At 72.7% G+C, this 227,883-nt stretch carries 205 protein-coding genes, 1 pseudogene and 1 riboswitch (1 of these 207 only partly in view); of the genes and pseudogenes, 135 read left to right on the plus strand and 71 right to left on the minus strand.

The annotated features are described in order from the left end of the window. Positions 1 to 655: 655 nt before the first annotated feature. The 4 genes from ACZ6N8_RS13160 (at position 656) to ACZ6N8_RS13175 (ending at position 7,867) form a co-directional block, all read left to right on the plus strand. Positions 656 to 1,423 (plus strand): ABC transporter ATP-binding protein, encoded by a 768-nt coding sequence (locus ACZ6N8_RS13160; RefSeq protein WP_466009849.1) that lies wholly within the window; start codon positions 656 to 658, stop codon positions 1,421 to 1,423. Then, on the plus strand, positions 1,420 to 3,654 hold the full coding sequence (locus ACZ6N8_RS13165) for a YhgE/Pip family protein (RefSeq protein ID WP_466009850.1): 2,235 nt from the start codon (positions 1,420 to 1,422) through the stop codon (positions 3,652 to 3,654). The genes ACZ6N8_RS13160 and ACZ6N8_RS13165 overlap by 4 nt, the downstream gene beginning before the upstream one ends. A gap of 10 nt (positions 3,655 to 3,664) precedes the next feature. Further along, on the plus strand, positions 3,665 to 4,258 hold the full coding sequence (locus ACZ6N8_RS13170; protein ID WP_466009852.1) for a TetR/AcrR family transcriptional regulator: 594 nt from the start codon (positions 3,665 to 3,667) through the stop codon (positions 4,256 to 4,258). A 96-nt stretch (positions 4,259 to 4,354) separates the two neighbouring features. Beyond that, positions 4,355 to 7,867, plus strand: coding sequence for an ATP-binding cassette domain-containing protein (locus tag ACZ6N8_RS13175; protein ID WP_466009854.1), 3,513 nt, complete (start codon positions 4,355 to 4,357; stop codon positions 7,865 to 7,867). Between the two features lie 45 nt (positions 7,868 to 7,912). On the opposite strand, the gene ACZ6N8_RS13180 is transcribed toward ACZ6N8_RS13175, so the two are convergent. From ACZ6N8_RS13180 to ACZ6N8_RS13195, 4 genes are all read right to left on the minus strand, one after another. After that, a complete protein-coding gene (locus ACZ6N8_RS13180; RefSeq protein ID WP_466009855.1) occupies positions 7,913 to 8,980 on the minus strand; it encodes an NADH:flavin oxidoreductase/NADH oxidase in 1,068 nt (355 codons plus the stop codon). Positions 8,981 to 9,048: 68 nt separating this feature from the next. Continuing rightward, positions 9,049 to 10,353, minus strand: a complete 1,305-nt coding sequence (locus ACZ6N8_RS13185) for a dicarboxylate/amino acid:cation symporter (protein WP_466010352.1) — start codon at positions 10,351 to 10,353, stop codon at positions 9,049 to 9,051. Positions 10,354 to 10,521: 168 nt separating this feature from the next. After that, on the minus strand, positions 10,522 to 11,202 hold the full coding sequence (locus ACZ6N8_RS13190) for a DUF998 domain-containing protein (protein WP_466009857.1): 681 nt from the start codon (positions 11,200 to 11,202) through the stop codon (positions 10,522 to 10,524). Then, positions 11,195 to 12,160 (minus strand): glutathione S-transferase family protein, encoded by a 966-nt coding sequence (locus tag ACZ6N8_RS13195; RefSeq protein WP_466009859.1) that lies wholly within the window; start codon positions 12,158 to 12,160, stop codon positions 11,195 to 11,197. The genes ACZ6N8_RS13190 and ACZ6N8_RS13195 overlap by 8 nt, the downstream gene beginning before the upstream one ends. Before the next feature lie 107 nt (positions 12,161 to 12,267). Between ACZ6N8_RS13195 and pcaF the strand changes: the two genes are divergently transcribed. From pcaF to ACZ6N8_RS13255, 12 genes are all read left to right on the plus strand, one after another. Beyond that, the gene (gene pcaF, locus ACZ6N8_RS13200; protein ID WP_466009860.1) at positions 12,268 to 13,473 is read left to right on the plus strand and encodes a 3-oxoadipyl-CoA thiolase; all 1,206 of its coding nucleotides are present in this window, start codon (positions 12,268 to 12,270) and stop codon (positions 13,471 to 13,473) included. Between the two features lie 152 nt (positions 13,474 to 13,625). Continuing rightward, positions 13,626 to 14,438 (plus strand): SAM-dependent methyltransferase, encoded by an 813-nt coding sequence (locus ACZ6N8_RS13205; protein WP_466009862.1) that lies wholly within the window; start codon positions 13,626 to 13,628, stop codon positions 14,436 to 14,438. 4 nt (positions 14,439 to 14,442) lie between these two features. After that, a complete protein-coding gene (locus ACZ6N8_RS13210) occupies positions 14,443 to 16,599 on the plus strand; it encodes a putative bifunctional diguanylate cyclase/phosphodiesterase (RefSeq protein ID WP_466009864.1) in 2,157 nt (718 codons plus the stop codon). 46 nt (positions 16,600 to 16,645) lie between these two features. Continuing rightward, positions 16,646 to 17,146, plus strand: coding sequence for a DUF456 domain-containing protein (locus ACZ6N8_RS13215; RefSeq protein ID WP_466009866.1), 501 nt, complete (start codon positions 16,646 to 16,648; stop codon positions 17,144 to 17,146). Between the two features lie 348 nt (positions 17,147 to 17,494). Further along, positions 17,495 to 19,048: an amino acid permease gene (locus ACZ6N8_RS13220; protein WP_466009868.1), complete on the plus strand. Its 1,554-nt coding sequence runs from the start codon at positions 17,495 to 17,497 to the stop codon at positions 19,046 to 19,048. 34 nt (positions 19,049 to 19,082) lie between these two features. Next, positions 19,083 to 19,496: a hypothetical protein gene (locus ACZ6N8_RS13225; protein ID WP_466009870.1), complete on the plus strand. Its 414-nt coding sequence runs from the start codon at positions 19,083 to 19,085 to the stop codon at positions 19,494 to 19,496. Between the two features lie 131 nt (positions 19,497 to 19,627). Then, positions 19,628 to 20,992, plus strand: coding sequence for a glutamine synthetase family protein (locus tag ACZ6N8_RS13230; protein ID WP_466009872.1), 1,365 nt, complete (start codon positions 19,628 to 19,630; stop codon positions 20,990 to 20,992). 108 nt (positions 20,993 to 21,100) lie between these two features. Continuing rightward, positions 21,101 to 22,456 carry an aldehyde dehydrogenase family protein gene (locus ACZ6N8_RS13235; protein ID WP_466009874.1) on the plus strand — a complete coding sequence of 452 codons (1,356 nt, stop codon included), beginning with the start codon at positions 21,101 to 21,103 and terminating at the stop codon, positions 22,454 to 22,456. Positions 22,457 to 22,461: 5 nt separating this feature from the next. After that, complete coding sequence (locus tag ACZ6N8_RS13240; protein WP_466009876.1) at positions 22,462 to 23,229, plus strand: 3-oxoacyl-ACP reductase; 768 nt, start codon at positions 22,462 to 22,464, stop codon at positions 23,227 to 23,229. Continuing rightward, a complete protein-coding gene (locus ACZ6N8_RS13245) occupies positions 23,226 to 23,942 on the plus strand; it encodes a gamma-glutamyl-gamma-aminobutyrate hydrolase family protein (RefSeq protein WP_364366701.1) in 717 nt (238 codons plus the stop codon). Before ACZ6N8_RS13240 ends, ACZ6N8_RS13245 begins: the two co-directional genes overlap by 4 nt. A 42-nt stretch (positions 23,943 to 23,984) precedes the next feature. Then, positions 23,985 to 24,536, plus strand: coding sequence for a pyridoxamine 5'-phosphate oxidase family protein (locus ACZ6N8_RS13250; RefSeq protein ID WP_466009878.1), 552 nt, complete (start codon positions 23,985 to 23,987; stop codon positions 24,534 to 24,536). A 195-nt stretch (positions 24,537 to 24,731) separates the two neighbouring features. Continuing rightward, positions 24,732 to 28,391 carry a SpoIIE family protein phosphatase gene (locus ACZ6N8_RS13255; RefSeq protein WP_466009879.1) on the plus strand — a complete coding sequence of 1,220 codons (3,660 nt, stop codon included), beginning with the start codon at positions 24,732 to 24,734 and terminating at the stop codon, positions 28,389 to 28,391. Between the two features lie 23 nt (positions 28,392 to 28,414). Here the strand turns inward: ACZ6N8_RS13255 and ACZ6N8_RS13260 are convergent, their stop codons facing one another. Further along, positions 28,415 to 28,729, minus strand: a complete 315-nt coding sequence (locus ACZ6N8_RS13260; RefSeq protein ID WP_466009881.1) for an STAS domain-containing protein — start codon at positions 28,727 to 28,729, stop codon at positions 28,415 to 28,417. Between the two features lie 95 nt (positions 28,730 to 28,824). On the opposite strand from ACZ6N8_RS13260, the gene map reads away from it, so the two are divergent. Continuing rightward, positions 28,825 to 29,682: a type I methionyl aminopeptidase gene (gene map, locus ACZ6N8_RS13265; protein WP_364366688.1), complete on the plus strand. Its 858-nt coding sequence runs from the start codon at positions 28,825 to 28,827 to the stop codon at positions 29,680 to 29,682. Then, positions 29,679 to 30,392, plus strand: a complete 714-nt coding sequence (locus ACZ6N8_RS13270) for a VIT1/CCC1 transporter family protein (RefSeq protein WP_387112867.1) — start codon at positions 29,679 to 29,681, stop codon at positions 30,390 to 30,392. The genes map and ACZ6N8_RS13270 overlap by 4 nt, the downstream gene beginning before the upstream one ends. 6 nt (positions 30,393 to 30,398) lie before the next feature. Here the strand turns inward: ACZ6N8_RS13270 and ACZ6N8_RS13275 are convergent, their stop codons facing one another. From ACZ6N8_RS13275 to ACZ6N8_RS13305, 7 genes are all read right to left on the minus strand, one after another. Then, the gene (locus ACZ6N8_RS13275) at positions 30,399 to 31,136 is read right to left on the minus strand and encodes a nucleotidyltransferase domain-containing protein (RefSeq protein ID WP_466009883.1); all 738 of its coding nucleotides are present in this window, start codon (positions 31,134 to 31,136) and stop codon (positions 30,399 to 30,401) included. Between the two features lie 91 nt (positions 31,137 to 31,227). Next, positions 31,228 to 31,728, minus strand: coding sequence for a nitroreductase family deazaflavin-dependent oxidoreductase (locus tag ACZ6N8_RS13280; RefSeq protein ID WP_466009885.1), 501 nt, complete (start codon positions 31,726 to 31,728; stop codon positions 31,228 to 31,230). A 74-nt stretch (positions 31,729 to 31,802) separates the two neighbouring features. Beyond that, positions 31,803 to 34,589, minus strand: a complete 2,787-nt coding sequence (locus tag ACZ6N8_RS13285; protein ID WP_466009887.1) for an FtsX-like permease family protein — start codon at positions 34,587 to 34,589, stop codon at positions 31,803 to 31,805. Then, positions 34,586 to 35,320: an ABC transporter ATP-binding protein gene (locus ACZ6N8_RS13290; RefSeq protein WP_364366673.1), complete on the minus strand. Its 735-nt coding sequence runs from the start codon at positions 35,318 to 35,320 to the stop codon at positions 34,586 to 34,588. The genes ACZ6N8_RS13285 and ACZ6N8_RS13290 overlap by 4 nt, the downstream gene beginning before the upstream one ends. After that, positions 35,317 to 35,913 (minus strand): PadR family transcriptional regulator, encoded by a 597-nt coding sequence (locus ACZ6N8_RS13295; RefSeq protein ID WP_364366670.1) that lies wholly within the window; start codon positions 35,911 to 35,913, stop codon positions 35,317 to 35,319. The genes ACZ6N8_RS13290 and ACZ6N8_RS13295 overlap by 4 nt, the downstream gene beginning before the upstream one ends. Before the next feature lie 52 nt (positions 35,914 to 35,965). Next, positions 35,966 to 36,403, minus strand: coding sequence for a ferritin-like domain-containing protein (locus tag ACZ6N8_RS13300; RefSeq protein WP_466009889.1), 438 nt, complete (start codon positions 36,401 to 36,403; stop codon positions 35,966 to 35,968). Further along, positions 36,400 to 36,927: a hypothetical protein gene (locus ACZ6N8_RS13305; RefSeq protein ID WP_466010353.1), complete on the minus strand. Its 528-nt coding sequence runs from the start codon at positions 36,925 to 36,927 to the stop codon at positions 36,400 to 36,402. Before ACZ6N8_RS13305 ends, ACZ6N8_RS13300 begins: the two co-directional genes overlap by 4 nt. 153 nt (positions 36,928 to 37,080) lie before the next feature. On the opposite strand from ACZ6N8_RS13305, the gene rimP reads away from it, so the two are divergent. From rimP to ACZ6N8_RS13350, 9 genes are all read left to right on the plus strand, one after another. After that, positions 37,081 to 37,791, plus strand: coding sequence for a ribosome maturation factor RimP (gene rimP / locus ACZ6N8_RS13310; protein WP_466009891.1), 711 nt, complete (start codon positions 37,081 to 37,083; stop codon positions 37,789 to 37,791). Next, positions 37,788 to 38,831 carry a transcription termination factor NusA gene (gene nusA / locus ACZ6N8_RS13315; protein WP_357984930.1) on the plus strand — a complete coding sequence of 348 codons (1,044 nt, stop codon included), beginning with the start codon at positions 37,788 to 37,790 and terminating at the stop codon, positions 38,829 to 38,831. The genes rimP and nusA overlap by 4 nt, the downstream gene beginning before the upstream one ends. A gap of 16 nt (positions 38,832 to 38,847) precedes the next feature. Next, positions 38,848 to 39,180, plus strand: coding sequence for a YlxR family protein (locus ACZ6N8_RS13320; protein WP_357984933.1), 333 nt, complete (start codon positions 38,848 to 38,850; stop codon positions 39,178 to 39,180). 93 nt (positions 39,181 to 39,273) lie between these two features. Then, positions 39,274 to 42,300, plus strand: a complete 3,027-nt coding sequence (gene infB / locus ACZ6N8_RS13325) for a translation initiation factor IF-2 (protein WP_466009894.1) — start codon at positions 39,274 to 39,276, stop codon at positions 42,298 to 42,300. Positions 42,301 to 42,390: 90 nt separating this feature from the next. Next, a complete protein-coding gene (locus ACZ6N8_RS13330) occupies positions 42,391 to 42,687 on the plus strand; it encodes a DUF503 domain-containing protein (protein WP_139586911.1) in 297 nt (98 codons plus the stop codon). A 126-nt stretch (positions 42,688 to 42,813) separates the two neighbouring features. Beyond that, positions 42,814 to 43,308, plus strand: a complete 495-nt coding sequence (gene rbfA / locus ACZ6N8_RS13335; RefSeq protein WP_466009896.1) for a 30S ribosome-binding factor RbfA — start codon at positions 42,814 to 42,816, stop codon at positions 43,306 to 43,308. Further along, positions 43,305 to 44,363, plus strand: coding sequence for a DHH family phosphoesterase (locus tag ACZ6N8_RS13340; RefSeq protein ID WP_466009898.1), 1,059 nt, complete (start codon positions 43,305 to 43,307; stop codon positions 44,361 to 44,363). The genes rbfA and ACZ6N8_RS13340 overlap by 4 nt, the downstream gene beginning before the upstream one ends. 99 nt (positions 44,364 to 44,462) lie before the next feature. Then, complete coding sequence (locus tag ACZ6N8_RS13345; RefSeq protein ID WP_466009900.1) at positions 44,463 to 44,870, plus strand: hypothetical protein; 408 nt, start codon at positions 44,463 to 44,465, stop codon at positions 44,868 to 44,870. Further along, positions 44,870 to 45,079, plus strand: a complete 210-nt coding sequence (locus ACZ6N8_RS13350) for a DUF6186 family protein (RefSeq protein WP_208761104.1) — start codon at positions 44,870 to 44,872, stop codon at positions 45,077 to 45,079. Before ACZ6N8_RS13345 ends, ACZ6N8_RS13350 begins: the two co-directional genes overlap by 1 nt. A gap of 560 nt (positions 45,080 to 45,639) precedes the next feature. Here the strand turns inward: ACZ6N8_RS13350 and ACZ6N8_RS13355 are convergent. Next, a complete protein-coding gene (locus ACZ6N8_RS13355) occupies positions 45,640 to 46,479 on the minus strand; it encodes a hypothetical protein (RefSeq protein ID WP_466009902.1) in 840 nt (279 codons plus the stop codon). 193 nt (positions 46,480 to 46,672) lie between these two features. Between ACZ6N8_RS13355 and ACZ6N8_RS13360 the strand changes: the two genes are divergently transcribed. Then, positions 46,673 to 48,013, plus strand: a complete 1,341-nt coding sequence (locus ACZ6N8_RS13360) for an MATE family efflux transporter (RefSeq protein ID WP_466009903.1) — start codon at positions 46,673 to 46,675, stop codon at positions 48,011 to 48,013. Positions 48,014 to 48,034: 21 nt separating this feature from the next. Here ACZ6N8_RS13360 and ACZ6N8_RS13365 read toward each other — a convergent pair whose 3' ends face one another. Together ACZ6N8_RS13365 and ACZ6N8_RS13370 are read right to left on the minus strand one after the other, a co-directional pair. Next, complete coding sequence (locus ACZ6N8_RS13365) at positions 48,035 to 49,045, minus strand: hypothetical protein (protein ID WP_466009905.1); 1,011 nt, start codon at positions 49,043 to 49,045, stop codon at positions 48,035 to 48,037. A gap of 10 nt (positions 49,046 to 49,055) precedes the next feature. Continuing rightward, positions 49,056 to 49,358, minus strand: a complete 303-nt coding sequence (locus ACZ6N8_RS13370; RefSeq protein ID WP_466009907.1) for a hypothetical protein — start codon at positions 49,356 to 49,358, stop codon at positions 49,056 to 49,058. A gap of 152 nt (positions 49,359 to 49,510) precedes the next feature. On the opposite strand from ACZ6N8_RS13370, the gene truB reads away from it, so the two are divergent. The 7 genes from truB to ACZ6N8_RS13405 all read left to right on the plus strand — a co-directional run bounded on the left by truB (position 49,511) and on the right by ACZ6N8_RS13405 (position 57,260). Then, positions 49,511 to 50,395: a tRNA pseudouridine(55) synthase TruB gene (gene truB, locus ACZ6N8_RS13375; protein ID WP_466009909.1), complete on the plus strand. Its 885-nt coding sequence runs from the start codon at positions 49,511 to 49,513 to the stop codon at positions 50,393 to 50,395. A 55-nt stretch (positions 50,396 to 50,450) separates the two neighbouring features. Further along, positions 50,451 to 51,380 carry a bifunctional riboflavin kinase/FAD synthetase gene (locus ACZ6N8_RS13380; protein WP_387112900.1) on the plus strand — a complete coding sequence of 310 codons (930 nt, stop codon included), beginning with the start codon at positions 50,451 to 50,453 and terminating at the stop codon, positions 51,378 to 51,380. A gap of 191 nt (positions 51,381 to 51,571) precedes the next feature. Then, positions 51,572 to 51,841, plus strand: a complete 270-nt coding sequence (gene rpsO / locus ACZ6N8_RS13385) for a 30S ribosomal protein S15 (RefSeq protein WP_030337594.1) — start codon at positions 51,572 to 51,574, stop codon at positions 51,839 to 51,841. A 225-nt stretch (positions 51,842 to 52,066) separates the two neighbouring features. Next, positions 52,067 to 54,457: a polyribonucleotide nucleotidyltransferase gene (locus ACZ6N8_RS13390; RefSeq protein ID WP_466009911.1), complete on the plus strand. Its 2,391-nt coding sequence runs from the start codon at positions 52,067 to 52,069 to the stop codon at positions 54,455 to 54,457. A 47-nt stretch (positions 54,458 to 54,504) separates the two neighbouring features. Then, positions 54,505 to 55,902 carry a M16 family metallopeptidase gene (locus ACZ6N8_RS13395; RefSeq protein WP_466009913.1) on the plus strand — a complete coding sequence of 466 codons (1,398 nt, stop codon included), beginning with the start codon at positions 54,505 to 54,507 and terminating at the stop codon, positions 55,900 to 55,902. Positions 55,903 to 55,997: 95 nt separating this feature from the next. Beyond that, positions 55,998 to 56,750 (plus strand): 4-hydroxy-tetrahydrodipicolinate reductase, encoded by a 753-nt coding sequence (dapB, locus tag ACZ6N8_RS13400; RefSeq protein ID WP_364366627.1) that lies wholly within the window; start codon positions 55,998 to 56,000, stop codon positions 56,748 to 56,750. A gap of 39 nt (positions 56,751 to 56,789) precedes the next feature. Then, positions 56,790 to 57,260: a GNAT family N-acetyltransferase gene (locus ACZ6N8_RS13405; RefSeq protein WP_466009915.1), complete on the plus strand. Its 471-nt coding sequence runs from the start codon at positions 56,790 to 56,792 to the stop codon at positions 57,258 to 57,260. A 108-nt stretch (positions 57,261 to 57,368) separates the two neighbouring features. On the opposite strand, the gene ACZ6N8_RS13410 is transcribed toward ACZ6N8_RS13405, so the two are convergent. Next, on the minus strand, positions 57,369 to 59,483 hold the full coding sequence (locus ACZ6N8_RS13410) for an amylo-alpha-1,6-glucosidase (RefSeq protein WP_466009917.1): 2,115 nt from the start codon (positions 59,481 to 59,483) through the stop codon (positions 57,369 to 57,371). Positions 59,484 to 59,628: 145 nt separating this feature from the next. Here ACZ6N8_RS13410 and ACZ6N8_RS13415 point away from each other — a divergent pair, with 145 nt between their 5' ends. The 4 genes from ACZ6N8_RS13415 (at position 59,629) to ACZ6N8_RS13430 (ending at position 63,972) form a co-directional block, all read left to right on the plus strand. Further along, positions 59,629 to 60,618 carry a LacI family DNA-binding transcriptional regulator gene (locus tag ACZ6N8_RS13415; RefSeq protein WP_466009919.1) on the plus strand — a complete coding sequence of 330 codons (990 nt, stop codon included), beginning with the start codon at positions 59,629 to 59,631 and terminating at the stop codon, positions 60,616 to 60,618. 24 nt (positions 60,619 to 60,642) lie between these two features. Next, the gene (locus ACZ6N8_RS13420; RefSeq protein WP_466009921.1) at positions 60,643 to 61,890 is read left to right on the plus strand and encodes a sugar ABC transporter substrate-binding protein; all 1,248 of its coding nucleotides are present in this window, start codon (positions 60,643 to 60,645) and stop codon (positions 61,888 to 61,890) included. A 74-nt stretch (positions 61,891 to 61,964) separates the two neighbouring features. Further along, positions 61,965 to 63,086, plus strand: coding sequence for a carbohydrate ABC transporter permease (locus ACZ6N8_RS13425; protein WP_466009923.1), 1,122 nt, complete (start codon positions 61,965 to 61,967; stop codon positions 63,084 to 63,086). A gap of 1 nt (position 63,087) precedes the next feature. Further along, positions 63,088 to 63,972 carry a carbohydrate ABC transporter permease gene (locus ACZ6N8_RS13430; RefSeq protein WP_466009925.1) on the plus strand — a complete coding sequence of 295 codons (885 nt, stop codon included), beginning with the start codon at positions 63,088 to 63,090 and terminating at the stop codon, positions 63,970 to 63,972. A 42-nt stretch (positions 63,973 to 64,014) separates the two neighbouring features. On the opposite strand, the gene ACZ6N8_RS13435 is transcribed toward ACZ6N8_RS13430, so the two are convergent. Beyond that, complete coding sequence (locus ACZ6N8_RS13435; RefSeq protein ID WP_364366621.1) at positions 64,015 to 64,590, minus strand: GNAT family N-acetyltransferase; 576 nt, start codon at positions 64,588 to 64,590, stop codon at positions 64,015 to 64,017. A 35-nt stretch (positions 64,591 to 64,625) separates the two neighbouring features. Between ACZ6N8_RS13435 and ACZ6N8_RS13440 the strand changes: the two genes are divergently transcribed. Continuing rightward, positions 64,626 to 65,900 carry a glycosyltransferase 87 family protein gene (locus tag ACZ6N8_RS13440; RefSeq protein WP_466009927.1) on the plus strand — a complete coding sequence of 425 codons (1,275 nt, stop codon included), beginning with the start codon at positions 64,626 to 64,628 and terminating at the stop codon, positions 65,898 to 65,900. Here ACZ6N8_RS13440 and ACZ6N8_RS13445 read toward each other — a convergent pair. Then, positions 65,799 to 66,350, minus strand: a complete 552-nt coding sequence (locus ACZ6N8_RS13445) for a GNAT family N-acetyltransferase (protein ID WP_466009929.1) — start codon at positions 66,348 to 66,350, stop codon at positions 65,799 to 65,801. The two genes, ACZ6N8_RS13440 and ACZ6N8_RS13445, sit on opposite strands and share 102 nt — an antisense overlap. Before the next feature lie 80 nt (positions 66,351 to 66,430). Here ACZ6N8_RS13445 and ACZ6N8_RS13450 point away from each other — a divergent pair, with 80 nt between their 5' ends. The 5 genes from ACZ6N8_RS13450 to ACZ6N8_RS13470 all read left to right on the plus strand — a co-directional run bounded on the left by ACZ6N8_RS13450 (position 66,431) and on the right by ACZ6N8_RS13470 (position 72,206). Further along, positions 66,431 to 67,660 carry a winged helix-turn-helix domain-containing protein gene (locus tag ACZ6N8_RS13450; RefSeq protein WP_364366612.1) on the plus strand — a complete coding sequence of 410 codons (1,230 nt, stop codon included), beginning with the start codon at positions 66,431 to 66,433 and terminating at the stop codon, positions 67,658 to 67,660. A gap of 64 nt (positions 67,661 to 67,724) precedes the next feature. Then, positions 67,725 to 68,255 carry a DUF2752 domain-containing protein gene (locus tag ACZ6N8_RS13455; RefSeq protein ID WP_466010355.1) on the plus strand — a complete coding sequence of 177 codons (531 nt, stop codon included), beginning with the start codon at positions 67,725 to 67,727 and terminating at the stop codon, positions 68,253 to 68,255. A gap of 495 nt (positions 68,256 to 68,750) precedes the next feature. After that, positions 68,751 to 69,491 carry an FAD-dependent thymidylate synthase gene (thyX, locus tag ACZ6N8_RS13460; RefSeq protein WP_466010357.1) on the plus strand — a complete coding sequence of 247 codons (741 nt, stop codon included), beginning with the start codon at positions 68,751 to 68,753 and terminating at the stop codon, positions 69,489 to 69,491. A 47-nt stretch (positions 69,492 to 69,538) separates the two neighbouring features. Next, positions 69,539 to 70,465 (plus strand): 4-hydroxy-tetrahydrodipicolinate synthase, encoded by a 927-nt coding sequence (dapA, locus tag ACZ6N8_RS13465; protein WP_466009931.1) that lies wholly within the window; start codon positions 69,539 to 69,541, stop codon positions 70,463 to 70,465. Positions 70,466 to 70,517: 52 nt separating this feature from the next. Continuing rightward, positions 70,518 to 72,206, plus strand: a complete 1,689-nt coding sequence (locus ACZ6N8_RS13470; protein ID WP_139584782.1) for a ribonuclease J — start codon at positions 70,518 to 70,520, stop codon at positions 72,204 to 72,206. Positions 72,207 to 72,252: 46 nt separating this feature from the next. Here the strand turns inward: ACZ6N8_RS13470 and ACZ6N8_RS13475 are convergent, their stop codons facing one another. Beyond that, positions 72,253 to 73,824, minus strand: coding sequence for a YbjN domain-containing protein (locus ACZ6N8_RS13475; RefSeq protein ID WP_466009933.1), 1,572 nt, complete (start codon positions 73,822 to 73,824; stop codon positions 72,253 to 72,255). Continuing rightward, positions 73,821 to 74,300: a type III secretion system chaperone family protein gene (locus ACZ6N8_RS13480; protein ID WP_466009935.1), complete on the minus strand. Its 480-nt coding sequence runs from the start codon at positions 74,298 to 74,300 to the stop codon at positions 73,821 to 73,823. The genes ACZ6N8_RS13475 and ACZ6N8_RS13480 overlap by 4 nt, the downstream gene beginning before the upstream one ends. A 114-nt stretch (positions 74,301 to 74,414) precedes the next feature. Between ACZ6N8_RS13480 and ACZ6N8_RS13485 the strand changes: the two genes are divergently transcribed. Next, positions 74,415 to 76,868, plus strand: a complete 2,454-nt coding sequence (locus ACZ6N8_RS13485) for a DNA translocase FtsK (protein ID WP_466009937.1) — start codon at positions 74,415 to 74,417, stop codon at positions 76,866 to 76,868. Between the two features lie 65 nt (positions 76,869 to 76,933). On the opposite strand, the gene ACZ6N8_RS13490 is transcribed toward ACZ6N8_RS13485, so the two are convergent. Beyond that, entirely contained in the window at positions 76,934 to 77,179 is a 246-nt protein-coding gene (locus ACZ6N8_RS13490) for a hypothetical protein (protein WP_354823461.1), read from the minus strand. Between the two features lie 73 nt (positions 77,180 to 77,252). Continuing rightward, the gene (locus tag ACZ6N8_RS13495; protein ID WP_139584787.1) at positions 77,253 to 77,567 is read right to left on the minus strand and encodes a DMT family transporter; all 315 of its coding nucleotides are present in this window, start codon (positions 77,565 to 77,567) and stop codon (positions 77,253 to 77,255) included. A gap of 55 nt (positions 77,568 to 77,622) precedes the next feature. After that, a riboswitch (guanidine-III (ykkC-III) riboswitch) is annotated at positions 77,623 to 77,695 on the minus strand. Positions 77,696 to 77,787: 92 nt separating this feature from the next. Between ACZ6N8_RS13495 and ACZ6N8_RS13500 the strand changes: the two genes are divergently transcribed. The 7 genes from ACZ6N8_RS13500 to pspM all read left to right on the plus strand — a co-directional run bounded on the left by ACZ6N8_RS13500 (position 77,788) and on the right by pspM (position 84,057). Then, positions 77,788 to 78,711: an ornithine cyclodeaminase family protein gene (locus tag ACZ6N8_RS13500; RefSeq protein WP_466010359.1), complete on the plus strand. Its 924-nt coding sequence runs from the start codon at positions 77,788 to 77,790 to the stop codon at positions 78,709 to 78,711. A gap of 62 nt (positions 78,712 to 78,773) precedes the next feature. Beyond that, entirely contained in the window at positions 78,774 to 80,276 is a 1,503-nt protein-coding gene (rimO, locus tag ACZ6N8_RS13505) for a 30S ribosomal protein S12 methylthiotransferase RimO (RefSeq protein WP_466009940.1), read from the plus strand. Positions 80,277 to 80,353: 77 nt separating this feature from the next. Then, a complete protein-coding gene (pgsA, locus tag ACZ6N8_RS13510) occupies positions 80,354 to 80,944 on the plus strand; it encodes a CDP-diacylglycerol--glycerol-3-phosphate 3-phosphatidyltransferase (protein WP_466009942.1) in 591 nt (196 codons plus the stop codon). Between the two features lie 88 nt (positions 80,945 to 81,032). Beyond that, entirely contained in the window at positions 81,033 to 81,572 is a 540-nt protein-coding gene (locus ACZ6N8_RS13515; protein WP_466009944.1) for a CinA family protein, read from the plus strand. A 152-nt stretch (positions 81,573 to 81,724) separates the two neighbouring features. Further along, positions 81,725 to 82,183 (plus strand): helix-turn-helix domain-containing protein, encoded by a 459-nt coding sequence (locus ACZ6N8_RS13520; protein ID WP_354823473.1) that lies wholly within the window; start codon positions 81,725 to 81,727, stop codon positions 82,181 to 82,183. Positions 82,184 to 82,385: 202 nt separating this feature from the next. Continuing rightward, entirely contained in the window at positions 82,386 to 83,249 is an 864-nt protein-coding gene (locus ACZ6N8_RS13525; protein WP_466009946.1) for a PspA/IM30 family protein, read from the plus strand. A 22-nt stretch (positions 83,250 to 83,271) separates the two neighbouring features. Further along, the gene (pspM, locus tag ACZ6N8_RS13530; RefSeq protein WP_466009948.1) at positions 83,272 to 84,057 is read left to right on the plus strand and encodes a phage shock envelope stress response protein PspM; all 786 of its coding nucleotides are present in this window, start codon (positions 83,272 to 83,274) and stop codon (positions 84,055 to 84,057) included. Between the two features lie 11 nt (positions 84,058 to 84,068). On the opposite strand, the gene ACZ6N8_RS13535 is transcribed toward pspM, so the two are convergent. Both ACZ6N8_RS13535 and ACZ6N8_RS13540 read right to left on the minus strand, forming a co-directional pair. After that, on the minus strand, positions 84,069 to 87,716 hold the full coding sequence (locus ACZ6N8_RS13535) for a hypothetical protein (protein ID WP_466009950.1): 3,648 nt from the start codon (positions 87,714 to 87,716) through the stop codon (positions 84,069 to 84,071). Between the two features lie 161 nt (positions 87,717 to 87,877). Beyond that, positions 87,878 to 88,687 (minus strand): DNA-formamidopyrimidine glycosylase family protein, encoded by an 810-nt coding sequence (locus ACZ6N8_RS13540; protein ID WP_466009952.1) that lies wholly within the window; start codon positions 88,685 to 88,687, stop codon positions 87,878 to 87,880. A 109-nt stretch (positions 88,688 to 88,796) separates the two neighbouring features. On the opposite strand from ACZ6N8_RS13540, the gene ACZ6N8_RS13545 reads away from it, so the two are divergent. Continuing rightward, positions 88,797 to 90,050: a hypothetical protein gene (locus ACZ6N8_RS13545; protein WP_466009953.1), complete on the plus strand. Its 1,254-nt coding sequence runs from the start codon at positions 88,797 to 88,799 to the stop codon at positions 90,048 to 90,050. 26 nt (positions 90,051 to 90,076) lie between these two features. On the opposite strand, the gene ACZ6N8_RS13550 is transcribed toward ACZ6N8_RS13545, so the two are convergent. Genes ACZ6N8_RS13550 through ACZ6N8_RS13560 form a run of 3 tightly spaced genes read right to left on the minus strand, consistent with a single transcriptional unit; the run spans position 90,077 to position 91,652 of the window. Beyond that, positions 90,077 to 90,319, minus strand: a complete 243-nt coding sequence (locus ACZ6N8_RS13550) for a CPCC family cysteine-rich protein (protein ID WP_225854764.1) — start codon at positions 90,317 to 90,319, stop codon at positions 90,077 to 90,079. A 25-nt stretch (positions 90,320 to 90,344) separates the two neighbouring features. Next, a complete protein-coding gene (locus ACZ6N8_RS13555) occupies positions 90,345 to 91,145 on the minus strand; it encodes an SAM hydrolase/SAM-dependent halogenase family protein (protein WP_466009955.1) in 801 nt (266 codons plus the stop codon). Positions 91,146 to 91,154: 9 nt separating this feature from the next. Next, positions 91,155 to 91,652, minus strand: coding sequence for a GNAT family N-acetyltransferase (locus ACZ6N8_RS13560; RefSeq protein ID WP_466009957.1), 498 nt, complete (start codon positions 91,650 to 91,652; stop codon positions 91,155 to 91,157). Between the two features lie 144 nt (positions 91,653 to 91,796). Here ACZ6N8_RS13560 and ACZ6N8_RS13565 point away from each other — a divergent pair, with 144 nt between their 5' ends. After that, positions 91,797 to 92,399: a hypothetical protein gene (locus tag ACZ6N8_RS13565; RefSeq protein WP_466009959.1), complete on the plus strand. Its 603-nt coding sequence runs from the start codon at positions 91,797 to 91,799 to the stop codon at positions 92,397 to 92,399. Between the two features lie 210 nt (positions 92,400 to 92,609). On the opposite strand, the gene ACZ6N8_RS13570 is transcribed toward ACZ6N8_RS13565, so the two are convergent. Continuing rightward, positions 92,610 to 97,259, minus strand: coding sequence for an ATP-dependent helicase (locus ACZ6N8_RS13570; protein ID WP_466009960.1), 4,650 nt, complete (start codon positions 97,257 to 97,259; stop codon positions 92,610 to 92,612). A 176-nt stretch (positions 97,260 to 97,435) separates the two neighbouring features. Here ACZ6N8_RS13570 and ACZ6N8_RS13575 point away from each other — a divergent pair, with 176 nt between their 5' ends. From ACZ6N8_RS13575 to ACZ6N8_RS13620, 10 genes are all read left to right on the plus strand, one after another. Further along, complete coding sequence (locus tag ACZ6N8_RS13575; protein ID WP_466009961.1) at positions 97,436 to 97,822, plus strand: hypothetical protein; 387 nt, start codon at positions 97,436 to 97,438, stop codon at positions 97,820 to 97,822. A 155-nt stretch (positions 97,823 to 97,977) separates the two neighbouring features. Further along, complete coding sequence (locus tag ACZ6N8_RS13580; protein WP_466009963.1) at positions 97,978 to 100,815, plus strand: Na+/H+ antiporter subunit A; 2,838 nt, start codon at positions 97,978 to 97,980, stop codon at positions 100,813 to 100,815. After that, entirely contained in the window at positions 100,812 to 101,291 is a 480-nt protein-coding gene (locus tag ACZ6N8_RS13585) for a Na(+)/H(+) antiporter subunit C (protein ID WP_466009965.1), read from the plus strand. The genes ACZ6N8_RS13580 and ACZ6N8_RS13585 overlap by 4 nt, the downstream gene beginning before the upstream one ends. Beyond that, positions 101,291 to 102,796: a Na+/H+ antiporter subunit D gene (locus ACZ6N8_RS13590; RefSeq protein WP_364366553.1), complete on the plus strand. Its 1,506-nt coding sequence runs from the start codon at positions 101,291 to 101,293 to the stop codon at positions 102,794 to 102,796. The genes ACZ6N8_RS13585 and ACZ6N8_RS13590 overlap by 1 nt, the downstream gene beginning before the upstream one ends. Further along, entirely contained in the window at positions 102,793 to 103,407 is a 615-nt protein-coding gene (locus tag ACZ6N8_RS13595; protein WP_466009966.1) for a Na+/H+ antiporter subunit E, read from the plus strand. Before ACZ6N8_RS13590 ends, ACZ6N8_RS13595 begins: the two co-directional genes overlap by 4 nt. Beyond that, on the plus strand, positions 103,404 to 103,667 hold the full coding sequence (locus ACZ6N8_RS13600; RefSeq protein ID WP_364366547.1) for an MrpF/PhaF family protein: 264 nt from the start codon (positions 103,404 to 103,406) through the stop codon (positions 103,665 to 103,667). The genes ACZ6N8_RS13595 and ACZ6N8_RS13600 overlap by 4 nt, the downstream gene beginning before the upstream one ends. Then, the gene (gene mnhG / locus ACZ6N8_RS13605; protein WP_466010361.1) at positions 103,667 to 104,026 is read left to right on the plus strand and encodes a monovalent cation/H(+) antiporter subunit G; all 360 of its coding nucleotides are present in this window, start codon (positions 103,667 to 103,669) and stop codon (positions 104,024 to 104,026) included. Before ACZ6N8_RS13600 ends, mnhG begins: the two co-directional genes overlap by 1 nt. Positions 104,027 to 104,207: 181 nt before the next feature. Then, positions 104,208 to 105,563 carry a hemolysin family protein gene (locus ACZ6N8_RS13610; protein WP_466009968.1) on the plus strand — a complete coding sequence of 452 codons (1,356 nt, stop codon included), beginning with the start codon at positions 104,208 to 104,210 and terminating at the stop codon, positions 105,561 to 105,563. Beyond that, the gene (locus ACZ6N8_RS13615; protein ID WP_466009970.1) at positions 105,560 to 106,624 is read left to right on the plus strand and encodes a hemolysin family protein; all 1,065 of its coding nucleotides are present in this window, start codon (positions 105,560 to 105,562) and stop codon (positions 106,622 to 106,624) included. Before ACZ6N8_RS13610 ends, ACZ6N8_RS13615 begins: the two co-directional genes overlap by 4 nt. 121 nt (positions 106,625 to 106,745) lie before the next feature. Next, the gene (locus tag ACZ6N8_RS13620) at positions 106,746 to 107,675 is read left to right on the plus strand and encodes a sporulation protein (protein ID WP_466009971.1); all 930 of its coding nucleotides are present in this window, start codon (positions 106,746 to 106,748) and stop codon (positions 107,673 to 107,675) included. A gap of 4 nt (positions 107,676 to 107,679) precedes the next feature. On the opposite strand, the gene leuE is transcribed toward ACZ6N8_RS13620, so the two are convergent. Both leuE and ACZ6N8_RS13630 read right to left on the minus strand, forming a co-directional pair. Continuing rightward, positions 107,680 to 108,351: a leucine efflux protein LeuE gene (leuE, locus tag ACZ6N8_RS13625; RefSeq protein WP_466010363.1), complete on the minus strand. Its 672-nt coding sequence runs from the start codon at positions 108,349 to 108,351 to the stop codon at positions 107,680 to 107,682. After that, positions 108,351 to 109,595 (minus strand): bifunctional pyridoxamine 5'-phosphate oxidase family protein/GNAT family N-acetyltransferase, encoded by a 1,245-nt coding sequence (locus ACZ6N8_RS13630; RefSeq protein WP_466009973.1) that lies wholly within the window; start codon positions 109,593 to 109,595, stop codon positions 108,351 to 108,353. The genes leuE and ACZ6N8_RS13630 overlap by 1 nt, the downstream gene beginning before the upstream one ends. A 35-nt stretch (positions 109,596 to 109,630) precedes the next feature. Between ACZ6N8_RS13630 and ACZ6N8_RS13635 the strand changes: the two genes are divergently transcribed. The 10 genes and pseudogenes from ACZ6N8_RS13635 (at position 109,631) to rny (ending at position 120,642) form a co-directional block, all read left to right on the plus strand. Next, a complete protein-coding gene (locus tag ACZ6N8_RS13635) occupies positions 109,631 to 110,971 on the plus strand; it encodes an aminotransferase class I/II-fold pyridoxal phosphate-dependent enzyme (RefSeq protein ID WP_466009975.1) in 1,341 nt (446 codons plus the stop codon). A gap of 228 nt (positions 110,972 to 111,199) precedes the next feature. Then, positions 111,200 to 111,897, plus strand: a pseudogene (locus ACZ6N8_RS13640) (UdgX family uracil-DNA binding protein). 172 nt (positions 111,898 to 112,069) lie between these two features. Continuing rightward, entirely contained in the window at positions 112,070 to 113,674 is a 1,605-nt protein-coding gene (locus tag ACZ6N8_RS13645) for a flavin monoamine oxidase family protein (protein ID WP_466009977.1), read from the plus strand. 97 nt (positions 113,675 to 113,771) lie between these two features. Then, entirely contained in the window at positions 113,772 to 113,906 is a 135-nt protein-coding gene (locus ACZ6N8_RS13650) for a hypothetical protein (protein ID WP_466009979.1), read from the plus strand. 112 nt (positions 113,907 to 114,018) lie between these two features. Continuing rightward, positions 114,019 to 115,377, plus strand: coding sequence for an MFS transporter (locus tag ACZ6N8_RS13655; RefSeq protein WP_466009981.1), 1,359 nt, complete (start codon positions 114,019 to 114,021; stop codon positions 115,375 to 115,377). A gap of 4 nt (positions 115,378 to 115,381) precedes the next feature. Continuing rightward, a complete protein-coding gene (locus ACZ6N8_RS13660) occupies positions 115,382 to 115,582 on the plus strand; it encodes a DUF3046 domain-containing protein (RefSeq protein ID WP_139583060.1) in 201 nt (66 codons plus the stop codon). A 184-nt stretch (positions 115,583 to 115,766) separates the two neighbouring features. Continuing rightward, on the plus strand, positions 115,767 to 116,813 hold the full coding sequence (recA, locus tag ACZ6N8_RS13665; RefSeq protein WP_139583061.1) for a recombinase RecA: 1,047 nt from the start codon (positions 115,767 to 115,769) through the stop codon (positions 116,811 to 116,813). Between the two features lie 14 nt (positions 116,814 to 116,827). Continuing rightward, positions 116,828 to 117,526 carry a regulatory protein RecX gene (locus ACZ6N8_RS13670; RefSeq protein ID WP_387112979.1) on the plus strand — a complete coding sequence of 233 codons (699 nt, stop codon included), beginning with the start codon at positions 116,828 to 116,830 and terminating at the stop codon, positions 117,524 to 117,526. A 34-nt stretch (positions 117,527 to 117,560) separates the two neighbouring features. Continuing rightward, positions 117,561 to 118,265 carry a 3-keto-5-aminohexanoate cleavage protein gene (locus tag ACZ6N8_RS13675; RefSeq protein ID WP_466009984.1) on the plus strand — a complete coding sequence of 235 codons (705 nt, stop codon included), beginning with the start codon at positions 117,561 to 117,563 and terminating at the stop codon, positions 118,263 to 118,265. A 610-nt stretch (positions 118,266 to 118,875) separates the two neighbouring features. Beyond that, complete coding sequence (rny, locus tag ACZ6N8_RS13680) at positions 118,876 to 120,642, plus strand: ribonuclease Y (protein WP_466009985.1); 1,767 nt, start codon at positions 118,876 to 118,878, stop codon at positions 120,640 to 120,642. A 55-nt stretch (positions 120,643 to 120,697) separates the two neighbouring features. Here rny and ACZ6N8_RS13685 read toward each other — a convergent pair whose 3' ends face one another. The 4 genes from ACZ6N8_RS13685 to ACZ6N8_RS13700 all read right to left on the minus strand — a co-directional run bounded on the left by ACZ6N8_RS13685 (position 120,698) and on the right by ACZ6N8_RS13700 (position 124,098). Further along, positions 120,698 to 121,570, minus strand: coding sequence for an amino acid ABC transporter permease (locus ACZ6N8_RS13685; protein ID WP_466009987.1), 873 nt, complete (start codon positions 121,568 to 121,570; stop codon positions 120,698 to 120,700). Between the two features lie 43 nt (positions 121,571 to 121,613). Further along, positions 121,614 to 122,270 (minus strand): amino acid ABC transporter permease, encoded by a 657-nt coding sequence (locus ACZ6N8_RS13690; RefSeq protein WP_354823526.1) that lies wholly within the window; start codon positions 122,268 to 122,270, stop codon positions 121,614 to 121,616. Positions 122,271 to 122,350: 80 nt separating this feature from the next. Next, entirely contained in the window at positions 122,351 to 123,286 is a 936-nt protein-coding gene (locus ACZ6N8_RS13695) for a glutamate ABC transporter substrate-binding protein (RefSeq protein WP_466009989.1), read from the minus strand. Positions 123,287 to 123,342: 56 nt separating this feature from the next. Continuing rightward, on the minus strand, positions 123,343 to 124,098 hold the full coding sequence (locus tag ACZ6N8_RS13700; protein ID WP_364366493.1) for an amino acid ABC transporter ATP-binding protein: 756 nt from the start codon (positions 124,096 to 124,098) through the stop codon (positions 123,343 to 123,345). 194 nt (positions 124,099 to 124,292) lie between these two features. Here ACZ6N8_RS13700 and selD point away from each other — a divergent pair, with 194 nt between their 5' ends. Together selD and ACZ6N8_RS13710 are read left to right on the plus strand one after the other, a co-directional pair. Continuing rightward, complete coding sequence (selD, locus tag ACZ6N8_RS13705; RefSeq protein WP_466009991.1) at positions 124,293 to 125,282, plus strand: selenide, water dikinase SelD; 990 nt, start codon at positions 124,293 to 124,295, stop codon at positions 125,280 to 125,282. Between the two features lie 225 nt (positions 125,283 to 125,507). Then, complete coding sequence (locus ACZ6N8_RS13710) at positions 125,508 to 125,987, plus strand: hypothetical protein (protein WP_357985108.1); 480 nt, start codon at positions 125,508 to 125,510, stop codon at positions 125,985 to 125,987. A 36-nt stretch (positions 125,988 to 126,023) separates the two neighbouring features. Here ACZ6N8_RS13710 and ACZ6N8_RS13715 read toward each other — a convergent pair whose 3' ends face one another. Beyond that, positions 126,024 to 126,275: a DUF2277 family protein gene (locus ACZ6N8_RS13715; RefSeq protein ID WP_466009993.1), complete on the minus strand. Its 252-nt coding sequence runs from the start codon at positions 126,273 to 126,275 to the stop codon at positions 126,024 to 126,026. Between the two features lie 139 nt (positions 126,276 to 126,414). Here ACZ6N8_RS13715 and ACZ6N8_RS13720 point away from each other — a divergent pair, with 139 nt between their 5' ends. The 7 genes from ACZ6N8_RS13720 (at position 126,415) to miaB (ending at position 137,219) form a co-directional block, all read left to right on the plus strand. After that, the gene (locus ACZ6N8_RS13720) at positions 126,415 to 126,606 is read left to right on the plus strand and encodes a hypothetical protein (protein WP_139583073.1); all 192 of its coding nucleotides are present in this window, start codon (positions 126,415 to 126,417) and stop codon (positions 126,604 to 126,606) included. 4 nt (positions 126,607 to 126,610) lie between these two features. Next, positions 126,611 to 128,998 carry an FxsB family cyclophane-forming radical SAM/SPASM peptide maturase gene (locus tag ACZ6N8_RS13725; protein WP_466009995.1) on the plus strand — a complete coding sequence of 796 codons (2,388 nt, stop codon included), beginning with the start codon at positions 126,611 to 126,613 and terminating at the stop codon, positions 128,996 to 128,998. Then, on the plus strand, positions 128,995 to 129,807 hold the full coding sequence (locus tag ACZ6N8_RS13730; protein ID WP_466009997.1) for an AAC(3) family N-acetyltransferase: 813 nt from the start codon (positions 128,995 to 128,997) through the stop codon (positions 129,805 to 129,807). The genes ACZ6N8_RS13725 and ACZ6N8_RS13730 overlap by 4 nt, the downstream gene beginning before the upstream one ends. A 53-nt stretch (positions 129,808 to 129,860) precedes the next feature. Next, positions 129,861 to 130,526 carry a TIR-like protein FxsC gene (locus ACZ6N8_RS13735; protein WP_139583079.1) on the plus strand — a complete coding sequence of 222 codons (666 nt, stop codon included), beginning with the start codon at positions 129,861 to 129,863 and terminating at the stop codon, positions 130,524 to 130,526. Further along, on the plus strand, positions 130,523 to 131,773 hold the full coding sequence (locus ACZ6N8_RS13740) for a TIR-like protein FxsC (protein WP_466009999.1): 1,251 nt from the start codon (positions 130,523 to 130,525) through the stop codon (positions 131,771 to 131,773). Before ACZ6N8_RS13735 ends, ACZ6N8_RS13740 begins: the two co-directional genes overlap by 4 nt. Next, entirely contained in the window at positions 131,763 to 135,638 is a 3,876-nt protein-coding gene (gene fxsT / locus ACZ6N8_RS13745) for an FxSxx-COOH system tetratricopeptide repeat protein (RefSeq protein WP_466010001.1), read from the plus strand. The genes ACZ6N8_RS13740 and fxsT overlap by 11 nt, the downstream gene beginning before the upstream one ends. Positions 135,639 to 135,740: 102 nt before the next feature. After that, positions 135,741 to 137,219 carry a tRNA (N6-isopentenyl adenosine(37)-C2)-methylthiotransferase MiaB gene (miaB, locus tag ACZ6N8_RS13750; RefSeq protein WP_466010003.1) on the plus strand — a complete coding sequence of 493 codons (1,479 nt, stop codon included), beginning with the start codon at positions 135,741 to 135,743 and terminating at the stop codon, positions 137,217 to 137,219. 47 nt (positions 137,220 to 137,266) lie between these two features. Here miaB and ACZ6N8_RS13755 read toward each other — a convergent pair whose 3' ends face one another. The 3 genes from ACZ6N8_RS13755 to ACZ6N8_RS13765 form a co-directional block, all read right to left on the minus strand. Then, positions 137,267 to 138,628 carry a pectate lyase family protein gene (locus ACZ6N8_RS13755; protein WP_466010005.1) on the minus strand — a complete coding sequence of 454 codons (1,362 nt, stop codon included), beginning with the start codon at positions 138,626 to 138,628 and terminating at the stop codon, positions 137,267 to 137,269. A gap of 233 nt (positions 138,629 to 138,861) precedes the next feature. Continuing rightward, a complete protein-coding gene (locus ACZ6N8_RS13760; RefSeq protein WP_466010007.1) occupies positions 138,862 to 140,451 on the minus strand; it encodes a cellulase family glycosylhydrolase in 1,590 nt (529 codons plus the stop codon). 702 nt (positions 140,452 to 141,153) lie between these two features. Then, complete coding sequence (locus ACZ6N8_RS13765) at positions 141,154 to 142,362, minus strand: DUF349 domain-containing protein (protein ID WP_357987293.1); 1,209 nt, start codon at positions 142,360 to 142,362, stop codon at positions 141,154 to 141,156. 151 nt (positions 142,363 to 142,513) lie between these two features. On the opposite strand from ACZ6N8_RS13765, the gene ACZ6N8_RS13770 reads away from it, so the two are divergent. Genes ACZ6N8_RS13770 through dapF form a run of 3 tightly spaced genes read left to right on the plus strand, consistent with a single transcriptional unit; the run spans position 142,514 to position 145,048 of the window. Next, entirely contained in the window at positions 142,514 to 143,281 is a 768-nt protein-coding gene (locus ACZ6N8_RS13770; protein WP_466010010.1) for a class III extradiol dioxygenase subunit B-like domain-containing protein, read from the plus strand. Further along, on the plus strand, positions 143,266 to 144,189 hold the full coding sequence (gene miaA, locus ACZ6N8_RS13775) for a tRNA (adenosine(37)-N6)-dimethylallyltransferase MiaA (RefSeq protein ID WP_466010364.1): 924 nt from the start codon (positions 143,266 to 143,268) through the stop codon (positions 144,187 to 144,189). Before ACZ6N8_RS13770 ends, miaA begins: the two co-directional genes overlap by 16 nt. Before the next feature lie 7 nt (positions 144,190 to 144,196). Continuing rightward, entirely contained in the window at positions 144,197 to 145,048 is an 852-nt protein-coding gene (gene dapF / locus ACZ6N8_RS13780; protein WP_466010011.1) for a diaminopimelate epimerase, read from the plus strand. A 191-nt stretch (positions 145,049 to 145,239) separates the two neighbouring features. Here the strand turns inward: dapF and ACZ6N8_RS13785 are convergent, their stop codons facing one another. Further along, positions 145,240 to 146,706: an NAD-dependent malic enzyme gene (locus ACZ6N8_RS13785; RefSeq protein WP_357987281.1), complete on the minus strand. Its 1,467-nt coding sequence runs from the start codon at positions 146,704 to 146,706 to the stop codon at positions 145,240 to 145,242. 183 nt (positions 146,707 to 146,889) lie between these two features. On the opposite strand from ACZ6N8_RS13785, the gene hflX reads away from it, so the two are divergent. Together hflX and ACZ6N8_RS13795 are read left to right on the plus strand one after the other, a co-directional pair. Then, positions 146,890 to 148,344: a GTPase HflX gene (gene hflX / locus ACZ6N8_RS13790; protein WP_466010013.1), complete on the plus strand. Its 1,455-nt coding sequence runs from the start codon at positions 146,890 to 146,892 to the stop codon at positions 148,342 to 148,344. Between the two features lie 50 nt (positions 148,345 to 148,394). After that, a complete protein-coding gene (locus ACZ6N8_RS13795) occupies positions 148,395 to 150,083 on the plus strand; it encodes a hypothetical protein (protein ID WP_466010015.1) in 1,689 nt (562 codons plus the stop codon). Positions 150,084 to 150,147: 64 nt separating this feature from the next. Here ACZ6N8_RS13795 and lexA read toward each other — a convergent pair whose 3' ends face one another. Continuing rightward, positions 150,148 to 150,933, minus strand: coding sequence for a transcriptional repressor LexA (gene lexA, locus ACZ6N8_RS13800; RefSeq protein ID WP_466010017.1), 786 nt, complete (start codon positions 150,931 to 150,933; stop codon positions 150,148 to 150,150). Positions 150,934 to 151,472: 539 nt separating this feature from the next. Between lexA and nrdR the strand changes: the two genes are divergently transcribed. The 4 genes from nrdR (at position 151,473) to ACZ6N8_RS13820 (ending at position 156,638) form a co-directional block, all read left to right on the plus strand. Beyond that, positions 151,473 to 151,973, plus strand: a complete 501-nt coding sequence (gene nrdR / locus ACZ6N8_RS13805) for a transcriptional regulator NrdR (RefSeq protein WP_139586161.1) — start codon at positions 151,473 to 151,475, stop codon at positions 151,971 to 151,973. Positions 151,974 to 152,007: 34 nt separating this feature from the next. Then, positions 152,008 to 154,914, plus strand: a complete 2,907-nt coding sequence (locus tag ACZ6N8_RS13810; protein WP_466010019.1) for a vitamin B12-dependent ribonucleotide reductase — start codon at positions 152,008 to 152,010, stop codon at positions 154,912 to 154,914. 171 nt (positions 154,915 to 155,085) lie between these two features. Further along, positions 155,086 to 155,655, plus strand: coding sequence for an RNA polymerase sigma factor (locus ACZ6N8_RS13815; RefSeq protein ID WP_466010021.1), 570 nt, complete (start codon positions 155,086 to 155,088; stop codon positions 155,653 to 155,655). Positions 155,656 to 155,672: 17 nt separating this feature from the next. Beyond that, positions 155,673 to 156,638, plus strand: coding sequence for a CU044_5270 family protein (locus ACZ6N8_RS13820; RefSeq protein WP_466010023.1), 966 nt, complete (start codon positions 155,673 to 155,675; stop codon positions 156,636 to 156,638). Between the two features lie 109 nt (positions 156,639 to 156,747). On the opposite strand, the gene ACZ6N8_RS13825 is transcribed toward ACZ6N8_RS13820, so the two are convergent. Then, positions 156,748 to 157,155, minus strand: a complete 408-nt coding sequence (locus ACZ6N8_RS13825; protein ID WP_400311885.1) for a nitroreductase family deazaflavin-dependent oxidoreductase — start codon at positions 157,153 to 157,155, stop codon at positions 156,748 to 156,750. Between the two features lie 353 nt (positions 157,156 to 157,508). Between ACZ6N8_RS13825 and ACZ6N8_RS13830 the strand changes: the two genes are divergently transcribed. Continuing rightward, positions 157,509 to 158,444 carry a DUF2332 domain-containing protein gene (locus tag ACZ6N8_RS13830; protein WP_466010025.1) on the plus strand — a complete coding sequence of 312 codons (936 nt, stop codon included), beginning with the start codon at positions 157,509 to 157,511 and terminating at the stop codon, positions 158,442 to 158,444. Between the two features lie 34 nt (positions 158,445 to 158,478). Here the strand turns inward: ACZ6N8_RS13830 and ACZ6N8_RS13835 are convergent, their stop codons facing one another. Together ACZ6N8_RS13835 and ACZ6N8_RS13840 are read right to left on the minus strand one after the other, a co-directional pair. Continuing rightward, positions 158,479 to 159,420, minus strand: a complete 942-nt coding sequence (locus ACZ6N8_RS13835; RefSeq protein ID WP_466010027.1) for a MerR family transcriptional regulator — start codon at positions 159,418 to 159,420, stop codon at positions 158,479 to 158,481. 54 nt (positions 159,421 to 159,474) lie between these two features. Further along, positions 159,475 to 160,314: an alpha/beta fold hydrolase gene (locus ACZ6N8_RS13840; RefSeq protein WP_466010029.1), complete on the minus strand. Its 840-nt coding sequence runs from the start codon at positions 160,312 to 160,314 to the stop codon at positions 159,475 to 159,477. Positions 160,315 to 160,415: 101 nt separating this feature from the next. On the opposite strand from ACZ6N8_RS13840, the gene ACZ6N8_RS13845 reads away from it, so the two are divergent. After that, entirely contained in the window at positions 160,416 to 160,670 is a 255-nt protein-coding gene (locus tag ACZ6N8_RS13845; protein ID WP_400311864.1) for a DUF5522 domain-containing protein, read from the plus strand. A 99-nt stretch (positions 160,671 to 160,769) separates the two neighbouring features. Then, on the plus strand, positions 160,770 to 161,318 hold the full coding sequence (locus ACZ6N8_RS13850) for a hypothetical protein (RefSeq protein ID WP_364366409.1): 549 nt from the start codon (positions 160,770 to 160,772) through the stop codon (positions 161,316 to 161,318). Between the two features lie 11 nt (positions 161,319 to 161,329). Here ACZ6N8_RS13850 and ACZ6N8_RS13855 read toward each other — a convergent pair whose 3' ends face one another. Continuing rightward, positions 161,330 to 162,019, minus strand: coding sequence for a metal-dependent transcriptional regulator (locus ACZ6N8_RS13855; RefSeq protein WP_357987220.1), 690 nt, complete (start codon positions 162,017 to 162,019; stop codon positions 161,330 to 161,332). Positions 162,020 to 162,119: 100 nt separating this feature from the next. Here ACZ6N8_RS13855 and ACZ6N8_RS13860 point away from each other — a divergent pair, with 100 nt between their 5' ends. From ACZ6N8_RS13860 to ACZ6N8_RS13870, 3 genes are read left to right on the plus strand one after another with little or no spacing between them, the layout of a single operon-like run. After that, the gene (locus tag ACZ6N8_RS13860) at positions 162,120 to 162,980 is read left to right on the plus strand and encodes a sulfurtransferase (protein WP_466010031.1); all 861 of its coding nucleotides are present in this window, start codon (positions 162,120 to 162,122) and stop codon (positions 162,978 to 162,980) included. A 38-nt stretch (positions 162,981 to 163,018) separates the two neighbouring features. After that, complete coding sequence (locus tag ACZ6N8_RS13865) at positions 163,019 to 164,200, plus strand: acetoin utilization protein AcuC (RefSeq protein WP_466010033.1); 1,182 nt, start codon at positions 163,019 to 163,021, stop codon at positions 164,198 to 164,200. 25 nt (positions 164,201 to 164,225) lie between these two features. Continuing rightward, positions 164,226 to 166,781, plus strand: coding sequence for a bifunctional acetate--CoA ligase family protein/GNAT family N-acetyltransferase (locus tag ACZ6N8_RS13870; protein WP_466010035.1), 2,556 nt, complete (start codon positions 164,226 to 164,228; stop codon positions 166,779 to 166,781). 57 nt (positions 166,782 to 166,838) lie between these two features. Here the strand turns inward: ACZ6N8_RS13870 and sigB are convergent, their stop codons facing one another. The 3 genes from sigB to ACZ6N8_RS13885 all read right to left on the minus strand — a co-directional run bounded on the left by sigB (position 166,839) and on the right by ACZ6N8_RS13885 (position 169,975). Then, positions 166,839 to 167,855, minus strand: coding sequence for an RNA polymerase sigma factor SigB (sigB, locus tag ACZ6N8_RS13875; RefSeq protein ID WP_466010037.1), 1,017 nt, complete (start codon positions 167,853 to 167,855; stop codon positions 166,839 to 166,841). 213 nt (positions 167,856 to 168,068) lie between these two features. After that, positions 168,069 to 168,491, minus strand: a complete 423-nt coding sequence (gene dtd, locus ACZ6N8_RS13880; RefSeq protein WP_466010039.1) for a D-aminoacyl-tRNA deacylase — start codon at positions 168,489 to 168,491, stop codon at positions 168,069 to 168,071. Further along, a complete protein-coding gene (locus ACZ6N8_RS13885) occupies positions 168,491 to 169,975 on the minus strand; it encodes a DUF7782 domain-containing protein (RefSeq protein ID WP_466010041.1) in 1,485 nt (494 codons plus the stop codon). Before ACZ6N8_RS13885 ends, dtd begins: the two co-directional genes overlap by 1 nt. Before the next feature lie 151 nt (positions 169,976 to 170,126). Between ACZ6N8_RS13885 and ACZ6N8_RS13890 the strand changes: the two genes are divergently transcribed. Beyond that, positions 170,127 to 170,708, plus strand: a complete 582-nt coding sequence (locus tag ACZ6N8_RS13890; RefSeq protein WP_466010043.1) for an HhH-GPD-type base excision DNA repair protein — start codon at positions 170,127 to 170,129, stop codon at positions 170,706 to 170,708. Positions 170,709 to 170,717: 9 nt separating this feature from the next. On the opposite strand, the gene ACZ6N8_RS13895 is transcribed toward ACZ6N8_RS13890, so the two are convergent. Then, positions 170,718 to 171,029, minus strand: a complete 312-nt coding sequence (locus ACZ6N8_RS13895) for a hypothetical protein (protein WP_124771984.1) — start codon at positions 171,027 to 171,029, stop codon at positions 170,718 to 170,720. 14 nt (positions 171,030 to 171,043) lie between these two features. Further along, positions 171,044 to 171,331, minus strand: coding sequence for a hypothetical protein (locus ACZ6N8_RS13900; protein WP_124771959.1), 288 nt, complete (start codon positions 171,329 to 171,331; stop codon positions 171,044 to 171,046). A gap of 102 nt (positions 171,332 to 171,433) precedes the next feature. Here ACZ6N8_RS13900 and ACZ6N8_RS13905 point away from each other — a divergent pair, with 102 nt between their 5' ends. Then, positions 171,434 to 171,793: a DUF3099 domain-containing protein gene (locus ACZ6N8_RS13905; RefSeq protein ID WP_357987199.1), complete on the plus strand. Its 360-nt coding sequence runs from the start codon at positions 171,434 to 171,436 to the stop codon at positions 171,791 to 171,793. Between the two features lie 73 nt (positions 171,794 to 171,866). Here the strand turns inward: ACZ6N8_RS13905 and ACZ6N8_RS13910 are convergent, their stop codons facing one another. Continuing rightward, on the minus strand, positions 171,867 to 172,766 hold the full coding sequence (locus tag ACZ6N8_RS13910; RefSeq protein WP_466010046.1) for a carbohydrate kinase family protein: 900 nt from the start codon (positions 172,764 to 172,766) through the stop codon (positions 171,867 to 171,869). Then, on the minus strand, positions 172,763 to 173,698 hold the full coding sequence (locus ACZ6N8_RS13915; RefSeq protein WP_466010048.1) for a pseudouridine-5'-phosphate glycosidase: 936 nt from the start codon (positions 173,696 to 173,698) through the stop codon (positions 172,763 to 172,765). Before ACZ6N8_RS13915 ends, ACZ6N8_RS13910 begins: the two co-directional genes overlap by 4 nt. An 89-nt stretch (positions 173,699 to 173,787) precedes the next feature. On the opposite strand from ACZ6N8_RS13915, the gene ACZ6N8_RS13920 reads away from it, so the two are divergent. The 3 genes from ACZ6N8_RS13920 to ACZ6N8_RS13930 all read left to right on the plus strand — a co-directional run bounded on the left by ACZ6N8_RS13920 (position 173,788) and on the right by ACZ6N8_RS13930 (position 176,605). Further along, positions 173,788 to 174,006, plus strand: coding sequence for a DUF3039 domain-containing protein (locus ACZ6N8_RS13920; protein WP_007456912.1), 219 nt, complete (start codon positions 173,788 to 173,790; stop codon positions 174,004 to 174,006). 40 nt (positions 174,007 to 174,046) lie between these two features. Continuing rightward, on the plus strand, positions 174,047 to 174,691 hold the full coding sequence (locus ACZ6N8_RS13925) for a trimeric intracellular cation channel family protein (RefSeq protein ID WP_466010050.1): 645 nt from the start codon (positions 174,047 to 174,049) through the stop codon (positions 174,689 to 174,691). Positions 174,692 to 174,871: 180 nt separating this feature from the next. Beyond that, complete coding sequence (locus ACZ6N8_RS13930; protein WP_466010052.1) at positions 174,872 to 176,605, plus strand: DEAD/DEAH box helicase; 1,734 nt, start codon at positions 174,872 to 174,874, stop codon at positions 176,603 to 176,605. Between the two features lie 344 nt (positions 176,606 to 176,949). Here the strand turns inward: ACZ6N8_RS13930 and ACZ6N8_RS13935 are convergent, their stop codons facing one another. Then, positions 176,950 to 177,183: a DUF7455 domain-containing protein gene (locus ACZ6N8_RS13935; RefSeq protein ID WP_139586187.1), complete on the minus strand. Its 234-nt coding sequence runs from the start codon at positions 177,181 to 177,183 to the stop codon at positions 176,950 to 176,952. 245 nt (positions 177,184 to 177,428) lie between these two features. Then, positions 177,429 to 179,042, minus strand: a complete 1,614-nt coding sequence (locus ACZ6N8_RS13940; RefSeq protein WP_357987182.1) for an RNA polymerase sigma factor — start codon at positions 179,040 to 179,042, stop codon at positions 177,429 to 177,431. A gap of 456 nt (positions 179,043 to 179,498) precedes the next feature. Here ACZ6N8_RS13940 and ACZ6N8_RS13945 point away from each other — a divergent pair, with 456 nt between their 5' ends. Then, entirely contained in the window at positions 179,499 to 180,329 is an 831-nt protein-coding gene (locus tag ACZ6N8_RS13945) for an inositol monophosphatase family protein (RefSeq protein ID WP_466010054.1), read from the plus strand. A 19-nt stretch (positions 180,330 to 180,348) separates the two neighbouring features. Here ACZ6N8_RS13945 and ACZ6N8_RS13950 read toward each other — a convergent pair whose 3' ends face one another. Further along, entirely contained in the window at positions 180,349 to 180,879 is a 531-nt protein-coding gene (locus ACZ6N8_RS13950; RefSeq protein WP_466010056.1) for a LytR C-terminal domain-containing protein, read from the minus strand. Positions 180,880 to 181,289: 410 nt separating this feature from the next. Between ACZ6N8_RS13950 and ACZ6N8_RS13955 the strand changes: the two genes are divergently transcribed. Then, positions 181,290 to 181,586: a DUF4193 domain-containing protein gene (locus ACZ6N8_RS13955; RefSeq protein WP_007075406.1), complete on the plus strand. Its 297-nt coding sequence runs from the start codon at positions 181,290 to 181,292 to the stop codon at positions 181,584 to 181,586. Between the two features lie 121 nt (positions 181,587 to 181,707). Further along, positions 181,708 to 182,505, plus strand: coding sequence for a hypothetical protein (locus tag ACZ6N8_RS13960; RefSeq protein ID WP_364366360.1), 798 nt, complete (start codon positions 181,708 to 181,710; stop codon positions 182,503 to 182,505). Between the two features lie 19 nt (positions 182,506 to 182,524). Here ACZ6N8_RS13960 and ACZ6N8_RS13965 read toward each other — a convergent pair whose 3' ends face one another. Further along, complete coding sequence (locus tag ACZ6N8_RS13965; RefSeq protein WP_466010058.1) at positions 182,525 to 183,052, minus strand: DUF3093 domain-containing protein; 528 nt, start codon at positions 183,050 to 183,052, stop codon at positions 182,525 to 182,527. 90 nt (positions 183,053 to 183,142) lie between these two features. Here ACZ6N8_RS13965 and dut point away from each other — a divergent pair, with 90 nt between their 5' ends. The 4 genes from dut (at position 183,143) to ACZ6N8_RS13985 (ending at position 185,569) form a co-directional block, all read left to right on the plus strand. Further along, on the plus strand, positions 183,143 to 183,679 hold the full coding sequence (dut, locus tag ACZ6N8_RS13970; RefSeq protein ID WP_466010060.1) for a dUTP diphosphatase: 537 nt from the start codon (positions 183,143 to 183,145) through the stop codon (positions 183,677 to 183,679). A 25-nt stretch (positions 183,680 to 183,704) separates the two neighbouring features. Further along, a complete protein-coding gene (locus tag ACZ6N8_RS13975; RefSeq protein ID WP_364366354.1) occupies positions 183,705 to 184,367 on the plus strand; it encodes a DUF3710 domain-containing protein in 663 nt (220 codons plus the stop codon). A gap of 112 nt (positions 184,368 to 184,479) precedes the next feature. Then, complete coding sequence (locus tag ACZ6N8_RS13980; protein ID WP_364366351.1) at positions 184,480 to 184,860, plus strand: OB-fold nucleic acid binding domain-containing protein; 381 nt, start codon at positions 184,480 to 184,482, stop codon at positions 184,858 to 184,860. Positions 184,861 to 184,885: 25 nt separating this feature from the next. Beyond that, positions 184,886 to 185,569, plus strand: a complete 684-nt coding sequence (locus ACZ6N8_RS13985; protein ID WP_364366348.1) for a DUF3159 domain-containing protein — start codon at positions 184,886 to 184,888, stop codon at positions 185,567 to 185,569. A gap of 28 nt (positions 185,570 to 185,597) precedes the next feature. On the opposite strand, the gene ACZ6N8_RS13990 is transcribed toward ACZ6N8_RS13985, so the two are convergent. Both ACZ6N8_RS13990 and ACZ6N8_RS13995 read right to left on the minus strand, forming a co-directional pair. Next, entirely contained in the window at positions 185,598 to 186,287 is a 690-nt protein-coding gene (locus ACZ6N8_RS13990) for a potassium channel family protein (protein WP_357987158.1), read from the minus strand. Between the two features lie 3 nt (positions 186,288 to 186,290). Beyond that, a complete protein-coding gene (locus tag ACZ6N8_RS13995) occupies positions 186,291 to 186,956 on the minus strand; it encodes a potassium channel family protein (RefSeq protein ID WP_364366345.1) in 666 nt (221 codons plus the stop codon). Positions 186,957 to 187,120: 164 nt separating this feature from the next. Between ACZ6N8_RS13995 and ACZ6N8_RS14000 the strand changes: the two genes are divergently transcribed. From ACZ6N8_RS14000 to dxs, 4 genes are all read left to right on the plus strand, one after another. After that, entirely contained in the window at positions 187,121 to 189,226 is a 2,106-nt protein-coding gene (locus tag ACZ6N8_RS14000) for an APC family permease (protein WP_466010062.1), read from the plus strand. Beyond that, positions 189,219 to 190,484, plus strand: a complete 1,266-nt coding sequence (locus tag ACZ6N8_RS14005; RefSeq protein ID WP_466010064.1) for a class I SAM-dependent RNA methyltransferase — start codon at positions 189,219 to 189,221, stop codon at positions 190,482 to 190,484. The genes ACZ6N8_RS14000 and ACZ6N8_RS14005 overlap by 8 nt, the downstream gene beginning before the upstream one ends. After that, a complete protein-coding gene (locus ACZ6N8_RS14010) occupies positions 190,484 to 191,644 on the plus strand; it encodes an anhydro-N-acetylmuramic acid kinase (RefSeq protein WP_466010066.1) in 1,161 nt (386 codons plus the stop codon). Before ACZ6N8_RS14005 ends, ACZ6N8_RS14010 begins: the two co-directional genes overlap by 1 nt. An 81-nt stretch (positions 191,645 to 191,725) precedes the next feature. Beyond that, positions 191,726 to 193,672 carry a 1-deoxy-D-xylulose-5-phosphate synthase gene (dxs, locus tag ACZ6N8_RS14015; protein WP_387113090.1) on the plus strand — a complete coding sequence of 649 codons (1,947 nt, stop codon included), beginning with the start codon at positions 191,726 to 191,728 and terminating at the stop codon, positions 193,670 to 193,672. 101 nt (positions 193,673 to 193,773) lie between these two features. Here dxs and ACZ6N8_RS14020 read toward each other — a convergent pair whose 3' ends face one another. Then, a complete protein-coding gene (locus ACZ6N8_RS14020) occupies positions 193,774 to 194,967 on the minus strand; it encodes a hypothetical protein (RefSeq protein WP_466010067.1) in 1,194 nt (397 codons plus the stop codon). A 377-nt stretch (positions 194,968 to 195,344) separates the two neighbouring features. On the opposite strand from ACZ6N8_RS14020, the gene ACZ6N8_RS14025 reads away from it, so the two are divergent. Both ACZ6N8_RS14025 and ACZ6N8_RS14030 read left to right on the plus strand, forming a co-directional pair. Then, positions 195,345 to 197,132 carry a DUF6311 domain-containing protein gene (locus ACZ6N8_RS14025; protein WP_466010366.1) on the plus strand — a complete coding sequence of 596 codons (1,788 nt, stop codon included), beginning with the start codon at positions 195,345 to 195,347 and terminating at the stop codon, positions 197,130 to 197,132. Then, positions 197,132 to 198,913, plus strand: coding sequence for a DUF6311 domain-containing protein (locus tag ACZ6N8_RS14030; protein ID WP_466010069.1), 1,782 nt, complete (start codon positions 197,132 to 197,134; stop codon positions 198,911 to 198,913). Before ACZ6N8_RS14025 ends, ACZ6N8_RS14030 begins: the two co-directional genes overlap by 1 nt. Here ACZ6N8_RS14030 and ACZ6N8_RS14035 read toward each other — a convergent pair. Further along, positions 198,910 to 200,760 (minus strand): DUF6311 domain-containing protein, encoded by a 1,851-nt coding sequence (locus tag ACZ6N8_RS14035; RefSeq protein ID WP_466010368.1) that lies wholly within the window; start codon positions 200,758 to 200,760, stop codon positions 198,910 to 198,912. The genes ACZ6N8_RS14030 and ACZ6N8_RS14035 overlap by 4 nt on opposite strands. Positions 200,761 to 200,886: 126 nt before the next feature. On the opposite strand from ACZ6N8_RS14035, the gene ACZ6N8_RS14040 reads away from it, so the two are divergent. Together ACZ6N8_RS14040 and ACZ6N8_RS14045 are read left to right on the plus strand one after the other, a co-directional pair. Beyond that, positions 200,887 to 202,164: an outer membrane protein assembly factor BamB family protein gene (locus ACZ6N8_RS14040; RefSeq protein WP_466010071.1), complete on the plus strand. Its 1,278-nt coding sequence runs from the start codon at positions 200,887 to 200,889 to the stop codon at positions 202,162 to 202,164. After that, positions 202,161 to 203,444: an outer membrane protein assembly factor BamB family protein gene (locus ACZ6N8_RS14045; RefSeq protein ID WP_466010073.1), complete on the plus strand. Its 1,284-nt coding sequence runs from the start codon at positions 202,161 to 202,163 to the stop codon at positions 203,442 to 203,444. Before ACZ6N8_RS14040 ends, ACZ6N8_RS14045 begins: the two co-directional genes overlap by 4 nt. On the opposite strand, the gene ACZ6N8_RS14050 is transcribed toward ACZ6N8_RS14045, so the two are convergent. Beyond that, a complete protein-coding gene (locus ACZ6N8_RS14050; protein WP_466010075.1) occupies positions 203,445 to 204,551 on the minus strand; it encodes a peptidase C39 family protein in 1,107 nt (368 codons plus the stop codon). Positions 204,552 to 204,691: 140 nt separating this feature from the next. On the opposite strand from ACZ6N8_RS14050, the gene ACZ6N8_RS14055 reads away from it, so the two are divergent. From ACZ6N8_RS14055 to ACZ6N8_RS14075, 5 genes are all read left to right on the plus strand, one after another. Beyond that, a complete protein-coding gene (locus ACZ6N8_RS14055; protein ID WP_466010077.1) occupies positions 204,692 to 205,360 on the plus strand; it encodes a response regulator transcription factor in 669 nt (222 codons plus the stop codon). A 55-nt stretch (positions 205,361 to 205,415) separates the two neighbouring features. Next, the gene (locus ACZ6N8_RS14060; protein WP_466010079.1) at positions 205,416 to 206,582 is read left to right on the plus strand and encodes a sensor histidine kinase; all 1,167 of its coding nucleotides are present in this window, start codon (positions 205,416 to 205,418) and stop codon (positions 206,580 to 206,582) included. Between the two features lie 163 nt (positions 206,583 to 206,745). Beyond that, positions 206,746 to 207,156 (plus strand): VOC family protein, encoded by a 411-nt coding sequence (locus ACZ6N8_RS14065; protein ID WP_466010081.1) that lies wholly within the window; start codon positions 206,746 to 206,748, stop codon positions 207,154 to 207,156. Further along, positions 207,153 to 207,542: a VOC family protein gene (locus ACZ6N8_RS14070; RefSeq protein ID WP_466010083.1), complete on the plus strand. Its 390-nt coding sequence runs from the start codon at positions 207,153 to 207,155 to the stop codon at positions 207,540 to 207,542. The genes ACZ6N8_RS14065 and ACZ6N8_RS14070 overlap by 4 nt, the downstream gene beginning before the upstream one ends. 63 nt (positions 207,543 to 207,605) lie before the next feature. Then, entirely contained in the window at positions 207,606 to 208,145 is a 540-nt protein-coding gene (locus tag ACZ6N8_RS14075) for a levansucrase (protein ID WP_466010085.1), read from the plus strand. A 63-nt stretch (positions 208,146 to 208,208) separates the two neighbouring features. Here the strand turns inward: ACZ6N8_RS14075 and ACZ6N8_RS14080 are convergent, their stop codons facing one another. The 4 genes from ACZ6N8_RS14080 to ACZ6N8_RS14095 form a co-directional block, all read right to left on the minus strand. Next, complete coding sequence (locus ACZ6N8_RS14080; RefSeq protein WP_466010086.1) at positions 208,209 to 208,946, minus strand: hypothetical protein; 738 nt, start codon at positions 208,944 to 208,946, stop codon at positions 208,209 to 208,211. A gap of 150 nt (positions 208,947 to 209,096) precedes the next feature. Then, positions 209,097 to 211,157, minus strand: coding sequence for a 3-hydroxyacyl-CoA dehydrogenase NAD-binding domain-containing protein (locus ACZ6N8_RS14085; protein WP_466010088.1), 2,061 nt, complete (start codon positions 211,155 to 211,157; stop codon positions 209,097 to 209,099). Next, positions 211,154 to 212,350, minus strand: coding sequence for a thiolase family protein (locus tag ACZ6N8_RS14090; protein WP_466010089.1), 1,197 nt, complete (start codon positions 212,348 to 212,350; stop codon positions 211,154 to 211,156). Before ACZ6N8_RS14090 ends, ACZ6N8_RS14085 begins: the two co-directional genes overlap by 4 nt. A gap of 99 nt (positions 212,351 to 212,449) precedes the next feature. Beyond that, complete coding sequence (locus ACZ6N8_RS14095) at positions 212,450 to 213,784, minus strand: ribonuclease D (RefSeq protein WP_466010091.1); 1,335 nt, start codon at positions 213,782 to 213,784, stop codon at positions 212,450 to 212,452. Between the two features lie 210 nt (positions 213,785 to 213,994). On the opposite strand from ACZ6N8_RS14095, the gene ACZ6N8_RS14100 reads away from it, so the two are divergent. Beyond that, positions 213,995 to 215,050 (plus strand): S1C family serine protease, encoded by a 1,056-nt coding sequence (locus tag ACZ6N8_RS14100; protein ID WP_466010092.1) that lies wholly within the window; start codon positions 213,995 to 213,997, stop codon positions 215,048 to 215,050. Between the two features lie 156 nt (positions 215,051 to 215,206). Then, positions 215,207 to 216,019: a hypothetical protein gene (locus tag ACZ6N8_RS14105; RefSeq protein ID WP_466010094.1), complete on the plus strand. Its 813-nt coding sequence runs from the start codon at positions 215,207 to 215,209 to the stop codon at positions 216,017 to 216,019. 28 nt (positions 216,020 to 216,047) lie between these two features. Here ACZ6N8_RS14105 and ACZ6N8_RS14110 read toward each other — a convergent pair whose 3' ends face one another. Then, positions 216,048 to 216,620, minus strand: a complete 573-nt coding sequence (locus ACZ6N8_RS14110; protein ID WP_466010096.1) for a DUF3000 domain-containing protein — start codon at positions 216,618 to 216,620, stop codon at positions 216,048 to 216,050. A gap of 126 nt (positions 216,621 to 216,746) precedes the next feature. Between ACZ6N8_RS14110 and hemE the strand changes: the two genes are divergently transcribed. The 3 genes from hemE to hemQ are packed head-to-tail and all read left to right on the plus strand — an operon-like array spanning position 216,747 to position 219,958. After that, positions 216,747 to 217,844 (plus strand): uroporphyrinogen decarboxylase, encoded by a 1,098-nt coding sequence (gene hemE / locus ACZ6N8_RS14115; protein ID WP_466010097.1) that lies wholly within the window; start codon positions 216,747 to 216,749, stop codon positions 217,842 to 217,844. 6 nt (positions 217,845 to 217,850) lie between these two features. Further along, the gene (hemG, locus tag ACZ6N8_RS14120; RefSeq protein WP_466010099.1) at positions 217,851 to 219,260 is read left to right on the plus strand and encodes a protoporphyrinogen oxidase; all 1,410 of its coding nucleotides are present in this window, start codon (positions 217,851 to 217,853) and stop codon (positions 219,258 to 219,260) included. Next, positions 219,257 to 219,958 carry a hydrogen peroxide-dependent heme synthase gene (gene hemQ / locus ACZ6N8_RS14125; protein WP_466010101.1) on the plus strand — a complete coding sequence of 234 codons (702 nt, stop codon included), beginning with the start codon at positions 219,257 to 219,259 and terminating at the stop codon, positions 219,956 to 219,958. Before hemG ends, hemQ begins: the two co-directional genes overlap by 4 nt. Before the next feature lie 51 nt (positions 219,959 to 220,009). Here the strand turns inward: hemQ and ACZ6N8_RS14130 are convergent, their stop codons facing one another. From ACZ6N8_RS14130 to ACZ6N8_RS14145, 4 genes are all read right to left on the minus strand, one after another. Continuing rightward, positions 220,010 to 221,110 (minus strand): lytic polysaccharide monooxygenase auxiliary activity family 9 protein, encoded by a 1,101-nt coding sequence (locus ACZ6N8_RS14130; RefSeq protein WP_466010103.1) that lies wholly within the window; start codon positions 221,108 to 221,110, stop codon positions 220,010 to 220,012. A 119-nt stretch (positions 221,111 to 221,229) separates the two neighbouring features. Next, positions 221,230 to 221,685 carry a GNAT family N-acetyltransferase gene (locus ACZ6N8_RS14135; RefSeq protein ID WP_466010105.1) on the minus strand — a complete coding sequence of 152 codons (456 nt, stop codon included), beginning with the start codon at positions 221,683 to 221,685 and terminating at the stop codon, positions 221,230 to 221,232. 24 nt (positions 221,686 to 221,709) lie between these two features. Next, complete coding sequence (locus ACZ6N8_RS14140) at positions 221,710 to 222,654, minus strand: DMT family transporter (RefSeq protein WP_466010107.1); 945 nt, start codon at positions 222,652 to 222,654, stop codon at positions 221,710 to 221,712. Positions 222,655 to 222,832: 178 nt separating this feature from the next. Continuing rightward, a complete protein-coding gene (locus tag ACZ6N8_RS14145; protein ID WP_466010108.1) occupies positions 222,833 to 223,093 on the minus strand; it encodes a Prokaryotic metallothionein in 261 nt (86 codons plus the stop codon). 156 nt (positions 223,094 to 223,249) lie between these two features. Here ACZ6N8_RS14145 and ACZ6N8_RS14150 point away from each other — a divergent pair, with 156 nt between their 5' ends. The 3 genes from ACZ6N8_RS14150 (at position 223,250) to ACZ6N8_RS14160 (ending at position 225,055) form a co-directional block, all read left to right on the plus strand. Next, entirely contained in the window at positions 223,250 to 223,525 is a 276-nt protein-coding gene (locus tag ACZ6N8_RS14150; protein ID WP_466010110.1) for an isoamylase early set domain-containing protein, read from the plus strand. 108 nt (positions 223,526 to 223,633) lie between these two features. Then, positions 223,634 to 224,380, plus strand: a complete 747-nt coding sequence (locus ACZ6N8_RS14155; protein WP_466010112.1) for a lytic polysaccharide monooxygenase — start codon at positions 223,634 to 223,636, stop codon at positions 224,378 to 224,380. Positions 224,381 to 224,443: 63 nt separating this feature from the next. Further along, positions 224,444 to 225,055, plus strand: a complete 612-nt coding sequence (locus tag ACZ6N8_RS14160; RefSeq protein ID WP_466010113.1) for a DUF305 domain-containing protein — start codon at positions 224,444 to 224,446, stop codon at positions 225,053 to 225,055. Here ACZ6N8_RS14160 and msrB read toward each other — a convergent pair. After that, positions 225,021 to 225,425: a peptide-methionine (R)-S-oxide reductase MsrB gene (gene msrB / locus ACZ6N8_RS14165; protein WP_088990835.1), complete on the minus strand. Its 405-nt coding sequence runs from the start codon at positions 225,423 to 225,425 to the stop codon at positions 225,021 to 225,023. The two genes, ACZ6N8_RS14160 and msrB, sit on opposite strands and share 35 nt — an antisense overlap. Positions 225,426 to 225,472: 47 nt before the next feature. Between msrB and ligD the strand changes: the two genes are divergently transcribed. After that, a complete protein-coding gene (gene ligD, locus ACZ6N8_RS14170) occupies positions 225,473 to 226,498 on the plus strand; it encodes a non-homologous end-joining DNA ligase (protein WP_466010115.1) in 1,026 nt (341 codons plus the stop codon). A gap of 11 nt (positions 226,499 to 226,509) precedes the next feature. Here ligD and ACZ6N8_RS14175 read toward each other — a convergent pair whose 3' ends face one another. Beyond that, entirely contained in the window at positions 226,510 to 226,758 is a 249-nt protein-coding gene (locus tag ACZ6N8_RS14175) for a hypothetical protein (protein WP_466010117.1), read from the minus strand. 40 nt (positions 226,759 to 226,798) lie between these two features. Here ACZ6N8_RS14175 and ACZ6N8_RS14180 point away from each other — a divergent pair, with 40 nt between their 5' ends. Together ACZ6N8_RS14180 and ACZ6N8_RS14185 are read left to right on the plus strand one after the other, a co-directional pair. Further along, positions 226,799 to 227,071, plus strand: a complete 273-nt coding sequence (locus tag ACZ6N8_RS14180; protein WP_466010119.1) for a DNA-binding protein — start codon at positions 226,799 to 226,801, stop codon at positions 227,069 to 227,071. 53 nt (positions 227,072 to 227,124) lie between these two features. Further along, positions 227,125 to 227,883, plus strand: the 5' portion of a protein-coding gene (locus tag ACZ6N8_RS14185; RefSeq protein ID WP_466010121.1) for an HNH endonuclease signature motif containing protein. The gene runs 492 nt beyond the window's last position; only the first 759 of its 1,251 coding nucleotides appear in the window; it begins with the start codon at positions 227,125 to 227,127; the stop codon falls past the right edge of the window.

The following is a 227,883-nucleotide window of genomic DNA, read 5'->3' on the forward strand; positions in this document are numbered from 1 at the left end:
CAAAGACTGGGGGAAGATCGGCGGCCTGCGAGCCGGGGGGCTCACGGCGCCGGGGTCTGGGTGTAACGACCCGGGGGCCGGGGTCATTCCGGGGGTGGCCCATCCAGCGGCACCCACATCTTGGCGGTGCCCGGGGGGTCTGTGTAACGGCCGGCGGACCGGGGTCATTCCGGGGGCGGCCCGTCCGGGGGCACCCGCATCGAGGCGGCGCCTGGGGGTCTGCAACGACCGGGCCCGGCCGGGCGTTCCAACCCCGTGGGGCCGGGGCCGAGTGGCCGTGGTCCTGCGATCGTCAGGGTATGTAACGACCCCCGGCCGGCCACGATTCCGCCGCACCGGTGCGACCGGTCACAACCCAAGCCGGACAAATGCCCATCCGGCGACACCGGCACCGTGCGGCCTGGGGCGATCGGGGTTGATCGACTTCATGTCGGAGATCTGGGACTGTCGGGGCGACCTGGATGCCGCCCCATCGCCGATATGAAGTCGACCGCCAGCCCACAGGCCCTGAGGCCTCCTCGACCTGGCTGGGGCGAGGGCTGGCTAGGTGGGTTGATCAGGATCACCTGAACCGACTGTCCCGTCTGGGCGGCGAGCGACCTATGCTGAGGTTGTTTTTATACTGACCAGTCAGTACAGCGATCGGGGTCGAGTGATGGTGGTCGTCGAAGCCCGTGGGCTCGGCCTGCGTACCCGTCGGGGGTGGGTCTTTCGGGGTGTCGACCTCGCGGGCCGTGCCGGCGAGGTGCATGCGGTCGTCGGCCCGCCCGGAAGTGGACGAACCTCCCTGCTGCTCGCCCTGGCGGGTAGCTTTCCGATCACCGAGGGGGAGTTGCGGCACCACGCGCCGGCGGCGCTGGGCCAGGTGGCCGGGGTACACGAACCCGATCCGGAGTTGACTGTCGCCGAGCACATCATCGAGCGGCTGCTCCTGCTCGGTCGACGGGGCCGGCGGGGTGCGGTGACCGCCGCGATCGAGAGCGTCGGGCTGGGCGCGGAGAACCTTCTCGATCCGGCCCGCCGAGGGCGGGACCTGACGCCGGTGCAGCGCCAGGTGCTCGGCCTGACCCTGGCCGCCCTGAGCGGGCCGGGGCTGATCCTCGCCGACGACATCGACGCGGGCACCAGCTCCTCGGATCGGGCCCTGCTCTGGACGATCCTCGACCGCGTCGCCAGCCAGGGCATCGCCGTGGTGGTCACCGCCCGCGAGGTCGAGCCGCCCTCGACGCCGATCATCCACCGACTGGGCGAGCCCTCGGCCGACCAGGCCGAGGTGACCGCCACCGAGGAAACGACAGCCGAGCAGGCCGCCGTCGAGGAAGCACCGACCGAGCAGGCCGACATCGAGGACCTCGCGCCCGCTTCAGCGGGCCGCGCTGGCACCGGAACAGTTCCCGCCCATCACGCCGAGGTGACCCGATGAGCGTTGTCCGACTCGCCTGGTTCGAGCTGCGCCGGATGACCCGGGGGCGGTTGCCCCGCGCCGCGCTCGCCGTGCTGACCGTGATCCCGTTGCTCTACGGGGCGCTCTACCTGTACGCCTTCTGGGATCCGTACGGGAAGATGGACCGGATCCCGGTCGCGCTTGTCAACGCCGACCGGCCGGCGAAGGCCGGTGACGGTTCGGTGGTGCACGCCGGGCAGGATCTGGCCGACGAGCTGATCGACCGGCGGGTGTTCGGCTGGCAGGTCACCGACGCCGAGGACGCCGCTGCGGGCCTGCGTACCGGCCGCTACCACCTGGTGTTCTCCATCCCGGCGGACTTCTCCGCCACGCTCGCCGCGAGCCCGGAGCCGGACCAGCCGGCGCGGCGGGGTGAGCTGAAGGTCGTCAACGACGACGCCACGAACTACCTGTCCGGGTTGCTCGCCCGGTCGGCGTTCAGCGAGATCCGGGCCGCCGCCGCGGAGAGCGCGGCGTCGGGCTACTTCGCCCGGATGCTTGTCGGTTTCACCGACGCGAAGGCCGAGACCGGCAGAGCCGCCGATGGTGCCGGTCAGCTCGCCGACGGGCTGGGCAGCTCCCGGGCGGGCGCGGGCCGGATCGCCGACGGGTTGGACCGGTCGGCCTCCGGGGCCGGGCAGGTCGCCGACGGGTTGGGTCGGTCCGCCGCCGGCGCCGGAAGCCTCTCCGGCGGGCTGGACCAGAGCGCGCGGGGCGCCGACGAGTTGACCGCCGGGCTGGACCAGCTCCGCACCGGTGCGGCGCAGCTCGCCGACGGTACGGCCCGCGCGGCCACCGCGACCCGGGCGGTGGCGAGCACCGTGGACGGTGCGGCAGCGAGGATCGAGCCGGTGCTACGGGACAACGCCGGGCGGATCGAGCGGTCGGCGACGGCCATCGCCGACGGCGCGCAGGCGCTCGCCGACGGCCTGGACGCTCTGCCGCAGCGGGCGCAGAAGGCTCTGACCCAGGCCGAGACCGTACGCGAGCGGCTCGACGCCCTGGTCGCCGCGCACCCGGAGCTGGCCGACGACCCGAACGTCGCTGCCGCCCGCACGGCCGCGACGGCCACCGTCGAGGCGGCCCGGGCGGTCGTCTCCGGTCTCGACCGGGCCGACCTGACGGCGCTGCGGAACCGCATGACCACTGTGGCGGCCACCGCCCGGCAGATCGCCGACGCCGCACCGCACCTGGCTGACGACGTCGCCGCCGCGCGCGGCAAGGTCGACGAACTCGCCGCAGGCCTGGGCGCCCTCGCCGACGGCAGCGCCGAGCTGCGCGACGGCTTGGGCGACGCGGCAACAGGTGCCGAGCGGCTGCGCGGCGGATTGTTCCGGCTGGCAAGCGGGGCGCGGGAGTTGGACGGCGGGCTCAACCAGCTCACCAGCGGCAGCGACCAGCTCGCCAGCGGTCTGGTCCGGCTGGAGAGCGGCGCCGGTGAGCTGGCCTCCGGGCTGACCCGCCTGGACGGCGGGGCCGGCGACCTCGCCGCCGGCCTGACCGCCGGAGAGAAGAAGATCCCGGGGTACGACGACGCGGACGCCCGCGCCGACGTACTCGGTGATCCGGTGTCGCTGGACCGTTCGGCCCGCAACCCGGCAGCCTCGTACGGGGTGGGCTTCGCCCCGTACTTCCTCGGGCTGGCGCTCTGGGTCGGCGCGATGATCACGTACATGCTGCTGCGGCCGGTCAACCGGCGGCATGTCATGTCCGGCGCGCCCGCCTGGCGGGTGGCGCTCGCGGGCTGGCTGCCCGCCGCGGCGGTCGGACTGGCGCAGGCCGGGGTGCTGTTCGCGGCGGTGACGCTGCTGCTCGGGCTGGACCCGGTCCGGCCCGCCGCGACCCTGGGCCTGCTCGCCCTCGTCTCGCTCGCGTTCACCGCGATCATGCAGTGGCTCGGCGCCCAGCTCGGCCCGGCCGGGCGGCTCGCCGCGTTGGCGTTGCTGATGCTCCAGCTCACCTCGTCCGGAGGAACCTACCCGGTGCAGACCTCGCCCGGCTTCTTCCAGGCGATCCACCCGTGGCTGCCGATGAGCTACGTGGTGGACGGGCTGCGGCACACAGTCAACGGCGGCCCGACCAACCCGGTGTTGCGGGCGGTGCTGGTGCTTGTCGGCTTCGGGGCGGCGGCGCTGGTCCTGACCACTCTCGCGGCCCGCCGCTCGCGCCGGCTCACCCCGTCGAAGCTGCACCCCGAGTTGGCCATGTGAGGATGGGCCGGTGACGGACGGACGGTCGAGGCGGCGCGAGGACACCCGCCAGCGCCTCTTCGTCGCGGCCGTCGACCTCATCGCCGAGCAGGGTTTCTCCGCGACCACCGTGGACGACATCGCCGCGCGGGCCGGGGTCGCGAAGGGGACGGTCTACTACAACTTCGAGTCCAAGACTGCGCTCTTCGAGGAGTTGCTGCGGCACGGCATCGGTCTGCTCACCGCCGAGTTCCGGGCGGCGGTCGCCGGGCTGCCGCCCCGCGCCGCGCTGGCGGCCCTCGTCCGCGCCGAGTTGGACTACATCCGCCGGTACCGGGCGTTCGCCCAGTTGCTGTTGTCGGAAATGTGGCGGACGAACAGGGAGTGGCAGCAGACGTTGCGGCTGCTGCGCGGCGAGGCGATCGAGGTGATCGCCGAGACGGTACGGGCCGGAGTGGACAGCGGTGACCTACCGGCCGATCTGGACGTGCCGACCGCCTCCTCGGCGCTGTTCGGCGTGGGCCTGGTGGTGGCCGTGGACTGGCTGGTGTTCCAGCCCGACAGGCCCATCTCCGACGTGCAGGAGGCGCTGCTCGGCATCGTCCGCCGGGTCGCCCAGACGTGATCGGAAGTCCTGCTCAGAGCGGGTAATTCGGTTGAGCGGACAGGGCTGCTGCCGGCAGGCTGGGTGCTCAGCCACCCACGTCCGGAGGGACTCTCCATGCGCCTGCTCCGAGATATGTGGGGCACCTCGCCGCGCCGGATGACGGTCGTGGCCGTCCTCATCGTCCTCGGTGCCGCCGGTCAGGCAGGCGCGTCGGCGCTGGCCGGCGCGGTGCTGGTGCACCGCTCGGCCGGCTTCTTCGCCGTGCTGGCCGCGGCGCTCGTCGCCGTGGTGCTCAGCGACTTCGTGGTGAGCCTGCTGATGGCCGGTCTGACCGCCGACTGGTCGGCCGACGTGCGCCGTCGACTCTGCCGGGTGGCCCTCGGGCAGGACCTGCCCGCGCTGGAGACCACCCCGGTGGGCGAGATGCTCGACCGCATCGACGGTGACGTCTACCAGGTGGCGGCGGCGATCCGTAACCAGGGCACCCGGCTCGCGCAGGGGCTCTGCGTGGGCCTGCTGTCGATGGTCGTCGCGTTGGCCGTGTGGTGGCCGGCCGGGATCGCGATGCTGCTGCTCACGGTGGTGCTCGCGGTCGGGTTGCGGCGGCCCACGGCACGGATCGGCCCGGCCCGGATGGCCGAGGAGGAGGCGTGGTCGGACCTGGCCGCGGTGATGGAGGAGGCGGTGCACGGCCAGGACGACGTACGGACCAGCCTGGCCCGGCCGTACGTCCTGCGGCTGTACGCCCGCCGCGCCGCCGCCGTGCTGTCCCGGGGCAACCGGGTCTGGGTGATGTCGGCCCGGGTGGCCACGATCGCCACCGCGACGATCCGGGGTGGCATCGGCGCGGTGGTGCTCGGCGGGGCCTGGGCCCTTGCCGCCGGCCGGATCGACGCCGCCCGGCTCACCGGCATCTGGCTGCTCGCCCTGGCCTTCGGGGCCACCGCGGAGCACGTCAGCCGAATGGTGCCGGAGATCCAGGAGGCCCTCGGGGCGTGGGCCCGGGTGCGGTTGCTCCAGCAGGCCCGGCAGGAACCCGTCGGCGGAGCCAGCCCGACCTCGGGTGACCTGCGCATCCGCGACCTGACGTTCGAGTACGAGGTCAGCGGCCCGGAGAGTGGACGGGGTGCCGCCCTGCGCGGGCTCAGCCTGACCTTCGCGCGGGGCCGCTCGTACGCGCTGATCGGGCGGACCGGTTCGGGCAAGTCGACACTGGCGAAGGTGCTCACCCGGGCGGTCGACGTGCCACCGGGAACTGTCTTCCTCGGCGGCACCGACCTGTGTGATCTCGACGTCGAGCAGTTGCGCCGCTGGGTGGCGCTGGTGCCGCAGCGCACCGAGATCCTCGCCGGCACGCTCGCCGAGAACGTGGCGCTCTTCGACCCGGACCTGCTCGACGCCGCCGCCCGCGCACTTGACGAGCTGGGCCTGGCCGGCTGGATCGCCGAGCTGCCGCAGGGACTGGCGACCCGGTTGGGGGAGGGCGGTCACGTTCTCTCCGCAGGGCAGGAGCAGTTGGTGGCGTTCGCCCGGATCCTGGTGCGGGACCCGCACGTGGTGATCCTCGACGAGGCCACTGCCCGGTTGGATCCGGTGACCGAGGCGCGGGTGCAGCGCGCCACCGAACGACTGCTGCGCGACCGGATCGGCATCGTCATCGCGCACCGGCTCTCCTCGGTGCGCCGCTGCGACGAGGTGGTGGTGCTGGCCGACGGTGCGGTGGTCGAGGCCGGCCCGCTGGAGACGTCCACGCGCTTCGCCGAACTGCTGGCGACCAGCCACGCCGCCGCGTACGCCGCGTCGGCGCCGACCGGTCGCGCCGGCGCTGGTACCGACCTGCTGGTCGGTCCCGACCCGGTCGACGCCTGGCCGGGCGAGCCGGCGACCACGCCTGCCGAATCGTCCGAACCGGTCGGGCCGACCCGCGCCGACCCGCCGCCGCTGCCGCCCGTGCCGCGGGCCCGGACGATGCGGGAGATCTTCCGGCTCTGCCTCAACGATCCCCGGTACGGGATGTCCGCGATCGGGCTGTTCCTCGGGCTCAGCCTGCTCGGGCTGGACGGCCCGGTGCTGCCCTGGCTCTGGGCCGACGTGGTGGACGGGGGCAGTCCGTATCTGCCGGCGATGGGGATCGTGGTCGGACTGCTGGTCACCCTTCCGCTGCCGTTCTACACCCACGTCTGGTTCCCGCACTGGTGGGTACGGCAGATGCTGCGGATCGGCCTGCGCCTGGTGCACGGCCAGACCGGGCCGCGCCGGGTCAGCTCCCACACCCCGGCCGAGGTGGTGGCACAGGGCGGGGACACCGAGCGGGTCGTCCAACTCGCCGACAACGTGCTGGACCAGGTCGTCGCGCTGGTGTTCCTGGTCGCCATGACGGCGGTCACCGGCAGCGTCGTACCGGGGCTGTTCTTCCTCGGCACGATCGTCGTCTCCGGGCTGGCCGCGACCCTCTTCGGGCCGAAGTTGGAGCGTGCCGCCCGGGCGACGGTGGCGGCGCGGGCCGCGTTCGCCACCGCGCTGGTCTCGGCGCTCTCCGCGGCGCGGACGGTGAAACTCTCCGGCGCGACGGCGGCCGTGCTGCGCCACCTGGCGGACCTGGACGCGGTGCGCAGCGACAGGCAGCGGCGGGAGATCTCGGTGCAGGTGTGGTCGCGTTCCACACCGTCGATGGCGAGCGGGTTGTTGCCGATCGGCGCGTGGGCGCTCTACCTGAGCGGCGGGCTCTCCGCCGGGGCGGTGCTGGTGGCGGTCTCCACCCTGGGCGCGGCCCGCTGGTTCGCCTGGACGACGGCGTCGTTGATCTCCCAGCTGCCGTCCGCGCGGGTCTGGACCCGTCGTACGGTGGCGATGACCGGAGTGGGCGCGTACTCTGCGGCGGTGCCGGCGGTCGACCTGGCCGGCGGGACGGCCCCCGCGCCGACGCCACCGCCCCGCCACCCGCTGCGCCGGCTGGAGCTGCGCGGCTTCGGCGTGGTGCACTCCGACGGCACGGTCGCCGTCCGGGACGTGGACCTGACCGTCGAACGGGGACAGTTGGTGCTTGTCGTCGGGCCGGTGGGGTCGGGCAAGTCGTCGCTGCTGCGGGCGCTAGCCGGCATCGTGCACCACACCGGTGAGCTGTCCTGGAACGGCGACCCGGTCACCGAGCCGGAGCTGTTCCTGCGCCCCAACCAGGTCGGCTACGTCGCCCAGCTGCCCCGGGTGCTCTCCGGCACGGTCGCCGACAACATCGCTCTCGGGCACCAGGTGGACGCGGCCGGAGCGGTAAGCACCGCCCAGCTCGACCACGATCTGACCGCCGCCGGTGGCGGGCTGGGTCTGCTCATCGGGCACAAGGGCACGCGGCTCTCCGGCGGGCAGTTGCAGCGGTTGGCGTTGGCGCGGGCGTTGGCGCCGCGTACCGAGCTGCTGGTCGCCGACGACGTGTCCTCGGCGCTCGACGTCACCACCGAGCTGGCGTTGTGGCAGGCGTTGCGGGCACACGGGGTGACAGTGGTCGGGTCGACCGCGAAGCGGGCCGCGCTGGTCCGCGCCGACCACGTGGTGGTGCTGCTGGGCGGAGCCGTCGCGGCTCAGGGCGCGTGGCAGGACCTGGAGGGCGACTGGTCGCACCTGGCGGGCTGACGGTCGGGCGGCCGCCGGACACGGCAGCCGCCCGACCGGCGGGGATCAGGCGGCGCGGGCGTACTGCGCCGGCCCGGTGTACGCGACTCCGAGCTTCGCGGCGGCCCGGCGCGGCCAGTACGGGTCGCGCAGCAGCTCACGCCCGAGCAGCACCAGGTCGGCGTCGCCGCTGGCGATGATCTGCTCGGCGTGCTCCGGCTCCACGATCAGGCCGACCGCGCCGCTCGGCACGCCTGCCTCGCGGCGGATCCGGGCGGCCAGCGGCACCTGGTAGCCGGGGCCGAGCGGGATGCGCTGTTCCGTGCTCACACCGCCGGAGGACGCGTCGACCAGGTCCACGCCGACACCTGCCAGTTCGCCGGCGAGCACCACGCTGTCCTCGATCGTCCAGCCGCCCTCGACCCAGTCGGTGGCGGAGATCCGGGTGAGCACCGGGACGTTCTCGCCGACGGCGGCGCGTACCGCGCGGGCGACCTCGAGGGTGAGCCGCATCCGGCCGGCCCGGTCGCCGCCGTAGCCGTCGGTGCGGTGGTTGGTCAGCGGGGAGAGGAACTCGTTGAGCAGGTAGCCGTGCGCGGCGTGGATCTCCACGGCGGCGAACCCGGCGGCCAGTGCCCGCTCGGCGGCGGCGGCGAACGCGTCGACCACACGGGCGACACCCGCCGCGTCGAGCGCGGTAGGCGTCCGGTAGCCGGCGGTGAACGGGTCCGACCCGGGGGCGACAGGGGTCCAGCCGCCCTCGTCGTCCGGAACACCGCCGCGCTCCGGTGCCCACGGCCGGTACGTCGAGGCCTTGAACCCTGCGTGCGCGAGCTGCACGGCCGGCACCGCGCCGTGTGCGGCGACGAACTCGGTCACCGGTCGCCACGCGTCCACGTGGGCGCCGGACCACAGCCCGGTGTCCTGCGGGCTGATCCGCCCCTCGGGCACCACGGCGGTGGCCTCGCTCAGCACCAGGCCGGCTCCGCCGACGGCGCGGGTGCCGAGGTGGATCAGGTGCCAGTCGGTGGGCAGCCCGTCGGGGCCTGCCGAGTACTGGCACATGGGTGCCATGGCGATCCGGTTGGGCAGGGTGACCGCGCGCAGGGCCAGCGGTGTGAACAGGGAACTCATGTCGTCATCCTCTCGAAAACGTCGACGGACCCCTCGGGGAGGGGTCCGTCGACGTCGGTGTGCCGGGATCAGGCGGGGACGGGGCTCAGTTCGTCCTGCCGGTCGGGTCGGGCCACCGGGGCCGGCTCCGGCTCGGTCAGGTCGCGCTTGCCGGCGGACTCGTACGCGGCCCGGTCGAGGGTGCCCTCGCGGGCGGCGACCACCGTCGGCACCAGAGCCTGCCCGGCCACGTTGGTGGCGGTGCGGATCATGTCGAGGATCGGGTCGATGGCGAGCAGCAGGCCGGCGCCGGCCAGCGGCAGACCCAGCGTGCTCAGGGTGAGGGTGAGCATCACGATCGCGCCGGTCAGGCCGGCGGTGGCGGCCGAGCCGACCACCGAGACGAACGCGATGAGCAGGTAGTCGGTGACGCCGAGCTGGACGCCGAACACCTGGGCCACGAAGATCGCGGCCAGGGCCGGGTAGATCGCGGCGCAGCCGTCCATCTTCGTGGTGGCGCCGAACGGCACCGCGAACGAGGCGTACTCGCGGGGGACGCCGAGGCGCTCGACGGAGCGCTGGGTCACCGGCATGGTGCCCACCGAGGAGCGGGACACGAACGCCAGCTCGATGGCCGGCCAGGCGCCGGCGAAGAAGCGCAGCGGGTTGAGCCGGCCGGCGAGGATCAGCACCAGCGGGTAGACCACGAACAGCACGATGGCGCAGCCGACGTAGACGGCCGTGGTGAACTTCGCGAGCGGGGCCAGCAGGTCCCAGCCGTACGAGGCGACGGCGTTGCCGATCAGGCCGAGGGTGCCGATCGGGGCGAGCCGGATGACCCACCAGAGCGCCTTCTGGACGATCTCCAGCAGCGAGCGGTTCAGCGCCACGAACGGCTCGGCGGGCTCGCCGACGAGCAGGGCGGCGGCACCGACGACCAGGGCGAGGAAGACGATCTGCAGGACGTTGCCCTCGACGAACGCGCCGACCGGGTTGGTGGGCACGATGCCGGTGAGGAAGTCGGTCCACGAGCCGGTGTTCTTCGGCGGCGCGGCGCCACCCACGTCGAGGGTCACACCCTTGCCGGGGTTGGTGAGCAGGCCGAGGCCGATGCCGATGCTCACCGCGATGAGCGCGGTGATGCCGAACCACATGAGGGTCTTGAGCGCGAGCCGGGCGGCGTTGGCGACACCGCGCAGGCTGACCACGCTCACCACGATGGCGGTGAAGACCAGCGGCGGCACGGCCAGCTTCAGGAGTTGGATGAAGAGGCTGCCGACGGTGTGCAGGGTGCTGGTCAGCCAGCTCAGATCGTTGCTGCGGGCAATGAAACCGAGTGCGACACCGAGGACGAGACCGAGCAGGATCTGCACGGAGAAGGGGATTTTACGCAGGCCGAATGGCATGGGACGTTTTCCAATTGTCTGGTCCGGGCGGGATGGGCGAGTGACGCGCGCTACGCCGGACAGATGCCGCTGGCCTGCAGTCGGAGATCGACGTACAGGCGGACGGTGAGGCCCCAGACATTGGTCATCGTTGACACACGATACCCCGGTCGCCGGTCACCGCAAGGAGCGATCCGGGTGAGGATCCTTACAGAGCGCCAGCGTGGTGGCCGTCGCCACGCCCCACAGCGCCGCGAGCGCGAGGACCACCCGCTCCAGCACACCCACCACCGCGCCCCGGCCCACGACGAGCATGGCCAGCCCCACCGCGGCGCAGAGCGGCAGGGCCAGCCCGGCAGCCCCGGCGGCCAGGCGTCGTACCGTCCGGTCGGCCGCACCCGAGACGGCAAGCGCGGCCATCGCCAGGACGACCGCCGCGGTCGCCGCGATACTCGCGCCGCCGTGCACCAGGTCGGCCACTGTTGTCTTCTCGAACGGCGGCAGCGGGCAGCCCGCCGAGCAGGTCACCGCCCCGGACACGGCCGTGCACACGGCGCCGACGGCCAGCAGCGCCGACGCCGCCCGTACCCCCGGGGGCAGCGCCGCGGCGATCAGCAGCAGCGCGCCCGCCAGGGCCAGCACCCCGATCCGGTACGTCGCGGCGTAGCCGCTGCCGGCGATACCTGCCTCACTGACGTACCCGGTGAAACCCGGACCGGGACCGGCGAGCACGGCGACTGTCACCGCTACCGCGCCGGCGAGCGTGCAGCCGGCGGCGACCGACGCGGCGACCCGGCGGGCGACGTCCGCGCCGACGCCCGGCGCGCTCGTGGTGCCGGCCCGCCCCCGCTCAGCCACGCCCGTGCGGCGTCGTCCAGCCGGACTCGTCGGGGCCGAGCGGCACGATCCCGGTCGGGTTGATCTCCCGGTGGGTGCCGTAGTAGTGCCGCTTGATGTGGTCGAAGTCGACAGTCTCGCCGAAACCCGGGGTCTGGAACAGGTCCCGGGCGTACGCCCACAGCACAGGCATCTCGGTCAGCTTGTCGCGGTTGCACTTGAAGTGCCCGTGGTACGCGGCGTCGAAGCGGACAAGTGTGGTGAACAGCCGGACGTCGGCCTCGGTGATGGCGTCGCCCATCAGATAGCGCTGCCCGGCCAGCCGGTCCGAGAGCATGTCGAGCCGGGCGAAGAGCGCCCGGAACGCCTCGTCGTACGCCTCCTGGGAGGTGGCGAACCCGCACCGGTAGACGCCGTTGTTGACGTCGGCGTGGATGTCGGCCATCAGCGCGTCCATCTCCGGGCGCAGCGCCTCCGGGTAGAGGTCCGGCGCCCCCGCGCGGTGCAGTGACCGCCACTCGGTGGAGAGGTCGAGTGTGAGCTGCGGGTAGTCGTTGGTGACGACCCGACCGGTCAGGGCGTCGACAAGCGCCGGCACCGTCACCCGGCCGGTGTAGTCCGGGTCGGTGGCCAGGTACGCCTCGGAGAGGAACCCGACGCCGAGGACCGGGTCGAACCCGTCCAGGTCGAGGGCGAACGCCCAGCCCCGCTCGTCGCGGATCGGGTCGACGGTGCCCAGCGAGATCGCGTCGTCCAACCCGAGCAGACCACGCACGATCCTCGCCCGGTGCGCCCACGGGCAGGCACGGCACCAGATCAGCCGGTAGCGGCCGGCCTCCAGCGGCCAGCGGTCCTGCTCGTCCGGGCCGCCACCGGGCGGGGAGGTCGAGTCGGCGGTGACCCGACCGGTGAACCGGTTGGGCTGGCGGACGAACGCGCCGCCGCCACTTGTCTCTGCGCTGAACTGGGCCCGGGCCATGCCGTCAACCTATCCGCTGCGAGCGCGGATATCCTGGCGGCCGGCAGCCCTCCGCGACCCGGTGGGCGTGCCCCACCCCCGCCGTCTGCACCCCCGAAGGACTCGCGATGACCGTGGCATACCTGGTGGCCGGTGTCCGCACCCCGATCGGCCGGTACGCCGGCGCGCTGGCCGGAGTCCGCCCCGACGACCTGGCCGCGCACGTGATCCGTGAGCTGGTCGCCCGCCACCCGTCGGTGGACTGGGCGCGGGTGGACGACGTGGTGCTCGGCTGCGCCAACCAGGCCGGCGAGGACAACCGGAACGTGGCCCGGATGGCGGCGCTGCTCGCCGGCCTGCCCGAGGAGGTGCCGGGCAGCACCGTCAACAGGCTCTGCGGCTCCGGCCTGGACGCCCTGGCCACCGCCGCGCGGTCGATCGTCGCCGGGGACGCCGAGCTGGTGGTCGCGGGCGGCGTGGAGAGCATGAGCCGGGCGCCGTTCGTCATGCCGAAGGCGACGTCGGCGTACTCCCGCTCGGCCGAGGTGCACGACACCACGCTGGGCTGGCGGCTGGTCAACCCGCTCATGCGTGACGGGTGGGGGATCGACTCGATGCCGGAGACGGCGGAGAACGTGGCGGCCGAGTACGGCGTGAGCCGGGCCGAGCAGGACGCGTTCGCGTACCGCTCGCAGCAGCGGGCGGCCAGGGCGCAGGCCGACGGCCGGCTCGCCGAGGAGATCGTGCCGGTGTCCGTGCCGGCCGGCCGCCGGGAGACCCGCCTCGTCGAGGTGGACGAGCACCCCCGGGAGACGTCGCTGGAGAAGCTTGCCGCGCTGCCCACCCCGTTCCGCGACGGCGGCACGGTGACCGCCGGCAACTCGTCGGGCGTCAACGACGGCGCTGTCGCGCTGCTGGTGGCCAGCGAGGCGGCGGTGGCCCGGTACGGCCTCACCCCGCTGGCCCGCATCGGCGGGGCGGCCGCGGCCGGCGTACCGCCCCGGATCATGGGGATCGGCCCGGTGCCGGCCACCCGCAAGCTCCTCGACCGGGTCGGCGTCGAGGTGGGTGCGGTGGACGTGGTGGAGCTGAACGAGGCGTTCGCCGCGCAGTCCGTGGCGGTGCTGCGCGAGCTGGGGTTGCCCGTCGACGCCGAGCACGTCAACCCGAACGGCGGCGCCATCGCGTTGGGCCATCCGCTCGGCGCCAGCGGCGCCCGGCTGGCCCTGACCGCCGCCCTGGAGCTGCGCAGGCGCGGAGGCCGTCGTGCCCTGGCCACCATGTGCATCGGCGTCGGGCAGGGCATCTCGCTGCTGCTGGAGTCCGTCGACTGAGCGCGGAAACAGCGTGAAGGGATCTCCCGAACGCTCGCGTCGGCGGCCTAGAGTGGTCCACACCACACGACCCGCGGGTCCGCCGGTGGTCGCGCACGTCCGCCGACGCCGGTGCCGCCCCGCGCCGCGGCGATGAACTGGGGAGCACGCTGATGCCGGACGGACTGCCGACCGAGATCGATCTGACCAGGCCGAGTGCGGCCCGGGTGTACGACTATTTCCTGGGTGGGGCGCACAACTTCGAGATCGACAGGCAGTTGGCCGAGCAGATCGCCAGCATGACCCCGAACCTCGCCGCCACCATGCGGTCCGGTCGGGAGTTCCTGCGCCGCGCCGTCCGCGCGCTGCTCGACGCCGGCATCGACCAGTTCCTCGACATCGGCTCCGGAATTCCCACCGTGGGCAACGTGCACGAGGTGGCCCAGGCGGCGAACCCCAAGGCCCGGGTGGTGTACGTCGACATCGACCCGGTGGCCGTCGCGCACAGCAGGGAACTGCTCGCCGGCAACGACCTGACCGGCGTGATCCACGCCGACCTGCGCGAGCCGGAGCGGATCCTCACCGAGACCCACCAGCTCAACCTGATCGACTTCAGCCGGCCGATGGGCATCCTGCTGGCCGGGGTGGTGCACTTCGTCCCCGACGCCGACCGTCCCGAGGAGATCCTCTCCACCCTGCGGGCCGCCGCCGCGCCGGGCAGCTTCCTGGTCATCTCGCACTCCACCTTCGAGGACCAGCCGCAGGAGATGCTTGACGCCCAGCGCCTCTCCGCGCGTACCGACACGGAGATCACCCTGCGCTCCCGCGCCCAGATCACCGGCTTCTTCGGCGACTGGACCATCCTCGAACCGGGTGTCGTGCACATGCCGCTCTGGCGTCCCGACTCGCCGTCCGACGTGGACGAGCACCCGGAGCGGTTCGGCGCCTTCGGGGGTGTCGCCCGGCACGACCAGTCCGCCGGCTGATCCCGTGGCCGCCGTCCCGGAGCCCATCGGGGCCGACGTCGGCCGGGGCGGTGCCCAGGGCTACGCCGCCGACTGGGCCCGTGCGGTACGCCGGCTCGGTTTCGTGCCGCTCAGCGCGGCCGAGACCGAGCGGCTGCTGATGGTGCACACCGTCCGGTTGGCGCAGGCGGTGCGCGCGGAGCCGTTCACGGCCCGGCCGGCGGAGGAGGTCGGCCGGGCCCTGGTGGAGGCGCACCTCACCGAGCCTCGGGCACTGGAATGGGCATTGGCCGCACTCGGCGCGGACTTCCCCCACCGGGTGCTGGCCGCCGAGGGCTGGCCGGCGGACCTGAGCGAGCGGATCGCTGCCGTGCAGGGCGGGCTGGCGGCCGGGTACGCCCGGGCGCTGCGCGACCGCACCTTCGCCCAGCAGGAACGGATCGCCCGGTCGGCCTGGCAGGCGCGCGACGAGGTCGAGCAGGCGCTGCGCGACAGCGAGGCGCGGTTCCGGGCGGTGTTCACCGGTGCGGCGATCGGGATCGGCATCGCCGGCGTGGACGGTCAGATCATCGACGTCAACCAGGCGTTCGCCGACATGCTCGGCTACTCGATCGAGGAGCTGTGCCGGACCAACGTGGCGGAGTTGTTCCACGCCGACGACGCCGCCGGTATGTGGGACCTGTACCAGGAGATGGTCGAGGGCAAGCAGGACTCGGCCCGGATGGAGAAGCGCTACTACCGCAAGGACGGCAGCATCGTCTGGACGGACCTGGCCGTGTCGCTGATCAGGTACGACGACGGCCGGCCCCGGTTCACCGTCGCGATGATCGAGGACATCACCGAGCGGTACGAACTCCAGCAGCGGCTGCGCTTCCAGGCCCTGCACGACCCGCTGACCGGGCTGCCCAACCGGACGCTGTTCTTCGAGACGCTGGGCCGGGTCTTCGACTCCGCCGCGCCGCAACGCCGCGTTGGCGTGTGCTTCCTCGACCTGGACGGCTTCAAGGCGATCAACGACAGTCTCGGCCACGACCTCGGTGACCGGCTGCTGGTGGTGATCGGCCGTCGGCTGGCCGAGTGCGTGGCCGAGCACGGTCACCTGGTGGCCCGGATGGGCGGCGACGAGTTCGTGATCCTGGTCGACGGCGGCCAGGACGCGGTGGCGGTGGCGCAGACGGCGTTGGCCGCCGTCGCGGCCCCGGTGCACGTCGGCGACAAGCAGTTGGCGGTGTCGGCGAGTGTCGGCGTCGTGGAGTGCCCGGCCGAGGAGACCACCGCCTCGGAGCTGATGAAGGCCGCCGACACGACGCTCTACTGGGCGAAGGCGGCGGGCCGGGGCCGGTACGCGGTCTACGACCCGGAGCGTAGCGCCCGGGACCTGGCCCGCGCGACGCTCGTCGCCGGGCTGCCGGCGGCCCTGGAGCGGGGCGAGTTCGTGCTGCACTACCAGCCGATCGTGTCGCTGCTGGAGGGCCGGATGCTCGCCGTGGAGGCGTTGGTCCGCTGGCAGCACCCCGAGCTGGGCCTCATCGGGCCGGACCGTTTCATCGGCCTCGCCGAGGAGACCGGTCTGATCGTCGGACTCGGCGAATGGGTGCTGCGCACCGCGTGCCGGGACGCCGAGCGGTGGTGGCGGGAGTTCCCCGGCGCGCGGCTGGTGGTCAGCGTCAACCTGGCCGCCCGGCAGGCCGACGACCCCGCGATCGTGGACACCGTCGCCGACGCGCTGGACACCAGCGGGCTGCCGGCGGAGCTGCTGCAACTGGAGCTGACCGAGAGCGCCGTGATGGGCAGCGCCGGTGAGCCGCTGCGCAGCCTGCACCGGCTCGCCGCGTTGGGCATCCGGCTGGCCGTGGACGACTTCGGCACCGGCTACTCGAACCTGGCGTACCTGCGCCGGCTGCCGATCCACTGCCTGAAACTGGCCGGCCCGTTCGTCGAGGGCATCCGCGCCGACGGTACGGACGTCGCGGCGGACCATCGCGACGAGCGGATCGTCGACGCGTTGGTCCGGTTGGCGCACGCCCTGGAGTTGTGGGTCACGGCCGAGGCGGTGGAGACCGGAGTGCAGGCCGAACGGCTGCGCGCGCTGCGCTGCGACACCGGGCAGGGGCGGTACTTCGGCGCTCCCGCCCCGGCCGAGGTGATCACCGCCCGGCTGCGCGGTGGGGCGGCCGGGTGAGCGCGGGACCGGTACGGCCGCGAGGGTGGCGACGGAGGGTGGCGGCGTGAGCCTGAACGACTCGCAGACGGTGGTGACGGTGGTGGCGGCGCTCGCCATCGTCGCCGGGCTGGCGGGCGTGGTGGTGCCCGGCCTGCCGGCGCTGCCGCTGTGCTGGGGCGGGGTGCTCGTCTGGGCGGTCTTCGGTGGCGCCGGCCCGGGTGGCTGGGCGGTGTTCGCCGCCGCGACGCTTGTCGCCGCCGGCGGCACGGTGATCAAGTACGCCTGGCCCGGCCGGAACCTGAAGCGCACAGGCGTGCCCACGTCCACGCTGCTCGCCGGCGCGGTGCTCGGCATCATCGGGTTCTTCGTGGTGCCCGTCGTCGGGTTGGTGCTCGGCTTCGTCGCCGGGGTGTGGGGAGCGGAACGGCTGCGGCTGGGCAGCAACCGCCTGGCCTGGCCGTCCACCGTGCAGGCGCTCAAGGCCGCCGGCCTGTCCATGCTCGTGGAGTTCACCGCAGGCCTGCTCGTCGCCGCGCTGTGGCTGGCCGGCCTCCTCCTTACCTGACCGGGCCGACCCTTCCCGCGGTGATCAAGAGGTCTGCGTCAGGAAGCGCGCGAAATCTGACGCAATTCTCTTGATCACCGGGAGGAGAGGGGGCGCGGGGCACCGTACCGGTTTCGTGAGAGAGAGGTGTGCCCCGCGCCGCCGCGGTCCGGGCGGTCCGAGCGCCCGGGGGATCGGCCGGAGAGCCGGCCCTGGTCACGAGGTCAAGGATGCGGCCGGGGTGGTCGCGGCGGCAACGCAATTAGCCCGACGGCGGTGAGATTCCCACCCGCACCGTATTGACCGCCCTTGATCGGCGGGACGACACTTTGCGCACTCGTACGCGGAATCACCTCAGGGAGGTGTGCAGTGGCCACGACGCCCGTGCCGACCGCCGAGCAACCAATGGACGACGATGCCCGACGGCTCGCCGAACTCGGCTACAAACAGGAACTGCGCCGCAAGTGGAGCGGCTTCTCCAACTTCGCCATCTCGTTCTCGATCATTTCGATCCTGGCCGGCTGCTTCACCACCTTCGGGCAGGCGTGGAACAACGGCGGGCCGGTCGCCATCTCCTGGGGCTGGCCGCTGATCTCGCTGTTCATCCTGATCATCGGCTTCTGCATGGCGGAGCTGGTGTCCGCGTACCCGACCGCCGGCGGGATCTACTGGTGGGCGGCCACCATGGGACGCCCGGTGCACGGCTGGTTCACGGGCTGGCTGAACCTGATCGGCCTGGTCGCGGTCACCGCGTCGGTCGACTACGGCTGCGCGACGTTTCTCAACCTCACCCTGTCGGCGCTCTTCGACGGCTGGGCGGGGACGCTGCGGCAGGCGTTCGTCCTCTTCGTGGTCATCCTGGTGCTGCACGGCCTGATCAACATCTTCGGGCACCGGATCATCGACGTACTCCAGAACGTCTCGGTCTGGTGGCACGTGGCCGGCGCGGCGGTCGTGGTGGCCATCCTGGTCTTCGTCCCGGACAACCACCAGAGCTTCCAGTTCGTGTTCACCGAGCGGTTCAACAACTCCGGGTTCGGTGACGGGGACGTCGGCGGGCTGACGTTCTGGTTCTACGTGCTGCCGCTGGGCTTCCTGCTCACCCAGTACACGATCACCGGCTTCGACGCCTGCGCCCACGTCTCGGAGGAGACCCGGGGCGCCTCGCAGGCCGCCGCGCGCGGGCTCTGGCAGTCGATCTTCTACTCGGCGGTGGGCGGCTGGATCCTGCTGCTGGCGTTCCTCTTCGCGGCCACCGACGTCGAGGCGGTCAACGCCGCAGGCGGCTTCTCCGGCGCGATCTTCGAATCCGCCCTGACCCCGGTCTTCTTCAAGATCGTCATCATCATCTCCACGATCGGGCAGTTCTTCTGCGGGATGAGCTGCGTGACCTCGATGAGCCGGATGGCGTACGCGTTCAGCCGCGACCGGGCGGTGCCCGGCTGGCGGCTCTGGTCGACCGTCGACCGCAACGGCACCCCGGTCAACGCGATCATCGGGGCCACGGTGGCCGGCCTGGTGCTGACCCTGCCGGCGCTCTACGAAAGCTCCGCCGGCATCCCGATCGCCTTCTACGCCGTGGTGTCCGTCGCGGTGCTCGGGCTCTACCTGTCGTTCCTCATCCCGATCGCGCTGCGGCTGCGGATGGGCGACAGGTTCACCCCCGGCCCGTGGACGCTCGGGCGGAAGTACAAGCTGCTCGGCTGGATCGCGGTCATCGAGATCGCGGTCATCGCCGTCTACTTCGTGCTGCCGATCGTGCCCGCCGGGGTGCCTGGCAACGACGACTTCACCTGGTCGGCTGTGAACTACGCGCCGCTCGCCGTGGGCGGGGTGCTGCTTGTGGTCGCCGTCTGGTGGTACGCCTCGGCCCGCAAGTGGTTCACCGGCCCCGTTCGTACCGTCGACGAACGCCGCGACTGATGGGCGGTAGCCGGGTTCCTGAGAATGTGAGCGCATGATCCGCAACGACACCACCGCCGAGATCGAGGCGCCGGACCGGCTGTTCCAGATCACCCAGGTGAGCCGGACGCACACCCAGCTGTGGCTCCAGGCCGATGCCAGCTCCACCCACGCGTACCGGCTTGAGGTGCTGTTCCAGGACGTGACGTACCTGTGCACGCCCTTCGTGCTGCGCGGTCTGTGGCTGCGCAGGGCGGATCCGGAGCAGACGCGCCGTCTGACGGACCTGCACGACCTAGTGGTCGAACCCGGTTGGGACGTCTACCTGCTGTCCCGCAGCCATGACTGGTTCGTGGTCTCGTCCCACCCCCTGTGGGCCGAGGCAAAATTGAGTTACTCGGACGAGCCGGTGTTCTGGTCGCACACCGGCAACGAGGACGTCGTGGTGTCGATGGGGACGGTGACGTGACCTGAACGCGGGGGCCGAGGTCCGAGCAGCGGACACCGGCGCGGACCTGGTCCCCGGTTTCGCGCCCCGGCGGGTCGGGGCATTGACGGTGATCCGGTTTGCCAGTAGACCTTGGTGATGGAGGCCCGCGAATGAGGAAAGCACCGCTCACGCTTGAACAACTGCGGGTCGCCGTCGCCGAGGGTGAGATCGACACCGTGGTGCTGGCCCTCGTCGACATGCAGGGCCGGTTGCAGGGCAAACGGTTCCACGCGCCCTACTTCCTCGACCAGGTGGTCGCCAACGGCAGCGAGGGCTGCAACTACCTGCTCGCCGTGGACGTCGACATGAACACAGTCGACGGGTACGCGATGTCGAGCTGGGAACGCGGCTACGGCGACTTCGCGATGGTGCCCGACTTCGCCACCCTGCGCCGGGTGCCCTGGCAGCCCGGCTCGGCGCTGCTGCTGGCCGACCTGACCTGGCTGGACGGCGCCGGTGACGTGGTCGCCTCACCCCGGCAGATCCTGCGCCGGCAACTGGACCGGCTGGCCGAGCACGGGCTCACCGCGTACGCGGGGACCGAACTGGAGTTCGTGCTGTTCCGTGACTCGTACGAGGACGCCTGGCGACGTGGCTACCGCGACCTCACCCCGGCGAACCAGTACAACGTGGACTACTCGCTGCTCGGGACCGCACGGGTCGAGCCGCTGCTGCGCCGGATCCGCACCGAGATGGCAGGCGCCGGCCTCACCCCGGAGAGCGCCAAGGGCGAGTGCAACCTCGGCCAGCACGAGATCGCCTTCCGGTACGACGAGGCGGTGGCCTGCGCCGACCACCACGTCATCTACAAGAACGGGGCCAAGGAGATCGCCGCCCAGGAGGGCATGGCGATCACCTTCATGGCCAAGCCGAACGAGCGGGAGGGCAACTCCTGCCACATCCACTTCTCGCTGCGGGACCGGTCCGGCGCGTCGGCGATGCTCGGCGACGGGCCGGCGCACCTGTCGCAGACCGGTCAGCGGGTGCTCGCCGGGCTGCTCGCCACCATGCGGGAGTTCAGCCTGCTCTTCGCCCCGAACATCAACTCCTACAAGCGCTACCAGCCGGGGTCGTTCGCCCCGACGGCCCTGCGCTGGGGTGTGGACAACCGCACCTGTGCGCTGCGGGTGGTCGGGCACGGGCAGGGCATGCGTGTGGAGAACCGGGTGCCGGGCGCGGACGTCAACCCGTACCTGGCGATCGCCGGGCTGGTCGCCGGCGCCCTGCACGGCATCGACCAGGAGCTGGAGCTGGGCGACGAGTGCACCGGCAACGCGTACGACGACCCGGAGGCCGAGCGGGTCCCCGGCACGCTGCGCGACGCCCTGGCCCTCTGGGAATCCTCGACGGTGGCCCGGGAAGCCTTCGGTGGCGAGGTGGTCGCCCACTACGCCAACCAGGCCAGAGTGGAGCTGGCGGCCTTCGACGCGGCGGTGACGGACTGGGAGCTGACCCGTGGCTTCGAACGCCTCTGACCCCTCCCTCTCCCGCGATCTTGCATTTAGTGTCGTGGGTACGTGGTGAATCGTGGCTTCTGTCGGGGCAGAAAGTGCAAGATCGCGCGGAGGGTCGGGGGTTAGGTCGTGACCAGGGTTGTTGACCCGACTTCGGGGCAGGGGTTTCGGGAGGTCGCCGCGGCCTCGGTGGCGGAGGTGGACGCGGCTGTCGCGCGGGCGGCTGCGGCCTTCGAGTCATGGCGGGCCGTGGCGCCTGGAGACCGGGCCCGCCTGCTGCGGCGCTTCGCCGCCGTCGTCGACGCGCACCTGGACGAACTGGCCGCCCTGGAGGTCCGCAACTCCGGGCACACGATCGGTAACGCCCGCTGGGAGGCAGGCAACGTCCGCGACGTGCTCGACTACTACGCCGGGGCACCCGAGCGGCTGACCGGGCGGCAGATCCCGGCACCCGGCGGGTGGGACGTCACCTTCCACGAGCCACTCGGCGTGGTCGGGGTGATCGTGCCGTGGAACTTCCCGATGCCGATCGCCGCCTGGGGGTTCGCCCCCGCCCTCGCGGCCGGCAACACAGTGGTGCTCAAACCGGCCGAGTTGACCCCGCTCACCGCGCTGCGCCTGGTCGAGCTTGCCCGTGACGCGGGCCTGCCCGACGACGTGTTCACAGTCATCCCCGGCGAGGGCGCTGTCGTGGGGGAGCGGTTCGTCACCCACCCGGCGGTACGCAAGATCTGCTTCACCGGCTCCACCGAGGTCGGCACCCGCATCATGGCCGGCTGCGCCGCGCAGGTGAAGCGGCTCACCCTGGAGTTGGGCGGCAAGAGCGCCAACATCGTGTTCGCCGACGCCGACCTGGAGCGCGCCGCCGCGACCGCACCCGGCGCGGTCTTCGACAACGCGGGCCAGGACTGCTGCGCACGGTCGCGGATCCTGGTCCAACGCCAGGTGTACGACAACTTCCTGGAACTGCTCGAACCGGCGGTACGCGCGGTGCGCGTGGAGGACCCGTCCCGGGACACCGCCGAGATGGGCCCGCTGATCTCGGCGGCCCAGCGGGACCGCGTCGCCGGGTACGTGACCGGCGCGGAGGTCGCCTTCACCGGCTCGTGCCCGGACGGTCCCGGCTTCTGGCACGCGCCCACCGTGCTGCTGGCCGACTCGCCTGCCGACAGGCACTGGCGGGAGGAGATCTTCGGTCCGGTGGTGTCGGTGCTCCCGTTCGACGACGAAGCCGACGCGGTCCGGCTCGCCAACGACACCGAGTACGGCCTCTCCGGCTCGATCTGGACCCGGGACGTGGGCCGCGCCCTGCGGCTCGCCCGCGCCGTCGAGGCCGGCAACCTCAGCGTCAACTCGCACTCCTCGGTGCGCTACTGGACCCCGTTCGGTGGGATGAAGCGCTCCGGGCTCGGCCGTGAGCTGGGCCCGGACGCGTTGCACTCCTTCACCGACGTCAAGAACGTGTTCATCGCGACGGAGGAGTGACGCCAGTGCAGGGTCGGTTGCAGGACCGGGTGGCAGTGGTCACCGGAGCGGGCAGCGGGATCGGGTTGGCCACCGTGCGGCGGTTCACCGCCGAGGGGGCGCGGGTGGTCTGCGTCGACATCGACGCGGAGGCCGGCGAGAAGGCCGCCCAGGAGTGCGGCGGCGAGTTCGTCCGCACCGACGTCGCCGACGAGGCGGCGGTACGCGACCTGTTCGACGGCGTGGTCGAGCGGCACGGGCGTGTCGACATCGCGTTCAACAACGCCGGCATCTCGCCGCCGGACGACGACTCCATCCTGGACACCGGCCTGGACGCCTGGGAACGGGTGCTGCGGGTCAACACCACGAGCGTCTACCTGTGCTGCAAGTACGCGATTCCGCACATGCGGCGGCAGGGCAAGGGGTCGATCATCAACACCGCCTCGTTCGTGGCGTTGATGGGGGCGGCGACGTCGCAGATCGCGTACACCGCGAGCAAGGGCGGGGTGCTGGCGATGACCCGGGAGCTGGGCGTGCAGTTCGCCCGCGAGGGCATCCGGGTCAACGCTCTCTGCCCCGGCCCGGTGGCCACCCCGCTGCTGCTGGAACTGTTCGCCGCCGACCCGGAACGCGCCGCCCGCCGGCTGGTGCACGTGCCGATGGGCCGGTTCGGGCAGCCGGAGGAGATCGCCGCCGCGGTGGCCTTCCTGGCCAGCGACGACGCCTCGTTCATGACCGCCGCGCAGTTCGTGGTCGACGGCGGCATCACCGGCGCGTACGTCACACCGCTGTGACCGCGAGGACCCGGCCGCTGATCGGGATCAGCGCGTACGTCGAACCCGCCGACTGGGCGGTGTGGCGTGGCGTACCGGCAGTGCTGGTGCCCGAGGCGTACGTGCGGGCGGTGACCGCCGCCGGTGGCCGGGCGGTGGTCCTGCCTCCGGACGACGAGGACGCCGACGTGCTGGCCGTCCTCGACGGGCTGCTGCTGGCCGGGGGCGCCGACGTGGGTCCGGGGCGGTACGGCCAGCCGCCGCACCCGCGTACCGAGGACCGGCCGGACCGGGACGCCGGTGAGCTGGCCCTCCTTGCGGCCGCGCTCGCGGTCGGGTTGCCGGTGCTCGGTGTCTGCCGGGGAATGCAGCTGCTCGCCGTCGCCTACGGCGGCAGCCTGCACCAGCACCTGCCGGACGTGGTGGGGCACGAGGAGCACCGCCCGGCGCCCGGGGTCTACGGCGCCCACCCGGTGCGGTTCGCGGAGGGCAGCCTCGCCGCGACGGTGTTGGCGGGGGTGCGGCGGGTCAACTCGTACCACCACCAGGCGGTCGCCGACCCCGGTCGGCTGACGGTCACCGGGTGGGCGGCGGACGGCGTGATCGAGGCGGTGGAGGACCCGGGCCTGCCGTTCGTGCTGGGCGTGCAGTGGCATCCGGAGAACGAGCCGGATCCGCGTCCGATCACCGCCCTGGTCCGGGCGGCCGAACGGTCCCGGTCGGGTGTGACGTAGGTCGCCCCCGCCAGGTGCGGCGGCCGGTGGGAGGATCGGCGCATGGGCAAGGTCTATCCGGAGATCGACGGTCGGCTGCGGGACTTCATCGCCGCCCAGCCGGTCTTCTTCGTGGCCACCGCGCCGTCCGGTGCCGACGGGCACGTCAACGTCTCGCCCAAGGGCATGCGGGGCACCTTCGTGATCCTCGGCCCGCACCGGGTGGCGTACCTGGACTATCACGGCAGCGGCGCCGAGACCATCGCCCACCTGCGGGACAACGGCCGGATCACGCTGATGTTCTGCGCCTTCGACGGGCCACCGAAGATCGTCCGGTTGCATGGTCGGGGCAGCAGCGTCGCGGTGACCGACGACGCCTTCGCCGACCTGATCGCCGAGTTCCCCGAGCCTCCGGACGTGCACGGGGTGCGGGCCGTGATCAGCGTCGAGGTCGAGCGGGTGAGCGACTCCTGCGGCTACGCCGTTCCCCTGATGGACTTCCGCGCCGAACGCGACCTGTTGCTCAGCTCACACTCGCGTCGCAGCGCCGACGATCTGGTGACCTACCGGGCCACCAAGAACGCGGCAAGCATCGATGGGCTGCCCGTCTTCTGACCTGCCCCTGTGTCCTGACGCCATCGGCTCCACAGCCACCACCGCAGCCCGACTGTCGGGTGACCGACGGATGAGGTGGAGGTAACCAGCGTCTACGGAGCGGCATGCGTTACGTTGCTGGTCCGCCGGGGTACAAGTCGGAGCACAGCGGGTGGAGATCAACGGCTGAGGGGCACGGCCGGAGCGGGAGGCTGTATGAGCTCGGCCCAGGGGGGCGCGGACACCGGGCATCCCTTCGCGGACGGTGGGGAGATCCCCCCGATGCTGGCGGCTGCGTTCGCGGCCGGCGGCGAGTTGGGCCAGCGGCTACGCGACTTCGACTGGTCCACGACCCCGCTGGGTGCGCCCGGGCAGTGGCCGGCGGCGCTCTCCAACGCGGTGGGCATGATGCTCGCCTCCAGCGCGCAGATCGTCATGTTCTGGGGTGACGACCAGCGCGCCTTCTACAACGACGCCTACCGTCCGACCATCGGCGCGAAGCACCCGGACGTGCTCGTCCAGCCGGCCCGCCTGCACTGGGCGGAGACCTGGGACGTGCTCGGTCCGCTGTTGGACGGCGTCCGGCGCACCGGCCTCTCCTACCGGGGTGAGGACCACCCCTTCCTGCTGGACCGGTACGGCTTCGTCGAGGAGACCTACTTCGACGTCTCGTACGACCCGATCCGCGGCGACGACGGCACGGTCAACGGCGTCTACTGCATCGTCAACGAGACCACCGGGCGGGTGCTCGGCGAACGGCGGCTGCGGGCCCTCGCCGAGCTGGGCGCCGACCTCGCCGACGTGGGCAGTGCGGGCGAACTCGGCCGGGCCGCCGCCGAGGTGCTCGAGCGGCACCGGGCCGACGTGCCCTTCGCGTTGATCTACCTGGGTGACGACAGCGGTCGCCTCGCCCTGGCCGGGGCCAGTGGCACGGGTACGGCGACCATCTCGATGCCTGCCGACCTGCTCGCCCAGGTCGCCACCCACGGCGAACCGGCCACCGTGGACCTGGCGGACGTGCTCGACCCGCCACCGACCGACGCGGCCCGCCAGGCTCTCGTGCTGCCCGTCACGGCCGCCAACGAGGCGGTCGGCGCGCTTGTCGTCGGGGTGGCCCGCCGGCTGCCGCTGGGCGACGACTACCGCGACTTCCTCGACCTGGTGGCCGCGCAGATCTCCCGGGCGGTCGGCAAGCAGCGGGCGTACGAGCAGGAGCGGGCCCGGGCTGCCGAGCTGGCCGCGCTCGACCAGGCGAAGACCAACTTCTTCGCCAACGTCAGCCACGAGTTCCGCACGCCACTGACCCTGGTGCTCGGCCCGCTGGAGGACATGCTTGCCAATCCGGCGCTGCCCTCCGCGGACACCGAGCGCCTCACGATGATGCACCGCAACGCGTTGCGGCTGCTCAAGCTGGTCAACACCGTGCTGGACTTCTCCCGACTGGAGTCGGGGCGGCTCGCCGCCCGCTTTCAGCCCACCGACCTGTCCGGCTACACCGCCCGGCTGGCCAGCACCTTCCGCTCGGCCACCGACCGGGCCGGGCTACGACTGCTTGTGGACTGCCCGCCGCTGCCCGCGCCCGTCTTCGTCGACCGGGACATGTGGGAGAAGATCGTCCTCAACCTGGTGTCGAACGCGGTCAAGTTCACCTTCCACGGCGAGATCCGCGTCCGGGTGCGGGTCGTCGGCGACGCCGCCCGGCTGGAGGTGACCGACACCGGCGTGGGAATCCTCCCGGCCGAGGTGCCGCACGTCTTCGAACGGTTCCACCGGGTGCCCGGGGTTCGCGCCCGCACCCACGAGGGCACCGGGATCGGCCTGGCGCTGGTGCGGGAACTGGTTGAGATGCACGGTGGCCAGGTGGGGCTGACCAGTCGGGTCGACGAGGGCAGCACCTTCACTGTGACCATCCCGTTCGGGTCGGCGCACCTGCCCGCCGACCGGGTGGCGGCGTTCGGCCCGCTGCCCGCCGGCGAGCCCGAGCAGGCCCGGCTGTACGTGGCCGAGACCGCGCTGTGGACCGGCTCGGCGGCCGAGCCGGAGTTCGACTCCGGGCCGACGGCTGTCGAACCGGCCGGTCGGATCCTCGTGGTCGACGACAACGTCGACCTGCGTGAGCACGTCACCCGGCTACTCTCGCCCACCTGGGAGGTGGTCACCGCCAGCGACGGGCTGGTGGCCCTGCCGCTGGCCCAGGAGGGCGGGTTCGACCTCGTGCTCACCGACGTGATGATGCCCCGCCTGGACGGGTACGGACTGGTGACCGCCCTGCGCTCCGACCCGCGTACCCGGCATGTGCCGATCGTGCTGCTCTCCGCCCGCGCCGGCTCGGCGGAGGCCGTCGCCGGTCTCTCCATCGGGGCCGACGACTACCTCGTCAAGCCGTTCTCCGGGCAGGAGCTGATCGCCCGGGTGCGGGCCAACGTGGAGCTGGGTCAGCTCCGCGGGCAGATCATCCGTCGACTCCGTGCGCTCGCCGACGCGGCGGTGGCGGTGAACACCGCCCGGTCGACCTCGGACGTGCTCCAGGTAGCGGCCCGGCACGCGCTGACCCTCGCCGAGGCGGCCCGGGTGGTGGTGAGCGCGTCCGACGCGCGCTCCGAGGCGGACGCCGGTGGCACCACCGCCGCCGAGCCGTCCTTCGCGGCCGACCTCACCGGCACGACGGGCGAACCGCTCGGTGAGCTGCGGGTCTGGCGCGCCGCCGACGACGACGCGCAGGCCGACGACGCCGCGCTGGCCCAGCTCGCCCGGCTCGTCGGCGTGCGGTTGGAGAATGCCCAGCTCTACGAGGCCGAACACCGCATCGCCACCACCCTTCAGCACAGCCTGCTGCCCCAGTCGCTGCCGCAACTGCCGGGCGCGGTGGTGGCCAGCCGTTACCTGCCCGGCAGCGCCGACGTCGAGGTCGGCGGCGACTGGTACGACGTGATCGCGTTGGACGGCGACGAGCTGGTGCTCGTCATCGGCGACGTGGTCGGCAAGGGCGTCCGGGCCGCCGCGGCGATGGGGCAACTGCGCAACGCGCTGCGGGCGTACGTGCTGGAGGGCTTCGACCCGGGTGCGTCACTGACCCGGCTCAACCGGCTGGTCGGCTCGACCGAGGGTCGTTCCTTCGCGACAGTGGTCTGCCTGCAGTTCAACCCGCGCACCGGCCAGCTGCGGTACGCCAGCGCCGGCCACCCCTCCCCACTGCTGATCCGAGGAGGCGACGTGGCGTTCCTGCACGACCGCGCGCTGGGGCCGCCGATCGGCGCCATCCCCGACACGACGTACCTGGCGGTCGAGGGCGAGCTGCGCGCCGGCGACCGGCTGCTCCTCTACACCGATGGCCTCATCGAGGACCGCAGACTCGGCATCGACGCCGGGCTAACCCAGCTCCGCGTCGACGCCGCCACCCCCGGCGAGCACGTGGCGGACCTCATCGACGCCGTGGTCGAGCGGGTCGTCGGGGAGCAACGTCGGGACGACGTGGCGGTGCTCGGCCTGGAGGCCGCCGAACTGAATCGATTCGCGTTGCGGCTGCCGGCGGACCCGACCCGGCTGAGCGTGCTGCGCAAGCGCCTGGAGGACTTCCTCGTCGCCCACTCGGTAGGCGAGACCGACCTGTTCGACCTGACCGTCGCCGTGTCCGAGGCCGCCGCCAACGCCATCGAGCACCCGGTGCACCCCGCCGAGCCGACGATCAGCGTGGAGGTGGCCATCGAGGACCGCACGGTGACCGCCACGGTGCGCGACAGCGGACGGTGGCGGGAGTCGACCGGCTCCGGGTTCCGGGGGCGCGGCCTGTCCCTGATCAAGGCACTGGGGGACCTGTCGGTGCGGCGCACCGATGAGGGCACCGAGGTGACGCTGCGCCGGCGCCTAGAGGGCTGAGCGCGCGCCCGGCGACCGGTGGCTCAGGCCTGGCGCAACCAGCTCTGTTCGCCCAGACCGGAGATCTCCAGCACCCGGCGGACCTGCCGCGACGGCAGCACCGTGAGCGTGCCGCGGAACTGCTGGGCGAGCCGGACCAGGGCGTGGATGGCTGCCGAGTCGAAGAAGGTGACAGCGCTCAGGTCCAGCGTGATCTGCTCGGCGGGCTCCCGCAGCGCCGTCTGGAGCATGGTGTCGGCGGTCGCCATGTCGACCTCGCCGGCCACCACCACGTGGAGGTGATCACCGTCGATCTCCGCGCTGGCGGAGAAGACGGGTGGTGCTCCCCCTTGATCCACGCAGACACCATGGCACAGCCGACCTGGCGGGGCAACAACCGGTCCGCCGTGGCCGTGGCGCGGGTCACCAGCGGCCCCGGCGATAGGCTTGCGCCATGACCGTCCGTCCGCCGCTGACACCCGGCGCGCTCTCCCCGATGCGACAGGTGCCGTCCCACATCGCCAGGCCGGAGTACGTGGGCAAGAAGCGCCCGCAGGAGTGGCGCGGCTCCCACGTGCAGACGCCGGAGACCATCGAGAAGATGCGGATCGCCAGCCGGCTGGCCGCCCAGGCGACCCAGCTCGCCGGCGAGCACTGCAAGCCCGGCGTCACCACCGACGAGATCGACAAGGTGGTGCACGAGTTCCTCTGCGACCACGGCGCCTACCCGTCGACGCTCGGCTACAAGGGCTTCCCCAAGTCCTGCTGCACCAGCCTCAACGAGGTCATCTGCCACGGCATCCCGGACTCGACGGTCATCCAGGACGGCGACATCATCAACGTCGACGTCACCGCGTACATCGGTGGGGTGCACGGCGACACCGACGCGACCTTCTGCGTCGGCGAGGTCAGCGAGGAGGCCCGGCTGCTGGTCGAGCGGACCCACGAGGCCATGATGCGCGGCATCCGCGCCGTCGCCCCGGGCCGCCAGATCAACGTCGTGGGCCGGGTCATCGAGTCGTACGCCAAGCGGTTCGGCTACGGCGTGGTCCGCGACTTCACCGGCCACGGCATCGGGGAGTCCTTCCACAGCGGGCTGTACGTGCCGCACTACGACAGTCCCCGCCCCACCGACATCATGGAACCGGGGATGACCTTCACCATCGAGCCGATGATCACCCTCGGCACCTACCAGTACGACATGTGGGACGACGGGTGGACAGTCGTCACCAAGGACCGGAAGTGGACGGCCCAGTTCGAACACACGATCGTGGTGACCGACGACGGCCACGAGATCCTGACCCTGCCGTGACCGACACACCCGCCGCGCTGCGCGAGGCGCACCACGCCGACGTCTCCGGCGGCTGGCTGCGCCCGGCCGTCTTCGGCGCGATGGACGGCCTCGTCACCAACATCGCCCTGATCGCCGGCGTCGGCGGCGGCGGGGTGTCGCCGCGCAGCATCGTGCTGACCGGCACCGCAGGCCTGGTGGCCGGTGCGATCTCGATGGGCCTCGGCGAGTACACGAGCGTCCGCTCCGCCAACGAGCAGGTCGCCGCCGAGGTCGCCAAGGAACGGCGCGAGCTGGAACGGCACCCCGAGGCGGAGGCCCGCGAACTGGCCGACGCGTGGGTGGCCCGTGGCCTTCCCCGCGACCTGGCCACCCAGGTCGCCGAGGCGGTGCGCCGCGACCCGGAGGAAGCCCTGCGGGTGCACGTACGCGAGGAACTGGGCGTCGACCCCGACGACCAGCCCAGCCCCTGGGCCGCGGCGATCTCGTCGTTCGTGTTCTTCTCGGTCGGGGCGCTGGTGCCGCTGCTGACGTACCTGTTCGGTGCCACCGACCTGTGGCTGGCGCTCGCCGTCGGCGGGCTCGGCCTGTTCGCCGCCGGGGCGGTCGTCGCCCGCTTCACCCGCCGGCCCTGGTGGACAAGCGGCCTGCGTCAGCTGCTGCTCGGCGCCGCCGCGGCCGGAGCCACCTACCTGATCGGCTCGCTGATCGGCGTCCAGGGCGGACTGTGACACCTGTCAGCCGCTGAGCAGCTCGTCGACAGTGCCGTCCACCGGTCGGCCACGGGCCGTCAACTCGTCGGCCTGCCGGGCCAGCACCGCACCCACCTCGGTCATGTCCGCGCCGGCCAGCCCGGTACGGCGTACCGCGTCACCGGGGTCACGGAAGTAGGTGCGGGTCAGCAGGCCGGTCACCGTCGCCGCGGCCAACCGTGCCTCGCCGAGCATCAGCAACGCCTGGTCGGTCTCGTACCACTCGGCCAGCCGGGCGGCCCGGGCGTGCGCCGCTGAGCCCCGGTACCAGGCCTGCCGCGCCGCCGTGCTGAACTCCGCCGGCCGCGCCCGGGCCAGCCGCCCGAGATGCTCGTCGCGCAACGTCCGCAGCCAGCCCGTCGGGTCGTGCAACGCCTGCGTGGTGACGTACCGGTCCGCGGTCAGCGGCCACAGCGGGGACAGCACCCGGGCCTGCGCCAGATAATCCTCGGCGGCGGCCACGGTCAGGTCGACGAGCACCCCGTCCACCCGACGGGTCGCCACCGGCGGACCGGTGCCCGGCCGGTAGGTGACCACGAGCATCCCCACCTCGCGGTCCCCACCACCGTCGTCGTCGCCGTGCGCCAGCGGACCGTGCACCGCGACCGCGAGCACCTCGGCGGAGAAACGCCTCCCGATGGCCTCGGCGACCCGTTCGGCCACCGTCCACCGTCGATCGTCGAGCCCTCGGTCGACACCGGCCTGCTCGCTGCTCGCGCTCACGGGTCCGCCTTTGTTCGCGGCTGCGGGGCTCGCAACCCCGGCTCGCTCCTCGCGCTCACGGTTCGCCTCCGGCTCGCTACCGGCTGTCAGCCTAGCCAGCCGGCGGCGGGCCGGACAGCTCGCCGCGCCCGGTGGGCACCAGCCGGAAGATGCGGATCTCCCGGCCGCCGGCCCGCTGCACGTACGTGCGGTACGCCGGCCACTCGGTGACCAGCAGTTGCCACAGCCGGTCCCGTTCGGCGCCGGTGGCCAGCTCGGCCCGCACCGGGATCCGCCGGCCCTTCACCGCCACCTCGGCCGACGGCTCGGCGAGCAGGTTCAACGCCCAGCCGGGCTGGTGGGTCTGCCCCCAGTTCGAGCCGATCACCACGTACGCGTCGCCGTCGGGCACGTAGAGCAGGGGATTGCTGCGCGGTTGGCCGGAGCGACGCCCCACAGTGGTGATCAGCAGGGACGGCAACAGGCCGAGCGCGACGACCCGGCCCCGGGTCAGCCGGCCGACCACCCGGTCGGCGGGGACGAGCAGGCGGGCGGCGGCGCCGAACCAGCGGTAGTGACCGACGCGGCGGGTGAGGTTTCCCAGCACTGACACGCCGACCAGTCTGCCGGCTGCCGCGCCCCGGCGGCACCCCCGCGCGGTCCCGGATGGTCCGCCGCACGGTCGGCTCAGTCCAGTCGCCGCTCGATCGGCAGCCGGGCGCGGGTGAACAGGCCCGCGCCGAGCATCGCCACCAGGGGCACCAGCACCAGGACACCGAGCACCGGCCACGGCACCAGGTACGGGTACGGCACGGGCGCCGGCCAGGCGGTGGCGTACTGGCGGTTCACCGAGAACAGCACTATCGCGGCGGTGCCCAGGCCGGCAACGATGCCGAGCACCGAGCCGAGGCCGGAGATGACCCCGGCCTGGCAGATCGCCAGCACACGGCGGACAGCAGGTGCCGCGCCGACCGCCGCCAGGGTGGTCAACTCGGCGCGGCCCTCGGCGGCGGCGAGCGCGGTGGCGATCCCGGCCGCCCCCACCGTGATCAGTCCGGCCGCCGCCGCGAGCAGCAGGAGCAGCGGCGAGATGTCCCCCGGGGCGCCACCGTTCTCCACTGTGAGCGAGACCGCCCCGAAGGGACGCAGGGCGGCGGTGAACCGCTCCTGCCGTTCCCCGGTCGGCGGTGACGAGGTGCCGACCACCCAGCCGGCCGGTGCCGGCTTCAGGTCGAGCTCGCGTAGCGCGGCGGCGGAGAGCAGCAGGCGGGACTGGCCGACCGCCGCGGGCAGCGCGTACCCGGGCAGGTCGGCGGCTGCCGTCGTCGGCTGCTCCGATCCGGCGTTCCCTCGCTTGACCTGCACTGTCACCAGGCCGTTGTGCAGGTAACGTCCGTCGGTCACCACCACGCCGCCGGCGCGCAGCACCGCCGTCGCTGCGGCGGTCGCCGCCGGATCGGCGTTGGTGAGCCGTGGCAGCGCCGTCCCGTCGTCGACGAGCGGTTCGACGTAGGTGCCGTAGTAGTCCACCGCGCGCCGCTGGCAGCGTGGGTCGGCCCGGGCCTGGCGACGCTGCGCCGCGGAGAGGTCGTCCCCGGGCCGCCACGGGCAGGCCCGTTCAGCCGGGAGCGCCGGCGCGACGTCGCAGTAACCGCCGGCGGGCGGCACGCAGACCGCGGCGGACAGCCCGACCACCGCGTCGGTGCCCAACTGCTCCCGCGCCGCGTCGGTGACCTGGGCCAGCGTGGGTAGCCGGGCCCTGTCGTTCGGGCTGACCAGCACATGCCCGGGCGGCAGCATCGGCTGGTAGGCGTGCCGGTCGCGGAGGCCGTCGCTGGCCAGGTAGCCGCCGAGCGCGACGCTGCTCGCGACGGCTGCCATCACGGCGCAGATGGCCGGGGCGGCGGCGGCGCGGTTGCGGCTGGCGTCGCGCAACGCGATGCGGGGCGCCAGCGGCAGCACCCGGCCGAGCCGCGCGAGCACGCCGATCAGGGTGGGCGTGCAGCACACCAGGCCCAGCTCGCCGAGGATGAGGCCGGTGAGGATCACCGCAGGCGAGGTCCGGGCGGCACCGAACGCCGCGACCGCCGCCCCGCCGGCCACAAGCGACAACCCGAGCGCCAGCCATCGGCTCCGGGAGGCCGGCGGCGTACGGCGCCCGGCCAGACCCGCGCTGACGTCCTGCCGGGCGACCGTCCACGCCGGCGCCAGCGCGGCGAGCACACCGGTCAGCACCGCGACCCCGCCGAGCACCACCAGGGCAGCCGGCCAGCAGCGGTACCCGCCGAAGCGGGCGCCGAAGACGTACTGCTCCACAAGCGGGCGGCAGGCGAACGCCGCGGCGACGCCGAGGACCAGGCCGACGGCGGCGCCCAGCACACCCAGCACCACGCCGTCGGCGAGCACGACCCGGCGCAGTTGGGCGGCGTCCCCGCCGGCCACCGCGACCAGCGCTAGGTCCCGGCGTCGGCGGCGGACACCCACCGCGAACGCCGGACCCACCAGCAGGACGACCTCCAGCAGGCCGAGGCCGGCGATCAGTACGCCGGTGCTCAGGTCGTTGGTGTCGGTCGAGCCGATCGACCCGGCCCAGCCGCGGCCCGGCTCGGGCGTGGAGCCCGTCCGATGGCGTGGTGTGACGAGCACGCCCCGCTCGTTGAGCCGGGCGACGAGCGCGGCGTCGACGCCGCCGGGCACGATCGCCAGCCATCTGCTGTCCAGCTCCGGAACGGTCCGTGGCACGGCTCCCGGGTGCAGCGCCACCACCGGCCCGAGGTCGTCGGGGAACTCCACCACCCCCACGACCGTGTACGTCCCGTTCCCGTCGGCCATCGTCAACGAGCGGCCGAGGCGCAGGCCCAGGCGGCGCAGCGCGGCGGGACTCACCGCCACCTCGCCTGGCTGCTGCGGCGCACGGCCGGCCCGGAACCGGGCCGTCCCCCGGGCCAGCGGGTCGGTGAGGTCCAGCACCCGCCCGATGATGTTCTCGTCGCGGTCCGGCCCCCGGACGCTCATCGGGACGCGGGCGCGTACCTCGGCGACGCGGCTGCCTGGCGGCAGCAGCGCGGCGACCTGACCGGCGGTGACCGGGCCGGCGGGTTGGTGCTCGCCCTCCCGCGTGTACCAGCTGCCGCCCCACTCGTCCTGCTCGACGGGGGTCTGGGAGATCCAGCGCAGCTCCGCGTCGGCAACACCGAGTCCCCTGTCGACCCGCTCCTGCGGCGTCAGCTGGGCCATGTCGTAACTCGCCGCCAGGAAGGCCAGCACCAGCACCGGCAGGGCGATCATCGCGAGCACCAGGGCGGTACGACGGCGGGAGCGGCGTGCCTCCCGCCTGGCGATCCGCAGCGCGGCCCGCCAGGAGCCGGTCAGCTCGGCGAACCTCCGCCGGCCGGCCCGGACCGGCCGGGTGGTCGGCCGGGACGCCGGTACGTCGCCGCGGCCTGCGGCCCGTGGCGTACGGCCGGTGGTCACCGCTCGCTGCCGGACAGCAACTGCTCGACGCTGCCCAGCGGTGCGGTGGTGTCGACGAGCACCCCGTCGCGCAGGAACACCACCCGGTCCGCCCATCCGGCGTGCCGTGCCTCGTGGGTGACGAGCACCCCTGCGGCGCCCGCGTCGATGCGGCGGCGCAGCAGGTGCAGCACGGCCTCGCCGGTCTGCGAGTCCAACGCGCCGGTCGGCTCGTCGGCGAGCACCAGTCGCCGTTCGCCGACGAGCGCGCGGGCGATGGCCACCCGCTGCTGCTGGCCGCCGGAGAGCTGGTCGGGGAAGCGGTCGCCGAGCGCCGGCAGGCCCACCTCGGTGAGCGCGGCCATGGCCAGCGAGCGGGCCCGCCGACCGCTGGTGCCGTCGAGTTCCAGTGGGAGGGCCACGTTCTCCACGGCGCTCAGGCTGCCCAGCAGGTTGAGCTGCTGGAAGATGTAGCCGATCCGGCGGCGGCGCAGCTGGGCCAACCCGCGCCGATCCAGTGTCCCCAGCGGCTGTCCCTCGATGAACACCTCGCCGTCGGTCGGGCGGTCCAGGCCGCCGGCGAGGGCCAGCAGCGTGGACTTGCCGGAGCCGGACGGGCCCATCACGGCGACCAGCTCACCGGGTCGGACGACGAGGCTGACGCCACGCAGGGCGTGCACGGCGGCCGGGCCGGCCCCGTGGGTGCGTTGGACGGCGCGCAGCTCGAGCACCGCGTCGTCCGGTCCGCTCACCGTCGCGCCTCCTCGTCGGCCCACCGCGCCGCGTCGGGTGTGTCACCCGGTCCCGGTGCGGACGGCGGGGGGACGGCGGGTCGGTGGCGTACCAGGCTCGTCTCGCAGTGGTCCAGCCAACGGACCTCGGCCTCGGCCTGGAACACCATCGAGTCCAGGACCAACCGCCACGGCAGGTCCTCCGGTCGGTCGCTGCCGTACTTCAACCTGGTCAACTCCTGCAACGCCCGCATCGTCGCGCTGCGCTGCGCCTGCACCACCGAGCGGACGTCCACCCCGGGGGTGGTGAGCGCGAGCGCCAGCTTGATGGCCAGCTCGTCGCGGGGGCGGTCGGTACGGCTGATCGGGGTGGCGAACCACAGCGCGAGGTCGGCCCGGCCGGCGTCGGTGATCTCGTACGGGCGCTGCCCGGCCTCGCTCTCCGGCAGCGGGCGCACCAGACCGTCCCGTTCCAGCCGGGACAGCGTGGTGTAGACCTGCCCGATGTTCAGCGGCCAGGTCGAGCCGGTCGACTCCTCGAACGCGGCGCGCAGCTGGTAGCCGTACATCTGGCCGCGTTCGAGAAGGGCGAGCAGCCCGTGACGGATGGACATGGCAACGGAGTATGCATACCTGGTATGCGCGCCGCAACCGGAGCGGACCCGTTCAGGTCGGGCGGCCCGGAAATGCGACAGTCGGCGGGGTCACCCCGGCGGTCTTCCGCCACCGGGTGGCCCGTACCGCGTACTCGACAAGGGCGGCCAGCGCCTGGTCCCGGTCGGCGCCAGTGGTGGACGCGAGCGCGGCCCGCCAGTGTGCCGCCGTGCGTTCCTCCACCTCGACCGCGAGCCGCAGCGCGCTCGCCCGGTCGGTGACCGGGAACGGCAGCGCGTACCCGGCCCGGTCCGGTGGGACGGTGCCACCGCTGGTGCTGAGCTGCACGACCAGGGCGTCGCGTCGGCGCCGGTGCGCGGCCTCCGCCTGGCGTGCGGCGTCCCGGGCTGCGCCGGTGAGGCGTACCCCGATCCGGCCGTAGGCGTAGATGGCCCCGTACTCGGCGGACAGGGCGCCGGCGAGGGCCTCCGCGGCGGACGGCTGCTTCACTTCAGTGCCTCCTGGTGGGTGGCCCGGGCGGCGGCGATCGAACCGAGCAGCGCCGCCCGCTCGGCGGGCGCTGCGGCGCAGGCGGCGGTGGCGGTCCGCTGGCCGGCCTGCTCCAGGGCACGCAGGGCGGCCAGCGCACCGGCCGGGTCGGCCGCCGGGGTGGTGCTCGGCGCGGCGGCGGGCGCCGAGGGCAGCGCGACGCCGACGACCCTTGCCAGTTCGGTGGCGTGCGCGGTGTGCGCCTCGGCGATCGGGCCGAGCCGGTCGGCCAGCTCCGGGTGCGCGGTCGCGCTCGCCCGGTACGCCGCGGCGAGGCCGAGGGACTCGTCCACCATGGGCCCCAGCGGATCCGGCGGCGGCGTCGGCTCGTCGTCACGGTCGAAAAGATCACAGCCGGTCAGCGGCGTCACCGCGCCGCCGAGCGCGAGCAGCGCTCCGGCACGCAGGAGCTTTCGCCGGGAATGTCCGGATGATTGGTCGCGCGGTGTCGTTCTGCCGATCCCCACCGGGCAAGTCAACACCATCCGCGCCGTCGCGGGGGCCACCGGCGTCGGTGCGCCGCCCGGCCCGCCGGCCGGCAGGCGCGTTACGCTCTGCGCAGCCACCGGCGCGTCCGCTCCGGTGGTGTACCGGCATGCCGGGACGACGTCCCGGTCGACCAGGGAAAGGGTGCGGAGATGACGCAGCGTGGCCGTGCCACCAGGTCGACGGGTCGACCCCGCGACGGCGCGGGTCCCCGGGGGCCGCGCGAGGGTGGTCCCCGCAGCGGTGATCTCGCGGCGCGTCGTACCCGACTGCGGACCGTGATCGAGCCGGTCGTCAACGGCGTCGGCTACGACCTGGAGGACCTGACGGTCTCCCGGGCCGGCCGCCGGCACGTGGTGCGGGTGATCGTGGACCGCGACGGCGGGATCGACCTGGACGCCGTCGCCGACGTCTCCCGCGCGGTCTCGACCGCGCTCGACGCGGCCGAGGAGGCCGACGGCGACATCGTCGCCGGCGAGTACCAGCTGGAGGTCAGCTCGCCAGGCGTGGACCGGCCGCTCACCCTGCCCCGGCACTGGCGGCGCAACGTCGGCCGGCTGGTCAAGGTCACCGTCCGGGCGGCGGCGTCGTTGCCCCCGCAGCGCGGCGAGCAGCCCGGCGGTGACCGGCAGCTGACCGGCCGGGTGGTCGGCGCCGACGACGACGGCGTGCAGCTGGAGACCGACGACGGCCGCACCTCCTGGGCGTACGCCCAGCTGGGTCCGGGCCGGGTCCAGGTCGAGTTCACCCGCCTCGCCGAACTGGGCGAGCCGGACGAGCTCGACGACGCGGACGACACCGACGAGTTCGACGATTCAGACGACATCGACGACGAAGATGATGTGGAGGACGAGGAGAGGTGAACATCGACCTCGCGGCGCTGCGCGCACTCGAGCGCGAGCGGGAGATCCCGTTCGACACGATTCTCGCGGCGATCGAGACCGCACTGCTGACCGCCTACCGGCACACCGACGGCGCCGAGCCGCACGCCCGGGTGGAGATCGACCGCAAGTCGGGCGCCGCCCTGGTGTACGCGCAGGAGATGGACGCCGACGGCAGCCTGGTGCGTGAGTGGGACGACACCCCGCACGACTTCGGCCGGATCGCCGCCATGACCGCCAAGCAGGTGATTCTCCAGCGACTGCGGGAGGCCACCGACGAGGTGCACTTCGGCGAGTACGTCGGCCGTGAGGGCGACCTGGTCACAGGTGTGGTGCAGGCGCACGAGACACGGACCGAGAAGGGCATCGTCAGCGTCGACCTGGGCAAGTTGGAGGGCGTGCTGCCGCAGTCCGAGCAGGTGCCCGGCGAGCGGTACGCCCACGGCGAGCGGGTCCGCTGTGTCGTGGTGCACGTGGCCAAGGGCATGCGCGGTCCGCAGATCACCCTGTCCCGGTCGCACCCGGCGCTGGTCAAGAAGTTGTTCGCGTTGGAGGTGCCGGAGATCGCCGACGGCACTGTGGAGATCGGTGCGATCGCCCGTGAGGCAGGTCACCGTACGAAGATCGCCGTCCGTTCCACCACCCCCGGTGTGAACGCCAAGGGCGCCTGCATCGGCCCGATGGGCCAGCGGGTGCGTGCCGTGATGAGCGAGCTGCACGGCGAGAAGATCGACATCATCGACTGGTCGGACGACCCGGCCACCTTCGTCGGCAACGCGTTGTCGCCGGCCAAGGCGCTGCGGGTCGAGGTGGTGGACCTGGCCGGTCGGGCCGCCCGGGTGACGGTTCCGGACTTCCAGCTCTCCCTCGCCATCGGGCGGGAGGGGCAGAACGCCCGACTCGCTGCCCGGTTGACCGGTTGGCGGATCGATATCCGGTCCGACGCGGAGCAGACCGCACCGGCCGCGCGCGGGGCGGCTGATCACGTGCCGGAGCCGGGCGGCGCGATCTCGGGCAGCTAGGGGTAGACTTCCTCCAGTGGTACGACGCGCGCAGCCGGAGCGCACCTGTGTGGGCTGCCGGAAGCGTGCGCCGGCCAGCGAATTGCTGCGGATCGTCGCGATCGGGGACGAGGCTGGTTACAGCCTCCGGCCTGATCCGCGCCGCAGGCTGCCGGGTCGGGGGGCGAACATGCACCCGGATCCGGCCTGCTTCGCGCTGGCTGTGCGGCGCCGCGCCTTCGGGCGTGCGTTGCGCATCACCGAGGTCCTCGACCACGGTGTGCTGGCGGAGCACGTCGATGCGCCAACCACTACGTCCGGTCAGCCCGACCGGGCGAGGGTCGCTAGCAGGGTAGGACGACCGACATGAGCACACGATGAAGTCCCTGAAATGACCAGGCTTCAAGTGCACGAGTGAGGTCGCTGCGGGTGCTGCCCGCACGACCTCGGAGTGAGGAGTGCAGTGGCAGGCAAGGCCCGCGTACACGAGCTTGCAAAAGAGCTCGGGGTCGAGAGTAAGACCGTTCTCGCCAAGTTGAAGGAAATGGGCGAGTTCGTGAAGTCCGCGTCCAGCACCGTTGAGGCGCCCGTCGCCCGTCGGCTGCGTAACGCATTCGTCGCGTCCGCCGGTGGTCCGGCGCCCGCGGCCCCGTCGGCGCCCGCTTCGGCGCCGGCCACGAGCCCGAGCCCGAGTCCGACCCCGACGCCGTCCCCGACCCCGGGCGCGCCACGGGTCTCGGCCAAGCCGATGCCGCCTCGGCGGCCGGCCGCGCCGGCTCCCGGCCCGAAGCCGAAGGGTCCGGTGCCCGGTGCGCCGCAGCCCGCGGCGCCGGTCGCCAAGCCGGCGAGTGCCCACGACATCGAGGTGGCGGCCGCGGAGGCGCGTGCCGCCGCGCTGAAGGCTGAGCAGGAGGCCGCGGTCAAGGCCGCGCAGGCCGCCCGCCAGCAGCAGCGGGACAACGTCCGCCGGGAGCCCCCGACGGACGGCAACCGCCCCGGCCCCCGGCCGGGTCCGGCCGCGATGCCTCCCCGTCCCGGTTCGCCGGCAGCTCGTCCGAGCACGCCGGCTCCCGGTCCGGGTGCCCGGCCGGGCGGTCGTCCGCCGGCGCGCGGCGCCGGTAACAACCCGTTCGGTATCCAGGGTGGCCAGCAGCAGCGGCCCCCGGCCGCCGGCGCGGGTGGCCCTCGGCCGAACAGCCCGGCGGGTATGCCGCCGCGGCCCAGTCCGAACTCCATGCCGCCGCGGCCCAGCCCGGCGTCCATGCCGAGTCAGCGTCCGGCCGCCGGTCGCCCCGGCCCCGGTGGCGCTGGTCGTCCCGGTGGCGGTGGCGCTGGTCGTCCCGGTGGCGGTGGCGGCGGCTTCCGTGGCGGTCCCGGCGGCGGCGCCGGTGGCGGCGGCGGTTACCGCGGCGGCCCCGGTGGCGGCGGTGGTGCCGGCGGTGGCGGTGGCTACCGTGGCGGTCCCGGCGGCGGTGGCGGTGCTCCCGGCGGCGGTTTCCGTCCGGGTGCCCCGTCCGGCGGTGGCGGTCGTCCGGGTGCCGGTGGTCGTGGCCGTGGCGGCGGCGCCGCGGGTGCCTTCGGGCGTCCGGGTGGCCGGCCGACGCGCGGTCGCAAGTCCAAGAAGCAGCGCAGACAGGAGTTCGACAACCTGTCGGCTCCGACCATGAGCTCGGGTGCTCCCCGGGGTCAGGGTCAGGTCGTCCGGCTGTCCCGTGGCGCCTCCCTGTCGGACTTCGCCGACAAGATCAACGCCAACCCGGGTTCGCTGGTCCAGGAGATGTTCAACCTGGGCGAGATGGTCACCGCGACCCAGTCCTGTTCTGACGACACCCTGCAGCTGCTGGGTGAGCACCTGGGCTTCGACATCCAGATCGTCAGCCCGGAGGACGAGGACCGCGAGCTGCTCGCGCAGTTCAACATCGACCTCGACGCGGAGGTGGCCGAGGAGCGTCTGGTCAGCCGTGCGCCTGTCGTGACCGTCATGGGTCACGTCGACCACGGTAAGACCAAGCTGCTCGACGCGATCCGTAAGGCGAACGTCGTGGCCGGTGAGGCGGGTGGCATCACCCAGCACATCGGTGCGTACCAGGTGCACGTTCCGCACGAGGGTGTGGACCGCGCGGTGACCTTCATCGACACCCCGGGTCACGAGGCGTTCACCGCCATGCGTGCCCGTGGTGCCCAGGTGACGGACATCGTGATCCTGGTGGTCGCGGCCGACGACGGCGTGATGCCGCAGACCATCGAGGCGTTGAACCACGCCAAGGCGGCCGACGTGCCGATCGTGGTCGCGGTCAACAAGGTCGACAAGCCGGAGGCCAACCCGGACAAGGTCCGCCAGCAGCTGACCGAGTACGGCCTGGTCGCCGAGGAGTACGGCGGCGAGACCATGTTCGTCAACGTGGCCGCGAAGCCGGGCATCGGCATCGAGGAGCTCCTCGAGGCTGTCCTGCTGACCGCCGACGCGTCGCTGGAGCTGACCGCTCCGATCGACGGGCCGGCGCAGGGTGTGGCCATCGAGGCGCACCTGGACAAGGGCCGCGGTGCGGTGGCGACGGTGCTGGTGCAGAAGGGCACCCTGCGGGCGGGCGACTCGATCGTCGCCGGTGGGGCGCACGGCCGGGTCCGGGCGATGCTCGACGAGAACGGCAACCAGGTCTCCGAGGCCGGGCCGGCGCGTCCGGTCATGGTCCTGGGTCTGACCGCGCCTCCCGGCGCGGGCGACACGTTCCTCGCCGCGGCGGACGACCGGACGGTGCGGCAGATCGCCGAGCAGCGCCAGGCGCGGCGGCGGGCGGCGGCATTCGCCAACTCCCGTGGTCGGGCCACCCTCGAGACGCTCATGGAGCAGCTCAAGGAGGGCGAGAAGACGTCGCTCAACCTCATCCTCAAGGGCGATGTCTCCGGTTCGGTGGAGGCCCTGGAGGACGCGCTGTTCAACCTCGACATTCCCGAGGAGGTCCAGCTCAAGGTCCTCGACCGGGGCGTCGGCGCGATCACCGAGAGCAACGTCATGCTCGCGAGCGCCTCGTCCGAGCCGGTCACGATCATCGGCTTCAACGTGCGGGCCTCGAACAAGGTCCGTGAGATGGCCGACCGCGAGGGCGTGGAGATCCGGTACTACACCGTCATCTACCAGGCCATCGAGGAGATCGAGGCGGCGCTCAAGGGCCTGCTCAAGCCGGAGTACGAGGAGGTCGAGCTGGGCACCGCGGAGATCCGCGACGTCTTCCGCTCGTCCAAGATCGGCAACATCTCCGGTTGTATCGTCCGGTCGGGCATCATCCGACGCAACGCGAAGGCACGCCTGCTTCGGGACGGGACGGTCGTGGCGGACAACCTCACGATCACCTCGCTCAAGCGGTTCAAGGACGACGCCACCGAGGTCCGCGAGGGCTTCGAGTGTGGTCTGACCCTGGGTGGTTACAACAACGTCCAGGTCGGCGACGTCATCGAGACCTTCGAGATGCGGGAGAAGGCTCGCGCCTGATCCGGCAGTGACACGCTGATCAAGGGGTTTACGCCGTCCGGCGTAAACCCCTTGATCATGCGGGGTCGGGTGGCGGTATCGTCCGGGGCGATGTTCACCGGAAACGCGGTCTTCGACCTGCTGCTGCCGGGCGACTCCCGGTCGCTCAAAGCCAAGAGATCATATGTACGGCCGATCGTGGCGGCATTGCGCCGTTTCGAGGTGTCGGCCGCCGAGGTGGGTGCGCTCGACCTGCATGGTCGAGCGGAGATAGCGGTGGCCGTGGTGGCCGCCGAGGCGGCGCACGTCCGCGAGGTGCTCGACTCCTGTGAGCGCCTGGTGGCGGCTCGCCCGGAGGTCGAGTTGCTGTCGGTGCGGCGCCGGTTGTACGGCGCGGACGACGACTGACCAGGGTGCCGGCCGGGCCGGGCGACCGGCTCCGGCCGCGAAGGTAGTGTTCGAGTTGTTGGCCGGTCGGCCGGCGTCCTGCGGGTCGCCGGGCGGCCGGGAGCAGGACGCCGTGGAGGTGGCGAGATGTCTGATCCGGCCAAGGTACGCCGGCACGCGGAACGGGTGCGTGAGCTGGTCGCGTCGGTGGTGCGGAGCCAGATCAAGGATCCGCGGCTCGGCATGATCACCATCACCGACGCCCGGATCACCGCGGATCTGCGTGACGCGACCGTCTTCTACACGGTGCTGGGTGACGCGGTGGCGCAGGCGGACACGGCGGCGGCCCTGGAGAGCGCCAAAGGGCTGCTGCGCAGCACCGTCGGCAAGGCTCTCGGGCTGCGGCACTCGCCGACGCTCACGTTCGTCCTGGACGACGTGCAGGACCAGGTCAAGCACATCGACGATCTGCTGGCCGCGGCCCGCAACGCCGACGCCGAGGTGCAGCGCCTCGCCGCCCGGGCGGAGTACGCGGGCGAGGCGCAGCCGTACCGGGTCGACGACGAGGACGATGACGAGACGGACGAGGCCGACGAGGCCGCCGACGTCACGGAGAGCCCCCGGGGTGGGGAAGCGCGGTGACCGGCACCGCCGGCGCGCAGCTCGCCCCGACGGTCGGTGCCGGCCCCGCCGAGGCGGACTGGGCGGCGGCCGAGGCGCTGATCCGCGCTCTCCCACCGACCGGGCGGGTGCTGCTGATCTGCCATGTGAATCCGGACGGGGACGCGCTGGGCAGCATGCTCGGCTTCGGTCTGGGGCTGCTGCGCCTCGGTGTGGGCGGGTTGCAGGCGACCTTCCCCGGGCCGCCGGAGGTGCCCGAGCCGTTCCGTGGGCTGCCCGGCCTGGAGCTGCTGGTTCCGGCGAGTGACGTGGACCCGGCACCGGACCTGGTGATCTGCTTCGACGCGGCGAGCGAGTCGCGGCTGGGCGAGTTGGCCGGGCGGTTGACCAGCGCCGGCGCGGCGTTGGTGCTCGACCATCACGCCTCCAACGACGGCTTCGGCACCGTCAACCTGGTCGACCCGACCGCCGCCGCGACGTCGGTGGTGGCCGAGCAGTTGCTGACCCGGCTCGGCGTACCGTTGGACCGGGCCATCGCCGAGTGCCTGTACGTGGCGCTGACCACGGACACCGGTTCGTTCCGGTTCGAGGCGACCACCCCTGCCGTGCACCACCTGGCCGCCCGGTTGCTCGCCACCGGCATCTCGCCGGGGGACATCTCCCGGCGGGTCTTCGACACCCGTCCCTTCGGCGCGGTGCGTCTCTTCGGTGAGGTGCTCGGCAGGGCCCGGCTGGAGCCGGCCGCCGCCGACGGCCGTGGGCTGGTGTGGACCTTCGCGACGCTGGAGGACCTGAGCCGGCACGACCAGCGCCCGTACGTGCTGGAGGCGCTCATCGACTCGGTGCGGTGCACCGCCGAGGCGGACGTGAGCTGCGTGTTGAAGCAGGTCCGGCCGGACGAGTGGGCGGTGTCCATGCGCAGCAAGGGCGGGGTCGACGTCAGTCGGGTGGCGGTCGCGCTGGGCGGCGGTGGCCACCGGTTCGCGGCGGGTTTCACCGGCCGGGGGAGCGCCGAGCAGGTGATCGGGTCGATCCGCGATCAGCTGGACGCGGCACTGATTCGCCCCGACGCCTGACGGGTGTGCGCCGGCCGTGCGGCCGGGCGGGGAAGATCAGGGTCAGCTCCGGGGAGTGTTGGTCTTCCGGCGCTCCGTGATAGCGGGAAGAATTGCGGGATGGAGCAGCCGCACGACCTCACCGTGGAGGCCCCCCGCACCTGGGATCGGCCCGCCGTCTCCGTCCCCGTCCTGGTCTGCCTGTCGCTCGTCGGTGGGCGGTTCGCGTCGTTCTCCACCGAGGCGAATCTGTACACCCTCGGCACCGGTGGCGTGCTGATCTGGCTCGGTCTGAGCAACCGGGTGCCGCGCCGGCCGGCGCCGCGCCGGTTGGGCGCGGGCGCGGCCTGGTGGGCGCTGCCGGTGGTGGTGTTCGGGGTCTTCGAGGGCGTCACCTTCGTCATGGCGGTCGGTGATGACTTTCCCACCTTCTCCCGGCTGGCCGATCCGCTGCTGGAGGACCATCTGACCCGGTCGGCGGCGTGGTTCGCCTGGTTGGCCGCGTTCTGGGGGCTGGTGCGGCGATGATGCGGGCGCTCGCGATCGGCGGTTTCCTCACCTCGCTGGCCCTGTTCGCGGCGGTCGAGTGGCTGGCCCGGAGGGAGGGCTCCCGCATCCCGACCCTGGGCGAGGTCTGCGCGTACGTGATGCGGTACGAGGTCGGCCCGGTGCCGGTGGGCCGGATCGGTCTGTTCGGCTTCTGGTGGTGGCTGGGCTGGCACTTCCTGGCTCGCTGAGTCAGGATGCCTGCCGTCCAAATGGCGGGAACCAGGAGCAGCATGTGGACCTGAACGATAACTTGGGAGACGGCCGGCACCGCGCTGCGGTGCAGGTCATGGGCTGTGGTGCCACACCTCGCGCCGCCTCCCTCCAGGGTCGCACCGACCCGGGCTCACGCTGCCCAGTCGGCTGCTCCGGTAACCCCGGACCGCCGTGGGGCGCTCAGCACGACCGCCCGTGAGGGCCGCCGCGCGTCGGCGGCTCGCACCCTGGAAGGAGCGCCACCATGGCGAACAAGCCCAAGCCCGAAACCACTGACGACGCCCGCGAGCAGGCCCGCCGCGCGCTGCAGACGTCGATGGACACCCGCCAGTAGATCGTTCCAGGCGGCGGGACGCCGCCGAGGCGTCCCGCGGCAGCGCGACCACTCGCCCGGCTCGACGCCCTGACCCGGCTGCCGCTCGCGATCCTCGGCGTCCGCGCCGTGCTGTGCCTGTCCCGCTCGACCCGGAAACGCGCGGGGCGGCCGGGGCGGGCCGGGTGTCCCCGTCCTGCCCCGGCCGCCCGGGGGAGCCGCTCAGGACAGGAACTTGTCCAGGGCGGTCTCGATGGTGCCGGAGTCCGGCGACGCGTACGCCTTCCTGGTGGTGCTGTTGTACGAGATGACGCTCGGGCACCTGTTCGCCGGGGCGGCCACGGTGCCACCGTCGCCGATCTTCTCGCCTGTCTTGGCGGCGTAGAAGGTCAGGGTGTAGCGCGACGAGATGTAGTCCACGGTGACCTGCTTGCCGTCCTTGTCCTTGTACAGGCACTTCGTCGGCTCACCCTGGCTGCCCTCCACGAACTCCAGGCAGCCGACCACCGACACCGCCTCGTACTCGGTGGTCTTGGCCGAGTAGGGCTTGCTCGACGCGATGTACTTCGACGACCAGAACGTCGGCCGGTCCGGGCTGTTGGAGAACGTGTACGCCTTGGCGCCGGCCGGGCCGCTGTAGGGTGCCGCGTTCAGGATCCGGCTGCCCTCGCAGACGTTCGACATGTCGCTGGAGAAGCGGGCCGTCATCGAGTTGTTGTCGCTCGGAGGGTCCGACTGCCCGGGCGCGGGGGAGGCCGTCGTGCCGGGGGTGGGTTCGGAGGACGTGACGGTCGTGGGCTCGTCGTCGTCGCTTCCGAGGGCGACCAGGAGGCCGATGCCGCCGCCGCACATGGCGAGCAGGAGGACGACCGCGCCGACAGCAAGTCCGATGATCAGGCCCTTGTTCGACTTCTTGGCCGGCGGAACGGGGGCGCCGTACTGCGGCATCGGGGGCGGCTGCCCGTAGGGCGGGTACCCGCCCTGCTGCGGCGCGGGGGGCCCGCTCCAGGGCGTGACGTTCGGGTCAGGCTGCTGCCCGTACGGAGGGTATTGGTCACTCATCGTAAGCCCTTATCGCTGTCGGAACGTTGCCAAGATCGTGGGAACGTCGTCAGGGTAGTAAGCCCTGCAAGTGGGACGCCCGGCACTCGTCCCGGCCACGTTCGCCCCGCCGGCCAACGCCGGACGAGGAAGACATGCGTAAGTCGCTGGGCGCCTTGCACTCCTTACGGTGGCCGTGCCAGGATCGGCGGCGATGAGCCAGCCAGCCCACACCGACACCGCGCCGGCCACCGCCGCATCGGCCTCGCCTCGCCGCATCGCCGCGCTCGCCCTGCCGGCCCTCGTGGTGCTCGCCGCCGAGCCGCTCTACGTGCTCGTCGACACGGCGGTGGTCGGGCACCTCGGCCGGGTTCCGCTCGCCGCGCTCGCCGTCGCCGGCACGGTGATGACGCTTACCGCCTGGGTCGGCACCGTCGTCGCGTACGGCACCACCGGACGGGCGGCCCGTCGCTTCGGCGCGGGCGACCGGGCCGCCGCCGTCGCCGAGGGCGTCCAGTCGTCCTGGTTGGCGTTCGGTGTCGGACTGCTGATCGCGATCGGCATGCAGTTCGGCGGCGGCGCGTTGGCACGTACCCTCGCCGGCGGTGGTGGCGACGTGGCCGACGCCGCCGCGCAGTGGCTGCGGATCGCGGCCCTCGGCGCCCCGGGCCTGCTGCTCGCCGCCGCCGGCAACGGCTGGCTGCGCGGCGTGCAGGACACCCGCCGCCCGTTGTACTTCGTGCTCGGCCCCAACCTGCTGTCCGCGCTGCTCTGCCCCCTGCTGGTCTACCCCGGCGGGCTCGGCCTGGTCGGTTCCGCGGTCGCCAACGTGGTGGCCCAGACCATCGCCGGTGGGCTCTTCGCCGCCGCGCTCGTCGCCGAACGGGTGTCGCTGCGGCCGCAACCCCGGGTGATCCGCCAGCAACTGGTGCTCAGCCGGGACCTGCTGATCCGGGGCGTGGCGTTCCAGGCCAGCTTCCTGTCCGCGACCGCCGTCGCCGCCCGCTTCGGCGCCGCCGCCGTGGGCGCCCACCAGATCGCCCTGCAACTCTGGTTCTTCTCGGCGCTGGTGCTCGACGCCCTCGCCATCGCCGCGCAGTCCCTGGTCGGTGCCGCGCTCGGAGCCGGCGACGCGGCGGACGCCCGGGCGCTGGCCCGACGGATCGGCAGGCTCGGCGGCGTCTGCGGCATCGGCTTCGCGGCGCTCATCGCCGCCGGCGCCGGCGTCGTGCCGTCGTGGTTCAGCTCCGATCCGCAGGTACGCGAACAGGCCATGGTGGCCTGGCCGTGGTTCGTCGTCATGCTGCCGCTGGCCGGGGTGGTGTTCGCCCTGGACGGCGTGCTGATCGGCGCCGGCGACGTGCGGTACCTGCGCAACCTCACCATCGTGGCGGCGCTCGGCGGCTTCCTGCCGGCCATCTGGCTGGCGTACGTGCTGGATCTCGGGCTGGGCGGCATCTGGGCGGGGCTCACCCTGTTCGTGGTGATCCGGCTGGTCGCCCTGCTGCTGCGTCTGCGCAACGGCAGGTGGGCGGTCGTCGGGGCGGTTCGCTGACCCGGTCGCGGTGGTCGTCGCTCAGCACCGCGTGGTGCTCGGCGCTGGCGCGTCGAGGTCGAAGATCGTGCCGGGGTCACCCGCTGGCAACCGCTTCCCGTGCAGGTCAGCCATCCAGTACTGCTCCTGGATCCAGCCGGCGCGCAGTTGGGCGCAGTCCGCGTTCCAGGTGACGGCAGTCGCCGACGCGATCCACAGACCACGGGAGGACGCCTGCGTGTCCTCCGGATACGGCACCTGCCAGACGACACGGTCGCGGACCGCCACCACACCGGCACCGGCGGGTGCCCGCAGGTCCACGTCGAACGGGTACGCCCAGACGAACTCCGTCGAGACCTCCAGTAGTCGGATCCCCTCCTCCTCGGTGGCCCGGTAACTGACCCGACCGGCGGCTCGCGCACCAGGCTCCCACTCCGACTGCGACCCCATCCGGGTGGCGTAGCGCAGGAAACTGCCGTCGGAGAAGTCCGCGCGGCGCTGCTCGCGGGCGTCCGGCGCGAGCACGGCGAGGAACGGTTCGGGGTCGCCCAGGAACATCGACGTGTCCAACCGGCTCTCGACCAGCGCCTTGCGGACCGACTCCAGCGCGGCGCGCACCTCGTTCGCCGTGAACGGCCCGGTGGCCTTCGCCGCCGGCATCCGCACGGACTCCTCGCCCGGCGTGAAGGAGGCCGCCGGTGTCCCGGCGAACAGATCGCGGGGATCGCCCACCCTGCTCACCGGTGGGGTAGGACTCGGCGTGGCACTCTCGGCGGCGGAGGCGCGGACGCCGTCGGCGACCTGCCCGACCAGCACCGCGCCGCCGACGACCACCAGCAGGGCCAGCGCCAGGCCGAAACCGATGAGCAGCGGGCCGTTGTGCCGGGCCGAGAGGAAGCGCAGCCGGTCCAGCCCTGTCGGTTGGTGCTCGACCTCCGGTGACCGCATCCAGTCCGGCAGGCGGACCGGGTTGACCTCGGCGACCGCCGCGGGTCCCGGGGACGCGTCCGACTCCGGGGACGTGGGCCCGCCCGTCGTTGGCGTGTCCGTCACAGTTCCTCCGTCAGTAGTAGCCGCGCATGGCAAGCGCGAGCAGGTAGTAGGCGCCGAACACCGCGGCCGTCCCCAGCACGGCGGCGACGACGAACGACACCACGGCGACGACGTGCGGATGCGAATCGCTCCACCGGGTCCGGTCGCGCCACCGCCACCAGGCCCGGCGGGCCGCGTTCAACCCCGGCTGACGCTCGACGAGGTCGTCGAGGAGCCGCGCGGGGGTTCGACGCTTCGGGGTGGGTTGCCGCATCCAGTCCGGCAACTCGACGGGGTCGCGGTGCTCGTGGGCCGGACGTCGGTCGGCGGTCATCGGCGGTCCTGGTGGGGGGACGGCGGCAGGGGGCGGATGATCATTGCATCTCCGCGGACGGCGCGTCGCCCCGTCCGTGTCCCGTGGCGGTCCGCACCCGACGCGCCGCCCACGCACCTGCCCGTACGGGGCGTCTGGCAGGCTTGCACGACGTGAGCACCGATGGCCTGATCGTGGTCGACAAGCCCGGCGGCATGACGTCGCACGACGTGGTGGCGCGGATCCGCCGACTGGCCAGGACCCGGCGGGTCGGCCACGGCGGCACCCTCGACCCGATGGCCACCGGAGTGCTGGTCATCGGTGTGGGCCGGGCCACCCGGCTGCTGACCTACGTGATCGGCGCGGGCAAGAGCTACACCGCCACCATCCGACTCGGTCAGGCCACAGTCACCGACGACGCCGAGGGGGACGTGATCGCCACCACCCCCGCCGGCCTGCTGACCGACGACGGGATCCGGTCGGCGCTGGCGGCCCTGAGCGGCGAGGTCGACCAGGTGCCGAGCGCGGTCAGCGCCATCAAGATCAACGGACAGCGGGCGTACAAGCGGGTCCGCGACGGCGAGAGCGTGGAACTGCCGGCGCGTCGGGTCACCATCTCCCGGCTGGAGGTGCTGGCGATCCGCCGTACCGAACCGGACGTGGTCGACGTGGACGTGGACGTGACCTGCTCCTCCGGCACGTACATCAGGGCCATCGCCAGGGACGCGGGCCTGGCGCTCGATGTCGGTGGGCACCTGACCGCGCTGCGCCGGACCGCGGTCGGCGGCTTCACCCTCGACGAGGCGGCCACCCTCGACGAGCTGGAGCAGCGCGCCCCGGCCGTGGTGAACCTTCCGCTGGACGCGGCGGCCGACCGGTTCTTCCCGCGCCGTGACGCCACGCCCGACGAGGCGCGGGTGCTCGCCCACGGCGGCCCGCTGGACCCGACCGGGCGCACCGGGCCGTACGCCGTCTTCGGTCCGGCGGGCGGCCTGATCGCTATCGTCAGCGAGCGGGACGGGCGGGCCCGCGCGGAGATCGTGCTCGCCCCGGCCTGACGGCGGGGCGCAGGTCCGCCGGCCCCGGCCGGCGGGACAGCAGGGGAGGAGCGGCATGCAGCGGTGGCGGGGGTACGACGCGGCGCCCGGAGGGTGGGGACGTTCGGTCGTGACCATCGGCGTCTTCGACGGCGTACACAGGGGGCACCAGGCGACGATCGGCCACGCCGTGGCCCGCGCCCGGGAGTTGGGCGTGCAGTCGGTGGTGGTCACCTTCGATCCGCACCCGGCCGAGGTGGTCCGCCCCGGCTCGCACCCGGCGGTGCTCACCGAGCAGGCCCGCAAGGCGGAACTGATCGAGGCGCTCGGCGTGGACGTGCTCTGCGTGGTGCCGTTCACCCAGGAGTTCTCCCGGCTGCCTGCCGAACAGTTCGTGCACGACGTCCTGGTCGAGCACCTGCACGCCGCGCTGGTGGTGGTAGGCGGCAACTTCCGCTTCGGGCACCGCGCCGCCGGTGACGTGGCGCTGCTGGAGCGGCTCGGCCAGACCTTCGGCTTCGGCGTGGAGGGCGGCCCGCTGGTCACCGAGGACGGCACCGTCTTCTCCTCCACGTACATCCGCTCCTGCGTCGACGCGGGCGACGTCGGCGCGGCGGCGGCGGCGCTGGGCCGGCCGCACCGGCTCGAGGGCGTGGTGGTCCGCGGCGACCAGCGCGGCCGGGAGTTGGGCTTCCCCACCGCCAACCTGCTCTGCCACAGGTACGCGGCGGTGCCCGCCGACGGGGTGTACGCGGCCCGGCTGATCCGCCGCGGCCAGCACGAGCCGCTGATGGCTGCCGTGTCGGTGGGCACCAACCCGACCTTCTCCGGCCGGGAGCGGCGGGTCGAGGCGTACGCGCTGGACTTCTCCGGCGACCTGTACGGCGAGCGGCTGGCCCTGGACTTCGTGGCGCACCTGCGGGGGCAGGTCCGGTACGACTCGATCGAGCCGTTGATCGCCCAGATGAACCAGGACGTCGAACGCACCCGACGCGCCCTGAGCTGACCCTCACGCGGCCCGGCCGAGGCCCTTGGCCGGCTGTTACCGGCGGGTGCTGGTAGTCTTGCCGGGACGTCGGGTGACCGGCGTGGGGCCTCGCGTGCCTGCTCGACGCCGCGGGTGCGAGGTACCGGTCCGTTCCCGGTCCATCGGGACGACGGACATCTACTTGATCAACCCATCGAAACAGGGAGAACATGGCGCTCGACCAGGAAGCCAAGGCCAGCATCCGTGCGGAGTACGCGACCGCCGAGGGCGACACCGGTTCGCCGGAGGTCCAGGTCGCGGTCCTCACCAAGCGGATCGCCGAGCTGACCGAGCACCTGAAGGTGCACAAGCACGACCACCACAGCCGCCGTGGGCTGCTGCTGCTGGTCGGCCGTCGCCGTCGGCTGCTCAACTACGTCCAGAAGAAGGACATTGCGCGCTACCGGTCGCTCATCGAGCGGCTCGGCCTGCGCCGGTGACGTGACGGGGGAGTGGCTGACCGGCCGCTCCCCCGCACCGCGTCCCACCTGAAGAACACGGGCCGCGCGACCACCCGAGAGGGAGCCGGTCAGCGTACCGGTCTCCGGTAGTGGCCCCCGGGAACCCGGCATTGCGCCGGCCACCCGGGCGCTTCGATCGAAGACCGGCCGGCTGAGCAGCTCCCCGACGTCGCGGGCCCACGACGCGAAGGAGCACGACAGCACATGACCGAGACCAAACTCGGCACCGAATCCCGCACCGCCGTGATCGACAACGGGTCCTTCGGCACCCGTGAGATCACCTTCTCCACCGGCCGGCTGGCCCGTCAGGCCGCCGGTTCCGTCATCGCCCAGCTGGGCGAGACGGTGGTTCTCTCCGCCACCACCGCCGGTAAGCAGCCGAAGGAGCAGTTCGACTTCTTCCCGCTGACCGTCGACGTCGAGGAGCGGATGTACGCCGCGGGCCGCATCCCCGGCTCGTTCTTCCGCCGTGAGGGCCGGCCCAGCGAGGACGCGATCCTCACCTGCCGCCTGATCGACAGGCCGCTGCGCCCGTCCTTCGTCAAGGGCCTGCGCAACGAGGTCCAGGTCGTCGAGACCATCCTCGCGCTCGACCCGCAGCACCCGTACGACGTCGTGGCGATCAACGCCGCCTCGATGTCGACGAAGCTCTCGGGTCTGCCGTTCTCCGGCCCGATCGGGGCGACCCGCGTCGCCCACATCGACGGCCAGTGGGTCGCCTTCCCGACCCTGGAGGAGCTGGCTCGCGCCACCTTCGACATGGTCGTGGCCGGCCGCACGCTCGACGACGGCGACGTCGCGATCATGATGGTCGAGGCCGAGGCCACCCCGAACGCCGTCGCGCTCATCTCGGCCGGTGCCACCGCACCGACCGAGGAGGTCGTGGCCAGCGGTCTGGAGGCCGCCAAGCCGGCCATCCGCGAGCTGTGCCGCGCGCAGAGCGAGCTGGCCGAGGTCGCCGCCAAGCCGGTCGCCGAGTTCCCGGTCTTCCTGGACTACCAGGACGACGTGTACGACGCGGTCTCCGAGCTGGCCCGCGGTGACGTGGCCGAGGCGATCACCATCGCCGGCAAGGCCGACCGCGAGGAGGCCCTGGACCGGGTCAAGGCCCGGGTCGCCGAGGAGCTGGGTGCTCGGTTCGAGGGTCGGGAGAAGGAGCTCAGCGCCGCCTTCCGGTCGCTGACCAAGTCCGAGGTGCGCAACCGCGTGCTGCGCGAGCAGGTCCGCATGGACGGGCGTGGCCCGCGCGACATCCGCGCGCTGACCGCCGAGGTCGGCGTGCTGCCCCGCGTGCACGGTTCGGCGCTGTTCGAGCGCGGCGAGACCCAGATCCTGGGCGTCACCACGCTGAACATGCTCCGCATGGAGCAGATGGTGGACACGCTGTCCCCGGAGAACCGCAAGCGCTACATGCACAACTACAACTTCCCGCCGTACTCGACGGGTGAGACCGGCCGGGTCGGCTCGCCGAAGCGTCGCGAGATCGGCCACGGCGCTCTCGCCGAGCGCGCGCTGATCCCGGTGCTGCCGTCGCGCGAGGAGTTCCCGTACGCCATCCGACAGGTGTCCGAGGCGCTCGGCTCCAACGGCTCCACCTCGATGGGTTCGGTCTGCGCCTCGACGCTGGGCCTGCTCTCCGCGGGTGTGCCGCTGAAGGCGCCGGTCGCCGGCATCGCGATGGGTCTCATCTCCGACGAGGTGGACGGCAAGACCCAGTACGTGACGCTCACCGACATCCTCGGTGCCGAGGACGCGTTCGGTGACATGGACTTCAAGGTCGCCGGTACGCCTGAGTTCGTCACCGCGCTCCAGCTCGACACCAAGCTCAACGGCATCCCGTCGGACGTGCTGGCCGCCGCGCTTCAGCAGGCCAACGAGGCCCGGCAGGTCATCCTCGGCGTGATGAAGGCGGCTATCGAGGCTCCGGCCGAGATGTCGGACTACGCGCCGCGGGTCACCACCGTCAAGATCCCGGTCGACAAGATCGGCATGGTGATCGGCCCGAAGGGCCAGACCATCAACGCGATCCAGGACGAGACCGGCGCCGAGATCTCCATCGAGGACGACGGCACGATCTACGTCGGCGCCACCAACGGCCCGTCGGCCCAGGCGGCCGTCGACCGGATCAACGGCATCGCCAACCCGACCCTGCCCAAGCAGGGCGAGCGGTTCCTCGGCACGGTGGTCAAGACCGCCGCGTTCGGTGCGTTCATCTCGCTGCTGCCGGGCCGGGACGGCCTGCTGCACATCTCCAAGGTGGGCGACGGCAAGCGGGTCGAGCGCGTCGAGGACTTCCTCAACGTCGGCGACCGGGTCGAGGTCGAGATCGCGGACATCGACGCCCGCGGCAAGATCTACCTGGACAAGGTCCGCCCGGAGGGCGCCGAGGCGCCGGCCGCCGGTGAGGCCGCCGGTGGCGACCGACCGGCTGGCCGGGACCGGGGCGACCGGGGTCCGCGTGACCGGGGCGACCGCGAGCGTGGCGGCGACCGGGGCGGGCGTGGCCCGGAGCGCGGCGACCGTGGCGAAGGCGGCGGCGGCGAGGGTGGTGGCGAGGGCGGCGAGCGTCCGCGCCGCCGGACCCGGCACAGCTGACAGTCGTACACCGCATCACCCACCCCTCGTCGAACCGGGAGCACCACGTGAGTCGGGCCTTCAGTGCGCCGTTTCCACCGGATCGACGGGGGGTGGCTCCGTCTCGGGCCACCGGGGCGGGCCGCTCCGGCGGCACCGCCCGCGCGGTGACCCGGACGCTCAGCGACGACCCGCTGGGCGGCACGGTACGTCGTACCGTGCTGCCCAGCGGCCTGCGCGTGCTCACCGAGGCGATTCCGGCGATGCGCAGCGTCTCGTTCGGCGTCTGGGTGGCGGTCGGCTCGCGTGACGAGACCGGCCCGCAGGCCGGCGCCGCGCACTTCCTGGAGCACCTGCTCTTCAAGGGCACCCACAAGCGCACCGCGCTGGAGATCTCCTCGCAGATCGAGGCGGTGGGTGGCGAGACGAACGCCTTCACCACGAAGGAATACACCTGCTACTACGCCCGCGTGCTGGACGAGGACCTGCCGCTGGCGATCGACGTGATGTGCGACCTGGTCGCCGACTCGCTGCTGGAGCCGGCCGACGTGGAGACCGAACGTGGCGTGATCCTGGAGGAGATCGCCATGCACGACGACGAGCCCGGTGACGAGGTGCACGACCTCTTCGCCCGCGCCGTCTACGGCGACCACCCGCTGGGTCGGCTGATCTCCGGCACCGAGGAGACTGTCACGCCGATGACCAGGCGGCAGATCCAGAGCTTCTACCGAAGCCGCTACACGGCGCCGCAGATCGTCATCGCCGCAGCCGGCAACCTGGATCACGCCGCGGTGGTCAAGCTGGTCCGCCAGGCCGTCCGGGGCACCCCCCTGGACAGCGACCCGGCCAGCCCGGCGCCGCACCGCGCGGCCACCCCTGCGGTACGCACCAAGCCTGCGACCACACTTGTCGAGCCGAAGGAGACCGAGCAGGCGCACGTCCTGCTCGGCTGCCCCGGCATCGACCGCCTCGACGACCGGCGCTTCGCCCTCGGGGTGCTCAACAACGTGCTCGGCGGCGGCATGTCCAGCCGCCTGTTCCAGGAGATCCGCGAGCAGCGCGGCCTCGCGTACTCGGTGTACTCGTACGCCAGCCAGTACGCCGACACGGGCCTGTTCGCCGTCTACGCCGGCTGCGCGCCGGGCAAGGTCGACGAGGTGCTGGCCCTGACCCGCGCCGAACTGGCCCGGGTCGCCGCCGACGGGTTGACCGAGGCCGAGGTGGCCCGGGGCAAGGGCATGAGCAAGGGCTCGTTCGTGCTCGGCCTGGAGGACACCGGCTCCCGGATGAGCCGGCTGGCCAAGGGCGAGCTGCTCTACGGCGACCTGATGCCCGTGGACGAGCTGCTCCGCCGGGTGGACGAGGTGACCGTCGAGGACGTGAACACCCTCGCCGCGGAGCTGCTCAGCCGCCCGATGTCGCTGGCCGTGGTCGGCCCGTTCGGGGAGAGCGACTTCGCGGTCTGAGGGCCGTCGCCGTACGTCCGGGCGTACGTCCCGGTCGGTGGAGCCGACCGGATCCGACGACTGGGGCACGTCCCGACTGGGATAGGTTGTGCCCCGTGACTGACGAGCGGGACACGATTCGGGTAGGCGTTTTCGGTGCGCGTGGCCGGATGGGCATGGAGGTCTGCAAGGCGGTGGAGGCCGCCGACGATCTCACCCTCGTGGCGTCGATCGACCAGGGCGACGACCGTTCCGCCGTCTCCGGCGCCGACGTGGTCGTCGACTTCACCACGCCGGACGTCGTCATGGACAACCTCCAGTGGTGCATCGACCAGGGCATCAGCGCGGTGGTCGGCACGACAGGCTTCACCGGGCAGCGCCTGGAGCAGGTACGCGGCTGGTTGTCCGGCAGGCCCGAGGTGAGCGTGGTCATCGCCCCGAACTTCGGCATCGGCGCGGTGCTGATGATGCAGTTCGCCGCGCGGGCGGCCCGGCACTTCGAGTCCGTCGAGATCATCGAGCAGCACCACCCGCGCAAGCTGGACGCCCCGAGCGGCACCGCCACGCACACCGCCCGGCAGATCGCCCAGGCCCGCGCCGAGGCCGGCCTCGGCCCGGTGCCGGACGCCACCACTGACGAGGTGCCGGGCGCGCGGGGCGCCGACATCGACGGGGTACGCGTGCACGCCGTCCGCGCCACAGGTCTGGTCGCCCACCAGGAGGTGCTGTTCGGCACCACAGGCGAGACGTTGACGATCCGGCACGACTCGTACGACCGGGTGTCGTTCATGCCTGGTGTACTGCTGGCCGTCCGCGCGGTGCGCAACCGCCCCGGCCTCACCGTCGGCCTGGACGCCCTGCTCGACTGAGCCGCCTCCCTACGCGAGTTGACCGGCTAGCATCCGCCGATGATCGATGGTGGACATCTCGACCGCGTCGGCCGGCAGGTCACCCTGCGCCCGGTCGACGACGACAACTGGCGGGCGGTGGCCGACGTCGCCCCGCGCGACGACCAACGCCGGTTCGTGGCCGCGCTCGGGGCGCGTTACCTGCTGCTCAGCATGCGCTCCGAGGTGTGGACCTCCCTCGCCGTGTACGCCGACGAGACAGTTGTCGGCCACGTGATGTGGGGTGTGGACGACGACGGCTCGCACTGGATCGGCGGAATGCTGATCGACGCCGCCGAGCAGCACCGTGGCGTGGGCCGCGCGACGGTGCAGACCCTTGCCCCCTGGCTGGCGGCCCGACCCGGCAATCCCCCGGTCCGCCTGTCCTACCACCCCGACAACACCCAGGCCGCCGCCCTCTACACGTCCCTGGGCTTCCGCCCCACCGGCGACTGGGACGACGAAGAGCTGACAGCCCAACAAACCCCCTAACCCCCACCCCCTCCGTTGATCATGAACTTATCGCCACGACACGCCGTGCCCAATGACGACAACTTCATGATCGACGGGAGGGGCGGGGGAGTGGAGAGGGGCGGGGGGTCAGTGGGTTGGGGTTGGGGTTGGGGTTGGGGGGCGGCGTTGGGTGGGGAGGGTTGGGATCAGCGGGGTGGGGAGGCCGGTGACTGCGGGGGCGCCGGTGTTGTCGACTGTGACGTGCACCGGGGTGCCGGCCACCCGTAGACCGGTGGCCGTGACGGCACCGAGCTCGGCGCCCGCCAGGGGAGCGACGCGGACCGTGCCGCCGGGCACGTCGGGGTAGAGACCCGTGGCGGCCTGGAGCAGCAGCACCGCACTTGCGGCGGCCCACGCCTGCGGCCGGCACGCCGCCGGGTACGGCACCGGGCGGTTCACCAGTGACCTGTCGTCGCCGCCGTACAGCTCGGGCATCCGGTAGTCGAACGCCTCGGCCGCGCTGAGCAGGCCCTCGGCCAGGCCGAGGGCGGCGTCCCGGTGCCCCGCGCGGGCCAGCCCGGCGAGCACGATCGCTGTGTCGTGGGTCCAGATCGAGCCACAGTGGTACGACAGGGAGCTGAAGCCGGCGTCGTCGGTGGACATGGTTCGCAGCCCGAATCCGCCGGTGAGCGTGTCGGTGCTGAGCAGCCGGGCGATCTGGGTCTCCTCCTCGCCGGTGAGCAGGCCGGTGCCGAGCAGGTGGCCGATGTTGCTGGTCAGCGAGTCCACGGGGCGCTTGTCCCGGTCCAGGGCCAGGGCGGGCTGGGGGCCGTACCGGCCGTCCACCCAGAAGCTCTCCCGGAATCGGCGGGACAGCTCGGCGGCGTGCTCGCGCCAGCGGTCCGCGCCGGGGCGGTCGAACGCGTCGAGCAGGGCGGCGCCGTTGACCGCCGCCTCGTGTGCGTACCCCTGGACCTCGGCCAGCACGATGGGCGCGGTGGCGAGCGATCCGTCGTGGTAGCGGACGGCGTCGCCGGAGTCCTTCCAGCCCTGGTTGGACAGCCCGCGCCCGGTGGTGTCGACGTACTCGATGAGGCCGTCGCCGTCCGGGTCGGCGTGGTCGCCGAGCCAGGCGAGCGCCGCTTCCAGGTGGGGCAGCAGTGGTTCGATCCGCTCGGCGGGCAGACCCCAGCGCCAGGCGTCGTGCAGCAGGTTGACCCAGAGCATGGTGGCGTCGACGGTGCCGTAGTAGGCAGGCGGCAGGAGCAGCCCGTTCTCGGGTAGGGCGACCTCGTGTCGGCGCAGTTCGTGCAGGATCTTGCCGGGGGCCTCGCCGGTCGTCGGATCGGCCCGGGTGCCCTGCCGGCGGGCGAGCACCTTCAGGGTGCCGGCGGCCAGGTCGGTGCCGAGCGGCAGCATCATCCGGGCGGCCCAGAGGCTGTCCCGGCCGAACAGGGTGAGGAACCAGGGCACTCCGGCGCCGAGGAAGACGTCCCCGGGGGCGCCGGTCTCGGCCAGCCGCAGGCCGCGCAGGTCGTCGAGGCTGCGGTCGAGCAGTCGGACGAGGCGTCGGTCGTCGGCGGTCACCTCGGGCCGGGACCACTCCGGCACACCGGGCGGGCCGACGACGACGGCGCGCGGGTCCTCGACGCTGAGCTGCCAGCGCAGCACGGTGTCGCCGCCGCCGGGGGGCAGCTCGACCGGCCAGGTCAGCCGGGGTGCGGTGGCCCGTTCGCCGCTGGCGAGCACGTCGGCGCCCGGTGCGGTGACGGTGACGGCGATGCCGTCCGCGGCCCAGTTGAGCACGCCCGGCTGGCCGGTCTTGGCCTCCAGCGGCGCGGCGGCGCCGCCGGACTTGACCACCTCGATGGGTGCCAGGTCGCAGCCGAGGTCGACGCTGACTGTGGCCCGTACGCCGACAGCGGCGGTGGAGACGATCCGCAGCTCCTCGGTGATGCCGCCTCGGGTGGCCCGGCGGAGTCGGTCGACGCGGACTGTGGGGTCGGGGGTGGGGTCGCCGAGCCAGCGGGCCAGGCCCACGAAGCGCGCGCCGTGCGGGCCGTCGTCGCCGCGGGTCAGCCCTTCCAGCTCCCGGTCGTCGACCCGTAGCTCGGCCCGCGAGAGCACCCGGGCGTCGGCGTGGAAGACGCCCTGGACACCGGTGGGGCGGATCTGCCCGGTCGCGTCCCCCAGTGCGCTGGTCGGGGCCAGGACGACCCCCACCAACTCGTGCAGGAGGGGTTGCAGCTGGCGTTCGATCACGGTGTGGCTCCAGATCCTCGGGGGTCGGGACGCACGTCTTGACAACGCGTCCCGGGCGGTGCAAAGTGCGAAACATTCCAGAAACTTGAACGATCTAATCCTGCCTTATCCAAATTGGATCGTTCAAGACGGCGAGAGGGATTAAGTGGCCGAAAAGGTGACCATCGCGACGGTGGCCCGGCACGCCCGAGTGAGCCGGCAGACGGTGTCCAACGTGCTCAACGCCCCGCACATCGTGCGGCAGGAGACCCGCCAGCGTGTCGAGGACGCGATCAACGCGCTCGGCTACCGGGCCAACCAGGCGGCCCGACAGATGCGTACCGGCCGATCCCGGCTCATCGCCGCCCGGATCGAACCGACCCGCGACGGCATCAACGGCTCCGTGCTCGACCGCTTCCTGCACGGCCTTACCGAGACCGCCGACGCCGCCGGCTACCGGGTGCTGCTCTACACCGCCAGCGACGACGACCGGGAGATCGCCACCTACGGTGACCTGCTCGGCACGTACGAGCTGGACGCGTTCGTGCTGGTGGGCACCAAGTACGGCGACCCGCGTACCGAATGGCTCGCCGACCGGGACGTGCCGTTCGTGACGTTCGGCCGGCCGTGGGACGCCCTCGACGCGCACCCCTGGGTGGACGTCGACGGCGCCGCCGGCACCGCCCAGGCCACCCGACACCTGCTGGACTCCGGCCATCGGCGGATCGCGTTCATCGGCTGGCCGGCCGGCTCCGGGGTCGGTGACGACCGGCGCGCCGGATGGCACGACACCCTCCTCGCCGCCGGCGTCGACCCGGGTGGGCTGCACCGGGAGACCGAGGACGGCATCGCCGAAGGCGAACGTCTCATGCGGGACCTGCTCGTCGCCGTCGCGCCGACCGCCGTGGTCTGCGCCAGCGACTCGCTCGCCCTCGGCGCCCTCCAGGCCGTTCGCGGCACCGAACCGCCGGTGTCGGTGATCGGCTTCGACGACACGCCGGTGGCCGCGGCGATCGGGCTGACAAGCGTCAGCCAACCGCTCGGCGAAGCCGCCGCCCGCTGCGTGGACCTGCTCACCGGTGTCCTCGACGGCAACCACGAGAGCCCTCCTCCCGTGCTGCTCCAGCCCTCGCTGGCACTGCGGCACACCGCGTAATCCCACCCCCACCAGGAGAGACCCATGGCACCTCGAACCCTCACGCGGGCGGCGGTGGCCGGCCTCGCCGCCGTCGCACTGCTCGGCTCCGCGGCCTGCGGCAGCGGCTTCGACGACTCCGGCGACGCGGCCCAGTCCAGTGGCCCGGCCAGCCTCCAGATCCTGATCGGCTCGTCCGGCGAGGCCGAGACCAAGGCCGTCCAGGACGCCGCCGCGAAGTGGGCGAGCGGCTCCGGCAACACCGCCACGGTCACCCCGGCGCAGGACCTCACCCAGCAGCTCGGCCAGGCCCTGGCCGGCGGCACCCCGCCGGACGTCTTCTACGTGGACGCGGCACGGTTCGCCGACTACGCGAGCGTCGGCGCCCTGGAGCCGTACGGGGACAAGATCAGCAACTCGGGCGACTTCTACGAGAGCCTGCGCACCACGTTCACGTACGACGGCAAGCTCTACTGCGCGCCGAAGGACTTCTCCACCCTGGCCCTGCAGATCAACACCGACCTGTGGGCCAGGGCCGGGCTGACCGACGCCGACGTGCCGACCACCTGGGACCAGCTCACCGCGACCGCGCAGAAGATCAAGGCCAAGGGGCAGGTCCCGCTGGCCCTCGGCGACACCCGGGACCGGATCGGCGCCTTCCTGGTGCAGAACGGCGGCTGGCTGGTCAGCAAGGACGGCAAGCAGCCCACCGCCGACACCCCGGAGAACCTGGCCGCCCTCCAGTACGTCAAGACCATGCTCACCACGGGTCTGGCCAAGTACCCGAAGCAGCTCGACGCCGGCTGGTCCGGTGAGGCGTTCGGCAAGGGCAAGGCCGTGATGACAATCGAGGGCAACTGGATCAAGGGCGCCCTGCAGAACGACTTCCCCAACGTGAAGTACAAGGTGGTGGCGCTGCCGGCCGGCCCGAAGGGCCAGGGCACGCTCTCCTTCACCCAGTGCTGGGGCATCGCCGCGAAGTCCAGGTACAAGGACCAGGCGATCAAGTTCGTCGAGGCGATGACCAGCGGCGAGCAGCAGATGAGCTTCGCCAAGGCGTTCGGTGTCATGCCGTCCCGCCAGTCCGTACGCGACCAGTACACCTCCGCGTTCCCGGCGGACAAGGTGTTCGTGGACGGCGCCGCGTACGCCCAGGGGCCGGTGAACGCTCCGAAGATGGACAGCGTCCTGAAGGACCTCGACACCGGTCTGCAGGGCCTGACCAACGGCGACCCGAAGACCGTGTTGCAGAACTTCGACAAGAACGCCAAGGCGGCGCTCGGCGGCAGCTGAGGTGACGGCGGGGGCCCCGGGCGACCTATCGGGGCCCCCGCCGCACGTCGGCCCGAGAGAAGAGGGGAGGGGAGATGGCAACCGAGACACTTACCGCCGCGGCGACCGCGCCCGGGACGAGCCGCCGCCGACGCCGGGGCGGGACCCGCGGCAACGAGAACCTCGCCGGCTGGCTCTTCGTCGCGCCGGTGATCGTCATCCTGGGGCTGTTCCTGCTGCTGCCGATCCTGATGGCGCTCTGGGTCAGCCTGACCGACTGGAACGGCCAGGGCAGCCCGTTCACCGGCGACGTGCCGTTCGTCGGCGCGCACAACTACACCCAGTTGTTTACCGAGGACGGGCTGGCCCGCCGCGACTTCATGACAAGCATCCGCAACAACATGTACTACGTGGCGATCGTGGTGCCGGCGCAGACAGTGCTCGCGCTCGGCCTGGCGCTCGTCGTCAACAACCGGATGCTCAAGGGCAAGAGCTTCTTCCGCAGCGCGTTCTACTTCCCCTCGGTGACCAGTTCGGTCGCGATCAGCGTGGTGTTCCTGTTCCTCTTCGCCAACTCCGGCGCGGTCAACGCGCTGCTCGGTTTCCTCGGGATCGACGGCCCGGAGTGGTTCGCCGACTCCCGGGGCGTGCTGCACCTGCTGTTCGGCGCGGTCGGCGTGGACTCGCCGCCGGACGCGCTGACCGGCGGCGGCCCGTTCGGGCTGAGCTGGTGGGATTGGCTGGCCGGGCCCAGCGTCGCGATGATCTCGATCATCACGTTGGTCATCTGGACCACCTCCGGCACCTTCATGCTGATGTTCCTCGCCGCGTTGCAGAACGTGCCGGTGGCGCTCGACGAGGCCAGCACGCTCGACGGCGCGTCCCGGTGGCAGCGGTTCCGCCACGTCACCCTGCCGATGATCAGGCCCACCACCTTCCTGGTGCTCACCCTCGGGACCATCGGGTCCTGGCAGGTCTTCGACCAGGTGTACGTGATGAGCCAGGGCGACCCGGCCAAGACCACGCTCACCCCGGCGTACCTGTCGTACCGGACCGCCTTCCGGGACTTCGACTACGGCTCCGGCGCGGCGATCTCCTTCGTCCTGTTCCTGATCATCATCGTGCTCACGCTGATCCAGCGCCGGGCGCTGGCCGAGCGGGACACCGACCGGCCGCGCCGCGGTTGGTGGCGTCGACGCGTACCGGAGAGGTCCTGAGATGGCCGTGCTCACCGACCGCCCGGCGGCGCCTACGCGGCGCGACCACCGCGCGGCCCGCACGCTCGCCACCCGTTTCCTGGGGTACGCCACGCTCGTCTTCTTCGGGTTGGTGTTCCTCTACCCGTTCGTCATCCAGATCGGCAACTCGCTCAAGACCGAGTCGGACGCGGCGGCGAACCCGCTGTCGCCGTTCCCCGACCCGCTCACAGTGGCCGGCTTCGAACGGATCTTCGCCGGCACCAACTTCCCGCTCTGGCTGGGCAACTCGCTGCTGGTGACGGTGCTGGTCACCCTCGGGCGGGTGTTCTTCGACTCACTCGCCGGGTACGCGCTGGCCCGGCTGCGCTTCCGTGGGCGCAGCGGCCTGTTCGCGGCGATCATCGCGGTGCTGGCGGTGCCCGGCGTGGTGCTGCTGATCCCGAAATTCCTGGTGCTCAACCAGCTCGGCATCTACAACAGCTACGCAGGTCTGGTGGTGCCGCTGCTGGCCGACGCGGCGGGCGTGTTCATCATGAAGCAGTTCTTCGAGTCGATCCCGGTGAGTGTGGAGGAGGCCGCCCGGATCGACGGGGCGAGCGTCTTCCGTACCTTCTGGTCGGTGGTGCTGCCGATGGCGAAACCGGCGCTGATCACCCTGACCATCCTGTCGTTCCAGGGCTCGTGGAACGAGTTCCCGCACAGCCTCGTGGCGGTGCAGGACCCGGACCTGTTCACGCTGCCACGAGGGCTCGCCGACCTGGTCAGCGGCTCCCTGGGCAGCGGCACCCAGTACCCGCTCAAGCTCGGCGCCGCGCTGCTGGCCACCATCCCGGTGGCGATCATCTTCGTGGTGTTCCAGCGGTACTTCGTGCGCGACGCCAACGACGGCTCGGACAAGGGCTGAGCGACGCAGGTGTGGTAGCCCGGCCAGGGGCCACCACACCCGTTACTCGACCTTCTCGGCCGGCACTGCCACGTGCAGGCGCACCTGAGGCACCAGCATGTCGTCGACGTCGAGCGCCCGGGCCGCGCCGTCGGGCTCCCAGCCGGTGCTGGTGAGGAACGTGCGGGTCGCCTCGTCGCCGTCGAACGCCCAGGCCACCGCCCGACCCATCCCGTCCTCGCGCCACAGGTCCACGGTGGCGGCGAGCAGCCGACTGCCGTGCCCCCGCCGACCCCAGCGCGGCTCCACAAGCAGGTCGGTCACGGCGGCCACGTCCGGGCCGAGCGCGTCGGCAGGCTCGCCCGGAGCGAGGGCCTCGGCGTCGGCCGGGCCGGAGGCGGCGAACCCCACCAGATACGATTGCTCGGCCTGTTCGACGGCGACCAGCACCCGGTGCGCGCCCGAGGGCGGCTCCAGCACCGCGGCGCTCCACCGCCGGGCGAGGAACGCCTCGTCCAGGTTGTCGAGCACGTGCCGAGGAAGGATCCGGCGGTACGCGACCCGCCAGGTCGCGAGCTGGATGCGTGCGATCTCGCCGGCGTCCTCGGGACGCGCCGGGCGGACGTACCCGAGAGCCATGGGACGGAAGCCTACGCAGGGCCAGGGAGGCGACGGTGGCGCAGGGTGCCAACAGGACGGCCGCGCAGGTCGTGGGCGTGGTGGCGCTCGCCGCGGCGGTCAGCGTCTTCCTCGCCGTCGCTGCCGTACGGCACGGCTTCTTCGACCTGAAGGTCTACTACGGCGCGTTGACGTGGTGGGTGCACGACGGCGGGGAGATCTACGACTACCTGAAACCCAACACCCAGTACGGCTTCACCTATCCGCCGTTCGCCGCGCTTGTCATGTTGCCCATGGCGTACCTGCCGTGGACGGCCGCGATCGTGGTGAGCGTGCTCGCCAGCGTGGTCACGACGGCCGTCCTGATCTGGTGGCTGGTCGACCCGATCGCCCGGCGGGCCGGCTGGACCCGGTGGTTCGCCCTGGCCGTGGCGCTCTGCCTGGCCGCCGCGTTCGAACCGATGCGCGAGACTGTCAACTTCGGTCAGGTGAACACGCTGCTGCTCTTCCTGGTGGCGGTGGATCTGCTGCGGCTGCTGCCGGCCGGCAACAGGTGGGCAGGTGTGGGCATCGGCCTGGCCACCGCGATCAAACTGACTCCTGGCATCTTCATCGTCTACCTGCTGGTCACCGGGCGGTGGCGGGCGGCGCTTACCGCCAGCGGCACGGCGGCCGGGGTGTCCCTGCTGGCCGGGGCGCTCTTCCCGGACGCGTCCCGCGAGTTCTGGACCGAGGCGCTGTGGAACACCGGCCGGGTCGGGGAGTTGGCCTTCGTGTCCAACCAGTCGCTGCGCGGGGTGGTCGCCCGGCTGGACCCCCAGCATCCGAGCACCCTGCTGTGGCTGCTGCTCGTGCTCGGCACCCTGGCGCTCTGGGCCTGGCGGTCCCGCTCGGCCGTGGCGGCCGGTGACGAGGCGACCGGCCTGGCGCTCACCGGCGCGGTGATGTGCCTGGTCAGCCCGGTCACCTGGGTGCACCACCTGGTGTGGCTGCTGCCCGCGCTGATCCTGCTCGTCGACAACGCGACGGCCGCGCCCGCCGGCCGCCGCCGGCGCGTCCTGCTGGCCGCCGTGACCATCGGGTACGTGCTGCTGATCAGCCGGACCGTGTGGGTCTGGGAGAAGGACTTCACAGGCGTCGACGGCTTCCTCGGCAGCAACGCCTACGTGTGGATCAGCCTGGCGCTGCTGGCCTTCCTGCCGATCCGCCGGTGGCTGACCCCGGGCGGGTCAGCCGTCGAGACGTCCGGCGTACCGCAGCTCGACCAGCCCGAGCGGCCCGCGCCCGCCGGCGAGAGGCACCTGGTAGGTCGACTGCTCACCGTCAGGTGACAGGCCGGCCCGTTCACAGAATCGGCGGGCCCGCCCGTTGTCCGCCAGCACCCACAGCCGGTAGCCGGTCCAGCCCCGCTCACTGAGCCCGACGCGGGCGGCGTCGAGCAGGGCGTTGGCGGTCCCGTCGCCCCAGAACGCCGGCTCGACGTAGAGCGCCAGCACCTCACCGACCGCCGGGTCCAGGTCGTCGCGGTCCTGGTTGCGGCGGTACGGCCCGAAGGTGGTGAAGCCGACGACCAGGCCGTCCACCTCACCGAGCAGGGTGGTGAACGGGTGTTCCGGGTCGGCGGTGCCGACGTCCCGACGGCGCTGCGCCCAGGCCACCACGTTGAGCCGACCGAGCACCTCGTCCGGCATGAAACCGGCGTAGCCCGCCTGCCAGCCGTGCACGTGCACCCGGGCGACCGCCTCGGCGTCGTCCGGCTCCTCCCGGCGGATGGTCAGCATTGCACCGTTCTATGCCCCGATGACGGTCCGAGTCCAGCTTCCCGCACCGGCGTCGTACCTATGATTTAGGGTCGCCGACGATGGCCGCACCGGAATCACTCTCGCTCGCCCAGGCCCGCCGGGTGGCGCTCGCCGCCCAGGGCTTCGCCGACCCGCCGCCGACAGGCGTGCCGACACGCCGGCACCTGCGCCGGGTCCTCGACCGGGTCGCTCTCATCCAGATGGACTCGGTGAACGTGCTGCAACGCGCGCACTACCTGCCGCTGTACAGCCGGCTCGGCCCGTACCCGACGACGCTGCTCGACCAGGCCGCCTACCGGCGCCCGCGGGAGCTGTTCGAATACTGGGGTCACGAGGCGTCGCTGGTCCCGGTCGGGCTGCACCCGATGCTGCGCTGGCGGATGGCCCGGGCGCACAGCGAGTCCTGGGGCGGCATGCGGCGCATCGCCCAGGAGCAGCCGGAGCTGGTCGCCTGGGTACGCGACGAGGTGGCCGCCCGGGGTCCGCTGACCGCCGCCGAGATCGAGCACGACGCGCCCCGCGAGACAGGCAACTGGGGGTGGAACTGGTCGGCGGTCAAGCGCGCGCTGGAGTTCCTGTTCTGGGCCGGCGAGGTGACCGCCGCCGAGCGCAGCACCTCCTTCGCCCGCCGCTACGACCTGCCCGAGCGGGTCCTCCCGGCGGCAGTGCTCGACGCGCCGACCCCTACCGACGCCGAGGCGTACCGGACGCTCGTTGCCCTTGCCGCGCGGTCGCTGGGGGTGGCCGCGGAGCCGGAGCTGCGCGACTACTTCCGGCTGCCGCTGGCCGGCGCCCGGCAGGCCGTCGCGGAGCTCGCCGAGGCCGGCGAGCTGGTGCCGGTCACCGTGGCGGGCTGGCGGCAGCCGGCGTGGCTGCACGCGTCCGCCCGGCTGCCCCGCTGGATCCGGGCCAACACGCTGGTCAGCCCGTTCGACCCGCTGATCTGGGAACGGGCCCGCACCGAGCGGCTCTTCGACTTCAGCTACCGGATCGAGATCTACGTTCCCGCGCCGCAGCGGGTCTACGGCTACTACGTGCTGCCCTTCCTCCAGGGCGACCGGTTCACCGCCCGGGTCGACCTGAAGGCCGACCGCAAGGCAGGGGTGCTGCTGGTCCCGGCCGCCTGGCTCGAACCGGGCGCCGACCCGGGAGAGACAGCTGTGGCGCTCGCCGCCGAGTTGTACCGGCTCGCCGGCTGGCTCGGCCTGGACGCGGTGGCGCCGCCCGCCGCAGGTGACCTGGCCGGCCCGCTGGCCGCCGCGTTGGCAGGCGTGTCAGGTGTACCGTGAGCGCGTGACGAGCGTTCCGGGACCGGTCGACCAGCCGCAGCCCGCACCGGGGGCGGTCCACACGATGCCGGTCGGTGCCGCAGACCCCGCGGCGCCCGGCCCGGCGGGTTGGCCGCCGCCGCCGCCGGGTGGTTACCCGGCGCCGGAGCCGGATCGGCTCACCCGCTTCGTACTGCGGCTCTACGAGCGTTCGCCGCGCTGGGCGGTGCCGCTGGCCGCCGTCGGCTGCGTCGCTGCCGGCATGAGCTACGCGCTGCTCAGCAACCCGACGTACGCCGACCCGGACGCCGCGCCGACCTGCCTGCTCAAGCTGACCACCGGCCTGGACTGTCCGGGCTGCGGTGGCACCCGCGCGCTCTGGTACGTGCTGCACGGCGACCTGCCGGCGGCCGCCCGGCACCACTTCCTGTTCGTCTTCGCGCTGCCATTCCTCGCGTACCTCTTCGTGGCCTGGGCGGGAAACCAGGCGTTCGGTTGGCGGATGCCCGAGCTGCGGATCAGCTCCAAGGTCATCGGCGGCTTCCTGGCCGCCTGGCTCGCCTTCTCGGTGCTGCGCAACCTGCCCTGGGCGCCGTTCACGTCGCTCTACGTCTGAGGGCCCGCCAGCCCCGCCCTGCGTGATCAGGCTCGGCCTTCCTCGGGCGGGCCGTGGGGGGTCCTGCGCGTCCTGTCGAGCTGCCCCACGTGTGGGGCTTGGCGGTGGTGGTTCCGGCGCGGTGCCGCCTGCCCGGGGCGTGGGGCTTGGCGGTGGTGGTTCCGGCGTGGTGCCGCCTGCTGCGGGCGTGGGGTGTGGCGGTGGTGGTTCCGGCGTGGTGTCGCCTGCCCGGGACGTGGGGGCTTGGCGGTGGTGGGGTGTGGCGATGGTAGCCCGGCGTCGTGCCGGCTGCCCCAGATGTGGGGCAGCTCGACAGGGGAGCGAGGACGTGGCAGGGACCCGGCAGGGCGTCGGCGTGCCGGTCGAGATCCTGGACACCTGCGGCCCCGATGGTGCGCACAAGACGGTGATTTTGCGGTAGCTGGGCGCGTTCTGCACCGCGAGCCCGAGTTGGGCAGGGGACCGCCGGCTACTACAGTCCCAGGAATGCCGGAGATGGTGCAGCCCCAGGTCAAGTTGATCGCGTGGACCCAGTTCGCGGCCCCGGACGACGTGCCGTGGTCGACCGACGCGGAGGGTGGCCAGGCGCTCGCCGAGTTCGCCGGCCGGGCCTGCTACCAGTCGTGGAAGAAGCCGAACCCGGCGACCGCCACGAACGCCGGCTACCTGGCGCACATCCTCGAGGTCGGCCACCTGAGCGTGCTGGAGCACGGGTCGGTGACCTTCTACTTCACCGGGGTGTCCCGCTCGTTCACCCATGAGCTGATCCGGCACCGGCACTTCTCGTACTCCCAGCTCTCCCAGCGTTACGTCCCCGAGCGCGACGCGGCAATGGTCGAGCCGGCGGTCATCGCGGACGACCCGGAGCTGCACAAGAAGTTCACCGAGGCCGCCGAGGCCAGCGTGCGGGCGTACACCGAGTTGCTGGAGGGCCTCGAACAGCGGTTCTCCGACGAGCCCAACCCGACGCTGCGCCGCAAGCAGGCCCGGCAGGCGGCCCGGGCGGTGCTGCCCAACGCCACCGAGACCCGGATCGTGGTCACCGGCAACTACCGGGCGTGGCGGCACTTCGTCGCCATGCGGGCCAGCGAGCACGCCGACGTGGAGATCCGTGAGCTGGCCGTGGAGTGCCTGCGTCAGCTCCAGGGCGTCGCCCCGAACGTGTTCGCCGACTTCGTGATCTCGACGCTTCCGGACGGCACCGAGGTGGCGGCCAGCCCGCACGAGGCGTCCTGAGGCCTTCCCCGGCGGGCGCCGGCTGGTCGTCCGCTAGGTTGGAGGGTATGACGCACGACCACCCTGACGCCTCGGCCCGGCCGGTGTCCCGCCCCTTCGGCCGGATGCTCACGGCCATGGTGAGCCCCTTCACCCCCGACGGTTCGCTCGACCTCGACGGCGCCGCCCAGCTGGCGAGCCACCTGGTCGACGAGCAGGGCAACGACGCGCTGGTGGTCAACGGCACCACCGGCGAGTCGCCTACCACAAGCGACGCCGAGAAGGAACGCCTGATCCGGGCCGTCGTGGAGGCCGTCGGTGACCGCGCCAGGGTGGTCGCCGGTGTCGGCACCAACGACACCAGGCACACCATCGAGCTGGCCGCCGCCGCCGAGAAGGCGGGCGCGCACGGTCTGCTGGTGGTAACCCCGTACTACAACAAGCCGCCGCAGAGCGGGTTGCTGCGGCACTTCACAGCCGTGGCCGACGCCACCGGCCTGCCGGTGATGCTGTACGACATCCCGCACCGCTCGGGCGTGCCGATCGAGACCGAGACACTGGTCCGGCTCGCCGAGCACGGCCGGATCGTCGCGGTCAAGGACGCCAAGGGTGACCTGACCGCCACCAGCTGGGTGACCAGCCGGACCGACCTTGCCTTCTACTGCGGCGAGGACGCTCTCACCCTGCCGGCGCTTGCCGTCGGGTCCGCGGGCGTGGTCGGCACCTCGACGCACTTCACCGGGGCGCTGACCGCACAGATGATCGAGGCGTACGACGCGGGGGACATGCCCGCCGCGCTGGCCCTGCACCGGCGGCTGCTGCCGCTGTTCACAGGCATCTTCCGCACCCAGGGCACCATCCTGGTCAAGGCCGCCCTGGCGTCGCTGGGCATGCCCGCCGGCCCGGTGCGACCCCCGCTCGTGGACGCCACAAACGACGAGATCGCCCAGCTGCGTGCGGACTTCGCGGCAGCGGGCCTGGAGATGCCCGAATGACCGAACGACACGATGGGCGCCGAGTGACGGCGTCGCAGAATGAGGTGGACGAGTGACCGAGGCGCACATCGAGGCGGAACTACCCCCGCCGCTGCCGGAAGGTGGCCTGCGGATCATCCCGCTCGGCGGGCTCGGCGCCATCGGTCGGAACATGACCGTCTTCGAGTACGACGGCAAGTTGCTGATCGTGGACTGCGGGGTGCTCTTCCCCGACGTCGAGCAGCCGGGCGTGGACCTGATCCTGCCCGACTTCGGCCCGATCCTGGACCGGCTGGCCGACGTCCAGGCGATCGTGCTGACCCACGGCCACGAGGACCACATCGGCGCGGTGCCGTACCTGCTCGCCCACAAGCCCGACATCCCCCTGGTCGGCTCGCAGTTCACCCTCGCCCTGGTCGAGGCGAAGCTCGCCGAGCGGCGCATCCAGCCGTACACGCTCACCGTGCGCGAGGGCGGCCGGGAGCGGCTCGGCCCGTTCGAGTGCGAGTTCTTCGCGGTCAACCACTCCATCCCGGACGCGCTCGCCGTGGCCATCCGCACCCCGGCCGGCCTGGTGCTGCACACGGGCGACTTCAAGATGGACCAGCTCCCGCTGGACGGCCGGATCACCGACCTGGCCGGCTTCGCCCGGCTCGGCGCCGAGGGCGTCGACCTGCTGCTGTCCGACTCCACCAACGCGGAGATCCCCGGCTTCGTCACCCCGGAGCGGGAGATCGGGCCGGTGCTCGACTCGATCTTCGCGAAGGCCAAGGGCCGGATCATCGTGGCGTCGTTCGCCTCGCACGTGCACCGCGTGCAGCAGGTCTTCGACTCCGCCGCCGAGCACGGCCGCAAGGTCGCGCTGATCGGCCGGTCCATGGTCCGCAACATGGGCATCGCCCGGGACCTGGGCCTGCTCAACATCCCAGCCGGCCTGGTCATCGGGATCGAGGAGGCGACCACGCTGCCTCCCGAGCAGATCGTGCTGATGTCCACCGGGTCGCAGGGTGAGCCGATGAGCGCACTGGGCCGGATGGCCAGCGGCGACCACAGGCACATCACCATCGCCCCCGGCGACACGGTAGTGCTGGCATCCTCGCTGGTCCCCGGCAACGAGACCTCGGTCTACCGGGTGATCAACAGGCTGGCCCGGGCGGGCGCGGTCGTGGTGCACAAGGACGTGGCGAAGGTGCACGTCTCCGGCCACGCCCCCGCCGGGGAGCTGCTCTACCTGCTCAACGTGGTCCGGCCCAGCAATCTGATGCCGGTGCACGGCGAGTGGCGTCACCTGCGCGCCCACGCCCGGCTCGGCATCGAGTCCGGGGTGGCCGCCGACCGGGTGGTCATCTGCGAGGACGGCGACGTGGTCGACCTGGTCGAGGGCCGGGCCAGCCTCGTCGGGCACGTGAAGAGCCGGTACGTCTACGTCGACGGCCTCGCCGTCGGCGACGTCAGCGAGTCGCTGCTCACCGAACGGCGAATCCTCGGCGACGGCGGTTTCATCGCCACCACGGTGGTCGTCGACTCGGTCACCGGCAAGGTGGTCGCCGGCCCGACGCTGTCGGCGAAGGGCTTCTCCGAGGACCCGGAGGCGTTCAACCCGGTGATCCCGCTGGTCACCGAGGCGCTGAACCGGGCGGCGGCGGACGGCATCACCGACCCGCACCAGCTCCAGCAGATCGTCAGGCGGACCGTGGGGCGGTGGGTCAACGACGCGTACCGTCGTCGTCCGATGATCGTGCCCACCGTCGTCGAGGTCTGAGCACGTCGCACTGACCGCCGGTCCGTCCGAGAGGGCGGACCGGCGGTCAGGGCAGCGCGGCGACCGCCTCGGCGTACGCGACCCCTGTGGCGATGGCGGCGTCCACCAGCACCGTGAGCTGCTCCGGGGCCACCCCGTGCGCCAGGTCGGTGGCCACGTCGCCGGCCAGCACCAGTTCCTCGCCGAGGTCGTGCGCGTACGCCTTGGGCAGCAGCCGGTCGTGGTTCCAGGCGTTGCAGAAGGCGTACGCCTCGGCGCGGCGGCTCGCCGGCAGCCGACGGGCGGCCATGGCGCGGGCGTGCAGCACCTCACCGCGTTCGCCGGCCCGACGGAACTGGATCACCACGGCACCCCACCGGCCGACCACAGTGGCGCCCTCGTCCACGGCGTACCGGTCCCCGCGCCGGTCCAGCGCGGCGGTGATCATGTCGATGGTCAGGGTCGCCAACTCGCGTCCGTCATCGGCTTCGTCGTCGTCGCGGGAGTCGGGCTGGGCGTCGTCGGCCGGCAGGGGCACCGGCGCCGCCACGGGGCGTTCGGCCAGCCAGGCGGCCATCCGGCCGGAGTGGTGACCGGTGCCGTTGCGGGCGTCGAAGCTGCCGGCCAGCTCGTTGGCGATCGCGAGAAGCAGGGCGCCCAGGGTGGCGACGTCCAGGTCGGTGGCCGGTCGCCCGCCGTATGCCGGGCGGGGCACCGTGCGCACGCCGAGGCCTGCCTCGACGGCCAGCGCGCAGACCAGTGCTCCGGCGGCGGCGAACTCCATCGCGGCGAGGTCGTCGGTGGGTCGGTCCAGCCGGGGCAGCTGCTCGGCCAGGATGGCGAGCCCGCGTTCCAGGTGCCCGCCCAGGGCGCAGAACCGAAGGTGCGCGGCGAGGTACGGGAACGCCGCGCGTTCACGCCGGTGCCGCCGGTACGCCCGCAGGTGCGCCGCGGCGGCCCGTTCCGGCTCGCCGACGCGCAGCTCGGGCAGCAGCCCGGCCACGAGCGCCCGCTCGGGCTGGTCCGTGCAGTCCACCGCGTCGCCTGTGGGTTCGGCCAGCTCGATCAGTGCGGCCCGCCACTCTCCCCAGCCGGCGAGCAGCTCCGCCCGGCGGGCCGGTGCGCAGCCGGGGCAACCACCGGACGGCCCGCCGACCGTGCCGGCCCACCGTTGGTACCAGTGCCGGGCGGTGGGCTCGTCGCCGAGGTGGTCGGCGATCCGGCAGCGCAGCTCGGCGACGGTAGGCGCGTCGGGACCGTCCGCCCCGACCCGGTGGGCGAGATCGTCCAGGAGGGACCGGGTCTGGTCCAGTCCCACCCGGGGGGTGCCGAGAAGCGCCTCCACCGCGTAGCGCTGAAGGCGTAGCAGCAGCGGGACCTCGTCGTCGGTGAGCAGCTCGGGACGGTAGTCGGCGGCGGCCCGGCACCGGCGTACCGGTTCGACCAGCCGCCACCGTTCGCCGTGCAGCAGGTACGCGTCGACGAGCGCGAACCGGGCGTCCAGTGCGGACCTGAGGTCTCCCGCCGCGTCAGCCCGCTCGGCGAGCCGTTCGAGGGCGAGCAGCCGGTCCGGTCCGTCGGGCAGGTCGCGTGCGTCGGCGAGCGCGCTCGCCAGCGCCGGATCGCGGTGTACGGTCACGCCGGCACCGCGCCGGGCAGCCGAGCGACGGCCACGGCGAGTTGACAGCCGGCCGAGATGCCACAGTCGAGCAGCTGGTCCAGCTGGTGCGGGGTCACCCCCCGCTCCAGGTCGGTGATCACCTCGCCGTAGACCCGCGCCCGGCCGCCGTCGTCGACGTGCACGAACGCCTTGGGCCAGAGCCGGTCGTGGTTCCACGAGTTGCAGAAGGCGTACAGCTCCGGCACCCGTTCGATCCCGAAGGTGGGCGTGACCATCGTGCGGACCTGGAGCAGTTCGCCGGCCGCGCCGACGCGCAGGAACCAGATCAGGGTGTCGTCGAAGCGGCCCACCAGGTCGCCGTTCACCGCCCGCCCGACCGCTCGGCCCCGCGCGGCGAGCACCGCGGCGACCAGTTCGCCGGTCAGTGGGCGCAACACGTCGGGGTGCCCGGCAAGCGGATCGTCCGGACCGTCCTCGAATCCCGGCGACGCCATGGGGGCATCCCTTCTGAGGCGGATATCACGACCGACGGCGCGGTCCGTGCTGCGACGCGCGGACACGACCCGGAAAAGCGGCGTTCTGCCGGGTCCCGCCGTTACCGTGACTCTATGGCGGGCCGTACCTCTCAGGCGAGCCGGCGGCGCGGCGCGTCGCCGCGCGGTGGCACCAACAACCGTGCCCGCCAACCGGCGAAGAAGACCAGGGCGCCGGTACGCCGGCGCACGACTCCCGCGCGGCCGGGTCCGGCGGTGTACGTCGGCCGCGCCGTCGGTGCACTGTGGATGGGTCTGGCGCACGGGATGGGCTGGGCGGTGCGCGCCGCCGGTCGGCAGGCGGCCTCGGCCCGCGACCTCGACCCGGAGCACCGCCGCGACGGGGCGGGGCTGCTCCTGTTCGGGTTGGCCCTGCTCAGCGCCGTGGCGCTCTGGTTGTCGGGTGCCGGTCCGGTGGGTGCGCGCCTGGCCGACACGATCCGGCTGTTCCTGGGTGCGATCTCCGTGGTCGTACCTGTGCTGTTGATGATCGGGGCGTGGCGGCTGATGCGTCAGCCGGCGGACCCGGCGCACCGGGGCCGCGGGTTGATCGGCTGGGGTTCGCTGCTGGTGGCGACAGCCGCGCTGCTCCAGATCGGTCAGGACCCGACGGACACCGTGCAGCGTGACTACGCCGGCGGCCTGGTCGGCGCGGGTGTCGGCGGGCTGCTGGAGCGGGCTGTCACCGCGTGGGTCGCCGTCCCGCTGCTGGTCCTGCTGCTCCTCTTCGGCCTGCTGGTGGTCACCGCGACACCCATCAACAAGATCCCCGAGCGGCTGGGTCTGCTCGCCGGTCAGCTGGTGGCGCCACCGGAGGCCACCGAGGAGTCGGAGGAGCCGGCGGCCCGGCCGGCGCGCAAGCGACCGGCCAAGCGGATGCCGCCACCGCTTGACCCGGACGACTTCGAGGATCTGGAGGGTGCCGACCTCCAGGAGACCATGGTCCTGCCGCGCAAGGCGCCGTCGAAGGTGCCGGCCAGCCGCAAGCCGGTCGAGCCGCCGGAGCACTCGCCCGCTCCGACGCGGGCCGAGCAGTTGGCGTTGACCGGGCTCGCCGGTGACTACACGCTGCCGCCGGCGAACATGCTCAGCAGCGGCGCCGCGCCCAAGACCCGCAGCAAGGCCAACGACGAGGTGATCGCCGCGCTCACCGGCGTGTTCGACCAGTTCGACGTGGACGCGGCGGTCACCGGCTTCACCCGCGGCCCCACGGTCACCCGGTACGAGGTGGAGCTGGGGCACGGCGTGAAGGTCGAACGGATCACGCAGCTGTCCCGCAACATCGCGTACGCCGTGAAGTCGCCGGACGTGCGGATCCTCAGCCCGATCCCGGGCAAGAGCGCGGTCGGTGTGGAGATCCCCAACACCGACCCGGAGAACGTGGCGCTGGGCGACGTGCTGCGTTCGCGGGCGGCGACAAGCGACCACCATCCGATGGTGGTGGCGCTCGGCAAGGACATCGAGGGCGGCTACGTGGTGGCCAACCTCGCCAAGATGCCGCACATCCTGATCGCCGGCGCGACGGGTGCCGGCAAGTCGTCGTGCCTCAACACGCTGCTGGTGTCCATCCTGACCCGGGCCACCCCGGACGAGGTGCGGTTGCTGCTGATCGACCCGAAGCGGGTCGAGATGACCGGCTACGAGGGCATCCCGCACCTGGTCACGCCGATCGTGACGAACGCCAAGAAGGCGGCGGACTCGCTGGACTGGGTGGTCCGCGAGATGGACATGCGCTACGACGACCTCGCCGCGAACGGCGTGCGGCACATCGACGACTTCAACCGCAAGGTGCGCAACGGCGAGATCAAGGCCCCGCCGGGCAGCGAACGGGAGATGCGTCCGTACCCGTACCTGCTGGTGATCGTGGACGAGCTGGCGGACCTGATGATGGTCGCGCCGCGCGACGTGGAGGACTCGGTCGTCCGGATCACGCAGCTGGCCCGGGCGGCGGGCATCCACCTCGTGCTGGCCACGCAGCGTCCCTCGGTCGACGTGGTGACGGGTCTGATCAAGGCGAACGTGCCGTCCCGGTTGGCGTTCGCGACCTCGTCCCTCGCCGACTCGCGGGTCATCCTGGACCAGCCGGGCGCGGAGAAGCTTCTCGGCCGGGGTGACGGGCTCTTCCTGCCGATGGGCGCGTCGAAGCCGGTACGGATCCAGGGCGCCTGGGTCACCGAGCGGGAAATCGCCGACGTGGTGAAGTTCTGCAAGGACCAGCGCGAGCCGGAGTTCCGCCCGGACGTGCTGGCTCCCGCGCAGGAGAGCAAGAAGAAGATCGACGAGGACATCGGCGACGACCTGGATCTGCTGGTGCAGGCGGTGGAACTGGTGGTCACCTCGCAGTTCGGCTCGACCTCGATGCTCCAGCGCAAGCTGCGTGTCGGTTTCGCCAAGGCGGGTCGTCTGATGGACCTGATGGAGACCCGGGGCGTGGTGGGGCCGTCGGAGGGGTCGAAGGCGCGCGACGTGCTGATCAAGCCGGACGAGCTGGAGGACGTCCTGAGTGGCCTGCGCGGCGACGTGGACTGACGTCGTCCGACCTCCGGACACGCGACGGGCCCGCCGGTAGCCGGCGGGCCCGTGTCGGAGTGCGGTCAGTTGTTGATCAGAGCGCCGATGATCACCAGGCTGATGATCGCGGCGAGGACGCTGGCCGCGGCGGCGTACCAGCCCAGGGGCTTGTCGCCGAGCACCGCGCCGACGATGCCCGCGATGACGCCGAGCACGCCGAAGATGATCGGGTTGAGCAGCAGGGCGAGGACCGCGAAGACGAAGCCCACGATGGTGAGGATCCGGGCGGCGTTGCTGCGCGGGCGGGCGGTGCTGGACATGTTGGCCATGTCGTCCTCCGTTTGAGAGCCTGTCGTGACGTATCGATCACTACCCACTGTGGGGGCCTGTCACGCGTGCTTTTCAGTGGAAGACCTTGAGGCCGACCACGCCCGCGACCACGAGCAGCAGGCACAGGATCCGGGGCAGACTCGCCGACTCGCCGAGCGCCAGCATCCCGACCAGCGCGGTGCCGACCGCGCCGATGCCGACCCAGACCGCGTACCCGGTGCCGACCGGGATCTCCCGCAACGCGTACGCCAGACCGGCCATGCTTAGCACCAGGGTCACCACGAACACCACTGTCGGTACCAGTCGGCTGAGGCCGGCGCTGCGGTCCAGGGCGGTCGCCCACGCCGTCTCCAGCAGTCCCGAGATCACCAGTACGAGCCAGGCCATGTCCACCTCACGGGTCGGGCGCCCGGGCTGCGCACCGGGACGAGTCGGCACATCACGCGGGGCGTCTTGGCCTGACCGGGTACGCCCACCACTCGTCCGGGGCGGCCGCGAGTGTCCACGGCCACCGGAGCCGACGCTAGCACCGGCCCGGCGTCGGGTGCGGTGACTCCCGACACCTCGCGTTGACCTCTACCTCGCTTCAACTTGCACTATGGCAATCATGACCCTGCTCTACGCCGACTCCGAGGTCGCCGCCGCGCTGGACGCCACCACCACCGTCGACGCCATGCGGGACGCCCTGCTGGCCGCGTACGACGGCCGGCTGGTCGCCCCGCCCCGGGCCGCCGCCCCGCTGGCCGGTGGGCGGATGGTGCTCACCGCCGGGCACCTGGTCGACGAGTGGTACGGCTTCCGCTCGTACGACACCTTCGGGCACCCGCAGGCCGAGCAGCTCGTCGTCCTGCACGACGCCGGCACCGGGGCGATCCGGGCGGTCGCCGTGGGCGAGGAGCTGGGCTCCCGGCGTACCGGAGGGTTGGGTGGTGTCGCAGTCGACGCGCTGGCCCGGCCCGACGCGGCGACCCTCGCGGTGATCGGCTCGGGGCGGCAGGCGTGGAGCCAGGTGTGGGCCGCCGCCGCGGTCCGACCCCTGCGCGACGTCGTGGTGCACAGCCGCTCCGCCGCCCGGCGGGACGCCTTCGCCGCCCGCGTCCGCGCCGAACTGGGCGTGCCGGCCCGCCCGGTGACCGACCCGGGCGCCGCCGTGGCCGGCCGGGACATCGTGGTGCTCGCCACCACCAGCCCCACCCCGGTGCTCGACGCCGCCGACCTGAGCCCCGGCACGCACGTCAACGCGGTCGGCTTCAAACAGCGTGATCGCAGCGAGTTCGGCACCGACCTGCTTGAAGTCGCCGAGCTGCTGGTCACCGACTCGCCCGCCCAGGCGGCGGACTACCGGCCGCCGATGCTCGCGGCCACACCCCCGTACGGCGGGCGGTTGCGGGATCTGGGCGGCATCCTGGCCGGCGCGGTCCCCGGCCGGACCACCGCGGACCAGATCTCCGTCTTCTGCTCCACAGGCCTGTCCGGCACCGAGGTCTTCCTGCTCGACCGTCTGACGCGGGTGGCCGCCCCGACGCGGTGACCCTCACCCGGCAGGTGCTGGTACGCGTGCGTGGGTGTCCCAGGCCGGCCCGGTACCCTCGGATGGTGTCTGCCACCTCCCCTGATGCCAACGCCGAGGGCCGTCGTGTCGCCCTGCTGACCCTGGGCTGTGCCCGCAACGAGGTCGACTCGGAGGAGCTGGCCGCCCGGCTGCACGCCGACGGCTGGCAGGTGACCACCGACGGCGAGGGCGCCGACGTGGTGGTCGTCAACACCTGCGGCTTCGTGGAGAAGGCCAAGCAGGACTCCATCCAGACCCTGCTCGCCGCCGCCGGGACCGGCGCCAAGGTGGTCGCCGCGGGCTGCATGGCCGAGCGGTACGGCAGGGAGCTGGCCGACAGCCTGCCCGAGGCGCAGGCTGTGCTGAGCTTCGACGACTACCCCGACATCGCCGCCCGCCTGAACGCGGTGGTCGCCGGCGAGCAGGTCACCGCGCACACCCCCCGGGACCGTCGTGAGCTGCTGCCGCTGACCCCGGTGCAGCGGCGCGACACCGCCGTCTCGCTGCCCGGGCACGGCACCGTGACGCGGGCCACAGTCGACACCGACGAGCACACCCCTGCGCACCTGCGGCAGGTGTTGCGCCACCGACTGGACACGGGCCCGGTCGCCTCGCTGAAGCTGGCCAGCGGGTGTGACCGCCGCTGCGCGTTCTGCGCGATCCCCGCCTTCCGTGGGGCGTTCGTGTCGCGTACGCCCGACGAGCTGCTCGCCGAGGCGGAGTGGCTGGCCAAGACCGGCGTACGGGAGCTGGTGCTGGTCAGCGAGAACTCCACCTCGTACGGCAAGGACCTGGGTGACCCCCGGGCGTTGGAGAAGCTGCTGCCGCAGCTCGCCGCGGTGTCCGGCATCGTCCGGGTGCGGGTGAGTTACCTCCAGCCGGCCGAGACCCGACCGGGCCTGGTCGCGGCGATCGCCGGTACGCCGGGCGTGGCACCGTACTTCGACCTGTCGTTCCAGCACTCCAGTGAGCCGGTGCTGCGCCGGATGCGCCGTTTCGGCTCCACCGACCGCTTCCTGGAGCTGCTGGCCAGCGCCCGCGAGTTGGCGCCGGAGGCGGGCGCGCGGAGCAACTTCATCGTCGGCTTCCCAGGCGAGACCCGTGGGGACGTCGACGAGCTGGTCCGGTTCCTCACCGAGGCCCGGCTCGACGCGATAGGCATGTTCGACTACAGCGACGAGGACGGCACCGAGGCCGCCGGGCTGCCCGGCAAGGTCTCCGCCGCGACGATCAAGCGACGGTACGACCGGCTCAGCGCGCTCGCCGACGAGCTGTGCTCGCAGCGGGCCGAGGACCGTCTCGGTTCGACCGTCGAGGTGCTCGTCGACTCGATCGACGACGGTGTGGTGGAGGGCCGGGCGGCGCACCAGGCGCCCGAGGTGGACGGCTCGACGACCCTCGTCGCTCCGGCCGAGGGTGGGGTCGACCTGGCCGCCCTGCGCCCGGGTGACCTGGTCCGCGCGACGGTGACCGGCACCGAAGGGGTGGACCTGCTCGCCGTGCCAGATGAGATGATCTCGGCGGCGCCCGGCGCGGCACGGTGACGGCGGGTCCGAGCGGAGCGGGGGAGCCAGGTGGTGCGGTGCCGGGAACGCCACGGCGGCCCGAGCGGAGTGCGGCGGTGACGGGGGCGACCGGGTCGACGCCGGGCCGGGTGGTGGCCGTGGTGCCCGTCCTCAACGCGGCGAACGCGCTCACCGCCCTGCGACTGGTCCTGGTTCCGGTCTTCGCCGCCTCGGTGATCGCGTCCGGGATGACCCATTCCGGCTGGCGGATGGCGGCCTGCCTGATCTTCGCGGTGGCCTCGGCGACGGACCTGGTGGACGGCTGGATCGCCCGCCGGTTCGCCCTGGTCACCTCGGTGGGCAAGGTGGCCGACCCGATCGCCGACAAGGCGCTCACCGGCGCGGCCCTGGTGCTGCTCTCCTGGTACGACCGGCTGCCCTGGTGGGTGACGGCGCTGATCCTCGTCCGCGAGCTGGGCATCACCGGGCTGCGGTTCTGGGTGATCAGGCACGGCGTGATCGCCGCCAGCCGCGGCGGCAAGGTCAAGACGGCGCTCCAGATCCTCGCCATCGCCTGGTACCTCTGGCCGATGCCGGCGGCCCTCGCCGTCGTCGGCCCGTGGATCATGGCCGCCGCCGTGCTGGTGACGGTCGTGACGGGCTTCGACTACATCGTCCAGGCCGTCCGCCTGCGCCGCCCCCGCTGACCTGTCCACGGCGGGTCGCCGTCGGGCTCATGATCGGCGACGTCGGAGTGGGAGGGTTGGGTGGCGGCGAGTGGGGAAGGAGGGTTCGATGCAGAAGGATCAGGGCTCTGAGCCGGCGGTGGGCAGTCCGGCGGCCGGAGCCGTGCACAGCCTCTCGCAGCGGCACGAGACGCTGGCCACCGTCGAGTCGCTCACCGGCGGGCTGCTGGCCGCGTCGATCGTGGAGATCGCCGGGGTCAGCGGGATCTACCGGGGCGGGCTCGTCGTCTACGCCACCGAACTGAAGGCCACACTGGCCGGCGTACCGACCGGGCTGCTCGACGAGCGCGGGCCGGTGGACCCGGAGGTCGCGGCGGCGCTCGCCGAGGGCGGCCGGCAGCGCTGCGGCGCCGACTGGGGAATCGCCACCACAGGTGTGGCCGGTCCGGAGCCGCAGGACGGCAAGCCTGTCGGCCTGGTCTACGTCGCGGTGGCCGGCCCGAACGGGAGCGAGGTCCGCGAACTCGATCTGGACGGCGGGCGGGACCACATCAGGTCGGCGGCGGTGACCGAGGCGTTGCGGCTGCTCACCGAACGGATCCACGCCGACGACGCGACCCGTGACCCGGCCGGCGCCGGCCACCGGTGAGCCGTCGCGGGTCATCCGACGGGCGGGGCGGGATGTCGCGCGGGCCCGCAGCGGGTACGGTTGCGGGAAGGCTCCGGCGTTCGGAGCCGGCGCGGTCCGCCGCGGCCGGCTGCCCGACGCCGAGCGAGAAGTATCCCTCAGGGGGAGGTGCGATGGTCCTGCTACGCCGGGTAATCGGTGACGCACTGCGGGCGCGCCGGCAGGGGCAGCACCGCACCCTGCGCGAGGTGTCCACCGCGGCGAACGTCAGCCTCGGCTACCTCTCCGAGATCGAGCGCGGGCACAAGGAGCCGTCCAGCGAGTTGCTGGCCGCGATCTGTGACGCCCTCGGAGCCCGCCTGTCCGAATTGCTGCGCGAGGTGAGCGACACGGTGGCGCTCGCCGAGCAGATGCCCGGTGTGCTCGTCGACATGCAGGACGAGCCGGCCGAGGCCGCGCCCGTCGGCGCGGCGACAGCCGTCCGCAAGAGCACCAACCGCGGCGTACGCCAGGTCACCTCCGACGGCAAGGTCGCCGTCTCGGTCCGCCACGAGTCGCCGCTCAAGGCGACCCTGCGCAGCACCCGGGTCCGCCCCACCGAGCGCGACCGGGACGTGGTCTGCGCCGCCTGAGCCGTCCTCCCTGTTGACAATGGGCGAGGCGGCCCCAGCCGCGTAGGGTTGCCCACAGGAGCTGCCGGTGCCGTCGACCGCCCGGTACGGATGCCGTACTGGCGTTCGGCTGGGACGATGGAGACCGGCCGGGGTCGTGGTCGGCCGGCTCGTCCGGTCCCGACCGCGGGTGGAGTGACGCGACTGAGGGGATACCGCGGAGATGGCGAACCCGTTCGTCAAGGGTTGGAACTATCTGATGGCGCTCTTCGGTGCCAAGATCGACGAGCACGCCGATCCGAAGGTGCAGATCCAGCAGGCCATCGAGGACGCCCAGCGGCAGCACCAGGCGCTGGTCCAGCAGGCCGCCGCGGTCATCGGCAACCAGCGTCAGCTGGAGATGAAGCTGTCCCGCCAGATGTCCGAGGTCGAGCGGTTGCAGGGCAACGCCCGGCAGGCGCTCGTGCTCGCCGACCAGGCCCGGGCCAAGGGTGACGAGGCCGAGGCCGGGCGGTTCGAGCAGTCCGCGCAGACCCTCGCCACCCAGCTGGTCTCGGCCGAGCAGGCCACCGAGGACCTCAAGACCCTGCACGACCAGGCGTTGGGCGCCGCCGCGCAGGCCCGCCGGGCCGTCGAGAACAACTCGATGATCCTCCAGCAGAAGCTCGCCGAGCGCACCAAGCTGCTCAGCCAGCTGGAGCAGGCCAAGATGCAGGAGACGGTGGCCCGCTCGCTGGAGTCGATGTCGTCGCTCGCCGCTCCCGCCAACACCCCGTCGCTGGACGAGGTGCGGGACCGCATCGAACGGCGGTACGCCAACGCGATGGGCCGCGCGGAACTGGCAGGCAACTCGGTCGAGGGCCGCATGCTGGAGATCCAGAAGGCGACCATCGACTCGGCCGGCTCGGCCCGGCTGGAGCAGATCCGCTCCAGCATGGCCGGGGAGCAGCTCGGCGGCGCCGGGCAGCGGCAGGCAGTGCCGCAGGCCGAGAAGGCGGCCGACCCCGCCGCCGCGGCCCGGTTGGACGAGCTGCGCGCCAGCATGGCCCGCGAGCGCGGCACCGGCGACCCCACAGCCGCCAGCTGAACGTCTCATCCGAGGAGGTCAGGTGGCAGACGAGCGAACCCGGTACTTCCGCCGGCTGGATCGGCTGCGCCGGTCCGCCCGACGGTGGAGCGTGCTGGCCGGTGGGCTCGGCGGCGCCGCCGCGGTGCTGACCCCGTACGCCGGCCTCGGTCTGCCCGACGCGGCCTGGGCCGGCGCGGCGGGCAGCGCGGTGGCGCTCGCCGCCTGGCGGTGGATCGACCTGCGGGCGCTGGCAGCCCGACCGGCGCCCCCGGCGCTGGACCCGGCCGAGGCCGCGGCCCGGTCCCGGGCCCGGCTGGTGGCGGCCGTCGAGCGGCTGCCGGTCGGCCACGGGGTTCTCGCCGAGGTCCGCCGGGTCCGTTCCAGGGTGGCGTTGCGGGGCACCAGCGCCGGTGCGCCGTGGGCCCGGCTGGACCGGGCGGCCCTCACCCTGGCCGGGATGGCGCCGCGCCTCACCGGGCTCGCCGAGCCTGCGGTGCTGGAGGCCGCCGCCGCCGACAGTTCGCTGCGCGAGCTGGCCGCCCGGGTGGCGAGCGTCGAACGTGCGCTGCGACTGGCCCCGGCCGACGCGCGCCCGCCGCTGGCCGAGGCGCACGGCGCGTTGGCCGCCCAGTTGGAGAGCGGCGTCGCGGCGTACGAACGGCTCGTGGTGGCCGCCGCCGGCTACCTGGCCGAGGACGCCCGGCCGCAGGCCGCCCACCCGGCCGCCGACCGGCTCACCGAGGCCACCGACCTGCTGCACGGCGTCGCCTCGGCGCTCGCCGAGCTGCGCACCGCCGGCACCCCGCTGCGCGCGCCCACCCGCTGACCGCACGCCGGTCACGGTGGCGTGGTGACGGAGACCGGGCCGGTGTACGCCGAACTGCCCACGACGTTGAACGACCGGATCCGGTAGTGGTACGTCACGCCCCGGGTCAGCCCCGTGTTGGTGAAGCCGCGACCGGTCACCGTGAAGGTCGCGACCTCCCGGTCGAACACCGGGTCCAGTGCCCGTTGCACGATGAACCCGGCCCCTGAGCCGACGCTCGTGTCCGCCGTCCAGCCCAGGACCACAGTCGCCGTGTCCGGGCCCGGCGCGCTGGCGGTGGCGCTGACCCCGCCGGGAGTGCTCGGCGCGGCCGGGGTGCTCACCGCGGCGACAGTCGACCAGGCCGACGCGGCGCCCAGGTAGGTGGTCCGGACCCGGTAGTAGTACGTGGTGTCCGGCGCGACCGCGACGTCCAGGTGGTGGGTGCCGACCCCGATCGCCGTGGTGCCGGGGCCGCTGCTGAACGTCGGGTTGGTGGCGCGTTGCACGTCGATGCCCGTGGCGAAGGACCTGTTCGTCCAGCGCAGGGCCACCCGCAGCGGTGCCGCCGGCAGGACCGTGGCGACGATGCCGACCGGGGCGGGCAGGTGCACCGAGGCGGGCACGCTGTTCGACCAGGACGAGTAGCTGACCGCGTTCTCCGCCCGGATCCGGTAGTGGTACGTCACCCCGGGGGTGACTGTCGCGTCGGTGTAGCGGGTGGCGGTCGCCGCGACGGTGATGGTGGTGACCTCGCCGTCGAACGTCGCGTCGGTGGCCCGTTGCAGGACGTGGCTGGTGGCGGGCGGGCGGCCCCCGTTGCCGGTCCAGGCGAGCGCGATCGCCGGCAGCGCGGTCGCCGAGCCCGGAACCGGGGTGGCGGTCAGCCCGGTGGGCGCCCTCGGCGCGACCCGCAGCACCAACGGCCGGGTCGTCCCCAGGTCGCGGTGGGCGGCGCGCTGACTGTGCCAGCGGTACTCCCAGCCCACGTTGACCAGCTGGTTCACCACCACGGCGGGTCGCCCGTCGGCGGGGCTGACAGGCGTCGAGCCGGTCCGGGTGCCGGCCGGGCGGCCCGGGTCGAGCAGCCGGACGCTGTCGCCCAGCTTGAACGGCAGGGTCGGCGCGACGGGGCGCAGGGCCACCACCACGTCCTCGCGGGGGTTGACCCGCACGATGCCCTTCCAGCCCAGCTCGGCGCCGTGCGGAGCGCGCAGCGTGCCGTCCCAGCCGACCCGGTTGACGACCTGCACGTCACAGCCGCCGAAGCACAGCGGCTCGGTCTGCCTGACGTTGCCGCTGATCCGCCAGATCTGCGTGCCGTCGGTCGGCGCTCCGATCGGCACGGCCGGGTCGGCGGCGAACAGCACCTCGGTGACCGGATCGGTGGGGCCGAGGGGGAGGGTCGCCGGGGTCAACGGCCCGGCGTGCGGGTGCCCGACGCCGAGCCGGCCGGCCAGCCGCCCATTGTCGGGTTCGAAAACCTGCTGTACGGCTTTGACCTCAACCGGCAGGGTCACCGGGCCGGTGCCGCCCGCCGGGGTGAAGGTCACCGTGGCGGCGTGCACCGGCACCGTCGTCTCCCGTGCCGTCCGGGTGCCGAACGCCGTGTCGTACGCCGGCTGCGGCACGATCGGCGGGCGCTGGCTGGCCGCGTACGCCAGGGGGAGCCGGTCGCGCAGCCGGGCCAGGTCGTACGGCGGCTCCGCGTCCCCGGTGACCCGGAACTGGAGCAGGGTGCGGGTGTTCGGGCCGTACCCCGGTTCGGTGGGGGGCGGGCCACCCTCGGCGGTCCGGTCGGGGGCGTCGCTGTGCTGGTCGTAGCGCCCGTCGAAGCCGGGCAGCGGTGCGGGCGCGTCGTTGTACAGGATCAGCGTGCTGCCGGGCGGCACGGCGGAGAAGTCGACGAGCACGTCGGCCCGTTCGCCGGGCGCGAGCAGCAGGGTGTGACAGTCGACGTTCAGCACTGTCGGGTCGAGCCTGTCGTAGCGGTAGCCGACCGGCCGGTTCGCCAGCACCACGGGTGCGGGCAGCAGGCCTGCCTCGTTGCCGATCTGGATGAATGCCGGTCCGGCGGCGCGGGGGTCCGGCACCCCGCCGTCCCTTCCGTCGGTCGGCCAGCCCGCCGGCCGGTCCGCCGCCCGCAGGGCGGGCACCATCGGCACCTCGCCCGCCTCGGGGTCGGCCAGGGCGCCGTCCGGGGTCCACACCGGCCCGTCCGAGCAGGCCCGGTAGAGCTGGAGGTTGAGACTGCGGTCCAGGCAGGCGTTGAGGATCCGGAACCGGTACGCGCGGGGCCGCACCTCCAGGTACGGGTAGGCGACGCCGTTGACCAGCGGGGTGTCGCCGTACGCCTCGGGCACCGCGGACGGGTGCGGCACACCGGGCGCGAGGGGTGGCTCGTCAGGCGCTCCCACCGGATCGTGGTGCGGGTTGGGCACCGGTCCGGCCGAGGTCGGCGCGTTCCCGACGCCGCCCGGGGCCGGGTCGCCCGACCACGGGCCGTAGTCCCACCGCCCGGTCGGGTTGCGCCCGCCGGGCCGGTACGGGTCCTGGCGCGGCTGGTAGACGTGCGGGTGCCAGAGGCTGCCCCGGGCGCCCCAGCGTTCCCGGTCCCAGGTCGGGTCCTCGGCGGCGAGCTGGGTGTCGTCCGGCACGAAGGTCTTGTCCTCGACGACAAGCGGCAGCTGGTCGGCCGGCAGCACCTGGTCGGCCACCAGCTCGTCCTCGGCCGGGTCGGTGAGCAGGTAGAGCGCGAGCTGCCCACCGTAGACGGTGAGTCGGGCCAGTCCGTGGGTGTTGTCGTGGAACCACATGAGCCGGCCGCTCTGCTCGTTCGGGTAGTAGAGCGTGGTGGCCCCGGCTCCCGGCGGCGGCATGTCCGGCACGTGGGCCAGGCCGGTGCCGGTCGGGTACGGGGTGATCTCCCCGGCCGGGGTGATCCACTGCCCGGGGTTGCCGGCGCTGGTCCAGCCGGTCAGAGCCCCGGCCAGGTGCAGCACCGCCCGGTTCTGCGGGTACGGCGCCGGGCCGTCCAGCGGGCCGAGGCCGGCGCCGGCGACCGTGTCGTCGACCGGGAGGAACAACTCGCCGGCCCGGCCGGTGGGGAGCTGGTTGATGAACTTCACCCGGACCGGCCGGCCCCGCCGGGCGAGGATCATCGGGCCGAGGTGCCAGGGCCGCTCCGGGGGCGCCACCGTGTTGTGCCCCGACGCGTCGGTGCCGAGGTTGAGCTGCCGGTAGCCGCGCAGCCGGGTGGCCGGCAGGTCCCGGTGCAGGCGTTGCGCGTACTCCTGGAGGCCGATCTCGTAGTAGTCGCAGCCCGGATAGCTGATCGTGTCCGGGACGGCCACCGGCAGGTACGCGCCGAGCCCGGCGCCGCCCACCTGACCCGGGACCGGGAGGGCGTCGACGAACTTGCGCAGCCCGGTGCCGGGCACCAGCCGCCCGTCGGCGTCCCGTGCCGGTCGGGGGCTGTACGCGAAGTTCGGCACCGGGCCGAAGCTGCGCGGCGCGACGGCCGGATCCAGGCTGGTGGTCGGAGCGACCTGGTCGGTCGTCCCCGCAACCTGTTCGGCGGTCCGCGCGGCCGGCACCAGGGAGGCCGTCCGGCCGTTGACGTGGCTGTCGCGGCTGGTGCGCTCGAAGAAGGTGGAGCGGAGTCTGCGGAAGATCGCCATGACTCTCCCCGGGTCGGGGCACGAGGCCCGCCACCCCGGCGTGGCGACCCCGATGCTCTGCTGACGGTCGGTGAGCACTCAACCGCAGCATGCGACGCGGACGGCCAGATAGGAATTACCCAATCGTCCGTATCTGGGATGGGCCCGGTCGCCCCGGGTGGTCAGTCGGCCGGCGGGGCGTCCGGCGGCTCCGGTTGGCAGACCGGACACCAGTAGGTGACGCGTTCGCCCAGCTCCTGCTTGCGGATCGCGGTGCCACAGCGGCGGCAGGGCTGGGCGCGGCGACCGTACACGTAGCTGGTCTGGCCCCGGTGCAGAGAGCCGGTGCTGCTCTGCGTCCACCGACCCCGGTTGGCGACCAGCAGCCGCTGCGCGAGGGTCACCAGGCCGGTCAGGTCGGGCACCGCGCCCACCGGGGTCCACGGGGACACGCCGCGCAGGAACAGCACCTCGCACTTGTAGAGGTTGCCCACGCCGGCCAGCGCGCGCTGGTCGAGCAGGGCCTCGCCGATGGTCCGCTCCGGGTCTGCGCCGAGCCTGCGGACCGCCTCGGCCGCGTCCCAGTCCGGGCCGAGCAGGTCCGGGCCGAGGTGACCCACCAGGCCGTCCTCCTCGGCGGTCGGCACCAGCGCCAGCTCGTGCAGGTGGTAGCCGACCGCCACCGCGCCGGGGCTGCGCAGCACCACCCGGATCAGGTGCGCCGGCCGGCCGTTCCACCGTTCCCCAGGCGCGTAGGCCCGCCACGCGCCGTCCATCCGCAGGTGCGAGTGCAGGGTCCAGTGCGCCGCGTCCGGGGCGGCGAGCCGCAGCAGCAGGTGTTTGCCCCGGCTCGCCGACTCGCGGACCGTCCAGCCGGTGAGGTCGGTGGTCGCCAGCTGCGGCACCCGGAAGTCGCTGCCGGTGAGTCGTGCGTCGGCAAGCGCGCGGTGCAGCACGCGCGCGGTGTTCCAGACGGTGTCACCTTCGGGCACCCCACCATCCTCCCTCGTTCGAGCAGGATTCGCATGTGTCGCTATTTGTACCCAGCTTCCTCATGATCTCCGGACATGCGAAGGTCAGGGAGTTCTGAGGAGAATGCCTATGTCAAGGCCTCAATGTCGTATCCGTCCCCTCGCCGTCGTCGCCACCCTCACCCTCGCCCTCACCGCCACCCTCGTACCCGCCACCAGCGGAATCCCGCGCACCGCCGCCGGGAACCCGCTCACCCTCACCGCCGCCGCACCCGGCGGTGAACTGTGGAACGCCGACCTGTCAGTCGTCGACCGCGACGACGTGAACGTCAGTCGTACCCCCGCCGGCCTGCGGCTGCGCGACACCCGGAACGCCGGACGCAGCCGGCACAGCGCCGTCGCCGAGGGGATGCTGCTCATCGTTCCCCGCACCCTGGCCCGGCCGGCCACCCGGGTCCGTGCCCAGGTCACCGCCGACGTGCCGGCCGGCGCCACAGTCGAGGCCCAGGTCCGGGCATGGCGCGCCAGCGGCTGGACCGAGTGGCGGGCCGCCACCACAGGCGCGGTCTTCGACCGCCCGGTGAGCCGGGTGCAGACCCGTGTGGTGCTCACCGCGCCCGCCGGCGGCGCCACCGCGACGGTACGGGCCGTCCAGCTCACCGCCGACGCGACCGCGGCCGTCTCCGCGGCCACGCCCGGCCTCACCTACCGGGTGTACGCCACACGCATCGGCCTGGTCGGCGAGCTGACCGCCAACGGCCGCACCGTGCAGCCCCGGGACCACTTCGCGGCACTACCGTCGCGGCGCGGCCTGTCCCCCCTGAACACCGGGGACTACACCGTGCGGGTCTGCACCACCACGGGCTCCCGCTGCGAGTACGCCCCCGTCTGGGACGTCGGGCCGTGGAACACCCGCGACGACTACTGGAACCCCTCCGCGGTACGGGAGAACTGGAAGAACCTGCCGCAGGGCCGACCCGAGGCGCAGGCCGCCTACCAGTCGGGCTACAACGGCGGGCGGGACCAGTTCGGGCGTACGGTGCTCAACCCGGCCGGCATCGACCTGGCCGACGGCACCTTCTGGGACGGCCTGAAGTTGACGACCAACGCCTGGGTGGACGTCGCCTACCTGTGGACGGGTGGCGGACCGCGTGGCGTGGTCGGTGACGGGCCACTGAACATCCGCACCGGCGCCAGCACGTCGTACCCGATCCGTGGCCTCGCCGCCCGGCTCGCCAACGTGCCGCTCCAGTGCTACGTCACAGGCCAGTCGGTGGCCGGCCCCTACCGCACCACCACCCGCTGGAACCGGCTCGCCACCGGCCAGTACGTCAGCCACGCGTACATCTCCGGCGTGTACGGCGGCAGCGTGCCGGTCTGCTGACCCGGTCCCTCGCCCGTCGGGCGCCGTCAGGGGCGCTCGTCGGGGCGGGCCGGGCGCACCATGTCCTGGTAGCGCGGGTGGCTGGCGCCGTAGACGGCGTAGTTGAGCCGGGCGTGCGACAGGCTCAGGTCGCCGTTGGGGCCGCCCCGGACGGCGTCCGCGTCGGCGTCGGTCTGACCGTCGTCGGTCCAGAAGCAGACCGGGCAGGTCCCCCCGCCCGTTCGGGACGCACAGCACGGACAACCCACGGGAACTACGTGTTCACCCACCGGGGCAGCATTCCACAGTCGAATATCAGCGGGAAACCCGTAGGACGTCACCCGGGGACACCCGCAGCAGGTCCACCGCCCGCCCGCCGTTGACAGCCACGGCGACCAGACCTGCCGAGTCGACGTACACCACCAGGCCGCCCGCCGGGGCGTCGCCGAAGGTGCGGCCCCGCACGGCCCGGTGCGCAGGTGCCGGGCCCGGCGGCCCGACCCGCAGTGCCGCCGGCAGCGGTTCGATCAGGTGCGCCGGAGCGGCCAGCTGGACGTTGCCGAAATGGTCCACAGTCGACACCTCGGCGGTGAAGCCGTCGTCGTCCGAGGTCAGCGTCGGCGGGGGGAGCCGGACCAGACCGGCCGGATCGATGGGCGTGCCCGCCTCCGCGAGCGCCGCGCCGAGCGCCAGCCGGGCCGCCACCGGCGCGAAGACGTCCCGCCCGTGGAACGTCCCGGACACCCGGGCGGCCTGCCAGCGTGGCTCGGTCAGCTCCACCGCCGCCGTGATCCCGCCGAGCGCGTCGGCGGCGTCCGGCAGCAGTCCGTTGTCCGGACCCACCAGCAGCCCCCCGGAGGTGGCCAGCGCGACGCCCCGCCGGGCGGTGCCCACCCCCGGATCGACCACCGCCACGTGCACGGCCACCGGCAGGTACGCCACGGTCTGCGCCAGCACCGCCGCGCCGCGCCGCACGTCCGCCGGCGGCACCAGATGGGTCACGTCGATGACCCGGGCCGCCGGCGCGATCCGGGCGATCACCCCGTGGCAGGCGGCCACGAAACCGTCGGAGAGGCCGTAGTCGGTGGTCAGTGAGATCCAGGGCGTGACGGACATGTCCGCAGGCTAACCCTCCGCGCCGGTGAGCAGTTCCAGGACGAGTTCGTCGTGCAGCGGTATGCCGTGCTCGCCCACCAGCGGGATCTCCGGTTTGAGCTGGCGGGCGCGGTCCACCCCGCCCCGATCCACGCGCACCAGCCGCATGCCGCGCCGCTGGTAGAAGCGCAGCGCCCGCAGGTTGTCGTTCGAGGTGACCAGCCACACCCGGGCCAGGCCCGCCTCGGCCCCGATCGACGTCGCCGCCGCCAGCAGGGCGGTGCCGGCACCGGCGCCGGGGACCGCCGCCACGAGGGTGACCACTTCCAGGCCGTCCCCGTCGACGCGATAGGTCAACGCGCCGGCCACCGCCGCTTCGCCGTCGACCGCCACCAGGGTCGGCAGGGTACGCACGTCATGCCGAATGCCGTGGGCGACCACGTACGGGCCGCCCCACTCGCGTTCGTGCAACGCGTCGACAGCCGCCCGGTCGGCGGGTCGCGCCGGCCGCACCTCGAACCCGTTCACGTCTCGCCCGCCCTCGCCCGCGTCCGCCCACCGGCCCTGGAGCGTACCGGCCAGCGGCTGCGTCCGCCGGCTGGCGGATATGGGACAGCGTGGTGACCGACAGGCCCCTCCCGCCGCCGGGCACGGTTGGGCAGACTGGCGCCCGTGACACTTCGGAGCCTGCCCGCCGTTGGGGTCCTGCTGGTCGTCGCCACCGTCACCGCCGGTTGCGGCGGCGGGGACGACGACGCCGACCCGTCGAGCGCGGCCCCCGGCGTCTCTGTCTCGGCCCCGGCGGCCACCGGTTCACCTGACGCGTCGACTCCCTCGGCGGTCCCGTCCAGCCCTGCCGGTGCCACACCACCGCCTGCCCCGCGGTCGGTCCCGCCCTCTGCCCCTCCGCAGGGGCCCACCCAACGCCGGCCGGCCAGCCCGCCGCCCGTGGTGCTGCCGCAGCGGCCGGCCGGGGCCCCGGGCGCCAACCAGGTGGTGAGTGCGTTCAAGGCCGCCGGCCTCACGGTGCCGCACCCGAGGGACCGGTCCGTCGACTGCGGACCCGACGGGCTAGGCCTGGGCTGTTCCGAGATCGTCGCCACCGACGCCGTCACGGTGTACGTGTTCCCCGACGAGACGAGCGCCAGCGACATCGCCGCGACGTGGGGCGGCCAGTCGTACCGACGCGGTGCGGTGGTGCTCAACTACCTGGAGGCGAGGACCCCGGCCGCCGACCGGCCCCGCTACGAGAAGGTCCTCAACAACCTCGGCTGAGATCCGGCCGGAGCATGCGTGCTGATGAGCCGTATACCTGTGCGGAATATTTATGACTCTGAGGTATACGAGCGGGCGCGGCCGTGCGCGCCGGCGCGGGTCGGAACCGGTGACCGCGCGGCGGTCACCGGTCGGTGCGGCGCTCGGGAGCGGTGACCGCGCGCCGGTCATTGGTGGGCGCGGCGCTCGGGAAGGGTGACCGCGCGGCGGTCAGCCCCGCAGGCGCAGGCCGCGCGGGGTGGCTCGGAAGCCGGCGGCGGTGAGGGCGTCACGCAGCGGCGAGGAGTGCACGGCCTCGCCGTCGGCCCGCTCCACCGACATCGCGCCCAACGCCCCCGAGTGCACGGCGTCGGCGAGCGCCTTGCCGGCCGCCGCGAGCGTGTCCACGTCGTCGGTGAACGAGAGCAGCGTCCGGCCGCCGCGTTCGACGTAGAGGACCAGGTCGCCGCCGACCTGCACCACGAGCGCGCCCGCCTTACGGCCGGCCCGGTGCCCGGTCGCCGGCGCGGCACCGTCGCCGGAATCGACCACCCGCTCCGGCCAGGGCAGCGCCGCGCCGTACGGGTTGGCCGGGTCGGTGGCGGCGAGCACCGTCGCCGGAGCGCCCCGGCCCCGGCCGCCGTCGGTCGGCTCGGCGAGGGCGCGCAGCCGGTCCACCGCGCCGGGCACCGCGAACTGCGCCGCCCCGAGCCCTTCGACGAAGTAGCCCCGGCGGGCCGCGCCGCGTTCCTCGAGCGCCGACAGCACCGGGTAGACAGCCGAGAACCCGCCGACCACCTGCTCGGCCATGACCGCCCCGCGGGTGACCACCCCGTGCCGCTCCAGCAGCACGTCGGCGAGGGCGGCGGCGCGGCGGGTCGGATCCAGGTCCCGGTCGGGCAGGCGCGACCAGCGCCCGGCGACAGTCGGCGGGCCGCCCCGGGTGGGCAGCGCCACTCGACCGGGCCGCCGGTAGCGGGTGCGCGGCGCGGACGGCCGCGACCGGTGCGCACCACCCGCGCCGAGCACCGCACGCAGCGGGGCGAGGGTGTCGTTGGTGAGGTGGCCGGCCCAGACCAGGTCCCAGATCACGCCGGTCAGCGCCGCGTCGTCGGTCGAGCCGACCCGGTCGGCCAACGGCCGGAAGAACAGCGCCTGCCCGTCACCGAGCGCGTCGAGCACCGCGTCGTGCAGCGGCGTACGCGTCAGCGCGTCATCGGGTGGCGCAAGAAGCAGCGGCGCCGCGTCCGAGTACGCCAGGGTGACCCAGCCGTCCCCGCCGGAGATCGCGCCCGACCCGGCCCACAGCACCTCCCCGCTGGCGCACAGCTCGTCGAGCTGGGCGGGGGAGTAGTCAGCGACCCGACCGGGCAGCACCAGCCGTTCCAGGGCGGACGCCGGCACCGCCGCGCCCTGCAACTGCTCCACGGTGGCCGCCAGCGCCTCCACGCCCCGGGCGGACGAGCCGACCTGCTGCCAGCGGGGCAGGAACGTGGCAAGCGCCCGGGGTGGCACCGGCTCGATCTCCCGGCGCAGTGCGGCGAGCGAGCGGCGACGCAGCATCCGCAGCACCTCGGCGTCGCACCACTGGGCGCCAGCGGAATCCGGTGTGAACTCACCGGAGACCACCCGGCCGGTGGCGGCGAGGCGGCGCAGCGCCTGCTCGACGACGAACACGCCGAGCCCGAAGCGTGCCGCGCAGCTCGCCGCGGCGAACGGACCGTGGGTGCGGGCGTAGCGGGCCACCAGGTCGCCCAGCGGGTCGGCCACCGGTGCGAGGTACGCCTCGGCCACCCCGACCGGCAGAGCCACCCCTAGTGCGTCGCGCAGGCGTGCGGCGTCCTCGACGCCCACCCAGCGCTGCTCGCCGGCGATCCGGACCCGCAGCGCCCGGCGGGTGGCCTCCAACTCGGTCAGCCAGCTCTCGGGCACACCCCGCTCGGTCAGCTCGTCATCGCTGAGGTCGCCGAGCACCCGCAGCAGCTCGACCACGTCCTCCGCGTCGCGGGGACGGCGCTGCTCGGTCAGCCAGCGCAGCTGCCTGTCGGTCTCGGTGAGCACCGCCGGGTCGAGCAGCTCGCGCAGGTCGACCCGGCCGAGCAGTTCACCCAGGAGCGTGGAGTCCAGGGCGAGCGCGGCGGCCCGGCGCTCGGCGAGCGGGGCGTCGCCCTCGTAGAGGAACGCGCCCACGTAGCCGAAGAGCAGCGATCGCGCGAACGGGGACGGCGCGCTGGTCTCCACCTCGACCAGCCGCACCTTGCGGGTGGCCAGGTCACGCATGAGCCCGGCCAGCGCCGGCTGGTCGAAGACGTCCTGGAGGCACTCCCGGGCGGCCTCCAGGGTGACCGGGAAGTCCGCGTACTCCCGGGCCACGTCGAGCAGCTGCGCGGCGCGTTGGCGCTGCTGCCACAGCGGCTGGCGGCGGCGCGGGTCGCGGCGGGGCAGCAGCAGCGACCGGGCGGCGCACTCGCGGAAACGGGCCGCGAAGAGGGCGGAGGTGCCCACCGTCTCCTCCACCAGTTGGGTGATCTCGTCGGGATCGAAGACCACCACGTCCGCGCCGGGCGGCTCGTCTGCGGTGTCCGGCAGGCGCACCACGATGCCGTCGTCGGAGGGCATCACCTGGGCGTCCATGCCGTACCGCTCGGCGAGCCGCCGGCCCACCGCGAGAGCCCACGGGCCGTTGACCCGCGCGCCGAGAACGCTGTGCACGGCGAGCCGCCAGTCGCCCAGCTCGTCACGGAACCGCTCGACCACGATCGTCCGGTCGTCGGGCAGCGAACGGGTGGCCTCCCGCTGGTCGCGCAGGTACGCCATGAGGTTGCCGGCGGCCCAGTCGTCAAGCCCACCGGCGCGCAGCGCGGCAAGCGCCGCCTCGTCGCTCAGCCGCAGCAGCCCGCGCACCCGGGCGCCGATGGCCCGCCCCAGCTCCACCGGACGGCCCAGCTGGTCGCCCTTCCAGAACGGCATCCGCGCGGCCTGCCCGGGGGCCGGTGAGACCAGCACCCGGTCCGGGGTGATCTCCTCGATGCGCCACGACGACGAGCCGAGCAGGAAGACGTCGCCGACCCGCGACTCGTAGACCATCTCCTCGTCCAGCTCACCGACCCGGGCGGCCCGCTCGGCGCCGGCGAGGAACACCCCGAACAGGCCCCGGTCGGGGATGGTGCCGCCGCTGGTCACGGCGAGCCGCTGCGCGCCGGGGCGGCCGGTGAGCAGGTCGGTGGCCCGGTCCCAGACCAGCCGGGGACGCAGCTCGGCGAACGCGGTGGACGGGTAGCGGCCGGAGAGCATGTCCAGCACGGCGTGCAGCGCGGAGTCGGGCAGCTCGGCGAAGGGCGCGGCCCGGCGGACCAGCACGGCCACGTCGCCGACCCGCCACGGCTCCAACGCCACCATTGCCACGATCTGCTGGGCGAGCACGTCCAGTGGGTTGCGCGGGTAGTGCAGCTCCTCGATCGCGCCGTCGGTCATCCGTTCGGCGACCACCGCGCAGGAGAGCAGGTCGCCGCGGTGCTTGGGGAAGACCACCCCGCGGGAGACCGCGCCCACCTGGTGCCCGGCCCGGCCGACGCGTTGCAGCCCGGCGGCGACGCTCGGCGGCGCCTCGATCTGCACCACCAGGTCGACCGCGCCCATGTCGATGCCCAGCTCCAGGCTGGACGTGGCCACCACTGCCGGAAGCTGGCCGGACTTGAGCGCCTCCTCGATGTGCTTGCGCTCCTCGCGGGACACGCTGCCGTGGTGGGCGCGCGCGATCACCGGCGCCGCGCCGGCCGCCGCGCCGGACTGGGCCATCACCTCGGCGGGCGGCCGGTTGCGCAGCGGACCGGCCGGACCGCCCCACTGCCGCGCGCCCCCGGCCGGGCCGTCCGTCGACAACACCCCGTCCGGTACGCCGGCAGCGTCACCTGCCGACGCGGCGGCCACCTCCTCGGCGGCCAGCTCGTTGAGCCGGGCGCAGAGGCGTTCGGCGCTGCGGCGGGAGTTGGTGAAGACGATTGTGGAGCGGTGCTGCCCGATGAGCGTGAAGACCCGCTCCTCCACGGCCGGCCAGATCGAGGCACGGCGTGGCCCGGGGCCGCCGAGGTCGTCCTCCGGTGGCTGCTCCTGCTCGTCGAGGCGGGTCATGTCCTCCACCGGCACCTGCACGCTGACCTCGATGGTCTTCGGTGTGGCCGGCTGGACGACGTCGACCGGGCGGGCGCCGCCGAGGAACCGGGCGCAGGCGTCGATCGGTCGGACGGTGGCGGAGAGCCCGATCCGCTGGGCCGGGGCGGGCAGCAGCTCGTCGAGGCGTTCCAGTGAGAGGGCGAGGTGGGCGCCGCGTTTGCTGCCGGCGACCGCGTGCACCTCGTCGACGATCACGGTCTGGACGCCGCGCAGCGAATCCCTCGCCGCCGAGGTGAGCAGCAGGAACAGCGACTCGGGCGTGGTGATGAGGATGTCGGGTGGGGTGCGGGCGAAGGCCCGCCGCTCGTCGGCCGGGGTGTCGCCGGTACGCATGCCGACGGTGATGTCGGGCGGGGTGACGCCGAGCCGGGTCGCCGCCTGCCGGATGCCGGCCAGGGGGGCGCGCAGGTTGCGTTCCACGTCCACGGCGAGGGCCTTGAGCGGACTGACGTAGAGCACGCGGCAGCGCTGTCGGGCCTCGGCGGGCGCCGGCTCGCGGGCCAGCTTGTCCAGTGACCAGAGGAACGCCGCGAGCGTCTTGCCGGAGCCGGTGGGGGCCACGACGAGGGCGTTGCGGCCGGCGGCGACGGACCGCCACGCGCCGGCCTGGGCGGGGGTGGGAGCGGCGAAGGCGGCGTCGAACCAGGCGCGGGTGGCGGGGCCGAACCCGTCGAGCACCTCGCCCGTATCTCCCTTCGCCCCGGTCACCGCTCCATCGTGCCCCGCCGGTACGACATCCACGAACAGGCCAGGCGGGATGTGTCCGGCTGCGTGGAATATGCACGAGATGCGTGCTTAATACGTTAAGTCTCACTTAACTGCTTGCTTGTGACGAGCAACATAAAGTAACTTCACTCGCAACGCGAGCAGTTGGGAGGAATCGGATGGCCGGCGAGCAGCGAAATGTCGCACCCGGCACCGATGTGCTGATCCGCAAGGTCGACAGCCACCTCGCCACGCTCCGCGGCGGTCTGCACGGGCCGGAGCTGGAGCTCGCCGAACGCCTCGCCCGCTGCCTGCGGGAGCTGGTCATCGCCACCGCCCAGGCCAGCGCGGCCGACCGGGGGCAGGTCCGTGTCGCCGTCCACTACTTCGTGCTGCGTCGGGAGAGCCGCGGTCGACTGCTGTCGGTGCGGTCGCTGACCGCCGCCGAGCGGGTGGTCGACAAGGTCCTGCGCCAGCTCGGCCGGCGCGACCTGCTCGCCGAGCTGCACCGTGACCGTCCCGTCCTGGACGACGCGTTGCCCGTCGGCGACGCCCTGCTGCGCTGAGCCGGGCCGGCCACAGGACAGCTCGCCCCATAGGCACCTCACAGCGATCATTGGGCCAATTCCGGCAAAACGCTCCGCCGGGTGCGCAACTGGCGTCTGATCGCTGCTAGGCGCCACCGCTGTACGGGCGCCGGCCACCTCGACCGGGAGCACGGGTGCTGGTACTGCTCATCCTCCACCTCGTGGCGGCCCTCGCGGCGCCGCTGCTCGTCAGGCGGTGGGGTGCCCGCGCGTGCTACCCGTTGGCGCTGGCTCCCGCTGCCGCGTTCTGCTGGGCGGTGGCCCGTACGCCGGCGGTCGACCATGGCGGGGCGGTGGTCGAGACGTACCCGTGGATCGGGCAGTTGGGCTTCGACATCGCGCTGCGGCTCACCACGCTGTCCTGGTTGATGACCCTGCTGATCGGCGGCGTCGGCGCGCTGGTGCTGGTCTACAGTGCCCGCTACTTCGAGTCCGGGTCGGCCGGGCTGACGCAGTTCGCCGCCGTCCTGGTCGCGTTCGCCGGCGCCATGCTCCTGCTGGTCTTCGCCGACGACCTGCTGCTGCTCTACGTCGGCTGGGAGCTGACCACGATCTTCTCGTACCTGCTGATCGGGCACAGCACCGAGCGGCGGTCGAGCCGGTGGGCGGCGGCGCAGGCGCTTACCGTCACCACCCTGGGTGGGCTGGCCATGCTTGTCGGGTTCATCCTCCTGGGTGAACACGCGGGCACCTACCGCTGGTCGGAGATCGCCACCCGGCCGCTGCCCGGGGGCGGTTACCTGGTCACGGCGGTGCTGCTGATCCTGGCCGGCGCGCTGTCCAAGTCGGCGGTGCTGCCGTTCAACTCCTGGCTGCCGGTGGCGATGGCGGCGCCCACCCCGGTGAGCGCGTACCTGCACGCCGCCGCCATGGTCAAGGCCGGCGTCTACCTGCTCGGGCTGCTCGCGCCGGCACTCGCCACGGTCGGCCCGTGGCGACCCGTGGTGCAGGTCGCCGGCCTGGCCACCATGCTGCTCGGCGGCTGGGCGGCGCTGCGGCAGACCGACCTGAAGCTGCTGCTGGCGTACGGCACGGTCAGTCAGCTCGGTCTGCTGGTCGCCGTGACCGGCTCCGGCACCCCGGACGCCGCCCTGGCCGGTGCCGCGATGCTGCTGGCGCACGCGCTGTTCAAGGCGTCCCTGTTCCTGGTCGTCGGAATCATCGACCACGGCGCCGGCACCCGTGACCTGCGCGAGCTGTCCGGGCTGCGGCACTGGTCCCGGCCGCTGTTCGTGGTCGCCGTCCTGGCCGCCGCGTCGATGGCGGGTGTGCCGCCGCTTGTCGGCTTCGTGGCCAAGGAGGCGGTGTTCGCGGCGTTCCTCCACCAGCCACTGCTCCTGGCCGGCTTCGTGGCCGGGACGGTGCTCACCGTCGCGTACAGCGTCCGCTTCCTGTGGGGCGCGTTCAGCGACCGCTCGGGCGTCGAACCGGTCCCGCCGGACCGGAGGATCGCCGGCCCGATGCTGGCCCCGCCGGCAGTCCTGGCCGGCGTCGGGCTGCTCGCCGGGCCGGCCGCCGGCTGGCTCGACGGTCTGCTGCGCCCGTACGCCGACCTGCTCGGCGCGGTCGACGCGCACCTGGCGCTCTGGCCCGGGCTGACCCCGGCGCTCGGCCTGTCCGTGCTGGCCCTTCTCGGCGGCGGTCTGCTCTTCGCGGCGCGCGGGCCGCTCGCCCCGGTGCTGGCCCGGCTCCGCTCGCCGGCGAGCGGCAACCAGGGGTACGAGTGGGTGGTGGGCCGGTTCGACCGGCTGGCCATCGAGGTGACCGGGGCGACGCAACGCGGCTCCCTGCCGCAGTACCTGGGCATCATCCTGGTCACCCTCGTACTGCTGCCCGGCGGGGCGATGATCGCCGCCAGCCCGTGGCGGGCGCGCATTCCGCTCTGGGACAGTCCGCTGCAACCGGTGGTCGTCGTGGTGATCGCGGTGGCGGCGGTGCTCGCGGTAGGTGCCCGCCGCCGGCTCACCGCGATGCTGCTGGTGGGCATGACCGGCTACGGCACCGCGATGTTGTTCGTCCTGCACGGCGCGCCCGACCTGGCGCTCACCCAGTTCCTGGTGGAGACCGCGACGATCGCCGTCTTCGTGCTCGTGCTGCGCCGCCTGCCGGAGCGGTTCTCGGCCCGGCCGCTGCGCCGTAGCCGGTGGACCCGCCGGGCGATCGGGGTGGCGGCGGGCGTGGTCGCGGCCGGGCTGGCGCTGATGGCGGCCAGCGCCCGCCGCGCGCCGGACATCTCCGCGGCCTTCCCCGACCTGGCGGTCGCGCACGGGTACGGCCGCAACGTGGTGAACGTGACCCTCGTCGACATCAGGGCCTGGGACACCATGGGCGAGATCGCGGTGCTTGTGGTGGCCGCGACGGGGGTCGCCAGCCTGATCTTCGAACGGTCCCGCACCGGCCCGCGACCCCGTCGGCCGGAGTCGGACCGGCGGGTCAACAGGCCGGGCCGGCCGGTGTGGCTGCGCGGCGGGCCGACCCTCTACGAGGAACGCCGTTCGATAGTGCTGGAGGTGGTCATCCGGCTGATCTTCCACACCGTGGTGCTGTTCTCGCTGTTCCTGCTCTTCTCCGGCCACAACGCGCCGGGCGGCGGGTTCTCCGGTGGCCTGGTGGCCGGTCTCGCGCTCGTGGTCCGCTACCTCGCCGGCGGCCGGTACGAGCTGACCGAGGCGGCCCCGGTCGGTGCCGGCCTGGTCCTCGGCGCGGGGCTTGCCGTGTCGGTGGGCTCCGGGGTGGTGGCCCTGCTCATCGGCGGGCAGGTGCTGGAGAGCGCCGAGATCAACCAGTCGTTGCCGCTGATCGGCGAGGCGCACCTGGTCACGTCGCTGTTCTTCGACATCGGCGTGTACCTGGTCGTGGTCGGGCTGGTGCTGGACATCCTGCGCAGTCTCGGCGCCGAGGTGGACAGGCACATCGAGGCGACCGGGACCGCCGAGGGCGGGCTGGCCGTCGACAAGGGGGAGCGGGCATGACCGCGGCGCGTGCCGGACCCACGCTGATGCTGGTGCTCGTGGTGGCCGTGCTGGTCGGCTGCGGGGTGATCCTGCTGCTGGAACGCAGCCTGACCCGGATCCTGCTCGGGGTGATCCTGCTCGGCAACGGGGTCAACCTGCTGATCCTGCTGGGTGGACGGGCCGGTGGGGCGCCGATCGTCGGCACCGGCCCGGTGGGCGAGATGAGTGACCCGTTGCCGCAGGCCATGGTGCTGACCGCCATCGTGATCACCTTCGGGTTGACCGCGTTCCTGCTCGCCGTCGCGTACCGGAGCTGGTTTCTCACAGGTGACGACGAGGTGCCCGACGACCTGGAGGACCGGCAGATCATCCGCCGGGCCGAGCGCAACGAGGTGGGCGCCGCCGACCTCGGCGGGGAGGGCCCGGACGAGGACCCGGAGCAGGTGGATCCCGAACCCGCCCGCCGCCGGCTGCGGCGCGGAGAAGAGGCGTGATGGGTACGCTCCTGCCGCTACCGGTGGTGGTGCCGCTGCTCGGCGCGGCACTGACCCTGCTGCTGGCCACCCAACCCCGGATCCAGCGCGCGGTGAGCGTGCTCTGTCTGGCCGGTACCTTCACCGTCGCGGTGGTGCTGCTCGTGCAGGCGTACCGCTACGGGCCGGTGGTGATGGTGATCGGTGGCTGGCCCGCCCCGGTGGGCATCGTGCTGGTCGCCGACCAGCTCGCGGCGTTGATGCTCGTGGTCTCCTCGGCGGTGACCCTCTGCGTGCTGCTGTACTCCGTCGGCCAGGGCCGCAGCGAGACCGGCGAGACCACGCCGGTGGTCATCTTCCACCCGACGTACCTGGTGCTCACCGCCGGCGTCACCACCGCGTTCCTCGCCGGGGACCTGTTCAACCTGTTCGTCGGCTTCGAGATCCTGCTGGTCGCCAGCTTCGTGCTGATCACGCTTGGTGGTACGGAGACGCGGATCCGGACCGGGTCGACGTACGTGGTGGTCAGCATCCTCTCCTCGATGATCTTCCTGACGGCCGTGGGGCTGGTGTACGCGGCCACCGGCACGCTCAACCTGGCGCAACTCTCCCAACGCCTGGACGCGCTGCCCGACCGCGTGCGGTTGGCCCTGCAACTGATGCTGCTGCTCGGCTTCGCGATCAAGGCGGCGGTCTTCCCGTTGTCGGCCTGGCTGCCGGACAGCTACCCGACCGCGCCGGCCCCGGTCACCGCCGTGTTCGCCGGGCTGCTCACCAAGGTCGGTGTCTACGCGATCATCCGTACCGAGACGCTGCTCTTCCCGGACGGGCAGGTCGACGATCTGCTGATGGTCGTCGCCGGGTTGACCATGCTGGTCGGCATCCTCGGCGCGGTGGCCCAGTCGGATCTGAAGCGGCTCTTCTCGTTCACCCTGGTCAGCCACATCGGCTACATGATCTTCGGGGTGGCGTTGAGCACCACCGCCGGGCTCTCCGGCGCGATCTTCTACGTGGTGCACCACATCACCATCCAGACCACGTTGTTCCTGGTCGCCGGGCTGGTCGAGGAACGGGCCGGCAGCACCGACCTGCGCCGAATCGGTGGGCTGGCCCGGGTCGCGCCGCTGCTCGGCGTGCTGTTCTTCGTCCCGGCGATGAACCTCGCGGGAGTGCCCCCGTTCTCCGGTTTCCTCGGCAAGCTCGGGCTGCTCGAGGCAGGGGTGGCGGCCGGTGGGGCGCTGCCCTACGCGCTTGTCGGGGCCGGCACGCTCACCAGCCTGCTGACCCTCTACGTCGCGTCCCGGGTGTGGAACATCGCCTTCTGGCGGGCACCCCGGATCGCCACCGGTGAACCGGTCATCCAGCTGCCCAGGCTGATGATCGGGGCCACCGTCGGCCTTGTCGCGTTCGGTCTGGCGCTGACGGTGCTGGCCGGCCCGCTGTTCGACGTCACCACCGACGCGGCCACCGACCTGCTGTCGCGCACACCGTACGTGCGGGCGGTCCTGCCGGACGGTGCGCCGTGACCGACCCACGCGACAGTGAGCCCGAGGTCGCCGGCGAGCAGTCCGCGTCCCGGCGTGGCCGGTTCGGGCGGTGGCGGGACCAGGCGGTGGCGCTGGGCTGGCTGGTGCTGGTCTGGAACCTGCTCTGGGGCCGGATCAGCTGGGGAAACCTGGCGAGTGGCCTGCTGGTGGGCAGCGCCGTGCTGGTGTTCTTCCCGTTGCCGGCGGTCACCTTCGGCGGCCGTCTGCGGCCCCGGGCACTGCTGGTGTTCGCCACCCGGTTCGTCGTCGAGCTGGTCAGCGCGAGCCTGCACGTCGCCCGGATCGCCGTGCAGACCGGCTACCGGCCGCGCGGCGCGATCATCGCCGTCACGTTGCGGGTCGGTACGGACCTGAACATGGCGCTCACCGCGGAGGCGGTCTCACTGGTTCCCGGCACGCTGATCCTCGAGGTGGACCGCGCTTCCGCGACGCTCTACCTGCACGTGCTGGACACCCACCGGCCGGCGGATCTGGACGCGGCCCGGGAGCGCACGCTCGCCCTGGAGCGGCGGATCGTCCGGGCGGTCGGCTCCGCCGCCGAACTGCGCCGTATCGACAACCCACCCGTCGAGAAGGGAACCTCCCCGTGATCACAGTCCTGGCCGTCGTCCTCACCGCGCTGCTGTCGGTGACCGCGCTGCTGGCGCTGGCCCGGCTCTACCGGGGCCCGTCGCTGCTGGACCGGGTGATCGCCGCGGACATGCTGCTCGCCACCATGATCGCCGCGGTGGGCGCGGAGGCGGCGGTCAACCGGCACGCCACCACGCTGCCCGTGCTCGTGGTGCTCTCCCTGCTGGGGTTCGTCGGCTCGGTGTCACTGGTCCGCTTCGCCGTACGGGAGCCGGCGTGATCGCGACTGTCGCGGACTGGCTCGGCGGGGCCTGCCTGGTCGCCGGCGCGTTGCTCGGGCTGGCCGCCGCGATCGGTGTGCTGCGCTTCCCGGACGCCCTGTCCCGGATGCACGCCGCCACGAAGCCGCAGGTGCTCGGCGTGCTCCTGCTGCTGCTCGGCATCGCGCTGCGGCTGCGGTCGATGGCGGACCTCGGCATGATCGTGCTGGTGGCCGTCTTCCAGTTGGCCACCGCCCCGGTCGCGGCACAGATGATCGGCCGGGCCGCGTACCGGTCCGGCCGGCTGGACCGGGACCTGCTCGACGCCGACGAACTGGCCGATCGCGGCTCGGGCGGCGGTTCGGCGGGGCCGGGCTGACGGCTCGCGCGGCGGGTGAAACGGACGATCGGATGCCTTCGGCACACCCTCAGCGGAGTCCCAGCCAGGGCCGATAAAATGACGGCATGATCGACTCTTCTGCCCAGGAGGGCAGCAGTAGCCAGCCGGGTCGTGCCCGGCATATTCCCGTTCCGACGACCCCGGGAGCCCTGAGCGACCCGTGTTGATCGTCGTCGGTCTCCTTCTGATCATTGTTCTCACGGCCGCCACCGGTTACTTCGTGGCGCAGGAGTTCGGCTACGTCGCCGTCGACCGGGGCAAGCTGCGCCAGCTCGCCGACGACGGTGACCAGGCAGCCGCCCGCGCGCTGACCGTCACCGGCCGGCTCTCCTTCATGTTGTCCGGCGCTCAGCTCGGCATCACCGTCACCGCACTGCTCGTCGGTTACGTCGCCGAGCCGTACCTGGGCGGTGGCCTCGCCGAGGTGCTCGGCGTGGCCGGCGTCAGCGAGGCGGTCAGTCTGCCGCTGTCGGTGGCGCTGGCCCTGGTCATCGCCACCGTCGTGCAGATGGTCCTCGGTGAGCTGGCCCCGAAGAACCTGGCCATCGCGCGGGCCGAGCAACTCGCCCGGGCGTTGAGCCGTTCCACCCTGATCTACCTGGCCGTCGCCGGACCGCTGATCCGGCTCTTCGACCGGGCGTCGATCCGCCTGCTGCGCCGGATCGGCATCGAGCCGATCGAGGAGCTGCCCAGCGGCGCCACCCCCGCCGACCTGGAGCAGATCATCGCCGAGTCCCGCGAGGAGGGCAGCCTGGACGCCGAGATGTCCACGCTGCTCGACCGGGGTCTGGACTTCCGCGAACTCACCGCCGGGGAGGCCATGGTGCCCCGGGTCGACGTGCACACCGTACGGGCCCACGAACCGGTGAGCCGGGTGGTCGAGCTGCTGGACACCGGCCACTCCCGCTTCCCGGTACGCGGGGCGGAGGGCGTCGACGACCTCATCGGGATCGTCGGCATCGCCGACGTGCTCGGCGTACCTCCGGGGGAGCGGGCGAGCACCCCGGTGAGCGCGGTGGCCGGGCCGCCGTTGCTGGTGCCGGAGACGTTGCCGCTGCCCACGGTGCTGGACCGACTGCGGTCCGGGCACCGGCAGATGGCGTGCGTGGTCGACGAGTACGGCGGTTTCGCCGGCGTGATCACGCTTGAGGACATCGCCGAGGAACTGGTCGGCCCGATCCGGGACGAGGACGACCCGCCGGAGCGGGCACCGGCCCGGCAGGACGACGGGTCCTGGGTGGTGCCGGCCCGCTGGCGGATCGACGAGGTCGCCGACAGCACAGGCATCGCCCTGCCCGAGGCCCCCGAGTACGACACGCTCTCCGGGCTGGTGATGCGGGAGCTGGGCCGGGTGCCGGAGGTCGGTGACAAGCTGGAGATCAGCCTGTTGCCCGAGGGTGCCGACGGCGAGGACGGCGAGGCGGAGCCCCGCGCGCTTGTCGAGGTGCTCGCCGTGGACCGGCACGTGGCCGACTCGGTGCGTCTTCAGCTGACCACGCCGGGGGTGTCCGCGTGAGCCCCGGAATCGCGCTGTTCAGCTCGGTGATCCTGCTGGCGCTTAACGGGTTCTTCGTGGCCGCCGAGTTCGCCCTGGTGGCCAGCAAGCGGTACCGCCTGGAACAGGCGGCGGCCAACGGTGGTCGGGCGGCGCGTGCGGCGCTGGACGGCGTCCGCGAGCTGTCGCTGATGCTGGCCGGCGCGCAACTCGGCATCACCCTGTGCACCCTGGGTCTCGGCGCGCTCGCCGAACCGGCGATCGAGCACCTGCTCAGCCCGTTGCTGCACGCGGTGGGTCTGCCGGACGCGGCAAGCCACCTGATCGCCCTGATCTTCGCCCTCGGCGTGGTGACCTTCCTGCACCTGGTGGTGGGGGAGATGGCGCCGAAGTCGTGGGCGATCACCGACGCGGAGCGCTCGGCGACGCTGCTCGCCCTGCCGTTCCGCGCCTTCGCCCGGGTGTCCCGGCCGGTGCTCTCGGCGCTCAACGCCCTGGCCAACGCGATCCTGCGGCTGTTCGGGGTCAACCAGCAGGATCAGCTCGCCCAGGTGCACGGCCCGGACGAGCTGCGAATCCTGCTGGAGCAGTCCCGTGAGCACGGCCTGCTCGGCGCCGAACAGCACCAGTTGCTGACCAGCATGCTGGAGTTGCAGGGCACCTCGGTGGCCCAGGTGATGGAACCGTTCGCCACCATGGTCACCGTCCGCCGCGACGACCCGGCTCAGCGCATCGAGGAGGTCAGCCGCGACAGCGGCCGGTCCCGCCTGGCGGTGCTGGACGAGGCGGGCGACGTGTGCGGCCTGGTGCACGTGCGGGAGGCGGTACGGGTGGTCACCACCGGTCGCTCCGCCACCGCGGGCGAGTTGATGACGCAGGCGTTCACCCTGCCGGCGACGTCGTCGGTCACCGAGGCGGTGGCCGCCATGCGGGCCCGGCAGTCGCAGCTCGCGTTGGTGCGCAACGGCGGCGGCCCGGCCCGGCCGATCGGGTTCGTCGCGCTGGAGGACCTCCTGGAGGAGGTCATCGGCGAGTTCGACGACGAGACCGACACGGTCCCGCGCGGGCGCAGACTGCGCTGACGGCGGCGGCCCGGCCGTGCCGTGCGGCACGGCCCGGCCGGTCCGGCTTGAGGTGACCTCCACCGGGTAGGCGCGGCTGGTGCGGGGGCCGCCGGGGCCCCGTCCCGGAGGGAGGCGCGCGGTGCGGCTGACCGGTGTGTCGCGGGAGTCCGGTTGGACCGGGCTGTCCGTGCAGACCACGCTTCCCAACCCGAGCACCCGTCCGGGCCTGCGCCTGCCGGGACGGGTGACGGTGGCCGCCGGCCCGGATGACGTGCTCGTCCGCCACATCCGGCTCGGCCTGGTCACCACCGTCGAACCGGACGATCCGGCGGCGCCGCGGCGGCTGATGCAGTTCCACCAGGTGCCCATCGCCGGCCGGTTCGTCGTACCTGCGGGTCGCCGGCGGGCGGTGGACTTCGCCATGCCGCTGCCGTGGGAGATCCCGGTGACCACGTTCGGCGGGGTGCCGCTGCTGAGCCTGCGGATGGGTCTGCGGACCGAGGTGTCGGTCGACCCGGATCTGGACCAGGGGGCCATGGTGCCGGTCTTCGTGCATCCGGTGCCCACGCAGCAGCACATCCTGGCGGCGTTGGACACGCTGGGCTTCATGATCCGTCAGGCGGGGTTGCAGGAGGGCGGGCTGCCGGGGGTGGAGCACACCCTGCCGCTGCACCAGCGGTGGGGCTACTGGGTGGGGCCGCTCTACGCGGGGCCGATCACCGAACTGGAGCTGATCTTTGTGACGAACTCGGCCGGCCTGGAGGTGATCATCTGGCTGGACCGGCGGTTGGCGCTGGCCGGGATCACCCACCAGAGCATCAGCCGGTTCCGGATCTGGCACGCGGACGCCGGGCAGCGGGACTGGGCCGCCACAGTGGACGGCTGGCTGCGCCAGGCGATCAACAGGCACGCCGCGGCCGCCGCCCACGCCGACTGGTCCGCGCAGATCACCGAGTCCGCGCACGTGAGCCGCCACCCCGACCAGCCGATCAAACCCGGCTACGGACTGGGCGGCACCGCGGGAGGCGCAGGCGTGGGAGGCGGCGGCTCCGGCGGCGACGGCACCTGACGGGTCAGCCCGCGCTGGCGGTGGCCAGTTTGAGGCTGAAGGCCAGGAAGAGGGCCGCCACGGCGGTGGTGCCGCTGACCGCCAGGCGGCGGCGTTGGCGGAACTGGGCGGCCAGGAACGTGCCCGCGAAGATCAACGCGGTCAGGTAGATCGCGCTTGTCACCTGCGCGATCAGGCCGAGCAGCAGGAACGACAGCGCCGGCCAGGCGTAGCCGGGGTCGACGAACTGGATGAAGAACGAGATGAAGAACAGGATCGCCTTCGGGTTCAGCAGGCTGATCACCAACGCCTTGCGGAACGGGCTGCGCATCTCCGCCGGCTCCGCGGCGTCGATGAGCCGCGGCGCGGTCGGGTCGTAGCGGTCGCGCCAGCGCCGCCAGGCGCCGCGCAGCATCGTCACCCCGACATAACCGAGGTACGCGGCACCGGCGTACTTGATCACCAGGAACACCGGAGGGTACGCCTTGAGCAGCGACGCCACCCCGGCGGCGGAGAGGAACATCAGCACCCAGTCGCCGACGAACACCCCGCCCGCGGCCCGGTAGCCGGCCCCCACACCCCGTTTGGCGGCGGTGGAGAGCACGAAGAGCGAGTTCGGCCCGGGCAGCAGGATGATGGCCACTGTGCCCAGCACGTACGTCCAGATGTCGGTGATCCCCAGCACGCCCGCCATCATCACGCCGCCGGTGCCGTCCGTCGAAGTCTTTCCCGCAGCCTGAGCTGTGCGTTCGGCCACTCATCGACGGTCATCGCGTACTGCACGGTGTCCCGCCAGGAGCCGTCCGCGCGCTGCCGGTGCATCCGCAGCACGCCTTCCCGGGTCGCGCCGAGCCGTTCGATCGCCGCCTGCGAGCGGTCGTTGCGGATGTCGGTGTGCCAGGCGACCCGTACCGCTCCCAGCTCGTCGAAGGCCCGGCCGAGCAGCAGCAGCTTCGCCTCGGTGTTGATGCCGGTACGCCACCAGGGCCGGCCGAGGAAGGTGTGCCCGATCGCCACCGACCGCCGTTCCGGGTCGATCTCGTAGTAGGACGTGGTGCCGACCACCGCCCCGGTGCTCGCGCAACGCTGCACCCAGGGCACCCGTTCGCCGCGGTGCTGGGCGTCCAGGGCGGCGGCGATCACCTCGGCGGTGCCGGCCGGCGTGGTGGGCCGCCGGACGCCCAGGTGCCGCCACACCTCGTCGTCGGCGGTGGCGGCGTGCAGGTCGTCGGCGTGCGCCAGGTCCAGCGGCTCCAGCAGGACGTGCTCGCCGCGCAGCGGCACCGGCTCGTACCACGGTGTGCGGACGGTCCGCAGGTACGCCGGCAGCGGCGCGGTGACCCCGGCGTCCGGCTCCGGCCGCCCGGCGGTCAACCGCAGCGGCAGCACGCCGGCCCAGTGCGGCAGGCGCAGGTCGGCGTCGTCCTCGCGGACACCGCCGGTGCGGGACCTGACGGACACCTCGCGCAGCGGCAACGCGAGCACCGCTGTCTCGGCCAGCTCGCGCCGGCTCGGTGGGCGGGTGTCGGTGCTGCGTCCCGCGCCCACCTTCTCGACGAGCGCGGTGAGCATGGCGCTCTTCTCCCGCTCGTCGGTGACGAGGCGGGCGGTGCCGTGCGCGACGACGGAGCGGTAGTTGGCGCTGTGGTGGAACTGGGAGCGGGCGTAGACCAGCGCGTCGAGCACCGTCACCGCGACGCACACCGGGAGCCCGTCGTCGCCCCGCGCGGCGAGCAGTGGACGGCTGCCGGTCGAGCCGTGCAGGTAGAGCGTGTCGCCGACGCGGACATGAAGGGTGGGCAGCACCCGTGGCTGGCCGTCGACGGTGAACCCGAGCGCGCAGTGGTACGCCTCGTCGAGCACGGCGTGCGCCGCTTCGCGGTCGTAGCTCATCCGGTCCCGGGAGCGGTGGGGGATGGTGCGGGCGGTGGGTGGGTACATCGCGCGCCCTTTCGTGCTAGTACAATCTGTCATTTGTGTCAGCACGCTATCAGTTCACCGGATCCACGGCCGTCGCGATTTCGGCCAGCATCGAGTCGGGCATCCGTACCGACGCCCTGCCGCCCGGCACCACGCTGCCGCCGGTGCGGGCCCTCGCCACCGAGCTGGGCGTCAGCCCCGCCACCGTCGCCCGCGCCTACCAGGAGTTGCGCCAGCGCGGCCTGCTCGCCACCGCCGGCCGGCACGGCACCCGGGTGCGTCCCCGCCCTCCGGTGGCCGCCCGCCGCTCCGCGCTGCGCCCGCCCCCGCTGCCCGGGGCTCGCGACCTGTCCCTGGGTGAACCGGACCCGCGGCTACTGCCCCCGCTCGGCCCGCACCTGGCGGCACTCGCCGCCGCCGCGGGCGCGCCGGTCGGCTACTCCCACGCCGGGGTGCTGCCCGAGCTGGCCGAGGCGGCCCGCGCCCGACTGGCCGCCGACGGCGTACCCACCGGTGAACTGACGGTCACCGGTGGCGCGCTCGACGGCATCGAGCGGCTGCTCGGCGCCCACCTGCGCCCCGGCGACGCGGTAGCGGTGGAGGACCCGGGCTGGGCCAACCTGCTCGATCTGGTGGCCGCGCTGGGGCTGCGCCCGATCGGCGTACCGCTCGACGACGAGGGACCGCTGGTGGCCGGGGTGGCGTCCGCGCTCGCCGCCGGAGCGCGGGCGCTTGTGGTCACCAGCCGGGCGCAGAACCCGACCGGCGCTACCGTGTCCGCCGCCCGTGCCGAGGAGCTGCGGACACTGCTCGCCGACCGGCCCGACCTGCTGCTGATCGAGGACGACCACGCCGCCGAGCTGGCCGACGTACCGCTGCATCCCCTGGCCGGCGCGACGCGGAGCTGGGCCTTCCTGCGCTCGGTGAGCAAGCCGTACGGTCCGGACCTCCGGCTGGCCGTCCTGGTCGGTGACGAGACCACTGTGGCCCGGGTGGCCGGCCGGACGCGGGTCGGCGCGGGCTGGGTCTCCACCGTGCTGCAACGGCTGGTCCTCGCCCTGTGGCGGGACCCGGCGGTCGCCGACCTGGTGCGACGGGCGGGGGAGAGTTACGACCTGCGGCGCGAGGGGCTGCTGGCGGCGTTGGCGGAGCACGGCCTGACCGCCCACGGCCGCAGTGGCATAAACGTCTGGCTGCCGGTGGCGGACGAGACCAGCGCCGTGACCGCGCTGCGCGACGCCGGCTGGTCGGTGGCCCCCGGCGCGCTCTACCGGATCGCCGCCCCGCCCGCCGTCCGCATCACCACCAGCGCTCTGACCAGCACAGACCTGCCCGTCCTGGCCGCCGCGCTGGCCCGCGCGACCCGTCCGGCCCCACCACCCGGCTTCGCCGCCTGACCCCGTCACCGGCGCGATTCGAACCGATCGGGACGGGTATGCCGGCGCCCGGAGGTGTGGGGACATGGCCAATGGTGGGGCTCGTAAGGGGATCTGGATCGCGGTGGCAGCGGTGATCATCATCATCGTCATCGTGGTGATCGCGGTGGCGTCCGGTGGGGACGGAGGCGGCAACGGGTACTGACCCGGATCCGGCAGCGGACCCGAAACGGGTATATAACAGTCGGCATGGCCGAGCAGACCGCCCCGGGCGCCCAACGGTTCATCCCGCCGGACGCGGACACCATCGACGAGCTGCGCGCCGCGGCCGGTGGCTGTCGGGGGTGTGAGCTGTACCGGGACGCCTCGCAGACGGTCTTCGGCAGGGGTGACGAGAGCGCCCGGGTGGTGCTGGTCGGTGAGCAGCCCGGCGACATGGAGGACCAGAAGGGTCTTCCGTTCGTCGGCCCCGCCGGCCGGTTGCTGCGCCGCGCGGTCGACGACGCCAAGCTGGACCCGACGCAGCTCTACCTGACCAACGCCGTGAAGCACTTCCGCTCGAGCTGCGCGGCAAGCGGCGGATCCACCAGACCCCGGACCAGGTGCACATCACGGCGTGCCGGCCCTGGCTGGTGGCCGAGTTCGCCCGGCTGCGCCCGGACGTCGTGGTGGTGCTCGGCGCCACCGCCGCCAAGGCGCTGCTCGGCCCGTCCTTCCGGGTCACCCGCCAGCGCGGCGAACTGCTGCCCTGGCCCGCCTCGGCGCAGCACCCGGAGGACTTCCAGCGGGTGCCGGTGGACAACGCCGGAAAACGCGCCGACGCTCCGCAGGCGCGGCTGCTGGCCACCATCCACCCGTCGGCCGTGCTACGCGCCGACGACCAGGACAAGGCGTACGAGGGCTTGGTCGCCGACCTCACAGTGGTCACCCGCGCCCTGCCCGGCTGACCGGCGACCGCTCCGCCCCGAGCCGGGGCCGCAGCCCGTCCCGACCCGAGCCGGCGGGAGGCGTCCGCCTGCGTCGCGCGGTGCGGCGATACCCACCGGAAACGGCGATGCGTGTGCCGCGTAACAGATCCTCTGCAGACTCATGCGGGTCGATCTTGTAGGGGAGGCCGTGATGAGCGATCAGACACAGTCGATGGTCAGTCGGCGTGGGTTCCTGCGGACGGTCGGGGTCAGTGGCGGTGCCGGAGCGATGCTCGCCACGATGGGCGCCATGGGGCTGGCCCCCAGCGCGGCGGCGTCGGTCATTCCGGCCTTCCGGCCGCCGGAGCGGTCGGACTTCAGCCTCACCGGGCGGTCGGGCGCCAGCGTGGTGGTTCTCGGCGGCGGCATCGCCGGGCTCACCACGGCGTACGAGCTGGGCAAGGCGGGCTACCGCTGCACCATCCTGGAGGCACGGCACCGCGTCGGCGGGCGGAACCTGACCATCCGGGGCGGCGACGTCGAGACGGACCTCGACGGACGCACCCAGCGGGCCGACTTCTCCGACGGGGTCTACTTCAACGCCGGGCCGGGCCGCATCGCACAGTGGATGGTCACGATGGACTACTGCCGGGAACTCGGCGTACCCGTCGAGGTCTTCACCAACCAGAACGCCGACGCCTGGATCTACAACGAGTCTGCCGGGATGACCGAGCCGGTCCGGTACCGCACGGCCAAGGCCGACGTGTATGGCTACGTCTCGGAACTGCTGGCGAAGGCCACCGACCAGGGAGCGCTGGACGCCCGGCTGACCGCCGAGGACCGCGACCGGCTGCTGTCGTTCCTGCAGAGCTTCGGCGCGATCGGCGGACGGACCAGCGACTGGGCGTACGCCGGGACGAACCGTCGGGGCTTCTCCGCGTATCCCGGTGCGGGCAACGACGTGGGGAGCCCGCTCGGCACGCCACCGCCGCTTTCCGACGTGTTCGCCAGCAACGTCGGTCGGTACTTCTCCTTCGAGTTCGGCTACGACCAGGCGATGCTGATGTTCCAGCCGGTCGGCGGGATGGACCAGATCCCCCGAGCGCTGGCCCGGGCGGTCGGCCCGCACCGGATCCGGCTCGACGCTGAGGTGACAGCGGTGACCGACCGGGGCAGTCGGGTCGAGGTGACCTACCGACAGGGTGGCCGGCATTTGCAGATCACCGCCGACTACTGCGTGGCGGCACTACCACCGCACCTGATGGCCCGGGTCCCGCACAATCTCGGCTCCGCGGTGACAGCGGCCCTGGCCGACTTCCCGGTCACCGCCTCCGGGAAGATCGGCCTGGAGTACCGCAGCCGCTGGTGGGAGGCCGACCAGCGGATCTACGGCGGCATCACCGAGACCGACCTGGACCTGTCGCACATCTGGTACCCGTCGTACGGCTTCCACGGTAGGCGCGGCCTGATCGTCGGCTACTACAACACCGGGGCGAACGCCAGGGCGTACAGCGGGCTCACGCCCCAGCAGCGCGCCGAGCGCGCGGTCAGCCAGGGTGTGAAGATCCACGGCGACAAGTACCGCAGTGAGCTGGTCACCTCGTTCTCCCACGCCTGGGACCGGACCCCCTACATCGAGGGCGCCTGGACCTCACCCCGGTACGGCACGGCCGGTTACAACCTGCTGCTCCAGCCGGCCGGGCGGGTCTACTTCGCCGGCGACTGGCTCAGCCACGAGGTGGCCTGGCAGCACGGTGCGTTCGTGTCGGCCCGCTCGGCGGTCTCCGCGCTGCACCAGCGGGTGATGGCCGGCTGAGACCGGCTCGACCGTGGACGGTCTCCGTCAGCCGCCGACCGGGGCCGTCCACGATCGACTGTGCGTCGCGGGTCGCCCGGATGGGTATCGGGTATCGATGGACGTCGACAACGGGGAGCGTCGTGGCGGTGCCGCCGTCAGTGTGGCCGTCGCCGCGCTCACCCTCACCCGGATCCACCGGCTGGCGTCGGTGCTGCCCGATCCACCGGAGACACCACGATCGCAGGTGTGAGGGCGCGTACCCGGGATGCTCGGTGCGGTGACCGGTTCGGCTGGTGGCTAAACCCACTGCCGCTGGTCGGTGCGGGTGCGCGAGGATGGGTCATCCGTCCTGAGGAGCGCCGATGGCCACCGACCTGACCGCGCCGCGCACCGCCGCCCGCCCCGACGTCACGTCGATCCAGCGCCGTACCCTGCGGCTGCTCTTCGGCACCCAGATCATCGGCGGCATCGGCGTCACCATCGGCATCTCCGTCGGCGCGCTGCTCGCCGCCCGGGTCGCCGGCACCGCGATGGCAGGCGTCGCGCAGAGCGCCGGGGTGGTCGGCGCGGCGCTGCTGGCCGTCCCGGTCACCCGGATCATGGCCCGGCACGGGCGGCGACCGGGGCTGGTGGTGGCGTACGCGGTCGGTGCCGTCGGCGGCGTGCTCGTGGTGCTGTCCGCGGTGACCCACTGGGTGCCGCTGCTCTTCCTCGGCATGCTGCTCTTCGGCGGGGGCACCGCCGCGAACCTCCAGGCCCGCTACACGGCGGTTGACCTCGCCGAGCCGGCCCGACGGGGGCGGCAGCTCTCCCTGATCGTCTGGGCGACGACCATCGGCGCGGTGGCCGCCCCGAACTTCGCCGCACTGGCCGACCGGATCACCACCGGCTGGGGGCTGCCCCCGCTGGCCGGCCCGTTCGCGTTCAGCTCGGCCGCCTTCGTGCTCGCTGCGGTCGTACTCCTCGGGTTGCTCCGGCCCGACCCGCTGCTCACCGCGCGGCGGCTCGCGGCGGCCGACACGCCAGTGGTGGCACCGGCCGACGCCGCGCCGACGGCCGTCGTGGCGGAGGCGCCGGCCGCCGCGCCGGTCGCGGTGCGCGCGCCGCGCGGCGCCGGGATGCGGCTGGCCTGGTCGGTGGTACGCGGGCGGCCCGCCGCCCGCCTCGGCATCGCCGCGGTGGCGGTGGGGCACCTGGTGATGGTGGCGGTGATGTCGATGACCCCGGTCCGGCTCGGTGAGTCGCACGCCGACGCCGACGTGCTGCGGCTGGTCGGCATCGTGTTGAGTCTGCACATCGCCGGCATGTACGCGTTCTCCCCGGTGGTGGGCTGGCTCACCGACCGGCTCGGCCGGCGGGCGGTGATCCTCGGCGGCGTCGGGACGCTGCTGGCCGCCTGCGCGGTCGCCGGCACCGCCGGGCACCACACGCCCCGGCTCTCGGTCGGCCTGGTCCTGCTCGGGCTGGGCTGGTCGGGGACCATGGTGGCCGGCTCGACGCTGCTCTCCGAGTCGGTGCCGGCCGGTGTGCGGCCGAGTGTCCAGGGTTTCTCGGACCTGGTCATGGGGCTGGCGGGGGCCGGCGCCGCGGTGCTCAGCGGGTTTGTCATGCAGATCGCCGGTTATCCGGTGCTCGCCCTGCTCGCGGCGGTCGCGACAGTGCCCCTGGTGGCGCTAGCGTTGCGCCCGGTGCCGACCGGGGCACCGGACGAGGAGGGCTGATCACGTGCGCTTGACCGACTTCTGGGCGCGGTTGGAGGAGGCGTTCGGGCCGGGGTACGCGGCCAGCATCGCCCGCGACCAGGTCCTGTCCCAGCTCGGTGGGCGGACCGTGGAGCAGGCGCTGGCGTCGGGTGAGCAGACCCACGTGGTCTGGCGGGCGGTGTGCGCCGCGTACCCCGACCGGGTGCCCGCGCGACTACGCTGAGCAGCCTTTTCGTCGCTTCCGCGTGTCGCTTGCCGAGTCGTACACCTGTTCGGCTATTGTCCACAGCGGGGTGCTCGTCCACAGCTCGCGGCCCGTCGGCTGGTTTTCTGTCGGACCCAGCGCCTAGCGTGTCCGCGTGACGCGAAGCTCAGCAAAGACGCCGGCGAAGGCAGGGGTGGCAACCATGGCAGCAGGGCCTGACCGGGAGAAGGCACTCGACCTTGCTCTCGCTCAGATCGACAAGCAATTCGGCAAGGGCTCGGTGATGCGGCTGGGGGAGCGGCCGGTCATCCAGACTGCCGTGATCCCGACCGGCTCCATCGCGCTCGACGTGGCGCTCGGTGTGGGTGGCCTGCCACGGGGCCGGGTGGTCGAGGTCTACGGTCCCGAGTCCAGCGGTAAGACCACTGTGGCTCTGCACGCGGTGGCAAACGCCCAGCGGGCCGGTGGCATCGCGGCCTTCATCGACGCCGAGCACGCGCTCGACCCGGAGTACGCGAAGGCCCTCGGTGTCGACACCGACGCGATGCTTGTCTCCCAGCCGGACACCGGCGAGCAGGCGCTGGAGATCGCGGACATGCTGATCCGCTCCGGCGCCCTGGACATCATCGTGATCGACTCGGTGGCGGCCCTGGTGCCGCGCGCCGAGATCGAGGGTGAGATGGGCGACAGCCACGTGGGTCTCCAGGCCCGGCTGATGAGCCAGGCGCTGCGGAAGATCACCGGTGTGCTCAGCAACACCGGCACCACGGCGATCTTCATCAACCAGCTGCGGGAAAAGATCGGCGTGATGTTCGGCAGCCCGGAGACCACGACCGGTGGTCGGGCTCTGAAGTTCTACGCCTCGGTCCGGCTCGACGTGCGACGCATCGAGAGCCTCAAGGACGGCACCGACGTGGTCGGTAACCGCACCCGGGTCAAGGTCGTGAAGAACAAGGTGGCCGCGCCGTTCAAGCAGGCCGAGTTCGACATCATGTACGGCAAGGGCATCTCGCGTGAGGGCTCGCTGATCGACGTCGGCGTGGAGCAGGCGATCATCCGTAAGTCCGGAGCGTGGTACACGTACGACGGCGACCAGCTCGGCCAGGGCAAGGAGAAGGCCCGGGAGTTCCTGAAGGAAAACCCGGACGTGGCCGCCGAGATCGAGAAGAAGATCCTGGAGAAGCTCGGCGTCGGGGTCGGCGCGAGCGACGCCGCCGGTGGCCCCGAGCTGCCGCCTGTCGACTTCTGACCGGTCGTTCACCGATGGCAGGACGACGTGCCCGTACGGGGCGGGGCTGGGATGCCAGCCCACCCCGTACGGGCGACGCCGCCGATCCGCCGCGCCCCCGCCGGGGTCGCCGTGACCGCTCCGACGAGGGTGAGGCCGCCGCGCCTGCGGCGCCGCCGCGCGACGAGTCGGAGGTGGCCCGCGAGATCTGTCTGCGCCAGCTCGCCGTCCGACCGCGTACCCGCGCCGAGCTGGCCGGTGCGCTGGCCAAGAAGGGCATCTCCGAGCAGGTCTCGGCCGAGGTGCTCGACCGGTACGACGAGGTCGGCATCATCGACGACGCGGCGTTCGCCCGCGCCTGGGTGTCCAGCCGGCACTCCGGGCGTGGTCTGGCCCGCCGGGCGCTCGCCAACGAGTTGCGCCGCAAGGGCGTCGACGGCGAGGTGGCCACCGAGGCGCTCGGCGAGTTGGACGAGGAGACCGAGGCGGAGACCGCCCGTGCCCTGGTGGACCGCAAGCTGCGTACCGCCCGGGGTGAGCCCGACGCGGTCTTCCGTCGGCTGGTGGGCATGCTGGCCCGCAAGGGTTATCCGCCCGGCGTGGCGATCCGGGCGGTGAAGGACGCCCTCGCCGCGCAGAGCGCCGAGGCGGCCGAGTTCGCCGAGCAGATCGACGCCGACGCGCTGGCCGACGCCGAAGGCGACCTGGACCGCGACAACCGCCCGACCGAGTGAGTGGTCCGGGGCGTCCGCCGGAGGTGTGCACCGGATGTTGAAGGCCTGCCTGAACGGCCAGCGCAGCCGAGCTGCCCATCAGGCCGTGCCTGTCACCCCGGCGGAGTTGGCCGCCGACGCCGCCCGGTGCGCGGCGCTCGGCGTCGCGGCGGTGCACGTCCACCCGCGCGACGCGTCGGGCGTCGAGTCGCTGCGCCCGGCGGTGATCGCCGACGCGCTCACCGCGATCCGTACCGCCCGGCCGGGCCTGCCGGTCGGGGTGAGCACCGGCGCCTGGATGGAACCGGACGTGGCCGCCCGGGTGGCCGCCGTCCAGGCCTGGTCGGTGCTGCCCGACTTCGCCTCCGTCAACGCGCACGAGCCCGGCGCCGAGGCGGTCGCCGCGGCCCTGCACGACCGCGGCGTGCTCGTCGAGGTGGGGCTCTGGACGCTCGACGCGGTCGAGACGTACCAGGGGTGGCGGGTCCCGGTCGGTCGGATTCTCGTGGAGTGCATGGCGGAGGAGGTGTCCGTCGCGTTGGCGGACGCGGCGCGGATCCTCGCCGCCCTGCCGCAGGAGGGTCCACCGGTGCTGCTGCACGCCGAAGGTCCGGCCACCTGGGCGGTGCTCGCCGAGGCGGTCGACCGCGGCCTGCACACCCGGATCGGCCTGGAGGACACTCTCCTGCTACCCGACGGGGCACCGGCTCCGGATAACGCCGCGCTGGTCACCGCCGCGCTGGCGGCCGGGGCCCGCTGACCGGCCGGTGCCCCTGACGGCCGCGCTCCACGATCGCGACCGGGTCCGACGAGGAGCCTGGCGCGTGCGGAGGGGTCGTTGGCGTCACACGTCGGCTCCCTGCGAGACTCCACTGCGGCGCTGAACAGGCACGACATTCCTGCCGAAGCGCCGCCTCGCCGTGTTTGTCCCCCCGTGTCCGACCCGGTATCAGCGTGGAGTGACGCCACAACTTCGCTCCGTTCGGGGGGTTTGATCATGAGTCCTTGACCTGAGCACCCCCGGCGACCTAGCCTCGCCATACAGGCTCACATTGCCCGACCAGCGCAGGCTAAGCGCACAACATAGATCGCGTAACAGAACAGCATCACTTTGGCCGACTCCACGGCCTTTGGCGGCAGTCCGGACAGGCCGGTCCGGTACTCCGCGACAACTGCACCCGGTCGCCGACGATGCCCGAGGGCACCGCCGGCGGAGAGAGCTACCCACGGCCAGCCGCTCCGGTCGGGCGTCCACAGCCGCAGGAGTGTGCCCGCCGGGCACGGTCGCTGCGGTCGGCGAACGTTTCAGGGGAGGCGGCCATGGCGGGGCGGCGGCACAGGTTCACCGGTAGACCCCACGGGGTTCCGGCATGAACGCCTTCGACGTCGTGCTCCTCGCGGCAGTCCTCATCCTCGCGGCGGTGGTGATCGGGGCCGTGCTCGTCGGCGTCCGGACGCTGCGCCGGATGGGTTCGGCGCCGGCCCCCGAGGATCCGGCGTTCATCGCCGAGAAGGACCGGCAGGAGCAGTCCCTGGCCGCCCTGCGCAATGCGGCCGACCAGGCGAACAGCACCATCGACGTGGCGAAGTCCGCGGCGGCCGCGGCGCGTGCCGAGGCGGCGGCGGCGAAGGCCGAGGCGAAGGCGGCCCGGGCCGAGGCCCGGCGGGTGCTCGACGACGCCCGCGCCGAGGCGGACACGGTGCTGGAACGCGCGCACAAGCAGGCCGAGGCGGACGCCGAGCAGCTCCGCGCCACGGCCCGGCGCAGCGGCGAGCGGGAGGTCGCGGTGCTCGCCGCCACCACCCGGGAGCAGGCGGCCGAGGTGGAGCGGCGTGCCGCCCGGATGGACGAGCGGGAACGGCTGCACACCGAGGAGGTGGAGCGCTTCGCCGAACGGGAGCGGCAGCTCACCGAGGCGCGGGCCGCACTCGCCGCCTGGGAGTCCGCGCTCGCCCAACGCGAGGCCGAGCTGGCCGAGGTGGAGGAGTTGCGTCGCCGGGAGCTGGAACGGGTCGCCGGCCTCACCGCCGACGCGGCCCGGCTGGAACTGGTCGAGACGATCGAGACGCAGGCCAAGCGGGAGGCCGCGCTCCTGGTGCGCGACATCGAGGCCGACGCGCGGGGCACCGCCGAGCAGAGGGCCCGGCACATCGTGGTGGACGCGATCCAGCGGGTCGCCAGCGAGCAGACCGCCGAGAGTGTGGTCAGCGTCCTGCACCTGCCCGGAGACGAGATGAAGGGCCGGATCATCGGCCGGGAGGGGCGCAACATCCGCGCCTTCGAGTCGGTGACCGGGGTCAACCTGATCATCGACGACACCCCCGAGGCGGTGCTGCTCTCCTGCTTCGACCCGGTCCGTCGGGAGGTGGGTCGGCTCACCCTGGAGAAGCTGGTGCTGGACGGGCGGATCCACCCGCACCGCATCGAGGAGGTCTACGACCTGGCCCGCCAGGAGGTCGAGCAGCTCTGCCTGCGCGCCGCCGAGGACGCCCTGGTCGAGGTCGGCATCACCGAGATCCACCCGGAGCTGATCACCCTGCTGGGCCGGCTGCGCTACCGCACGTCGTACGGGCAGAACGTGCTCAAGCACCTCGTGGAGACCGCGCACATCGCCGGCATCATGGCCGCCGAACTGCGGTTGGACGTACCCCTCATCAAGCGGTCGGCGTTCCTGCACGACATCGGCAAGGCCCTCACCCACGAGGTGGAGGGCAGCCACGCCATCATCGGCGCCGACCTGGCCCGCAAGTACGGCGAGCACGAGGACGTGGTGCACGCCATCGAGGCGCACCACAACGAGGTGCCGCCGCAGACCATCGAGGCCGTGCTCACCCAGGCGTCCGACGCCTGCTCCGGCGGCCGGCCGGGCGCGCGTCGGGAGAGCCTGGAGGCGTACGTCAAGCGGCTGGAACGGATCGAGGAGATCGCGGCCGGCAAGCTCGGCGTGGACAAGGTCTTCGCCATGCAGGCCGGCCGGGAGATCCGGGTGATGGTCAAGCCCGACGACGTGGACGACATCGGGGCGGCCGTGCTGGCCCGCGACGTGGCCAAGCAGATCGAGGAGGAGCTGACCTACCCGGGTCAGATCCGGGTGACTGTGGTCCGCGAGTCCCGGGTAACCGAGATCGCCCGCTGACCCACGAACAGACGACGGGCGGGTGGCCTGGCCACCCGCCCGTCGCTCGTTCCGGTCAGATCATCCGCGCGGCGTCCTCGCCGGCGTCCTGGGCGGGCAGCACCTTCGCGGCGGTGCGCGGGGTGCGCCCCATCCGCTTCTGCAACCACCAGGCCAGCACCGACAGCGCACCGCAGATGGCGATGTAGATCGCCGCCACGATCAGGTACGTCGGCACGTACGGCAGCCCGAACGGCAACCGGCCGCCGATCTGCTTACCGACGAACAGCAGCTCGGGGTACGTGATGATGAAGCCCAGCGCGGTGTCCTTGAGCAGCACGACGAGCTGGCTGACGATCGCCGGGAGCATCGACCGCACCGCCTGCGGCAGCAGGATCAGCCGCAGCACCTGGTTCTTGCGCATACCTATCGCGTACGCGCCCTCGGTCTGCCCGTACGGCACCGCGTTGATGCCGGCCCGGAAGATCTCCGCGAGCACCGAGCCGTTGTAGAGCATCAGCCCGATGACAAGCGCCCAGAGCTTGTCGATCGACCAGCCGTACTGCAACGGCACGTAGTAGCCGAAGAAGATCAGGATCAGCAGGGGGATGGCCCGGAACAGCTCGACCACGAACGTCGCCGGGGTCCGCAGGATCCACTTGTCGCTCAGTCGGGCGCTGGCGAACACCGCGCCGAACAGCAGCGCCAGGACCGCGGCGATGCCGGCGGCCTTCAGTGTCGCCCACAGGCCGCCGAGCAGTTCGCGTTGCACCGAGGAGTACTGGAACTGCTCCCACTTGCGGGCCTCGAACTGCCCGGTGTCGGCGAACTTGTAGCCGATGTAGGCGAGCAGGGCGATGATGCCGGCCGTGGAGACGACGCCCAGGATCGCGTTGCGCCGCTTGGCGCGGGGACCGGGCAGGTCGTAGAGGATCGACGCCTGGCTCAACTCAGCCACCCTTCGTTCGCGGCCGTGCGGCTCGCCAGCTCGCTCATCGGGCCACTCTCCACTTGCGCTCCAGGAACCGCTGCAACGCCACCAGCGGCAGGATCAGGATCAGGAAGCCGATGGTGATCCAGAGCAGGACGGCGAACTGCGGCTCGCCCCGCTCGGCCATGTACGCGGGGATCGCGCCGGCCTCCAGCACCGAGAAACCGGCGGCGATAGTGGTGTTCTTCAGCATCGCGATGAACACGCTCATCATCGGCGGGACCATCGCCCGCAGCGCCTGCGGCAGCACGATGAGCGTGAGCACCTGGCCGAAGGTCATGCCCAGCGCGCGGGCCGCCTCCGCCTGCCCGGCGGCGACGGTGTTGACGCCGGAGCGGATCACCTCGCACACGAACGCCGAGGTGTAGACGGTGAGCGCGATGGCTGCGCTGGCGAAGTAGTCGATGTTGACGTCGAGCTTCGGCACCGCGAACACGAGGAACGCGAAGACCAACGTCAGGGGGGTGTTGCGCACCAGGTTGACGTACGTGGCGCCGAACGCCCGCAGCGCCGGAACGGGGGAGACCCGCATCGCGCCGAGCAGCGTGCCGAGGACGAGGCTGCCGACCGCGGCGATCAGGAAAAGTTTGACGGTGTTGGTGAACCCGTCAACGAACAGTTGCCCGTTGTCCGTCAGTACGCGGAAGAACTCGCCCATGCCTCGCTCTCAGTCCTCTGCACGGGCGCCGGACGGGGACGAACCCCGCCCGGCGCCGCAACTCGTGTCGAGCCGGTCGGTCAGTACCGCTCGAGGGTGGGCGGGGTGCCCGCCGAGCCGGACAGGCCGAGCGTGCCGTCGTAGATCTTCTGCCAGGTGCCGTTGCTGAACGACGCCTCGATCTGGTTGTTGACGTAGTCGCGCAGCGCCTTGTCGTCCTTCGGCAGGCCGATGCCGTACTTCTCGGTGCTGAACGGCTGGCCGACCACCTTGAGCTCGGTCGGGCTCTGCGCCGCGTAGCCCTTGAGGATCGCGTCGTCGGTGGTGACGGCGTCGACCTTCTTGTCGAGCAGCTGCGAGACGCACTCCGAGTAGGTCTTGAACTCGACGATGTTGTTCGGCTCGGTCAGGCCCTCGTCGCGGACCTTCTGGATCGGCGTCGAGCCGGTGGCGGAGCACACCTTCTTGCCCTTGAGGGTGTCCTTGCCGGTGATCGACGTCTCGTCCTTGCGGACCAGCAGGTCCTGGCCGGCGACGAAGTACGGGCCGGCGAAGGAGATGTCGTTCTTGCGCTTGTCGGTGATCGAGTAGGTGCCGACGTAGTAGTCGACCTCACCACCCTTGATCGCGGTCTCCCGGTTGGCGGACGCGATCTCCTTGTACTCGATCTTCGCCGGGTCGATGCCGAGCGTGCTGGCAACGTACTGGGCGATCTCGATGTCGAAGCCGCACCGCTTGCCCTGGGCGTCCTTGTAGCCGAGGTTCGGCTGGTCGAACTTGACCCCGACGGAGACCTTGCCGGCCGTCTTGATCTTCTCGAAGGTTGGGCTGCCGGCGATGGCCGCGTCCGTCTTCGGGGTGAAGGTCGCGCCGGAGCTCTTGCAGGTGTCGGACTGGGCGGCACCGGAGGCGCTGCCGCCCGCGCTCGGGGTCGGCTCACCCTCCTTGCCACAGGCCGCGGCCGACAGGGCGAGGGACGCCATCATGGCGACCGCCGCCACGCGCTTCATACGCATACTCTTCTCCTTCTTCGACGAGCCCGCCGGTGGTCGGCGCGCTCCACTACGGACGCCTAGTGCGTGAGGATTTTGGAGAGGAAGTCCTTCGCCCGGTCGCTGCGCGGGTTCTCGAAGAACTCCGCCGGGGAGGCGTCCTCGACGAGCTTGCCGTCGGCCATGAAGATGACCCGGTTGGCGGCGTGCCGGGCGAAGCCCATCTCGTGCGTGACCACGACCATCGTCATGCCGTCGCGGGCCAGCGCGGTCATCACGTCGAGCACCTCGCCGACCATCTCCGGGTCCAGGGCGCTCGTGGGCTCGTCGAAGAGCATGGCCTTGGGCTGCATGGCGAGCGCGCGGGCGATGGCCGCCCGCTGCTGCTGGCCGCCGGAGAGCTGGGCGGGGAACTTGTCCGCCTGGTTGGCGATGCCGACCCGGTCGAGCAGGGCCAGGCCTCGCTCGCGGGCGGCGGCCGGCTTCTCCCTGCGGACCTTCACCGGCCCGAGGGTGACGTTTTCCAGGATCGTCTTGTGCGCGAAGAGGTTGAAGGACTGGAAGACCATGCCCACCTCGCTGCGCAGCTTCGCGAGCGGCTTGCCCTCGGCCGGCAGTGGCTGCCCGTCGAAGGTGATGGTGCCGGAGTTGATCGGTTCCAGTCGGTTGATGGCGCGGCACAGCGTCGACTTGCCGGAGCCGGACGGGCCGATCACCACGACCACCTCGCCCCGACCCACCGACAGTGAGACGTCGTCCAGCACGTGCAGCGGCCCGAACCACTTGTTGACCGCGTCCAGCACGATGAGCGGTTCGCCCGTCGTCACGTCGTTCACCGTCCCTGTCGTCTCCCGGAGCGGGGTCGGTTGACCCCCGGTGCGGCCACTGTAGGCGGCGTGATGTGGCAGAACGCAACCCAGCGGGTCACGGAGCGGTAACACCGGTCACGATCGTTGTCGGTCGTCCGATTCCGCACACCCTGCGACGCGCAACGGTGGCGGGACACCCCTGTTGCCGAGATCATGGGGGGATGACCGAACCGGTACGGCTGACCGCGTACGCCCGTGGTGGCGGGTGCGCCTGCAAGATCCCACCGGGCGAGTTGGAGATCATGGTGGCGGGTCTCGGCCCGGCGACCGGGACGGCCGAGCTGCTGGTCGGGTTGGACCACGGCGACGACGCGGCGGTGGTGCGCCTGGACGAGCGGACCGGCATCGTCAGCACCGCCGACTTCTTCACCCCGGTGGTCGACGACGCGTACGACTGGGGCCGGATCGCCGCGGCCAACGCGCTCTCCGACGTGTACGCGATGGGCGGCACCCCGCTGGTGGCGCTCAACCTGCTCTGCTGGCCGCGTGACGTCCTGCCGCTGGAGCTGGCCCGCGAGGTGCTGCGCGGCGGTCAGGACGTGGCCCGGGAGGCCGGTTGCCACCTGGCCGGCGGGCACAGCGTGGACGACGAGGGTCCCAAGTACGGGCTGGCGGTGACCGGCATCGTCCGCCCGGAGGAACTGATCACTCTCGACGCCGGCCGGGCCGGGCTGCCGCTGTCGTTGACGAAGCCGCTCGGCGTGGGCGTGCTGAACACCAGGCACAAGAACACCGGTGAGAGCTTCCCGGAGGCGGTCGCCACGATGAGCGCGCTCAACTCCGACGCCGCCCGCGCGGCGGTCGCCGCCGGCATCAGGTGCGGCACCGACGTGACCGGCTTCGGGCTGCTCGGGCACGCGTCGAAGCTGGCCCGGGCCAGCCAGCTCACGGTGGCCATCGACACCGCACGGGTGCCCTATTTGGCGGGCGCGCGGGAGGCGCTGCGCGACGGGTACGTCAGCGGCGGCAGCCGGCGCAACCTGGACTGGGTGACCCCGTGGACCGACTTCGGCGCGGCGGACGAGGCCGAGCGGTTGCTGCTGGCCGACGCCCAGACCTCGGGTGGTCTGCTGGTCGCCGGTGAGGTGCCTGGCGCCCCCGTGGTGGGCGAGCTGCTGCCCCGCGGCGAGCACCTCGTCGTCCTGCGCTGACGTCGCGGCGACTGGCGTCGGACACGCGGTGGCGGTGGTGGGGATCGCACACCGTACCCGATAAACTGTCACCTTCCAGCTACTCCGAGCAATGCGGCTCAGGGAAATTTTGCCCGGAATGGTCACAGACCGGTAACTTGCCCCCGGCTGGGGTCAAATGCCCCCCACCATCGTCAGTAAGGCCCGATCCGGAGGCCGGTGGGACGAACGCAGCGAGGAGGCGGAATGACCGAGCTGTGGAACTGGAGAATCGACCGGGCACGACCCGTGGAGGTCTACCCGGCACTGGCCGAGGCGCTCGGTCGGGTGGTGATGCCGCTGGCGGCGGCGGATCCGGCCCGGCTGCCGGCGTACGCGGTCGTCTGTGACGTCTGGCAGGCGCCTGGCGAGTTCTCGACGGTGGTGGACTGCTACGGGGTGCCCGAGCGGCTCCCCGAGCACGCCAGCATCGCCGCGCTGGCCCGGCTGCTGGGCCGCAACTGTCTACTGCGCGACGACACGCTGGACGCCACGCGGCACCTGCTCGTCGTCCCGGACGGGACGGTCCGCCCGGTGCACTTCGACGTACGGGACACCGACGACGGCGAGGTGCTCAGCCGGCAACGGCTCTGCACCCTCGGCGACCCCGGCTGCCGGGGCTGGTCGCAGTGTCACCGTTCGCGGTGGGCACCGGACACCGTCGCGCCGGCGCTCGCGGCGGCCTGACGCCGGTCGGCCCCGGCTGGCGTCACGCGCCGACGGTCAACCGTGGGCGGCAGGTGCCTGCCGGTCCGCGGTGCCCGCCCCGGAGCCCCGCACCACGAGCTGGTCGAGCAGGGTGCGGGTGGCCTCCGCCACGGCGGCCACGGCTGCGTCGAAGGCGGCGGCGTTGTGCGCGGCGGGCGCCCGGAAGCCAGAGATCTTCCGGACGTACTGCAACGCCGCCGCCTCGATGTCGGTGTCCGTCACCTGCGGGGTGAACGGCTCACGCAGCGTCTTGATGCTCCGGCACATGGGCGTTTCTCCTCGTCTCGTGCGCTACTTGACCAACGATGACATCGTTGGGGCTGTTGCCTATTCTGGTGGCGCGTCAGGGCCCTCGGGCCGTCCATCACACCTCCCGTGGGGTTCCCACGGGACCCGGAGACTCACTGTGGACCAGAAGCCCGCACCGCCCGCCGGTCGGAGTCCCGACCCGATCGCGTCGATCCTGAGGACTCGGCTCGACCAGGTCGCGACCGAGCACCCCGAGACGGTCGACGTGCTCCTGCGCCGCGTCCTCCCCCCGATCACCGGTCCGGCGGAGACGGTCGTACCCGTCACCGCCTTCAATTCGGCCATCTGACCCTATGACGGCTTGGCGATCCGTGCCGGCCCCGCCGGGCGCCCCGATCAGCCAGTACGTCCTGAAGGTGCACAGCCGCTGCGACCTGAGTTGCGACCACTGCTACGTCTACGAGCACGCCGACCAGACCTGGCGGGGTCGCCCGCGCGAGATGGCGGCGCGGACGCTTGACGCCGCCGCGGCCCGGATCGCCGAGCACGCAAGCGCACACGACCTGCCTGTCGTGCACGTCGTGTTGCACGGCGGCGAGCCGTTGCTGCTCGGTCCGGCACGGATGCGGCGGATCCTCAGCGGGTTGCGGACGGCGATCGAGCCGACAGCAGTGCTCGACCTGCGGATGCAGACCAACGGGGTCCGGCTCGACCCCACCTTCTGCGACATCTTCGTCGAGTACGACGTCAAGGTGGGGATCTCCCTGGACGGTGACCGTGTCGCCAACGACAGGCACCGCCGCTTCGCCAACGGCGCCAGCAGTCATGATCCGGTCCGGCGGGCGCTGGCCCTGCTCCGGAGCCCCGGGTACCGCGACAGCTACGCCGGGATCCTCTGCACCGTGGACGTGGCGAACGACCCTGATGCGGTCTACGACGCCCTGCTCGCCGAGGAGCCACCCCGTATCGACCTGCTGCTGCCGCACCACACCTGGGATCACCCGCCGGTCCGACCGGGCGGTGCCCCCACCCCGTACGCCGACTGGTTGGGCCGGATCCACAGGCGGTGGGTGGACGACGGACGGCAGGTGTCGATCCGCCTGTTCGACGCGTTGGATCCGCGCGGGACGTCCGCCGGCACGGAGGCCGTCGGCCTCGGGCCGGCGGACCTGGTGGTGGTCGAGACCGACGGCACCTGGGAACAGGCGGACTCGCTGAAGGTGGCGTACGACGGCGCTGCCGGGACCGGCCTGAACGTCTTCGACCACACGGTGGACGAGGCGGCGCGGCATCCCGGTGTGGCGATCCGGCAGAGCGGGCTGGCGGGGCTGTCGGCGATCTGCCGGTCCTGCCCGGTGGTCGCCCGCTGCGGCGGCGGCCTGTACGCGCACCGCTACCGGTCCGGCGCCGGCTTCGACAATCCGTCCGTCTACTGCACCGACCTCCGCACGCTGATCTCGATCATCGACCGGCACGCGACCGGGACCGCCCCGGTCGCGGTGCCCCGACAGCCGGGGGGTATCCCCGCCGAGCGGCAGCCGATGCCGTCCCATGCTGTCGTGTCGACCGACGCGGAGCGGACGCTTGACGACATCGCGGGCGGTCACGGGGCCCTGGAGTCGATCACGTTCCTGGTGGACTCCCAACTGGCCATCGTCCGCGCGCTGCTGGCAGCCAACCGGGAGACGGCGGCACCCGACTCCGGATGGGACCTCCTCGTCGAGGAGGACGCGACAGTGCCGGACACGGTCCGGGCCGTGCTCCGGCATCCGTTCGTCCGCCCCCGGCTGATCCGGCGGCTCCAGGCGGCCGTCCGAGCGGTGCCGCGTACACCCGAACCGGATCCGGTGGCCGCGCTGGCGGCGGCGGTCGCCATCCGGGCGGGAGTCGCCGCCGAGCTGCGGGTTCCCGTCGTGGGCGGCCAGGTGTTCCTGCCCACGCTCGGCGTCTTCCAGCTGCCGGGCGCAGGCGTCGACGCCGCTCTGCTGACCGTTCGCCCCGGCGGCTTCCGGCTGGTCGCCGCAGGCGATCCGCACGACGTCAGGCTCGACGAGCCGAGCACCTGGCCGGCCGGCTGGTGGCCCACCCGACCCGGCCCGCTCGCCGACCACGACCTGAGGATCGAGGACCTCGATCCGGCGCGGGACTGCTACGGGGATCGGGTACGGGAACGCCTGGCCGAGGGGCCCGCGGCCGAGCTGGGCCGTACGGTGGCCACGGCCTGGCAGCTCGCCGAGCGGGACGTCCCCCGGCACGCCGAGGCGATGCGCGTGGGCATGCGAGCGGTCGTCCCACTGGACACCCCGCCCACGGGTGCGTTGCGCAGTGCCACCGCCCGCGCCGCGTTCGGCGCCGTGGCGGTGGGGCCGATCGCCGACCCGGAGAGCCTCGCCGTGCTGCTCGTGCACGAGTGGCAGCACTCCAAGCTCGGTGCGGCGCTCGACCTGTACGACCTTGTCGAACCGGGGTCGCCGGCCCGACTGCGGGTGGCGTGGCGTCCCGATCCGCGCCCGCTGGAGGGGGTGCTCCAGGGCGCGTACGCCCACCTGGCGGTTGCCGAGGTCTGGCACGCCCGCGCGGTCGCCGACCGACCTACCGATCCGCTGGCCGCCACCCACGCCCACCGCTACCGCACCTGGACGGGCCAGGCGCTCGACGCGCTGGCGGCCAGCGGGTCGTTGACCGGTACCGGGGACCGCTTCGTCGAGGGAATGCGACGCGCGCTGGCGGAGCTGGTGTGACCGATCCGGCGGCGCTCCCGTTCGACGTCGGCACTCTCGCCGCCCACCTGCAGGCATCGGGCGTCGCCCCCGGGCAGGACCTGCTGGTGCACTCCTCACTGCGCCGGGTCGGCCCCCTGGCGAAGGGGGCGGAGACGCTTGTCGAGGCGCTCAGCGCGGTGCTCGGTCCGGACGGCACGGTTGTCGTACCGACGCACAACGCGGGCAACTCGACGACCTCGCGTACCTGGCACGAGGCGACCCGGGGGATGAGCACCCACGAGCGGCTCCGGTACGAGGCGGGCATGCCGGGCTGGGACCGCGAGCGCACCGCCGCGCAGGGTGTCGGCGCGTTCGCCGAGTACGTACGGCTCCTGCCGGGCGCCGTCCGAAGTGACCATCCGCAGACCTCGTTCGCGGCCGTCGGACGCCGCGCGGCGTTCCTGACCGCCGACCATGCCCTGGAGTCCCACCTGGGGCCGCGGTCCCCGATTGGTCGGATGTACGACACCGGCGGGCACGTTCTGCTCCTCGGCGTCGGCTACGACGCGTGCAGCGCCCTGCACCTGGCCGAGTACCGCCTGTCGAACGTCCCGGTCCAGGCCTACCGCTGTTACCGTCAGGCCGGCGAACGGCGGCTCCGCTGCGACTTCGTCGCACCGGAGTTGGACGACAGCGACTTCGACGCCCTCGGCGCGAGCCTGGACGTCGAGCCGTTCGTAGGTCGCGGCGTGGTGGGGCTGGCGGCAACCCGGCTGTTGCCGATACCTCCCACAGTGGACTTCGCCGTAAAGTGGTTCGCGGGCAACCGGATCAGTCCGCGACATTGACGTACGCCTTACGCTGAGATCTCGGTCGCTTTCCGGACGGCGGAGGAACGACGGTGAGCGAAGCGGTAGCGATCGCGGATACGCGAACCCCGCTGTTCTTCGTGAGCTATTCGCGGCCGACGGTCCGGCGGGCCGGTAACAATCCCCAGGAGTACGTCTCCCGGTTCTTCGACGACCTCTCCACGCACGTCAGCGAGCTGGTCGGACTGCCGACCGGTGTCGACCCCGGCTTCATGGACAGCACGCTCTCCGGTGGTGAGCGATGGACCCCGGAACTGCTGCACGCGGCCGGCACCTGCCAGGTTTTCATCCCTCTGGTGTCCAGTTCCTTCATCAGCAGCCCGTGGTGCGCGATGGAGTGGCACGCCTTCGCGCGTCGCCGGATCGAACCACGCGGTCCGGGTGCCTCCGCGCACGAGACGGCAATCGTTCCCGTCAACTGGTCGCCGACCGCCGAAGCGTCACTGCCGCCGAGCATCCGTGCCATCCAACGGTTTTCGCCGACCGCGATACCTGACGACAACACCGTCGCGCGCCAGTACGAGCAGGAGGGGGTCTACGGATTGCTGACCATGCAATTGGAGCAGGCGTACCGCGCGGTCGTGTGGCGTCTCGCCCAGCGGGTGGTGGCGATCCATCGGACCTACCGCGTCCACCCGTTGGTGCCCAAGGGAGTCGACGAGTTGCACACGCTCTTCGGCGAGGAGGCAGCCGTATGATGCCGCGCACCGCCGCCGGGACGGCGCCGACGCGTGAGACCTACTTCTTCCTGAGCTACGCGCATTCCGCGCCTGTGCAGAGCGCCCGCACCGACACCGACGTCTGGGTCGGACGCTTCTTCGCGGATCTGTCGGGTGAGGTGAGTCGGCTCGCGTCACCACGGCCGGGCGTGGAGATCGGCTTCATCGACCAGTACATTCCGCCCGGCGCCGACATGAAGGCGGCCCTGGCGGATGCCCTCGGCGCGGCCCAGGTGTTCGTGCCTCTCTACTCGCCCGGCTACTTCAACAGGCCGTGGGCACTCGGCGAACAGGAGTCCTTCCTCGCCCGGCTGGACGCAGCGGCGGACGCCGAGGCGGTGCCACCCTTTCTGCTGTCGCAACATGTGGTGCCGGTCCTCTGGATCCCGGTCCCCAGTTGGGAGGATCATCCCGAACTGGACGCGGCACTGGACCTGGGACGGGACGTCCCCGCGTATGCCGAGAACGGCATGCGTGCGCTCTGCATGCTCGGGGCCTATCGGAGGCAGTACCAGCTCCTGCTCGGGCGGTTGGCGCGGCGGATCGTGGAGCCCACCGATCGGTTCTGGCTGCGGCCGTCCCGGGCACCCGCCCTGGACGAGGTCTCGTGGCAGGCCTCGGCCGACCCGGCGTTCGTGGTGGCGGTGCTGGCGCCCACCAGGAACCAGCTGCCGGAGGGACGGCAGGCGTCGTCGTACGCCGACCGCAGCCTGCTGTGGCGACCATTCGGGGCACGGCAGGAACTCCCGTTGGCCGAGTACGTGGCGAGTACCGCCGAGCGACTCGGGCTGCCGGTGCGCACCACCGACTTCGCCGACGCCGAGGATCTGCTGGAGATCCGTCCGGGTGTGGTCCTGATCGACCCGTGGATCACCGAGCGGCCCGAGGGCCTGGCGGCCCTGCGGGCGGCGGCACGGGCGCTTCCGCCATGGGCGGTCCCGCTCCTGGTGACCGACGCCGACGATCCGCGCGACGCGCACCGCGGCGCCGACCTGGCACGGCTGGCGCTGGGCGTCCTACAGGACTCCGGTGCGACGCGGGCCCGGTGGGTCGGCCGGATGGACGAGCTCGCCGGTCTGATGCCGACCCTGGTGACCGAGGCCCGACGGCTGTACCTGAAGCACGGCGCGGTGTTCCCGGCATCGGTGCCCAACACCCGGCCACCAAGCCTGCGCACACCGGTCTCGCCACCGATCGAAGCCCCGGAGATGCCCGATGAGCACTGAACGCGACGGTCAGATAGTCACCTTCTACTCGTTCAAGGGCGGAACGGGCCGGACGATGGCGCTGGCCAACGTCGCGTGGATCCTGGCCGCCAACGGCAAGCGGGTGCTGGTCACCGACTGGGACCTGGAGTCGCCCGGCCTGCACCGCTTCTTCCACCCGTTCCTGGATGTGGCGGCGATCGGCGGCACCGGCGGGGTCATCGACCTCATCCACGACTACGAGTCCGAGACGATGCGCGACGCGGAACGGCCGCAGGGCTGGGTCGAGCAGTACGCCCGGGTCAACAGGTACGCGTTCTCGCTGGGGTGGCAGTTCCCGGGCGGCGGCGGGTTGGACTTCCTCTCCGCCGGCCGGCAGAACAGCGACTACGCCGTCTCGGTCAGCGGTCTGGACTGGGACACCTTCTATCACCGCCTGGGCGGCGAACGGTTCCTCGAGGCACTGCGCGCGGACATGAAGCGCGAGTACGACTACACCCTGATCGACAGCCGGACCGGGCTCAGCGACGTCGCCGACATCTGCACCCTGCACCTGCCGGACGTCCTGGTCGACTGTTTCACCCTCAGCGATCAGGGCATCGAGGGTGCCGCGCAGGTCGCCCGAGCCGTCGCCGACCACTATCCGCGCCGCGACATCCGGATCCTGCCGGTGCCGATGCGTGTCGACCAGGCGGAGAAGGAGAAGGCCGACGCCGGACGGGCGCTCGCGATGCGCCGGTTCGCCGGGCTCCCCACAGGCATGGCGGAGGTGGACCGTCGGCGCTACTGGGCGGCGGTCGAGGTGCCGTACCGGCCGTTCTACGCGTACGAGGAGACGCTCGCGACCTTCGGCGACGCCCCCGGTTCGCCCACCTCGCTGCTGGCGGCGTTCGAGACCCTGACAGCCGAGCTGACCGACGGCGCTGTACGCGGGATGCCGCCGATGGACGAGTCGGTGCGCGAACGGGAGAAGGCGCGCTTCCGGCGCCGCTACGAACTCCCCGACGACGACCTCATGCTCCGCTACGCCCCGGAGGACGCCGTCTGGGCGGAGTGGATCGAGCGGGTGCTCAGCTCCGCAGGTGTGCGGGTGGTCGACGGGACGCAGCCGGTCGAGCCCGGCGCCCAGCCACCTGCCCGTACGCTGACCATCCTCTCCTCCGCGTACGTGGCCCTTCCTCCCACCGCGCTGCCCCCGCGTGATCCGGCCGCCGGCACCACACCCCTCGCGGTCTACGTGAGCGACCTGCGGCCGCTCGCCGAGTTCGCGGTGGCCTCCTCCACCCACCTGGTCGACGTCAGCGCGGCGACCGCGGCGGAGCGCCTGCTCCGGCTGGTGGATCGCCCGCCCCCGTTGCGCACCGACGGCCCCGGTGACGCCGGTCTGCGCTTCCCGGCCGTCGAACCGGCCGTGTTCGAAGCCCCGAACCGCAACGCGCGGTTCACCGGCCGGGAAGGTGAGCTGGCCATCCTGCGCCGGCACCTGACCGGTGGCCGGGCCGCAGCCGTGCCTGTCGCTCTCCAGGGCATGGGTGGCGTCGGCAAGACCGAACTCGCCCTGGAGTACGTGCACCGCTTCAAGTCCGCGTACGACGCGGTCTGGTGGATCACCGTCGGCGCGACGGACTCGGTCGACGCCGACGTTCAGAGGTCGCTGGCGGCCTTCGCCACCCGGCTGGGCCTCGGCGGCCACCCGGACCGGGCGGACGACGTGCACGCGGTCCTGGAGGCGCTCGGGCGGGGTGAACCCCGGCGATGGCTGCTGGTGTTCGACAACGCCGAGGAGGTCGACCCGGTCGAACGCTTCCTGCCGCGCGGAGGCGGACACGTCCTGCTCACCTCCCGCAACCCGGCCTGGGGGGACCGGGCCACCCCGATCCAGGTCGACGTCTTCGCCCGCGCGGAGAGCGTCGCCCACCTGCGGCGCCGGGTGCCCTCCCTCACGGACGAGGAGGCCGACCGGATCGCCGACGCCCTCGGGGACCTGGCGGTCGCGGTGGCCGCCGCCGGCGCGTACCTGGCGGACGCCGGCACCTCCGTCGACGCGTACCTGGAGCAGATCGAACGGCACGGCCCCAGCGCCCTGTCCGTGGAGGCCACCTGGGATCTCTCCCTGGCGCGGCTGCGTACCCATTCCCCGGCGGCGTACCGACTGTTGCAGCTCTGCTCCGTGCTGGCCTCGGAGATCGACCTGGATCTGCTGCACAGCGACGAGATGGCGCAGGCGTTGGCGCCGTTCGACCCGTCGGTGTCCGAGCGCCTCGTGCGGGGGGCCCTGGTCCAACGGATCAACAGGTCGGCCCTGCTCACCATGAACATGCCGAAGCGTCGGGTGCTGGTGCACCGGCTGCTCCAGGCGGTGGTCCGGGAGGGGATGACCCCGGACGAGGTCGCCGACACCCGGCACGAGGTGCACCTGGTGCTGGCCGCTTCCCGGCCACGCGGCGACGCCGACGATCCGCAGACCTGGGACCGGTTCCGAACGCTCTGGCCCCACATCGAGGCGTCCGGGGCGGTGCGCTGCCACGACGAGTCGGCTCGGGAGCTGATGATCGACCGGGTGCGGTATCTCTGGCGCCAGGGTGAACTCGACCTGGCGAACACGTTCGCCGAGGAGGTCGACGCGGTGTGGTCGGCGCGCCTGAACCGCCTCTACGGCACCGACGAGCTGGCCAAGCTGCGCCGGCAGGTGCTGCACCTGCGCTTCAACCGGGCGAACGTGCTGCGGGCGCTCGCCCGCTACGACGACGCCCTCGCCCTGGACGAGCAGGTCCTCGACGAGCAGCGGGCGCTGCTGGGCGACCGGCACCCGCACACCCTGATGACCGCCGGCAGCCTGGGCGCCGACCTGCGCGCTCTCGGCCGGTACGCCAAGGCGATCGAACGGGACCGGGAAACCTACGACGCGTGGCGCGAGGAGTTCAGTGAGGAACATCCGCGCACACTCACCGCGGCCAACAACCTCGCGCACTCCTACCGCCTGGTGGGCGACTTCCGATCGGCCCGGGTGCGGGACGAGGCGGTGCTCCAGCTCCGCCGGGCGGTCCAGGGGGCGGAAAATCCGTACACCCTGCACTCGGCCGCGCAGTTGGCGCGGGACCTGCGTGAGGCCGGCGAGTACGACAAGTCGGTCGTGCTGCTGCGCACCGTGCATCACCAACTGGCCAGCCTCAAGGAGATCGGCAGCGAGGCGGGGGACACCCTGAACGCCCAGGTCAGCCTCGCCGTGTCGCTGCGCAGCGCGGGTCATCCGGCGGAGGCCGCCGGGCTGCTCGACGCGGCGTACCCGGTCCTCGAGGAGAAGTTCGGACGAGCCAATCCGGAAACCCTGATCTGCCGTGCCGCCCTGGTGGCGAATCTGCTGGCGCTCGGCGAGACCGATCGCGCGGTGACCGAGGCCGAGCAGGTGGCGAGGATCTACGAGCAGTGGCTGGGCGTCCTGCACCCGCACACCCTGGGTGCCCTCAGCAACCTCGCCGCGGCGCAGCGGGCAGTGGGCCGGGTGACCCAGGCCCGCGAGACCGCCGATCGGGCCGCCGCCGCGCTGCGTGAGGTGCTCGGCCCGGACCACCCGCACACCCTCGCCGCTGAGGAGAACCTCGGCATCTGCCTCGCCGAGGAGGGCGACCGGGACGCCGCACTCGAACGCCTCCGCGCGACAGCCGACCGGTGGGTGGCCACCTCCGGTCCGCGCCACCCGGACGCCCTGCGCTGCCTGGCGAACCTGGCGCTCGTCCTGCGCGAGAGCGACGGGGATCGGCTCTCCGCGACCATCACCACACCCGTGGTGGAGCTGGGCGAGGTGGTCGCGGCGGACCATCCGAGCGTACGGGCGCTGCGGGAGGGGAGGTTCGTCGCCCGGATCATCGACCCCCACCCGTTCTGACACCCGGGCCCGCTCGCGCCCTGTCCCGGGTCACTGCCACTCTCCGTGCCCTGTCGGGCGGGCCGCTACCCTGGTAGCCCGAGGGGAAGGGGCGCCAACAGGGTGGCTAGGACCTACAACGTCGTCACGTACGGCTGCCAGATGAACGTGCACGACTCCGAGCGCATCTCCGGCCTGCTGGAGCAGGCGGGGTACGTGCGCGCGCCCGCCGGCGACGACACCCCGGACGTGGTCATCTTCAACACCTGCGCGGTGCGGGAGAACGCCGACAACCGGCTCTACGGCAACCTCGGTCGGCTGCGCCCGGTGAAGGACAAGCACCGGGACATGCAGATCGCCGTCGGCGGCTGCCTCGCCCAGAAGGACCGTGGCGAGATCGTCCGCAAGGCGCCCTGGGTGGATGTGGTGTTCGGTACGCACAACATCGGTTCGTTGCCGGTGCTGCTGGAGCGGGCCCGGCACAACTCCGCCGCCGAGGTGGAGATCCTCGAGTCGCTTGACGTGTTCCCGTCCACGCTGCCGACCCGCCGCGAGTCGACGTACGCCGGCTGGGTGTCGATCTCGGTGGGCTGCAACAACACCTGCACGTTCTGCATCGTGCCGTCGCTGCGCGGCAAGGAGCGGGACCGCCGCCCCGGCGACATCCTCTCCGAGGTGCGCGCCCTGGTCGACGAGGGTGTGCTAGAGGTGACGCTGCTCGGGCAGAACGTCAACTCCTACGGCGTGGAGTTCGGCGACCGGTACGCGTTCGGCAAGCTGCTGCGCGCCTGCGGCGACATCGACGGCCTGGAGCGGGTCCGGTTCACCAGCCCGCACCCGAAGGACTTCACCGACGACGTGATCGCCGCGATGGCCGAGACGCCCAACGTCTGCCACTCGCTGCACATGCCGTTGCAGTCCGGCTCCGACGACGTGCTCCGGGCGATGCGCCGGTCCTACCGCTCGGAGCGCTACCTGGGGATCATCGAGAAGGTCCGGGCGGCGATGCCGGACGCGGCGATCACCACGGACATCATCGTCGGCTTCCCCGGCGAGACGGAGGCCGACTTCCAGCGCACCCTGGACGTGGTCCGCGAGGCCCGGTTCTCCTCGGCCTTCACCTTCCAGTACTCGAAGCGCCCCGGCACGCCCGCCGCGACGATGGACGGCCAGTTGCCCAAGCCTGTCGTGCAGGAACGCTACGAGCGGCTGATCGCCACCGTCGAGGAGATCACCTGGGCGGAGAACAGGCGCCTGGTGGGGGAGACCGTCGAGGTGCTTGTCGCGGTCGGCGAGGGTCGCAAGGACGAGCGGACCGGGCGGATGTCCGGCCGGGCGCGCGACGGTCGGCTTGTGCACTTCGACGCCGGCAGCTTCGCGGGGTCGATCCGGCCCGGTGACATCGTGCACACGGCCATCACGTACGCCGCGCCGCACCACCTCAACGCCGACGGGGAACCCCTGTCGCACCGCCGGACCCGGGCCGGCGACGCCGCCGAGGCGGGCCGCTCCCCGCGTACCCCTGGGGTGTTGCTCGGTCTGCCGACGATCGGCGCACCGCCGGTCGTGCCCGCGCCCGCCGCAGGCTGCGCCACCCACTGAACGCCGCAGGGCCCCTTGTCGTCGCGCGACGACAAGGGGCCGCCTGTTCAGACCGTGATCCGGCCGGCGCCGGCGCCGGCTGTCACGACGGACTTGACGGTGCTCGCGGTCTCCAGCTGGTAGGAGTACGGGATGCTGGCGACGCTGCCGCCGGTCTGCCCGGCGGGTGAGTTGACGAAGTGGTTGTTCCTGGCCACGAGGCTGCCGGGCCCGGAGTCACCCTCGCCGAGGTGGTACGTGTCGTCGACGTTCTCGAAGTAGTTGCCCTCGACGAGGACGCCCGCGTTCTCGGTGGACGCGACGCCGTAGCCGCCGTTGGCCCGGTAGTAGTTGTTGTACACGTGCACCGGGTTGCCGAAGCGCACCCGGGGGTTGCGCTGGTTGCTGCCGTCGAACCAGTTGTGGTGGTAGCTCACCCGCAGGTGACCGACGTCCTGGCTGGCGTTGTCGTCGCTGTGGCCGAGCAGCATGGCCTTGTCGTGGTTGAAGACCCGGTTCCAGGACACGGTGACGAAGTCCGATCCGTGTTTGATGTCGACGGCGCCGTCGTACCCGTTGCTGAAGCTGTTGTGGTCGATCCAGATGTTGGTGGCCGACTCCTGCACGTTTATCGCGTCGTCGTTCCAGTCCCGGAAGGTCAGGTTCCGGATGATGACGTTGCGGTCACCGCTGATGTTGAGCCCGCAGCCGGCGATCGTCGCGCCGGAGTTGCCGAGGATGGTCTTGTTGGACCGGACCCGAAGCATGCCCGAGCAGGAGATGGTCCCGGACACCCGGATCACCGCGGCGCCTGTGGCGTTCAGCGCACTGGTCAGCGCCGAGGCGTTGGTGACTGTGGTCGTGGCCGCGGTGCCGCCGCCGGTGGTGCCGCCGTTCTGGGTGGCCCAGCCGACCAGGCCGGTCTGCGGCGGGTTGGTCGGCGGAGGCGTCGTGGGCGGGGGTGTGGTCGGCGGGGGTGTGCTGGGAGGCGGGGTTGTCGGCCCGGTGCCGCCGGTGCAGGCGACGTTGTTGAGGGTGAAGCTGGTCGGAGCCGGGTTGCCTGAGTTGTTCCAGCTCGCGTTGAAGCCGAACGAGGTGCTGGCGTTGGTCGCCAGGTTGGCGTTGTAGTCGACGTTCGTCGCGGAGACCTGGCCGCCGCTCTGCGTGACCGTCGCGCCCCACGCCTGGCTGACCTGCTGGCCGGCCCCGTACGACCAGCGCAGCGTCCATCCGGAGACGGGGTCGCCGAGGTTGGTGACGGTGGCGTTGCCGGTGAATCCGCCCGGCCACTGACTGGCGACCGAGTACGCGACCTGGCACCCGGCCGCCGCCTGGGCGGTGACGGCGGTCAGCAGGCTGGCGGTGACGAGGGTGGCGGTGGCTGCGGCCGTGCTGGCGATCAGCGTCATCCGACGCCGTGCTGTGCGCATGCTGCTTCCTTTCGATGAGACGGTGGACCGTCGCGGCGCCCATGCCCGTGGGCGGCGAGGTCGACCGGAACCTGTGGCCCCGGGTCCTCCGGTGCAGGTTCGGGAAGGAAAGCGGCTCCCGCGCTCGCGCCCGCCCAACGAACGGGCAAGCGCTTTCCCGATGGAAGCATAGAAGCCGGTAGATGTAAATGGCGGGACGGCCGACGCGGGGGAGCGCCGGCCGTCCCGACAACTCAGCAGCTGGCGCCGTTGAGCTTCACAGTCGCCGGGGCGCTGGCGGTGCCGTTGGCGGTGAAGCCCACGGTGACCGACCCGCCCGCCGGCAGGGACGGGGCGTGACTCGGACCCGCCGCGGTGACAGTCGGGCCGGACTGCGTGACTGTGGCGTTCCAGCCACTGCCCAACGTCACCCCGGACGGCCAGCTCCAGGTGACCGACCACGGGTTCACCGCCGCCGAGCCCGTGTTCTTCACTGTCAACTCACCCTGGAAACCGCCCTGCCAGGCGTTGACCTGCCGGTAGGTGGCGGTGCAGGCGCCCGTTGGCGGATCCGTGGGCCCGCCCGTCGGGCCACCTGTCGGCCCGCCCGTGCCGCCGGACGGCGCGATCAGGTACGGCTGGAGGATCGCCTGCTTGGCGGTGTTGATGTTGGTCCAGTCGTCGAGCGCGATGCCGCCTGTGTCACCCGAGTTCGGGTTCCACGACCAGTAGGTGAAGGACATCCCGGTCACCCCGGTGCCCGTGTACGCCATCAGCTTCTCCAGCCACACCTTGTCCTTCGGGTCGGCCAGGGTGCTGCCGAACTCACCCATCATGATCGGCGCGACGTTCTGCTTGTAGAGGTAACCCCAGTACTTGTCCCAGATCGCCGGCATGTTCGCCGGGTAGTCCGGGGCGTCGAACCAGGTCTGCCGGTACACCGACGTGGCGTACTCGTGCGGCGAGTAGACCAACCGGTTCGCCACGTTCAGCCGTACCGGGAACTGGCCGGCCTTTGACAGGTTGCCACCCCACCAGCCGCAGTCCTCGTCGTTGCTCGGGTCGTTGTCCCACACGTTGGAGAGGCCACCACTCGGGCAGCTCACCCCCTCCACGAAGATCAACCAGTTGGGCTGGACGCCGAGGATGGCGTTGCCGGCCCGCTCGGCGGCCAGCCGCCAGTCCCGCGCCGTGTCACCGCAGCCCCAGCACGCGCCGGTGGCCGCCGGGTTGGTGCCCTCGGCGTGCGGCTCGTTGTGCAGGTCCGCGCCGATCACCGTGGGGTTGCCCGCGTACCGCTGCGCGAGCATCTTCCAGTCGTTGATCCAGGTCGCCTCGGAGACCGTCGACGTGTACCACAGCGGCGACTGCCCGGCCGACGTCGGCCGGTGCCGGTCGAGGATGATCCGCATCCCCTTGCTGCCGGCGTAGTCGATCACCTTGTCCAGGATCTGCAACGGCGACAACCCGACCAGGTCCGGGTTGACGAAGTCGTTGATCCCGGTGGCAGTCGCGCCCGGCTTCAGCGCGTCGTTCGAGTACGGCACCCGCAACGTGTTGTAACCAAGGCTGGCCATCTTGTCGAGCTGCCCCCGCCACGGGTTGCTCGACCACAACCCGTGGAAGGTCTTGTTGTCGGTCTCCATGCCGAACCAGTTGATACCCGTCAACCGGACCGTGGCGCCGGTGCTGTCCACGATCTGATTGCCGTTCGTGTGCAGATAGCCGGTACCGGTGCCAGCGGCGACGGCCGGGCTGGTGCTGACGGTGGCGGCGATGAACACGCCGGCCGCGACTGTGGCAAGCGCGGTCAACGCGCCGCCGAGAGCGGTGGGACGGAACATTCGAGCTCCACTTCGGAGGTCCGACGCCGTCGATGAACGACGCCGGCGGGCGGCCGTCCGCACGTCACGCCCCCCAAGGGGTACGCGGACAGTGCGCGACGGCCCATGTCACGCGGACGTGGACACTCGCGAATGCTCACCGGCGACCCTCCGACGGCGGTGTACCGCAGTCGTCGCCCTCGTGCCGGTGGCCCAACCTGGCTCCGTCGCTCATTCTGATCAGCGCACCTCAATGCGTCAACCAGCCAACCGGCCGGCCCGAACAGCCCCCGCGCCTCCTCGCGCCCGCGCCTCGCGCCTGCGCCCCGCGCCCGGGCCTCCTCGCGCCTGCGCCCCGCCCCCGCCCCTGCGCCCCGCCCCCGCCCTGCAAGATCGCGCTCGATCCTGGAAGTAGTGGCCTTGAGACGCCGGGATACCACTACTTCCAGGATCGAGCGCGATCATGACCGGCGTTGGCGTCCGAAGCCTGCCTCCCGGCGGCCGCGCCACCGCACCCCCTCAAGATCCCCACAACTTCAGGGAAGTTGCTGCTTCCGGCGCGTCCGAGGCAGCAACTTCGGGGATGTTGTGAGGAGCGTGGCGTGGCGTGGGCGGCGCGGGGCGGGGCGGGGCGGCGTGGGGCGGCGTGGCGCGGCGTGCACTAAACGTGCGGGAGCCCCCGGTCCCGTCAGGGGACCCGGGGGCTCCCGGTGACGCGTCGACTCAGCCGGCCTGCTCGGCGAGCTGTAGGAACTGCCGCTTGGCGGCGAGGGCCTGCTCGGCCTCCTTGATCCGGCGGGCGTCGCCGGCGCTCTGCGCCCGGGCCAGCCGGTCCTCGGCCTCCGCCACCTGTGCCCGCATCTGGGCGAGCAGCGGGTTGTCTTCCTTGGTGGTGCGGCGCCACGCGGAGTCCATCACTTCGCGGACCTTGTCGTCGATGACACGCAGTCGGCGCTCCAGCCCGGCGGCGGCCTCGCGGGGCACCCGCCCGGCCTCGTGCCACTGGGCCTGGATCTCCCGTAGCTTGGCCTGGGCGCCCTTCGGGTCGGCGTCGATGTCGAGGGCTTCCGCCTCGGCCAGGAGGGCCTGCTTGCGCTCCAGGTTGCCGCGTTGCTCGTTGTCGCGGGCCGAGAAGACCTCACTGCGCCGGCTGAAGAAGGCGTCCTGCGCGCCGCGGAACCGTTCCCACAGCTTCTGCTCGGCCTCCTTGGAGGCGCGCGGAGCGGCCTTCCACTGCGTCATCAGCTCCTTGAGCTGGTTGGCGGTGGCCGCCCACTCGGTGGAGTCCTTGAGCTTCTCGGCTTCGGCGACCAGCTCCTCCTTGACGGTCTGCGCCTGCTTGCGCTGCGCGTCGAGGGAGGCGAAGTGGGCGCCCCGGCGGCGGGTGAAGCCGTCCCGGGCGGCGGCGAACCGCTTCCACAGCTCACCGTCGGCCTTCTTGTCGACCCCGCGGATGGTCTTCCACTCGTCGAGGATCTCCTTGAGCCGGTCGCCGGCGGTCTTCCAGCCGGTGGATTCGGCGGCGAGCTTCTCGGCCTCCTCGACCAGCGCGGTCTTGCGTGCCAGGGCTTCGACGCGTGCGGCGTCGCGTGCGGCCCGGGCCTCACCGGCCTTCTCCTCGGCGAGGGTGGCCAGCTTGTCCAGTCGCGCGGCCAGCGCGTCGATGTCGCCGACCACGTGCGCCTCGGGGAGCGTGGCGCGGATCCGCCGGATCGTGCTCAGCGAATGCCCGGCGTCCGCCGCACCCGAGTTGAGCCGCGCTTCGGTCAGATCCACCTCGGTCACCAGGTCGGCGAAGCGGCGGGCGAAGTGGGCCAGCCCCTCCTCCGGTGCTCCCGCCTGCCAGGATCCGACCACCCGCTCGCCCTCGGCGGTCTTGACGTACACGGTGCCGTCCGCGTCCACCCGTCCGAAGGCAGTCCAGTCGCTCATGTGCCCATCCTCGATCTCCCGGCGTCGAAGGAACGAGTCCCCCGTCGCCGCCACGGCGCAGTCAACTTGCTTCCGGCATTGTCACAGGTCCAACCCGGTCCGCGTCGAGCGCCTATCGCCGACCGTGACCATACGGTGTCCTAGTGACCGAATGACCGGATCGGCGCGGAGACGCACCGGGGATTCCCGCTACGGTGGGCGGGTGCCACTGGTCGCCGCCGCTGTCTGCCCGCATCCGCCCCTGCTCGTGCCGGAGGTGGCCGGCGCCGCCGCGCCCGAGCTGGACGATCTGCGGGCGGCGTGCGACACCGCCGTCGGTCGGTTGTTGGCCGTCGACCCGGACGCGGTGGTCCTGCTCGGCGCCGGCCCGACGACGGGCCCGATCTTCGCCCCGGCCACCGGTTCGTTGCAGCCTTGGGGCGTGGATCTGGACGTACCCCTGGTGCCCGGCCAGCCCGACCGGGGCGCCGTGCTGCCCCTGAGCCTGACCGTCGGCGCGTGGCTGCTCGCCCGCCAGGACGTGCGCGCGCAGGTGGCGGCCGTGCAGGTGGCCGCCGACGCCGGCGCAGCCGAGGTGGAGGCCCTCGCCGGGTCGATCGCCGGTTCGGCTGTGCGGGTGGCGCTGCTGGTGCTCGGCGACGGGTCGGCGTGCCGGGGGCAGAAGTCCCCGGGGTACGACGATCCGCGCGCCGAGGCGTACGACAGGCGGGTTGCCACGGCCCTGGCCGGGGCGGACCTGGACGTGCTGCTCGACCTCGACCCGGTGGTGTCGACGGAGCTGAAGGCCGCCGGCCGGGCGTCCTGGCAGGTGCTGGCCGGCGCGGCCCGGTCGAGCGGCGGCGGGTGGCGCGGTGAGCTGCTGCACGACGCGGCGCCCTACGGTGTCGCCTACTTCGTGGCGTCCTGGGAGCGGATGTGAGCGGCACCGTCGTCGCGGTCGTCGGCCCGACGGCGGCGGGCAAGTCGGCGTTGAGTATCGCGTTGGCGCACGCGCTGGACGGCGAGGTGGTCAACGCCGACTCGATGCAGCTCTACCGGGGCCTGGACATCGGCACCGCCAAGCTGACGCCGGCCGAGCGGGACGGGGTGCCGCACCATCTGCTGGACATCTGGGAGGTCAGCGAGCCGGCGAGCGTCGCGGAGTACCAGCGGCTGGCCCGGGCGGCGGTGGACGACATCCTGTCCCGGGGGCGGGTGCCGCTGCTGGTCGGCGGTTCCGGGTTGTACGTGCGGGCGGTGCTTGAGCGTTTCGAGTTCCCCGGCACCGACCCGGCGCTGCGGGAGCGGCTGGAGCGGGAGCTGGCCGAGGTCGGCCCGGCGCCGCTGTACGCGCGGCTGCGCGAGGCCGATCCGGTCGCCGCCCAGGGCATCCTGCCGGGCAATGGTCGACGGATCGTGCGGGCCCTGGAGGTGATCGAGTTGACCGGCGCGCCGTTCACTGCCTCGCTGCCGCAGCCGACGCCGTACTACCCGTCGGTGCAGCTCGGCGTCGACCTGGACACCGGCCTGCTGGACGAGCGGATCGCGGCGCGGGTGGAGCGGATGTGGACCGACGGCTTGGTGGCCGAGACCCGCGAGCTGCTGGGCCGGGGGTTGGCCGAGGGGCGGACGGCGAGTCGGGCGCTGGGCTACCAGCAGGTGTTGCGGCAGCTCGCGGGTGAGCTGACCGAGGCGCAGGCGCGCGACGAGACGGTCCGGGCGACGCGGCGCTTCGTCCGCCGGCAGCGTTCCTGGTTCCGGCGTGACCCCCGGATCCGCTGGCTGGACTCGGCTGCACCGGACCTGTTCGAGGCCGCCCTGCGTCTGGTGCCCGCCGCTGCGCGATGATGGGGGCGTGGAGTTCACCAAGGGCCACGGCACCGGCAACGACTTCGTCCTCCTTCCCGACCCGGACGGTCAGCTCGACCTGACTCCGGAGCTGGTCGCGGCGCTCTGCGACAGGCGGCGGGGCATCGGCGCGGACGGGGTGCTGCGGGCGGTCCGGGCGGCCAAGCATCCCGACGGCGCCGGGCTGGCCGGTGAGGTCGAGTGGTTCATGGACTACTGGAACGCCGACGGCTCGTTCGCCGAGATGTGTGGCAACGGCGCCCGGGTCTTCGTCCGGTACCTGCTCGACACCGGCCTGGCCACGCCCGCCGGCGCGGCGCTGCCGGTGGCCACCCGGGCCGGCGTCGTGCGCGCGCTCGTCGAGGGCGGCGCGGTCTCCGTCGAGATGCGCCGACCCCGGGTGTACGACAGTTCGGCCGCCACCCTCGGCGGACTGACCCTGCCTGGCACGGCGGTGGACGTGGGCAACCCGCACCTGGTGTGTGTGCTGCCGGCGGGAGTCGAGTTGGCCGCGCTGGATCTGACCCGCGCTCCGGGGTTCGACCCGGAGGTGTTCCCGGCGGGCGTGAACGTGGAGTTCATCGTGGCCGGCGACCCGGTGGACGGCACCGACGCGCACAGCCTCATGCGGGTGTACGAGCGCGGCAGCGCGGAGACCCTGTCCTGCGGCACGGGCGCCTGCGCGGTGGCCGCCGTGGCCCTGCGCGACGCCGGCCGGGACACCGGAGTGGTCGCGGTGGACGTGCCCGGCGGCCGCCTCACGGTGACGGTCACCGAGAACTCCTGCTGGCTGTCCGGGCCCGCCATCCTGGTGGCAACGGGCGAGGTGGACCTCTCCACCCTGCCCACCGCCGTCTGACGCCGAACTGATCCGCGCGCCCGGGCTGCGCCGGTCGGTGGCGACCCTTTGCTCTGCTTCACCCCGCGCAACGCCCGGTGTCCGATTACCGGACACGCGCCGTTGCGTGGGTTGAAGCAGGGCAAAGCGGGGGAGAGGACACAGCCGAGGGCTCCCTGCCTGCTTCCGGCGTCACGCCGCCGGACTGCTCGTCACGGCGTCGCGCTGGCGTTGGCCGCGATCTCCGGAAGGTCGGACGGGCCCGGGTCGGCTGCCGGCAGCGGGCTGGGGTTGTGCGCGGCGGCGCGGACGGCGGCGGCCACCGCCGGGGCGACCCGGGAGTCGAAGACGCTCGGCACGATCACCGTCGGGTTGATCTTGTCCTCGCCGACCACGTCGGCGATGGCCCGGGCGGCCGCGATGGCCATCTCCTCGGTGAACTCCTCGGCGTGCGCGTCGAGCATGCCGCGGAACACCCCGGGGAACGCGAGCACGTTGTTGATCTGGTTCGGCTGGTCGGAGCGGCCGGTGGCGACCACCGCAGCGTGCTTGCGCGCCTCCCGCGGGTCGACCTCCGGGTCGGGGTTGGCCAGCGCGAAGACGATCGAGTCCTTCGCCATCTGGGCGATGTCGTCGCCGGTGAGCAGATTCGGCGCGCTGACCCCGATGAACACGTCCGCGCCCCGGATGGCGCCGGGCAGGTCGCCCGAGTAGTTCTCCTTGTTGGTGTTCTCCGCCAGCCACTGCCAGGCCGGGTTGAGCCCGGTCAGGCCGCGGTGCAGGGCGCCCTCGCGGTCGTACGCGATGATGTCGCCGACGCCCTGACGCAGCAGCAGCTTCATGATCGCGGTCCCGGCCGCGCCCGCTCCGGAGACGACCACCCGGACGTCCGCGAGCTGCTTGCCCACGACGCGCAGCGCGTTGGTGAGCGCGGCCAGCACGCAGATCGCGGTGCCGTGCTGGTCGTCGTGGAAGACCGGGATGTCCAGCGCCTCGCGCAGCCGGGCCTCGATCTCGAAGCAGCGCGGCGCGGCGATGTCCTCCAGGTTGATCCCGCCATACGCCGGCGCGATCGCCTTGACGATCTGCACGATCTCGTCGGTGTCCTGGGTGTCCAGCACCACCGGCCAGGCGTCCACCCCTCCGAAGCGCTTGAACAGCGCCGCCTTGCCCTCCATCACCGGCAGCGACGCGGCCGGGCCGAGATTGCCCAGGCCGAGGACCGCCGAACCGTCGCTGACCACGGCGACGGTGTTGCGCTTGATGGTGAGCCGCCGGGCGTCCGCCGGGTTCTCGGCGATGGCCATGCAGACCCGGGCCACCCCCGGGGTGTACGCCCGGGACAGCTCGTCACGGTTGCGCAGCGCGACCTTCGAGGTCACCTCGATCTTGCCGCCGAGGTGCAGCAGGAACGTCCGGTCCGACACCTTGCGCACGTCCACGCCGTCGAGCGCGGTCAACGCGTCGACCACCTGGTCGGCGTGGCCGGCGTCGGCGGTGTCGCAGGTCAGGTCGACGATCACGTGGGTCGGGTCGGAGTCCACCACGTCCAACGCCGTGACGATCGCCCCGGCCTCGCCGACCGAGGTGGTGAGGCGGCCGATCGAGGAGGCGTCAGCGGTCACGGCGATTCGGATGGTGATCGAAAAGCCGGCGCTCGGCAGTCGGGTGATGGCCACGGGATCCCTCCGTCACGGCTGTGCGGCCGGTCGACCGCCGCCCGCATTTCTACCGGGTTGTCGTGGCCGACCAGCATTCGCCCCCACTTTTGGCGACCTTCAGCATGGGCATATAGCAGGTGCGTTCGGTGTTGTCTCATGTCAGGATTACGTTCTACTTATCAAAACGGACAGGAGAACCGCTTGCGAGACCAGGAGAGCTTTGTCCCCGTCGAGGACGAGCTCGACGACGTCACCACCGGCGAGATGGAGCTGTCGGAGCGACAGTCCCTGCGACGCGTACCAGGCCTGTCGACCGAGCTCACCGACGTCACCGAGGTGGAATACCGCCAGCTGCGGCTGGAGCGGGTCGTCCTGGTGGGCGTCTGGACCGAGGGTTCGGTGACCGACGCGGAAAATTCCCTGACCGAGCTGGCCGCGCTCGCCGAGACCGCCGGTTCGCAGGTGCTCGAAGGGCTCATCCAGCGCCGTACGCGCCCCGACCCGGCCACCTACATCGGCCGTGGCAAGGTCGACGACCTCGGCGCGGTGGTGCTCTCCACGGGCGCCGACACGGTCATCTGCGACGGCGAGTTGTCCCCGTCGCAGCTGCGCAACCTGGAGCAGCGCACCAAGGTCAAGGTTGTCGACCGGACGGCGCTGATCCTCGACATCTTCGCCCAGCACGCCAAGAGCAAGGAAGGTAAGGCGCAGGTCGAGCTGGCCCAACTCGAATACCTGCTGCCCCGGCTCCGCGGTTGGGGTGAGACGCTCTCCCGGCAGACGGGTGGTTCCGGTCGAGGTGGCGGTGCCGGCGGCGGCGTGGGTGTGCGTGGTCCCGGTGAGACCAAGCTGGAGACCGATCGGCGGCGGATCCGCCACCGCATCTCCCGGCTGCGTCGCGAGATCAAGAGCATGCGCACGGTACGCGTCACCAAGCGTGCCCGACGCACCCGCAACTCGGTGCCCGCCGTGGCCATCGCCGGCTACACGAACGCCGGCAAGTCCAGCCTGCTCAACCGGTTGACCGGCGCGGGCGTGCTGGTGGAGAACGCGCTCTTCGCGACATTGGACCCGACCACCCGCAAGGCAACCGCCTCGGACGGGCGGCTCTACACGCTCTCCGACACGGTCGGCTTCGTCCGCCACCTTCCGCACCAGATCGTCGAGGCGTTCCGCTCGACGCTCGAGGAGGTCGCGGAGGCGGATCTGGTGGTGCACGTCGTTGACGGCACCCACCCGGATCCGGAGGAGCAGGTCCGGGCGGTGCACGAGGTGCTCGCCGAGGTGGGCGCGGACCGGCTGCCCGAGCTGCTGGTGGTCAACAAGACCGACGCCACCGACGAGGACACGCTGCTGCGACTCCAGCGGCTCTGGCCGGACGCGATCTTCGTTTCGGCGCACTCCGGCCGAGGCGTCGATGGGCTGCGCGCCGCCATCGAGGACCGGCTGCCGCAGCCGGCCGTCGAGGTCCGGGCGGTCCTGCCGTACGAGCGCGGTGACCTGGTGTCCCGGGTGCACCGCACCGGCGAGGTGCTCAGCACCGCGCACCTGCCCGAGGGCACTCTGCTGCACGTTCGGGTCAGCGCGGAGCTCGCGGCCGAGTTGGCGCGGTTCGACGTGGAACGGCAGGGCCAGGCGGCCGGCAGCCGCGCCTGAGCGGCCACGGCGTCATCCACCGGAAACGCGCGGCATGCGACACTGGCCGAATGCGCCGCGTTGTTTCCTCGGTCACGGTTGCCCTAGGCCTGTTCGGGGCAACCGTGGCGCTCGCCGGAGTCGCCGCGGCGGCTCCCGCCCCTGGAGCGTCCGAGCCGCCCGCCGTCAAGCCCGGCAAGAAGCAGTGCACGATCGCCGACGAGCGGTTGCGCGAGCTGTCCGGCCTGGTGGCCACCAAGAGCGGCTTCATCGTGATCAACGACGGCACCGAGAACGAGGCACGCAAGCGTGTCTTCTTCCTCGACACCAAGTGCAAGATCTCGAAGGAGCCGGTCCGGTACTCGGGGCAGGGCCCGTTCGACACCGAGGACCTGGCGCTCTCCCCGAACGGGGCGACGCTCTGGATCGGCGACATCGGCGACAACGTCTCCTCGAAGGAACGCCGCAAGAGGGTCGCGCTCTGGTCGATGCCGGTCAGCGGCGGCAAGCAGCCGGTGCTGCACCGACTCTCGTACCCGGAGGGCAAGCCGCACGACGCCGAGGCGCTGCTCATCGGCAACGACAACAAGCCACTGATCATCACCAAGGTGACAAGCGGCAAGGCGGAGATCTTCACCCCGTCGGCGGCGCTCAAGACCGGTGACACCGAGCCGGTGCCGATGCGCAAGGTCGGCGACATCACGTTGCCCAAGACGCAGACGGACAACCCGCTCAACACGTTCGGGCGGGTGGCGATCACCGGCGCGGCCCGGTCCCCGGACGGCAACCGGGTGGTCCTGCGCACCTACGCGGACGCCTTCGAGTTCGACGTGACAGGTGGGGACATCGTCACCGCGCTCACCACCGGGAAGCCTCGGGTGACGCCGCTGACGGACCCGTTCGGAGAGGCGATCAGCTACTCACCGGACGGCAAGAGCTTCCTCACCGTCTCCGACGGCGGCCAGTTGGGCCCCGAGGACCCGATCGACATCCTCAGCTACGCCCCGTCCAGCTCGACCTCGGTGCCGCTGGCCGCCGAGGGGGGCGCCAAACCGTCCGCCGCCAAGTCGTGGACCTCCGGGCTGAGCTTCGACGACATCACCTACCTGGTCGGCGCGGTAGGTGTGCTGGGTCTGCTGCTGGTCGGTGCCGGCATCATCGGCATCGTCCGGGCGCGTCGCCGGCCGCCGTCCGAGCCGTCCGACCGCTCGGATCCCGACGGCGAGCCCCTCGGTGGCCCGCGTGGTGGGCGTACCGAGTCGGGCGGGGACCGTCCGGCAGGCGTCTACGGTGGCGGCAAGGCTGCGGGGGGCGCGGTCTACGGCGCGGGCGGTGGCGCGGGTCGCGGTGGCGCGGGTCGTGGCGGTCCCGCCCCGGCTGCCGGAGCGGTGTACGGCGGTGGCCGTCCTGCGGCCCCCGACGGCGGTTACGGCGGAGCCCGCCCGGGCGGCGCCGGTGGTGGCGTCTACGGCGGCGCGCGTCCCCCGGCGGGCGGCGGTGGCCGTCCCTCAGGTGGTGGCGGCGGTCGACCCGCGGGCGGTGGCGGGGGTCGACCCCCGGCCGGCGGTGCGGGTCGTCCCGGCGGTGGTGTGTACGGCGGTGCCGGTCAGCCCGGCGGGGGCCGGGCTGAGCCGCCCCGGCGTGGTGGGCCGGAGCCCGACTACCGGGGTCAGCGACCCGGCCGGCGACGCGATGAGGACGCGCCCGTCGACCCGTACCGGCAGCAGCCGGGGCGCGGCCCCCGGGGCGACCGTTACTAGCTCAACGGCCAGGCCGGAAGGCGGGCGCGGGTGAACGCTGGGGGCACCCACCCGTTGCCCGCTCTCAGATGCGGCGCAGCACCGCCACGACCCGGCCCATGATGGTGGCGTCGTCACCGGGGATCGGGTCGAAGGCCGGGTTCTGTGGCATCAGCCAGACGTGCCCGTCGCGGTGCCGGTAGGTCTTGACGGTCGCCTCGCCGTCGAGCATCGCGGCCACGATCTCGCCGGAGTCGGCGGTCGGCTGCTGGCGGACGACGACCCAGTCGCCGTCGCAGATCGCCGCGTCGAGCATCGAGTCGCCCTTGACCTGGAGCATGAAGACCTCGCCCTCGCCCACCAGCTCGCGGGGCAGCGGGAAGATGTCCTCCACGGCCTGCTCGGCGAGGATCGGCCCACCGGCGGCGATCCGGCCGAGCATCGGCACGTACGCCGGGGCCGGCCGCTGCGCGCGGGTCAGCTCGTCGTCGATGGCCTCGCTGGGAGCGCGGACGTCCACCGCGCGCGGCCGGTTGGGGTCGCGGCGCAGGAAGCCCTTCTTCTCCAGCTCCTTGAGCTGGTAGGCGACGCTTGACGGCGACACCAGGCCGACCGCCTCGCCGATCTCGCGCACGCTCGGCGGGTAGCCGTGCCGCTCCACCCAGGTGCGGATGAACTCCAGGATGCGGCGCTGGCGGGCGGTCAGGTCGACAGTCGCCGGGTCGGGGAAGGCGCTGACCACAGGGGTCACCTGGCGCACGGCGGGCTGGCCCGTCCGGCTGCGCGCGGCGCTGCGGCGTCGGGTGGCCGGGGGGCCCGCCTCGGTGATGTGCTGCGGCGTCTTCGGCCGGCTGGCCCGGTCCTCGGTCACGTCCGTCCTCCCTGGTCGGCGCTGGGTGCCTCGTCGGCTCGTGGTGCGTGCGGTGGTGCCACGTTGTTCCTGACCGTATAGGTGAGATCGGTCATTTTCAAACATCTGTACGACCTCTCGCCGGCGTGTCGGCATGAAAAACGACACCTGTCGTACGGATGTTCTGATAAATGGTACGTCGGCTGGTACACGTGTTCGATCTTCAGGCCGTTTTCCGGGTCGGTTCGGTCCGGTCGGCCGGTAACCCGGGCGGGGTGTCGGCGTTGGGTTTTCGGCGGAGGGAGGGGCTCGATTGCCCGGATGGTCCGTGACGCGCCGGACACGCCGGCCAACTTGACCCGGGTTGCCAAGCGACATACGGTCAACCCCTAGATGTAGTAGTGACACGGGCGTAAGTTGCCTACAGGTTGGGTCCGACTACCGACCGCACTCCCGTAACGTTGATCACGGTGGGGGCCATGAACGCATGGCACCGCCGTGGTGGGTCGTGCCCGGGTGCGTCCGGTACGACGTGGTTGATCATGATTAGGAGGGGCGCGATGCGGTGTCCGTACTGCCGGCACGCTGACTCCCGGGTGGTCGACTCGCGGGAGGCCGACGACGGCCAGCTCATCCGACGGCGACGTTCCTGCCCGGAGTGCGGCAAGCGGTTCACGACCGTCGAGGAGGCGGTCCTCGCCGTGGTCAAGCGCAGCGGCGTGACCGAGCCGTTCAGCCGCACGAAGATCATCGGCGGGGTGCGCAAGGCGTGCCAGGGCCGGCCGGTGGACGACGACTCGCTCGCGCTGCTCGCGCAGCGCGTGGAGGAGACCGTCCGGGCCAAGGGGGCCGCCGAGATCCCCAGCCACGAGGTGGGCCTGGCGATCCTGGGTCCACTGCGCGACCTGGACGAGATCGCCTACCTGCGGTTCGCCAGTGTGTACCGCTCCTTCGACTCGCTCGCCGATTTCGAGCGCGAGATCGAGACGTTGCGGGACGCGGCGCGCGCCCGGGAGCAGGGCCGGGCCGACGCGGTCGAGGCCGCCGGCCGTACCAGCTGAGTCTTCACAGTTTTTCGAGAGATCAGGACGCGCGGTGGGGCACCGCGCAGACGAGGGGGGCGACGGCGTGACAACGAGCCGTTCACGGAACAAGGCAGGCGCGGGGCTGAAGATCGAGCGGGTGTGGACGACCGAGGGGGTCCACCCGTACGACGAGGTCGCCTGGGAGCGCCGCGACGTCGTGATGACGAACTGGCGGGACGGCTCGATCAACTTCGAGCAGCGCGGCGTGGAGTTCCCGCAGTCGTGGAGCGTCAACGCGGCGAACATCGTGACCACCAAGTACTTCCGGGGCGCGGTGGGGACCCCGGAGCGGGAGTGGTCGCTCCGGCAGCTGATCGACCGGGTGGTCACCACCTACCGCACCGCAGGTGAGGAGTACGGCTACTTCGCCAGCCCGGCCGACGCCGAGATCTTCGGCCACGAGCTGACCTGGATGCTGCTGCACCAGGTGTTCAGCTTCAACTCGCCGGTCTGGTTCAACGTCGGCACGCCGTCGCCGCAGCAGGTCAGCGCCTGCTTCATCCTGGCCGTGGACGACTCGATGGACTCGATCCTCGACTGGTACAAGGAGGAGGGGCTGATCTTCAAGGGCGGCTCCGGCTCCGGCGTCAACCTGTCGCGGATCCGCTCGTCGAAGGAGCTGCTCTCCTCCGGTGGCACCGCCTCCGGCCCGGTCAGCTTCATGCGCGGCGCGGACGCCTCCGCCGGCACCATCAAGTCCGGTGGCGCGACCCGCCGCGCGGCCAAGATGGTCATCCTCGACGTGGACCACCCGGACATCGAGGAGTTCGTGGTCACGAAGGCGCGCGAGGAGGACAAGATCCGCGCGCTGCGCGACGCCGGGTTCGACATGGACCTGGGCGGCTCGGACATCGTCAGCGTGCAGTACCAGAACGCCAACAACTCGGTCCGGGTCTCCGACGAGTTCATGTCGGCGGTGGAGAACGGCGGCGGGTTCGACCTGCGCAGCCGCCTGGACGGCTCGACGATCGACACCGTCGACGCCAAGAAGCTGTTCCGCACCATCTCCCAGGCAGCCTGGGAGTGCGCCGACCCCGGCCTGCAGTACGACGACACGATCAACGACTGGCACACCTGCCCGGAGACCGGCCGGATCACCGCGTCGAACCCGTGCTCGGAGTACCTGCACCTGGACAACTCCTCGTGTAACCTGGCCTCGCTCAACCTGATGAAGTTCCTCCGCGCCGACGGTGGCTTCGAGGTGGAGAAGTTCGTCAAGTCCGTCGAGTTCGTCATCACCGCGATGGACATCTCGATCTGCTTCGCCGACTTCCCGACCGAGAAGATCGGTGAGACGTCCCGCGCGTACCGGCAGCTCGGCATCGGGTACGCCAACCTGGGTGCCCTGCTGATGGCCACCGGCCAGCCGTACGACTCGGAGCAGGGCCGCTCGGTCGCCGCGGCGATCACCTCGCTGATGACCGGCACCGCGTACCGCCGCTCCGCCGAGCTGGCCGGCGTCGTCGGCCCGTACGACGGCTACGCCCGCAACGCCGAGCCGCACAAGCGGGTCATGCGCAAGCACGCCGCCGCGAACGACGAGATCAAGCCCACAAGCCCGGTGGCCACGGCGATCGTTCGCGAGGCGACCAAGCAGTGGACCCAGGGCAACAAGATCGGTGACCGGAACGGCTGGCGGAACTCGCAGGCCAGCGTCCTCGCGCCGACCGGCACCATCGGCTTCATGATGGACTGCGACACGACAGGCGTGGAGCCGGACCTGGCGCTCGTCAAGTTCAAGAAGCTTGTCGGCGGCGGCTCGATGCAGATCGTCAACCAGACGGTGCCGCGCGCCCTGCGCAGCCTCGGCTACCCCGAGGAGCAGGTCGAGGCGATCGTCGAGCACATCGCCGACCACGGTCACGTGGTGGACGCCCCCGGCCTCAAGCCGGAGCACTACGCGGTCTTCGACTGTGCGATGGGTGAGCGGTCGATCGCCCCGATGGGCCACGTGCGGATGATGGCGGCGATCCAGCCGTTCGTGTCCGGCGCCATCTCCAAGACGGTGAACATGCCGGAGGCGGCCACCGTCGAGGACGTCGAGAAGATCTACTTCGAGGGCTGGAAGCTCGGCCTCAAGGCCCTGGCGATCTACCGGGACAACTGCAAGGTCGGCCAGCCGCTCTCGGTGGCGAAGTCCAACAAGGCCACCGAGCCGGCCGCCGTCGAGACCGCGGCCGCCGCGCCGGCCGCGGTGGAGAAGGTCATCGAGTACCGGCCGGTGCGTAAGCGCCTGCCGAAGAAGCGCCCGTCCGAGACGGTCAGCTTCTCCGTCGGTGGCGCCGAGGGCTACCTCACCGCGTCGTCGTACCCGGACGACGGCCTCGGCGAGGTCTTCCTCAAGATGTCCAAGCAGGGCTCGACCCTGGCCGGCGTGATGGACGCCTTCTCGGTGGCCATCAGCATCGGCCTGCAGTACGGCGTGCCGTTGGAGACGTTCGTCAGCAAGTTCACGAACATGCGCTTCGAGCCGGCCGGCATGACCGACGACCCGGACGTTCGCATGGCGGCCTCGGTGATGGACTACATCTTCCGTCGCCTGGCACTGGACTTCCTGCCCTACGAGCGCCGCGCCGAGCTGGGCATCTTCACCGCCAGCGAGCGGGCCGCCCAGCTGCGGGCCGAGGCCGACGCGGAGGCCGCAGCCGTCACCGGTGCCGAGCTGACCGCGATGGCGTCCTCGGCGCCGGTGGAGGCCCCGGCCAAGACCGAGGCCGTCGCCCAGCCGGCCGAGGAGATGGCCGAGGTGGCCGCCGCCAAGCCGGCTCCGAACGTGGGTTCCAGCACCGAACTGCTGGAGGCCGTGATCGGCAAGGCCGCCGACGCGCCGCTCTGCTTCACCTGCGGTACGAAGATGCGCCCGGCCGGTAGCTGCTACGTCTGCGAGGGCTGCGGCTCCACCAGCGGCTGCAGCTGACGTACGCCCCAGCGCTGCCCCGGCTTCCCTCATGGGAGGTCGGGGCAGCGCTGTTTTCCGGGGAGGTCTGACAGGGGTAGCGGTGTCGATCGTGTGCCCGTTCGTCCGGACCGGTAACACCCGCGCTCCACTCGACGAAGAAGGGGTGTAACGGCTACGAGAGGACGGCCCGTGAATGAGCCCAACCGAGTGGACGGTGACATCTCCGGCATCGGAGCTGATCCGTTGGCCTTCGAGGTCTTCTACCGCCGACACGTGGAGGCGGTGGGCCGGTTCGTGGCGCGACGGGTCGAGGACCCGCACCTCGCTGCCGACCTGACCGCCGACGTGTTCCTCGCGGTGATCGAATCGGCGGCCAGCTACCGGCCGGACCGGGGTAGCCAGCTCGGCTGGCTGTACGGGGTGGCCCGCAACGTCATCGGCGACGAGCGGCGCCGGGCGGCCCAACGGCTGCGGGTGAACGGCCGCCTGGCGGGACGACGGGACCTGGGCCCGGACGACATCGCCCGCATCGAGGAGCGGATCGACGCCGAGTCGGCGGCCCGCCGTACCCATCGGGCGTTGAGCGAGCTACCCGAGGACACCCGGGCGCTCGTCGAACTCGTCGCCGTGGACGGTCTCACCATCGCGGAGGCGGCGGCCGCGCTGGGCGTGTCGCCGGTGGCCGCGCGGGTGCGTCTGCATCGTGCCCGTCGTGTCGTCCGCGCCATGCTCGCCCGCCCGGCCATCACCCTCGCCTGATCACAAGGAGCTGACACATGAACAAGACCGAAGAGTCGCCGCAGGGTTTCGAGGCGCAGCTCCTCAGCGATCTGACGGCACACGTCGCCCGGCGGGCCGAAGGGGTGCCGGTGGCCAGTCCGGTCGGACGCCGTGCCCGGTCCCTGCGCGGATGGCGCCTCGCCGGAGCGTTCGGGCTGGCAGTCGCACTGACCGCGGGTGGGCTGGCGGTCCAGACGATGAGGCTGGGCGATCAGTCACCGCCCACGGCGAGCGCGTCGCAGATCCTCCGGATGGCGGCCGACGCCGCCCGGCAGCAGCCCGCGCTGACCGCCCGACCCGATCAGTACGTCTTCACGGAAATCCTGGTGACCTCGCGGGAGACGCCGGGCAGTGGCCCCTACCGGACCGTGCGTACGCAACTGTGGCAGTCGGCCGGGGGAGTCGCGTACACGCAGGGACGTAGTCGGCCGGAGACCGACCCGAACGGGTGGGGCGAGCTGAGGGTGCTCCGCATGGACGATCCCGCCGACCCCGACAAGGAACTCGACGCGTTCCCGCCGCCCGCGTACCACGGCGACCTGCCCACCGATCCGGACGCGCTGCTTCGATACCTTCGGGAACACCCGGTCGACCTGCACCTTCCCGAAGCAGCCGACGAGGCGGCCGTCTACGGGGACGAGAGCATGCCGTACACCACGGCCCGGTCGATGCTCGACGACTACGTGCCACCCCTGGCGCTGGCGGCGCTGTACGAACTGTTGGCACGCGAGCCCGGAGCGACTGTCATCTCCGGCAACGTGGCGGACGCCGCCGGCCGAAGCGGGGTGGCCATCCGGATGCCCGGCGTCATCGGTGCGAACGTCGACTTTATCTTCGACCGGGACACCCACGTCTTTCTCGGCAACCGTGACTCCCTGGTGCGCGACGGCAAGGAGTCGCTGTTCTGGGCTGCCGCGCGCCTGCGGACCGCAATCGTCGACCGGCCGGGCCAGTTGCCCTGAGCAGTGGTGCGAGACGTACGCCCCAGCGCGCTGCCCCGGCCTCCTGCTCGGAGGTCGGGGCAGCGTCGGTACTCCCCGACTCGTGACGAGTGTGCGGGGCCGGCTCCGCCTAGGGCGTACGTTCCAGCACGATGACGGGGATCTGCCGGGTGGTCTTGCGCTCGTACTCGGCGAAGCCCGGGTACGCGGCCTTCTGCGCGCTCCAGATCCGTTCCCGCTCGTCGCCGGTGGCGACCCGGGCAACCAGGTCGACCTTGTCCGTACCGATCTCCGCCTGAGCGCGCGGATTGGCGAGCAGGTTGTGGTACCAGTCGGGATTGGTGGGCGCACCGGCCTTGGAGGCGAACACGGCGTAGCCGCCGTCCACCTCCTGGTACATCATCGGGTTGACGCGAGGCTGGCCGCTCCTGGCGCCGACCGTGTGCAACAGCAGCAGTGGCGCGCCGGCGAACTGGCCGCCCACCTGCCCACCGTTGGCGCGAAACTCAGCGATGATCTTTTCGTTCCAGTCGCTCATGACGTCCTTTCGCTTCGGCACATCAGCTTCTTGATCAGATCACGATTCTGGCAGTTTCGGCCTCGTCGTCGGGGGGCGCTCGTGCTCGTCTGCGTCATGCGGTCGCGGTGGAGGCCTTCGCGGTCGAGCCAGCGGGACCGCGTTCGCGGAGCATGGTCAGGAGCCCGGGAAAGCGTTGTTCGACATCCTCGTAGCGCAGTGTGACCAGCCGACGGATGCCGTCCACGCGCGTGCGGATCGATGTTCATCGGGCGGTGCAGGCCGGCGCGGTAGGCAAGGTGTTGGTGGACGTCACACCCTGAACTGAGGAAAGCGGGTCATTGCCGCCGGGGGAGGGCTGCGACGATCAGGGCATGACGACGGCCGAGGCGTACGACAGATTCGCCAACCGCGAGGTGCGCGGGATCTCGCCCGCGTACGAGCGGCTGTCCCGGGCGGTGTCCTGCGACGACGACCTGCTCGCCCTGCTGGACGGGCTCCCGCCGGCCAAGAGGCAGCCGAACCTGCTCTTCGGTGTGGTCCGGTGGCTCGGCGGCCCGGTCGACGACCCGGCCGCGTTCCACGACTTCACGCTGGCGAACTGGCCGGCCGTCGAGGCGCAGATCCGCAAGCGGGCCACCCAGACCAACGAGGCCGGCCGGTGCGCGGTCCTGCTGCCCGTACTCGCCGCGCTGCCGCAGCCCCTCGCGCTGGTGGAGGTGGGCGCGTCCGCGGGGCTCTGCCTCTACCCCGACCGGTACTCCTACCGGTACGGCGAGCACCGGGTCGGCTCCGGCGAGCCGGTCCTGGAGTGCGCGGCCAGCGGATTCGAGCCGCCGGCACGCGTACCCCAGGTGGTGTGGCGGGCCGGCCTCGACCTCAACCCGCTCGACGTGACCGACCCCGACGACGTGTCCTGGTTGGACGCTCTGATCTGGCCGGAGCACGCGCACCGGCGGGCCAGGCTGCGCGCGGCGGCGGCGGTCGCCGCGGCCGAGCCGCCGCTGCTGGTCCGCGGCGACCTGGTGGACGACCTGCCGGCGCTTGCCGCGCGGGCGCCGGCCGGCGCGACGCTCGTGGTGTTCCACACCTCAGTGCTCTACCAGGTGCCGCTCGCGCGCCGGGAGGCATTCGTCCGGCTGGTCCGTGACCTGCCCGGGCACTGGATCGCCAACGAGGCCCCGGAGGTGCTGCCCTACGACGGGCTGCCCGACCCGCCAGGTGAGGGGATGCACAACGTCCTCGCACTGGACGGCAGACCGCTGGCCTGGACCCGGGGGCACGGCCAGGCAATCACCTGGTTCGCCTGACGTCGCCCGCCGACCCCGGCCGCGCCGATGCGATTCAGCGGGCCGGCGAGGGCATCCGGGCGCGCAGCGCACGACTGAACCAGTCCACCGCCGGTGCGACACCGCCGCCTGTCGACCAACCGTTGATCACGGACAACAGGTCGAGGTACCGGTCCCGGCGGCTGTCGTTCGCGGCGTCCAGCCGAGCCAGCAGCCGCTGGCGCAGGTCGGCGTCGTCGGGACGTCCGGTGAGGTGCGCGTACCGGCCGGCGACGGCCGCCACCACCGGATCGGCTTCGCGCCCGGTCGGATCGAGACCGGCCGCCAGGGCGGAGGCCACGCCGTCGCGGACCACCGCGACGGCGTCCGGGCGGGGTGGCCCCGGAACGTCGTGATCGGCGGCGTACCCGCGCACCAGACGCCGCATGCTGGCCCGGAAGTCCGGGTCCTGGGCCAGCTCGGCCAGCTCCACCCAGGCCCGCACCTGCTCGGTGTCGGGCTCGTCGGGCAGCTCAGGGGTCAGCGACCGCATGACCCCCGGGTACGCGGGTGTGGCGACCAGGCCGTCGAAGACGGCGTCGAGGAAGTCCGCGACCAGACGGCGGCGTTCCTGGCCGGAGAGCCGGGCCAGCCGATGCAGCAGATCCAGCTCCTCCGGCCCGGCGCCGCGCCGGCTGGCCGTGGCGAGCACCGCCTGGCGCTGCCGGAGCACCCGGATCTGCACCGCCAGCGCCTCGGCGTGCGCGGCGGCCACCTCGTGCAGCGGCACCTCGCGGTCCACCACCCGCCGGATACTGGCGAGGTCCACCCCCAGGTCGCGCAACGTCCGGACCAGCTCCAGCCGGGCAACCGCGTCCGGGCCGAAGCGGCGGTAACCGGCAGGGCTCCGGTCGGTCGGCGGCACGATGCCCTGATCGGCGTAGTAGCGGAGGGTCTTGACGCTCAGGCCGGTACGCCGGGCCAACTCGCCGATCGTGTAACGCTCCTCGCCGCTCATGCCCCCACCCTGCTGTCTCCCCCCGCTGGAGACTCAACCCCCGGATGCCGGTGGTCAGCCGAGAAACGCCGCAAGCGTCGCGGTGAACTGTTCGGCGTCGTCGAGCCACGGGTAGTGGCCCGCGCCGGGCTGGACGACAAGTTCGGCTTCCGGCATCAGCTGGCCGAGCTGGGCCACCAGGCCCGGTGGCGCGCCAAGGTCGATCTCGCCGGCGAGCAGCAGCACCGGGCTGCGATGGGCGGCGAGTGCGGCGCGGACGGCCGCCGGATCGAAGGCGCCGTCGGCACCGAAGACCCGGGCCGCCTCCTGGTTGCGCTGGCCGGGCTCGGCCGCCTGGTGTGCCTGGGCAGCCGCATCCCACCGGCCGTAGAAGAACGGCGCGATCGCCTGCCAGGCGTCTCCGGTCGCCCGACCGGCCACCATCGAGTCCAGCGCCTCCATCGCCGCCGGGAACCACCCCTCACCAACCCGGACCCGCGTGACCTCCGCCCGCAGCCGGGCGGTCGCCGAGAGCCCCACCGCCCGGGTGCTCGGGGTCACCAGCGCGAGCCGACCAACCCTCTCGGGGTGGCGGGTGACGTACTGCAGCGCGACGTTGGCACCGGCTGAGTGCCCGAGCAGGTCCAGGCGGTCGAGGTCCAGGTGTCGGCGCAGCGCCTCCACATCATCGACCAGCCGGTCGCAGCGGTAGCTGGAGACGTCGGCAGGCACGGCCGAGCGGCCGGTGCCCCGATTGTCGAGGACTACCAACGTCCGGTACGCGCCCAGGCTGCCGAGGTCACCGAGGTACGCCGAGTCGCGCATCGGGCCGCCGGGCAGGCAGACCAGCGGGGGGCCACCGCCGGCGACCCGGTAGGCCAGGGTGGTGCCGTCCGGTGCGGCGAAGGTGGGCATGGTCTCAGCATCGCAGGGTCGGCGGGCTCGCGGGAACCGCCCGGCGAGGTGGCGGCCGTGCTGGCAGGGCACCGATGAGCGCCCGTCCCTAGACTGCTGCGGTGAGCGGAGAGCGACGACCCCTGGCCGACCGGCCACTCACCGAGCCGCACCCGTCCCGGCTGCCGCCGGCGCACCCCGATCGGGAACGGATCCTCGCCGCGCACGCCGCCGCGTTGGCCGCCGGGGAGGCCGGCTACCTCGACCCGGCGAGCGGGTTGTTCGTGCTCAGCGCGGGGTTCCTGGCCCGGCGCGGAACGTGCTGCGGACGCGGCTGCCGACACTGCCCGTACGTGGACGATCCACAGTCGGAATAGGCGTCAGCGGGGGCTTTCGCCCGACCCGGACACCCCGTACGGTGTCCGACGGAGATGCGGCGGACACCCTGTGCCCGCCGGTCGGCGAGAGGGTGGGGCGTGCGCGGGCGGATCGTGGTCGCGGGGCTGGCCGGGCTGCTGGTGAGCGGCTGTGCCGCCGAGGCCGAGCCGGTGGCGGTGCCGCCACCCGTGCCCAGCACGGTGGACGTGGCGGCGGCCTCCTCGGGCGGTGCCTGCCGGCTGCTCGACTTCACGCTGATCGAGCAGGCGGTGAAGGTGCGCTTCGACGTGGCGGCGGCCAGCGAACGCGACGACACCCACACCTGCGTGGTCCGCTCCGAGGCGGCGACGTTGCCCGAGCTGACGCTGAGCGTGACCGAGACCACTATCGACAGGACCACCTTCGGCGCAGACGTGGTGCCGGACAGGGCGGCGAAGGTCACCGGGCTGGGTCAGCAGGCGTACCGGCGGACCACCGCCGCGACGGGCGGGCACGGGCCGGTGGCCGAGGTGGGCTGGCTGGCCAGCGACGGACGGTTGGCCTCGCTGAGCTGGACCGGCACCAGGGACAGCGAGCGGGCGGCTGCCGAGAAACTGACCGGTGGTCTGGTCACGCTGGCCAAGAAGGTCGACACCCGGGCGTTGTGACGCCCGCTCGGTCAGTTGGCGGCGACGAAGACCCGGGAGGCGACCTCGCGGGGCAGCCGGACCCGGTCGCCGGAGCGGTCGATCGACACCCCGTCGCGTTCCTGCGCCACGGTCACCGTGGCACCCGGGTCGACACCGGCGGCGTGCAACTGGCGCAGCACGTCGGCGTCGGTCTGCACGCTCTCGCAGATCCGGCGGACGACGACCGGCCCGGACAGGCCGGGGAACGCCAGGTTGCGCTCACCGTCGCCGGCCTCGGTGGGCTCCGCCTCGGGGGAGCCCAGCTCCTCCAGCCCTGGGATGGGGTTGCCGTACGGGGAGCGGGTCGGCCGGTTGAGCAGGTCGTACACCCGCTTCTCCACAGCGTCGCTCATCACGTGCTCCCAGCGGCAGGCCTCCTCGTGGGCCTCCTCGTAGGGCATGCCGATGACGTTTACCAGGAGCAACTCGGCGAGGCGGTGTTTGCGCATCACCGACACGGCGCTGCCGCGACCCAGCGCGGTGAGCGTGAGATGGCGGTCACCTTCGACGGTGAGCAGGCCGTCGCGTTCCATCCGGGCGACCGTCTGGCTCACGGTGGGGCCGCTCTGCCGCAGGCGCTCGGCGATGCGGGCACGTAGCGGCGGCACCCCCTCCTCTTCCAACTCGAGGATGGTGCGCAGGTACATCTCGGTCGTGTCGACCAGGTCGTGAGACTTCATAAGGTCAGCGGCCCTCCGGTGCAGAATGCTACCTCGGCTCGTGGGCGGCGACCGCCGCCGAGCCGTGTGCCGTTGACGCGAATGGTGTTGGATGGTCGCCATGTCCGGTACCCAGGAGCCGCTGGTCGAGGTCGATCGGCTCGCCGACGAGCTCGACCGCGACGATCCGCCCACCCTGCTCGACGTCCGCTGGCGGCTCACCGGGCCGCCCGGCCGCGACGACTACCTCGCCGGTCACCTGCCCGGCGCGGTCTTCGTCGACCTGGACACCGCGCTGTGCGGCCCACCCGGGGCCGGCGGCCGGCACCCGCTGCCCGACCCGGCCGCGTTGCAGGCCGCGCTGCGGGCCGCCGGGGTCCGCGCCGGTCACCCCGTCGTCGTGTACGACGGCGGCGACGGCCTGGCCGCCGCGCGGGCCTGGTGGACGCTGCGCTGGGCGGGGCACCGTCCGGTCCGCCTGCTGCACGGCGGCTACCCGACCTGGGTGGCCGCCGGTCGGCCCGTCTCGACCACGGCGCCCGATCCGGCCCCCGGTGACGTCGAGGTGCGCCCCGGTGACCTGCCGGTGCTCGACGCGGCGCAGGCCGCGAGGCTGGCCGCCGCGGACGACGCCGTTCTGCTCGACGTGCGGGCCGCGCCCCGCTACGCCGGTGAGACCGAGCCGATCGACCCGGTCGCCGGTCACGTGCCGGGGGCGGCGAACCTGCCCGCCGGGGAGTACGTCGGCCCGGACGGGCGCTTCGCGGCGGCCGACGTGCTGCGGGAGCGGTTCGCCGCGGCGGGCGTCACCGAGGGCCGGTCCGTCGGGGCGTACTGCGGCTCCGGGGTGACCGCCGCGCAGGCGGTGCTGGCGCTGCACCTGGCGGGCCGACCGGACGCGGCGCTCTACGTCGGTTCGTGGAGCAACTGGGTGGCCGACCCGGCCCGGCCGGTCGCCACCGGTCCGACACCCGGTCGCTGACCTGCGTGTGCGGACGGTCCTCGTGCGACGATGGGCTCATGTCCGACGACACGGTGGTGGTGTGGGACGAGTCGCTGCTCGCCTACGACATGGGTGACCATCCGCTCGACCCGGTCCGGGTGGAGTTGACCGTCGCGCTCGCCCGGGAGCTGGGCATCCTCGAACGACAGGGGGTGCGCATGGTCAAGCCGGAGCCCGCCGACGACGCCCTGCTCACCCGCGTGCACCACCCGGCCTACCTGGCCGCAGTGCGCGCGGCCCCCCGCGACCCGCTCTTCGCCGGGTACGGGCTGGGCACCTCCGACAACCCGGTCTTCGAGGGCATGCACGAGTCCAGCGCGCTGATCGCCGGCGCGACGGTGGCCGCCGCCGAGGCGGTCTGGCGTGGCGACGCCCGCCGGGCGGTGAACGTGGCCGGCGGCCTGCACCACGCGATGCCCGCCCGGGCGTCCGGCTTCTGCGTCTACAACGACCCGGCGGTGGCCATCGCCCGACTGCTCGACCTGGGCGCGGAGCGCATCGCGTACGTGGACGTCGACGTGCACCACGGCGACGGGGTGCAGCAGATCTTCTGGGACGACCCCCGGGTGCTCACGGTGAGCCTGCACGAGACCCCGCTGGCGCTGTTCCCGGGCACCGGCTTCCCCGACGAGACCGGCGGGCCGGGCGCGCAGGGCACCTCCGTGAACATGCCGTTGCCGCCGGGCGTCGACGACACCGGCTGGCAGCGGGCGTTCCACGCGATCGTGCCGTCGGTGCTGCGCGCGTTCCGGCCGCAGGTGCTTGTCACCCAGTGCGGCGCGGACGGGCACCGACTGGATCCGCTCGCCGACCTCAACCTCACGGTGGACGGTCAGCGGGCCACCTACCTGGCGTTGCGGGCGCTCGCCGACGAGCTGTGCGACGGCCGCTGGGTGGCCACCGGCGGCGGCGGGTACGCGCTTGTCGAGGTGGTGCCCCGGGCCTGGAGCCACCTGCTGGCCGTCGCCACCGGCGATCCGGTCGACCCGGCGACGCTCACCCCGCCCGCCTGGCGGGAGTTGGCCGCCGCCCGTCGTCCGGGCCGGGAGATTCCGCTGCGGATGACCGACGACGCCGACCCGTCGTACGCGCCGTGGCAGCCGACCGGTGAGCCGAACGCCGTGGACCGGGCCATCGCGGCCACCCGCAAGACGGTTTTCCCGCTGCTCGGGCTCGACCCGCACGACCCGCGGGACTGAGCCGGGCCGGGGGAGGACCACGCCGGTGACGACGGTGGACCAGCCGGTGGACGTGCTGCTCAGGGATGGCAGCACCGTCCAGTTGCGACAGATCAGCCCGGCCGACGCGCCGGGCATCGTGGCGATGCACAGCAGGTTCTCCGAGCGCACCCGCTACCTGCGCTACTTCTCGCCGTATCCGCGCATCCCGGAACGGGACCTGATCCGGTTCGTCACTGTCGACCACCGCGACCGGGAGGCGTTCGTCGTGCTGTCCGGCGACCAGATCGTCGCGGTCGGCAGGTACGAGCGGCTCGGCCCGCAGGCCCCGGAGGCGGAGGTGGCCTTCGTGGTGGAGGACGCCCACCAGGGCCGGGGCATCGGCTCGGTGCTGATGGAGCACCTGGCCGACGCCGCCCGACGCAACGGCATCATGAGTTTCGTGGCCGAGGTGCTGCCGACCAACGGGACGATGCTGCGGGTCTTCGCCGACTTCGGCTACCAGGTCCAGCGCGAGTACGCCGACGGCGTGGTGCACCTCAGCTTCCCGATCGCGCCCACCGAGGCGACGCTTGAGGTGCAGCGGGGCCGAGAGCACCGCACCGAGGCCCGGTCGATCGCCAGGCTGCTCGCCCCGCGGGGCATCGCCGTCTACGGCGCCAGCGCCACCGGCCAGGGCGTCGGAGCGGCGGTGCTCGGGCATCTGCGCGACGGCGGTTTCACCGGCGCGGTGGTGCCTGTGCACCCGAGCGCGTCGACAGTGGCGGGTCTGCCCGCGTACCCGTCGGCGGTCGACGCCGGTGTCCCGGTGGACCTGGCGGTGGTGGCGGTTCCGCCGGAGGCGGCGACCACCGTGGTGGCCGACGCGGCAGCCGCGGGAGTGCACGGCCTGGTGGTCATCTCGGCCGGCTTCGCCGAGGCCGGCGCGGAGGGCGCGGCCAGGCAGCGGGCGCTGGTCCGCGCGGCGCACGCCGCGGGCATGCGGGTGATCGGCCCGAACTGTCTGGGCGTGGCAAACACCGACCCGACGGTACGCCTCAACGCCACCCTCTCTCCGGCACTACCGCCGGCCGGTCGGGTGGGCATCTTCAGTCAGTCCGGCGCGTTCGGGGTGGCGTTGCTCGCCGAGGCGGACAGGCGTGGCCTCGGCCTGTCCAGCTTCGTGTCGGCAGGTAACCGGGCGGACGTCTCCGGCAACGACCTGCTCCAGTACTGGCAGGACGACCCCGGCACCGACGTGATCATGCTGTATCTGGAGACCTTCGGGAACCCCCGCAAGTTCGCCAGGCTGGCCCGGCGGATCGGCCGGGCGAAACCGGTGGTGGCGCTCGCCTCGCCGGCCCGCCCGGTCGGGGTGGGTGACACCGACGGCCCGGACGAGGTCGCGGTGGCGGCGCTGTTCGCCCAGTCCGGGGTGATCCGGGTGGACACCGTGTCGGAGCTGCTCGACGTGGGGGTGCTGCTGGCCAACCAGCCGCTGCCGGCCGGCGGCCGGGTTGGCGTGGTCGGCAACTCCTCGGCGTTGACCGGGCTGGCCGCCACGGCCTGCGCCGGGCAGGGCCTCACCGTGGCCGACGGCTACCCCCGCGACGTGGGGCCGAGCGCCGGCGCCGCCGAGTTCGCCGCCGCCCTCGCCGAGACGGCCGCCGACGAGGGGGTGGACGCCCTGGTGGTGGTGTTCGCGCCCCCGCTGCCCGGCCAACTCACCGATGTGGACGCCGATGTCACCGCCGCGCTGCCGGCAGCGCTGGCGTTGGGCAAGCCGACTGTGGCGACGTTCCTGGTCGGCCGGCTGCCCGCCGGGGTGCCGGCGTACGGCGGTGTCGAGGAGGCGGTGCGTGCTCTCGCCCGCGTGCACAGGTACGCCGAGTGGCTGCGCCGGCCGCCCGGCGTGACACCCGAGCTGCCCCGGGTGGACGCGAACGCGGCGCAGGCCGCCCTGCACGCCGACACCATCGACCCGGGTGCGCTGCTGGCCGCGTACGGCATCGAGACGGTGGCGTCGCTCTCCGCCGACTCGGCTGACGCGGTGGTGGAGGCCGCGTCGCGGCTGGGTTTCCCGGTGGCCCTCAAGGCGGCCGCGCCGGGGCTGCGGCACCGGCTCGATCTCGGCGCCGTCCGGCTCGGCCTGCCCGACGAACCGGCACTGCGCCGGGCGTACGCCGAGGTGGCTGCGCTGTTCGGCGCGGACGTCCTGGTCCAGCCGATGGTCCCGCCCGGCGTTGCGTGTGTCGTGGAGCTGGTGGAGGATCCGGCCTTCGGCCCGGTGGTCGGTTTCGGTCTCGGCGGGGTCGCCACCGAGTTGCTCGGCGACCGGGCGTGGCGGGCGGTGCCGCTGACCGACACCGACGCCGCCGAACTGGTCGACGAGCCCCGGGCGGCGCCGCTGCTGCGCGGGCACCGGGGCGCGGCGCCTGTCGACCGGGCGGCGCTGGCCGACCTGCTGCTGCGGGTGGGTCAGCTCGCCGACGAGCAGCCCCGGGTACGCTCGCTGACCCTCAACCCGGTGCTCGCCCGCCCGGACGGCATCTCCGTCCTGCACGCCGAGGTACGCGTCGGCGGGGTGCTCGCCCGCCCCGACACCGGCCCCCGCCGGCTCTGACCGCGTACGCGTGGAAGCCCCCGGCGAACCGCCGAGGGCTTCCGTGCAGGGCTCGGGTCAGCAGGCGTACGCCTCCAGGCGCTGGGCCCGCTCCGGCGCGCGCAGCTTGAGCAGCGTCACCTTCTCGATCTGCCGGATCCGCTCCCGGGACAGGCCGAACTCCCGGCCGACCTCGTCCAGGGTGCGCTGCCGGCCGTCGTCGAGACCGAACCGGAGCCGGATGACCGCCTGCTCCCGCTGGGACAGGGTGGCCAGCACGATGCTCACCTCGTTGCGCAGTTCGCCCTGCGCGGCCGCGTCACCCGGCTCGGTACGCGGGTCCACCGCGGCCACGAAGTCACCGAGCGCGCTCTCGCCGTCGTCACCGACGGCCTGGTCCAGGCTGACCGGCTCCCGGTCGTAGGAGATCAGCTCGATGACCTGGATCTCGGGGATCTCCAGCGCCCGGGCGACCTCGGCGACAGTGGGTTCGCGGCCCAGCGTCACCGCAAGCTCGCGGCGGGCCCGCACCATCCGGTTCACCTGCTCGACCATGTGCACCGGGATGCGGATGGTGCGGGCCTGGTCGGCCATGGCGCGGGTGATCGCCTGCCGGATCCACCAGGTGGCGTACGTGGAGAACTTGTAGCCCTTGGCGTAGTCGAACTTCTCCACGGCCCGGATCAGACCCAGGTTGCCCTCCTGGATGAGATCGAGGAAGGCCATGCCGCGTCCGGTGTAGCGCTTGGCGATGCTGACCACCAGCCGCAGGTTCGCCTCCAGCAGGTGGTCCTTGGCGGCGCGGCCCTCCGCGACGATCAGCTCCAGATCGGCCCGCAGCTCCTCGGAGACCGGGGTGCAGGTGGCCAGCTTCTCGTCGGCGAACAGGCCGGCTTCGACGCGGCGGGCCAGGTCGACCTCCTGCGCGGCGGTCAGCAGCTTCGTCCGACCGATCCCGTTGAGGTACGCCCGAACCAGGTCGGTGGAGATGCCACGCTCGTCGGTGGCGTCCAGGTCGGCGAGAGCCTCGACGGCCCCGTCGGTGTCGGTGCTGGTGCTCGGGCGGGTCCGGTGTTCCGTCATCTGCAGGGCCATCTCTGTCTCTCCCCGTATCCACGTCTGTGCCGTGTCTTCCGGCCCAGTGGTGCCGGTGTGACACACAGCTTGGCGGGCGGGACGTGAAACGGGAGTGAGGCGATCGGGCACCCGACAGGAACCGGTCGGATCGCCGGTGCGGTGTGTCGTCACGGTGTGCACTCGCCCGGTCCGGCTTCGTTGTGGACGGTCGGCCAGCCCGGGTTCCGCCGGTCAGAGGTCCAGGACGAGCGTCCGGGGGCCGACGTTGACGCTCTCGACGAGCATGTGGGTGCGGAAGCGACCGGTCTCGACCTTGGCGCCGCGCTGGCGTAGCGCGTCGACGACCGCCGTCACCAGCGGCTCGGCCACCTCGGCGGGGGCGGCGGCGAGCCAGCTCGGCCGGCGGCCCTTGCGGGCGTCGCCGTAGAGGGTGAACTGGCTGACCACCAGGATCGGCGCGCCGGTGTCGGCGGCGGACACCTCGTCGTCAAGGATGCGCAGCTCGTGCACCTTCCGGGCCATCGTCTCGGCGGTCCGCCAGGTGTCGGTGTGGGTCACCCCGAGCAGCACCAGCAGGCCGTTCTCGATCGCGCCGACCACCTCGCCGTCCACCGTCACGCTGGCCCGCCCGACGGTCTGCACCACCGCCCGCATCAGGCGCTCACCGGCTCGATGAAGCCCCGCTCCACCAGGTGCGCCACGATCGGGCCGGCCGCCTCGGCCATCTCGTCCGGCTCGACGTCGTGTGCCGCCGCGAGCAGGGCGAGCTGGTCACGCAGCGGCAGCCGGCCGTCGGCCCCGCCGACGAGCGCCAGCACCAGCGGGTCGATCTCCTCGGTCCAGCGCAGGCCGTGCGGCATCGCGAGGACCTGCCGGTCCACCGCCCAGCCCTCGTCGCCCATGGTGGCCTCCTGCCGCAGCTGGAGGCCGTCGGCGGCCCGGTAGCGCTCGGCGAGCAACGCCTCGGTGCCGCGTACCCGCAGGAAGTCCTGTCGGTCGAACCAGGCGGCGATCTGGTCGCCCAGCGGCGGCTGCACCCGCTGGCGCAGGTCCTCCACCCGGACCACCGGGTCGGCGTGCCCACCGCCGCGCAGCGACACGATGCCGAAGCCGATCCCCTCCACCTTGTGCGCGTCGAACCAGTCCAGCCAGGCGGCCATCCGCTGCGGGTCGGCGGTCTCGCCGACGTCGGTGAGCCACAGGTCGACGTACGCCATCGGGTCCGCCACCTCGCGCTGGATCACCCAGGCGTCCAGCCCGGTCCCGGTGAACCAGCCGGCGACCCGCTCGTCCCACTCCTCGCCGGCGACGTGCACCCAGTTCGCCAGGTACTGCATGGTGCCGCCCTCGGTCAGCAGGCCGGGAGCGGCGGCGGCCAGCTCGGCGCCGATCGCGTCGCCGACCCGGCCGGAGTCGCGGTAGACGTGCGTGGTGGTGCCCGGACCGACCACGAACGGCGGGTTGCTCACCACCAGGTCGAAGCGTCGGCCGGCCACCGGTGCGACCAGGTCGCCACGCAGCAGCTCCCAGTCCTGACCGTTGAGGGCGGCGGTGGTCGCCGCGAAGCGCAGGGCCCGCTCCGACAGGTCGGTGGCGGTCACCGAGTTGGCGTGGGTGGCCAGGTGCAGAGCCTGCACGCCGGAGCCGGTGCCCAGGTCCAGTGCGGTGTCGACCGGGCGGCGCATCGTCGCGCCGATCAGGGTCTGGGTGGCCCCGCCGATGCCGAGCACGTGCTCGGCGTGCAGCGGCCGGCCCGGTCGGGCGCTGGCCGGCACGTCGGCGAGCACCCACCAGTCGTCGCCGTACGGCTCCAGGTCGACGCCGGCGCGCAGACCGTCGCCGTACCGCTCGACAAGCCCGCCGGTCAGCGCCTCCTCGAGGCTCAACGGCGCCAGCGCGGCGGCCACCGCCGCATCCGACTCGGTCTGGTCGCAGATGAACACCCGGATCAGCGTGGCGAGCGGATCGAGGTCCTCGGTGGCGCGCAGCGCGGCCCGGTAATCGTTGCGGGCCACCGACGCGGTGGCCTGCGGGCCGAGGCGCTCAGCGATGCCCGCGCTGGTGAACCCGGCCCCGGTCAGCGCGGTGCGCAGCGCGTCGACACCGGCGGGGGAGAGCAGCATGTCGTGTTCGTCCACGCCGCCATCCTGCCCCTCCGGGCGGAACGCGCGGTCACCACCCACGGGATTCGACGTCGGCGTCGGGCAGGTTCGGGGCCGTCCCGGCGTCGTCGCCTCGGCCCGGAGCGTCGGTCTCCGCCCGGGCCGGTACGCCAGGCAGGATGTCCCCATGACGCTCGTACTGCCCATCGACCCGGAGGCCAACCGGCTGCTGGAGCGCAGCCCGCTGGCCCTGCTCCTCGGCATGGTCCTCGACCAGCAGGTACCGATGGAGAAGGCGTTCTCCTCGCCGTACGTGCTCGCCCAGCGGCTCGGCCACGAGCTGGACGCGGCGGAGCTGGCCGGGTACGACCCGGAGGCGCTCGTCGCGCTCTTCGCCACCCCTCCCGCGCTGCACCGGTTCCCGAAGGCGATGGCCGCCCGGGTGCAGGAGGTGTGCCAGGTCCTCGTGGACCGGTACGGCGGCGACGCGTCCCTGCTCTGGTCCGACGTCACCGAGGGCCCGGAGCTGCTGCGCCGGGTGTCCGAGCTGCCCGGCTTCGGCAAGCAGAAGGCGCAGATCTTCGTAGCGCTGCTCGGCAAGCGGTTCGGGGTGACGCCGCAGGACTGGCGGGAGGCGGCCGGCGGGTACGGCGATCCGGGCGCGTACCGGTCGGTGGCCGACGTCACCGACGCCGACTCGCTGCGCCGGGTGCGGGAGTACAAGCAGCAGATGAAGGCGGCGGCCAAGGCGAAGGCCGCCGGCGGCTGACTCGGTGGCTCAGGCGGCGGTGGGGTGCGCCAGTGACGCCAGCGCGCGCCGGACGTCGGCTAGCGAGACGGTGGCGGAGTCGTCCAGGTCGGCCAGGCCCGCCTCGATCCACTGCCGCATCAGCGTGGTGACGCCGATGCCGCGGGCGTCGGCGGCGGCGCGTACCCGCTCGTAGGTGTCCAGGGGAAGCCGGACCGATCGGCTGACCATCGGCACGTCGGTGTCGGGGGTGGGCAGGTCCACCGCCGGGCTCTCGTCGATCAGATCGGCGATCCGGTCGTCGCCGCTGTGGAACTGCTTGGTCGCGTCGTTACGGTGCATCGTCACGGCCCCCCTCATCGGCGATCTCTCCGTACGGCCTCGTCGTAGCGCTTGGACTCGACGTCGCTCAGCTCGCGGGCGGAGAGGATGTCCCAGTCGTTGTCGGTGCCATCGGCTTCGGCGAGCAGCACGGCCAGTCGGCGGCCCCGGCGGGCGGCGGCGTAGACCACCATCACGTCGTCGCCCAGGTGGCGGATCACCCGTCGGGCGCTGTGCAGCGCCTCCCAGACTTCCCCGGGTGTGACGTCGTAGACCCTCAGGTTGGCCAACGCCTCGTCGGTGAAGCTGAACCTGCTGCCCACTGCGGGAGCGTACCACGGGCGTAACACGCACCGGATCACTCGAAGTTCGCTGATCACGGCCCCGCGGTGACAGGATGAGGCGTAACCCCCTCGAGGAGGTCCATGGTGAAGCGGCAGGCGTACCAGCCGATTCTGATCACCGACGCCTCGCGCAGCCAGAACGATCAGCTCACCAGCCGTCAGCGCCGCTACGTCCTGATGATGGGCATCCGGGTGGCCTGCATCGTCGCCGGCGCGATCCTGGTCGGCGCGAACGCCCCACTGCTGTGGCTCTGGCTGCCCCTGTGCGCCCTCGGCATGGTGCTCATCCCGTGGCTGGCCGTGCTGCTGGCCAACGACCGGCCGCCCAAGGAGCAGCACCGGCTGGCCAACCGGTTCCACAGGCGGCAGGTGGACGACACCCCGCCGATGAGCCTCACCGCCGAGGAACGCCCCCACAAGGTCATCGACGCCGAACCCTGACCCGTCCCCGGGCCAGGGTCCGACAGGTCACGGCCGTGGCCGCGCGCCGACGACCAGGGCGGCGCGCCGAACGCTAGGGCTGCGGTCGTGCGCCCACGGTGGAGACGGCCAGCGCGCCAAGGTCGGTGGCGCGGCCCATCGCCGCCGCCGGTGTGGCGCCGCCGAGCCAGGCGGTGAGCAGGCCGGCCGCGAAGGCGTCGCCCGCGCCCGTCACGTCCACCACCGCGACCCGCCGCGCCGGGGCCACGCTGACCGCCGAACCCCGGTCCACCCAGACCGCGCCCGCCGCGCCGCGCTTGACCACGACCCGCCGGGCCGTCGCCGACAACGCCCGGCCCTGCGCCGCCGGGTCCAGCCCGCCCGCCAGCACCGTTGCCTCGTCCGCGTTGACCAGCAGCAGGTCGACATCGCGTACCCAGGCCAGGAACGCCGCGGCGCCGACCCGCCGCAGCGGAGCCGCGGACGCCGCGTCGACGCTTGTGGTCAGCCCGCGCTCGCGGGCCGCGGCCAACGCCCGCAGTCCCGCGCCGCGCGACCCGGCGTCCAGCAGGGTGTACGCGGACAGGTGCAGATGCCCGGCGTCGGGCAGCGCCGCGAGGGCCCGCTCGACGTGCCCGTCGCTCAGCCGCAGGTTCGCGCCCCGCTGGGTGACCATTGTGCGTTCGTCGTCACCGGCCAGCACGATCACCGTGCCGGTCGGCACGTCAGAGACCCGCTGCACGGCGCAGTCGACGCCGGCCCGGTCGAGTTCGGCAACCCGGTCCCGTCCCGCCTCGTCGTCGCCCACCGCGCCGACGAGCGTGACGGGCACCCCCTGCGCGGCGACCCAGGCGGCGGTGTTGGCCGCCTGCCCACCACCGCCGAGGCTGATCTCGGCTGTGGTGTCCGAACCGGCCGCGAGCGGCCCCGCCAGTACCGCTACGACATCGGTGAGCACGTCCCCGACGACGACCACCCGGGCCGCTCGGGTCATGCCGCGACGGCGGTGTTGCGGGCGGCCGAGGCGACCGCGATCCGCGCGGCCAGGTCGGCGTTGCGCAGGATGATCCGGACGTTCACCGCCAGGCTCGCGCCCTCGGTGGCCGAGTGGAAGTGCGCCAGCAGGTACGGCGTGACGGCCTTGCCGGTGATCCCGTCCTGCTCCAGCCGGGCCAGACCGTCGGTCAGGGTCCGGTCGTGCAGCTCCGGGTCGAGCTGCTCGTCCACCGGCAGCGGGTTGGCGATGATCAGGCCGCCGGTGTGCACGGCCAGTCCGTCGCGGGCGGCGAGCACGTCCGCGACCTGCTCCGGCGACTCCAGCGACCAGTCCAGGTCGAATCCGCCGTCGGTCAGGTAGAAGCCGGGGAAGCGGTGGGTGCGGTAACCGACGACCGCGACCCCGAGCGTCTCCAGCCGCTCCAGCGTCGCGCCCACGTCGAGGATCGACTTGACCCCCGCGCAGACCACAGCGATCGGCGTCCGGGCCAGGGTGATCAGGTCCGCCGACTCGTCGAAGGTGTGCGCCGCCTCCCGGTGCACCCCGCCGAGACCGCCCGTGGCGAACACCCCGATCCCGGCCGCGGCGGCCACGGCGCTGGTCGCGGCCACGGTGGTGGCGCCGTCCGCCCCGGTCGCCGCGGCCACCGCCAGGTCGCGTACGGAGAGCTTGCTCACGCCGTCGACGGTGGCCAGCCGGGTCAGCTGTGCGTCGTCCAGGCCGACCACCAACTCGCCGCCGACCATGCCGATGGTCGCCGGGACGGCCCCGGCGTCCCGGACCGTCTGCTCGATCTCCCGGGCGACCCGCAGGTTTTGCGGCCGGGGGAGGCCGTGCGAGACGATGGTGCTCTCCAGGGCGACGACGGGCCGGCCGTCGCGCAGGGCGTGGGCGACGTCGGTGCCGTAGCTGATGCGAAATTCAGTCACGTTAAGCACGGTACGGGGTCGGGCTCCGGCCGGCCTCAAGTGGACCCGGCCGTGATGACCTGCCAAACTTGACGGTTGGAGGTGCAGACGTGAGCACAGAGGTTCTCGAGCGTCCGGAGCTGAAGGACGCCGACACCGGTCCCGAGATGTTCCACTACGTCCGCAAGGAGAAGATCGCCGAGAGTGCCGTCATGGGCACCTTCGTCGTCGCGCTCTGCGGGGAGACCTTCCCGGTCACCAAGGCCGCCAAGCCCGGTTCGCCGGTCTGCCCCAAGTGCAAGGAGATCTACGACTCGTACCGCGAGTGAAGCCCGGCCGGCCATCCGGCCGGCGACGTAGCCTGCGGCGGTGACCACCTCCACCGCCCTGCTCCTCGCCGACCTGACCGGGGTCGCGGTGTTCGCCGCCTCGGGCGCCTCGGCCGCGGTGGCCAAGCGACTGGACCTGTTCGGCGTCGCGTTCGTCGGCTTCGTGGCCGCGCTCGGCGGCGGGATCCTCCGCGATCTGGTCATCGACGAGGTGCCGCCGCTGGCCTTCGCCGACTGGCGGTACGCGGCCACCGCCGCGATGACCGCGCTCGCCGTGTTCTGGCTGCACCCGCAGCTCGCCCGACTGCGCACCACGGTGCTGGTGCTCGACGCGGCGGGCCTCGCGCTGTTCACCGTGACCAGCACGCTCAAGGCCCTCGACGCCGGGGTGCCCGCCGTCGGCGCCTGCCTGATCGGCATGCTCACCGCGATCGGCGGCGGGCTCGCCCGGGATCTGCTCACCGCCGAGATCCCGGTGGTGCTGCGCCGGGAGATCTACGCGCTGGCCGCGCTGGCCGGCTCGGTGCTCGTGGTCCTGCTGTACGCCACCGGACAGACCGGACCGGTGCCGCTCACCGCCGCTGCCGTGCTGGTCTTCGGGCTGCGCCTGATCGCGCTGCGTCGGCGCTGGTCCGCCCCCGTGGCGACGCTGCGACCACCGCACACCGGCGACCCGGAGTGGTGAGGCGCCGTTCCGCTGGGGTGGCAGATGTGACCAGCGTGGCGTCGCCTGGGCTGTGCGGCCCGCTCTGGTTATGCTGAGTCGGCCTTCGCGGCAGCTACTGCGCGGAGGCGTTTTCATGGGCGGCGGTTCTCGTGGCCCTCGCCCCGGGTCCGCCGTCGTGCGGTCGGAGAGGAGCTTCGCGTGGCAGCCCGGACGCCGGTGCTCGAGACGTTCCCGGCACTACGTGCCTGGCAGCGCAAGGCCCTGGTGGAGTACCTGCGCCGGCGCACCGAGGACTTCACAGCGGTCGCCACACCCGGCGCCGGCAAGACCACCTTCGCCCTGCGGATCGCGGCGGAACTGCTCGCCGACGGCACCGTCGAGGCGGTCACCGTGGTCGCCCCCACCGAGCACCTGAAGAGCCAGTGGGCGGAGGCCGCCGCCCGCGTGGGCATCCAGCTCGACGCCGCGTTCCGCAACGCCGACGTGCACTCGGCGGCCGACTTCCACGGCGCGGTCATCACCTACGCCCAGGTCGGAATGGCCCCACAGGTGCACAGGCGGCGCACCATGACCCGGCGCACCCTGGTCATCCTCGACGAGATCCACCACGCCGGCGACTCCCGCACCTGGGGCGACGGGGTGAAGGCCGCCTTCGAACCTGCCGTACGACGGCTGATGCTCACCGGGACGCCGTTCCGCTCCGACGACAACCCCATCCCGTTCGTCAGCTACGAGCGGGGCGGGGACGGGCTGCTGCGCTCCCGCGCCGACTCGGTGTACGGCTACTCCGACGCCCTGCGCGACGGCGTCGTGCGGCCGGTGCTCTTTCTGGCGTACTCCGGGGAGACCCGGTGGCGCACCAACGCCGGGGATGAGCTGGCGGCCCGGCTCGGCGAGCCGATGACCCAGGACCTGGTGGCGCAGGCGTGGCGTACCGCCCTGGACCCGGCCGGGGACTGGATGCCCCAGGTGCTGCGGGCCGCCGACGCCCGACTCACCGTGCTGCGCAACGCCGGAATGCCCGACGCCGGCGGCCTGATCATCGCCACCGACCAGCAGACCGCCCGCTCGTACGCCAAGCTGATCGAGCAGGTGACCGGCGAGAAGGCCGCCGTGGTGCTCTCCGACGACCAGGGCGCGTCCGCGCGGATCGCGACGTTCGCGGCGTCCGACCAGCGGTGGCTGGTCGCGGTGCGGATGGTGTCCGAAGGGGTCGACATCCCCCGCCTCGCGGTCGGGGTCTACGCCACAAGCGCCAGCACCCCGCTCTACTTCGCGCAGGCGATCGGCCGGTTCGTGCGGGCCCGACGACCCGGGGAGACCGCGTCGGTCTTCCTGCCCAGCGTGCCGCACCTGCTCGGCCTGGCCAGCGAGATGGAGACCGAGCGGGACCACGTGCTCGGCAAACCCAAGGATTCCGACGGCCTCGACGACGACCTGCTGGAACGGGCACAGCGCGACGACCAGGCCAGCGGGGAGTTGGAGAAGCGTTTCGCCGCCCTCTCCGCCACCGCCGAGCTGGACCAGGTGATCTTCGACGGCGCGTCGTTCGGCACCGCCGCCCAGGCCGGCACCCCCGAGGAGGAGGAATACCTCGGGCTGCCCGGTCTGCTCACCGCCGACCAGGTCTCCCTGCTGCTGACCAAGCGGCAGGCCGCCCAACTCGCCGCCCAACGCCGCCGGACCGCCGAGCGGGCCGCTCAGCCGGCCGCTGCGCCCGCCGCGGCGCCTCCGGCACCAATGAGTGCCGCCCAGCGTCGTGTGGCCCTCCGGCGCCAACTGAACGCCCTCGTGGCCGCCCGGCACCACCGCACCGGCCAGCCCCACGGCAAGATCCACGCCGAGTTGCGCCGGCTCTGCGGCGGGCCGCCCAGCGCCCAGGCCACCATCGAGCAACTCGAAGAACGCATCGCCACCGTACAAACCCTCTGAGCCCGTCCGGCGCCGGCCGTTGGTCTCGGGCCCTCGGACGGTGAATCCCGTCCGTGGGGCGTAGATGCGCCGTGATCGCGCTAAATCCAGGATGTAGTGGTGTCCGGGTCGCTGAGGCCACTACTTCCCTGGTGCGAGCGCGAGGCGCGGCGATCCACACAGTTTCAGGGATGTTGCTGCCTCCCCGGCGTCTGAGGCAGCAACATCCTCGAAGTTGCGCAGATCTTGGCGAACCTCAGGCGGTGCGGCGTGCGGGGCGGGCGGGACGGTCGGGACGCGGACAGCGAAAAGCCGGCCGGAGGCACCCTCGGGGTACCTCCGGCCGGCTATGTCGGTTTGCGGATCTAGTTCGCCATCAACTCGGCGCCACGCCAGCTGAAATCGGGCTCCGTTGCGAACCGCTCGGTGATCTTCACGAGATCCTCCGCGTACTTGTTCGCGTGGTGCCCACAGAACACCAGCTCGCTCCCACCCGCCAGAGTGATCCGGAGCTTCCCGGCAGCATTGCAGCGGTCGCACCGTTCATCGGCGGCTGGGGGCGCCACCGTCTCGGGCGGCGGCGTGAGGGTCGGGGTCATCGCCTTCCTCCTCTGGTCGTCACCGATGAACAATCTCTTCGGTCGTTGCTCACCTATCGTGCAACACCCTTGACGGGCCTTGCCTTCCCTGTGTGCCCGCGGGGGACCGAGGTCACACATGGCAGGGACAGTGTGCCGTGCACCCAGGGTGCCACGTCAACGATCACATTCGTGCATCCGGACGATCACCATCTGGTGTTGCACACCAGGTGGTCAAAACGACACGTTCGGTTGACGAAACCTGCTCAGTCCAGGTAATCCCGCAGGACCTGCGAACGCGACGGGTGCCGCAGCTTGGACATCGTCTTGGACTCGATCTGCCGGATCCGCTCCCGGGTCACCCCGTAGACCTGGCCGATCTCGTCGAGCGTCCGCGGCTGGCCGTCGGTCAGGCCGAACCGCAGGCGTACGACACCCGCCTCACGCTCGGAGAGCGTCTGCAGAACCTGCTGGAGCTGGTCCTGCAGGAGCGAGAAGGAGACGGCGTCGACCGCGACCACTGCCTCGGAGTCCTCGATGAAGTCACCGAGCTGGCTGTCGCCCTCGTCGCCGATGGTCTGGTCCAGTGAGATGGGCTCCCGGGCGTACTGCTGGATCTCCAGCACCTTCTCCGGTGTGATGTCCATCTCCTTGGCCAGCTCCTCCGGCGTGGGCTCGCGGCCCAGGTCCTGGAGCAGCTCGCGCTGTATGCGGCCGAGCTTGTTGATGACCTCGACCATGTGCACCGGGATGCGGATGGTGCGGGCCTGGTCGGCCATGGCGCGGGTGATCGCCTGCCGGATCCACCAGGTGGCGTACGTGGAGAACTTGTAGCCCTTGGTGTAGTCGAACTTCTCCACGGCCCGGATCAGGCCGAGGTTGCCCTCCTGGATGAGGTCGAGGAAGGCCATGCCGCGACCCGTGTACCGCTTCGCGAGGGAGACGACGAGCCGGAGGTTGGCCTCCAGCAGGTGGTTCTTGGCGCGTTCGCCGTCGCGGGAGATCCAGCCGAGGTCGCGGACCATCTCACGGGTGAGCTTCTCCTCGCCCTCGTCGGCCGCGCGCAGCCGCTCGGCGGCGTAGAGCCCGGCCTCGATGCGCTTGGCCAGCTCCACCTCCTGCTCGGCGTTGAGCAGGGGGACCTTGCCGATCTGCTTCAGGTACGCGCGGACCGAGTCGGCGGAGGCGGTCAGCTCGGCGTCGCGCCGGGCCTGCTTGAGCGCCTCGGACTCCTCGTCGTCCCACTCGAAGTCGTTGTCGGTTGCGGAGGCGGCGGCGTCGGTCTCGGCGGCCTGGGCCAGCTCGGCCGGCTCCTCCACGACGACGTCCTCGATCGTGGCGGCGAGCTCCTCGGGGTCGATCTCGCCGTCGGCGCCCTCGCCCTTGGCCTTGCCGGCGGCCTTGGCCGGCTTGGCGCCGGCTGCCGCGGCGACCGTCGCCTTGGTGGCCCGGGTCGACTTGGTGGCCTTCGCCGGCGCGGCGGCGGCAGCCACGTCGGCGGTGCTGCCGGCGGCCTTGCGGGGGGCGACCTTGCGCGGGGCGGGTGTCGCCGGCGCCTCGTCGGAGGCGGGGGCCTGCTTCGGGGCGGGGGCGGCGGCCTTCTTGGTGGTCTTGGCGGTGGTGGCCCGGGACGCAGGCGTCGTGGACCGGGCCGCGGCGACCCGGCGGCGGGTGCTCGCCGAGCCGTCCACCACCACGGTCACTCCCGCCTCGGAGAGCGCCCGCAGGATCTTCTTGGCCTGGGCCGGAGTCACCTCGGCGGACTCGACGGTGCGCGCGAGCTGGGCCGACGTGAGCTGACCACCGGCGCTCTGCGCGTGGGCGATCAGGGTGTCGGTGAGCGAGCGAACGTCGGCGCCGGTCTGGCGGGGTTCTGTCACGAATGACCTTCCGGAGGCGAAGAGCGGGTACGGCCGGGTCGTCCGGCACAGCATGGGTCAACCAGGCCGGGCGATGTGGTTGAGGGGCCCCCGTGTCCCGGGCCGGCCGGTGGTCGGCGGTCCGTGGCGCGTGGGCAGGGGTGAATTGTAACGCCGTCTGCGGCGATCATCCTGCGCCGCACTGCGTAACGGCGGTGAGACCGCCGATTCGGCGCTGATGTGGACTTTGTAAGGATGATACTCGCGTACGGCGCTGAGGGCTCGACCGTCGTCGCCGGCCGACGGTTGACCAGCGATGGTTGCCGTGGGCGGGCCGGGGAGCTGAGCACTTAGCGCACATTACCAATACAAAGCGGACATGCCGGTCAGACCCGACACTGGCCGGCGTCGTTTTGTCGCCGCGACGATGGATCATGGTGGGGCCGCAGGGCGCCGGCGTGTGGAAAGGGACGAACCATGACCGGCTCGACGCCGACGCCGCAGGAGCTGCTCACGATCGCGATGGACGTGGCCCGGGAGGCGGCGGACACCGCGTACCGGATGCGGGCCGCGGGGGTCGAGGTCGCCGCCACCAAGTCCACGATCACCGACGTGGTCACCGCCGCCGACCGGGCCGTCGAGCGGCAGGTCCTGGGCGCCCTGGCCACGATCCGCCCCGACGACTCGGTGCTCGGCGAGGAGTACGGCGAGGAGCCCGGCGCCGGTGCCTCCGGCGCGACGGGCAGCGGGGTGCGGTGGATCGTCGACCCGATCGACGGCACGGTCAACTACCTGTACGGGCTGGCGCACAGCGCCTTCTCACTGGCCGCCGAGGTCGACGGGGTGGTCGTCGCCGGGGTGGTCCGCAACGTGTTCACCGGCGAGGAGTGGACGGCCACCCTCGGCGGCGGCGCCTGGCGGGCGGGGCAGCGGTTGCGGTGCTCGACGGAGACCGACCTCGGGCAGGCGCTCGTCGCCACCGGCTTCGGCTACGACGCCGCGCGCCGGTCGCACCAGGCCCGGGTGGTCGCCGGACTGATCGCGCACGTGCGGGACATCAGGCGCCTCGGCGCCGCCGCCCTGGACCTCTGCCTGGCCGCCGAGGGGCGGGTGGACGCGTACTTCGAGAAGGGTCTGGCGGCCTGGGACCAGGCCGCCGGCGGGTTGGTGGCGAGCGAGGCGGGGCTGCGGGTGGCCGGCCTGCGCGGGCTGCCGGCCGGCCCGGACCTGGTCATCGCGGCGCCGGAGGCCCTGTTCGCGCCGCTGCACGACCGCCTGGACGACCTGGACGCCGCCGGAGGACCCTGAGACGCCGCGGACCGCCCGGCTACTTCTTGACGGGCATCGGGCAGGTGCCCTTGGGCGCCTCCGGCGCCCCGGAATCGCCGAGGGACTGGTTGACCTCTGTGGTGGTGGCCAACTGCTGGAAGCCGTTGCCGAGCACGACGTCCACCGTGTCGTCGGTGCGCTTCTCGTCGTAGCCCGGGTCGGCGTTGTTGAGGAAGTACGCCTGCAGCAGGTGCGCCGAGCCGACGCCCTTCGGCCCGTACCGCAGCACCGCGATGCTGTCGACCTGCTTCTTCTCGTTCGCGGTCTTCTTGACCTGGAACTGCCGGTTGCTGAACTCGTCGGCGACCGTGCGGGCCAGGCCGGGCTGGTTCGTGGCGTTGTAGACGTTGATCTTCACGTCCTTGCGCTCGCGCAGGGTCAGGTCGGCCAGGGGCCAGCCCTCGGGGCAGCCCGCGGCGGTACCAGCCTTGCCCTGGCTGTCGCGGACCACGGCCACGACGACGAAGACCAGGGCGATGACCGCCAGCAGACCGACGACGACGAGTGCTCGAACTCGCGCGAAACTCATCAGGGCACTCCCCGGGACGTCAGGTGGGTGGCAACGATCTCTGACCGCCGGCCGTCGAATACGCCGCTGAGGTTAACGGTTGTCCGGCCGTCGCGTGGAAACAGTCCGACATGCCGGCGCGGCGACCGCGAACCGGGTACTACTACCCCTATCTTCGTGTCGCCTGAGTCACATTGGGAACAACTTCGCGTGCTGGGGCGTACATCTCAGCCGCAAGGGCGGTATACATGCCTCGCCCAAGGGGGGGGGTAAGGTTCCGCGCTCGCAGGGGAGTCGCCCCAGCGGTCCCGACCCGTTCGGTCCCCGGGTCGGGTGCCCGACACAAGTGGTGGCCGGCCAGCGGAACCGAAACAGCGTCGTCCGGCGTTACAACCGGGAAGCGACAACATCGATATGGGAGAGTGAAACCGATGGCCACCGACTACGACGCCCCGCGTCGCGACGAGGTCGACCTCGGCGAGGACAGCCTGGAAGAGCTCAAGGCACGGCGGGTCGACTCACAGTCGGGCGCGGTGGACGTTGACGAGGCCGAGGTGGCCGAGAGCTTCGAGCTGCCCGGCGCCGACCTGGCCGACGAGGAGCTCACGGTCAAGGTGCTACCGATGCAGCAGGACGAGTTCCGGTGCGCCCGCTGCTTCCTGGTACATCACCGCAGCCAGCTGGCTGTCGAGCGCAACGGCGAGCTGATCTGCCGCGAGTGCGTCTGACACGCATGACACCAGCGGCGGCCTCCTGATCGGGGCCGCCGCTCCCGGTGTAGCAGTGCGTCTCCGGTGGGTACCTGCTTGACTCGTAACGGGTAGCCCACAGCACCGGGAGGTCCGACCCATGAGCGATCGAGGCGAGACCACCGACGGTGGTGCCGACGACCTCGGCGCCACCGTTGCCGCGTTGACCGCGGACGACATCGAGCCGGCCCGACGCCGTCAACTGCTGACACGCATGGTCGGCCAGGCCCGCGCCCGGGGGATCTCCGACCTGTTCAAGCCGCGCTCCGCCGTACGGTGGATGGTCGACACCGTCGCCGAGATCGCCCCGCACGTGCCGGTACGGGATCTGGCCACGCTGCGCGCGCACTTTCCGGGGCTGGACGACACCGCCCTGGCCGAGCGCCTGATCCGTAACGCGTCGCGGACCACCGCGGCGATCGGCGCGGCCGGCGGGGGAGTCGCCGCCGTCGAGTGGACGGTGGCACCGACCCTGCTCTCCGCACCGGTGCTGCTCGCCGCCGAGACCGTCGCCGTGGTGGCGGTGGAGCTGAAGCTGGTAGGCGAGCTGCACGAGATCCACGGCGTGGAGCTGCCGAGCACCGGCAGCCAACGGGCGGTCACCCTTGTGCACTCGTGGGCCACCCAGCGCGGCGTCAACCCGATGGTGCCCGGTGTCGGGGTGGGCGCGGTGCTCGGCACCGCCGCCCGCAAGGAGCTGCGGGACATGCTGCTGCGGCGCTTCGGCCGGAACCTCACCACGCTCGGGCCGTTCCTCACCGGCGCGGCGGTGGCCAGCTTCCTGAACCGTCGAGCCACCCAGCAGATGGCCGAGCAGCTTCAGGTGGACCTGCGCCGCCGTGGCATCGCCCGACCGGCGCCGCCGCCGGAGCTGCCCGGGCCGCCCACCGGCACCTGAGCGGGCCGTCGACGTCGGATCAGCTCGGCTCGCCGGCCGACCGGTCGGCCGGTCGCAGCACGTCCCGGGCGGCCAGCACCGCCTCGGCCAGCTCGACCGGGCGCCTGGTGCTCACCACCCAGAAGGGCGTCGGGTCGGCCGGATCGTCGAGCACCACCTGCACGGCGCCGCTGATCCACGGCCGCTGCACCACGAAGGCGAGCGGATCCGCGCCCACTCCGAGCACCTCACGGCGGCCGGCGGCGTCCAACGGGACGACGTCGGCCACGAACCGTACCGGCAGTCGGGCGTCGTCCACCCGCAGCTCGGCCTCCACGACCGCGACCCGGATCCGACCCAGCCACCACAGCCCGGCGGCAGTCGCCGGCAGCAGCACCGCGAACGGCAGCCAGGCGCGGACGCCGGAGGCACCCATCCAGATCTCGACGGCCAGCAGCGCGGCGGCCACCAGCCCCGCCAGCCACAGCCACCAGGGCAGGTCCAGCCGTTCGGCGTACACCGGGCGGGCCGTCGCGGGCGACTGACCGGCGGACGGGGAGGGCGACATGCTCACTCCTGCGAGGGTACGGCGCACGACGGGCCGGCCAACCGGCAGGATGGCAGGGGCACCCCGTGAACCGGACAGAAGAGGGGACCCGTGACCGACGTCGTACCCGTGCCCGTGCGGCAGCTCGACGGTGAGCTGCCGCTGCCCACGTACGCCCATCCCGGCGACGCCGGCGCCGACCTGGTGGCGGCCACGGACGTGGAGCTGCCGCCCGGCGGCCGCGCCCTGGTGCCCACCGGCGTCGCCATCGCGTTGCCGGAGGGGTACGTGGGTCTGGTCCACCCCCGCTCCGGTCTGGCGGCGAGGCTCGGCGTGACCGTGCTCAACGCGCCCGGTACGGTCGACGCCGGCTACCGGGGTGAGATCCTGGTCAACCTGATCAACCATGATCGGGACACACCGGCGAAGATCTCCCGCGGTGACCGGATCGCCCAGCTCGTGGTGCAACGGGTCGCGCGGGCCCGGTTCGAACCGGTGGCCGAGCTGCCCGGGTCCCGACGGGGGGCCGGTGGGCACGGCTCCACCGGCGGACACGCCGGGCTGGTGCCGACGCCGGCGGGTCAGGGTCGGGTCGAGCAGCGGCCGGACGAGCCGGGACGCGGGCGGACGGAAGAGGTGGCAGGGTGAGTGTGAACAGCGGAGGGTGGGCGCAGTGATCTTCTCCCGAAAGCGGGCAGGTGCCGAGCGGCGCACCCGCGACGAGCGGACCACCGAGGTCCTCGACCAGGGTGCCGAGGCGTCGGCGCTGGTGCGCGGCCCGTACGACATCTCCGAGGTCGACGACGACGTGCAGCGGCTCGACCTGGGCAGCCTGCACATCCCGGCGATCGCCGAGGTGGAGGTGCGGGTGCAGGCCGACCCGCAGGGCGTGGTCCAGCAGGTGGTGCTCGTGCACGGGGACAACGCGTTGCAGCTCGGCGTCTTCGCCGCCCCCCGGTCCGAGGGGATCTGGGACGAGGTGCGCGAGGAGATCCGCCAGTCGTTGCTGCGTGACGGTGCCGCCGCGCAGGAGGTCGAGGGCGAGTACGGCCCCGAACTGCACGCCCAGGTACGGACCCCGGACGGTCCGACGAACCTGCGGTTCGTCGGCGTCGACGGGCCGCGCTGGATGGTCCGCGGTGTCTTCCAGGGTCCGGTGGCGACCGACCCGGCCGCCGCCGGTCCGCTGGCCGAGTGCCTGGAGGGCCTGGTGGTCGACCGGGGCCAGGAGGCGAAGCCGGTCCGCGAGCCGCTGCCGCTGCGGCTGCCCCGGGAGATCGCCGACCAGGCCGGCGCCGAGGGCGGCTCCGCCGTCGCCGAGCCGCGCCAGGTCTGACCGACGCGCACCGGCCCGCCGGAACCGGTCCCGTCGGCGTACGCTGGCGGCACGGTTCCGGCGCCGCCGGGGCCGGTCGACCGGTGAGCGTGGAGAGGGTGACGCGGAGGTCATGATGACCGACGAGGGCAGGGTGTCGCTGCGGCGGCTCCTGCAGCGGTTCACCGCCAGCGAGGCCGAGATCGACGCGCAGGAGCTGCGTCGGGAGAGCGCCGAGTGCGGCGGCATCCCGGCCCAGATGTGCTCCCGGGGTCAGGTGGTGTCGGTCGCCGGTCGGCTGCGCACCGTGGTCTACACCCCGCGGACCAACCTGCCGACGCTCGAGGCCGACCTGTACGACGGCAGTGACGTCGTCACCCTGGTCTGGCTGGGCCGACGGCACATCGCCGGGATCGAGCCGGGGCGGCACCTGACTGCCCGCGGCCGGGTGGCGGTGCGCGACGACCGCAAGGTCATCTACAACCCGTACTACGAGCTGGACGCGCCCAAGTGACGGCACTGCGGACGGAAGGCCGGCGATGACCACGGGACAGGACCGGGCGGCGCAGCCGGACACCGGCTCCGAGGACGACGAGCGCCTGCCGACGATCGCCGAGCAGATGGCCGACCAGCTCGGCGGGTGGCGGGGGCTGGTGGAGTCCAGCATCCCGGTGGTGGTCTTCGTCCTGGCCAACATCATCGGCGAGCTGCGGCCCGCCGTGATCGCCTCGGTGACGGTGGCGGTGCTGATCGCCGGGCTGCGGCTGGCGCAGCGTCGGCCGATCCGGCACGCGATCAACGGGCTCTTCGGCGTCGGTGTCGGCGCGGCCATCGCCTGGCGTACGGGCGACGAACGGGACTTCTACCTGCCGGGCATCCTCTACGGCATCGGCTACGGCGTGGCGCTGCTGATCTCGGCGGCCATCCGGCAGCCGCTTGTCGGCTGGATCTGGTCGGTGCTGGTCGCCAAGGGCCGCTCGGAGTGGCGGGCCGACCCGAAGCTGGTGCGCACCTTCACCCAGCTGACGGTGCTCTGGGGCGTGGTCTGGCTGGCCAAGGTCGGCGTGCAGGCCGGCCTCTACCTGGCCCACCAGGACACCGCGCTGGGCGTGGCCCGGCTGGCCCTGGGCTACCCGCCGTACGCGCTGCTGCTGCTGATCACCGTCTGGACGGTGCGCCGGGTCACCCGGGAGCCGCAGCCCACCCCGCTGCCCGGCGCCTGAGCGTTCCAGGCGACCCTCAGCGGCGCGGTCAGCGCGAGCCGCGGGTCCGTTCCACGCTGTCCGGGCCGAGGATCACCGCGCGGACGTCGTCCTCCACCTCGGCGGTGCAGACGAAGATCAGCTCGTCGCCGGCCTCGATCGGGTCGTCCGGGCTGGGCACCAGGACCCGCTTGCCGCGCAGGATCGCCACCAGCGCGGAGTCGCGCGGCAACGGGACGGCGTGGATGGGCTGGCCGACGTAGGGCGCGGTCGGCGGCAGGGTGATCTCGACCAGGTTGGCCTCGCCCTGCCGGAAGGTCATGAGCCTGACCAGGTCACCTACGGTGACCGCCTCCTCGACCAGCGCGGCCATCACGCGCGGCTTGCTCACCGCGACGTCCACGCCCCACTGCTCGGTGAAGAGCCACTCGTTCTCGGCCCGGTTGACCCGGGCCACCACGCGCGGCACCGCGAACTCGGTCTTGGCCAACAGCGACAGCACCAGGTTGGTCTTGTCGTCGCCGGTGGCCGCGACCACCACGTCGCACCCGGCGACGTTGGCCTCCTCCAGGCTGGCCACCTCGCACGCGTCGGCGAGCACCCACTCGGCGGCCGGCACCCGGTCGGGGCGCAGCATCTTCGGCTGGCGCTCGATGAGCATCACCTGGTGGCCGTTGTCGATCAGCTCCTGGGCGATGGAGCGGCCCACGTTGCCCGCGCCCGCGATGGCGACCCGCATGGCTCAGTGCCCCCCTTCCGGCGGCGTCGCCGCCACCGACGTGACCGTCGCCACGATGTCGTCACTGACCAGCATGAACACCTGGTCACCCTCCTGCACGACGGTGGAGGCGGTGGGTAGCGTGCCGATGCCGAAGCGGATCAGGTAGGCCACCCGCGCCCCGGACGCCTCCTCCAGCGCGCGCACCGACCGGCCGATCCAGTCCTTGTGCACCGGGACCTCGACGATCGACACGGTGCTCGTGGGGTCGCGGAAGATCTCCACGTTGCCCTCCGGCACCAGGTGCCGCAGCATCCGGTCGGCGGTCCACCGCACGGTCGCGACGGTGGGGATGCCGAGGCGCTCGTACACCTGGGCCCGGCGCTGGTCGTAGATCCGGGCGGCCACCCGGGACACGCCGAACGTCTCGCGGGCCAGCCGCGCCGAGATGATGTTGGAGTTGTCGCCGCTGGAGACGGCCGCGAAGGCGTCCGCCCGCTCGATGCCGGCCTGCCGCAGCACCTCGCCGTCGAAGCCCGCCCCGGTCACCGTGATCCCGGCGAAGTCGGGGCCGAGCCGGCGGAAGGCGTCGGCGTCCTGGTCGATCACCGCCACCGAGTGCCCCCGGGACTCCAGGCTGTGGGCGAGGGTCGACCCGACCCGGCCACAACCCATGATCACGACGTGCACGCTGTCCCTCCCAAAGGTGCGTACCGCTCCCGCTGCCGGTGGCCTCCCGATGCAGCCTGCCACGTCCCACTGCGCGGCGGGGGACCGACCGTACCCCGTGGCGCCCGGCGGTCACGATCGCCCACCCCCGCGCTCTGGTCGTGGTGGTCGTACCCTTGGCGTTCGTGGCCAGTCCCACCTCGCTGCTGAAGCGGCTGCTCCTCGGTCGACCGTTCCGGTCCGACCGTCTGCAGCACACCCTCCTGCCGAAGCGCATCGCGCTGCCCGTGTTCGCCTCCGACGCGCTGTCCAGCGTCGCGTACGCGCCCGACGAGATCCTCCTGACCCTCTCCATCGCCGGCGCCTCCGCGTACGTGTTCTCGCCGTGGATCGCCCTCGCGGTGGTCGTGGTGATGCTCACGGTGGTGGCCAGCTATCGGCAGAACGTGCACGCCTACCCCTCCGGTGGGGGTGACTACGAGGTGGCCACCGTCAACCTGGGGCCGAAGTTCGGCGTCGGCGTGGCAAGCGCGCTGCTCGTCGACTACGTGCTCACGGTGGCGGTGTCGGTCTCCTCCGGCGTGGCCAACCTGGGCTCCGTGGTGCCGTTCGTGGCCACCCACAAGGTCCTCATCGCCGTGATCGCTGTGGTCCTGCTGACCGCCGTCAACCTGCGGGGGCTCCGCGAGTCGGGCACCGCGTTCGCGATCCCCACCTACGGCTTCGTCATCGTCATGGGCGGGATGCTGCTCACCGGGCTGTTCCGGGTGTTCGTGCTCGGTGACGACCTTCGCGCGCCGAGTGCCGACCTGGTGATCCAGGCCGAGCACAGCGTGACCGGCTTCGCGTTGATCTTCCTGCTGCTGCGGACGTTCAGCTCGGGCGCCGCCGCGCTCACCGGCGTCGAGGCGATCTCCAACGGGGTGCCGGCGTTCAAGGCGCCGAAGAGCCGCAACGCCGCCACCACGCTGCTGCTCCTGGGCGCGATCGCGGTGAGCCTGCTGGTCGGGATCATCTGGCTGGCCCGGCTGACCCACCTGCAGTTCGTCGAGGACCCGGCCCTGCAGATCGTCTCCGGCCCCGACGGGTACGTGCAGAAGACGGTCACCACCCAGCTCGGCGAGACGGTCTTCGGCTCCGGCTCGATCCTGCTCTACGTGGTGGCCGGGATGACCGCGTTGATCCTCTTCCTGGCCGCGAACACCGCGTTCAACGGCTTCCCGGTGCTCGGCTCGATCCTGGCCCAGGACCGCTATCTCCCCCGCCAGTTCCACACCCGTGGCGACCGGCTGGCCTTCTCCAACGGGATCACCTTCCTCGCCCTCTTCGCGATCGTGCTGATCGTCGGCTTCCAGGCCGAGGTGACCCGACTCATCCAGCTCTACATCGTCGGGGTCTTCGTCTCGTTCACCGTCTCCCAGGCCGGCATGATCCGGCACTGGAACCGGCGGCTGCGTACCGAGCGGGATCCCGAGGCGCGGCAGCGGATGCACCGCTCCCGGGCCATCAACACCTTCGGCATGGGGCTCACCGGAACGGTGCTGGTGATCGTCCTGGTCACCAAGTTCCTGCTCGGGGCCTGGATCGCGATCGCCGCGATGGCGGTGATCTACCTGTTGATGCTCGCCATCCGCAGGCACTACGACCGGATCGCCGTCGAGCTGACCCCACCGGACGAGGGCCGGGCCGTGCTGCCCGCCCGCAACCACGCGATCGTGCTGGTCAGCAAGCTGCACCAGCCGACCCTGCGGGCCATCGCGTACGCCCGGGCCACCCGGCCGGACACGCTCACCGCAGTGACCGTCAACGTGGACGAGGAGGACACCCGGGCCCTGCAGGCCGAGTGGGAGCGACGGGAGATGGCCATCCCGCTCACCGTGATCGACTCGCCGTACCGGGAGATCACCCGGCCGATCCTGGACTTCGTCGCCTCCACCCGCCGCAAGTCGCCCCGGGACGTGGTGACGGTCTTCATCCCGGAGTACGTGGTCGGCCGCTGGTGGGAGAACCTGCTGCACAACCAGAGCGCGCTGCGCCTCAAGGGTCGCCTGCTCTTCGAACCGGGGGTGATGGTGGTCAGCGTGCCGTGGCAGCTCGCCTCGACGGCGAGCAAGAACCTGGACCGGTTGGACGCCACGCTGTCCCGGACCCCGGCCCGGGGCCCCCGGATGGGCCTGCGTGGCACGGCGTCCCCGGACGTGCCGCCGGTGGTCTCCACGCCTACCGGCGACGGCGTCCCGGGTGCCGGTGGCCCTGTCGACCAGGCGCAGGGCGGGGCCGGCCGTGACTGAGCCGGAGCTGGGCGACGCCGTGGCGCCGGAGCGCGGGCTGGCCGAGGCGGAACGCGTCGAACTGACCGTGGACGCCGTCGCGCCCGGCGGGCACTGCGTGGCCCGGGTGGACGGGCAGGTCGTCTTCGTCCGGCACGCGCTGCCCGGCGAGCGGGTGATCGCCGAGGTCACCGAGGTGCACAAGGGCTTCGTCCGGGCCGACGCGGTGACCGTGCTGGACGCCTCGCCGGACCGCGTGGAGCCGCCCTGCCCGTACGCGAAGCCGGGCGCCTGCGGCGGCTGCGACCTGCAACACGTCGCCCCGGACGCCCAGCTGGCGTGGAAGGCCGCAGTGGTGCGCGAGCAGTTGACCCGCCTCGGCGGGTTGGGCGACGACGAGCTGGACGGGCTCGGCGTCCGGGTCGAGGCGCTGCCCGGCGGGCTGCTGGGCTGGCGCTCGCGGGTCCGCTACGCGGTGGACGCCGCCGACCGGGCGGGCCTGCTCAAGCACCGCTCGCACGAGGTGGTGCCGATCGACCGCTGCCGGATCGCCCACCCGGCCATCCAGCAGCTCCCGGTGCTCACCCCGAGCGGGGCGACCTGGCCGGCCGCCGACGCGGTGGAGACCGTCGCCAGCACCGGCGGGGACGTGACTGTCGCCCAGGTCCACGACGGGGTGTCCACCCCGGTGCGCGGGCCGGCCGAGGTCCGCGAGGTGGCCGCCGGACGGGACTGGACGCTGCAGGCGTCCGCGTTCTGGCAGGTGCACCCGGCCGCTGCCGACACGCTGTCCACGGCGGTGCTGGAGCTGCTGGACCCGAAGCCCGGCGAGCGGGCCTGGGACCTGTACGGCGGGGCCGGGCTGTTCGCCGCCGGCCTGGCCACCCGGGTCGGCGCGACCGGCCGGGTGACAGTGGTGGAGGCCGCGCCGCAGGGCGTCGCCGCCGCCCGGCGGAACCTGGCCGACCTGGCCGGTGTCGAGGTGGTGTCGGCCCGGGTGGAGACCGCGCTGGCCCGCCGACGGATCACCGGCCCGGTCGACGTGGTGGTGCTCGACCCACCCCGCTCCGGCGCCGGCGCCCCGGTCGTGCGCGCGCTCGCCGCCGCCGGCCCGCGGGCGGTCGCGTACGTGGCGTGCGACCCGGCCGCCTTCGCCCGGGACGTGCGCACGTTCGCCGGCCTGGGCTGGCGACTGGCGGCGCTGCGCGGGTTCGACATGTTCCCGATGACGCAGCACGTCGAGTGCGTCGGGCTGCTGCTCCCGGCGGACGGGCGCTGATGCGCGTCGTCGGCCTGATGTCGGGCACGTCGTACGACGGGGTGGACGTCGTCGCCGCGGAGTTCGACGTCGAGGGGGACACCCTGTGGCTGCGGCCGCTGGGGCACCGGGGCCTGGACTACGACGAGGAGCTACGCGCCGAGATCGCCGCGCTGCTGCCGCCGGCGACCACCACCATCGAGGCCGTCTGCCGGCTCGACAACCGCCTCGGCGAGGTCTTCGCCGACGCGGCGGCCATCGGCCTGGAACTGGCCGGTGGGCCCGTCGACGCGGTGGTCTCGCCCGGCCAGACGGTCTTCCACTGGGTCGACGACGGCACGGCCCGGGGCACCCTGCAACTGGGCGCGGTGGCCCGGGTGGCCGCCCGGGTCGGCGTACCGGTGCTCAGTGACCTGCGCTCGGCGGACATCGCCGCCGGCGGGCAGGGCGCGCCGCTGGTGCCGGCCTTCGACGCGCTGCTGCTCGACGCCGCCGCCGGGCCGCGCGCGGCGCTGAACCTCGGCGGCATCGCGAACCTCACGGTGGTCGCGCCGGGGGCGCCGGTCCTCGGGTACGACGTGGGCCCGGCGAACGCCCTGCTGGACGCGGCGGCCCGCCGCTTCCTCGACCAGCCGTGCGACCTCGACGGCGCGCGGGCGGCGGCAGGCCGGGTGCACCGGGGGCTGCTCGCCGCGCTGCTGGCCGAGCCGTACTACGCGGCGCCGCCGCCCAAGTCCACGGGCAAGGAGCTGTTCCACGCCGGCTACCTGGACCGGCACCTCGCCGCGCTCGGCGAGCCGGTGCCGGTGGACGACCTGCTGGCCACCCTCACCGAGCTGACCGCGCGGGTGGTCGCCGCCGAGTGCGACAGGCACGGTGTGGTGGAGGTCATCGCGGCCGGCGGCGGTGTGCGCAATCCGACCCTGCTGGGGCGGCTCGCCGCGCTGGGCGCCGGCAGGTGGCGGCTGCGCGGCACCGACGAGCTGGGCGTGCCCGCGCAGGCCAAGGAGGCGTACGCGTTCGCGCTGCTCGGCTGGCTCTCCTGGCACGGCCTGCCCGGATCGATCCCGTCGGTGACCGGGGCCGGCCGTGGGGCGGTGCTCGGCTCGTGGACTCTCGCCGGCCCGGCGTACTCCGGCGCACCGGCCACCCCGCCGCGCCGACTGCGGATCCGCCCCTGAGCAGGCGCTCAGCCACCGGACGTGGCCCGGGCGGCTCGGGTCGGGCTGCGGAGTACCGGGCGGCCGATAGACTCTCCGGTCATGAGCGTTGAAGAGGACACGGCCAACCACGGCCGGTTGCTGGGGACGGTCCGCGGTCCGCAGGACGTCAAGCGGATGTCGGGCGAGGAACTGGACGTACTCGCCGCGGAGATCCGGGACTTCCTGATCGCGAAGGTCTCCCGCACCGGCGGGCACGTCGGGCCCAACCTCGGTGTGGTCGAGCTGACGCTCGCCATGCACCGCGTCTTCGACTCCCCCCGCGACCGGCTCCTGTTCGACACCGGCCACCAGGCGTACGTGCACAAGATCCTCACCGGGCGTCAGGCCGGCTTCGACAAGCTCCGCCAGCGCGGTGGCCTCTCCGGCTACCCCAGCCAGGCCGAGAGCGAGCACGACCTGATCGAGAATTCGCACGCCTCCACCGCGCTCTCCTACGCCGACGGCCTGGCCAAGGCGTACGCCCTGCGGGGCGAGGCGCGCAGCGTCGTGGCGGTGGTAGGCGACGGCGCGCTCACCGGCGGCATGTGCTGGGAGGCGCTCAACAACATCGCCACCGCAGGCAACTCGCTTGTCATAGTCGTCAACGACAACGGCCGGTCGTACTCGCCGACCATCGGCGGTCTGGCCGACCACCTCTCCTCGCTGCGCCTCAACCCGGGCTACGAGAAGGTCCTCGACACGGTCAAGGACGCCCTCGGGTCCACCCCGCTGGTCGGCAAGCCCATGTACGAGGTGCTGCACGCCGTCAAGAAGGGCATCAAGGACGCGGTCGCCCCGCAGGCCATGTTCGAGGACCTCGGCATCAAGTACGTCGGCCCGGTCGACGGGCACGACGTGGCGGCGGTCGAGGCGGCCCTGCGCGCGGCGAAGAACTTCGGCGGCCCGGTGATCGTGCACGCGGTCACCCGCAAGGGCTACGGCTACCGCCCGGCCGAGGAGGACGAGGCGGACTGCCTGCACGGCCCCGGCGGCGCCTTCGACGTGGAGACCGGCGCGCTGCTGGCCGCCCCTGCGGTGAAGTGGACGCACGTCTTCGCCGACGAGCTGCTGGCCGTCGCCGACGAACGGCCGGACGTGGTCGGGATCACCGCCGCCATGGCCGAGCCGACAGGCATCGCGAAGCTGGCCCGCAAGTACCCCGAGCGGGTGTACGACGTGGGCATCGCCGAGCAGCACGCCGCCACCTCGGCGGCCGGGTTGGCGCTGGGCGGCCTGCACCCGGTGGTAGCCGTCTACGCCACCTTCCTCAACCGCGCCTTCGACCAGGTCCTGCTGGACGTGGCGATGCACAAGCTGCCGGTGACCTTCGTGCTGGACCGGGCGGGCATCACCGGCCCGGACGGGCCGAGCCACTACGGCATCTGGGACATGTCGGTCTTCGGTGTGGTGCCCGGTCTGCGGATCGCCGCCCCCCGCGACGCCGCCACGCTGCGCGAGGAGCTGCGCGAGGCGCTGGCCGTCGACGACGGCCCGACAGTGGTGCGCTTCCCGACCGGCACCGTCGCCGCTGACCTGCCGGCCCTGCGCCGGGTCGGCCCGGTCGACGTGCTGGCCGAGTCGGCACGTACCGACGTGCTGCTCGTCGCCGTCGGCTCCTTCGGCCAACTGGGCATGGAGGTGGCCGCCCGGGTCGCCGAGCAGGGCTACGGCGTCACCGTCGTCGACCCGCGCTGGGTGCGTCCGGTCCCGGCGGAACTGGTCGACCTGGCCGCCCGTCACCGGCTCGTGGTCAGCGTCGAGGACGGCGTCCGCGTCGGCGGGGTGGGCGACGCGCTCGCCCAGGCGATGCGCGACGCCGACGTCCGGGTGCCGCTCAAGGACCTGGGCGTACCGGCCGACTGGCACCCGCACGGCACCCGCGCGCAGATCCTCGCCGACCTGGGCCTGACGGCGCAGGACGTGGCCCGCGACGTCACCGGCTGGATCTCCGGCCTGGACGCCACCCCGGACCGCCTCACCCCCAGCGACGCGGCCGCGCAGAACTAGCAGGCGCACAGACGGCGGGCATCCCCTCGGGGGTGCCCGCCGTCGCCGTGCCGCGCCGTCCCCGCCCGGAGCGGCGGCGGGGGATCAGCGCGGGCGGGGGATCAGCGGGGGCTCACCGAGCGGTAGTGGGTCTTGTCGGTGTTGGCGAGGCTGTACGTCTGCGAGCGGGTGGGCTCGGGAACGACCACCAGGCCGGGACGTTCGACGAGTAGCGGCGTTCCGGGCGGCACGGAGAGGGAGCTGTCCCGGGTGGCCCGCCAGCTGAGCACCACCAGGGGCTGCCCCGGCACCGGCAACTGGTACGTCTGCAACGGGGTGGCCCGGTCGGCCGGCGAGACCACGGGCGCGCTCCCGTCCGCCGGCCGGTAGATCACGGCGGTCATCGTGCCGGCGTCGGTGTCCCAGCTCAACTGCTGCAACTCGGCGGCCTCGCCGCCGCCGAGGGCGACCTCACCGAGTGAGCGGACGGTCAGCTTCGCCATCGGCCAGGACGTCGGCACCGAGCGCGGCGCGTCCCGGTCGCCGACGCGGCGGGGGATGCTGCCGAACGGGCCCCGGTCACCGGCCAGCACGCAGGTGTCCAGGCCGGTGAGCGCACGCCGGCCGGCACCTGACTCGTCACGGACCAGCGGATAGCGCGGGTCGACGGTGCCGGTGCCCAGGTCGAGCAGCCGGTCGGCGGCCCGCCCCCGGGGCAGCGACTCGGTGGCCCGCAGGGTCGCGGTCACCGGTACCGCCGCGCAGGCCGGCACGTCGACCGGCGCGCTGAGCCCGTCGGCCACGGTCAGCGCCCGGCCCTGTGGCCCGAGCAGTGTCTGCACCCGGGCGGACACCAGGTAGCGCCGGCCGCCGGCGGTCTGCACGGGCAGCACGTCGGAGTAGACCAGGTAGCCGGGGTCGGTGTACTCGGAGGCGCGGGTGACGGCGTACCGGTCGCCGTCGCCTGTGAGTTGCAGCAGCCAGGAGGCGCTTTCGCCGGGTACGTCGGCGGCCACCAGGGCCACCGGGGCGCCGTCGACCCGGCCGGAGAAGAGGATGCCGGACGAGGGTAGGTGCGCCCGGTCGTCGGCAGGTGAACGCCAGTCCCGCACCGCGTCGGTGACCGCCGCCGTCGCCCCCGTGTCGCCGGCCAGGTCGCCCCGGGGCGGCCACACCGCCAGCGAGCCGTCCAGGCTGTCGTACCCGACCCGCAGGTCCTTCGGTTGACGGTCGGCGACCGGACCGCACGCCGTCGCGGCCAGCACTGCGCCCAGCAGGACGGTGAGGGCCCTGCCGTGCCGACGGCCTGGAGTCACCTGGTCCGCCCCCGATCGCCTCGCCGTCGCTGTCGGAAAGCGCCATAGTACGAGATGTCCGGCGCGGGGCCTCAGGTGGTGGCCGGCGCATCCACCACAGTGGACACCGCAGGCGTTTTCGTGCCGTTTCGTCGCTCCGGTAGACTCCGCCGACTGTGACGCCTGCCGAGTCCCGCGCCCTGTCCGCGCCGCACCCGGAGGCGGCCGCCGGCCTCGACGACCTCGACGAGACGGTGAGCTACCGCACTCCGGCCACCAGAACGGCAGGCCGCGTCGCCACGTCCGCCGCGCCGGCCGAAGCCTCGGTCGGCGTCGTCGACTCCCCTGCCGCACCGACGACGACGCCCGTCGACACCCCGCCGGAGGCCGTACCCGACGTGCCGGCCGACGCCGACGCCGAGGTGCCGGGCGGCGGCAGGTGGCGCGGGTGGACGCGGCGACGGCAGCACCTCGCCGTGGGTGGCCTGTTCCTGCTCGCCGCTCTCTGGGTGACCAGCCGGATCTGGCTGGACCCGGCCGGCCGGGTGGCCTCGCTCTACACCGGTGACCCGGCCCAGGTGCAGTTCTTCCTGGCCCACTCGGTCCGTGTGGTGCTGCACGGCGAGTACCCGTTCTACACCGAACAGTTCAACTACCCCGACGGCGTCAACCTGATGGCCAACACGGCGGTGCTGGCGCTGGGCATCCCGATGGTGCCGGTGACGCTGCTCTTCGGGCCGGCGGTGTCCTTCGTGGTGCTGGTGACGCTCGGTCTGGCCGGCACCGCCCTGGCGTGGTACCTCGTGCTCTCCCGCCACCTGGTCCGCAACCCGCTCGCGGCGGCGGTCGGCGGCTGGTTCTGCGGGTTCTCCCCGGCGATGCTGTCGCACGCCAGTTGGCACCCGAACATCATCAGCCAGTTCCTGCTGCCGTTCATCGTCTGGCGGGTGCTGGTGCTGACCCGGTCGACCCGGCCGGTACGCGACGGCGCGCTGCTCGCCCTGCTGGTCACCGCCCAGGCGTTCATCAACGAGGAGATCCTGCTCTTCACGGCCCTGGCCTGCGGCGTGTTCCTGATCGCCGTGCTCGTCCAGGAACCGGCCCGCTGGTCGGCGGCGTGGCGGCCGTTGGGCGCCGGCCTGGCCGTGTGCGCGCTGCTGGCCGGGGCGCTGCTGGCGTACCCGCTGTACGTGCAGTTCGCCGGACCGATGGCGTACCACGGGCTCAGTGACGCGGTGCAGGACTACGGCAACGACATCGCCGCCTTCTTCGCGCCCGGTTCGCCCACCCTCGGTGGCAACCAGCGGGCCAACATCAATCTGGCGCCGAACTACTCGGAGGAGAACGCCTTCTTCGGCTGGAGCCTGTCGCTGCTCGCCGTCGGCATCGTGGTGTGGCTGCGCCGGGACCTGGTCGTCCGGGCGCTCGCGGCCACCGGCGTGTTCTTCGCCGTGCTCTCCCTCGGCGAGCGGATCTCCTGGTGGGACCGGGAGCTGATCACCGGCCCGTGGCAGTTGCTGGTCCACCTGCCGCTGCTGGACGCTGTCGTACCGACCCGGTTCGGTCTGATCACCAGCGTGGTGATCGGCCTGCTGCTCGCGCTCGCCGTCGAGCGGGCGTGGGAGCTGCGCCCGGCCGACCGACGCACCCTACGGACGCTCACCGCCGCCGGCCTGGCGTTCGCGTTGCTGCCGGTCGCGCCGATGCCGCTGCGGATGGTGTCCCGACCGTCGGTGCCCGACTTCATCACCGCCGACAGGTGGCGGGAGTACGTGGGCCCGGACCAGACGCTGGTGCCCATTCCGGTGCCGAGCATGGGCAACACGCACGGCATGCGCTGGGCGGCAGCCACCAACCTCGACTTCAAGATCCCGGGCGGCTACTTCCTCGCCCCACGCAACGGCAACACGGGTGACCCGGGGCGGTTCGGCGGCCGACCCAGCGGCGTGGGCCAACTGCTGGAGGAGGTCGCCACCACCGGCCGTACCCCGAAGCTCGACGACCGGCAGCGCCGCCGCTTCACCGACGAGCTGCGCCACTGGCGGGCCGCCATCCTGGTGCTGCCGGTCCGCCAGCAGAACGCCGAGCCGCTGCGACGTGCCGTCGAGGACCTGGTCGGCCCCGGCCGCCAGGAGCTGGACGTCTGGGTGTGGGACGTCCGGACGCTCACCGACCGCTCGGTCTGATGGTCACCGGGACGGCGTCTCCCGCGACGGTTGCCCCGGCGCCGGCGCGGTGGTCCCGGCCGAGCTGGCTCCCGGACGCGGCGGTGGTGACCGGCTATCTGTGCCTGGCCGTCCTGCTGACCAGCGGGCAGTGGGGGCATCCGTGGCGGCTGTTCCACCAGGCCGGCGACCAGGTCCTCTTCGAGTGGATGCTGGCCCACGCGGCGCACGCCGTCGTCGAGGGGGAGAACCCGCTCTACAGCACGGCGTTGAACGCGCCGGACGGCGTCAACCTGATGGCGAACACGTCGGTGCTCGGCCTGGGTGTGCCGCTGACCCCTGTCACGCTGCTGTTCGGGTCGCAGGTGTCGTTCTGCGTGGCGGTCGTCTGCTGCCTCGCCGGCACCGCGACGGCCTGGTACGCGCTGCTGCGCCAGCGGCTGGTCAGCGCCAGGTCGGCGGCGGCGGTCGGTGGGCTGGTCTGTGGGTTCGCCCCCGGCATGATCGCCCAGGCTGGCGCGCACCTGCACATCGCCGCGCAGTTCCTGGTGCCCCCGATCCTCGCCCTGGTGTTCCGGCCCGCGAACGGGCCCGTGTGGCGGTCCGGCGTCGGCCTCGGACTGCTTGTCGTCTGGCAGGCCTTCATCGGCGAGGAGGTGCTGGTCTTCCTGGCGCTCGCCGCCGGGGTGCTCGCGCTGGGCTGGGCGCTCGCCGACCGCTTGGCCGCCCGCCGGCACGCGCCGGCCCTGATCGGGCGGCTCGCGGTGGCGGCCGTGGTGGCGACGGCGCTGCTGGCGTACCCGCTGTGGTTCCAGTTCCGCGGCCCGCAGCACTACGCGGGGATGGCCTTCGCCGCGCACGCCTTCCAACTGGACGCGGCCTCGTTCACCGCGTCGGCCCGGCAGACCGTGCTCGGCGACGACTGGCTGCCCGGCCTGCTCTCGCCGAACCCGACGGAGGAGAACTCGTTCTTCGGCCCGGGGCTGCTCGTGCTCGCCGTGGTGATCGTGATCTGGCTGTGGCGACGGCCGCTGGTCCGCGCGCTGGCCGCCTGCGGCCTGGTGTTCGCCCTGCTGTCGCTCGGCACCGAGCTGCGGGTGGACGGTGCCGCCACCGGGGTCGCCGGGCCGTACCGGCTGGTGGCCGGCCTGCCGTTGCTCGACCTCGCGGTGCCGGCCCGGTTCGCGCTGGTCTGCGTACCGGTGCTGGGGGTGCTGGTGGCGCTCTCGGTGGACCGGGTCCGGGCGGCACGCCGGCTGTCGGCCGCGCCGGGACTGCCGGTGCGGCTGCTCTGGGCCGGGGCGGTGGCCGCCGCGCTGCTGCCCCTGGCTCCGACACCGATCCGGGTGGTGCCGGTCCCGCCGGTGCCGGGGTTCGTCGCCGACGGCGCGTGGCGTCCGCTGGTGCCGCCCGGCCGGACGGTGGTCGCCGTACCCCCCGTCACCGGCGCGGCGCGGAGCCCGGTGATGCTCTGGTCCGCCCGCACCGGGCTCGCCTTCGCGGCGCCGGGCGGCTACTTCATCGGGCCGGCCGGCCCCGACGACTCGACGGCCCGCTGGGGCGCGCCCGACCGGCCCACGTCGGTGCTGCTGCGCGCGGTGGCCGAGACCGGAGTGGTGCCGGTGCTCACCGACGCCGACCGCCGGCGGGCCGTGGAGGACCTGCGGCACTGGCGGGCCGCGCTCGTGGTGCTCGGCCCGTCGACGCACGGCGACCCGCTGCGCCGCACCGTCGACGACCTGCTCGGCCCGGGTCGCCCGGTCGACGGCGGATGGGTGTGGGACGTGCGGGGCAGCGTCTAACCCACAAGCGGGCGGACGTCCCACACCCAGACGTCGTCGACCCGCTGCGGCGGCCCGAGCAGGGCGGTGACCAGCTCACGCAGCACCGCCTCGCGCGGGTGCGCACCGAGCACCACCACCGACGCCCGCCAGAAGCGCAGGTCCTCCACGGCCTGGCGGCGATTCTCGTCGGTGAGCGCCGGGACCTTGTCCGTGTCCATGGTGGAGTAGATGAGGCTGCTGGTCGGCCGGTTCGGCGCCCCGAAGACGCCCTCGCCCAGCTCGTTGGGGCCGATGAAGTAGCCACCTGGGACGGGGAACTCCTGCCCGGTCAGGGCGCTCCAGCGCAGCGTGGGCAGGCCGTGGACGTTGCTCGGGATCGGCACCGGCACCAGGGTCCGGCCCGCCGGCACGTACGGCCGCCAGCCGCCCGCGGTGATGAAGTGGGGTGGCGGCTCCACCTGCTGGGCGGGCAGCGGCCGGGGAAGGAGCGGCAGCACCGCGAGCGCGACAGCCGCGTACCCCACCGGGCGCAGCCACCGCCGACGCGCCGCGACAGCCGGTTCGCCCGTGCGCTGGGCCGGCACCCGCGGTGCCTCGGCCGGACGTCCCTGCCGGGACGCGGCGTCCCAGGTCAGCGCGAGCAGTACGCCCACCGCGGCGGCGACGACCAACGTCAACCGGGTAGGCATCATCATCTCGACCAGCGGCAGGTCGTCAGGCACGTACGACCACGGGCCGCGCACATCGGTCTCGACGCCGTTGAAGCGCACCACAGGCCCGATCGCGGCCACCGTGAAGACCACGATCAGCACCGCGACGATCCGGGCGGCCAGCGACCGGCGCACGAGCAGCACCAGGGCCACCACCGAGAGCAGCACCAGCGGCCAACCGAACCAGGTGTTCTGCTCGGTCATCCCGATCGTCTTCTCCACGGCCGGGTCGCCGGCCCAGGTGTCCCGGGCGAAGGTGACGAACGCGACCAGGTCCTCGCCCCAGTTGTGGAAGACGCCGCCCTGCAGGCCCCGGTAGGACTGCGGGCCGTTGAACTGGAACCAGATCGGGTACGCGGCGAGCAGCAGCGCCAGCCCGCCGGCCACACCCAGCCCGGCCACGAACGTGCCGGCGACGGCCCGCGTGGCCGTCGGCCGCTGCACGGCGTACGCCAGCACGACGACCAGGCAGGCCAGCGCCGTGAGCAGCAGCATCTCCTCGTTGATGAAGATCTGGTACGTGACGAGCGCCCCGAGCACCAACCCGTTGCGCCGCCACCGGCCCGGCTCGCCGAGACGCAGCACCCGCACCACGATCAGGGGCAGCAGGAAGTTGGACACGAAGTTGGGCTGGCCGTTGGCGTGGTGGATGATGCCCGGTGCGAAGCCGAGGAACGCGCCGCCGACGAACGCCGCCGCCCGGGAGCGCACCAGGTGGCGGGAGAGCATCCAGTACGCGGTGCCGGCGGTGGCGGCCAGGGCCGCGCCCAGGTAGAGCGCGTACATCACCTGGGGGCCGAGCAGCATGGTCAGCGGCGCCAACGGCAGGGTCACCCCGAGCAGCGAGGTGTTGGCCATCATGTTCACCCCGTCCGGGGCGTTCTGCCGGGCCGTGAACAGCGGGTTCTCCAGGTGCCGCACGGAGTACGCGCCGTGCGCGAACAGCCACTCGAACCAGCTGTGGTCGGTGGGCAGGTGCGAGGACACCCGGCCGGTCACGTCACCCCAGTAGTTGAGGCAGACGAACACGCCCAGCACCACATAGGCTCCGAGGGCCACGAGATCGGCGCGGGCGGGTCGGCGTCGAGGCCGCCGTGTCGTCTCGACGTCGACCGGATCGGCGTCGGTTACGGGATTCAGCGAGGGGTCTACCACCGGCACAGCCACGACGCGCCATCGTACAGGCGAGGATGCGTCGGATTTGCCGGGCCGGTGCGCCCACGGTCGGGTTTGCCGGGAAGCGCCGCCGGCCAGCCACGACGGGTGACGGAGGGACGGTCGGTGTCGATCATCGAACTGGGCGAGGTCCGGGACGGGGACGTCCCGCCACGGCCGGTCCGCCGACCACGCGCGGCCGGTCGTCCGCTGCGCTGCGCGGCGGTGCTGCTGCTGGCGCTTGTCGTGCTGGCCTCCGCGGCGCCGGTGACGGGGCGGACGGTGAGCCCGGTGCCGGCCGCGCGGGCCGCGGCGGCGTACCTCGCCGCGGACGGTGTCTTCGTCGTCGACCCGCCGACACCCACCGGGGACCGCTACCTGACCGCGTACGCCCGACCGACGCCCGGTGGCGACGTGCCGCGGCAGTGGCGGGCACCCCTGCCCCGCGCCGGCGACTACCTCGGTGTGCTGGTCGAGCAGGGGCTGGTGCTGGCCGTGGGGGTCAGCGCCCGCAACGGTGTGTTCGAGACCACCGCCTTCGACCCGGAGACGGGGTCGCAGCGCTGGCGGCTCGCCGGGATTCCCCAGGCGACTGCCGACGGCGGTCTGCTGCTGGTGGTGGACGACATGGCCGACGAGCCGGGCGCGATGAGACGTGTCGACCCGGACAGCGGCCGTCTGCTCTGGTCGGTGCCCATCCCGCCACCCGGCAACCCCGGTTACCAGGTACGCGACGGCCGGGTCGACAGGTTCGTGCTCGTGCAGCCGACAGGCGAGGTGCAGGTGTACGACGCCGGCACCGGTGACCTGCTGCGCAGCGTCGACACGCTGACCGGTGACCGGTCGGCGTACCAGCGGGTGCAGGTCGTCGACGATCTGCTGCTGCTCGTCCCGCCCGGCGCGACCAGGCTGGTCGGCCACCGTCTGCCCGGGCTCGATCCGCTGTGGACGGCCGAGGTGCCGCTGGTGTCGTACGTGGTCGGTTGCGCGGGCCTGCTCTGCGCGTTGCAGCAGACCGGCGGCCTCCAGGTCATCGATCCGGCCACCGGCGCGGTCCGCTGGTCGGACCCGGGCCGCGACACCCTGGCCGACGTCCGGGACGGCCGGCTGCTGGTGGCGGGGCCGGGCCAGCGGTACGCGGCACGCGACGCGGCTACCGGAGGAGGGCGGGCCGAGCTGGGCCGGTGGAACCTGGTGCCGTCGCTGGGCCGCGACGACCCGTTGCTGGGGGTGCGTCCGCTTGACGACGGGCGTCTGGTCGTCGCCGAACTGGACCTGGCGGCCGGCCGGTCCCGGATCGTCGACGTGCTCCCGGACGTCGTCGGCAACTGCCAGGCGTCCCTGCCGGCCCTGCTGTGCCAGCGCCTGGACGGCTCGACCGCGCTGTGGCGGTTGCGGTCGTGACCGGCCCGCTCATCGACCTCGGCGAGCTGCGGCACAGCTCGGATCCCGACCCGCTGCCCCGCCCACCCCGGGCCGTCGGCCGGCCGCTGCGGTGCGTACTGGTGGTGGTGCTCCTGCTGGCCACCCTCGCCTCCGCAGGGATTCCGCCCCGGCGGGACGTGGTGAGCATCCCGGCCGGGCTGGCGGCCGAGACGTTGCTCGCCGGCGACCTGTTCGTGGTCCTCGACCCGAGCCCCGCCCAGCCCACCCAGCGGACGCTGCGCGCCTTCCGGCTGCCCGGCGGGGGGCTGCTGTGGCAGACCCGGGTACCGGTGCAGGGGCGGGCCTGGGGGGTTTCGTCGGTGGGCGGGATGCTGCTGGCCACCGTGCACGAGAGCAACATGCCCGGGCAGGGCACCCTGTCCGTGGCGTTCGACAGGGAGACCGGGGCGTACCGCTGGCAGCAGCCGGGCGGCCCGGTCGAGCTGGCCGACGGCACCGTGCTGATGCAGTCCGGCGGCGGGGACGAGCCGTTCGGTCTGCGGGCGCTCGATCCCTGCTGCGGCACCGTCCGCTGGCAGTTGACCACGGACGCGCAGGTCAGCTTCCGGTACGGCGGGCGCGGGGCGGACCGGGTGGTGCTCAAGCAGGTGGACGGCCCGGTCGAGGTACGTGACGCCGGCACCGGTGCGGTGCTGGCCCGCGCCGACGTCCGGCCACCCGGCAGCGGCTGGCCGGGGGTCACGCAGGTGGTGGACGACCTGCTGGTGACCATCTCGGGGACTCCGGCCACCATCACCGCGTACGGGCTCGACCGGCTGGACCGGCGGTGGAGCATCCCGGCCGATCGGGCGGAGTTCGCCCTGGGCTGCGGCCCGGTCCTGTGTCTGCACGTCGGTGGCGTGGGGCTGCGGGCGGTCGACGCCGCCACCGGCCAACCGCGGTGGCACAGCGACCGTTGGACGTGGGTCTTCCCGTACGACGGCCGGTTGATGGCCAGCACGGCGAACAGCTCCGGCACCCGACTGGAGCAGCTCGTCGTGCTCGACCCGACGACCGGCCGGGAGGTGGCCGGGCTGGGCCGGTGGGAGCTGGCCCAGTCCGGCTTCGGCGACCCCCTGATCGGCGTGCGGCGGCATCCCGCCGGTGGGCTCTACGTCACGCGGTTGGACGCCCGCGCCGGGGAGGCCCGACCGCTGGACGTGCTGCCCGAGGCCGCCGGCAACTGCCAGGCGAGCGTCAGTTGGCTGCTCTGCCAACGGGTGAACGGCTCCTACCAGCTGTTCCGGTGGTCCGACTGATCACCAGTTCGCCTGGGCGGGAGGCGGGGGCAGCGGCACCGACGCGGGCCGCAGCACGTACGCCACGCCGCCGCTGCCGCGCTGCCAGACCGCCTCGAACGCCCGCCGGGGCACCGTCCGGCGCACCGCGTCGTCGTCGGGCGCGTACGGGTCGTTGAGCACCGGGTCGCCGTCGGCGGTGAAGCCGACAAGCACCATGAGGTGCCCCTTGGTGTCGTAGGCCAGCCCCGGCACCTCGTCGGCCCGGAAGGCCGCGGAGACGATCAGGGGGATGCCTGCGGCGACGAACGCCTCCGCCTCGGCCAGCGACCGCAGCCGGGTGACGAACGCGTCCACCCCGTGCAGCCCGGCGTACGCGGTGTTGAACGGCCAGTTGCCGGCGCCGGCGTACGCGTGGTCGTAGCAGTGCCGGGCGGCGTGCACCACCACCGGCCGTGGGCCGGGCGGCCGCACCCAGGAGCAGTGCTCCGCCGTCGGCCCGAGACCCCAGTAGGCGAGCACCATCGAGGTGCAGGTAGGGCTGCACCAGGAGTCGCCGCCCCCACCCCACTGCGGGTACTGGCCGGCGTGCAGCCGCTGCGAGTAGCGGGGCACGTCCAGCACCCGTCCACGGGCAGCGGACGAGGTGGGCTCCGGCTCGCCGGTTGGGCCGGGTAGCGCGGGGCCGGTGGCGACCGCGCCGATGCTGCGCAGCACCGGGCCGGTCGGGCTGCCGGCCGGTCGGCGCAGGGTCACCCGCGCCTGCCAGCCGGTGACCATCGCACCGGTCACGACCAGGGTGTCGGTGTCGACAGCGGCGTCGCCGTCGCGCTGCCCGGGAATCGAGGTGCGTCGTACCGTCAGGTCGTCGGCCGCCCAGCGGGCCAGCAGGTACCAGCCGGTGGCTGGCGCGTCGCCGTGCCAGCCGCGCAGCTCGACCTCGATCCAGCAGCCGTCCGGGGTGTCAGCGGTCCACGACGGCACCACCTCGGCGACGGCGAAGCCGACAGGCACCGGCGGGGACGTCCAGCTGCCCCGCTCGTCCACGACGCCGGCCGCGGAGTCCGCCGGGAGGTGGAAGCCCCGGTAGGCGATGTCCCGCCGGGTGGGTGGTGCCGTGCTGCTCATGCCGCGTCCGTCCCGTCGTTCGGTGTCGGCAGCATCGCGTACGCCGCGCTTGCCCGCAACGCCGACCGGCGCGGACGGCGAGAGACGATTGTTGCCGGCCGGCACTAGGTTGTCGGTGGTCAGCAGCGAGGAGGCCGGGGATGCGGGTACTGGTGGTGGAGGACGAGCGCAACCTCGCCGACGCGATCGCGCGCGGGTTGCGCAAGCGGGGGATGGCAGTCGACGTGGCGTACGACGGCGACGCCGGCCACGAGGCGGCGTTCGTCACCAGGTACGACGTGGTGGTGCTGGACCGCGACCTGCCGGGCGTGCACGGCGACCAGATCTGCGCCGACCTGGCCGCCTCCGGCGCGCTGACCCGGGTGCTGATGCTCACCGCGAGCGGCACCGTCGCCGACCGGGTGGAGGGGTTGCAGCTCGGGGCCGACGACTACCTGCCCAAGCCGTTCGCGTTCGACGAGCTGGTCGCCCGGGTCCAGGCGCTGGGCCGACGGGCCACCCCGGCGGCGCCGCCGGTGCTCGAACTGGCCGACCTGGTACTCGACCCGGCCCGCCGGGTGGCGACCCGCGCCGGTGTGCCGGTCGACCTCACCAACAAGGAGTTCGGGGTGCTCAGCGAACTGCTCAAGGCGCGCGGGGCGGTGGTCTCCAGCGAGGAGCTGCTGGAACGCGTGTGGGACGCCAACACGGACCCGTTCACCACTATCGTCCGGGTCACCGTGATGACACTGCGCAAGAAGCTCGGCGATCCGCCGCTGATCGAGACGGTGGTCGGCGCGGGCTACCGCACGGCAGAGGTGAAAGCGTGAGCGCGAGGAGTGAGCCGGGTTTGCGAGCCCCGCAGTCGCGAACCGAGGTCGTACTGTGAGCCGCCGCCCCCTGCGGCCCACCCTGCGGCTGCGGCTGACCCTGCTCAACGGGGTCCTGCTGATCGGCGCGGGGGCGATCCTCGTGCTGCTGGCCTGGCTGCTGGTCCGCGACGCGCTGCGACCCACCGACGAGCTGCTGCCCGGCACGACAGTGGTGCTCTCCGACGGCAGGTCGCTGGACGCGGCCCAGTGGCAGCGGCAACTGGTCGACTCCGCCTCCGGGGAGCTGCTGGCCAAGGGCCTCGTCGCACTCCTGGCGATAAGCGTGGTCGGGGTGGCCGGGGCGTACGCGGTGGCCGGTCGGGCGCTGCGCCCGCTGCACCAGGTCACCGCCACCGCGCAACGGCTCGGTGAGGCGACGCTGGACCAGCGGATCGGCTACTCGGGAGCCGACGACGAGGTGGCCGAGCTGGCCAAGACGTTCGACGCCATGCTGGACCGGATCGCGTCCGCGTTCGAGGCGCAGAAACGGTTCGTGGCGAACGCCTCGCACGAGCTGCGGACCCCGCTCGCCGTGATGCGGACCGAGATCGACGTGACACTCAGCGACGACGACGCGGACGCCGCCGAGTACCGCCGGATGGCCACAGTGGTCCGCGACGCGTCCGAGCGGGCCAACGGCCTGGTGGACGCCCTGCTGGTGCTGGCGCGCAGCGAGGCGCAGGCCGGGCGGCAGTTGGGCAGGCGCACCGAGTGCGACCTGGCCGCCGGCACCGCCAACGCGTTGTCGGCGATGCGCCGCGAGGTGGAGCGGATCGGCCTGCGGGTGCAGACGTCGATGGAGTCCGCACCCGTGGTCGGCGACCCGGGGCTGCTCGACCGGCTGGCCGGCAACCTCATCGAGAACGCGGTCCGCTACAACCACCTGCACGGCCGGCTCTGGGTGCGTACCGGAACCGACGGCGAGCGCTCCTGGCTGGTGGTCGGCAACACCGGCTTCGAGGTGGACCAGGCCGACGTGCCGGGGCTGTTCGAGCCGTTCCGGCGCGGCGGCCGGGAACGCACCGGCGCCCGCGGCTCCGGCCTGGGGCTCTCCATCGTGCGGGCGGTCTGCACGGCGCACGGCGGCACGGTACGGGTGATCGCGCAGCAGGGCGGGGGACTGGAGGTGACTGTCACCCTGCCGTCGGCGGACGCCCCGGTGGTGACCGCCGCCGGCTGAACGGGGTTGCGCGGCACGCGGGCCGATGACAAGATCGCGCTGTCAGCTCACGATCGAAGGGGGTGCGTCGATGTCCACCACTGTTGGCTCCGCGCCCCGGGTCCTCGCCGGCTGACATCCCCGAGGCGGAGCGTCCCCATCCAGCACCACGGAGGGCACACCCGTGTATCCACGGATCCGCAACATCAGTTTCGACTGTCACGACACGTACGCCCTGGCCGGCTTCTGGGCCGGCGTGCTCGGGTACGCCCGGCACGGCGAGGACGTCCCGGGTGACCCGGAGGCGGCCCTGCTGCCGCCGGACGACGCCATCCCGAACCTGTTCTTCCAGGCGGTACCGGAGGACAAGGTGACCAAGAACCGGCTCCACATCTGCCTGGAACCCGTCGACCGGACCAGGGACGAGGAGATCGAGCGGGTGCTCGGCCTCGGAGCCAGCATGGTCGCCGACCGACGGCACCCCGACGGTACGGGTTGGGCGGTGCTCGCGGACCCGGAGGGCAACGAGTTCTGCGTCGTACGCAGCGCCGGGGAGCGTGTCGACACCACCACCACTGTGGAGGAGCGACTGTGAGTTCGACGATCCACAACATCAGCATCGACTGTTCCGACACGTACGCCCTGGCCGGCTTCTGGTCGCAGGTCTTCGACTGCCCCCGGCAGCCCGACGACTTCCCCGGTGACTCGGAGGCGATGCTCCTGCCGCCGGGGGGCCCGGAGGTGCTGTTCATCGCCGTACCCGAGGGCAAGACGGTGAAGAACCGGCTGCACCTGGACCTGCAACCCGCCGACCGCACCCGGGCCGAGGAGGTCGAGCGCCTGCTCGGCATCGGCGCGACGCTCGTCGACGACCAGACCCGGCCGGACGGCACCGGCTGGGTGGTGCTCGCCGACCCGGAGGGCAACGAGTTCTGCGTACTGCGCAGCGCGGCCGAGCGGGCGGCGACGACTGACGCCTAGCCTCTGCCACCCCGTCGTTCTCATGATCGACGGGGTGGCGGGACGCGCGCCAGGTGCTGTTAGATGAGCGGCCACAACAGGCTGAAGGGTGTGTGGCAGATGGACACGACGGCGACGGAGCCGGTGCAGGCGTATCTCACCGCGACCGGGGAACGGCTGCGGGCCGACGGCTGCGAGGTCCGGATCGAGGACTGGGGTGGCACGCCGGTGCTGATCGGCTACCGGGGCGACTTCAAGATGCGCTGGATGGCCACCAAGCTGCACCTGTTCACCATCGCCGCGCCGGCGACGCGGGTCACGGCCGCCTCCCTGGAAACGTTCAGCACCTCGGCCATGGACTACGTGCTGGCCCGCAAGGGGCAGTTGCGTGGCTTCCAGAACGGGGTGGCGGTGTTCCCCGCCCTGGTGGGCACCGAGATCGAGCCGGCCGCTGCGGCGTGGGCGCAGGAGAAGCAGCGGTTGCGGTTCGCGGCGCTGGCCCGGCCGGTGACGGTGGACGCCCGCACCGGCGCGGCAGCCGCCTTCCGGGGCAACCCGAGCCTGGGCTTCATCTACGCGGCCCACCTGCGCAAGAAGCTGAACGCGTACTTCCCGGTGGCCTGACGACCGCCGTACGGCACGGGGCCCCGGCCACCCGAGGGTGGCCGGGGCCCCGGTCGGCACGAATCAGGAGCGCTGCTCGACCTGGCCCCGGATCGTGGTGAACTCGGCCTTCACCTGCTCGGCGGTCTTGAAGTACACGACCACCAGACCGACGCTGCCCCGGTCGGCCCAGACGCAGACGCCCAGCGGCACGCCCTCGGCCTTGCCGTCGCCGCAGCGCGCGTCACCACCGAGCGGGCCCGGCTCGACCGGCGCCATGTTCGTCACGGCAAGCTCGCTGGAGAGCCCGGTCACCGCCTCGTCCAGCTCCTTCTTCGGGTCGGCCATCACGCCGGACACCGCGGTGATCATGATGAGGTCCTGCTTGGCCGGGTCGCCGTAGAACGCGCCGACGGTGCTCGTCTCGTTCTGCACCTCGGACTTCATGTCGGTGACCATCTGGTCGGCGACCGTCTGCAACTGCGGGTCGGTGTTCTTCGCCCGGCCGGCGAGGGTTGCCGGCGCGACGACCCGGGTCTTGGTGGCGTCGACGACGTCGCCGACCTCGTCCTTGACCGCGAACCAGGTGATGGCGGCGCCGCCGAGGCAGAGCACCAGCACCACGGCCAGCACGATCAGGATGATCTTGCCGACCTTCGACTTCTTCGCCGGCGGCGGCGGGCCGACGGGGGCGCTCGGGTCGCCGTACGGCTGCCCCGGCTGGGGAGCCGGGAAGCCCTGCTGCTGCGGCACCCCCGGCTGGGAGGAGGAGTAAGGGGAATCGTGCGGCGGGCCGTAGGGGGTGGCCGGCGGCTGGGACATTCAGTCAGCTCCAAGCTCGGATGGCAAAGCGGGTGATCTTAACCCGACGACAGGTCCCCGTGTCGCCCCCTTCGGGACCGCCATACGAACGCGGTGGCCGGCCCGTCCACGTGGGACGGCCGACCACCGCGACGGTGGAGCTGCGAACGGTCAGGCGGGCAGGCTCGCCGCCCCGCGCGGCAGGAACCGCTTACCGGTGACCCGCTCGGACGTGCCGGTCCGGTCCAGGTACGGCGTGACGCCGCCCAGGTGGAACGGCCAACCCGCGCCGAGGATCATGCACAGGTCGATGTCCTGCGCCTCGGCGACCACGCCCTCGTCCAGCATCAGCCGGATCTCCTGCGCGAGCGCGTCGAGCGCGTTCTGGCGGACCTGCTCCTCGGTGAGCGGCTGGTCGCCGACCACGAGCAGCTTCGCGACCTCGTCGTTGACCTGGTCGTCGACAACGATCGGCTGGCCCGAGTCGGCGATCCGCTTGAGGTTCTCGCTGACGCCGAACCGGTCCGGGAACGCCGCGTGCAGGGTGCCGCCCACGTGGTACGCCACGGCCGGCCCGACCAGCTGGAGCAGGGCGAGCGGGCGCATCGGCAGGCCCAGCGGGTCCAGTGCGCTGTTCGCCACGTCCAGCGGGGTGCCGGCGTCGACGGCGGCGAAGACGGTGCCGAGGAAGCGGGTGAGCAGCCGGTTCACCACGAACGCCGGGGCGTCCTTGACCAGCACGCTCGACTTCTTCAGCTGCTTGCCGACGGCGAACGCGGTGGCCAGGGTGGCGTCGTCGGTCCGCTCGCCCCGGACGATCTCCAGCAGCGGCAGCACCGCCACCGGGTTGAAGAAGTGGAAGCCGACCACCCGCTCCGGGTGCTCCAGCTCCGCGGCCATCTCGGTGATGGAGAGCGAGCTGGTGTTGGTGGCGAGCACCGCCTCCGGGGAGACGATCTTCTCCAGCTCGGCCCAGACCTGCTTCTTGACGCCCAGGTCCTCGAAGACCGCCTCGATGACGAAGTCGGCGTCGGCGAAGGCGCTCTTGTCGACAGTGCCGCTGACCAGGCCGTACAGCTTGGCGGCGGTGTTCTTGTCCATCCGGCCCTTGGTGACGGCCTTCTCGATCTGGGTGTGCACGTAGCCGACGCCCTTGTCCACGCGGGACTGGTCGAGGTCGGTCATCACCACCGGCACCTGGAGGCGACGGGCGAACAGCAGCGCCAACTGGCTGGCCATCAGGCCGGCGCCGACGATGCCGACCTTGGTGACCGTGCGGGCCAGGCCCTTGTCCGGTGCGCCGGCCGGCCGCTTGGCCCGCCGCTGCACCAGGTCGAACGCGTACAGGCCGCTGCGCAGCTCCTCGGAGAAGACCAGGTCCGCGAGGGCCTCGTCCTCGGCGGCGGTGCCGGCGGCGAAGTCGCCGTCCTTCGCCGTCTCCAGCAGGTCCAGCGCCCTGTACGCGGCCGGAACCGCGCCGTGCAGCCGCTGGTTCAGCGTCTCCCGGGCGAAGTAGAGCACGCCCGCCCACATGTCCTTGTCGACCTCGGGCCGGGTCACGGTGACCTGGCCGCGCACCACACCCGCGGCCCATTCCAGGGACCGCTCCAGGAAGTCGGCCGGCTCCAGCAGCACGTCCGCGATGCCCAGCTCGGCGGCCTGCTTCGGCTTGAGCATCTTGTTCTGCATCAGCGGGTTCTGAATGATCACCTGGGTGGCGGCGGGGATGCCGATCAGGTTCGGCAGCAGCTGGGTGCCGCCCCAGCCGGGCACCAGACCGAGGGAGACCTCGGGCAGGGCCAGGGCCGCCGCCCCACCGGAGAGCGTCCGGTAGTGGCAGTGCAGCGCCAGCTCCAGGCCGCCGCCCATCGCCGCGCCGTTGACGAACGCGAACGTGGGCACGGTGCTGTCCTTGAGCCGGGCGAACACCCGGTGACCGAGCCGGCCGATCTCCAGTGCCTGCTCGCGGTCGGCGAGCTGCGGCAGCCCGACGATGTCCGCGCCCACGCAGAAGATGTACGGCTTGCCGGTGACCGCGATGAACGCCGGGTCGGCGGCGAGCGCCGCGGTGATCGCCTCGTCAAGGCTGGTCAGACCGGCCGGGCCGAAGGTGTTCGGCTTGGTGTGGTCGAAGCCGTTGTCGAGCGTGATCAGGGCGGCGGGCCGGTCCAGCCCCGGTACGTTCACCTGGCGCAGCAGCGCCTTGGTGACGACCTCGTTCGGTGCCTTCACTTGTCGCCACCTTCCCAGTTCGGGTTCTCCCAGATCACGGTGCCGCCCATGCCGATGCCGATGCACATGGCGGTCACGCCGTAGCGGACCTCGGGGTGCTCGGCGAACTGGCGGGCCAGCTGGGTCATCAGCCGCACGCCCGACGAGGCGAGGGGGTGCCCGATGGCGATTGCGCCGCCCCAGGGGTTGACCCGCGGGTCGTCGTCGGCGATGCCGAAGTGGTCGAGGAAGGCGAGCACCTGCACGGCGAACGCCTCGTTCAGCTCGAACAGGCCGATGTCGTCGATGCTGAGCCCGGCGAGGCGCAGTGCCTTCTCCGTCGACGGGATCGGCCCAACGCCCATCACCTCGGGCTCCACGCCGACGAAACCGAACGACACCAGCCGCATGGCGATCGGCAGACCCAGCTCGCGGGCGGTGGCCTCGTCGGCGAGCAGGCTCGCCGTCGCGCCGTCGTTCAGGCCTGCCGCGTTGCCCGCGGTGACCTTGCCGTGCGGGCGGAACGGGGTCTTGAGGGTGGCGAGCTTCTCCATCGAGGTGTCCCGGGGGGCCTCGTCCACAGTGGCCAGACCCCAGCCGCCCTCGGCGTCGCGGATCGACATCGGGACCAGGTCGTCCTGGAGCTTGCCGTTGGCGTACGCCTTCGCGGTCTTCTGCTGCGAGGCGAGCGCGAACGCGTCCGTGCGCTCCTTGGTGATGTGCGGGACCAGGTCGTGCAGGTTCTCCGCGGTGGCGCCCATGACCAGCGCGGACGGGTCGACCAGCTTCTCCGCGACGATGCGCGGGTTGGGGTCGACGCCCTCACCCATCGGGTGACGGCCCATGTGCTCGACACCGCCGGCGATGGCGACGTCGTACGCGCCCATGGCGATGCCGCTGGCAACCGTGGTCACGGCGGTCATCGCGCCGGCGCACATCCGGTCGATGGCGAAGCCGGGAACGGTCTTGGGCAGCCCGGAGAGCAGCGCTGCGGTGCGGCCGATGGTGAGGCCCTGGTCGCCGATCTGGGTGGTGGCCGCGACGGCGACCTCCTCGACCCGCTCCGGCGGCAGTTGCGGGTTGCGACGCAGCAGCTCACGGATACAGCGGATCACCAGGTCGTCGGCGCGGGTGTTGGCGTACATGCCACCCGCCTTGCCGAACGGGGTACGGACGCCGTCGACGAAGACGACATCCCGAACTTCACGGGGCACTAGAGCCTCCTAATCGACCACGGCAGCTTCCCCCCGAATGCTACTCGCCAGTAACCAACCCCGTCCCGACCCCCCGCTGTGGCCCACCCCACAGTGGCGTCAGCCGACGGTGGGCGGCTGCGTGGGGGAGAGGGCCTCGGTCAGGTCGGTGACGAGCAGACCGATCTGCCACTCGCGGGCGTTGAAACCGCGCAGGGTCTCCGCCACCGTCTCCTCGGTGAGCTCCTCCGGCGGGGTCCACGCCAGCCGCCGGACCGAGTCCGGGGTGATCAGGTTTTCCGGAGGCAGGTTGTGCTGCGTGGCGATGCGGACCACCACCTCGCGGCAGCGGGCGAGCCGACCGGCGGCCACCGGATCCCGCTCGGCCCACCGGTGCGGCGGAGGTGGACCCTCGACCGCCGGGGTGACCGGCAGCGCGTCGTCCGGCAGCTGCCGTGCGTCGTCGAGGGCGGCCAACCAGGTACGTGCCAGCCGCCGCACCGACCGCCCGCCGAAACCGGGAAGCGTCAGCAGCGTCCTCTCGTCCTTCGGGTCCAACTCGGCGGCGGCGATGATCGCCGAGTCGGGCAGCACCCGACCGGGCGCCGAGTCCCGTCGGGCCGCGATCTGGTCCCGGGCGTACCACATCGAGCGCACCCGGGCCTGCGCCCGCGCCCCGCGTACGCGGTGGATGCCCGAGGTGCGCCGCCACGGCTCCGCCCGGACCCGGGGCGGACGCGCGCCGGTGCGCACCAGCGCCGCGAACTCCTCGGCGGCCCACGCCGACTTTCCCTGCCTGGCCAACTCGGCGGCCAGCGCGTCACGCAGGTCGGTGAGCAGCTCCACGTCGAGCGCCGCGTACGTCAACCACGACTCCGGCAGCGGCCGGCTCGACCAGTCGGCCGCCGAATGGTGCTTCTCCAGGGTGAAACCGAGCAGCTGCTCGGTCAGCGCGGCCAGGCCGACCCGCTCGAATCCAGCCAGCCGAGCGGCCAGTTCCGTGTCGAACAGACGGCGCGGGCGCAACCCCACCTCGGCGAGGCAGGGCAGATCCTGACTCGCCGCGTGCAGCACCCACTCGGCTTCGCCGATCGCCGCGTCCAGCGTGCTGAGGTCGGGCAGCGGCAGCGGGTCGATCAGCGCCGTGCCGGAGCCCGCCCGGCGGAGCTGGACCAGGTACGCGCGCTGGCTGTAGCGATACCCCGATGCCCGTTCGGCGTCCAGGGCGACCGGGCCGGTGCCGGCCGCGAAACGGGCCACGACCTCGGCAAGCTCGGCCGGCGCGGCCACCGGATCGGGGGTGCCGTCACGCGGGGCGATCAGCGGAACGGGCCCACCGTTGGTCGGGTCGGTTCCCTCGCCCGCCGGCTGCGGCTGGGCCGACGGCGGGTCCTGGGGGACGTTTCCCGGAAGGTCTTCGGCGGGCCGACGGCGCAGGGGTGGTTCGTCGGTCACCTGTCAACCCTAGTGCGCGCGATGATCCGGCGGGTGCAGCCGGTCCGGCGTGTGTCGGTCAGGTGTCCACAAGGTGTCCTTTCGGATGCCGGACATCGGGGGAGACAAAGCCCGTTCGCGCAGGTACGTTCCATCGGGCCGCTGAGCCGTGGAACGCGTGACACGCGGGTCGACGGCGGCACGGGGAGACCACGGAAGGGCAAGACGATCATGACGGCTGGCTTCGGTTCGGCTGACGGACGACCGGCGGGCGCCGACCCGGACGGCGTGGGCGTGCCGACCCCCCGTACCGGCTGGGCCGCCCCACCCGCCGCCGGCCAGTGGGGCAACCCGCAGGCGTCGCCGAGTGTCGGTGCGTACCCGCAGCCCAGCGCCCCACCGTTCGCCACCCCGAGCTACCCCGCGCAGCCCGGCCACCCCGCGCAGCCCGGTTACCCGGCGCAGCCCGGTTGGCCGGCTGCCGCACCGCCGCCGGCTCCCGGGAGGAAGCGTCGCCGCTGGCCGGCAGTGCTCGCCACGCTGCTCGTCGTCGTGCTGGCGGCGGTGGTCGGGGTGCAGGCCTTCCAGCTCGACCGCCTCGGCGCCCGGCTCGCCGACACCGACCGGCGGTTGGCCCAGGCCCAGGACGGCGACGGCACCCGCCTCGACGGTCTGGAGAAGCGCGCCGAGGCGCTGGAGAAGCAGGCCGGCGCCGCGTTCAACCCGGAGGCGGTGGCCAGCGCCGTGCTGCCCAGCGTGTTCCGGGTCCGGGCCGGCCAGTTCACCGGCACCGCGTTCGCGGTGGGCAAGCCGGCCGCCGGGGGCGGCACGAACCTGTTCACCAACTTCCACGTGGTCGAGGCGGTCTGGAACGGCGGAGGCCGCCAGGTCTTCCTGGAACGCACCGACCAGCGTTTCCCGGCGACCATCGTCAAGGTCGACAAGACGAACGACGTGGCCCACCTGCGCACCACAGGCAAGTTCACGGGCCTCGTCACCGCCCCCGCCGCGGTGAAGTCCGGCCAGCAGATCATCGTCGTCGGTGCTCCGCTCGGCCTGGAGGACAGCGTCACCACAGGTGTGGTGAGCGCCCTGCGCTCCGCGTCGGGAAGCGCCGGGCCGGCCATCCAGTTCGACGCGCCGATCAACCCGGGCAACTCAGGCGGGCCGGTGATCAACGGCAGCAAGCAGGTGGTAGGCATCGCGACCGCAAAGGCCCGCGACGCCGAGGGCATCGGGCTCGCCGTACCCATCAAGGTCGCCTGCGACGGCTTCAAGATCTGCTGATCGACGGCCCGGCGTCGTCGCCGGCCCCGCCGCACCACCCACGGCCGGCACCTGCCGCTCCTGTCCCGGCCGGGTCCCCGGACCCGGGCGATCCCGCCGCTGTACCCGGTCCGCGCGCCCCACCGGCGTGGGGCCCGCTCACCTGGAGGAACAGACATGTCCCAGCCACCGACCGGGCCGGACGGGCTTCCGCCGGCCACCCCGACGCCGCCCAGCGGCGACCCGACCGTCCAGTACCGGGCCGGCGGTGAGCCGACGGTCCGCTACCCGGCCGGCCAGCCGGTGCCCCAGCAGTACACGCCGGGCCAGCCCGCGCCGCAGTACCCGACGCCGCAGTACGGCGCCCCGCATGCCGCCCCGGGACAGCACAGCGCCCAGCCCGCGCAGTACGGCGCCCCGCCGGCGCAGCACAGCGCTCCGCCGGCCCCCTCCGGCTACCCGGCCAGCGCACCGCCGTACGCCGGGCAGGTCTCCGGACCGCCGGTCTCCGGTCCGGCGTACGGGCAGCCGATGTCGGCGCCGCCCGGGACGTCTCCGTACGGACCGCCGCCGGCCGGTCGCAGCCGCACGGTGCTGGTGCTGGCCGTGGTGGCCGCCCTGCTCTTCGTCGTCAGCGGGGTGATGACCGGGCTGTTCGTGACCAAGAACAGCGAGCTGAACCGGACCGAGAAGCGCCTCACCGGTCAGGTCAGCCAGCGTGACGGCACCATCGCGGCCAACACCACCGAGATCAGCAAGCTGAAGACCGACCTCCAGACGATGCAGGACAAGCTCGACAACACCGAGCAGGACCTGACCGGCACCCGTAACGACCGTGACGAGCAGGCCCGGCAGAAGAAGGTCATCGCAAGCTGCCTGGACAAGCTGACCACCGCGCTCGGCGCGGCGGCGGCCGGCAACAAGGGCGCGTACGACGCCGCCATGAAGGGCCTCGACAAGGTCTGCGACGAGGCCGAGAACTACCTCTGACTGTCGCGCCGCCCGCCGCCGCCGGTGTTCAGGCGGTGGCGGCGGGGCGGCGGTCGGACAGGGCGGTCACCCCGGGTGGGGGCAGGCCGGCCGTCGAGGCGAGCAGCGCGCACCAGCCGAGCAGGTGAGGGGCCAGGTCGTCGTCGACAGGCGTCCACGACGCACGGATCTCGATGTCACCCGCGGTCGGCGGGCCGGCCAGGTCACCGAACCGGGTCGACATGGTCTGGGTGACGGTCCCGCCGATCGCCCGGTGGGCGGCGTCGTGGGCGTCCAGCGCGTCGGTGAGCCACGTCCAGCCGACCCCGGGCAGCAGCGGGTCGGCGGCCAGGTCGACCTCCAGCTCGGCGGTGACGTAGGTGACCAGCCGCAGGGTGCCCTGCCACGCCTCGTGCCCGACCGGGTCGTGCAGCAGGATCAGCCGCCCGGTGGCCACCTCGTCGCCGTCGCGCAGCACTGCCGCGGCGAGCGCGAACGTGTACGGGGCGAGGCGCTGAGGCGCTCCGACCTCCTCAAGGGTGATCTCCGGCCGGGGCGCCGCGGACCGCAGCCCGGCGACCGCGCGGGCGAAGGTCTCCGGGAGCGCGATCGGGGGGGCCATGTCGGCAGCCTATGCCGCCGCCGGTCACCCGCTTCGACGGCGCGCCGACGCCCGGAGCCGTTGGGAAGGTGTCTTTCCTTTCACCCCCGGCGGGCTGGAGGTGGGGGGCGTGGCACGATTGCGGCGATGACCACGCAAGCCACGGGCACTGCCGCCCGAGACGGAGACCCACGCCCCGGCGGACCAGCCGACTCGCCCTTCATCCGGGCCTGTCGTCGCCGCCCCGGCCCGCACACGCCCGTCTGGTTCATGCGCCAGGCCGGCCGCTCCCTGCCGGAGTACCGGGAGATCCGGGCGAGCGTGCCGATGCTGGAGTCCTGCCGTCGTCCGGAGCTGGTCACCGAGATCACCCTCCAGCCGGTACGCCGCCACGGCGTGGACGCGGCAATCCTGTTCAGCGACATCGTGGTGCCTGTCGCCGCGGCCGGCATCGACCTGGACATCGTGCCGGGCACCGGCCCCGTCGTCGCCGAACCGATCCGTACCGCCGCCGACGTCGAGCGGATCCGCCCGATCACCCGCGACGACGTCCCGTACGTCGACGAGGCTGTCCGGCAGTTGGTGGTCGAGCTGGGCGACACCCCGCTGATCGGGTTCGCGGGCGCGCCGTTCACCCTGGCCAGCTACCTGGTCGAGGGCGGGCCGTCGCGGACCCACGCCAAGACCAAGGCCCTGATGTACGGCGATCCGGAGCTGTGGCACGCGCTCTGCGGCCGGCTGGCCGAGGTGACGCTCGCGTTCCTGCGGGTGCAGATCGAGGCCGGGGTTTCCGCCGTGCAGCTGTTCGACTCGTGGGCCGGCGCGCTCTCCGAGGCGGACTACCGCCGCTACGTGCTGCCGCACTCGACCGCCGTGCTGAGCGGGTTGGCGCACGCCGGGGTGCCGCGGATCCACTTCGGGGTGGGCACCGCCGAGCTGCTCGGCGCGATGGGTGAGGCCGGCGCGGACGTGGTGGGCGTCGACTGGCGTACCCCGCTGGACGTGGCCACCGGCCGGATCGGCCAGGACAAGGCGGTCCAGGGCAACCTGGACCCGACCGTGCTGCTCGCGCCGTGGCCGGTGGTGGAGGCCGAGGTGCGCCGGATCCTGGAGCAGGGCCGGGCCGCGCCCGGGCACGTGTTCAACCTCGGTCACGGCGTGCTGCCGGAGACCGACCCGGACGTGTTGACCCGGGTGGTCGCGCTGGTGCACGAGCTCTCCAGCCGCCGGGCCGACCGGGGCTGAGCAGCGATGCGGCAGCCCTGGCGGGTGGCGGTGGTCGGTGGCGGGATCGCCGGGTTGGCCGCCGCGGTCCGGTTGCGCGACCGCGCCCCCGAGGGCACCGAGATCACCGTGTACGAGCAGTCCGGGGCGCTGGGTGGCAAGCTGCGCACCGGCGCGTTGGCCGGTGCGCCTGTCGAGTTCGGCGCCGAGTCGTTCCTGATGCGGGATCCCACAGGCGCCGAGAGCGCGGCGGTGACGCTGGCCCGCCGGCTGGGGCTGGCCGAGAAGATCGTGCACCCCACCGTCGGGCAGGCCGCGCTCGTCGTCGACGGAGGGCTGCGCCCCGTCCCGGGCGGCACCCTGGTGGGCGTACCCGGTGATCTGGACCGGGTGGCCACTGTCGCCCGGCCGGCCGCGAACGCCGACACCGACGACGGCCGGCCGCTTGTCGGGCCGGACGCGGACGTCTCGGTGGGCGCGCTGGTCCGGTCCCGCTTCGGCGACGAGGTGGTCGACCGGCTCGTCGACCCGATGCTCGGCGGCGTGTACGCGGGCCGCGCCGACGATCTGTCCCTGGTCACGACGATGCCGGCGCTGGCGCGTGCCGCGCGGGTGGAGCACACTCTCGTCGGCGCGGTCCGGGCCGCGCAGGCCGCCGCGCCGCGCGTGCCCGGCGCCCCGGTCTTCGGCACCCTGGCCGGCGGGCTGAGCACCCTCGTCGAGGCGGCGGTGACGGCGAGCGGCGCGACGGTGCGGCGCGACGCCGCCGTGCGCGAGGTGACAGCGACCGCCACGGGCTGGCGGCTCACGGTCGGCCCGACCCGTGACCCGGAGCTGGTGGACGTGGACGCCGTGGTGCTGGCGGTGCCGGCGCGACCGGCCGCCCGGCTGCTCGCCGGCCCGGCGCCGGCGGTGGCGGCGGGCGTCGGTGGGTTGGACTACGCGAGCGTCGCGTTGGTCACCCTGGCGTTGCCGCAGCCGCGACTGCCCGAGCTGTCCGGCTTCCTGGTGCCCAGCACCGAGGGTCTGCTGATCAAGGCGGCGACGTTCTTCACCACAAAGTGGGGGCACCTGCGCCGGCCGGACGGGCTGGCGATGGTGCGCGCCTCGGTGGGCAGGTACGGCGAGGAGGCGCAGCTCCAGCGCCCGGACGCGGACCTGGCGGCCACCGTGCACCGGGAGTTGTCGGCGGTGCTGGGCACCCCGCTGCCCGCCCCGGTGGACGGGCACGTGCAGCGGTGGGGCGGCGCGCTGCCGCAGTACACCCCGGGGCATGCGGACCGGGTCACGGCGGCCCGGACTGCGCTGCGGGCCGAACACCCCACCCTGGTCCTCGCCGGCGCCGGTTACGACGGCGTCGGCATCCCGGTCTGCGTCCGCTCCGGCGAGACGGCGGCCGACGAGATCATCACAGCACTGGGAGGATCGGCGAGATGACCGAGCAGACCAACGCGGCCCGGTTGCGGGAGCTGAACGACAGCATCCGCTACACGATGTGGTCGGTGTTCCGGGCGAGCGCCCCGCTGCCGTCGCTGCGGGACAACGTCACAGGCGGGGTCGAGTCCCTCTTCGAGGAGTTGGCCGGCAAGGACGTGGTGGTGCGGGGCGTGTACGACGTCTCCGGGCTGCGCGCCGACGCGGACGTGATGATCTGGTGGCACTCCGCGTCCAGCGACGCTCTCCAGGACGCGTACCTGCGGTTCCGCCGCACCACCCTCGGTCGGGCGCTGACCCCCGTGTGGTCGCAGATGGCGCTGCACCGGCCGGCGGAGTTCAACAAGAGCCACATCCCGGCGTTCCTGGCCGGCGAGGAGGCCCGCCCCTACATCTGCGTGTACCCGTTCGTCCGCTCCTACGAGTGGTACCTGCTGCCCGACGCCGAGCGGCGGGAGATGCTCGCCGAGCACGGGAAGATGGCCCGCGGCTACCCGGACGTACGGGCCAACACGGTCGCCTCGTTCGCGCTGGGCGACTACGAGTGGATGCTCGCCTTCGAGGCCGACGAGCTGCACCGGATCGTGGACCTGATGCGGGACCTGCGCGCGTCCGGCGCCCGCCGGCACGTCCGCGAGGAGGTCCCGTTCTACACGGGACGCCGCCGCTCGGTCGCCGAGATCGTCAACTGCCTGGTCTGATCCCCGCCGTCCGGCGCCGCACCCCCGCCCGGGTGCGGCGCCGGACGGGGATCAACTGGTCGTGGTGCAGGAGACCAGCGGAACCGGGTTGCTGCCGTTCCACGAGCCGAGGAAACCGAATGTGGTGCTCGCTCCGGCGGCAAGTGTGCCGTTGTGGCTGACGTTGCGGGCGGTGACCTGCGTGCCGTTGGTGCTGATCGTGGCGTTCCACGACGAGGCGATCTGCTGCCCGTTGGCGTAGTTCCAGCTCACCGACCAGCCGCGGGCGGGTGAACCGCCGGCGGTGACCTTCACGTCCGCCTGGAAGCCACCGGCCCACTGGCCGGTGATCTGGTACGTCGCCGTGCACGCGCCGGCCGGCGGCGGCGTGGTGGGCGGGGGCGTGGTGGGCGGAGGCGTGGTGGGCGGCGGGGTCGTCGGCGGCGGCGTGGTGGGCGGCGGGGTGGTGGAGCCTCCGCCGAAGTCCACGTCACTGCACAGGTAGTACGACTGGTCCAGGTGGCTGGCCTGCCAGACGGTGTAGACGATGTGCCGTCCGGTGCGTCCCGGCGCGCTTACCGGGATCTGGATGGAGACACCACCGGTGTCCGGGTTCCACTGCGAGGCGGGTGTGTTGCCGATCTGGCCCGCCAACTCCAGGTTGCCCCAGCCCAGCGGTTGGGTGGCCGAGTTGAAGCCCTGCTTGGTCACGTACACCCTGATGTAGTCCGCGCCGTGACTGGCCTGGTCGAAGAAGCGCAGCCGGAAGTTGTTCGACACCGACGTGGTCTTCCAGGCGCCGACGGTGTCCAGCGCGTTGTAGCGGGGGCTCTGGGTGCGTCCGCCGCTGCACAGCTGGCCGTCGGGGACGGCGGCCTGGTGGTTGCCGGCGACGCCCTCCCGGAACAGGCCGTTCCAGTTCCACATGGCGGCCGGGTCGGCCTGCCAGGCCTGCCAGCACATCGGGTCCTCGGTGGCCATCCGCGGATTCTGGAAGTCGCTGCCCCAGCGTTGCCAGCAGCTGTAGTTGCGCGAGGGCGGGTCGACGACCGAGCCGTGCGCCGAGGCGGACTGGCCGAGTACGACGGTGATCGCGGTGGTCAGCAGAAGCGTGGCGGCCGCCGCGACGGCGAGCGGCCGGAGCACGCGTGGTGATCGGGCGAGAGTGGACATGGAGCCCCCGGGGGGATGAGGTACGGACGACGATGCCCGAACTGCCGGGAGATGCCCGCTCCCGTGCCTACTCGCTGGCTCCCGCGATGGCTCTACCCGGCACCATGCCAGGCTGATCGTCAGACGTCAATGGCTTCTCGGCGCATCGGGGTGTGCGGGATGCCGTCCTCGACGTACTCCGGGCCGCTGACCGCGAAGCCGTGCCTGGCGTAGAACGCGACCAGGTGCGACTGCGCCTCCAGCACGCAGGGTCGGTTGCCCACCACCTCCAGCGCCGCCGTCATCAGCCGGCCGGCGTGCCCGCCGCCACGGGCCGCCGGGGCCACCACCACGCGGCCGATCCGGGCGGTGCCTGCCGGGTCGGCGAGGATCCGCAGGTACGCCAGCGGCGCGTCGCCGTCGGTCAGCCAGAGGTGCCGGGTGCCCGGCTCCACGTCCCGCCCGTCGAGTTCCGGGTACGGGCAGTTCTGCTCCACCACGAACACGTCGATGCGCAGCTTGAGCAGGTCGTGGAAGGTACGGGCGTTCAGGTCGGCGAAAGAGGCCGTGTGGATCTCGGTGGTCTGCTGGGGCACCCACAGATGGTAGGCCGGGCCCGTTCACCTGGAGTCCGCCCGGGTCGGCGCGAGGTAGGTGGCGGCCACGGCGGTGAGCAGCAGGACGCCGCCGACGATGACCGGCAGCGGGAGCGGCTCGCGCAGCAGCGCCACCGCCAGCGCCGCAGCGGTGAGCGGTTCGAGCAGGGTCAGCACGGCGGCGACGCTGCCCGGCGTGGTGCGCAGGCCCGCGTAGAACAGCGCGTACGCCACGGCGGTGGTGACCACGCCGAGGTGCAGCAGCAGCGCCAGGGTGTCGGGGCGGACCGGGACGGCGACGCCGGCGACCAGGGCCAGCGGCAGCAGGGTCAGCGCGCCGACGACCGTGGAGATGGTGGTGAGCGCCATCGGAGCGGCGCGCTGCGACACGTGCCCGCTGATCAGGGTCGTGACCGCGTACCCGAGACCGGACCCCGCGGCCGCGAGCAGGCCGAGCAGCGGCGCGGGCGCCGCGGCGGTGGGGTCCGCGGTCGCCCCGGTGATCAGGGCGAGGCCGGCCACCGCTGTGACAAGCGTCGCGAGGCGCAGCGGGTCGGGGATCCGGCGGGTCCGCAGCGACTCCCAGGCGACGGCGAGCACCGGTGCCAGGCCCAGGCTGACAACTGTGGCCACGCTGACCCCGGCGAGCGCCACGGCCGCGAAGTAGAGCGCCTGGTAGAGGCCGAGGCCGACGCCGGTGAGCAGCAGCGGTACGGGTGCCGCGCGTAGGGCGGCCACGATGGCGCCGAGTCGACCCGCGGTGCACGCCAGCAGGACGAGCGCGGCGATGGCGAGGCGGTGAAAGCCGATGCTCACCGGGCTGAGCCCGGTGCCCTCGCGCAGGAGTTGCACAGCCACGCCTGTGGTGCCCCACAGCACTCCGGTGGCGGTGATCTGGATGAGGCCCGTGCGGGCGTGGCGGCTGGCCGGCGCCGGTGTGACCGGGCGCGCGGTACGGGAGGTGGACACGGATGCGCTCCGAAGGGTGAGCCGTTGACGGGGACGACGTCGACGGAGCGCGTACGGCAAAGCGGCCGGGCGGGTCAGTCACCCGCTCGGCTGGGGCGCGGCGCTCCGTTCAGGAGCGCGGCGGGGGCAGGACGCCCGGGAACGGCCGCATCGGACGACCGTACCGCAGGGGTGTCGCTCAGGCGGGGCGCGCGCCCACGGCGTCGCGGATCTCGGCGCCCTCGGCGCCCTCGACCGTGCGGGCGCAGTGCCCGCAGCAGAAGAAGCGGCCGTTGACCTCGACGCCGTGCCCGACGATCTTGATCTGGCAGTGCTCGCAGATGGGTGCCATCCGGTGGATCGCGCACTCGAAGGAGTCGAAGATGTGCACGTCGCCGCTGACGGTGCGTACCTCGAACGCCATCCAGTAGTCGTTGCCGCAGACCTCGCACGTTGCCATCGGAACCCCCCGTATCAGGACATGTGTCTCCAGATTTTCCTCAGGGTGGTGCCCGGGCGGGGCGAAATGTCGGTGTCCGGGCCGGCTGGCGGCGTGTCGGTGCCGGCGTGTCGTCCGTTGTGCCTGGTGAACCGCCGCAACCCCCGGAGGATCGCAGTGATCAAGCGCAACAGACTCTTCGGCAACCAGACCAGGGTCACGTTCTGCCTGCCCCGGGAGGCCCCGCCCGGTCCGGTGAGCGTGGTGGGCTGCTTCAACGAGTGGGAGCCCGGCCGGCACGAGTTGGTGGCACGCCGCGACGGCACCCGGACGGTGACGGTGAAGCTCCCGCCGGGGGAGTACCGCTTCCGCTACCTCGCCGACGGCGGCGTGTGGCTGGACGACGAGTCGGCCGACGAGGTCGACGACCGGGGCGGCCTGCTCCGACTCTGACGGGAAGACTCGCCACCATCGATGGATTTATCGATCGGGCTCTTTACTGTTAACAAAGTTTAAATTACGTTGAGGGCACCTCACCGCACCTGGAGAAGGAGCTGCCCGATGCGTCGAAGAATCACCGTCCCGCTGGTGGCGGCGGGTGCCGTCGCCGCCACCCTCACCGTCGCCGCCCCCGCACAGGCACACGGCTACGTCTCCGCCCCGCCGAGCCGGCAGGCGCTCTGCGCGCAGGGCCGGGTGCCCGACTGCGGGCAGATCAAGTACGAGCCGCAAAGCGTCGAGGGCCCCAAGGGCCTCAAGAGCTGCAACGCCGGCATCGCCCAGTTCGCCGTCCTCAACGACGACAACCGCGGCTGGCCGGCCACCTCCGTCGGCTCCTCGCTGACCTTCACCTGGGTCAACACCGCCCGGCACGCCACCAGCAACTGGGAGTACTGGATCGGCAACACCCGCGTCGGCGTGGTCAACGGCAACGGGCAGCAGCCGGGCGCGACCGTCTCGCACACGGTCAACCTGGGCGGCTTCTCCGGCCGGCAGAAGATCCTCGCGGTGTGGAACATCTCCGACACCGCGAACGCCTTCTATTCCTGCATCGACGTCCAGATCGGCGGCGGCGGGTCGAACCCGATCCCCACCCCGACGCCGACGGCCTCACCCACCCCGCGACCCACGCCGACCGCCACGCCGACGACCCCGCCCGCATCGGGTGGCAGTTGGACGACCGGCCGGGCGTACCAGGTCGGCGACCAGGTCACCTACGGCGGGCTCACGTACCGCTGCCGGCAGGCGCACACCGCCATCCCCGGCTGGGAGCCGCCGAACGTCCCGGCGCTCTGGCTTCAGGTCTGACCGCACGGGTGCGGCCGACTGTCGCACCCGTGCCGCCACCTCCCGCGTGATCGGAGCACCGGCATGCCGCGTACCCCACTCGTGTCGCTGCTCGCGGCGGTGCTGCTAACCGGCGGCTGCGCCGGGCCGCCGACGCCGGTCGGGCCGCCCGCGTCCCCGACCGCGTCGGCGGCGGCCGGGGACGCGGCCGCCGCCGACGAGATGAGCGGCATCGACGTGGTGTTCCTCGGCACGATGGTCGGCCACAGCGAACGCACCCTGCAGATCGTCCGGGCGGCCCGCGACCGGGTGCGCGACGACACCCTGCGCACCCTCGCCGCCGCCATCGAGGCCACCGAGGCCGACGAGTTGGCCGACATGCGCGGATGGTTGCCCACCGACGGGCCGGGCGCCAGCGCCGCCGCGCACCACCACGAGGGGCACGGCGACGACGTCGCGCTGGAGCGGCTGCGGGCCGCGCCGGACGCCGACGTCGACCGGGTGCTGCGCGACGTGCTCGCCGACCACCAGCGGGCCGCGGTCGACCTGGCCCGCGCCCAGGTCGGCGTCGGCCGCAGCGAACGGGTCCGCGACCTGGCGCGGCGGATCGAACAGTCCCGGACCGCCGAGGTCGAGCTGCTCAGGGGGTACGGTGCTCAGGTCAGCGAGGCTCCAGGCGGACCGAGATCGAGTTGACGCAGTGCCGGGTGTCCTTCGGGGTGAAGCCCTCGCCGTGGAACACGTGCCCGAGGTGGCTGTCGCAGCGGGCACAGCGGATCTCCGTACGTGCCATGCCGAGGCTGCGATCCTCGATCTCCTTCACCCGGCCGGGGATGGCGTCGTCGAAGCTCGGCCACCCGCAGTGCGAGTCGAACTTCGTGTCGCTGGAGAAGAGTTCCAGACCGCAGGCACGGCAGTGGTAGACGCCCTGGGTCTTGGTGTCCACGTACTCGCCGGTCCACGGGCGTTCGGTGCCGGCCTCCCGCAGGACGTGGAACTCCTCGGGGGTCAACCGGACCCGCCACTCGTCCTCGGTGCGGGGCAGCTCGTTGTCGTCAAGACTCACCCGTCCACGGTACGTCGAACGTCGGGGGCGTGGCATATGGTCGCGAGATGGCGGGCACCAAGGCGACGGTCACCGAGATCGAGGTGGCCGGGCACAGCGTACGGCTGACCAGTCCGGACCGGGTGATCTTCCCCCAGCGGGGATTCACCAAGGCGGACGTCTTCCACTACTACCTCGCGGTCGGCGACGGGATCATGCGCGCCCTGCGGGACCGGCCCACGACGCTGCAACGGTTCCCCGAGGGCGTCGAGGGTGAGGCGTTCTTCCAGAAGCGGGTGCCCGCCCGGGGCGTTCCGCCGTGGGTGACGACCGCCCAGATCACCTTCCCGAGCGGCCGCACCGCCGCGGAACTCTGCCCGGCCGACCTGGCGCACGTCGCGTGGGCCGCGCAGATGGGCACCATCGTGTTCCACCCCTGGCCGGTACGCGCCGCCGACACCGACCGCCCCGACGAGCTGCGCATCGACCTCGACCCGCAGCCCGGCACCGACTTCGCCGACGCGGCCCGGGCCGCCGGTGAGGTCCGCGCCGTCCTCGACGAGCTGGGCGCGACCGGCTGGCCGAAGACCTCCGGTGGGCGGGGCGTGCACGTCTACCTGCGCATCCAGCCCCGCTGGACGTTCACCGAGGTGCGCCGCGCCACCATCGCGCTGGCCCGGGAGGTGGAACGCCGCACTCCCGACCTGGTGACCACCGCCTGGTGGAAGGAGGAGCGGGGCACCCGCGTCTTCGTCGACTTCAACCAGATGGCCCGGGACCGGACGATCGCCTGCGCGTACTCGCTGCGGGCCAACGGCCGGGCCACCGTCTCCACCCCGGTCACCTGGGACGAGCTGCCCGACGTCGACCCGGACGACTTCGACCTGCGTACCGTCCCGGCCCGGCTCGCCGAGCGCGGCGACCCACACGCCGGCATCGACGACGCCCCGTGGGACATCACGCCCCTGCTGGAGTGGGCCGACCGCGATGCCGCCGCCGGCCAGGGCGACCTGCCGTACCCGCCCGACCACCCGAAGATGCCCGGCGAGCCCAAGCGCGTGCAGCCCAGCCGCGCCAAGCGCACCGACGCCTGACCGGTCCCGGCTCAGGTGGGTGGCTGGGCCGTCCAGGCCAGGAACCTGGCGAACAACTCCTGCGGGTCAGGTCCCGGATCCGGATGGAGTCTGCACAGGTCGGCGGTCGCGTCGAACAGCTGACCGGCCATGTAGACCGACAGCGCCACCCGGTCCGCCCGGTACTCGACCCGCAGCAACATCCGTGCGCAGGCGCATGGCCAGGGGGCGGCGCACACCCGGCAGAGCCACGAGCGGCGGCGCGGCAGGTGCTGGTGCACCGGGTGCAGGTTGCCCAAGGGGCGGCGGTCGTGTGCGTCCGTGTTCGGCGATGACATGCCCTTTGCGGTGACCGGGGCGTTGCCCTGGGTCAAGGAGTCTGGGCAACTATTTACCGTCCATCTCATGGAGCTGGTGGGCGCTGCGGAGATTCGCGTCATGCTCGGCGGCATCAGCAAGCAGCGGGTGTATGTCATAACCAGCCATCGCAACTTCCCGGATCCGGTGGCCGACCTGGTGCAGGGAAAGGTCTGGCGGAAGTCGGACGTGATGGCCTGGATCCGGGAGCATCGGCCGGAGTTGGCCAAGGACTGAGCGGGCTCTGGCGCAGCCCCAGGATTGTCGTACACCCGTTCTAAAATTTGGGTGTGATCGATGAGTTGGCGCGGGCGGAGCGTGCGGTGGCGAGCTGCGCCGACGCCGCCGTGTGGGCGCTCTCCGAGCACGATCTGATCGCGGCGCTCGACGCCACGCACCGGCTCCAGCAGCGGCTGGCGGCCGCGCGGTTGGCGGTCGTCCGGGAGGTCGACGGCCGTGGCGTCGCGGTCGCGCAGGGGGCCTCGTCGACTGTCGTTTGGCTGCGCGACCGCCTGCGGCTCGACGTGTCCGCCGCCCGTCGGCTGGTCGGTCTCGCCGCCTCGCTCGACGCCGCCCCGGCCGCCGTCCGGGACGCCCTGGCGGGTGGGACGGTAAGCGTGGAGCAGGCCCGGGTCATCGCCGACACGGCCGCCACGGTCTCGGCGTCCGCCGGCGCCGAGGTCACCGACAAGGCCGTCGGCATGCTGGTCGGGTGGGCCGGGCAGTTCGACCCGACCCTGCTGCGCCGCATGGGCACCCGGATTCTCGACCACGTCGCACCCGACCTCGCCGACGCCGCCGCGGCGGCGGCCCTGGCCGCCGAGGATGCCCGGGCCACCCGTGACCGGCACGTCACGATCTCCGAGCAGACCGACGGGCGGCTCCGGCTCAGCGGCACGCTCGACGCGGAGGCCGCCGCGCTGCTGCGCGCCGTCATCGACCCGCTCAGCGCGCCCTCCGGTCCCGACGACACCCGCTTCGCCGGGCAGCGCCGCCACGACGCCCTCGCCGACGTGTGCCGGCTCGCCCTGCCCACCGGCGAGCTGCCC

It is taken from the genome of Micromonospora sp. NPDC047521 (genome assembly GCF_055587305.1).

Excerpts from the sequence above, each read along its gene's own strand:
- ACZ6N8_RS13830 (WP_466010025.1), top strand. The coding sequence starts at position 157,509 with ATGACGACGGCCGAGGCGTACGACAGATTCGCCAACCGCGAGGTGCGC.
- ACZ6N8_RS13955 (WP_007075406.1), top strand. The coding sequence starts at position 181,290 with ATGGCCACCGACTACGACGCCCCGCGTCGCGACGAGGTCGACCTCGGC.
- ACZ6N8_RS13860 (WP_466010031.1), top strand. The coding sequence starts at position 162,120 with ATGTCCGGTACCCAGGAGCCGCTGGTCGAGGTCGATCGGCTCGCCGAC.
- ACZ6N8_RS13205 (WP_466009862.1), top strand. The coding sequence starts at position 13,626 with ATGCCGGACGGACTGCCGACCGAGATCGATCTGACCAGGCCGAGTGCG.
- ACZ6N8_RS13950 (WP_466010056.1), bottom strand. The coding sequence starts at position 180,879 with ATGAGTTTCGCGCGAGTTCGAGCACTCGTCGTCGTCGGTCTGCTGGCG.
- ACZ6N8_RS13455 (WP_466010355.1), top strand. The coding sequence starts at position 67,725 with ATGCCGGTCGGTGCCGCAGACCCCGCGGCGCCCGGCCCGGCGGGTTGG.
- ACZ6N8_RS13795 (WP_466010015.1), top strand. The coding sequence starts at position 148,395 with ATGCGCCGCGTTGTTTCCTCGGTCACGGTTGCCCTAGGCCTGTTCGGG.
- ACZ6N8_RS13765 (WP_357987293.1), bottom strand. The coding sequence starts at position 142,362 with ATGAGCGACTGGACTGCCTTCGGACGGGTGGACGCGGACGGCACCGTG.
- dtd (WP_466010039.1), bottom strand. The coding sequence starts at position 168,491 with ATGCGGGCGGTGGTGCAGACCGTCGGGCGGGCCAGCGTGACGGTGGAC.
- ACZ6N8_RS14110 (WP_466010096.1), bottom strand. The coding sequence starts at position 216,620 with ATGGCCCCCCCGATCGCGCTCCCGGAGACCTTCGCCCGCGCGGTCGCC.
- ACZ6N8_RS13770 (WP_466010010.1), top strand. The coding sequence starts at position 142,514 with ATGACCGGATCGGCGCGGAGACGCACCGGGGATTCCCGCTACGGTGGG.
- ACZ6N8_RS13980 (WP_364366351.1), top strand. The coding sequence starts at position 184,480 with ATGATGACCGACGAGGGCAGGGTGTCGCTGCGGCGGCTCCTGCAGCGG.
- rbfA (WP_466009896.1), top strand. The coding sequence starts at position 42,814 with ATGTCTGATCCGGCCAAGGTACGCCGGCACGCGGAACGGGTGCGTGAG.
- ACZ6N8_RS14055 (WP_466010077.1), top strand. The coding sequence starts at position 204,692 with ATGCGGGTACTGGTGGTGGAGGACGAGCGCAACCTCGCCGACGCGATC.
- ACZ6N8_RS14130 (WP_466010103.1), bottom strand. The coding sequence starts at position 221,110 with ATGTCCACTCTCGCCCGATCACCACGCGTGCTCCGGCCGCTCGCCGTC.
- ACZ6N8_RS13710 (WP_357985108.1), top strand. The coding sequence starts at position 125,508 with ATGACCGAGCTGTGGAACTGGAGAATCGACCGGGCACGACCCGTGGAG.
- ACZ6N8_RS13890 (WP_466010043.1), top strand. The coding sequence starts at position 170,127 with ATGACGCTCGTACTGCCCATCGACCCGGAGGCCAACCGGCTGCTGGAG.
- selD (WP_466009991.1), top strand. The coding sequence starts at position 124,293 with ATGACCGAACCGGTACGGCTGACCGCGTACGCCCGTGGTGGCGGGTGC.
- ACZ6N8_RS14010 (WP_466010066.1), top strand. The coding sequence starts at position 190,484 with ATGCGCGTCGTCGGCCTGATGTCGGGCACGTCGTACGACGGGGTGGAC.
- ACZ6N8_RS13525 (WP_466009946.1), top strand. The coding sequence starts at position 82,386 with ATGGCGAACCCGTTCGTCAAGGGTTGGAACTATCTGATGGCGCTCTTC.
- ACZ6N8_RS13755 (WP_466010005.1), bottom strand. The coding sequence starts at position 138,628 with ATGCGCACAGCACGGCGTCGGATGACGCTGATCGCCAGCACGGCCGCA.
- ACZ6N8_RS13390 (WP_466009911.1), top strand. The coding sequence starts at position 52,067 with ATGACCGAGACCAAACTCGGCACCGAATCCCGCACCGCCGTGATCGAC.
- ACZ6N8_RS13675 (WP_466009984.1), top strand. The coding sequence starts at position 117,561 with ATGTTGAAGGCCTGCCTGAACGGCCAGCGCAGCCGAGCTGCCCATCAG.
- ACZ6N8_RS13825 (WP_400311885.1), bottom strand. The coding sequence starts at position 157,155 with ATGAGCGACTGGAACGAAAAGATCATCGCTGAGTTTCGCGCCAACGGT.
- pcaF (WP_466009860.1), top strand. The coding sequence starts at position 12,268 with ATGACCGTGGCATACCTGGTGGCCGGTGTCCGCACCCCGATCGGCCGG.
- rimP (WP_466009891.1), top strand. The coding sequence starts at position 37,081 with ATGACGCAGCGTGGCCGTGCCACCAGGTCGACGGGTCGACCCCGCGAC.
- ACZ6N8_RS13965 (WP_466010058.1), bottom strand. The coding sequence starts at position 183,052 with ATGTCGCCCTCCCCGTCCGCCGGTCAGTCGCCCGCGACGGCCCGCCCG.
- recA (WP_139583061.1), top strand. The coding sequence starts at position 115,767 with ATGGCAGCAGGGCCTGACCGGGAGAAGGCACTCGACCTTGCTCTCGCT.
- ACZ6N8_RS13305 (WP_466010353.1), bottom strand. The coding sequence starts at position 36,927 with ATGGTGTTGACTTGCCCGGTGGGGATCGGCAGAACGACACCGCGCGAC.
- rny (WP_466009985.1), top strand. The coding sequence starts at position 118,876 with ATGAACGCCTTCGACGTCGTGCTCCTCGCGGCAGTCCTCATCCTCGCG.
- ACZ6N8_RS13435 (WP_364366621.1), bottom strand. The coding sequence starts at position 64,590 with ATGGCTCTCGGGTACGTCCGCCCGGCGCGTCCCGAGGACGCCGGCGAG.
- fxsT (WP_466010001.1), top strand. The coding sequence starts at position 131,763 with ATGAGCACTGAACGCGACGGTCAGATAGTCACCTTCTACTCGTTCAAG.
- leuE (WP_466010363.1), bottom strand. The coding sequence starts at position 108,351 with ATGATGGCGGGCGTGCTGGGGATCACCGACATCTGGACGTACGTGCTG.
- ACZ6N8_RS13555 (WP_466009955.1), bottom strand. The coding sequence starts at position 91,145 with ATGTCCGTCACGCCCTGGATCTCACTGACCACCGACTACGGCCTCTCC.
- ACZ6N8_RS13670 (WP_387112979.1), top strand. The coding sequence starts at position 116,828 with ATGGCAGGACGACGTGCCCGTACGGGGCGGGGCTGGGATGCCAGCCCA.
- hemQ (WP_466010101.1), top strand. The coding sequence starts at position 219,257 with ATGACCGAGCAGACCAACGCGGCCCGGTTGCGGGAGCTGAACGACAGC.
- ACZ6N8_RS13430 (WP_466009925.1), top strand. The coding sequence starts at position 63,088 with ATGGCCGTGCTCACCGACCGCCCGGCGGCGCCTACGCGGCGCGACCAC.
- ACZ6N8_RS13250 (WP_466009878.1), top strand. The coding sequence starts at position 23,985 with ATGGGCAAGGTCTATCCGGAGATCGACGGTCGGCTGCGGGACTTCATC.
- ACZ6N8_RS13645 (WP_466009977.1), top strand. The coding sequence starts at position 112,070 with ATGAGCGATCAGACACAGTCGATGGTCAGTCGGCGTGGGTTCCTGCGG.
- ACZ6N8_RS13380 (WP_387112900.1), top strand. The coding sequence starts at position 50,451 with ATGCAGCGGTGGCGGGGGTACGACGCGGCGCCCGGAGGGTGGGGACGT.
- rpsO (WP_030337594.1), top strand. The coding sequence starts at position 51,572 with ATGGCGCTCGACCAGGAAGCCAAGGCCAGCATCCGTGCGGAGTACGCG.
- ACZ6N8_RS13650 (WP_466009979.1), top strand. The coding sequence starts at position 113,772 with ATGGACGTCGACAACGGGGAGCGTCGTGGCGGTGCCGCCGTCAGTGTG.
- ACZ6N8_RS13740 (WP_466009999.1), top strand. The coding sequence starts at position 130,523 with ATGATGCCGCGCACCGCCGCCGGGACGGCGCCGACGCGTGAGACCTAC.
- hemG (WP_466010099.1), top strand. The coding sequence starts at position 217,851 with ATGCGGCAGCCCTGGCGGGTGGCGGTGGTCGGTGGCGGGATCGCCGGG.
- sigB (WP_466010037.1), bottom strand. The coding sequence starts at position 167,855 with ATGGCCCTGCAGATGACGGAACACCGGACCCGCCCGAGCACCAGCACC.
- ACZ6N8_RS13820 (WP_466010023.1), top strand. The coding sequence starts at position 155,673 with ATGAACAAGACCGAAGAGTCGCCGCAGGGTTTCGAGGCGCAGCTCCTC.
- ACZ6N8_RS14145 (WP_466010108.1), bottom strand. The coding sequence starts at position 223,093 with ATGGCAACGTGCGAGGTCTGCGGCAACGACTACTGGATGGCGTTCGAG.
- ACZ6N8_RS13865 (WP_466010033.1), top strand. The coding sequence starts at position 163,019 with ATGTCCGACGACACGGTGGTGGTGTGGGACGAGTCGCTGCTCGCCTAC.
- ACZ6N8_RS13330 (WP_139586911.1), top strand. The coding sequence starts at position 42,391 with ATGTTCACCGGAAACGCGGTCTTCGACCTGCTGCTGCCGGGCGACTCC.
- ACZ6N8_RS13500 (WP_466010359.1), top strand. The coding sequence starts at position 77,788 with ATGACCCTGCTCTACGCCGACTCCGAGGTCGCCGCCGCGCTGGACGCC.
- thyX (WP_466010357.1), top strand. The coding sequence starts at position 68,751 with ATGGTGCAGCCCCAGGTCAAGTTGATCGCGTGGACCCAGTTCGCGGCC.
- ACZ6N8_RS13515 (WP_466009944.1), top strand. The coding sequence starts at position 81,033 with ATGCAGAAGGATCAGGGCTCTGAGCCGGCGGTGGGCAGTCCGGCGGCC.
- ACZ6N8_RS13990 (WP_357987158.1), bottom strand. The coding sequence starts at position 186,287 with ATGCGGGTCGCCATCGCGGGCGCGGGCAACGTGGGCCGCTCCATCGCC.
- dxs (WP_387113090.1), top strand. The coding sequence starts at position 191,726 with ATGAGCGTTGAAGAGGACACGGCCAACCACGGCCGGTTGCTGGGGACG.
- ACZ6N8_RS14160 (WP_466010113.1), top strand. The coding sequence starts at position 224,444 with ATGCCGCGTACCCCACTCGTGTCGCTGCTCGCGGCGGTGCTGCTAACC.
- ACZ6N8_RS14075 (WP_466010085.1), top strand. The coding sequence starts at position 207,606 with ATGAGCGGCCACAACAGGCTGAAGGGTGTGTGGCAGATGGACACGACG.
- ACZ6N8_RS13520 (WP_354823473.1), top strand. The coding sequence starts at position 81,725 with ATGGTCCTGCTACGCCGGGTAATCGGTGACGCACTGCGGGCGCGCCGG.
- ACZ6N8_RS13590 (WP_364366553.1), top strand. The coding sequence starts at position 101,291 with ATGGGTACGCTCCTGCCGCTACCGGTGGTGGTGCCGCTGCTCGGCGCG.
- ACZ6N8_RS14080 (WP_466010086.1), bottom strand. The coding sequence starts at position 208,946 with ATGTCCCAGCCGCCGGCCACCCCCTACGGCCCGCCGCACGATTCCCCT.
- ACZ6N8_RS13360 (WP_466009903.1), top strand. The coding sequence starts at position 46,673 with ATGAGCCAGCCAGCCCACACCGACACCGCGCCGGCCACCGCCGCATCG.
- ACZ6N8_RS13575 (WP_466009961.1), top strand. The coding sequence starts at position 97,436 with ATGGCCGGCGAGCAGCGAAATGTCGCACCCGGCACCGATGTGCTGATC.
- ligD (WP_466010115.1), top strand. The coding sequence starts at position 225,473 with ATGGCGGGCACCAAGGCGACGGTCACCGAGATCGAGGTGGCCGGGCAC.
- ACZ6N8_RS13255 (WP_466009879.1), top strand. The coding sequence starts at position 24,732 with ATGAGCTCGGCCCAGGGGGGCGCGGACACCGGGCATCCCTTCGCGGAC.
- ACZ6N8_RS13935 (WP_139586187.1), bottom strand. The coding sequence starts at position 177,183 with ATGACCCCGACCCTCACGCCGCCGCCCGAGACGGTGGCGCCCCCAGCC.
- ACZ6N8_RS13450 (WP_364366612.1), top strand. The coding sequence starts at position 66,431 with ATGGCCGCACCGGAATCACTCTCGCTCGCCCAGGCCCGCCGGGTGGCG.
- ACZ6N8_RS13855 (WP_357987220.1), bottom strand. The coding sequence starts at position 162,019 with ATGAAGTCTCACGACCTGGTCGACACGACCGAGATGTACCTGCGCACC.
- ACZ6N8_RS13175 (WP_466009854.1), top strand. The coding sequence starts at position 4,355 with ATGCGCCTGCTCCGAGATATGTGGGGCACCTCGCCGCGCCGGATGACG.
- ACZ6N8_RS13420 (WP_466009921.1), top strand. The coding sequence starts at position 60,643 with ATGGCACCTCGAACCCTCACGCGGGCGGCGGTGGCCGGCCTCGCCGCC.
- ACZ6N8_RS14030 (WP_466010069.1), top strand. The coding sequence starts at position 197,132 with ATGGTCACCGGGACGGCGTCTCCCGCGACGGTTGCCCCGGCGCCGGCG.
- ACZ6N8_RS13195 (WP_466009859.1), bottom strand. The coding sequence starts at position 12,160 with ATGGCCCGGGCCCAGTTCAGCGCAGAGACAAGTGGCGGCGGCGCGTTC.
- rimO (WP_466009940.1), top strand. The coding sequence starts at position 78,774 with ATGGTGTCTGCCACCTCCCCTGATGCCAACGCCGAGGGCCGTCGTGTC.
- ACZ6N8_RS14100 (WP_466010092.1), top strand. The coding sequence starts at position 213,995 with ATGACGGCTGGCTTCGGTTCGGCTGACGGACGACCGGCGGGCGCCGAC.
- ACZ6N8_RS13355 (WP_466009902.1), bottom strand. The coding sequence starts at position 46,479 with ATGAGTGACCAATACCCTCCGTACGGGCAGCAGCCTGACCCGAACGTC.
- ACZ6N8_RS13445 (WP_466009929.1), bottom strand. The coding sequence starts at position 66,350 with ATGCTGACCATCCGCCGGGAGGAGCCGGACGACGCCGAGGCGGTCGCC.
- nrdR (WP_139586161.1), top strand. The coding sequence starts at position 151,473 with ATGCGGTGTCCGTACTGCCGGCACGCTGACTCCCGGGTGGTCGACTCG.
- ACZ6N8_RS13535 (WP_466009950.1), bottom strand. The coding sequence starts at position 87,716 with ATGGCGATCTTCCGCAGACTCCGCTCCACCTTCTTCGAGCGCACCAGC.
- ACZ6N8_RS13350 (WP_208761104.1), top strand. The coding sequence starts at position 44,870 with ATGCGGGCGCTCGCGATCGGCGGTTTCCTCACCTCGCTGGCCCTGTTC.
- ACZ6N8_RS13690 (WP_354823526.1), bottom strand. The coding sequence starts at position 122,270 with ATGGGCGAGTTCTTCCGCGTACTGACGGACAACGGGCAACTGTTCGTT.
- hemE (WP_466010097.1), top strand. The coding sequence starts at position 216,747 with ATGACCACGCAAGCCACGGGCACTGCCGCCCGAGACGGAGACCCACGC.
- ACZ6N8_RS13960 (WP_364366360.1), top strand. The coding sequence starts at position 181,708 with ATGAGCGATCGAGGCGAGACCACCGACGGTGGTGCCGACGACCTCGGC.
- ACZ6N8_RS13180 (WP_466009855.1), bottom strand. The coding sequence starts at position 8,980 with ATGAGTTCCCTGTTCACACCGCTGGCCCTGCGCGCGGTCACCCTGCCC.
- ACZ6N8_RS13985 (WP_364366348.1), top strand. The coding sequence starts at position 184,886 with ATGACCACGGGACAGGACCGGGCGGCGCAGCCGGACACCGGCTCCGAG.
- ACZ6N8_RS13230 (WP_466009872.1), top strand. The coding sequence starts at position 19,628 with ATGAGGAAAGCACCGCTCACGCTTGAACAACTGCGGGTCGCCGTCGCC.
- ACZ6N8_RS13585 (WP_466009965.1), top strand. The coding sequence starts at position 100,812 with ATGACCGCGGCGCGTGCCGGACCCACGCTGATGCTGGTGCTCGTGGTG.
- dapA (WP_466009931.1), top strand. The coding sequence starts at position 69,539 with ATGACGCACGACCACCCTGACGCCTCGGCCCGGCCGGTGTCCCGCCCC.
- ACZ6N8_RS13490 (WP_354823461.1), bottom strand. The coding sequence starts at position 77,179 with ATGGCCAACATGTCCAGCACCGCCCGCCCGCGCAGCAACGCCGCCCGG.
- ACZ6N8_RS14105 (WP_466010094.1), top strand. The coding sequence starts at position 215,207 with ATGTCCCAGCCACCGACCGGGCCGGACGGGCTTCCGCCGGCCACCCCG.
- ACZ6N8_RS13835 (WP_466010027.1), bottom strand. The coding sequence starts at position 159,420 with ATGAGCGGCGAGGAGCGTTACACGATCGGCGAGTTGGCCCGGCGTACC.
- ACZ6N8_RS13945 (WP_466010054.1), top strand. The coding sequence starts at position 179,499 with ATGACCGGCTCGACGCCGACGCCGCAGGAGCTGCTCACGATCGCGATG.
- ACZ6N8_RS13160 (WP_466009849.1), top strand. The coding sequence starts at position 656 with ATGGTGGTCGTCGAAGCCCGTGGGCTCGGCCTGCGTACCCGTCGGGGG.
- ACZ6N8_RS13910 (WP_466010046.1), bottom strand. The coding sequence starts at position 172,766 with ATGACCCGAGCGGCCCGGGTGGTCGTCGTCGGGGACGTGCTCACCGAT.
- ACZ6N8_RS13905 (WP_357987199.1), top strand. The coding sequence starts at position 171,434 with ATGGTGAAGCGGCAGGCGTACCAGCCGATTCTGATCACCGACGCCTCG.
- ACZ6N8_RS13760 (WP_466010007.1), bottom strand. The coding sequence starts at position 140,451 with ATGTTCCGTCCCACCGCTCTCGGCGGCGCGTTGACCGCGCTTGCCACA.
- map (WP_364366688.1), top strand. The coding sequence starts at position 28,825 with ATGACCGTCCGTCCGCCGCTGACACCCGGCGCGCTCTCCCCGATGCGA.
- ACZ6N8_RS13545 (WP_466009953.1), top strand. The coding sequence starts at position 88,797 with ATGTCAAGGCCTCAATGTCGTATCCGTCCCCTCGCCGTCGTCGCCACC.
- ACZ6N8_RS13630 (WP_466009973.1), bottom strand. The coding sequence starts at position 109,595 with ATGTACCCACCCACCGCCCGCACCATCCCCCACCGCTCCCGGGACCGG.
- ACZ6N8_RS14155 (WP_466010112.1), top strand. The coding sequence starts at position 223,634 with ATGCGTCGAAGAATCACCGTCCCGCTGGTGGCGGCGGGTGCCGTCGCC.
- ACZ6N8_RS13725 (WP_466009995.1), top strand. The coding sequence starts at position 126,611 with ATGACGGCTTGGCGATCCGTGCCGGCCCCGCCGGGCGCCCCGATCAGC.
- ACZ6N8_RS13480 (WP_466009935.1), bottom strand. The coding sequence starts at position 74,300 with ATGGCGTCGCCGGGATTCGAGGACGGTCCGGACGATCCGCTTGCCGGG.
- ACZ6N8_RS13225 (WP_466009870.1), top strand. The coding sequence starts at position 19,083 with ATGATCCGCAACGACACCACCGCCGAGATCGAGGCGCCGGACCGGCTG.
- ACZ6N8_RS13345 (WP_466009900.1), top strand. The coding sequence starts at position 44,463 with ATGGAGCAGCCGCACGACCTCACCGTGGAGGCCCCCCGCACCTGGGAT.
- ACZ6N8_RS13295 (WP_364366670.1), bottom strand. The coding sequence starts at position 35,913 with ATGTCCATCCGTCACGGGCTGCTCGCCCTTCTCGAACGCGGCCAGATG.
- ACZ6N8_RS13165 (WP_466009850.1), top strand. The coding sequence starts at position 1,420 with ATGAGCGTTGTCCGACTCGCCTGGTTCGAGCTGCGCCGGATGACCCGG.
- ACZ6N8_RS13495 (WP_139584787.1), bottom strand. The coding sequence starts at position 77,567 with ATGGCCTGGCTCGTACTGGTGATCTCGGGACTGCTGGAGACGGCGTGG.
- ACZ6N8_RS13895 (WP_124771984.1), bottom strand. The coding sequence starts at position 171,029 with ATGCACCGTAACGACGCGACCAAGCAGTTCCACAGCGGCGACGACCGG.
- ACZ6N8_RS13695 (WP_466009989.1), bottom strand. The coding sequence starts at position 123,286 with ATGCGTATGAAGCGCGTGGCGGCGGTCGCCATGATGGCGTCCCTCGCC.
- ACZ6N8_RS13485 (WP_466009937.1), top strand. The coding sequence starts at position 74,415 with ATGGCGGGCCGTACCTCTCAGGCGAGCCGGCGGCGCGGCGCGTCGCCG.
- ACZ6N8_RS14050 (WP_466010075.1), bottom strand. The coding sequence starts at position 204,551 with ATGAGCAGCACGGCACCACCCACCCGGCGGGACATCGCCTACCGGGGC.
- ACZ6N8_RS13425 (WP_466009923.1), top strand. The coding sequence starts at position 61,965 with ATGGCAACCGAGACACTTACCGCCGCGGCGACCGCGCCCGGGACGAGC.
- ACZ6N8_RS13840 (WP_466010029.1), bottom strand. The coding sequence starts at position 160,314 with ATGCCCACCTTCGCCGCACCGGACGGCACCACCCTGGCCTACCGGGTC.
- ACZ6N8_RS13655 (WP_466009981.1), top strand. The coding sequence starts at position 114,019 with ATGGCCACCGACCTGACCGCGCCGCGCACCGCCGCCCGCCCCGACGTC.
- ACZ6N8_RS13405 (WP_466009915.1), top strand. The coding sequence starts at position 56,790 with ATGATCGATGGTGGACATCTCGACCGCGTCGGCCGGCAGGTCACCCTG.
- ACZ6N8_RS13715 (WP_466009993.1), bottom strand. The coding sequence starts at position 126,275 with ATGTGCCGGAGCATCAAGACGCTGCGTGAGCCGTTCACCCCGCAGGTG.
- ACZ6N8_RS13370 (WP_466009907.1), bottom strand. The coding sequence starts at position 49,358 with ATGACCGCCGACCGACGTCCGGCCCACGAGCACCGCGACCCCGTCGAG.